This window comes from Streptomyces sp. NPDC006711, assembly GCF_042869775.1.
Taxonomy (GTDB): Bacteria; Actinomycetota; Actinomycetes; order Streptomycetales; family Streptomycetaceae; genus Streptomyces.
Genome location: NZ_JBIAGO010000001.1, coordinates 703,494 through 926,425, shown reverse-complemented (window position 1 = coordinate 926,425; position 222,932 = coordinate 703,494). Strand labels below are relative to the sequence as shown.

At 71.5% G+C, this 222,932-nt stretch carries 190 protein-coding genes, 14 tRNA genes, 1 other RNA gene, 3 pseudogenes and 1 riboswitch (1 of these 209 only partly in view); of the genes and pseudogenes, 105 read left to right on the top strand and 103 right to left on the bottom strand.

Annotated elements, in window-relative coordinates; genetic code table 11:
• Positions 1–729: 729 nt before the first annotated feature.
• The gene (locus ACFYM2_RS04095) at positions 730–1,296 is read right to left on the bottom strand and encodes a MarR family transcriptional regulator (RefSeq protein WP_350231696.1); all 567 of its coding nucleotides are present in this window, start codon (positions 1,294–1,296) and stop codon (positions 730–732) included.
• 178 nt (positions 1,297–1,474) lie between these two features.
• Between ACFYM2_RS04095 and ACFYM2_RS04090 the strand changes: the two genes are divergently transcribed.
• On the top strand, positions 1,475–2,755 hold the full coding sequence (locus ACFYM2_RS04090) for an MFS transporter (protein ID WP_388833121.1): 1,281 nt from the start codon (positions 1,475–1,477) through the stop codon (positions 2,753–2,755).
• Positions 2,756–2,813: 58 nt separating this feature from the next.
• On the opposite strand, the gene ACFYM2_RS04085 is transcribed toward ACFYM2_RS04090, so the two are convergent.
• A complete protein-coding gene (locus ACFYM2_RS04085) occupies positions 2,814–4,457 on the bottom strand; it encodes a SpoIIE family protein phosphatase (protein ID WP_359004532.1) in 1,644 nt (547 codons plus the stop codon).
• A 137-nt stretch (positions 4,458–4,594) separates the two neighbouring features.
• Positions 4,595–5,965: an NAD(P)/FAD-dependent oxidoreductase gene (locus tag ACFYM2_RS04080; protein WP_388833043.1), complete on the bottom strand. Its 1,371-nt coding sequence runs from the start codon at positions 5,963–5,965 to the stop codon at positions 4,595–4,597.
• Positions 5,966–6,293: 328 nt separating this feature from the next.
• Here ACFYM2_RS04080 and ACFYM2_RS04075 point away from each other — a divergent pair, with 328 nt between their 5' ends.
• The gene (locus ACFYM2_RS04075) at positions 6,294–7,208 is read left to right on the top strand and encodes a TetR/AcrR family transcriptional regulator (RefSeq protein ID WP_388833040.1); all 915 of its coding nucleotides are present in this window, start codon (positions 6,294–6,296) and stop codon (positions 7,206–7,208) included.
• Positions 7,209–7,418: 210 nt separating this feature from the next.
• Positions 7,419–9,461: a sigma-70 family RNA polymerase sigma factor gene (locus ACFYM2_RS04070; RefSeq protein ID WP_388833037.1), complete on the top strand. Its 2,043-nt coding sequence runs from the start codon at positions 7,419–7,421 to the stop codon at positions 9,459–9,461.
• Positions 9,462–9,535: 74 nt separating this feature from the next.
• On the opposite strand, the gene ACFYM2_RS04065 is transcribed toward ACFYM2_RS04070, so the two are convergent.
• Entirely contained in the window at positions 9,536–12,760 is a 3,225-nt protein-coding gene (locus ACFYM2_RS04065) for a BTAD domain-containing putative transcriptional regulator (protein WP_388833034.1), read from the bottom strand.
• Between the two features lie 69 nt (positions 12,761–12,829).
• The gene (locus ACFYM2_RS04060) at positions 12,830–15,007 is read right to left on the bottom strand and encodes an asparagine synthase-related protein (protein ID WP_388833031.1); all 2,178 of its coding nucleotides are present in this window, start codon (positions 15,005–15,007) and stop codon (positions 12,830–12,832) included.
• Positions 15,008–15,799: 792 nt separating this feature from the next.
• Here ACFYM2_RS04060 and ACFYM2_RS04055 point away from each other — a divergent pair.
• The 4 genes from ACFYM2_RS04055 (at position 15,800) to ACFYM2_RS04040 (ending at position 21,605) form a co-directional block, all read left to right on the top strand.
• Positions 15,800–17,215 (top strand): MFS transporter, encoded by a 1,416-nt coding sequence (locus ACFYM2_RS04055; RefSeq protein ID WP_350231689.1) that lies wholly within the window; start codon positions 15,800–15,802, stop codon positions 17,213–17,215.
• Between the two features lie 110 nt (positions 17,216–17,325).
• Complete coding sequence (gene lhgO, locus ACFYM2_RS04050; RefSeq protein WP_388833028.1) at positions 17,326–18,531, top strand: L-2-hydroxyglutarate oxidase; 1,206 nt, start codon at positions 17,326–17,328, stop codon at positions 18,529–18,531.
• A gap of 720 nt (positions 18,532–19,251) precedes the next feature.
• Positions 19,252–20,025, top strand: coding sequence for a tRNA (guanosine(46)-N7)-methyltransferase TrmB (trmB, locus tag ACFYM2_RS04045; protein WP_388833118.1), 774 nt, complete (start codon positions 19,252–19,254; stop codon positions 20,023–20,025).
• A 137-nt stretch (positions 20,026–20,162) separates the two neighbouring features.
• Positions 20,163–21,605, top strand: a complete 1,443-nt coding sequence (locus tag ACFYM2_RS04040; RefSeq protein ID WP_388833115.1) for a PrsW family glutamic-type intramembrane protease — start codon at positions 20,163–20,165, stop codon at positions 21,603–21,605.
• Between the two features lie 25 nt (positions 21,606–21,630).
• On the opposite strand, the gene ACFYM2_RS04035 is transcribed toward ACFYM2_RS04040, so the two are convergent.
• The 5 genes from ACFYM2_RS04035 to ACFYM2_RS04015 all read right to left on the bottom strand — a co-directional run bounded on the left by ACFYM2_RS04035 (position 21,631) and on the right by ACFYM2_RS04015 (position 25,960).
• Positions 21,631–22,575 (bottom strand): aldo/keto reductase, encoded by a 945-nt coding sequence (locus tag ACFYM2_RS04035; RefSeq protein WP_359004510.1) that lies wholly within the window; start codon positions 22,573–22,575, stop codon positions 21,631–21,633.
• Positions 22,576–22,753: 178 nt separating this feature from the next.
• Positions 22,754–23,827 carry a M23 family metallopeptidase gene (locus ACFYM2_RS04030; RefSeq protein WP_388833025.1) on the bottom strand — a complete coding sequence of 358 codons (1,074 nt, stop codon included), beginning with the start codon at positions 23,825–23,827 and terminating at the stop codon, positions 22,754–22,756.
• 422 nt (positions 23,828–24,249) lie between these two features.
• Positions 24,250–25,371 carry a PP2C family protein-serine/threonine phosphatase gene (locus ACFYM2_RS04025; RefSeq protein WP_359004505.1) on the bottom strand — a complete coding sequence of 374 codons (1,122 nt, stop codon included), beginning with the start codon at positions 25,369–25,371 and terminating at the stop codon, positions 24,250–24,252.
• A 99-nt stretch (positions 25,372–25,470) separates the two neighbouring features.
• Positions 25,471–25,677: a hypothetical protein gene (locus tag ACFYM2_RS04020; protein WP_388457796.1), complete on the bottom strand. Its 207-nt coding sequence runs from the start codon at positions 25,675–25,677 to the stop codon at positions 25,471–25,473.
• A gap of 209 nt (positions 25,678–25,886) precedes the next feature.
• A tRNA-Met gene (locus tag ACFYM2_RS04015) sits at positions 25,887–25,960 on the bottom strand.
• Between the two features lie 167 nt (positions 25,961–26,127).
• Here ACFYM2_RS04015 and ACFYM2_RS04010 point away from each other — a divergent pair.
• The 5 genes from ACFYM2_RS04010 (at position 26,128) to ACFYM2_RS03990 (ending at position 29,262) form a co-directional block, all read left to right on the top strand.
• Complete coding sequence (locus ACFYM2_RS04010) at positions 26,128–26,634, top strand: SigE family RNA polymerase sigma factor (protein WP_388833022.1); 507 nt, start codon at positions 26,128–26,130, stop codon at positions 26,632–26,634.
• A gap of 97 nt (positions 26,635–26,731) precedes the next feature.
• On the top strand, positions 26,732–27,547 hold the full coding sequence (locus tag ACFYM2_RS04005) for a hypothetical protein (protein WP_388833019.1): 816 nt from the start codon (positions 26,732–26,734) through the stop codon (positions 27,545–27,547).
• Positions 27,548–27,575: 28 nt separating this feature from the next.
• Entirely contained in the window at positions 27,576–28,151 is a 576-nt protein-coding gene (locus tag ACFYM2_RS04000; RefSeq protein ID WP_388833016.1) for a hypothetical protein, read from the top strand.
• A gap of 187 nt (positions 28,152–28,338) precedes the next feature.
• Positions 28,339–28,629 (top strand): DUF1330 domain-containing protein, encoded by a 291-nt coding sequence (locus ACFYM2_RS03995; protein ID WP_350231682.1) that lies wholly within the window; start codon positions 28,339–28,341, stop codon positions 28,627–28,629.
• Between the two features lie 279 nt (positions 28,630–28,908).
• The gene (locus tag ACFYM2_RS03990) at positions 28,909–29,262 is read left to right on the top strand and encodes a hypothetical protein (RefSeq protein ID WP_359004488.1); all 354 of its coding nucleotides are present in this window, start codon (positions 28,909–28,911) and stop codon (positions 29,260–29,262) included.
• Between the two features lie 313 nt (positions 29,263–29,575).
• On the opposite strand, the gene ACFYM2_RS03985 is transcribed toward ACFYM2_RS03990, so the two are convergent.
• The 4 genes from ACFYM2_RS03985 to ACFYM2_RS03970 all read right to left on the bottom strand — a co-directional run bounded on the left by ACFYM2_RS03985 (position 29,576) and on the right by ACFYM2_RS03970 (position 34,574).
• A tRNA-Lys gene (locus ACFYM2_RS03985) sits at positions 29,576–29,648 on the bottom strand.
• A gap of 160 nt (positions 29,649–29,808) precedes the next feature.
• Positions 29,809–31,296 carry an amino acid permease gene (locus ACFYM2_RS03980; protein ID WP_359004485.1) on the bottom strand — a complete coding sequence of 496 codons (1,488 nt, stop codon included), beginning with the start codon at positions 31,294–31,296 and terminating at the stop codon, positions 29,809–29,811.
• Positions 31,297–31,498: 202 nt separating this feature from the next.
• Positions 31,499–33,814, bottom strand: a complete 2,316-nt coding sequence (locus tag ACFYM2_RS03975; protein WP_388457784.1) for a DEAD/DEAH box helicase — start codon at positions 33,812–33,814, stop codon at positions 31,499–31,501.
• Positions 33,815–34,025: 211 nt separating this feature from the next.
• On the bottom strand, positions 34,026–34,574 hold the full coding sequence (locus tag ACFYM2_RS03970) for a hypothetical protein (protein WP_359004479.1): 549 nt from the start codon (positions 34,572–34,574) through the stop codon (positions 34,026–34,028).
• Positions 34,575–34,768: 194 nt separating this feature from the next.
• Between ACFYM2_RS03970 and ACFYM2_RS03965 the strand changes: the two genes are divergently transcribed.
• The 4 genes from ACFYM2_RS03965 (at position 34,769) to ACFYM2_RS03950 (ending at position 35,802) form a co-directional block, all read left to right on the top strand.
• Positions 34,769–35,119 carry a metallopeptidase family protein gene (locus tag ACFYM2_RS03965; RefSeq protein ID WP_350231674.1) on the top strand — a complete coding sequence of 117 codons (351 nt, stop codon included), beginning with the start codon at positions 34,769–34,771 and terminating at the stop codon, positions 35,117–35,119.
• Between the two features lie 394 nt (positions 35,120–35,513).
• Positions 35,514–35,586: transfer RNA gene (locus ACFYM2_RS03960), tRNA-Glu, on the top strand.
• A gap of 38 nt (positions 35,587–35,624) precedes the next feature.
• Positions 35,625–35,699: transfer RNA gene (locus ACFYM2_RS03955), tRNA-Asp, on the top strand.
• Between the two features lie 26 nt (positions 35,700–35,725).
• Positions 35,726–35,802: transfer RNA gene (locus ACFYM2_RS03950), tRNA-Phe, on the top strand.
• Positions 35,803–35,991: 189 nt separating this feature from the next.
• Here ACFYM2_RS03950 and ACFYM2_RS03945 read toward each other — a convergent pair.
• The 3 genes from ACFYM2_RS03945 to ACFYM2_RS03935 form a co-directional block, all read right to left on the bottom strand.
• On the bottom strand, positions 35,992–36,846 hold the full coding sequence (locus ACFYM2_RS03945) for a cytochrome c biogenesis CcdA family protein (protein WP_388833012.1): 855 nt from the start codon (positions 36,844–36,846) through the stop codon (positions 35,992–35,994).
• Positions 36,843–37,589, bottom strand: coding sequence for a DsbA family protein (locus ACFYM2_RS03940; protein ID WP_359004470.1), 747 nt, complete (start codon positions 37,587–37,589; stop codon positions 36,843–36,845). Before ACFYM2_RS03940 ends, ACFYM2_RS03945 begins: the two co-directional genes overlap by 4 nt.
• A gap of 86 nt (positions 37,590–37,675) precedes the next feature.
• Positions 37,676–38,077, bottom strand: a complete 402-nt coding sequence (locus ACFYM2_RS03935; RefSeq protein WP_359004467.1) for a hypothetical protein — start codon at positions 38,075–38,077, stop codon at positions 37,676–37,678.
• 84 nt (positions 38,078–38,161) lie between these two features.
• On the opposite strand from ACFYM2_RS03935, the gene hrpA reads away from it, so the two are divergent.
• The 3 genes from hrpA (at position 38,162) to ACFYM2_RS03920 (ending at position 42,753) form a co-directional block, all read left to right on the top strand.
• Positions 38,162–42,082 (top strand): ATP-dependent RNA helicase HrpA, encoded by a 3,921-nt coding sequence (hrpA, locus tag ACFYM2_RS03930; RefSeq protein WP_388457775.1) that lies wholly within the window; start codon positions 38,162–38,164, stop codon positions 42,080–42,082.
• An 89-nt stretch (positions 42,083–42,171) separates the two neighbouring features.
• Positions 42,172–42,246, top strand: a tRNA-Asp gene (locus ACFYM2_RS03925).
• 312 nt (positions 42,247–42,558) lie between these two features.
• Positions 42,559–42,753 carry a DUF6274 family protein gene (locus ACFYM2_RS03920; RefSeq protein WP_359004461.1) on the top strand — a complete coding sequence of 65 codons (195 nt, stop codon included), beginning with the start codon at positions 42,559–42,561 and terminating at the stop codon, positions 42,751–42,753.
• A 390-nt stretch (positions 42,754–43,143) separates the two neighbouring features.
• Here the strand turns inward: ACFYM2_RS03920 and bldC are convergent, their stop codons facing one another.
• On the bottom strand, positions 43,144–43,350 hold the full coding sequence (bldC, locus tag ACFYM2_RS03915) for a developmental transcriptional regulator BldC (RefSeq protein ID WP_003949541.1): 207 nt from the start codon (positions 43,348–43,350) through the stop codon (positions 43,144–43,146).
• Positions 43,351–43,844: 494 nt separating this feature from the next.
• Positions 43,845–44,687: a hypothetical protein gene (locus ACFYM2_RS03910; RefSeq protein ID WP_359004458.1), complete on the bottom strand. Its 843-nt coding sequence runs from the start codon at positions 44,685–44,687 to the stop codon at positions 43,845–43,847.
• Between the two features lie 165 nt (positions 44,688–44,852).
• On the opposite strand from ACFYM2_RS03910, the gene ACFYM2_RS03905 reads away from it, so the two are divergent.
• Both ACFYM2_RS03905 and ACFYM2_RS03900 read left to right on the top strand, forming a co-directional pair.
• A complete protein-coding gene (locus ACFYM2_RS03905) occupies positions 44,853–45,947 on the top strand; it encodes a Glu/Leu/Phe/Val dehydrogenase dimerization domain-containing protein (RefSeq protein WP_359004455.1) in 1,095 nt (364 codons plus the stop codon).
• Positions 45,948–46,227: 280 nt separating this feature from the next.
• A complete protein-coding gene (locus tag ACFYM2_RS03900; RefSeq protein WP_350231666.1) occupies positions 46,228–46,491 on the top strand; it encodes a DUF3073 domain-containing protein in 264 nt (87 codons plus the stop codon).
• 182 nt (positions 46,492–46,673) lie between these two features.
• On the opposite strand, the gene purM is transcribed toward ACFYM2_RS03900, so the two are convergent.
• Both purM and purF read right to left on the bottom strand, forming a co-directional pair.
• Complete coding sequence (gene purM / locus ACFYM2_RS03895) at positions 46,674–47,768, bottom strand: phosphoribosylformylglycinamidine cyclo-ligase (protein ID WP_359004453.1); 1,095 nt, start codon at positions 47,766–47,768, stop codon at positions 46,674–46,676.
• A gap of 34 nt (positions 47,769–47,802) precedes the next feature.
• On the bottom strand, positions 47,803–49,329 hold the full coding sequence (gene purF / locus ACFYM2_RS03890) for an amidophosphoribosyltransferase (protein WP_359004450.1): 1,527 nt from the start codon (positions 49,327–49,329) through the stop codon (positions 47,803–47,805).
• 300 nt (positions 49,330–49,629) lie between these two features.
• Between purF and ACFYM2_RS03885 the strand changes: the two genes are divergently transcribed.
• Positions 49,630–49,722: a putative leader peptide gene (locus ACFYM2_RS03885; protein ID WP_324901219.1), complete on the top strand. Its 93-nt coding sequence runs from the start codon at positions 49,630–49,632 to the stop codon at positions 49,720–49,722.
• A gap of 139 nt (positions 49,723–49,861) precedes the next feature.
• Positions 49,862–51,286, top strand: coding sequence for a sulfatase (locus ACFYM2_RS03880; RefSeq protein WP_388457769.1), 1,425 nt, complete (start codon positions 49,862–49,864; stop codon positions 51,284–51,286).
• A 50-nt stretch (positions 51,287–51,336) separates the two neighbouring features.
• Here ACFYM2_RS03880 and ACFYM2_RS03875 read toward each other — a convergent pair whose 3' ends face one another.
• Both ACFYM2_RS03875 and ACFYM2_RS03870 read right to left on the bottom strand, forming a co-directional pair.
• On the bottom strand, positions 51,337–52,134 hold the full coding sequence (locus ACFYM2_RS03875; protein WP_388833007.1) for a sterol carrier family protein: 798 nt from the start codon (positions 52,132–52,134) through the stop codon (positions 51,337–51,339).
• A 10-nt stretch (positions 52,135–52,144) separates the two neighbouring features.
• A complete protein-coding gene (locus ACFYM2_RS03870; protein WP_388833004.1) occupies positions 52,145–52,783 on the bottom strand; it encodes a TetR/AcrR family transcriptional regulator in 639 nt (212 codons plus the stop codon).
• 136 nt (positions 52,784–52,919) lie between these two features.
• Between ACFYM2_RS03870 and ACFYM2_RS03865 the strand changes: the two genes are divergently transcribed.
• Positions 52,920–54,461: an MFS transporter gene (locus ACFYM2_RS03865; RefSeq protein WP_388833112.1), complete on the top strand. Its 1,542-nt coding sequence runs from the start codon at positions 52,920–52,922 to the stop codon at positions 54,459–54,461.
• A 6-nt stretch (positions 54,462–54,467) separates the two neighbouring features.
• Here the strand turns inward: ACFYM2_RS03865 and purL are convergent, their stop codons facing one another.
• From purL to purS, 3 genes are read right to left on the bottom strand one after another with little or no spacing between them, the layout of a single operon-like run.
• Positions 54,468–56,717 (bottom strand): phosphoribosylformylglycinamidine synthase subunit PurL, encoded by a 2,250-nt coding sequence (gene purL, locus ACFYM2_RS03860; protein WP_388833001.1) that lies wholly within the window; start codon positions 56,715–56,717, stop codon positions 54,468–54,470.
• Positions 56,717–57,397: a phosphoribosylformylglycinamidine synthase subunit PurQ gene (purQ, locus tag ACFYM2_RS03855; RefSeq protein ID WP_359004433.1), complete on the bottom strand. Its 681-nt coding sequence runs from the start codon at positions 57,395–57,397 to the stop codon at positions 56,717–56,719. The genes purL and purQ overlap by 1 nt, the downstream gene beginning before the upstream one ends.
• Complete coding sequence (purS, locus tag ACFYM2_RS03850) at positions 57,394–57,654, bottom strand: phosphoribosylformylglycinamidine synthase subunit PurS (RefSeq protein ID WP_078966365.1); 261 nt, start codon at positions 57,652–57,654, stop codon at positions 57,394–57,396. The genes purQ and purS overlap by 4 nt, the downstream gene beginning before the upstream one ends.
• 315 nt (positions 57,655–57,969) lie before the next feature.
• Between purS and ACFYM2_RS03845 the strand changes: the two genes are divergently transcribed.
• The 8 genes from ACFYM2_RS03845 to ACFYM2_RS03810 all read left to right on the top strand — a co-directional run bounded on the left by ACFYM2_RS03845 (position 57,970) and on the right by ACFYM2_RS03810 (position 62,521).
• Positions 57,970–58,287 (top strand): Lsr2 family protein, encoded by a 318-nt coding sequence (locus tag ACFYM2_RS03845; RefSeq protein ID WP_350231660.1) that lies wholly within the window; start codon positions 57,970–57,972, stop codon positions 58,285–58,287.
• Positions 58,288–58,423: 136 nt separating this feature from the next.
• Positions 58,424–58,495 (top strand) — tRNA-Gly (locus ACFYM2_RS03840).
• 78 nt (positions 58,496–58,573) lie between these two features.
• Positions 58,574–58,646: transfer RNA gene (locus ACFYM2_RS03835), tRNA-Gly, on the top strand.
• 139 nt (positions 58,647–58,785) lie between these two features.
• Positions 58,786–59,766: an ABC transporter ATP-binding protein gene (locus tag ACFYM2_RS03830; protein ID WP_359004428.1), complete on the top strand. Its 981-nt coding sequence runs from the start codon at positions 58,786–58,788 to the stop codon at positions 59,764–59,766.
• A complete protein-coding gene (locus ACFYM2_RS03825; RefSeq protein WP_388832999.1) occupies positions 59,763–60,581 on the top strand; it encodes an ABC transporter permease in 819 nt (272 codons plus the stop codon). The genes ACFYM2_RS03830 and ACFYM2_RS03825 overlap by 4 nt, the downstream gene beginning before the upstream one ends.
• 19 nt (positions 60,582–60,600) lie before the next feature.
• Positions 60,601–61,818 (top strand): histidine kinase, encoded by a 1,218-nt coding sequence (locus ACFYM2_RS03820; protein WP_359004422.1) that lies wholly within the window; start codon positions 60,601–60,603, stop codon positions 61,816–61,818.
• Positions 61,815–62,426, top strand: a complete 612-nt coding sequence (locus tag ACFYM2_RS03815; RefSeq protein WP_359004420.1) for a response regulator transcription factor — start codon at positions 61,815–61,817, stop codon at positions 62,424–62,426. The genes ACFYM2_RS03820 and ACFYM2_RS03815 overlap by 4 nt, the downstream gene beginning before the upstream one ends.
• Positions 62,427–62,448: 22 nt before the next feature.
• Positions 62,449–62,521: transfer RNA gene (locus ACFYM2_RS03810), tRNA-Gly, on the top strand.
• 45 nt (positions 62,522–62,566) lie between these two features.
• On the opposite strand, the gene ACFYM2_RS03805 is transcribed toward ACFYM2_RS03810, so the two are convergent.
• Both ACFYM2_RS03805 and ACFYM2_RS03800 read right to left on the bottom strand, forming a co-directional pair.
• Positions 62,567–63,466, bottom strand: a complete 900-nt coding sequence (locus ACFYM2_RS03805) for a phosphoribosylaminoimidazolesuccinocarboxamide synthase (protein WP_388832996.1) — start codon at positions 63,464–63,466, stop codon at positions 62,567–62,569.
• Between the two features lie 126 nt (positions 63,467–63,592).
• Entirely contained in the window at positions 63,593–65,107 is a 1,515-nt protein-coding gene (locus ACFYM2_RS03800) for a N,N-dimethylformamidase beta subunit family domain-containing protein (protein ID WP_388832993.1), read from the bottom strand.
• An 809-nt stretch (positions 65,108–65,916) separates the two neighbouring features.
• On the opposite strand from ACFYM2_RS03800, the gene ACFYM2_RS03795 reads away from it, so the two are divergent.
• On the top strand, positions 65,917–66,291 hold the full coding sequence (locus ACFYM2_RS03795) for a hypothetical protein (protein ID WP_388832990.1): 375 nt from the start codon (positions 65,917–65,919) through the stop codon (positions 66,289–66,291).
• 295 nt (positions 66,292–66,586) lie between these two features.
• Here ACFYM2_RS03795 and ACFYM2_RS03790 read toward each other — a convergent pair whose 3' ends face one another.
• From ACFYM2_RS03790 to ffs, 5 genes are all read right to left on the bottom strand, one after another.
• Complete coding sequence (locus tag ACFYM2_RS03790; RefSeq protein ID WP_388833109.1) at positions 66,587–67,804, bottom strand: CoA transferase; 1,218 nt, start codon at positions 67,802–67,804, stop codon at positions 66,587–66,589.
• Between the two features lie 318 nt (positions 67,805–68,122).
• Entirely contained in the window at positions 68,123–69,787 is a 1,665-nt protein-coding gene (locus tag ACFYM2_RS03785) for a hypothetical protein (RefSeq protein WP_388832987.1), read from the bottom strand.
• Positions 69,788–70,098: 311 nt separating this feature from the next.
• Positions 70,099–71,355 carry a phosphoribosylamine--glycine ligase gene (purD, locus tag ACFYM2_RS03780; protein ID WP_388457752.1) on the bottom strand — a complete coding sequence of 419 codons (1,257 nt, stop codon included), beginning with the start codon at positions 71,353–71,355 and terminating at the stop codon, positions 70,099–70,101.
• A 58-nt stretch (positions 71,356–71,413) separates the two neighbouring features.
• Positions 71,414–73,867, bottom strand: coding sequence for a DNA polymerase III subunit gamma and tau (locus ACFYM2_RS03775; RefSeq protein WP_388832984.1), 2,454 nt, complete (start codon positions 73,865–73,867; stop codon positions 71,414–71,416).
• A 115-nt stretch (positions 73,868–73,982) separates the two neighbouring features.
• Positions 73,983–74,079: signal recognition particle sRNA small type (gene ffs / locus ACFYM2_RS03770), an RNA gene on the bottom strand.
• 71 nt (positions 74,080–74,150) lie between these two features.
• Between ffs and ACFYM2_RS03765 the strand changes: the two genes are divergently transcribed.
• The 3 genes from ACFYM2_RS03765 to ACFYM2_RS03755 all read left to right on the top strand — a co-directional run bounded on the left by ACFYM2_RS03765 (position 74,151) and on the right by ACFYM2_RS03755 (position 75,639).
• Positions 74,151–74,238 (top strand) — tRNA-Ser (locus tag ACFYM2_RS03765).
• 766 nt (positions 74,239–75,004) lie between these two features.
• Positions 75,005–75,220, top strand: a complete 216-nt coding sequence (locus tag ACFYM2_RS03760; RefSeq protein WP_053725891.1) for a type II toxin-antitoxin system VapB family antitoxin — start codon at positions 75,005–75,007, stop codon at positions 75,218–75,220.
• Positions 75,217–75,639, top strand: coding sequence for a PIN domain nuclease (locus ACFYM2_RS03755; protein WP_358998163.1), 423 nt, complete (start codon positions 75,217–75,219; stop codon positions 75,637–75,639). Before ACFYM2_RS03760 ends, ACFYM2_RS03755 begins: the two co-directional genes overlap by 4 nt.
• 432 nt (positions 75,640–76,071) lie before the next feature.
• On the opposite strand, the gene ACFYM2_RS03750 is transcribed toward ACFYM2_RS03755, so the two are convergent.
• The gene (locus ACFYM2_RS03750; RefSeq protein WP_388832982.1) at positions 76,072–78,003 is read right to left on the bottom strand and encodes an FtsX-like permease family protein; all 1,932 of its coding nucleotides are present in this window, start codon (positions 78,001–78,003) and stop codon (positions 76,072–76,074) included.
• Entirely contained in the window at positions 78,000–78,800 is an 801-nt protein-coding gene (locus ACFYM2_RS03745) for an ABC transporter ATP-binding protein (RefSeq protein WP_388832979.1), read from the bottom strand. The genes ACFYM2_RS03750 and ACFYM2_RS03745 overlap by 4 nt, the downstream gene beginning before the upstream one ends.
• A gap of 185 nt (positions 78,801–78,985) precedes the next feature.
• On the opposite strand from ACFYM2_RS03745, the gene ACFYM2_RS03740 reads away from it, so the two are divergent.
• From ACFYM2_RS03740 to ACFYM2_RS03730, 3 genes are all read left to right on the top strand, one after another.
• On the top strand, positions 78,986–79,219 hold the full coding sequence (locus ACFYM2_RS03740) for a hypothetical protein (RefSeq protein ID WP_358998154.1): 234 nt from the start codon (positions 78,986–78,988) through the stop codon (positions 79,217–79,219).
• Positions 79,220–79,386: 167 nt separating this feature from the next.
• Positions 79,387–80,778, top strand: coding sequence for a hypothetical protein (locus ACFYM2_RS03735; protein WP_388832976.1), 1,392 nt, complete (start codon positions 79,387–79,389; stop codon positions 80,776–80,778).
• Entirely contained in the window at positions 80,775–81,710 is a 936-nt protein-coding gene (locus ACFYM2_RS03730) for a helicase-associated domain-containing protein (RefSeq protein WP_388832973.1), read from the top strand. Before ACFYM2_RS03735 ends, ACFYM2_RS03730 begins: the two co-directional genes overlap by 4 nt.
• 268 nt (positions 81,711–81,978) lie before the next feature.
• Here the strand turns inward: ACFYM2_RS03730 and ACFYM2_RS03725 are convergent, their stop codons facing one another.
• Both ACFYM2_RS03725 and ACFYM2_RS03720 read right to left on the bottom strand, forming a co-directional pair.
• Positions 81,979–82,413 carry an STAS domain-containing protein gene (locus tag ACFYM2_RS03725; protein WP_388832970.1) on the bottom strand — a complete coding sequence of 145 codons (435 nt, stop codon included), beginning with the start codon at positions 82,411–82,413 and terminating at the stop codon, positions 81,979–81,981.
• Positions 82,414–82,639: 226 nt separating this feature from the next.
• Positions 82,640–83,194 carry a two-component system response regulator gene (locus ACFYM2_RS03720; RefSeq protein WP_388832967.1) on the bottom strand — a complete coding sequence of 185 codons (555 nt, stop codon included), beginning with the start codon at positions 83,192–83,194 and terminating at the stop codon, positions 82,640–82,642.
• A 492-nt stretch (positions 83,195–83,686) separates the two neighbouring features.
• Between ACFYM2_RS03720 and ACFYM2_RS03715 the strand changes: the two genes are divergently transcribed.
• Positions 83,687–84,895: a hypothetical protein gene (locus tag ACFYM2_RS03715; RefSeq protein ID WP_388832964.1), complete on the top strand. Its 1,209-nt coding sequence runs from the start codon at positions 83,687–83,689 to the stop codon at positions 84,893–84,895.
• Positions 84,896–84,916: 21 nt separating this feature from the next.
• On the opposite strand, the gene ACFYM2_RS03710 is transcribed toward ACFYM2_RS03715, so the two are convergent.
• The 3 genes from ACFYM2_RS03710 to ACFYM2_RS03700 form a co-directional block, all read right to left on the bottom strand.
• Positions 84,917–85,771 carry an SDR family oxidoreductase gene (locus ACFYM2_RS03710; RefSeq protein ID WP_388832961.1) on the bottom strand — a complete coding sequence of 285 codons (855 nt, stop codon included), beginning with the start codon at positions 85,769–85,771 and terminating at the stop codon, positions 84,917–84,919.
• 119 nt (positions 85,772–85,890) lie between these two features.
• Entirely contained in the window at positions 85,891–86,814 is a 924-nt protein-coding gene (locus ACFYM2_RS03705) for a cation diffusion facilitator family transporter (protein WP_358998134.1), read from the bottom strand.
• A 58-nt stretch (positions 86,815–86,872) separates the two neighbouring features.
• Positions 86,873–89,287, bottom strand: coding sequence for a germacradienol/geosmin synthase (locus tag ACFYM2_RS03700; protein WP_388832958.1), 2,415 nt, complete (start codon positions 89,285–89,287; stop codon positions 86,873–86,875).
• Positions 89,288–89,548: 261 nt separating this feature from the next.
• Here ACFYM2_RS03700 and ACFYM2_RS03695 point away from each other — a divergent pair, with 261 nt between their 5' ends.
• The 4 genes from ACFYM2_RS03695 (at position 89,549) to ACFYM2_RS03680 (ending at position 92,682) form a co-directional block, all read left to right on the top strand.
• Positions 89,549–90,139, top strand: a complete 591-nt coding sequence (locus ACFYM2_RS03695) for an HhH-GPD-type base excision DNA repair protein (protein ID WP_358998129.1) — start codon at positions 89,549–89,551, stop codon at positions 90,137–90,139.
• Between the two features lie 248 nt (positions 90,140–90,387).
• Positions 90,388–91,260, top strand: coding sequence for an alpha/beta fold hydrolase (locus ACFYM2_RS03690; protein WP_388832955.1), 873 nt, complete (start codon positions 90,388–90,390; stop codon positions 91,258–91,260).
• 379 nt (positions 91,261–91,639) lie between these two features.
• Positions 91,640–91,936 carry a type II toxin-antitoxin system VapB family antitoxin gene (locus ACFYM2_RS03685; protein ID WP_053725882.1) on the top strand — a complete coding sequence of 99 codons (297 nt, stop codon included), beginning with the start codon at positions 91,640–91,642 and terminating at the stop codon, positions 91,934–91,936.
• Positions 91,937–92,049: 113 nt separating this feature from the next.
• A complete protein-coding gene (locus tag ACFYM2_RS03680; protein ID WP_358998123.1) occupies positions 92,050–92,682 on the top strand; it encodes a LytR C-terminal domain-containing protein in 633 nt (210 codons plus the stop codon).
• 51 nt (positions 92,683–92,733) lie between these two features.
• Here ACFYM2_RS03680 and upp read toward each other — a convergent pair whose 3' ends face one another.
• Positions 92,734–93,369 carry a uracil phosphoribosyltransferase gene (gene upp, locus ACFYM2_RS03675; RefSeq protein WP_053725981.1) on the bottom strand — a complete coding sequence of 212 codons (636 nt, stop codon included), beginning with the start codon at positions 93,367–93,369 and terminating at the stop codon, positions 92,734–92,736.
• A gap of 160 nt (positions 93,370–93,529) precedes the next feature.
• Between upp and ACFYM2_RS03670 the strand changes: the two genes are divergently transcribed.
• The 4 genes from ACFYM2_RS03670 to ACFYM2_RS03655 all read left to right on the top strand — a co-directional run bounded on the left by ACFYM2_RS03670 (position 93,530) and on the right by ACFYM2_RS03655 (position 95,253).
• Positions 93,530–93,808, top strand: a complete 279-nt coding sequence (locus ACFYM2_RS03670) for a hypothetical protein (protein WP_388457819.1) — start codon at positions 93,530–93,532, stop codon at positions 93,806–93,808.
• A gap of 241 nt (positions 93,809–94,049) precedes the next feature.
• Positions 94,050–94,637, top strand: coding sequence for a hypothetical protein (locus ACFYM2_RS03665; RefSeq protein ID WP_388457817.1), 588 nt, complete (start codon positions 94,050–94,052; stop codon positions 94,635–94,637).
• A gap of 44 nt (positions 94,638–94,681) precedes the next feature.
• Complete coding sequence (gene tadA / locus ACFYM2_RS03660; RefSeq protein WP_358998177.1) at positions 94,682–95,110, top strand: tRNA adenosine(34) deaminase TadA; 429 nt, start codon at positions 94,682–94,684, stop codon at positions 95,108–95,110.
• Between the two features lie 58 nt (positions 95,111–95,168).
• A tRNA-Ser gene (locus ACFYM2_RS03655) sits at positions 95,169–95,253 on the top strand.
• A 54-nt stretch (positions 95,254–95,307) separates the two neighbouring features.
• Here ACFYM2_RS03655 and ACFYM2_RS03650 read toward each other — a convergent pair.
• Positions 95,308–95,501 (bottom strand): annotated as a pseudogene (locus tag ACFYM2_RS03650) (hypothetical protein); the annotation flags it as partial.
• A gap of 158 nt (positions 95,502–95,659) precedes the next feature.
• On the opposite strand from ACFYM2_RS03650, the gene ACFYM2_RS03645 reads away from it, so the two are divergent.
• Both ACFYM2_RS03645 and ACFYM2_RS03640 read left to right on the top strand, forming a co-directional pair.
• On the top strand, positions 95,660–97,084 hold the full coding sequence (locus ACFYM2_RS03645; RefSeq protein ID WP_358998119.1) for a SpoIIE family protein phosphatase: 1,425 nt from the start codon (positions 95,660–95,662) through the stop codon (positions 97,082–97,084).
• Positions 97,081–97,449 carry an STAS domain-containing protein gene (locus ACFYM2_RS03640; protein WP_388832952.1) on the top strand — a complete coding sequence of 123 codons (369 nt, stop codon included), beginning with the start codon at positions 97,081–97,083 and terminating at the stop codon, positions 97,447–97,449. The genes ACFYM2_RS03645 and ACFYM2_RS03640 overlap by 4 nt, the downstream gene beginning before the upstream one ends.
• Before the next feature lie 105 nt (positions 97,450–97,554).
• Here ACFYM2_RS03640 and ACFYM2_RS03635 read toward each other — a convergent pair.
• From ACFYM2_RS03635 to ACFYM2_RS03625, 3 genes and pseudogenes are all read right to left on the bottom strand, one after another.
• A pseudogene (locus ACFYM2_RS03635) lies at positions 97,555–98,103 on the bottom strand (ScbR family autoregulator-binding transcription factor); the annotation flags it as partial.
• Between the two features lie 80 nt (positions 98,104–98,183).
• Positions 98,184–98,996 carry a response regulator transcription factor gene (locus ACFYM2_RS03630; RefSeq protein ID WP_388832949.1) on the bottom strand — a complete coding sequence of 271 codons (813 nt, stop codon included), beginning with the start codon at positions 98,994–98,996 and terminating at the stop codon, positions 98,184–98,186.
• Between the two features lie 557 nt (positions 98,997–99,553).
• Positions 99,554–99,955: an ArsR/SmtB family transcription factor gene (locus ACFYM2_RS03625; protein WP_388832946.1), complete on the bottom strand. Its 402-nt coding sequence runs from the start codon at positions 99,953–99,955 to the stop codon at positions 99,554–99,556.
• A 301-nt stretch (positions 99,956–100,256) separates the two neighbouring features.
• On the opposite strand from ACFYM2_RS03625, the gene ACFYM2_RS03620 reads away from it, so the two are divergent.
• Positions 100,257–101,453, top strand: coding sequence for an MFS transporter (locus tag ACFYM2_RS03620; RefSeq protein WP_388833106.1), 1,197 nt, complete (start codon positions 100,257–100,259; stop codon positions 101,451–101,453).
• A gap of 353 nt (positions 101,454–101,806) precedes the next feature.
• Here the strand turns inward: ACFYM2_RS03620 and ACFYM2_RS03615 are convergent, their stop codons facing one another.
• Complete coding sequence (locus ACFYM2_RS03615; RefSeq protein WP_358998104.1) at positions 101,807–102,013, bottom strand: hypothetical protein; 207 nt, start codon at positions 102,011–102,013, stop codon at positions 101,807–101,809.
• 184 nt (positions 102,014–102,197) lie between these two features.
• On the opposite strand from ACFYM2_RS03615, the gene ACFYM2_RS03610 reads away from it, so the two are divergent.
• Positions 102,198–102,359, top strand: a complete 162-nt coding sequence (locus tag ACFYM2_RS03610) for a hypothetical protein (protein WP_350231602.1) — start codon at positions 102,198–102,200, stop codon at positions 102,357–102,359.
• Between the two features lie 142 nt (positions 102,360–102,501).
• On the top strand, positions 102,502–102,795 hold the full coding sequence (locus ACFYM2_RS03605) for a Dabb family protein (RefSeq protein ID WP_358998100.1): 294 nt from the start codon (positions 102,502–102,504) through the stop codon (positions 102,793–102,795).
• Positions 102,796–102,810: 15 nt separating this feature from the next.
• Here ACFYM2_RS03605 and ACFYM2_RS03600 read toward each other — a convergent pair whose 3' ends face one another.
• Positions 102,811–103,557: a VOC family protein gene (locus ACFYM2_RS03600; protein WP_358998097.1), complete on the bottom strand. Its 747-nt coding sequence runs from the start codon at positions 103,555–103,557 to the stop codon at positions 102,811–102,813.
• Positions 103,558–104,054: 497 nt separating this feature from the next.
• On the opposite strand from ACFYM2_RS03600, the gene ACFYM2_RS03595 reads away from it, so the two are divergent.
• The 3 genes from ACFYM2_RS03595 to ACFYM2_RS03585 all read left to right on the top strand — a co-directional run bounded on the left by ACFYM2_RS03595 (position 104,055) and on the right by ACFYM2_RS03585 (position 106,898).
• Positions 104,055–104,927: an RNA polymerase sigma factor SigF gene (locus tag ACFYM2_RS03595; protein ID WP_358998094.1), complete on the top strand. Its 873-nt coding sequence runs from the start codon at positions 104,055–104,057 to the stop codon at positions 104,925–104,927.
• 255 nt (positions 104,928–105,182) lie between these two features.
• Positions 105,183–106,040 carry an RNA polymerase sigma factor SigF gene (locus ACFYM2_RS03590; protein WP_358998091.1) on the top strand — a complete coding sequence of 286 codons (858 nt, stop codon included), beginning with the start codon at positions 105,183–105,185 and terminating at the stop codon, positions 106,038–106,040.
• Positions 106,041–106,607: 567 nt separating this feature from the next.
• Positions 106,608–106,898: a hypothetical protein gene (locus ACFYM2_RS03585; RefSeq protein WP_388832943.1), complete on the top strand. Its 291-nt coding sequence runs from the start codon at positions 106,608–106,610 to the stop codon at positions 106,896–106,898.
• Positions 106,899–107,480: 582 nt separating this feature from the next.
• On the opposite strand, the gene ACFYM2_RS03580 is transcribed toward ACFYM2_RS03585, so the two are convergent.
• A complete protein-coding gene (locus ACFYM2_RS03580; protein ID WP_350231596.1) occupies positions 107,481–107,699 on the bottom strand; it encodes a hypothetical protein in 219 nt (72 codons plus the stop codon).
• A 459-nt stretch (positions 107,700–108,158) separates the two neighbouring features.
• Between ACFYM2_RS03580 and ACFYM2_RS03575 the strand changes: the two genes are divergently transcribed.
• The 3 genes from ACFYM2_RS03575 (at position 108,159) to ACFYM2_RS03565 (ending at position 112,231) form a co-directional block, all read left to right on the top strand.
• On the top strand, positions 108,159–108,641 hold the full coding sequence (locus ACFYM2_RS03575) for a MarR family winged helix-turn-helix transcriptional regulator (RefSeq protein ID WP_358998085.1): 483 nt from the start codon (positions 108,159–108,161) through the stop codon (positions 108,639–108,641).
• Positions 108,642–108,752: 111 nt separating this feature from the next.
• Positions 108,753–111,236 carry an MFS transporter gene (locus ACFYM2_RS03570; protein ID WP_388832940.1) on the top strand — a complete coding sequence of 828 codons (2,484 nt, stop codon included), beginning with the start codon at positions 108,753–108,755 and terminating at the stop codon, positions 111,234–111,236.
• 176 nt (positions 111,237–111,412) lie between these two features.
• Positions 111,413–112,231 (top strand): YceI family protein, encoded by an 819-nt coding sequence (locus ACFYM2_RS03565; protein WP_388457713.1) that lies wholly within the window; start codon positions 111,413–111,415, stop codon positions 112,229–112,231.
• A 24-nt stretch (positions 112,232–112,255) separates the two neighbouring features.
• Here ACFYM2_RS03565 and ACFYM2_RS03560 read toward each other — a convergent pair whose 3' ends face one another.
• The 10 genes from ACFYM2_RS03560 to ACFYM2_RS03515 form a co-directional block, all read right to left on the bottom strand.
• On the bottom strand, positions 112,256–113,377 hold the full coding sequence (locus ACFYM2_RS03560; protein WP_358998076.1) for an acyltransferase: 1,122 nt from the start codon (positions 113,375–113,377) through the stop codon (positions 112,256–112,258).
• 201 nt (positions 113,378–113,578) lie between these two features.
• On the bottom strand, positions 113,579–114,364 hold the full coding sequence (locus ACFYM2_RS03555) for a TetR/AcrR family transcriptional regulator C-terminal domain-containing protein (protein WP_358998074.1): 786 nt from the start codon (positions 114,362–114,364) through the stop codon (positions 113,579–113,581).
• Between the two features lie 79 nt (positions 114,365–114,443).
• The gene (locus tag ACFYM2_RS03550) at positions 114,444–116,099 is read right to left on the bottom strand and encodes an MFS transporter (RefSeq protein WP_388832935.1); all 1,656 of its coding nucleotides are present in this window, start codon (positions 116,097–116,099) and stop codon (positions 114,444–114,446) included.
• A gap of 372 nt (positions 116,100–116,471) precedes the next feature.
• A complete protein-coding gene (locus ACFYM2_RS03545) occupies positions 116,472–118,616 on the bottom strand; it encodes an ArnT family glycosyltransferase (protein ID WP_388832932.1) in 2,145 nt (714 codons plus the stop codon).
• On the bottom strand, positions 118,613–119,956 hold the full coding sequence (locus ACFYM2_RS03540) for a glycosyltransferase (protein WP_388457705.1): 1,344 nt from the start codon (positions 119,954–119,956) through the stop codon (positions 118,613–118,615). Before ACFYM2_RS03540 ends, ACFYM2_RS03545 begins: the two co-directional genes overlap by 4 nt.
• Before the next feature lie 65 nt (positions 119,957–120,021).
• Positions 120,022–121,917: an ATP-binding protein gene (locus ACFYM2_RS03535; RefSeq protein ID WP_388832929.1), complete on the bottom strand. Its 1,896-nt coding sequence runs from the start codon at positions 121,915–121,917 to the stop codon at positions 120,022–120,024.
• A gap of 7 nt (positions 121,918–121,924) precedes the next feature.
• Positions 121,925–122,665, bottom strand: coding sequence for a response regulator transcription factor (locus ACFYM2_RS03530; RefSeq protein ID WP_350231586.1), 741 nt, complete (start codon positions 122,663–122,665; stop codon positions 121,925–121,927).
• 334 nt (positions 122,666–122,999) lie between these two features.
• Positions 123,000–123,362, bottom strand: a complete 363-nt coding sequence (locus ACFYM2_RS03525) for an antibiotic biosynthesis monooxygenase (protein WP_358998059.1) — start codon at positions 123,360–123,362, stop codon at positions 123,000–123,002.
• A 90-nt stretch (positions 123,363–123,452) separates the two neighbouring features.
• Positions 123,453–124,412, bottom strand: a complete 960-nt coding sequence (locus ACFYM2_RS03520) for a DUF2797 domain-containing protein (protein ID WP_388832926.1) — start codon at positions 124,410–124,412, stop codon at positions 123,453–123,455.
• A gap of 69 nt (positions 124,413–124,481) precedes the next feature.
• Positions 124,482–124,859 (bottom strand): hypothetical protein, encoded by a 378-nt coding sequence (locus ACFYM2_RS03515; protein WP_388832923.1) that lies wholly within the window; start codon positions 124,857–124,859, stop codon positions 124,482–124,484.
• Between the two features lie 487 nt (positions 124,860–125,346).
• Here ACFYM2_RS03515 and ACFYM2_RS03510 point away from each other — a divergent pair, with 487 nt between their 5' ends.
• Positions 125,347–125,889 carry a hypothetical protein gene (locus tag ACFYM2_RS03510; RefSeq protein ID WP_388457697.1) on the top strand — a complete coding sequence of 181 codons (543 nt, stop codon included), beginning with the start codon at positions 125,347–125,349 and terminating at the stop codon, positions 125,887–125,889.
• A 284-nt stretch (positions 125,890–126,173) separates the two neighbouring features.
• On the opposite strand, the gene ACFYM2_RS03505 is transcribed toward ACFYM2_RS03510, so the two are convergent.
• Positions 126,174–126,246, bottom strand: a tRNA-Arg gene (locus ACFYM2_RS03505).
• Positions 126,247–126,788: 542 nt separating this feature from the next.
• Positions 126,789–126,882 (bottom strand) — tRNA-Ser (locus tag ACFYM2_RS03500).
• A gap of 306 nt (positions 126,883–127,188) precedes the next feature.
• On the opposite strand from ACFYM2_RS03500, the gene ACFYM2_RS03495 reads away from it, so the two are divergent.
• The 3 genes from ACFYM2_RS03495 to ACFYM2_RS03485 all read left to right on the top strand — a co-directional run bounded on the left by ACFYM2_RS03495 (position 127,189) and on the right by ACFYM2_RS03485 (position 132,969).
• Complete coding sequence (locus ACFYM2_RS03495) at positions 127,189–127,626, top strand: SSI family serine proteinase inhibitor (RefSeq protein WP_350231582.1); 438 nt, start codon at positions 127,189–127,191, stop codon at positions 127,624–127,626.
• Positions 127,627–127,777: 151 nt separating this feature from the next.
• Positions 127,778–132,241 (top strand): PAS domain-containing protein, encoded by a 4,464-nt coding sequence (locus ACFYM2_RS03490; RefSeq protein WP_388832920.1) that lies wholly within the window; start codon positions 127,778–127,780, stop codon positions 132,239–132,241.
• A 197-nt stretch (positions 132,242–132,438) separates the two neighbouring features.
• Positions 132,439–132,969: an antibiotic biosynthesis monooxygenase gene (locus ACFYM2_RS03485; protein ID WP_358998040.1), complete on the top strand. Its 531-nt coding sequence runs from the start codon at positions 132,439–132,441 to the stop codon at positions 132,967–132,969.
• 128 nt (positions 132,970–133,097) lie between these two features.
• Here the strand turns inward: ACFYM2_RS03485 and ACFYM2_RS03480 are convergent, their stop codons facing one another.
• From ACFYM2_RS03480 to ACFYM2_RS03440, 9 genes are all read right to left on the bottom strand, one after another.
• Positions 133,098–134,756 (bottom strand): long-chain fatty acid--CoA ligase, encoded by a 1,659-nt coding sequence (locus ACFYM2_RS03480; protein ID WP_388832915.1) that lies wholly within the window; start codon positions 134,754–134,756, stop codon positions 133,098–133,100.
• 164 nt (positions 134,757–134,920) lie between these two features.
• Positions 134,921–135,469 (bottom strand): SigE family RNA polymerase sigma factor, encoded by a 549-nt coding sequence (locus ACFYM2_RS03475; protein ID WP_388832912.1) that lies wholly within the window; start codon positions 135,467–135,469, stop codon positions 134,921–134,923.
• A 188-nt stretch (positions 135,470–135,657) separates the two neighbouring features.
• Entirely contained in the window at positions 135,658–136,371 is a 714-nt protein-coding gene (locus ACFYM2_RS03470) for a DUF1906 domain-containing protein (protein ID WP_388457689.1), read from the bottom strand.
• 564 nt (positions 136,372–136,935) lie between these two features.
• Positions 136,936–138,102, bottom strand: coding sequence for a lipid-transfer protein (locus ACFYM2_RS03465; RefSeq protein WP_358998029.1), 1,167 nt, complete (start codon positions 138,100–138,102; stop codon positions 136,936–136,938).
• The gene (locus tag ACFYM2_RS03460; RefSeq protein ID WP_388833103.1) at positions 138,099–138,545 is read right to left on the bottom strand and encodes a MaoC family dehydratase; all 447 of its coding nucleotides are present in this window, start codon (positions 138,543–138,545) and stop codon (positions 138,099–138,101) included. Before ACFYM2_RS03460 ends, ACFYM2_RS03465 begins: the two co-directional genes overlap by 4 nt.
• A 68-nt stretch (positions 138,546–138,613) precedes the next feature.
• Complete coding sequence (locus tag ACFYM2_RS03455; RefSeq protein WP_388832909.1) at positions 138,614–139,690, bottom strand: acyl-CoA dehydrogenase family protein; 1,077 nt, start codon at positions 139,688–139,690, stop codon at positions 138,614–138,616.
• On the bottom strand, positions 139,690–140,799 hold the full coding sequence (locus tag ACFYM2_RS03450) for a bifunctional MaoC family dehydratase N-terminal/OB-fold nucleic acid binding domain-containing protein (RefSeq protein ID WP_388832906.1): 1,110 nt from the start codon (positions 140,797–140,799) through the stop codon (positions 139,690–139,692). The genes ACFYM2_RS03455 and ACFYM2_RS03450 overlap by 1 nt, the downstream gene beginning before the upstream one ends.
• On the bottom strand, positions 140,796–141,959 hold the full coding sequence (locus ACFYM2_RS03445) for an acyl-CoA dehydrogenase family protein (RefSeq protein ID WP_388832903.1): 1,164 nt from the start codon (positions 141,957–141,959) through the stop codon (positions 140,796–140,798). Before ACFYM2_RS03445 ends, ACFYM2_RS03450 begins: the two co-directional genes overlap by 4 nt.
• A 416-nt stretch (positions 141,960–142,375) precedes the next feature.
• Positions 142,376–142,687 carry a hypothetical protein gene (locus ACFYM2_RS03440; protein WP_350231571.1) on the bottom strand — a complete coding sequence of 104 codons (312 nt, stop codon included), beginning with the start codon at positions 142,685–142,687 and terminating at the stop codon, positions 142,376–142,378.
• Between the two features lie 689 nt (positions 142,688–143,376).
• On the opposite strand from ACFYM2_RS03440, the gene ACFYM2_RS03435 reads away from it, so the two are divergent.
• Positions 143,377–144,240 carry a bifunctional DNA primase/polymerase gene (locus ACFYM2_RS03435; protein WP_388457682.1) on the top strand — a complete coding sequence of 288 codons (864 nt, stop codon included), beginning with the start codon at positions 143,377–143,379 and terminating at the stop codon, positions 144,238–144,240.
• A gap of 331 nt (positions 144,241–144,571) precedes the next feature.
• On the opposite strand, the gene ACFYM2_RS03430 is transcribed toward ACFYM2_RS03435, so the two are convergent.
• Positions 144,572–144,847, bottom strand: a complete 276-nt coding sequence (locus ACFYM2_RS03430; RefSeq protein ID WP_388832900.1) for a hypothetical protein — start codon at positions 144,845–144,847, stop codon at positions 144,572–144,574.
• A gap of 699 nt (positions 144,848–145,546) precedes the next feature.
• Between ACFYM2_RS03430 and ACFYM2_RS03425 the strand changes: the two are divergent.
• A pseudogene (locus tag ACFYM2_RS03425) lies at positions 145,547–146,248 on the top strand (NUDIX domain-containing protein); the annotation flags it as partial.
• A 409-nt stretch (positions 146,249–146,657) separates the two neighbouring features.
• Here the strand turns inward: ACFYM2_RS03425 and ACFYM2_RS03420 are convergent.
• A tRNA-Ser gene (locus ACFYM2_RS03420) sits at positions 146,658–146,744 on the bottom strand.
• Positions 146,745–146,924: 180 nt separating this feature from the next.
• On the bottom strand, positions 146,925–148,562 hold the full coding sequence (locus tag ACFYM2_RS03415; RefSeq protein ID WP_388832897.1) for a S1C family serine protease: 1,638 nt from the start codon (positions 148,560–148,562) through the stop codon (positions 146,925–146,927).
• Between the two features lie 353 nt (positions 148,563–148,915).
• On the opposite strand from ACFYM2_RS03415, the gene ACFYM2_RS03410 reads away from it, so the two are divergent.
• The 3 genes from ACFYM2_RS03410 to ACFYM2_RS03400 all read left to right on the top strand — a co-directional run bounded on the left by ACFYM2_RS03410 (position 148,916) and on the right by ACFYM2_RS03400 (position 151,670).
• Entirely contained in the window at positions 148,916–149,743 is an 828-nt protein-coding gene (locus ACFYM2_RS03410) for a glycerophosphodiester phosphodiesterase (protein ID WP_358997963.1), read from the top strand.
• A gap of 53 nt (positions 149,744–149,796) precedes the next feature.
• Positions 149,797–150,408: an ATP-binding protein gene (locus ACFYM2_RS03405; protein WP_388832894.1), complete on the top strand. Its 612-nt coding sequence runs from the start codon at positions 149,797–149,799 to the stop codon at positions 150,406–150,408.
• Positions 150,409–150,704: 296 nt separating this feature from the next.
• A complete protein-coding gene (locus ACFYM2_RS03400; RefSeq protein WP_388832892.1) occupies positions 150,705–151,670 on the top strand; it encodes a DUF5926 family protein in 966 nt (321 codons plus the stop codon).
• A 194-nt stretch (positions 151,671–151,864) separates the two neighbouring features.
• Here ACFYM2_RS03400 and ACFYM2_RS03395 read toward each other — a convergent pair whose 3' ends face one another.
• Positions 151,865–152,407: a hypothetical protein gene (locus ACFYM2_RS03395; protein WP_388832889.1), complete on the bottom strand. Its 543-nt coding sequence runs from the start codon at positions 152,405–152,407 to the stop codon at positions 151,865–151,867.
• A 199-nt stretch (positions 152,408–152,606) separates the two neighbouring features.
• Positions 152,607–153,269 carry a bifunctional DNA primase/polymerase gene (locus ACFYM2_RS03390; protein WP_388832887.1) on the bottom strand — a complete coding sequence of 221 codons (663 nt, stop codon included), beginning with the start codon at positions 153,267–153,269 and terminating at the stop codon, positions 152,607–152,609.
• 440 nt (positions 153,270–153,709) lie between these two features.
• Here ACFYM2_RS03390 and ACFYM2_RS03385 point away from each other — a divergent pair, with 440 nt between their 5' ends.
• Together ACFYM2_RS03385 and ACFYM2_RS03380 are read left to right on the top strand one after the other, a co-directional pair.
• Entirely contained in the window at positions 153,710–155,197 is a 1,488-nt protein-coding gene (locus tag ACFYM2_RS03385) for a PP2C family protein-serine/threonine phosphatase (protein ID WP_358997948.1), read from the top strand.
• 145 nt (positions 155,198–155,342) lie between these two features.
• Positions 155,343–156,812: an aminopeptidase P family protein gene (locus ACFYM2_RS03380; RefSeq protein WP_388457660.1), complete on the top strand. Its 1,470-nt coding sequence runs from the start codon at positions 155,343–155,345 to the stop codon at positions 156,810–156,812.
• Positions 156,813–156,845: 33 nt separating this feature from the next.
• On the opposite strand, the gene ACFYM2_RS03375 is transcribed toward ACFYM2_RS03380, so the two are convergent.
• Positions 156,846–157,307 carry an ATP-binding protein gene (locus tag ACFYM2_RS03375; protein WP_388457658.1) on the bottom strand — a complete coding sequence of 154 codons (462 nt, stop codon included), beginning with the start codon at positions 157,305–157,307 and terminating at the stop codon, positions 156,846–156,848.
• A gap of 280 nt (positions 157,308–157,587) precedes the next feature.
• On the opposite strand from ACFYM2_RS03375, the gene ACFYM2_RS03370 reads away from it, so the two are divergent.
• The 9 genes from ACFYM2_RS03370 (at position 157,588) to ACFYM2_RS03330 (ending at position 167,559) form a co-directional block, all read left to right on the top strand.
• The gene (locus tag ACFYM2_RS03370; protein ID WP_388832884.1) at positions 157,588–158,448 is read left to right on the top strand and encodes a hypothetical protein; all 861 of its coding nucleotides are present in this window, start codon (positions 157,588–157,590) and stop codon (positions 158,446–158,448) included.
• A 106-nt stretch (positions 158,449–158,554) separates the two neighbouring features.
• Complete coding sequence (locus tag ACFYM2_RS03365) at positions 158,555–159,271, top strand: YcnI family protein (protein ID WP_388457654.1); 717 nt, start codon at positions 158,555–158,557, stop codon at positions 159,269–159,271.
• 44 nt (positions 159,272–159,315) lie between these two features.
• The gene (locus ACFYM2_RS03360; RefSeq protein ID WP_350231543.1) at positions 159,316–159,975 is read left to right on the top strand and encodes an SCO family protein; all 660 of its coding nucleotides are present in this window, start codon (positions 159,316–159,318) and stop codon (positions 159,973–159,975) included.
• The gene (locus tag ACFYM2_RS03355) at positions 159,972–160,442 is read left to right on the top strand and encodes a copper chaperone PCu(A)C (protein WP_358997932.1); all 471 of its coding nucleotides are present in this window, start codon (positions 159,972–159,974) and stop codon (positions 160,440–160,442) included. Before ACFYM2_RS03360 ends, ACFYM2_RS03355 begins: the two co-directional genes overlap by 4 nt.
• A gap of 29 nt (positions 160,443–160,471) precedes the next feature.
• Positions 160,472–162,436, top strand: coding sequence for a copper resistance protein CopC (locus ACFYM2_RS03350; protein WP_358997929.1), 1,965 nt, complete (start codon positions 160,472–160,474; stop codon positions 162,434–162,436).
• An 11-nt stretch (positions 162,437–162,447) separates the two neighbouring features.
• The gene (gene efeB, locus ACFYM2_RS03345; RefSeq protein WP_388832880.1) at positions 162,448–163,788 is read left to right on the top strand and encodes an iron uptake transporter deferrochelatase/peroxidase subunit; all 1,341 of its coding nucleotides are present in this window, start codon (positions 162,448–162,450) and stop codon (positions 163,786–163,788) included.
• 144 nt (positions 163,789–163,932) lie between these two features.
• Positions 163,933–164,868, top strand: coding sequence for a prephenate dehydratase (gene pheA, locus ACFYM2_RS03340; RefSeq protein ID WP_350231539.1), 936 nt, complete (start codon positions 163,933–163,935; stop codon positions 164,866–164,868).
• 583 nt (positions 164,869–165,451) lie between these two features.
• Entirely contained in the window at positions 165,452–166,741 is a 1,290-nt protein-coding gene (serS, locus tag ACFYM2_RS03335) for a serine--tRNA ligase (protein WP_358997923.1), read from the top strand.
• Positions 166,738–167,559 (top strand): HAD family hydrolase, encoded by an 822-nt coding sequence (locus ACFYM2_RS03330; RefSeq protein WP_388832876.1) that lies wholly within the window; start codon positions 166,738–166,740, stop codon positions 167,557–167,559. Before serS ends, ACFYM2_RS03330 begins: the two co-directional genes overlap by 4 nt.
• Positions 167,560–167,852: 293 nt before the next feature.
• Here the strand turns inward: ACFYM2_RS03330 and ACFYM2_RS03325 are convergent, their stop codons facing one another.
• Positions 167,853–168,539 carry a rhomboid-like protein gene (locus ACFYM2_RS03325; RefSeq protein ID WP_388832873.1) on the bottom strand — a complete coding sequence of 229 codons (687 nt, stop codon included), beginning with the start codon at positions 168,537–168,539 and terminating at the stop codon, positions 167,853–167,855.
• Positions 168,540–168,648: 109 nt separating this feature from the next.
• On the opposite strand from ACFYM2_RS03325, the gene ACFYM2_RS03320 reads away from it, so the two are divergent.
• From ACFYM2_RS03320 to ACFYM2_RS03310, 3 genes are all read left to right on the top strand, one after another.
• Positions 168,649–169,332, top strand: a complete 684-nt coding sequence (locus ACFYM2_RS03320) for a FadR/GntR family transcriptional regulator (RefSeq protein WP_358997914.1) — start codon at positions 168,649–168,651, stop codon at positions 169,330–169,332.
• A gap of 134 nt (positions 169,333–169,466) precedes the next feature.
• Positions 169,467–170,744 (top strand): CynX/NimT family MFS transporter, encoded by a 1,278-nt coding sequence (locus tag ACFYM2_RS03315; protein ID WP_388832871.1) that lies wholly within the window; start codon positions 169,467–169,469, stop codon positions 170,742–170,744.
• Between the two features lie 266 nt (positions 170,745–171,010).
• Positions 171,011–171,796 carry a hypothetical protein gene (locus ACFYM2_RS03310; protein ID WP_388832868.1) on the top strand — a complete coding sequence of 262 codons (786 nt, stop codon included), beginning with the start codon at positions 171,011–171,013 and terminating at the stop codon, positions 171,794–171,796.
• Between the two features lie 128 nt (positions 171,797–171,924).
• On the opposite strand, the gene ACFYM2_RS03305 is transcribed toward ACFYM2_RS03310, so the two are convergent.
• Genes ACFYM2_RS03305 through ACFYM2_RS03290 form a run of 4 tightly spaced genes read right to left on the bottom strand, consistent with a single transcriptional unit; the run spans position 171,925 to position 175,510 of the window.
• On the bottom strand, positions 171,925–172,644 hold the full coding sequence (locus ACFYM2_RS03305; RefSeq protein WP_388832865.1) for an ABC transporter permease: 720 nt from the start codon (positions 172,642–172,644) through the stop codon (positions 171,925–171,927).
• Between the two features lie 28 nt (positions 172,645–172,672).
• Complete coding sequence (locus ACFYM2_RS03300; RefSeq protein WP_358997902.1) at positions 172,673–173,584, bottom strand: ABC transporter ATP-binding protein; 912 nt, start codon at positions 173,582–173,584, stop codon at positions 172,673–172,675.
• The gene (locus ACFYM2_RS03295) at positions 173,581–174,468 is read right to left on the bottom strand and encodes an ABC transporter permease subunit (RefSeq protein WP_388832862.1); all 888 of its coding nucleotides are present in this window, start codon (positions 174,466–174,468) and stop codon (positions 173,581–173,583) included. Before ACFYM2_RS03295 ends, ACFYM2_RS03300 begins: the two co-directional genes overlap by 4 nt.
• On the bottom strand, positions 174,458–175,510 hold the full coding sequence (locus ACFYM2_RS03290) for an ABC transporter ATP-binding protein (RefSeq protein WP_358997896.1): 1,053 nt from the start codon (positions 175,508–175,510) through the stop codon (positions 174,458–174,460). The genes ACFYM2_RS03295 and ACFYM2_RS03290 overlap by 11 nt, the downstream gene beginning before the upstream one ends.
• Positions 175,511–175,734: 224 nt before the next feature.
• On the opposite strand from ACFYM2_RS03290, the gene ACFYM2_RS03285 reads away from it, so the two are divergent.
• The 5 genes from ACFYM2_RS03285 (at position 175,735) to ACFYM2_RS03265 (ending at position 181,164) form a co-directional block, all read left to right on the top strand.
• The gene (locus tag ACFYM2_RS03285; protein ID WP_358997893.1) at positions 175,735–176,583 is read left to right on the top strand and encodes a M24 family metallopeptidase; all 849 of its coding nucleotides are present in this window, start codon (positions 175,735–175,737) and stop codon (positions 176,581–176,583) included.
• Positions 176,580–178,355: an SDR family oxidoreductase gene (locus tag ACFYM2_RS03280; protein ID WP_388832859.1), complete on the top strand. Its 1,776-nt coding sequence runs from the start codon at positions 176,580–176,582 to the stop codon at positions 178,353–178,355. The genes ACFYM2_RS03285 and ACFYM2_RS03280 overlap by 4 nt, the downstream gene beginning before the upstream one ends.
• Positions 178,352–179,284, top strand: a complete 933-nt coding sequence (locus ACFYM2_RS03275) for a metal-dependent hydrolase (RefSeq protein WP_358997890.1) — start codon at positions 178,352–178,354, stop codon at positions 179,282–179,284. Before ACFYM2_RS03280 ends, ACFYM2_RS03275 begins: the two co-directional genes overlap by 4 nt.
• A gap of 38 nt (positions 179,285–179,322) precedes the next feature.
• Positions 179,323–180,291 (top strand): MerR family transcriptional regulator, encoded by a 969-nt coding sequence (locus ACFYM2_RS03270; protein WP_388832855.1) that lies wholly within the window; start codon positions 179,323–179,325, stop codon positions 180,289–180,291.
• Between the two features lie 408 nt (positions 180,292–180,699).
• A complete protein-coding gene (locus tag ACFYM2_RS03265; RefSeq protein ID WP_358997884.1) occupies positions 180,700–181,164 on the top strand; it encodes a hypothetical protein in 465 nt (154 codons plus the stop codon).
• 38 nt (positions 181,165–181,202) lie between these two features.
• Here the strand turns inward: ACFYM2_RS03265 and ACFYM2_RS03260 are convergent, their stop codons facing one another.
• Both ACFYM2_RS03260 and ACFYM2_RS03255 read right to left on the bottom strand, forming a co-directional pair.
• Complete coding sequence (locus ACFYM2_RS03260) at positions 181,203–182,102, bottom strand: LLM class flavin-dependent oxidoreductase (RefSeq protein WP_358997881.1); 900 nt, start codon at positions 182,100–182,102, stop codon at positions 181,203–181,205.
• Positions 182,093–182,977, bottom strand: a complete 885-nt coding sequence (locus ACFYM2_RS03255; RefSeq protein WP_388832852.1) for a DUF72 domain-containing protein — start codon at positions 182,975–182,977, stop codon at positions 182,093–182,095. The genes ACFYM2_RS03260 and ACFYM2_RS03255 overlap by 10 nt, the downstream gene beginning before the upstream one ends.
• Positions 182,978–183,168: 191 nt before the next feature.
• Here ACFYM2_RS03255 and ACFYM2_RS03250 point away from each other — a divergent pair, with 191 nt between their 5' ends.
• Positions 183,169–184,038: a Cof-type HAD-IIB family hydrolase gene (locus tag ACFYM2_RS03250; RefSeq protein WP_358997875.1), complete on the top strand. Its 870-nt coding sequence runs from the start codon at positions 183,169–183,171 to the stop codon at positions 184,036–184,038.
• Positions 184,039–184,188: 150 nt separating this feature from the next.
• Here the strand turns inward: ACFYM2_RS03250 and ACFYM2_RS03245 are convergent, their stop codons facing one another.
• The 4 genes from ACFYM2_RS03245 to ACFYM2_RS03230 form a co-directional block, all read right to left on the bottom strand.
• On the bottom strand, positions 184,189–185,946 hold the full coding sequence (locus ACFYM2_RS03245; RefSeq protein ID WP_358997872.1) for a GAF domain-containing protein: 1,758 nt from the start codon (positions 185,944–185,946) through the stop codon (positions 184,189–184,191).
• 19 nt (positions 185,947–185,965) lie between these two features.
• Complete coding sequence (gene cydD / locus ACFYM2_RS03240; protein ID WP_388832849.1) at positions 185,966–189,481, bottom strand: thiol reductant ABC exporter subunit CydD; 3,516 nt, start codon at positions 189,479–189,481, stop codon at positions 185,966–185,968.
• 92 nt (positions 189,482–189,573) lie between these two features.
• Positions 189,574–190,575 carry a cytochrome d ubiquinol oxidase subunit II gene (gene cydB / locus ACFYM2_RS03235; protein WP_358997866.1) on the bottom strand — a complete coding sequence of 334 codons (1,002 nt, stop codon included), beginning with the start codon at positions 190,573–190,575 and terminating at the stop codon, positions 189,574–189,576.
• 18 nt (positions 190,576–190,593) lie between these two features.
• On the bottom strand, positions 190,594–192,102 hold the full coding sequence (locus ACFYM2_RS03230; RefSeq protein WP_388832846.1) for a cytochrome ubiquinol oxidase subunit I: 1,509 nt from the start codon (positions 192,100–192,102) through the stop codon (positions 190,594–190,596).
• 289 nt (positions 192,103–192,391) lie between these two features.
• Between ACFYM2_RS03230 and ACFYM2_RS03225 the strand changes: the two genes are divergently transcribed.
• The gene (locus ACFYM2_RS03225) at positions 192,392–192,772 is read left to right on the top strand and encodes a cyclophilin-like fold protein (RefSeq protein WP_358997860.1); all 381 of its coding nucleotides are present in this window, start codon (positions 192,392–192,394) and stop codon (positions 192,770–192,772) included.
• A gap of 26 nt (positions 192,773–192,798) precedes the next feature.
• On the opposite strand, the gene hisC is transcribed toward ACFYM2_RS03225, so the two are convergent.
• Positions 192,799–193,881, bottom strand: a complete 1,083-nt coding sequence (gene hisC, locus ACFYM2_RS03220) for a histidinol-phosphate transaminase (RefSeq protein ID WP_358997857.1) — start codon at positions 193,879–193,881, stop codon at positions 192,799–192,801.
• Positions 193,882–194,289: 408 nt separating this feature from the next.
• Here hisC and ACFYM2_RS03215 point away from each other — a divergent pair, with 408 nt between their 5' ends.
• The 3 genes from ACFYM2_RS03215 (at position 194,290) to ACFYM2_RS03205 (ending at position 198,095) form a co-directional block, all read left to right on the top strand.
• Entirely contained in the window at positions 194,290–195,441 is a 1,152-nt protein-coding gene (locus tag ACFYM2_RS03215; protein ID WP_350231515.1) for a LacI family DNA-binding transcriptional regulator, read from the top strand.
• Between the two features lie 259 nt (positions 195,442–195,700).
• A complete protein-coding gene (locus ACFYM2_RS03210) occupies positions 195,701–197,071 on the top strand; it encodes a metallophosphoesterase (RefSeq protein WP_388833100.1) in 1,371 nt (456 codons plus the stop codon).
• 184 nt (positions 197,072–197,255) lie between these two features.
• Positions 197,256–198,095 carry a hypothetical protein gene (locus tag ACFYM2_RS03205; protein ID WP_358997853.1) on the top strand — a complete coding sequence of 280 codons (840 nt, stop codon included), beginning with the start codon at positions 197,256–197,258 and terminating at the stop codon, positions 198,093–198,095.
• 106 nt (positions 198,096–198,201) lie between these two features.
• On the opposite strand, the gene thiC is transcribed toward ACFYM2_RS03205, so the two are convergent.
• Entirely contained in the window at positions 198,202–199,980 is a 1,779-nt protein-coding gene (gene thiC / locus ACFYM2_RS03200; RefSeq protein ID WP_358997852.1) for a phosphomethylpyrimidine synthase ThiC, read from the bottom strand.
• Positions 199,973–200,107: riboswitch (TPP riboswitch) on the bottom strand. Its footprint overlaps the gene before it by 8 nt.
• A 71-nt stretch (positions 200,108–200,178) precedes the next feature.
• Between thiC and ACFYM2_RS03195 the strand changes: the two genes are divergently transcribed.
• Positions 200,179–201,549 carry a YibE/F family protein gene (locus tag ACFYM2_RS03195; RefSeq protein WP_358997849.1) on the top strand — a complete coding sequence of 457 codons (1,371 nt, stop codon included), beginning with the start codon at positions 200,179–200,181 and terminating at the stop codon, positions 201,547–201,549.
• Positions 201,550–201,553: 4 nt separating this feature from the next.
• Here ACFYM2_RS03195 and ACFYM2_RS03190 read toward each other — a convergent pair whose 3' ends face one another.
• The 3 genes from ACFYM2_RS03190 to ACFYM2_RS03180 form a co-directional block, all read right to left on the bottom strand.
• Positions 201,554–201,988, bottom strand: coding sequence for an SsgA family sporulation/cell division regulator (locus ACFYM2_RS03190; RefSeq protein WP_358998167.1), 435 nt, complete (start codon positions 201,986–201,988; stop codon positions 201,554–201,556).
• A gap of 743 nt (positions 201,989–202,731) precedes the next feature.
• Positions 202,732–202,953 carry a DUF5326 family protein gene (locus ACFYM2_RS03185; RefSeq protein ID WP_350231510.1) on the bottom strand — a complete coding sequence of 74 codons (222 nt, stop codon included), beginning with the start codon at positions 202,951–202,953 and terminating at the stop codon, positions 202,732–202,734.
• Between the two features lie 160 nt (positions 202,954–203,113).
• Positions 203,114–203,431, bottom strand: a complete 318-nt coding sequence (locus ACFYM2_RS03180) for a cupin domain-containing protein (protein WP_388832841.1) — start codon at positions 203,429–203,431, stop codon at positions 203,114–203,116.
• Positions 203,432–203,481: 50 nt separating this feature from the next.
• Here ACFYM2_RS03180 and ACFYM2_RS03175 point away from each other — a divergent pair, with 50 nt between their 5' ends.
• From ACFYM2_RS03175 to ACFYM2_RS03165, 3 genes are all read left to right on the top strand, one after another.
• The gene (locus tag ACFYM2_RS03175; protein WP_350231508.1) at positions 203,482–203,862 is read left to right on the top strand and encodes a phage holin family protein; all 381 of its coding nucleotides are present in this window, start codon (positions 203,482–203,484) and stop codon (positions 203,860–203,862) included.
• Positions 203,863–203,984: 122 nt separating this feature from the next.
• Positions 203,985–205,121 (top strand): cystathionine gamma-lyase, encoded by a 1,137-nt coding sequence (locus ACFYM2_RS03170; protein WP_388457615.1) that lies wholly within the window; start codon positions 203,985–203,987, stop codon positions 205,119–205,121.
• A gap of 102 nt (positions 205,122–205,223) precedes the next feature.
• Entirely contained in the window at positions 205,224–205,706 is a 483-nt protein-coding gene (locus tag ACFYM2_RS03165) for an NUDIX hydrolase (RefSeq protein ID WP_350231506.1), read from the top strand.
• On the opposite strand, the gene ACFYM2_RS03160 is transcribed toward ACFYM2_RS03165, so the two are convergent.
• Positions 205,703–206,347, bottom strand: a complete 645-nt coding sequence (locus tag ACFYM2_RS03160) for an HAD-IB family phosphatase (RefSeq protein WP_358997841.1) — start codon at positions 206,345–206,347, stop codon at positions 205,703–205,705. The genes ACFYM2_RS03165 and ACFYM2_RS03160 overlap by 4 nt on opposite strands.
• 152 nt (positions 206,348–206,499) lie before the next feature.
• On the opposite strand from ACFYM2_RS03160, the gene ACFYM2_RS03155 reads away from it, so the two are divergent.
• Both ACFYM2_RS03155 and ACFYM2_RS03150 read left to right on the top strand, forming a co-directional pair.
• On the top strand, positions 206,500–206,649 hold the full coding sequence (locus tag ACFYM2_RS03155; RefSeq protein ID WP_358997838.1) for a hypothetical protein: 150 nt from the start codon (positions 206,500–206,502) through the stop codon (positions 206,647–206,649).
• A gap of 89 nt (positions 206,650–206,738) precedes the next feature.
• A complete protein-coding gene (locus ACFYM2_RS03150; protein WP_388832838.1) occupies positions 206,739–207,593 on the top strand; it encodes a GNAT family N-acetyltransferase in 855 nt (284 codons plus the stop codon).
• Between the two features lie 94 nt (positions 207,594–207,687).
• Here the strand turns inward: ACFYM2_RS03150 and ACFYM2_RS03145 are convergent, their stop codons facing one another.
• Together ACFYM2_RS03145 and ACFYM2_RS03140 are read right to left on the bottom strand one after the other, a co-directional pair.
• Positions 207,688–208,119: a heme-binding protein gene (locus ACFYM2_RS03145; protein WP_388832835.1), complete on the bottom strand. Its 432-nt coding sequence runs from the start codon at positions 208,117–208,119 to the stop codon at positions 207,688–207,690.
• 56 nt (positions 208,120–208,175) lie between these two features.
• Positions 208,176–209,387: an MFS transporter gene (locus ACFYM2_RS03140; RefSeq protein ID WP_388832832.1), complete on the bottom strand. Its 1,212-nt coding sequence runs from the start codon at positions 209,385–209,387 to the stop codon at positions 208,176–208,178.
• 137 nt (positions 209,388–209,524) lie between these two features.
• On the opposite strand from ACFYM2_RS03140, the gene ACFYM2_RS03135 reads away from it, so the two are divergent.
• Both ACFYM2_RS03135 and ACFYM2_RS03130 read left to right on the top strand, forming a co-directional pair.
• Positions 209,525–209,983, top strand: a complete 459-nt coding sequence (locus ACFYM2_RS03135) for a MarR family transcriptional regulator (RefSeq protein WP_359002515.1) — start codon at positions 209,525–209,527, stop codon at positions 209,981–209,983.
• A gap of 23 nt (positions 209,984–210,006) precedes the next feature.
• Positions 210,007–210,459, top strand: coding sequence for a GNAT family N-acetyltransferase (locus ACFYM2_RS03130; RefSeq protein WP_359002517.1), 453 nt, complete (start codon positions 210,007–210,009; stop codon positions 210,457–210,459).
• A gap of 67 nt (positions 210,460–210,526) precedes the next feature.
• Here ACFYM2_RS03130 and ACFYM2_RS03125 read toward each other — a convergent pair whose 3' ends face one another.
• The 4 genes from ACFYM2_RS03125 to ACFYM2_RS03110 form a co-directional block, all read right to left on the bottom strand.
• Positions 210,527–211,930 (bottom strand): serine hydrolase domain-containing protein, encoded by a 1,404-nt coding sequence (locus ACFYM2_RS03125; protein WP_388832829.1) that lies wholly within the window; start codon positions 211,928–211,930, stop codon positions 210,527–210,529.
• 106 nt (positions 211,931–212,036) lie between these two features.
• Positions 212,037–212,819, bottom strand: coding sequence for an oxidoreductase (locus ACFYM2_RS03120; RefSeq protein WP_388457607.1), 783 nt, complete (start codon positions 212,817–212,819; stop codon positions 212,037–212,039).
• A gap of 80 nt (positions 212,820–212,899) precedes the next feature.
• A complete protein-coding gene (locus ACFYM2_RS03115; protein ID WP_388457605.1) occupies positions 212,900–213,478 on the bottom strand; it encodes a TetR/AcrR family transcriptional regulator in 579 nt (192 codons plus the stop codon).
• A 116-nt stretch (positions 213,479–213,594) separates the two neighbouring features.
• The gene (locus ACFYM2_RS03110) at positions 213,595–214,170 is read right to left on the bottom strand and encodes an ArsR family transcriptional regulator (protein ID WP_388457603.1); all 576 of its coding nucleotides are present in this window, start codon (positions 214,168–214,170) and stop codon (positions 213,595–213,597) included.
• Positions 214,171–214,283: 113 nt separating this feature from the next.
• Between ACFYM2_RS03110 and def the strand changes: the two genes are divergently transcribed.
• Complete coding sequence (def, locus tag ACFYM2_RS03105) at positions 214,284–214,946, top strand: peptide deformylase (RefSeq protein ID WP_388832826.1); 663 nt, start codon at positions 214,284–214,286, stop codon at positions 214,944–214,946.
• A gap of 470 nt (positions 214,947–215,416) precedes the next feature.
• On the opposite strand, the gene dnaB is transcribed toward def, so the two are convergent.
• Positions 215,417–216,910 carry a replicative DNA helicase gene (gene dnaB / locus ACFYM2_RS03100; protein ID WP_388832823.1) on the bottom strand — a complete coding sequence of 498 codons (1,494 nt, stop codon included), beginning with the start codon at positions 216,908–216,910 and terminating at the stop codon, positions 215,417–215,419.
• A 423-nt stretch (positions 216,911–217,333) separates the two neighbouring features.
• Here dnaB and ACFYM2_RS03095 point away from each other — a divergent pair, with 423 nt between their 5' ends.
• Entirely contained in the window at positions 217,334–218,683 is a 1,350-nt protein-coding gene (locus tag ACFYM2_RS03095; protein WP_359002541.1) for an MATE family efflux transporter, read from the top strand.
• Positions 218,684–218,794: 111 nt separating this feature from the next.
• Here ACFYM2_RS03095 and rplI read toward each other — a convergent pair whose 3' ends face one another.
• The 4 genes from rplI to rpsF form a co-directional block, all read right to left on the bottom strand.
• Positions 218,795–219,241, bottom strand: coding sequence for a 50S ribosomal protein L9 (gene rplI / locus ACFYM2_RS03090; protein WP_350231492.1), 447 nt, complete (start codon positions 219,239–219,241; stop codon positions 218,795–218,797).
• 18 nt (positions 219,242–219,259) lie between these two features.
• A complete protein-coding gene (rpsR, locus tag ACFYM2_RS03085) occupies positions 219,260–219,496 on the bottom strand; it encodes a 30S ribosomal protein S18 (protein WP_003956534.1) in 237 nt (78 codons plus the stop codon).
• A 43-nt stretch (positions 219,497–219,539) separates the two neighbouring features.
• A complete protein-coding gene (locus ACFYM2_RS03080; RefSeq protein ID WP_359002543.1) occupies positions 219,540–220,127 on the bottom strand; it encodes a single-stranded DNA-binding protein in 588 nt (195 codons plus the stop codon).
• Positions 220,128–220,201: 74 nt separating this feature from the next.
• Positions 220,202–220,492 (bottom strand): 30S ribosomal protein S6, encoded by a 291-nt coding sequence (gene rpsF / locus ACFYM2_RS03075; RefSeq protein ID WP_067162183.1) that lies wholly within the window; start codon positions 220,490–220,492, stop codon positions 220,202–220,204.
• A gap of 265 nt (positions 220,493–220,757) precedes the next feature.
• Here rpsF and ACFYM2_RS03070 point away from each other — a divergent pair, with 265 nt between their 5' ends.
• The 3 genes from ACFYM2_RS03070 to ACFYM2_RS03060 form a co-directional block, all read left to right on the top strand.
• Positions 220,758–221,069 carry a hypothetical protein gene (locus ACFYM2_RS03070; protein ID WP_350231490.1) on the top strand — a complete coding sequence of 104 codons (312 nt, stop codon included), beginning with the start codon at positions 220,758–220,760 and terminating at the stop codon, positions 221,067–221,069.
• 144 nt (positions 221,070–221,213) lie between these two features.
• Complete coding sequence (locus tag ACFYM2_RS03065) at positions 221,214–222,332, top strand: peptidoglycan bridge formation glycyltransferase FemA/FemB family protein (protein ID WP_359002545.1); 1,119 nt, start codon at positions 221,214–221,216, stop codon at positions 222,330–222,332.
• Positions 222,333–222,399: 67 nt separating this feature from the next.
• A protein-coding gene (locus tag ACFYM2_RS03060; protein WP_359002547.1) for an alanine racemase crosses the window boundary here: on the top strand, positions 222,400–222,932 show its 5' portion. Its footprint extends 499 nt past the window's final position; the window shows 533 of its 1,032 coding nt (coding positions 1–533); the start codon lies at positions 222,400–222,402; its stop codon lies off the right edge, out of view.

The window sequence follows — 222,932 nt, the reverse complement described above, 5'->3', positions numbered from 1 at the left end:
CATGAATGTTTACCCGTAATCGGGTGCACACATCACGTAAGAGCGGGACGGAACCACCGGAATAAGGCGGCCCGTCCACAGCGTCCTCGCTGTGTCATCGCCTACCGACCACATGGGCCGGCAGGACTTTTCAAAGGAACCTCGTCCCACCGAAGTGGAGACGGGGTTGTCAATCTGGCGTTGACTTTTGGCACGCTGTTGAGTTCTCAAGGAACGGACGCTTCCTTTGTACTCACCCTCTCGGGCTTTCCTCCGGGCGCTTCCCTTCGGTATTTCGTGTTTCCGACTCTACCAGACTCTTTCGTGTCCGATTTCCTCGGTGCCTTTCAGGTTCTCCCTCGCGGGTTTCCCTTTCCGGCGGCTCCGACTCTATCAGATCCTTTCGGACCCGATTCCCGGTCTCCCGGGGCCAAGTCGGCTTGTCTTCCCGGCTGTTGGGCCGTTCCGACTCCCGAACTCTAGCGGATTTTCCCGGCAACCCGTAATCGGGGTTTCCGGGCCCGATCGAAATGAAATCGGCATGCCGAGAACATTCCCGGTCGGGAGATCGTGCTGAGTTGGGTGGCCGCAAAACCTGCGGCGGATGGTTGGCGCGGAACCACGTGGGCTCCGCACAACTCGAAGAACCTTACGGACCGGGCGGGGGCGTGTCAACCCCGGCCCTGGCTCCTGTCCACTGGTTTTTCAACCGTGCTGCTCAGTCCAGGTGCCGCTCAGTCCAGGTGCTGCTCAGTCCAGGTCGGTGAGGCGGCCGCCCGCGTCCGGCTGGGCGTGCTCCACCCGGCGCAGCAGGCGGATCAGCAGCTCGCCGAGGACTCCGCGCTCCTGCGGGGAGAGGTCCTGGAGGAGGTCTTCCTCGAAGTCGCTGGCCATCCGCATGGCCTCGAGCCACTTCGTGCGTCCCTCGTCGGTCAGCTCGACGATGACGCGCACCCGGTTGTTCTCGTCGCGGTCCCGCGTGACCAGGCCCTCGCCGGCCATGCGGTCGATGCGGTGCGTCATGGCGGCCGGGGTGAGGCCGAGGCGCTTGGCGAGTTCGCCGGGGCCCAGCCGGTAGGGCTCGCCCGCAAGGAGCAGCGTCTTCAGGACCTCCCACTCGGCGTTGCTGATGCCGAGTGCCGCGACCTGGCGGCCGTACGCCACGTTCATCCGGCGGTTCAGGCGGCCGAGGGCCGAGACGACCTTCTCCACCTGGGGGTCGAGGTCGCGGTACTCCCGCTGGTAGGCGGCGATCTGTTCGTCGAGGGTCGGCTCCTGGGGGCCGTCGGGCTCGCTGGGCTCCGTGGTCTCAGCCATGGCGCGAGTATGGCACGGCATCCGTTGGCATCTAAGTCCTTGAGTGTGTATTGTTAAGGATCTAATTTTAGTGTTGAAGTCTTCAGCCCTGAGCCCTTCACGTTCGAGCCCTCCGGCTCCGTGCCCTGCTCAGGGCCTCGAACTTCCAGGACTCAAGGTGGTGAGTGTGACCAAGGCGATGGGTGCTGCGATGCGCCGGATCCAGGCGGGCAACGCGCTGAGCGCGTTCGGGCTCGGGTTCACCGTTCCGTACCTCTATGTGTACGTGGCCCAGGTGCGGGATCTGGGTGCGACCACGGCCGGTGTCGTGCTCGCCGTCTTCGCCATGGCCGCGCTGCTCGTGCTGCCGTTCACCGGACGCGTCATCGACCGGCGGGGGCCGCTTCCGGTGCTGGTCGGCGCCGCGCTGCTGGCCGCTGTTGGCGCGCTGAGCATGGGCTTCGCCTCCAGCGTGCCCGCCGCCGTGGCGTCCGCCGCGCTCCTTGGCGCCGGTACCGCCGTCATGCAGCCGGCGCTCGCGACGATGATCGTCTGGTGCTCGGGGCCCGCTACCCGCACCCGCGCCTTCGCCCTCCAGTTCTTCCTCCAGAACCTCGGCCTCGGCATCGGCGGGCTCATCGGCGGCCAGATCGTCGACGAGAACCGCCCCTCCAGCTTCACCCTGCTCTTCTCGGTTGAAGCCGTGATGTTCCTGGTGCTCGCCGCTGTCGCGGGGTCCGCCAGGATGCCGCGCCCGGTGGCGCTCTCGGACGCACGTCCCAAGGGTGAACAGGGCGTCGGCGGCGGAATCCGGGCGCTCCTCGGCCACCGCGCGATGGTGCAGCTGTGCGTGCTCGGGTTCGTGCTGTTCTTCGCCTGCTACGGGCAGTTCGAGTCGGGGCTCGCCGCGTACGGCACCGAGGCCGCCGGGATCAAGCCCGCCACGCTCGGCATCGCGCTCGCCGCCAACACGGCCGTCATCGTGGCCGCCCAGTTCCTGGTGCTGAAGTTCGTGGAGCGCCGTCGGCGCAGCAGTGTCATCGCGTCCGTCGGCCTGCTGTGGGCCGTGGCGTGGATCGTGGCCGGATACGCCGGGCTCGGGCACGGCAGCCAGGCGATGGCGACGGCCGCGTTCGTCTCGACGTACGCGCTGTTCGGGCTCGGTGAGGCGATGCTGTCGCCGACCGTGGCGCCGCTGGTGGCCGATCTGGCCCCCGAGTCGATGGTCGGGCAGTACAACTCGGCGTTCGCCCTGGTCAAGCAGCTCGCGCTGGCCGTCGGGCCGGCTGTGGGCGGGCCCATGGGGGCCGCGCTGCACGGCCCCTACATCGTGACGTTCGTCCTGTTCTCGCTCGGGATCACCGTCCTCGCGCTGCGCCTCGGCAAGAGGCTGACGCTCGCGCAGGACCATCCGATGCTCGCGGCCAGGACGCGCGTGGTCGCGGTGCACCTGCCCGAGCAGGCGTCCGCCCACGCGTAAGCGCCCGGCGCGCGATGACGTGCCCGAGAGGGTGCTCCCCTCGGGCACGCGGCCCGCGCTAGTGCGGCAGCGCGAACTCGCACCACACCGCCTTGCCGCCGCCCGGCGTGCGGCGCGAACCCCAGGACGAGGCGATCGTCGCGACGATCGAGATGCCTCGTCCTGCTTCGTCCCCGGGGTCGGCGCGGCGGCGGCGCGGCAGATGGTCGTCCCCGTCGGTCACCTCGATGATCAGACGGCGGTCGGTGCGCCGCAGCCGCAGGCGCATCGGCGGGGTGCCGTGCTGGAGCGAGTTGGCGACCAGCTCGCTCGCGGCGAGGACGCCGAGGTCGCGCAGTTCCATCGGGAAGCGCCAGGAGGCGAGGACGCCGGAGGCGAAGGCCCGGGCGCGCGGGGCCGCTTCGATGCCGCCGAGCAGATCGAGCGCCGCGTTGTGGAAGAGCTCGGCGGACGGGCCGGTGCGGGCGGGATGCTGGCAGACCAGGACCGCCACGTCGTCGTCGTGTTCGGCGGTCACGCCGAGCGAGCGCAGCAGCCTGCCGCACACCACTTGCGGGGTGCCGACCGCGCCGGACAGCGCCCGCGCGAGCGCGGCCACGCCCTCGTCGATGTCCTCCCTGCGGCGCTCCACCAGGCCGTCCGTATAGAGGACGGCGGTGGCGCCGGGCGGCAGGTCGATGGCGCCCGAGGTGTGCAGCCAGCCGCCGGTGCCGAGCGGCGGGCCCGTGGGGTCGCCGGCCTGGTGGACGGTGCCGTCCTCGTGGCGTACGAGGATGGGCAGGTGGCCCGCCGACGCGTACACCAGGCGGCCCTCGTTGGGGTCGTGCACCGCGTAGACGCAGGTGGCGATCTGGCTGGCGTCGATCTCGGCGGCCAGGCCGTCCAGGAGCTGAAGCACCTCGTGCGGGGGCAGGTCGAGGCGGGCGTACGCCCTTACGGCGGTGCGGAGTTGGCCCATGACGGCGGCGGCGCGCACGCCCCGGCCCATCACGTCGCCGATGACGAGCGCGGTGCGGCCGGCGCCCAGGGTGATCACGTCGTACCAGTCGCCGCCGACCGCCGCGTCGGTGCCGCCGGGCTGGTAGGTGGCGGCGACGCGCAGGTCGTCGGGTTGTTCCAGCTCCTGCGGGAGCAGGGAGCGCTGGAGGGTGACGGCCGTTTCGCGGTGGCGGCGCTCGCTCGCGCGCAGCCGTTCGGTGGCCTCCGCGTGGTCGGTGACGTCGGCGGCGAAGACGAGCACACCGCCCTCCGCCTGGCCGGGGACCTCCACCGGGCTGCACGTCACCGTGTAGGAGCCGGCGCCCTGGATCCGGCGGGACTTCACGGTGCGGGACGTGCCGCTGCGCAGCACCTGGTCCATCAGCGGGAGCAGGCCGAGCTCGGCGAGTTCCGGCGAGACCTTGGCGGCCGGTGCGCCGAGCGGGCGCGCGCCGAAGGCCGCCACGTACGCGTCGTTGACGTACGCGACGCGGTGTTCGGGCCCGGTCACCAGCGCCACCAGGGCGGGGAGCTGGCCCAGGATGTCGCGCACGGAGAGGTCGTCGAGGGAGGGGGGCTCGGTCACATCGTCCGGCCAGGGCTCCGGTCGCGGCCCGGACGCGCCGCGGGCCGCGGGCACGGAGCCCCGGTCGGAGCGGTCGGTCCGTGCTGCGGCGCGGCGTTGCGTACCGGGGAGCCGGGCGCTCCAGCGCGTGAAGTTCACGGTGTTCCAAGCCTCGTGTGTTGCTGCGGGTGCGGTGCTGCCGGTGCTGGTGCGGTCATGGGTCGCGGGATCACTCTGTGCAGGTATGGGCCCACCTATGGTCACACGCCCAGTGTGACGGACCGCACTGACAACCGTCAGTTGTCGTGGGGGGCGGGGCCCTTGGCGGGCGGCCCGCCACCGGCGGCGATCTCGAACTCGGCGCGGGGGTGTTCCAGCGAGCCGAGCGAGACGATCTCGCGTTTGAAGAGCCCGGCGAGCGTCCATTCGGCGAGCACGCGGGCCTTGCGGTTGAAGGTGGGGACGCGGCTCAGGTGATAGGCGCGGTGCATGAACCAGGCCGGGTAGCCCTTGAGCTTGCGGCCGTAGACGTGGGCGACGCCCTGGTGCAGGCCGAGTGAGGCGACCGAGCCGGCGTTCTTGTGGCGGTAGCGCTTGACGTCCTCGCCCCGCACGGCCGCCGCGACGTTCTCGGCGAGCACCTTGGCCTGGCGCACGGCGTGCTGCGCGTTGGGCGCGCACTCCGCGTCCTTGTGCTCGGCGCTCAGGTCGGGGACGGCGGCCGCGTCGCCGGCCGCCCAGGCGTGCTGGACGCCTTCGACGCGCAGTTCGGCGGTGCAGCGCAGCCGGCCGCGTGCGGTCAGCGGCAGATCGGTGGCGGCGAGGAGCGGGGCGGGCTTGACGCCGGCGGTCCACACGACGGTGCGGGTGGGGAAGCGGGCGCCGTCGCTGAGCACGGCGACGCGGTTCTCACAGCTGTCGAGCCGGGTCTCCAGGCGTACGTCGATGTTGCGGGCGCGCAGCTCGCGGATCGCGTACGTGCCCATCTCCTCGCCCACTTCGGGCAGGATCCGGTCGCTTGCCTCGACGAGGATCCACTTCAGGTCCTGGGGCTTGATGTTGTGGTAGTACCGCGCGGTGTAGCGGGCCATGTCCTCCAGCTCGGCGAGCGCTTCGACGCCCGCGTAGCCGCCGCCGACGAAGACGAAGGTGAGGGCGGCGTCGCGGACGGCCGGGTCGCGGGTGGAGGAGGCGATGTCCATCTGCTCGATGACGTGGTTGCGCAGGCCGATGGCCTCTTCGACGGTCTTGAAGCCGATGGCGTGGTCGGCGAGGCCGGGGACGGGCAGGGTGCGCGAGACGGAGCCGGGTGCGATGACGAGCTCGTCGTAGGGCAGGCGGAGGGCGCCGGTGCCGTCCTCGGGCGAGGCGAGGGTGGTGACGGTGGCGGTGCGCCCGGCGTGGTCGACGCGGTCGGCCTCGCCGATGACGATCCGGCACTTGTCCAGGACGCGGCGCAGCGGGACGACCACATGGCGCGGGGAGATGCTTCCGGCCGCCGCTTCGGGCAGGAACGGCTGGTACGTCATGTACGGGTCGGGGGACACCACGGTGATCTCGGCCGTGCCCTCGCGCAGCTCGGACTTGAGCCGCCGTTGCAGACGCAGCGCCGTGTACATCCCGACGTATCCGCCGCCGATCACGAGAATCCGCACAGGTTCTGTCACCTACCCATGACGCAACGGGCCCCGGGCTTTGTCCACAGGCCTGACAAATTGTGTGACTGGAGGGTGCTCCTGGGGCGGTCGGCCCCTTCCGTGCCCCTTGATGGCAAAGTCGCAGGTCAGCCCGTGGGTGACACGTGCGGGCCGGGGTCCGATTCGGTCAGGTTTCGGTCCTTGGTCCGATCGGGGGGCACGCCGCGCGGAGGAACCTCTTCTGAATTGACTCCGGCTCAACTATGTTCGTATCCCGTCGGGGTGCCGGGTGAGGGACCCGTCCCCCGGCTGTCAGGGCGGGGAGTCTCCGGGGGGAGACATTAATACCGGGGGATCAATGCACATGCAGGACTCTCATTGGCAGACCGCCGTCGTCGCGGCATCCGACGGAAACGGCCGAGTGAGCACGGACATGGGTGTCGGGGGTGCGCGTTCCGCGCCGCTGCGGGTGGACGCCCAGCGCAATCTTGAGCATGTACTGCGCGCGGCGCGCGAGGTGTTCGGCGAGCTCGGTTACGGGGCGCCGATGGAGGACGTGGCGCGCCGGGCCAGAGTGGGCGTGGGCACCGTCTACCGGCGGTTCCCGAGCAAGGACGTCCTGGTGCGCCGGATAGCCGAGGAGGAGACCTCGCGGCTGACCGACCAGGCGCGTACGGCGCTCGGCCAGGAGGACGAGCCCTGGTCCGCGCTCTCCCGCTTCCTGCGCACATCGGTGGCCTCGGGGGCGGGACGGCTGCTTCCGCCGCAGGTGCTGCGGGTGGGTGTGGACGCCGAGGAGGGCGCGGGGGCCGCCGTGGCCGGGGAGCCCGAGGGCGTACGTCCGGAAGGCGCGCGCTCCGAGGGGATGCGCCCCGAGGGTGTGCGCTCCGAGGGTGTGCGCTCCGAGGGTGTGCGCTCCGAGGGTGTGCGCTCCGACAGCGTGCGGGACGGGCTCGACGAGGCGCGGGTGCCGCAGCAGCGTCAGGTCGGCGCGGCCGAACAGGGCCCAGGCTGGGGCCGGGTGATCGAGCAGCGGTCGGCTCCCCAGCAGGAGCTTGACGGCACGGGCACGGCCGAACTCCTCGCCGTGGTCGGGCAGTTGGTCGAACGGGCCCGGGCGGCCGGCGCGCTGCGCCGCGATGTGACCGTCGCGGACGTGCTCTTGGTGATAGCCACGGCGGCGCCGTCGTTGCCGGATGCCACGCAGCAGGCCGCCGCTTCGGCGCGGCTGTTGGACATCCTGCTCGAAGGGCTTCGCTCCCGCCCGGCCTGAGGCTCAAACGCCGCTTGGATCGCGGTAGTTGCGGGCTCCGGGCGCCGACGGCGGATCTTCGAGGCTTCCCCTAAAGGGTGACGGCTAGTGCTCGGGTGCGGTAAGTCTCCCCGGATGAGTGGTTGCCGGGCTTGAGGCTCGGCTCCGCTTGCGCTCTGTGGCACGCTTGCCCGGTGGTCGGGTCTGAGCGTGCTTACGGGAGCTTCCGCGATGGGCGTTGAAGAGCGGGACGAGTCGCGCTCGGGCGACGGCGGCCCGGAATCCGGCGGCCCCGGCGGGTCCGGCGGGGCGCGTCCGCCCCGCCAGGTGCCGAATCAGGGCGGCCCCCTGAGCGGTCCCGGAAGCGGTGCGTTCGGCGGGCCGACGGCCGTTCCCGGCCAGGTCGGCGCGGATTCCGCTTCCGACGCGTCGGAGGCGCGGGACCTGAGCGGCGGCACCGTGCTGCCCGGGCCCTGGGGACCCATGGACGGCATCGGCGATCCCGGCACCAGCGTGCCGCCGCAGCGCGAGGGCGGGCTGCGTGAGGGCATGGCCCTGGAGCTCGCCGAGGTCGGGCAGTCCGACGCCGATCTGATCCACGCGATGCGCACCGGCGACGACAGCGCGTACGAGGAGCTGTTCCGGCGCCACTCGGGCGCGGTGCGCCGCTACGCCCGCAGCTGCTGCCGGGACGCGCACACCGCCGACGACCTGACGGCGGAGGTCTTCGCGCGGACCCTTCAGGCGGTGCGCGGCGGCGCCGGGCCCGAACAGGCCGTGCGCGCCTACCTGATGACCACCGTGCGGCGGGTCGCCGCGTCCTGGACACGGACCGCCAAGCGGGAGCACCTGGTCGACGACTTCGCGGTCTTCGCGCAGGAGGCGGCGCGTTCGGCCGAGGTGTCCGACGACGACACCATCGACCTCGGCGCCGATGTGCGCGCCATGCACGAGGCCGAACAGACGCTGGCCATGCGGGCGTTCCGCTCGCTGCCCGAGCGGTGGCAGGCCGTGCTGTGGCACACCACCGTCGAGGAGGAGTCGCCGAGCGAGATCGCGCCGCTGTTCGGGCTCACCGCCAACGCGACCGCCGTCCTGGCCAGCCGGGCGCGCGAAGGCCTCAAGCAGGCCTACCTCCAGGCGCACGTCTCCAGCGCGCTGACCTCAGGCGGGGACTGCGCGCGGTACGCCGACCGGCTCGGCGCGTACGCGCGGGGCGGGCTTCGGATGCGGGCCGAGCGCGGGCTCAGCAAGCACTTGGAGGAGTGCGCCAGGTGCCGGGTCGCCGTCGTGGAGCTCAAGGACGTCAACGCCGGGATTCCCGCGCTGCTCCCGGTCGCGGTCATCGGCTGGTTCGCCGCCGGGTTCTCGCTCAAGGCGGCCGGGGTCGTGGCGGGCGGCGCGGCCGGAGCGGCGGGCGCGGGCGCCGCGGCCGCCGCGACGGGCGGTGGTTCGTCCGGCGGCGCGGCCGGGACCGCCGCCGTGTCGGAAGGGCTCGGCGCTCCCGCCAAGGCGGGGATCGCGGCGGCGGTGGCCCTCGCGGTGGCGGCCGGCGTCGTGTTCGCGCTCGCCGGCAACGACTCCCCGCCGCCCAAGCCCGACGCGAAACCGCCCGCCGTCGCCCCCGTCGTACCGCCCGAGCAGCCGCCTCCCCCCTCCCCCGAGCCGCCCGCGCCCCCCGCGCCCGCGCCCCCGCCGAGGCCCGCGCCGAAGAAGCCGGTGGCCAAACCCGCGCCGCCGCCACCGGCCCGGCCCAGGCCCACGCCGCCTCGGCCATCGCCACCACCCGCCCCCGCTCCGCCCGAGCCGGCGCCCACGCCTCCCCCGCCGCCGCCCGCCCCGGCCGTCTACCAGGTCAACCGCCTCCAGTACGGACTGCTCGGCGACGGCACCAAGCCCGAAGTTCGACTCGGCGATTCGAGCTGGCTGTGGCAGCGCTCCGGCCTGCGCATCGGTGACCGGCGCTATCCGCACGGGGTGACCGTGCACGGCCGGTCCTCGGTGACCATCGACCTCAACCGCCAGTGCCGCGCCTACGACGCGTACGCCGGCGTCGACCAGCTGTCGCTGGGTCTCGGCGTGGTGCGCTTCTCGGTCTACGGCGACGGGGCCCTGCTGTGGCGCTCGCCCGTCCTGCGGGGCGGGGACCCGGCGGTGCCGGTGCACGCCGACCTCGCGGGGCGCGGGACGATCCGGCTCGTGGTCGAGCCGGAGGGCCCGTTCGGCTCGGCGGCGCTCGCCGACTGGGCGCGGTCGCAGATCAGCTGCGCCTAGCGGGCGCTTCAGTTCCTCCTGCGCCCGGCTCGGCAGGCGTTTCAGTTCCCCCGGCGCCCGGCCCGGCAGGCGCTTCAGCTCCCCGCAGCGCCCGGCTCGGCGGGCGCTTCAGTTCCCCCGGCGCCCGACTCGGCGCCGGTCGCCGGGTCGGTCAGCGGCGGGATCGCGGCCGGGGTCAGGCCCGCGCCGGCCGTGCGCTCGGCCTCGTACTCCTCGGGCGTCAGCGCGCGCCGTGCCCGTGCCGTGATGGCCTGCGCGGTCTCCGCTTCAGGGACGGAACGCGGGATGCCGGCGCGCCAGGCGGTGGCTGCCGCCAGAACCCGTACCGCGCGGGCGTGTTCGCCGAGGTCGCCGAGGAACTGGGCCGCGCGTTCGGCGAGGTGGGCCAGGACGAGCTCGGTGCAGTGGCTGTCGCCCGCCTTGCGCAGCGCCCGCGTCATGCCCCGCAGACCCGCGAGGGGGCCCGACTCCAGGGCTGCGACCCGGGCGTCGAGTGCGTCGAGCAGCGCGACGAAGTGCGGGGGCGAGTGTGGCGGCCCCGTCGTGGCGAAGTCGATGGCCTGGTCGCGCAGGGCGAGCGCCGCCTCGATGTCGCCCCGGTCGAGGGCGACGGTGGCGAGCAGCGAGTGGACGTAGGGCATGGCCTCGGCGGTCCGGCAGCGCCGGGCCTCCGTCGCCGCCTCCGCCAGGGCCTTCTCGGCGCCGTCCAAGTCACCCTCGCGGTAGCACAGTTCACCGACCCGGGCGGTCAGGAACGGGGTCTCCTGGTAGGCGCCGACCTCGCGGGAGAGTTGCAGCGCCTCCTCGTAGGCGGAGCGGGCGAGCGCGGGCATGCCCCGGGTCATCGCGGCCTCGGCGGTGGCGCCGGCCACCTGGGCGCGCATCCAGCGGTCGCCGACCCGGCGGCCCAGTTCGCGCAGCTCGGCCAGGTCGTCGTCGACGCCGTCGAAGCCGCCGGGCATGTCGATGGCCATATGGGTGCGGAACATCAGGCCCACCGCGACCGCCCAGTCGTCGCCGTGGCGGCGGCAGTTGGCGACGACCGCGTCGATGGAGTCGCGCATCATACCGGGCGGGTCGGTGTTGAAGGAGGAGAAGGGCCAGAGCAGCCCGGGGAAACGGGCCGCCTCGGGGCCTCCCGGCTCGAAGGCCCGCCGGATCCGGTTGAGGCGGTCCTGGACCGCCGGGTCGGCGAACCCCTGGTCGCGGTCGGTGTCGGAGAGCAGGAAGAAGCGGAGCAGATCGAGGTGGAGCCGGGACCAGTACCGGGGGTCGGACTCGTCGGCGGGGACGGGCGAGAGGGAGGCCACGGAACCGGCCCACGCGGCGCCCTCGGAGCGGTAGTTGCGCAGCCACCAGAACCAGCCCATGTCGAGCGCGATCGCGCAGGCGGCTTCCTCGTCGGCGCCGGGCGGGGTCGTCGTGCGGCGCAGCACGGCCCGGATGTTGTCGAGCTCGGTCTCCAGGCGGCGGATCCAGGGGAGCTGTTCGCGCGAGCGTACGAGGGGTTCGGCGCGGCGGACCAGGTCGCGGTAGTAGGCGGTGTGGGCGTCGGCCGCCGCGCGCAGCACCTCGGGGGTCTCGGCGGCGCGCTCGACGGCGTACTCGTGGATGGTCTCCAGCATGCGGTAGCGCATGCCGCTGCCGTCGTCCGCGGGGACCGCGATGACCAGGGACTTCTCGACGAGGGCGGCGAGGTCGTCGGTGGCGCCGCACACCGCTTGGGCGGCCGTGAGGTCCCAGCCGCCGGCGAAGACGGAGGCGCGGCGCAGCACGTCGCGTTCGGCGTCGTCGAGCAGCCCCCAGGACCAGTCCACGACGGCCCGCAGGGTCTGCTGGCGCGGAAGGACGGTGCGGCTGCCGCTGGTCAGGAGGCGGAAGCGGTCGTCGAGGCGGTCGGCGATCTGGCGCGGGGTGAGCAACCGCAGGCGGGCGGCGGCCAGTTCGATGGCGAGCGGCAGACCGTCGAGGCGGCGGCAGATCTCGGCGACGGCTTCGGGGTCGGCGCCGGGGTCGAAGTCGGGGCGCACCGTGCGGGCGCGCTCCGCGAACAGGCGGTGGGCCGGGAGCGGCGGCAGCGGCTCGACCGGGCGGACCGCCTCGCCGGGCACGCCGAGCGGTTCACGGCTGGTGGCCAGGACGCGGAGCCCCGGGCAGCGGGTGAGGAGGGTTTCGGCGAGCTCGGCGGCGGCGCCGATGACGTGCTCGCAGTTGTCGAGGACGAGGAGGGTGTCCGGCCACTGTGCGAGGTCGTCGACCAGGCGGGCGGTCGGGTCGGTGTGGGCGGGCTGGCCCTCGCGCGTGAGCAGGGCCGTCTCGCGCAGGCCGAGCGCGGAGATCACGGCGCCGGGCACGGCGTCGGGTTCGTCGAGCGGGGCGAGCTCCACGAGCCAGGCGGGCGTGTCCGACGCGGCCGCCGCCTGCTCCGCGAGGCGGGTCTTGCCGGTGCCGCCGGGGCCGGTGAGGGTGACCAGGCGGGAGGAGACCAAGTCGGCCCGGATCGCCGCGAGTTCGGGCTCGCGGCCCACGAACGAGGTCAGCCGGGGACGCAGGTTGCCCTCGGCGGGCCCGGCCGGATCGGGCTCCTCGCGCAGCAACTCGGCGTGCAGCGCGGTCAGTTCGGGCCCCGGGTCGGTACCGAGGGAATCGGCCAGGGTGCGGCGGGCCTTGTCGTAGGCGGCGAGCGCGTCGGCCCTGCGGCCCTGGGCGCGCAGCGTCCGGATGAGCTGGGCGTGCAGCGTCTCGTCGTAGGGGTGGGCGGCGAGCAGTTCCGCGAGTTCGGGCAGCAGTCCGTCGGTGGCGCCGCGCCGCAGGTCGGCCTCGATGCGGTGGCGCAGCGCGACCAGGCGCCGCGCCTCGGGACGCACGGCGGCGTGGCGGTCGGGCAGGTCGGCGAGGGCGGGGCCGCGCCACAGGGCGAGGGCGGCGCGCAGGGTGTCGGCCGCGGCTTCGGGGTCGCCCGCGGCGAGCTGGGCCGCGCCCTGGGCGGCGCGCTCCTCGAACGCGTACAGGTCGACGGCGTCCGGCGGCGCGGCGAGACGGTAGCCGGCCGGGCCGGACTCCACGGCCTCCTTGCCGATCGCGCGGCGCAGCCGGCCGATCAGGGCCTGGAGCGCGGCGGGCGCGTCCTGGGGCGGGTCTTCGGCCCATACGTCGTCGATGAGGGCCGGTACGGGAACGGCGCGGCCGGGGCGCAGGGCGAGCGCGGTCAGGAGCGTACGCACACGGGGACCGCCCAGGGGTATGGCGGTGCCGGTGTCGTCGTGCGCCTCCGTGGCGCCCAGGATCAGGTACCGCACGGGTTCATTATGGCGGGGCGGCCCGCGCGCGCCGCGCCCACGCTTCGGGGGAGGCGGCGCGGACCCGGCTCACGCCCGCAGCGTCGGGCGCCTGGGCGGGGTCACACCGCCCGCCACCGCGCGCTGCTTGGGCGCCGCCGTGCCCGTCCAGCACGTTCCCCTGCGGGCCAGCAGGCGGCGCAGCCACAGCTCGGTGGAGACCAGGTCGGCCAGGCCGTCAAGGGGCAGGGGTTCGCCCGAGGCGGCGGCCCGCAGCGCCTTGCGGACCGTGCGGGCCTCGATCAGGCCCGCGTCGGCGAGCAGCGGCGCCTCGAAGAGGGCGACCAGCGGGTCGGTGTACTGGCGCAGGCCCGCGCGGGCGGCGGCCGTGGAGGGCGCGTGGGAGGGGGCGCCCCAGCCGGGGGGCAGGTCGCGCACCCCGGACGCCGAAAGCACCGTACGCAGGATGGTGGCGCGGGCGCCCGGCTGGACGCGCAGGGATTCGGGCAGGGCCCGGCAGGCGCGGACGACCTGGTTGTCGAGGAAGGGCGCGTGCAGACGCTGACCTCGGACCTCCGCGGCCTGTTCGAGGACGCGGTGGTCCGACGCGTAGCGCGCGAGGGCGGCCGACGCGCGGGCCTCGCCGGGGCGCTGGCTCGGCGCGGGCCGGGTCGCCGACGCCATGAGGCGAACCGATACTTCCGCCAGCGCCTCGCCGGTGAGCCAGCGGGCAGCGGGGCCCGGCCGGGTCCACGACAGGGCGGCCAGGGAGATCGACAGCGGGCTCGCCGCGTCGTCGAAGCGGGGCTCGCGCAGGGCGTCCGCCGCCGATTCGATGCCGGCGCGGTAGGGGGTGCGGGCCAGGCGGCGGGCCGCGCGGTAGACGGTGAGCGGGACGAAGAGGGAGTGGGCCGAGGGGCCGCCCGCCTTGGCGAGGGCCGTCGCCGGACGGAGCAGGTGCCGGCGCTGACGGTCCATCAGAAGATCGGCGAGGCGCGCCGGGTGGGCGTCGATCACCTGGCGCGCGCCGCTGCCGGTGAAGTGGTCGGCGCTGCCCGACAGGAGGCGTGCGCGGTGGCGGGGGGCGGTGATGAGGGAGGGGCCAGGTTCGTCCGTGAGGGCGCCTTCGAGGTCGGCGTAGGGCAGGGCCTCATCGCCGCCCGTCACCACCACGTGGTGCAGGCGGGGGTTGGCGGCCATCGCGCCGGCCCGTTCCCGTTCGGCCCGCCCGCCCGGCACGGCGAGGTCGTTGAAGGTGACGGCGAGCAGGCGCTCGCCCGCGCCGGTGCCGTGGCCGAGCACCGTGCCGGGCGCCCCCGGCAGGCCGGCGGCGAGCAGGGCAAGGGTGGCGGAGGCGGGCCCTCCGGAGAGGTCGGAGCCGATGCCGGGCGCCGGGCCCCCGCGTGCCGCGCGCCGCTCGGCGGGGCCCATGCCGGGGACCGGGCCCGGGTCGGGCGGCGGGGTCTCGGGGGCGTGCCGGGGCGCGGTGAGCCGGGCGCGCACCGCGCGGACCAGGGCGTCGCGCACGCCGTCCACGGCCTCGGCGGGCGCCCGCTGGGGCGCGGCCACCGCGAGCGAGGCGAACGGTTCGTACCCGGTGATGTCGCGCGAGCCCTCGCGCAGGACGAGTGCGTGGCCGGGCGGGATGCGGCGCACGCCGGCGTACGGAGTGGAGTCCCCCAGCGCCTCCGGTACGTCGGGGCAGGCGAGCAGGGCGGCGAGGTGGCCGATGTCGAGCTCGGCCTCGATGAGGTCGGCGAGCGGGAGCGCTGCCGTGGCGTAGGCGGTCCCGCCGGCCCAGGGGGTGTGGAAGACGGGCCGGGCGCCCGCCAGGTCGCCCACCACCGTGATGCGGCGGGCGACCTGGGCGACGGCCGTGTAGCTGCCGGGCCACGCGGACAGGTGGCGCAGCGCGCCGCCGCGCGCGGCGAACAGGCCGAGGCGCAGCTCCTCATCGGTGGCGGCGCAGCAGCCGAGGACGGCGAGGCGGGTGTCGGCGCCCACGCTGACCAGGCGGATCTCGTCGGGGCGCCAGTCCCCCACGGCCCACAGCGGATCCGGGTCGCCCCACAGGAGCTGGGCGCCGACGGGGTGGACCGTGCGGCCCTCGTCCGGCTCGCCGACCGCGCCGGCGGTGCGGCCGTGGCCGTAGCCGTCGGGAGCGCCGTACGCGCCCGTTCCGTACGTGGTCGTTCCGTACGCGGTCGTTCCGTACGTGGTCGTGCGGAAGCTTGCGGCGACGCTGCTCCACCCCACCAACCATCGCATCGCGCCTCCACAGGCTGTGGACAACTCGTGGACAACCCCGGGCCGACCGCCTTCTGACGTCACGTCAGATTGGGCCGGGACGACTTCCCGTCAGGGCGCTCCACGGGGGCCCGAGGAGGCCGGAACCCCATGCTGCCACGACAACCGCGCCCAAGAGGGGCTACCGGCCGCGCGCACGCCAAGTGAACACACGCCGGGGGATGGCCGATTGACACCGTTCCCGGGACGTACGGGACAGGCCGGGCGGGATCGGCGAGATGCCGTCGGCCGCTCCGGCGAGGGGCGATATCCGGCCATTCTTGGCCGCCGGGACCGTCGCCCCACGCGTCTCTGGAGGCCCACAACACACAGTCCGGGAGGCGCCGTTCGCCTCCCGGACCGGTCCGCCGCCCGCGGGGATTGAGGCGGCGGTGTCCCCCAGCCCGCCGTATCCATGCGGCGGGCCGACCCACGCACCACACATGGAAGCGTCCCCCTGGGGGCCCTGCGAGAGCGCACGGCCGGGCGCACGGCCACACGTCGGGAGCGCGGCGGCGGCCGGCGCCGCCTCACCCCCGGCGCAACGCGTCCGCGCCCGGGCCGGCGCCGGGGGCGTCGGCGGGCGACCGTACGGAAAACAATCTCGCCATACGGAAGACCGCCCCTTAACGGTCGGGATGCGGCGAACTACGCTGTGTTTACTGCTGTTCCTCACGGGTGGCATATTCCCGAGGGCACGGCCACATGCTTTTGCGGCCGACGAACCGGACACCACACCACCCGGGGAACGCCGTCTGTGTCGAGGGGTGGCGCATGTCCAGGGAGCAACGCGGGCCCAACGAGAAGCTCGGCACCGTTCTCGCCCTCGCGGGAATCAGCAACGCGGGCCTCGCCCGCCGGGTCAACGACCTGGGCGCGCAGCGGGGCCTGACCCTTCGCTACGACAAGACGTCCGTGGCGCGGTGGGTCTCCAAGGGCATGGTGCCCCAGGGCGCCGCGCCGCATCTCATAGCCGCGGCCATCGGCGCCAAGCTGGGCCGGCCCGTCCCGCTGCACGAAATCGGCCTCGCGGACGCGGACCCGGCCCCCGAGGTCGGGCTCGCCTTCCCGCGCGACGTTTCGGAGGCGGTGCGCTCGGCGACCGATCTGTACCGGCTGGATCTGGCCGGACGGCGCGCGGGCGGCGGCATCTGGCAGTCCCTCGCGGGCTCCTTCGCGGTCAGCGCCTACGCCACACCCGCCTCCCGCTGGCTCATCACCCCGGCCGACTCCTCGGTGGCCCGCAGCACCGACCTGACCGACCTGCCACCGTTGAAAGTCGGCCACAGCGATGTGGCCAAACTGCGCGAGGCCGCCGAGGACGCGCGCCGCTGGGACTCCAAGTACGGCGGCGGCGACTGGCGTTCGTCCATGGTGCCCGAGTGCTTACGGGTGGACGCGGCCCCGCTGCTGCTCGGCTCCTACAGCGACGAGGTGGGGCGGGCCCTGTTCGGCGCGACCGCCGAGCTGACCCGGCTCGCCGGCTGGATGGCCTTCGACACCGGCCAGCAGGAGGCTGCCCAGCGCTACTACATCCAGGCCCTGCGCCTCGCGCGCGCGGCCGCCGATGTGCCGCTCGGCGGCTATGTGCTGGCCTCGATGTCGCTCCAGGCCACCTACCGGGGCTTCGCCGACGAGGGCGTCGACCTCGCGCAGGCCGCCGTCGAGCGCAACCGGGGCCTGGCCACCGCCCGCACCATGTCCTTCTTCCGCCTGGTGGAGGCCCGCGCCCACGCCAAGGCGGGCGACGGACACCCGGCCGAGGCCGCCCTCAAGGCCGCCGAGTCCTGGCTGGAGCGCTCGCGCGAGGGCGACTGCGACCCCTCCTGGCTCGGCTTCTACTCCTACGACCGCTTCGCGGCGGACGCGGCCGAGTGCTACCGCGACCTGAAGGCGCCCCGCCAGGTGCGCCGCTTCACCGAGCAGGCCCTGTCGCGGCCCACCGAGGAGTTCGTCCGCTCGCACGGCCTGCGCCTGGTGGTCAGCGCCGTGGCCGAGCTGGAATCGGGCAATCTGGACGCGGCGTGCGCGGCCGGCACCCGGGCCGTCGAGGTCGCGGGCCGCATCTCCTCGGCGCGCACCACCGAGTACGTCCGCGATCTGCTGCACCGCCTGGAGCCCTACGGGGACGAGCCGAGGGTCGCGGAGCTGCGCGAACGCGCGAGGCCGCTGCTCGTGACCCCGGCGTAGCGGCCGTCCGGGACGTTTACCGGGATTGTCAGTGGGCCAGTGCAGTATGTGGTGAGGGGGTCCGGGGCCGTCCTCCGGGAAAGACGCGAACCGGGGTGGGAGGTGCCTGGGTGACGACGACGTACGACTGCGACGTGCTGGTGGTCGGCGGCGGGATCGTGGGCCTGTCGACGGCGTACGCGCTCACGCGGGAGGCGCCCGGGACACGCGTGACGGTCCTGGAGAAGGAGCCCGGCCCGGCCCGGCACCAGACGGGGCGCAACAGCGAGGTCATCCACAGCGGCATCTACTACAGGCCCGGCTCCCTCAAGGCGCGCTTCGCGGTGCGGGGCGCGGCCGAGATGGTCGAGTTCTGCGCGCGGTACGGCATCGCGCACGAGGTCACCGGCAAGCTGATCGTGGCCACCGAGCGCGCGGAGCTGCCCCGGCTGCACGCGCTGGTCCAACGCGGCCGCGAGAACGGCATCCCGGTACGGGAGCTGGGCCCGCCCCAGATAACGGAGTACGAGCCGGAGGTGACCGGCCTCGCCGCGATCCACGTGGGTACGACGGGGGTGTGCGACTACAGGGCGGTGGCGGCGCGCCTGGCGGAGCTGTCCGGCGCGGAGGTCCGCTACGGCGCGGAGGTCGTCCGCGTCGACCGGCGCGCCCCGCTCGGCGTCGCCGTGCGCACCGCCGACGGTACGGTGCTGCGCGCCCGCGCCCTGGTCAACTGCGCGGGGCTGCACAGCGACCGGGTGGCGCGGCTCGCGGGTGACGACTTGGGCGTACGGATCGTGCCGTTCCGGGGCGAGTACTACGAGCTGGCCAGGCCCGGCCTGGTCAAGGGCCTGGTGTACCCGGTGCCCGACCCGGCCTTCCCCTTCCTCGGCGTCCACCTCACCCGGGGTGTGGACGGCTCGGTCCACGTCGGGCCCAACGCGGTGCCTGCGGCGGCCCGCGAGGGGTACGACTGGCGCACGGTGCGGCCGCGCGAGCTGGCCGGCACGCTCGCGTGGCCGGGCTCGTGGCGCATAGCCCGGCGCCACTGGCGTTACGGGGCGGGTGAGCTGCGGCGTTCCTGGTCCAAGCGGGCCTTCACCGATGCGGTGCGGCGGCTGCTGCCCTCGGTGACCGAGGCCGATCTGCGGCCCGCGCCGGCGGGGGTGCGGGCGCAGGCGGTGCTGCGGGACGGCACGCTGGTGGACGACTTCCTGATCCGTCAGGCGCCGCGGACGGTGCACGTCCTGAACGCCCCGAGCCCCGCGGCGACGGCGTCCCTCCCCATCGGCCGCGAGGTCGCGTCCTGCGCTCTGAGGGTTTTGCGCGACGCGTAGCCGGGTGGGCCGGCGCGCACCCCGTCAATGCGGCCGCCCCTGACGGTCTCGGCGCGGGCCCGTATCGGGGCCGAGCCCCAGGTACCCCGGCCGCGGACCGTGGTCGCTCCCCGCGCAGTTCCCCGCGCCCCTGACGGGGCTGGTGCCGGCCCGCATGAGCATCCCCAGCCCGGTCGCCCCCGGCAGGTTTTGGTGCTGGCCCATGGAGGCAAACCCAGCCCGTCCGGCGATTGAGGACGAGCGCCCTTCAGGCGCGAACGGGGTCTGGGGCGGAGCCCCAGGGAGCTCGGCTGCGGACCGTGGGCGCTCCCCGCGCAGTTCCCCGCGCCCCTGGCAGGGCCGGTGCTGGCCCGCATGAGCATCCCCAGCCCGGTCGCCCCCGGCAGGTTTTGGTGCTGGCCCATGGAGGCAAACCCAGCCCGTCCGGCGTTTGAGGACGAGCGCCCTTCAGGCGCGAACGGGGTCTGGGGCGGAGCCCCAGGGAGGTCGGCTGCGGACCGTGGTCGCTCCCCGCGCAGTTCCCCGCGCCCCTGGCAGGGCTGGTGCCGACCCGCACATACAGCCCGCCGCCCCCGGCAGGGCTGGTGCTGGCCCGCGTGGGCATACCCAGCGCGTGGGTCGGGCCGGGCCGGGTTTGAGGGAGCGGGGTCTTAGGATGGGGGCATTGTGTCTGAGCACCCCCGCACCCCAGAAGCCCCGGCCCCAGCGACCGGCAAGGTCCTGCCGAGGGACAAGGCACCCCGCTTCCCCGGCGGCCCCGCCGCCGACCCCGCCGGCTCGCACCACGAACGCCGCATCCGCAGCTTCCAGCCCCGCCGCAGCCGCGTCACCACCGGCCAGGGCGAGTACCTGGAGCGCCTGTGGCCGGTGTGGGGCTTCGACATCGACGGGCTGCGCAAGATCGACCCGGCGGAGCTGTTCGACGGCCTCCCCGTCGTCCTGGAGATCGGCTTCGGCATGGGCGAGGCCACCGCGCAGATGGCCGCCGACGACCCCGCCACCGGCATCCTCGCCGTCGACGTCCACACCCCCGGCCAGGGCAACCTCCTCGGCCTCGCCGAGCGCGGCGGCCTGACCAACATCCGCGTGGCCAACGGCGACGCGATCATCCTGCTCCGCGAGATGCTGGAGCCGGACGCCCTGGACGGCATGCGGGTGTTCTTCCCTGACCCCTGGCCCAAGAAGCGCCACCACAAGCGCCGCCTGATCCAGCCGGAGTTCCTGACCCTCGCCGCCACGCGGCTGAAGCCCGGCGCCGTACTGCACTGCGCGACGGACTGGGAGGGCTACGCCGAGCAGATGCTGGAAGTCCTCGAGGCCCACCCCGACTTCGAGAACACCGTGGAGGGCGGCGGCTACGCGCCCCGCCCCCCGTTCCGCCCGCTGACCCGGTTCGAGGGCCAGGGCCTCGACAAGGGCCACGTCGTGCACGATCTGCTGTTCCGCCGGGTCGCGCGCACCGGGCCCGCCACCACCGGCGCCCACAGCGGGTAGTGCGGGCGCCGTCGCGCATTGTCAGTGCGGCTCGTTAGGGTCGTCCCGTGTCCTTCGAGCCGCTTCCGCATCGCCCACACCCCGGGCAGGGCGCCGGTGCGCCCCCGCAGTCCGGCCAGGCCCTCGCGCCCCGGCCGGTGCCGCCGTGCGCGGACGAGCCCCGGTTCGAGACGGTCCCGCCGGACCGGTCGAAGTGGCGCTACCGCCCGCGCCGCGACTTCTGGCGTTCCAAGGCGGTCCGCGCGGGCGCGCTGATCACCCTGCTCGCCCTGTGCGGCCTGGTCATCGTCGCGCTCGTACGGGAACAGACCGGCACCGAGGGGTTCTTGGTGGGCCTGGGCCTCGCGGTGCTTCCGGTGCCGTTGCTGGGCGCGGCGTTCCGCTGGCTCGACCGGGTCGACCCCGGCCCCTGGCGCAACCTGCTGTTCGCCCTCGCCTGGGGCGCCTGCGCCGCCGCCCTGGTGGCGATCATCGCCAACTCGTTCGCGACGCGCTGGATAGCCACCGCCACCGCCGACCCCTCGTCCGCCGACCATCTGGGCGCCAGTGTCATAGCCCCGATCGTCGAGGAGAGCGCGAAGGCGGCGGCCGTCCTGCTGCTGTTCCGCTTCCGCAGGCGCGACTTCAACGGGATCGTCGACGGTGTGGTCTTCGCCGGTTTCACCGCGACCGGCTTCGCCTTCACCGAGAACATCCTCTACCTGGGCAACGCCTTCGGTGAGGACCAGGCGAGCCACAGCGGCGGCTCGACGACGGCCGCGACGTTCTTCGTACGGGTCGTCATGTCGCCGTTCGCGCACCCCCTGTTCACGGCCCTGACCGGCGTCGGCTTCGGCCTGGCCGCGCTCTCGCCGCCCGGCAGGCGGCTGCGCCGCGTCGCCCTTCCGCTGCTCGGCCTGGTCCTCGCGATGGGCATGCACGCCCTGTGGAACAGCTCGACGCTGTTCGGGCCGTACGGCTTCTACCTCGTGTACGGGGCGGTCATGCTGCCGGTGTTCGGGCTGCTCACCTGGCTCGCGATAGGGAGCCGGCAGCGCGAGCTGCGTACGGTCGCCGCCGAGCTGCCCGCGTACGCGGCGGCCGGCTGGCTCGGGCCGGCGGAACCGCTCGCGCTGTCGTCGATGCGGGCCCGCGCGATGGCCCGGGACTTCGCCCACCACCGCTTCGGCGGGAAGCCGGCGGCGCGGGCGGTCGCCGAGTACGAGGCGTTCGCGACCACGCTCGCCTTCCTGCGCCACCGCGCCTACCGCCGCGCGGGCGCCACCGGCCCGAGCCCCGACTTCGCGGCCCGCGAGCAGGAACTGCTCCACCATCTGTGGGAGCGCAAACCGGTCGCGGGCCCGGCGCTGCTGTACGCGGCGGGCGCGGCGGGCCGGATCTGGCTGCCCCCGCAACCGCGCCCCGCGTACCCGGGCTCCCCGTACCCGCACGCCCAGCATCCGTACGCGCAGCACCCGCACGCCCAGAATCCGTATGGCCAGCGCCCCGACGCACCCCGTCCCGGGTACGCCCCCCACGGACATCCGGACCCGTTCCCGAGCCCCGCGCCGGGCGCCCAGCACAACCCCTACCGGTCCTGAGTCCCCTGAGTCCGCCCGGCGCCGGTCACGCGGAGGCGGCCGTGAGCTCGCTGATCTGCGCGTCGGTGAGCTCCAGTTCGGCGACCGCGAGCAGCGCCGGCAGCTGCTCCACCGTGCGGGCGGAGGCGATGGGCGCGGCGACGGTGGGGCGGGCGGCCAGCCACGCGAGCGCCACCGTGGCGATCTCGGCGTCGTGCTCCTGGGCGATCCGGTCGAGCGCGGCCAGCACCTTGCGGCCCCGCTCGGTCTCCAGGTGCTTGCCCGCGCCGGCGGCCCGCGCGCTGTCCACGGACTTGCCCGGGCGGTACTTGCCGGTGAGGAACCCGGCGGCCAGCGCGAAATACGGCACGGCGGCAAGACCCGCGCGCGACGCGGTGTCCTGGAGGGCGCCCTCGTAGGTGTCGCGCGAGACCAGGTTGTAGTGCGGCTGGAGCGCCACGTACTTGGCCAGGCCCTCGCGGTCGGCGAAGTCCAGGGATTCCTGGAGCCGGGCGGGGGTGATGTTGGAGGCGGCGACCGCACGGACCTTGCCGTCCCGCACCAGCTGGTCGAGGGCGGTGACGATCTCCTCGACGGGGACGGTGAGGTCGTCGAAGTGCGTGTAGTACAGGTCGATGTAGTCGGTGCCGAGGCGGCGCAGCGACTCCTCGGCACCGGCCTTGATGGTGCTCGCGGCCAGCCCCTCGTACCGGGGGTGCGCGCCGACCTTGGTGGCGATGACGACGTCGGCGCGGTTGCCCCGGCTGGTCAGCCACTTGCCGATGATCGTCTCGGATTCGCCGCCGGAGTTGCCGGGGGCCCACTTGGAGTAGGCGTCGGCGGTGTCGACGAAGTTGCCGCCGCCCTCGGTGTAGGCGTCCAGGACGGCGAAGGACTGGGCCTCGTCGGCGGTCCAGCCGAAGACGTTGGCGCCGAGGGCGAGGGGGTGGACGGAGAGGCCGGAGCTGCCGAGTACACGCAGAGAAGTCATGGCTCCTCCCAACTCCCCGCCGGGCCCGCCTATTCCACCCCCGGCGGAGGCGGACAGGCCGACGTGGTCCCCGCGAGCCGGGGCAGACCCCAACAACCGCGCCGGGTACGAGGTGGTCAGCGGCGCGCGGACCTGCGCGGCCGGCCACGCGCAGCCCGCGCCCGCGCCCGGGACCGGCTCAGGGCGTCAGGCCCTTGGACTGGAGCCACGCCATCGGGTCGAGGCCCGTGCCGGACGGCGCGTGCACTTCGAGGTGCAGGTGCGGCCCCGTCACGTTCCCCGTGGCCCCGACCCGTCCCACCACCTCCCCCGTGGACACCGTCTGCCCCACCGTCACCGCGAGCGAGGACTGGTGGCAGTACCAGAGCTCACTGCCGTCATCCAGCGCGATGACCGTGCGGTAGCCGTAAGCACCCGCCCACCCGGCCGACTTGACCGTCCCGGAGTGGATCGCCTTGACCGGCGTGCCCGTGGGCGCCGCGAAGTCGAGGCCGGTGTGGTGGCCCGAGGACCACATCGAGCCGGCCTCCCCGAACGTGGAGGTGATCGTGTAGGAGCCGACCGGCAGGGAGTAGGAGGCGGCCAGCTCGGCCAGCCGCTTCTCCTCGGCCTTCTTCGCCGCCGCCTCGTCCGCCGCCTTCTTCTCGGCGGCGGCCTTCGCCTCGGCCGCGTCCTGCCTGGCCCTGGCCTCTGCGGCCGCCTGCTCGGCCGCCGCCTTCTGCGCCGCGGCCTTCGCCTCCGCGGCCGCCCCGGCCCGCTGCTGCTCGGCCTGGTGCAGGATGCGGGCGCGCAGCGCCTCACCCGCGTCGGTGACGCCCGCCTCGGCCTCGCCGGTGGAGAGCCCGGCCATGGTCAGCGGCGCCCCGGCGATCTTCTGGTCGGCCCGGGCCGCCGGGCTCTCGGACACGTCCGCGCCGTCGTCGCCCGGGACGAGCCCGCCCACGCCCGGCAGGGAGCCGAGGCCGGGCAGGTTGTCGGTGAGGGAGTCGGGCAGGGATATGGAGACGGGGGGCCTGGGCTGCGCGGTCGCCATGCCGCCCGCGCCCACGGCGGCGATGACGCCGACGCCGAGGACGGTGGAGCTGCGGGCGAGCCCGCCGCGCTGCTTGGCCACCCGGTGCCGGCCGCGGACGGAGCGTACGGACTCCTCGGTGGGGTCCCACTCCTCCCAGCTCTCGTTCTCGCCGGGCGCGTCCCCGTACAGCGGAGCAGAGGGGGCGGAGGTGCCGAAGGCAGGCTCGTTGGACGCCACGAGGGCGCGCTCCTTTCCATCCTTTTCGCCTACCGGGCCGGCGGCGGGGGTCCCCGGGCCGTCCGGGCTCGGGGGAGGGTCCGGAGCAGGAAGGCCTTCCGCGAGCGCCCATGGCGGACGTCGCGATCGCCCCAAGTCGGTGGTTCCCCGGCTCCCTCGCGGGATTCGGCGCATGCGCACGGTGCCGCCTGTGCGACGGCTGGTACGACCGCGCTGCGTTATCGAACGTTAATAGACGGCGGGGGTTGATTCCAAGCCGTTCCCCACTGATCGTTAACAGCCATGGCCCGGGCTTACCGCCCATTGTCCGGACAAATCAGGCAAGTTGACGACCCTTCAAGGCCACTTCCGTCGCTCCCATTTCCTGACGGTGTGTCAATTGTTATCCGTGCCTTCCCGCCTCGGGACGGCCCGCCGCGCCCCTACTTCACGATCCTGACCGTGCGTCGCCGCTCGGGCTGACCCTCCATCGGACGGGCCACCGCGAGCAGCGCCATGTCGTCGCTCGCGCCGCCGCCCGTGTAGCGGCGTACGTCGTCGACGAGCGCGTCCAGGACCTCGTCGGGCCCCGGGAAGATCGCGCCGCGCAGGCGGGCGCCCGGGTTGTAGAAGATGCCCTGGCTGTCGCGTGCCTCGGAGAGCCCGTCGGTGTAGAGCAGCAGCGTCGTCCCCGGCGGGAAGGGACGCACATCGGCCCGGTCCGGCCACACGCCGAGGTCCGACATGCCGAGCGGCAGCGCGGGCTCCGCCGGCACGACCATGTCGAGGGATCCGTCCGGGTGCAGCAGGAACGGCTCGGGGTGACCCCGGTTCACCAGGCGTACGGTGCCGTCGCCGTGCGGGATCTCGGCGAGCAGCGCCGTGGTGAACCCCTCGACCGCGTCGAGCCGGTCGCGCCGGGTGCCCTCGCGGGCAAGGGCCCGCTCCAGGCGCTGGGTCACCGCCTCCAGGGAGGACTCGTGCTCGGCCGCCTCACGGAACGCGCCGATCACCACGGCGACGGCCTCCACCGCCTGGAGCCCCTTTCCGCGTACGTCACCGACGATGAGCCGGACCCCGTACGGCGTGTCCTGCACGGCGAAGAGGTCCCCGCCGATGAAGGCGTCCGCCTGCGCCGCCTCGTACCGCGCGGCCACGTGCAGGCCGCCGATCCGGGCGGCGGGCGTGGGCAGCACGGCGCGCTGCGCGGTCTCCGAGATGACGCGGGCGGACGCGAGCTGTTCGCCGCTGCGGCGCAGGATGCGGTTGATGACGAGGGCGAGCGCGCTCACCGTGAGCACGGTGAACAGCTCGCTCGCGCCTTCGCCGAGGTTGGGCAGATCGTGTATGAACCAGAGCGCCACGATGGCGACGACCGAGCCGAGCCCCACGGCCGCGGTGCCACGGCCCGAGTAGAACGGGGCGGCGGCGACCGGGGCGCCCGAGAACAGGGCGGCGGCCGTCAGATCGGGCGGGGTCGAGGCGTCGAAGGCGAAGCCGCCGACGACGAGGAGTACGGGGAGCGCCCGTACCAGGCGCTTTTCGCCTTCTGCTCGCTGCCGCACCAGTCCAGCCTCGCCCCTCACGCGGCGCGGGGCGAGTCGGAAGCGTCCAAGCGGGTGGGCGCCGGCCTCCGCGCGCCCCGGCCCGCCCCGCCCCGGCGGCTACGCGGACAGCCGGCGGGGCCATTCCGCCAGAAGACGCTCCTCGGCTTCGCTGAGGACGTTCTGGCCGGGCAGCGCGGCCCGCAGCGCGCGGGCGGCGCCGGCCGCGCCCTGCTCCTGAATGGCCGGTTCGCGGGTGGTGACGGTGGACACCATGGATTCGCGCAGCGCGACGAGGAGCGCGGGGTCGCGCATGGATTCGGGCACCGACAGCCAGGTCAGGATGGCGCCACTGGCGGCGGCGTGGACGATCTGGACCGCCAGGCTCCTTCCTGGAGAGCTCGCCCTTCACCGACGACCAGAAGGCCGACATCGGCCACCGCAACGGGGAACGCCTCACCGCCCGCGCCGAGCGCCCGTCCGCCTGAACGCGAAATGGCCCGGCACTGTGAACAGTGCCGGGCCATTTCGTTCAGTAGCGGGGACAGGATTTGAACCTGCGACCTCTGGGTTATGAGCCCAGCGAGCTACCGAGCTGCTCCACCCCGCGTCGGTAAACACAACTGTACGCCATTCGGAGGGGTGCTCCGCACCATTGACCGGCGGGCCGTGAACCCGTGAAGAAACGATGCCGCGAGCGCGCGACATCCTGCCGTCCCACGTAGTCATCAGGGGTATGCACGCGCATCGAGGAACGACCGGACGGGCGGGGACCGAGTGAAGCCAGCACAGGAGGACGCGTATCTGGAGTTCGTGGCCGCGCGGGCCAGAGCGCTGTACCACTCGGCGTACGTGCTCGCGGCCGGCGACAGCCACCTCGCCGAGGACCTGGTCCAGGAAACCCTCAGCCGGGTGTACGTCCACTGGAACCGGGTGGCCCGCGCGGACAGCCCCGCCGCGTACGCCCAGACGGTTCTGGTCCGCGCCTTCCTCAGCCTGCGCCGCCGGCGGAGCTCCGGCGAACGCCCCGTCGCGGCCATGCCGGAGAACGCGGCGAGCGGCCCGGACGCCGCGCTGCGCCTGACCCTGCTCGACGCGCTCGGCCAACTCCCGCCCCGCGACCGGGCGGTGCTGCTCCTTCGGTACTGGGAGGACCGCAGCATCGAGGAGACCGGCCGGATGCTCAAGCTGAGCAGCGGCGCCGTCCGCTCCCAGGGCACCCGCGCCCTCGGCAGGCTGCGCGCGCTGCTCGGCGACAGCCTGACCGACCTGGTCCCGCACTGAGCCCCGGCCCGCCTCCAGCCCACCCCACCCACCTCTCCCTCCCGGCGCCGAACCCACCGGCACCAGGACATCCGCCGCCAGAAAAGGTGACGCCAGCATGCCGTTCGAAGCAGACCTGACCCACGCCCTGCGCCGCACCACCGACTCCCTCGAACCCGACCTCACCGCGCTGGTGAGCGGGGCCGTCGAACGCGGCCGGGCCCGCCGGCGGCGGCGCGGAGCCGGCGCCGTCCTCATCGGAGCGGGCGCCTGCGCCGTGCTCACGGCGACCGCCCTGGTGCTCCCGGGCGAGCTGGCCGCCCTCCACGCACCTCACTCCACGGGTTCCGACATCGAACCGGCCGCGCTCGCGCTGCCGCGCTCCGAGATCAAGGACACCGAGATGATCCAGGCCGTGGAGAAGACGTTCCCCGGGGCCCGGTTCAGCGAGGCGACCGGGCAGAGCAACAACCCGTCCGACCCGTCCGCCGGATACGTCGCCAACGGCGAGGTGACCCTCGACGACGGGCACGGCGCCGCGCGGGTCGGCGTCTCGGCCGTACGGCTGAAGCTGCCGCTGAAGGACGGCGACGGGCTGAGCTGCGAGCAGACGCCCGCGCGCGCCAAGGGCGACACGTGCGCGGTGAGCGAGCTGCCGAGCAGCGCCGCCCTTCCCGGCGGCGCCCGGGTGATGACGCAGGTGAACGCGGCCGAGCAGCCGGTACGCGCCGACACCGCCCACCGCTGGACGGTGACGGTGACCCTCAAGTCCACTGGCGCGCAAGTGCAGTTGGTCCAGTGGAACAGCACCGGGGGCGGCGACGGCGCCCACACCCCGAAGCCGACCCGCCCCGCTCCCCCGCTCACCGAACAGCAGGCGGTGACCGCGCTCACCGGCGCGATCTGGGCGCCGGTCCTCGGCGCGGTCGCCTGAACCGGCGCCCGGCTGCGAAACTGCCCGGGTGTCAGACACCAACTCCCCTGCCCACCAGGGCGCTTCGGCCCTTCTCCCCGGTAAGTACGCGCGCGTCGAACGCGAACGACGGTTCCTGATGCCCGGCCCGCCGGACCCGTCGACGGTGACGGCCACCCGGATGATCACCGACCGGTATCTCACGGGTACGCGCCTGCGACTGCGCCGCGTCGAGCTCCCGGACGGCACCCTCGAACGCAAGCTGACGCAGAAGGTGCCGGCGCGACGCCCGGGCGGCACCGGGGGCGTACAAGGCCTGATCACCAACACGTACCTGTCGGCCGCCGAGTACGACCTGCTCGCCACGCTGCCGGCCGAGGTGCTGACCAAGACGCGTTACAGCGTGGCTCCCCTGGGCGTGGACGTCTTCGGGGGCCACCTGGATGGACTGGTCCTGGCCGAGGCCGAGTTCACGACCGACGAGGAAGCGCACGCGTTCGCCTTCCCCGCGGGATGCGTGGCGGAGGTGACGGACGACCCCCGCTTCACCGGCGGCCGACTCGTCGGGACCACGCGCCGGGACCTGCTCGCCTGGCTGGCGGAACACGGCCTGCACCCGGAGTGACCCCCCGCAGGTCATCGCCGCCCTCGCCGCCCGCCTCCCCGATCCGAACGCCGCGCCACGTGCAAGGCTGGCCATCGGCGTACTGCTCGGCCTGTACGTAACCGTCCAGGCCGACCAGCTCACCGGGCGCCGAGCACCCCGTTCCCGCAATCACCCATTTGCACTTTCACGAACATTGGAGTTCCTCATGGCCAAGGGCTACTGGGTCAGCGTCTACCGCGCCATTTCCGACCCCGAGAAGCTGGCTGCCTACAACAAGCTGGCCGCTCCGGCCGTCGCGGCCGGGGGCGGGCGGCTGCTCTCCCGCGACGGGCGGGTCGTCGCCCACGAGAAGGGCGTCACCGAGCGCGTCATTCTGATCGAGTTCGACAGCTTCGAACAGGCCGTCGCAGCCCACGCCAGCGAGGCCTACCAGCAGGCGCTGCTCGCCATGTCCGACGGCGTCGAGCGCGATTTCCGCATCATAGAAGGCCTCTAGACGCCAAAGGCACGAAGGCGTCCGGGACGCCGAAGCCGGACACCCCGGTCGGCGGCGCCCCATCGCTCCGGATGCCGCCCCACCTCGAAACATCCGCGCTCAGGCCCGGGCCACCAGTGCCCTGACGCGGCAAAGCGCGCCGACCGACGTGTCTTCAGTTCCCCAACCACAAGCTCTCGTAGAAAACAGGTCAACCTCATCCAGGGCGCTTGACCGGGTGCGGAGCTGGGGCGCTACTTGTCGGTGCCGACTGCGCAAATGCCGATCAAAGGGGGCCCAATGGGAAAGATCATGCGATCGAGGCTGACGGTGACGCTGGCGGTTGCCGCCGTCGTCGGCCTTGGCCTTCCGGGAGTTGCCGGTGCGGCGGATGGCTCGACCCAGCTCAGGTCCAACACGGCCTGTAGCGACGGCAAGGCGACAGCAGTGGAAAACGTGGCCATCCGCGCCAGCACCAGTACCAGTGCCACTCTGGTGACCACCGCCCTGAAGGGGCAGACGTGGGCCTGTGGTGCGAATGGCGTCATCCTGGGAGGCCGGTACACCGCTTGCGGGACATCGAACGGCAACGGTTGGTTCTACGTCTACAACGACAACTACGCGGGCTATACCGCGTCAGCTTGTTGGGGGTGACGCTACCCGCGTGACGCCTCCCACTGCCGAGAGGCGCATTCCGGCGGTCGTCGCGTCACAGTGATCAACTGGCTGGTCAAGGAGCTTTGCAAGGTGCTCGGCTGGGATGTCTCAGCCGAGCGTTTTGCGTGGTGGGCTGTTGCGTCGGGCGGCGACGGCGTCAAGTGCGCACGTTTGGACGGCCGGCTTGATGCCCTTGGGGCCGTGGACTCGTGGTGGCGGCCCCCAAAGCACAGGAGCGCCCCCAGCCGATGATCCCCGGCCGGGGCGCTCCCGTGCAGGTCGGAGGGGGTAAGCCCTCCGCCACTCGATGTAGGCCATGTCGGACTCGAACCGACAACCAACGGATTAAAAGTCCGCTGCTCTGCCAATTGAGCTAATGGCCCTTGGCGAGTCACCCCAGAGCATAGCCGGACAGCGCCCGGCAGCCGATCGGGTATCCGTTGTCGGGCTCGTCACGGGTGCGGGACCAGCGTGTCGGGCCCGCCCGCCAGGGCCGCCACCCCGACGCGCCCCGCCCCGCAAGCCGCCCCGCTCGCTCCCTCCTCACTCCCCCCGCAGGAACCAGTGCCGGGCCGATGCCAGCCACCATGCCGTGGCGAAGCCCAGGACGGCCAGGACCGCCAGGGGGGCGTAGTTGAAGGTTTCCCAGGTGACCGGGGAGACCTGGGGGAGCATGAACAGGACCGTGATGACCGTCACCCAGGCCACCGCCACGATGCCGACCGGGCGGGACCAGCGGCCCAGGTGCCAGGGGCCCGGGGTGAAGGCGTTGCCGCGCAACAGGCGCAGCAGGGTGGGGATGACGTACGCGATGTAGAGGCCGATGACCGCGATCGAGGTCACCGCCGCGTACGCCGTGACGTTGATCAGGTACGGGAGGCCCAGGACCAGCGCCGCGCCCGCCGCGAGCCAGACCGCCGCGACCGGGGTGCGCGTGCGCGGGCTCACCGTGTGCCACAGGCGCGAGAAGGGCAGTGCGCCGTCGCGTGAAAAGGCGTAGATCATGCGGGAGTTGGCCGTCACCGACGCCATGCCGCAGAAGAGCTGGGCGCCGATCACCACCAGAAGGAGCAGCTTGCCGCCGGTCTCGCCCAGGGAGTCCAGGAGGATCTGGGCGGGGGGCGCGCCCGTGTCGGAGTTGAGCTGGGTGTCGTACGAGCCGATCGCGTACGTGAAACCCAGCAGGAGGACGAAGCCCGCTATCCAGGACGTCCAGATGGAGCGGACGATGCCGCGCGGGCCGGCCGTCGAGGCGTCGTGGGTCTCCTCCGTCATGTGCGCGGACGCGTCGTACCCGGTGAAGGTGTACTGGGCCATCAACAGGCCGATCAGGACGACGTACACGCTGTTGGTGAAGCCCGTCTCGTTCACGAAGCCGGTGAAGACGAACGACGTCGAGCGGTGCGTGCCGGGCACGAGGGCCAGGGCCGCCACGATCGCCACCACACCCAGGACGTGCCACCACACGCTCACGCCGTTGAGGAACGCCACGATGCGCACGCCGAAGGTGTTCAGGAGCCCGTGCAGCAGCAGGATCGCCGCGAAGAGCCCGATCGTGCGCGCCGGGGTGACCTCGAAGCCGAACTGGAGGTTCAGGTACGCCCCGAGGAACGACGCCGCGCCGAAGTCCACGCCCGCCGTCACAGCGATCTGGCCCAGCACGTTGAACCAGCCCGTGAACCACGCCCAGGCGGCGGCCTGCCGGGGCGGGGCCAGGCGGTGCGCCCAGAAGTAGAGCCCGGCCGAGGTCGGGTAGGCCGAGCAGATCTCGGCCATCGCGAGGCCGACGACCAGCGTCATCAGGCCCACCGCCACCCAGCCCCAGGTGATGAGGGCGGGGCCGCCGGTCTTCATGCCGTACGCGTACATCGTCAGGCAGCCGGAGAGCACCGAGATGATCGTGAACGAGACGGCGTAGTTGGAGAACGCCGACATGCGGCGGGCGAGCACCTGCTTGTAGCCCAGCTGCGCCAGGCGTTCCTCGTCCGACCCCGGGCTTCCCTCGCTTGTGGTGCCGACGTCATTTGTCATGCCCCCAGCGATTCCCCGCGCACGGGTACGGCATGCGCCGACGGGTGGCCGGAATCGGCCCGGATCGGACCCGGTCGATCGGACCGGATCGGCCGGTCATCGGGGGCGGCCGGGTCCGGGGCACGCAAAAGGGCCCGTACGCCACCGGGCAGGCGGGGTACGGGCCCTGATGAACCGTCAGGCGACGGCGGCGGCTGAACTATCAGCCGTTGCGCTTCCAGCGGGGCTTGTCGTCACGGCGCCCGAAGGAACCGGTGCTGGTGCCGGTGCCACGGTGCTCGTCACGACGGCCCTGCGGGCGGTCGTGGCCACCGGTGCGGAAGCCGCCGCCGGCGGGACGGTCGTCGCGGCGGTCACGGTTGAACGGGCGGTCGCTGCCACCACGGTTGAAGCCACCGGAGGGACGGTCGTCACGACGGTCGCGGTTGAAGCCGCCACGGTCGCCGCGGTCGTCACGGTTGAAACCGCCGGAGGGACGGTCGTCGCGACGGAAGCCGCCACGGTCGCCACCACGGTCGTCACGGTTGAAGCCACCCGAAGGGCGGTCGTCGCGACGGAAACCACCGGAGGGACGGTCGTCACGGCGGAAGCCGCCACGCTCGCCACCACGGTCGTCACGGTTGAAGCCACCCGAGGGACGGTCGTCGCGACGGAAACCACCGGAGGGACGGTCGTCACGGCGGAAGCCGCCACGGTCGCCACCGCGGTCGTCACGGCGCTGGAAACCACCGCGGTCGCCACCACGGTCGTCACGGCGGTCACGGTTGAAGCCGCCGCGCTCGCCACCACGGCTGTCGCGGTTGTCGCGGTTGAAGCCGCCACGCTCACCTCGGTCGCCACCACGGTTGTCGCGGCGGTCGAAGCTGCCCCGGTCGTCACGGCGCTGGAAGCCACCTCGGTCCTCGCGGACCTCGGCCTGCGCGGGCACGGCAGCGGCGGCGGCGACAGCCGCGACCTCCGCCTCGGCCTCGGCGACGACCTCGGCGACCGCGACCTCCGGGTCCTCACCGCGCTCGCGGGCGGCACGCGCCACCAGGCGGTCGGCCTCCTCGCGCAGCTCGCCGGCCCGGCGCGTCAGGCGCTCCAGCTCCTTGGTGAGCTCGGCGACCTCGCGCTCGGCCTGCTTGGCCGAGTTGTTCGCGGAGTCGGCCTGGACCTCGGTCAGCGAACGGGCGCCGGTGATCTCGGCGACCTCCGGGTCGAACGCGCCGGCGCTCTGGATGATGTGGCGCGAGGCGTCGACGCCCGCGTCCTCCATCAGCCGGAAGATCTGGCGGCGCTGGTGCGGCAGCGAAAGCGAGACGACGACACCGGACTTGCCGGCGCGGGCGGTACGGCCCGAGCGGTGCAGGTAGTCCTTGTGGTCACCCGCCGGGTCCACGTTGAGGACCAGGTCGATGCCGTCGACGTGGATGCCGCGCGCGGCGACGTCGGTGGCGACGAGCGCGTTGACGTAGCCCTTCTTGAAGTCCTCAAGAACGCGCGTACGGGCGCCCTGCGTCATGCCGCCGTGCAGCGCGTCGGCCTTCACGCCCGACTCGCACAGCTGCTCGGCGATGCGGTCCGCGCCCAGCTGGGTGCGGACGAAGATGATCGTGCGGCCCTTGCGGGCGGCGATGGCGGCGGTGACCGGCGCCTTGTCCTTCGGCTTCACCACGAGGACGTGGTGGGTCATCGTCGAGACGTTGCCCTGCGCGCTGTCGACCTCGTGCGTGACGGGGTTGGTCAGGTAGCGCTTGACCAGCGTGGAGATCTCGTTCTCCATGGTGGCGGAGAACAGCATCCGCTGGCCGCCGCCGGGGATCTGGTCGAGCAGTTCGGTGACCTCGGGCAGGAAGCCCAGGTCGGACATCTGGTCGGCCTCGTCGAGGACGGCGACCTGGACGTTGGCGAGCGAGCAGGCGCCACGGTTGATGAGGTCGCGCAGACGGCCCGGGGTGGCGACGAGGACGTCGACGCCGCGCTCCAGGGCGTAGATCTGGTTGCTCATCGACGTACCGCCGCAGACGACCTTCATCTTCAGGCCGAGCACGTCGCCGTAGGGCTGGAGCGCGTCCGCGACCTGCATCGCGAGCTCACGCGTCGGCGTGAGGATGATCGCGCGGGGCTTCTTCTTCTCGGTGTGGCCGCCGGCGAGCTGCGCCAGGGTCGGCAGACCGAAGGAGAGGGTCTTGCCGGAGCCGGTGCGGCCACGGCCGAGGATGTCCTTGCCGGCCAGGGCGTCCGGGATGGTCGCGGCCTGGATCGGGAAGGGGCTGGTCACGCCGTTCTGCGCGAGCTTGCGCACGACGCCGTCGGGCAGACCGAGGGCGCCGAAGGTGACGGTGGGCTCGGCGGGCTCGGTGTTCTCGTCCGCCTCGGACTCGACGATCTCGACGACCTCGATGACGTCGGAAGCCGCTACGGCCTCGACGACGTCGTTCTGGACGGCCTCGACGGAGGCGTTCTCGACGGCCTCGACGGAGTCGATGTTCTCGTTCTCGGGCAGGACGGAGTGGTCAGTGCTGGAAATGGACATGCGAAATGCGAAACCTTCCGGAGTCTCGGCACGCGCCCGTCAACTCCGTGAATTCGCAATTCGACCGCCTCAATGCGGTCAGCCACGGCTAGGGAGAGTACGCGCCACACGGCGCTCTTCTGTGGCTTTTCCACCTAAGAGGGCCGGGCAATGGGATCAAACGATCTACTACCATACGCACCCTCACCCCCCTAAGGCAAACCGAGTCCCCCTAAACCGGTCCGACCTGCGGTGATGCGGTCGGCTCCTGATCGATCGGAGCCTGGTTCCGGCGCAGTGCGCTGTTGTGCGTGTCGGCCCCCGGCGTCGTGGACGGGGAGGCCGGCGGCGGAGGCGGCGAGACCGGCGGCGGGGGCGGCGAGACCGGCGGCGGCGCGGGGATCGAACGGGTGGGGGTCGGGGGCGGCGGCGTCGGCGCGCCCGGGGAGGGCTTGGCCGGGCCCGCGCCGCCGGGCTTCGGGTTGGCGCCCGCCGACGGCACGGCCGGCCCCGGCGCCGGGGCCCCGCCCGGTCTTGCCGCTCCCGAGGGCCCGCCGGCCGCCTTCGGGTCGTGCTTGCCGGGGCGCCCCTTGATGACCTCGCCCGCGCCGCCCTTGCCCTCCTCGGGCCGGGCCGCCGCCTCGCCGTGCTGCCCGGCCGAGACCGAGGGCTTGGGCCTGCCCTCCTCGTCGCTCACGCTCATGCAGCCAGCCGACGCCGCGAGGACCAGGACGGTCATGGCCAGCTCGGCCAGGCGGGCAGGGGTGGTCAACTGGCGCACGGGGGGAACCTCCGGGACACGGGAAGCGGTGGGGTCGTACGTTCCAACTCCCGCGCCCCCACGGGGGACACGCCCGGGCCAGGCCCGGCTTGCGCCCGACATCCGTCCGAGCGCGGCCGCCGAACGGGAGCGCCCGGACATCACCCCGTCCCCGCGACCGCCGGAACGGGCGGGTGTCCCGGACAATGGACCGTGTGCTGGAGATGACGCGTGACGCCTTCGAAGAGCTGGTCAGTGACGCCCTGGACAAGATCCCGCCGGAGCTGACCCGGCTCATGGACAACGTGGCCGTGTTCGTGGAGGACGAGCCCGATCCGTCCGGCCCCGAACTGCTCGGCCTCTACGAGGGGACCCCGCTCACGGACCGGGGCGAGTGGTACGCGGCCGTGCTGCCGGACCGGGTCACGATCTACATGGGCCCGACCCTGCGGCACTGCGAGACGGCCGAGGACGTGGTCCACGAGGTGTCGGTGACCGTGGTGCACGAGATCGCCCACCACTTCGGCATCGGCGACGAACGCCTCCACGAACTGGGCTGGGGCTGAGGACCCCCTTGCGGTTGGCGCGCGTACGGCGCGGTCGGGTGCGGCGGCCCCGGTGGGGCGGCGTGAGTGCGGGGCGGCCCCGGTGGGGCGGCCCGGAGTACGCCGGCCCGAGTGCGGGGGCCCGAGTGCGGCGGCCCGGGTAGGGCGGCCCGGAGTACGGCGGCCCCGGTCGGGGGCCCGGAGGCCGGCGGCCAAGTACGCCGGCCCCGCCCGGCCCGAGTGCGCCCCGGCCGGGCGGGACCCCGCCGGGGGGGAACCCGGCGCGGACCCCCGGCGGGGCGGCCAGGAACGCCCTCCCCCGGGGTCGCTGGAAACCGTTTTGGCGATACCTCCCCGCATCCCATATGCTTCTCACGTCCCCGACGCGCTGCGAAGCGCCCAGGCGGGCCAATTAGCCCTCATCGTCTAGTGGCCCAGGACGCCGCCCTTTCAAGGCGGTAGCACGGGTTCGAATCCCGTTGGGGGCACGCACAATCCTGTGCGAGACTTGGTCTCGCGCAAGCTTGGTCCTGTGGAGCAGTTTGGAGTGCTCGCCACCCTGTCAAGGTGGAGGCCGCGGGTTCAAATCCCGTCAGGACCGCTGTAGTTCACCCCGGTGAACTACGTGGCTGGGTAGCTCAGTTGGTACGAGCGATCGCCTGAAAAGCGATAGGTCGCCGGTTCGACCCCGGCCCCAGCCACCACCGGAAAGCCCCGGCCCTTTTGGGTACGGGGCTTTCTCCGTACCCGGGCCCTGGACGGGCCGGGCCCGCACGGGGTCTGGGGCGGGACCCCAGGATTCCGCACGTGCGGGCCGTACGTGGCCGGTCGCGCAGTTCCCCGCGCCCCTTGGCAGGGCTGGTGCCGGCCCCCACCGCGTACGTGGCCCGCGCTCAGGGCTCCTCGCTCAGGGGCTCCTCCGCCGGGCGGGATTTCGCCCGCCGGGCCCGGTCGCCGAGTGTCACCGCCGTCGCCGCCACCAGCGCCGTCAGCAGGGCCCAGTTCGGGACCGCCGCGGCGACGCTCTTGGTCCACTCCTCCACCGCGTACGAGTCGTCCACGTCGAGCAGACCCGGCAGCGCCGTCGCCCCGTCGTACGCGAGGAACAGCGCGCCGAGCCCGATGAAGAACAGGCCCGACAGCAGCGACGTGGTGTGGAGTTCGAAGCGGCCGAGCCGTACCGCACGGCCGCGCAGCCACCGTCGCCCGCCCAGCTCGAAGCGTTCCCACAGCAGGGCCAGGAGGAAGAGCGGCACCGCCATGCCCAGGGCGTACACCGCGAGGAGCAGGCCGCCGTAGACCGGGCTTCCGCTCACCGCCGCCACCGTCAGGACGCTGCCCAGGATCGGCCCCGCGCAGAACCCGGCGAGGCCGTAGACCGCGCCCAGCGCGTACACCGAGAGGGCGGTCGTGGGGCGGATCCGGCCCGAAAGCTCCGTCATGCGCCGGCTCGCGAAGCCCATGCCCGCGATCTGCGCGACGCCGAGCGCGATGATCAGCCAGCCGCCGAAGAGCACCAGCTGGTCGCGGTGGCCGTAGAAGAGGCGGCCCGCGTACGAACCCGCCGCGCCCAGCGGCACCAGGGTCGTGGCGAGGCCCGCGTAGAAGATGCCGGTCCGCGCGAGCAGCCGGGTGCGGCTGGAGATCGAGTACGCGAAGAACGCCGGCAGCAGCAGCGCGCTGCACGGGCTCAGCAGGGCGAGCAGGCCGCCGAGGAACGCCGCGAGGTAACCGATGTGGGAGGTCACTTCTTCGCCGCCCGGGCCGTCCGCGCCGCCGCGTCGACGGCCCTCGCGAACTCGTCCATCGGCTGGGCGCCCGCCAGCGGGGTGCCGTTGATGAGGAAGGACGGCGTGGAGCTCGCGCCGAGACCGTACGCCTCGTCCTGGTCCTTCTTCACCGCCGCCTTCGCCGCGTCGCTGTCGAGGTCCGCCGCGAACCGCGCCGCGTCCGGCACGCCCGCCTCACCGGCGAGCTCCTTGAGCCGGTCCGCGCCGAACCCCTTCTCCTTGGCGCCCTGCGCGTACGCCGCCGCGTGGAACTGCCAGAACCTGCCCTGCCGCCCCGCCGCCCACGCCCCGCGCGCGGCCGCCTCCGACTCCGCGCCGAAGATCGGGAAGTTGCGCCACTCGATGCGCAGGGTGCCGTCGTCGACGTACTTCTTCACGAGGGCGGGCTCGGTGTCGCGGGCGAACTTGCCGCAGTAGGAGCACTTGAAGTCGGCGTACTCGATCATCACGACCGGCGCGTCCGCGCGGCCCCGGGCGAGCGGGTCCCCCGCGTCGCGCCGGGCCAGCTTCATCAGCTCGGGGTAGCCGCTCGCAGCCCCTTCGGGGGACGAGGGGGCGGCGGAGCCGGCCACGGTGGGCCTCGGGTCCGGGGAACTCGCCTGGTAGGAGGCGATACCGAGGACGGCGGCGGCGGCCACGACGGCCGCCCCGATCATGAACGGCTTGCGGGACTTGGCGGCGGGCCTGGTGTTCTTGGGCATGCGAAAACTCCGGGGGCGTACGCGCACGGCCGGTGAGGGGCGCGTACGAGAAGGGGACGGACGGTCGCGGGAGGAGGACCGGCCGTCTAGACCCTGAGCACCGAGAGTTCGACGGGTGTGGGCGCGCTGAGCGTGGGCCCGCGCACCGGCGGGTTGCGGTGGGCCGCGTACAGGGCGCCGAGGGCGGCGGGCGGTACGCGGTCCTCCAGGACCGGGGCGTGGTCGTGCGCGGGGCGCACGCGGACCGGCGCGGCCGGGTCGGAGTCCTGGTGGCGGCCGCCTTGGCGGCAGCCGGGCGTACCCGAGCGGTCCCTGAAGACGGGCGCGTCCGCGCGGTCCGCCGTCACCGGCGCCGACACCCGCGCCACCGAAGCGGCGGGCGCGGCCGAAGCGGTGGGGACCGGTCCGCACAGCGCCACCGCGAGCACGCCGAGCACCGTAAGCAGCACCGCGGTGAGGCGGCGGCGCGGGGCTCGGGAGCGGACCATGCCCGAAATGGTACGGGGTGGGTGCCCGAGTGCGGCGAAATGCGTTCGCCACTCGTCCTTCGCGGGTGAGATCCTGGATCAGGTATGTCTACTTCCTTCGCCGATCTCCAGCCGCTGCTCGACGGGGCCTCGCTGCGCGACGCCCACCGCCTGGGCCGCCGTCTCGAAGGCGCCCGCCGCATCCGTAAGCCCGAGGCCCGGCAGGCCGTGCTCGACGAGATCGCCGCCGAGGCCCAGAAGTCCGCCGAGCGTGTCGCCCGGCGCGCCGCCCGCGCGCCGGAGGTCACCTATCCTGAGCAGCTGCCGGTCAGCCAGAAGAAGGACGAGATCCTTGAGGCGATACGCGACCACCAGGTCGTGATCGTCGCGGGTGAGACCGGGTCGGGCAAGACGACCCAGATCCCCAAGATCTGCATGGAGCTCGGCCGGGGTGTGCGCGGCATGATCGGCCACACCCAGCCCCGCAGGATCGCGGCCCGCACGGTCGCGGACCGCATCGCGGAGGAGCTGAAGACCCCGCTCGGGGAGGCGGTCGGCTGGAAGGTCCGCTTCACCGACCAGGTCGACCAGAACGCGACCTTCGTGAAGCTGATGACCGACGGCATCCTGCTCGCCGAGATCCAGACCGACCGCGAGCTGCGCGCCTACGACACGATCATCATCGACGAGGCGCACGAGCGGTCCCTCAACATCGACTTCCTGCTCGGCTATCTCGCCCAGCTGCTGCCGAAGCGCCCCGATCTGAAGGTCGTCATCACCTCGGCGACCATCGACCCCGAGCGGTTCTCGCGCCACTTCGGCAACGCCCCGATCGTCGAGGTCAGCGGGCGTACGTATCCGGTCGAGGTGCGGTATCGCCCGCTCCTGGAAGAGGACAGCGAAGATTCCGACCGCGACCAGATCACCGCGATCTGCGACGCCGTGGACGAGCTCCAGGCCGAGGGCCCCGGCGACATCCTGGTCTTCCTCTCCGGTGAGCGCGAGATCCGCGACACGGCGGACGCGCTGATCAAGAAGAACCTGCGCTCGACCGAAGTCCTCCCCCTGTACGCGCGCCTGTCCCACGCCGAGCAGCACCGCGTCTTCCAGCAGCACAGCGGCCGCCGGATCGTGCTCGCCACCAACGTCGCCGAGACGTCCCTGACCGTCCCGGGCATCAAGTACGTCATCGACCCCGGCACCGCCCGCATCTCGCGCTACAGCCACCGCACCAAGGTGCAGCGCCTGCCGATCGAGCCGGTCAGCCAGGCCAGCGCCAACCAGCGCAAGGGCCGCTGCGGCCGTACGTCCGACGGCATCTGCGTCCGGCTCTACTCCGAGGACGACTTCCTCACCCGGCCCGAGTTCACCGACGCCGAGATCCTGCGGACCAACCTCGCGTCCGTCATCCTCCAGATGACCGCGGCCGGCCTCGGCGACATCGAGAAGTTCCCCTTCATCGACCCGCCGGACCACCGCAACATCCGCGACGGCGTCCAACTCCTCCAGGAACTGGGCGCGTTGGACCCTTCGGAGAAGGACCCGAAGAAGCGCCTCACCGAGCAGGGCCGCAAGCTCAGCCAGCTCCCCGTGGACCCGCGCCTGGCCCGCATGGTCCTGGAGGCCGACAAGAACGGCTGCGTACGCGAGGTCATGGTCATCGCGGCCGCGCTCTCCATCCAGGACCCGCGCGAACGCCCGAGCGAGAAGCAGGCCCAGGCCGACCAGCAGCACGCCCGCTTCAAGGACGAGACCAGCGACTTCCTGGCCTACCTCAACCTGTGGCGCTACGTGCGCGAGCAGCAGAAGGAGCGCGGATCCTCCAGCTTCCGCCGGATGTGCAAGCAGGAGTACCTGAACTTCCTGCGCATCCGCGAGTGGCAGGACATCTACTCCCAGCTGCGTACGGTCGCCAAGACCATGGGCATCCACCTCAACGAGCAGGACGCGCCCGAGCAGTCCGTGCACACCTCGCTCCTGGCGGGACTTCTCTCGCACATCGGGCTCAAGGACACCGAGAAGAACGAGTACCTGGGCGCCCGCAGCGCCAAGTTCGCGATCTTCCCGGGTTCGGCGCTGTTCAAGAAGCAGCCCAAGCTCGTGATGTCGGCGGAGCTGGTGGAGACCTCGCGCCTGTGGGCCCGGGTGAACGCGAAGATCGAACCCGAGTGGATCGAACCGCTCGCCCAGCATCTGCTCAAGCGCACCTACAGCGAGCCGCACTGGGAGAAGGACCAGGCCGCGGTGATGGCGTACGAGCGGGTCACGCTCTACGGCGTGCCGATCGTGGCCAACCGCAAGGTCAACTACGGCCGGATCGACGCCGAGGCCTCGCGCGACCTGTTCATCCGCAACGCGCTGGTCGAGGGCGACTGGCGCACCCACCACAAGTTCTTCGCGGACAACCGCAAGCTGCTCACCGAGGTCGAGGAGCTTGAGCACCGCGCGCGGCGCCGCGACATCCTGGTGGACGACGAGACGCTGTTCGACTTCTACGACCGCCGGGTGCCCGACCACGTCGTCTCGGGCGCGCACTTCGACTCGTGGTGGAAGCACAAGAAGCGCGAGGAGCCCGAACTCCTCGACTTCGAGCGCGAAATGCTCATCAACGAGAAGGCCGGGGCCGTCACCAAGGACGACTATCCGGACTCCTGGCGCCAGGGCCCGCTGAAGTTCCGCGTGACCTACCAGTTCGAGCCGGGCGCGGACGCGGACGGCGTGACCGTGCACGTGCCGCTCCAGGTCCTCAACCAGGTCACGGACGAGGGCTTCGACTGGCAGATCCCGGGCCTGCGCGAGGAGGTCGTCACGGAGCTGATCCGCTCCCTGCCGAAGCCGATCCGGCGCCATTACGTGCCGGCGCCGAATTACGCGGCGAAGTTCCTGGACCGCGCGGTGCCGTTGCAAGAGCCGCTTCCGGTGACGCTGGCCCGGGAACTCCAGCGGATGGTGGGCGTCCCGGTCACGGCCGACGACTTCGACCTCACGCGCGTACCGGACCACCTCAAGATCACGTTCCGGATCGTCGACGAGCGGCGCCGCAAGCTGGCCGAGGACAAGGACCTGGAAGCGCTCAAGCTCCAGCTGCGCCCCAAGGCACGCCAGGCCCTCTCCAAGGCCGCCGCGGCGACCGCGGGCCCCTCGGGCGAGTCCATCGAGCGCTCGGGCCTCACCACGTGGACGATCGGCACCCTGACGAAGGTCTTCGAGACGCGGCGGGCCGGCCAGCCGGTGAAGGCGTTCCCCGCGCTGGTGGACGCGGGCGACTCCGTCTCCGTACGGCTCTTCGACACCGAGGCCGAGCAGCGGCAGGCGATGTGGCGCGGCACCCGGAAGCTCATCCTGCTCAACATCGCGGTGAACCCCGCCAAGTTCGCCTCGGACAAGCTCACCAACCAGCAGAAGCTGGCGCTGTCCCGCAATCCGCACGGCTCGATCCAGGCCCTGTTCGACGACTGCGCCATGGCGGCGGCGGACAAACTGATCGCGGACCACGGGGGTCCGGCGTGGGACGAGGAATCGTTCCGCGCGCTGCACGACAAGGTCCGCGCGGACCTGGTGGACACCACGGTGCGCACGGTCGGCCAGGTCGAGCAGATCCTGGCCGCCTGGCAGGCCTGTGAGCGCCGCCTGAAGGCCACGAACAGCCTGACCCTGGTCGCCAACGTGGCGGACGTACGCACGCAGCTGGCGGCGCTGGTGCCGTCGGGCTTCGTCACGCTCACCGGCCTCAAGCGGCTGCCCGACCTGATGCGCTACCTGGTGGCGGTGGACCGCAGGCTCCAGCAGATGCCGACGGCGGTGCAGCGCGACACCACGCGCATGGAGAAGGTCCACGAGATGCAGGACGAGTACGCCTGGCTGCTGGAGCAGCTGCCGGCGGGGCGGCCCGTTCCGCAGCAGGTCCTGGACATCCGCTGGATGATCGAGGAGCTGCGGGTGAGCTACTTCGCGCACGCGCTCGGCACGGCGTTCCCGGTCTCCGACAAGCGCATCGTGAAGGCGATCGACGCGGTGGCGCCGTAGCGGGCGCATCGCTGAGAGTGAGTTCGACCTGACCAGCGCACCTGCTGTACAGTCTCACTCGCAGCCAAGCACAACGGGCTGCGAAGCAAGGTCCTGTGGAGCAGTTTGGAGTGCTCGCCACCCTGTCAAGGTGGAGGCCGCGGGTTCAAATCCCGTCAGGACCGCGTCAGTCGGAGCCCGCATCCCATCCGGATGCGGGCTCCGGCGTTTGCCGGCACACCCCGCAGGCCGCGCCCCGCGGCGAAGCCGCGCACAGACACAGCAAATCCCGTCAGGACCGCGTGAATCGGAGCCCGCATCCCACCCGGATGCGGGCTCCGGCGTTTGCCGGCACACCACGAAGGCCGTACCCACCGGGTGCGGCCTTCGTCGTTGTCCGCCACCCCTGCCGGTGCCCTGTCCGCGCTCTTGACGGGCGCGGCCGGCGCCGGTACCCCTGCAAGGAAGGGGAGCGGGGGCTGCCCAGGAGGTGGCGCATGGCGGCGTCGGCATCGCAATCGGTGAGGCACGAGACGCGCGCGCTGCTGCGCGCCCATCTGTCGGCCGCTCTGGGCTATCGCCACCTCACCCGGCACTGCGCGGTCTGCCATCGCCTCCTGCGGCTCGCCATGGAGGTTTCCGTCCCCACCGACTCCGCGGACCCCGAGGACGAAAGTCCCCCCACCCGGTGACCAATGGCGCGGTCCCGGTCGCCCGCGCGGTGAAAGGCTCTGCCTGAACGGGACTTGTGGGTGTGACCGGAGTCACGGAACGAGTTTTCGGAGTGGGCGAACTTACACCTCCCCTACAACGTCCCGATTTAATATGTGCAATTGCACCCCTCTCACGGGCGCAGTCCGGGAGGTATCGGAACGCCCCGCCACGGACACTTCACGGGCCGGCCGGGGGAAGTGCCGGATGTGCCGGACAAGGCCGGACATAAAAAAATCGCGCTGGACCCGGCGGAGTCCAGCGCGATCGACGACGCACCACCCGTTGGGGCGGGCAGGGCGCCGTGTGGAGCTATAGGCGGGCTCGGCCGGGGTGGGGGCCCCGGAACGCCCGGATTACTGGGGTGTTGTTCAGGCCTCGCTGCGCTGCTGCGGAATACCCGCCAGCAGTGCGCGGACCTCTGCCTCGCGGTACCGGCGATGTCCACCCAGCGTGCGGATGGACGTGAGCTTGCCAGCCTTGGCCCAGCGGGTCACCGTCTTCGGGTCCACGCGGAACATCGTGGCGACCTCAGCCGGGGTCAGCAGCGGCTCGGCATCAGGGGTGCGAGCGGTCATGAGCGGCCTCCTCGGGAGAACCGAACCTTCTCGGTTCTTTCCTCTAAATTCTGCACCTTGACCCGCGTTGCCCGAAATGGCGGACGCGAGCCGAGTCGGTTATAGGACGAACGGCTTGTCCTCGGCACTACAACTACACCATCCGTCCAGCCACGTCGGCCAAACCGATGGAATTGCCCTCCCAGGTGTTCATCAGCGACGGAAGCCGATGGACCATGCCATAGCGGACAGTCACGCCACCGTGACGATCAGTCACAGAGCGATCAGGAGTCGTCAGACCCCCCATAGCGAGCAATACCGAGCAATCCACCCTTACTTGGGCGGAAGGGATCCTCCCCGGACCCCTTGTCCTATTTTGGCACGAGGGTGGGGTCTGGGCGCAAGGGCGAGTTAAGTGCGTTCCATCACGCTTGAGGCAAAGGCCCGGATCAGGACCTACGTCCTGGGGCGGCCGCCGGTGCACCGGAAAACCCGTCAGAAGCCGCCGTCCGGCCTCAGTTGGCCATCCGGCGCTCCTTGACGGGCCGCCAGCGCTCCGTGAAGCGGCTGTACGCCTCCCGCGCGACGCTCTCGTCCCCGGCCCGCAGCGCGGCGATCCCCTCGGCCACGTCGGCCGCCGAACGGTCGGCCTCCAGGCTCCTGGGCGCCACCGCGTGCACGAGGCCGCCGTAGTCCAGCTCGACCAGCGAACGCGGATGGAACTCCTCCAACCACCGCCCGACGTCCACCAGGCCCTCGGTCAGCGGCCCCTCGCCGATGTGTTCCCGCAGCGTCCGCAGGGCCCGCGCCAGGCGCCGCCGCGCCTGGACCATCGGGGTGCGGTAGCGCAGCACGGGCGCGCTCGCGCCCTTACTCGGTGCATACTCGCGCTCTTCGTCCGAAAAGACCGTGAACCAGGTCACAGGGATGTGCCAAACACTGGTCAAGATCCAGGGGCGGGCGTCGGGGTTGCGCTCCCGCCAGCGCGCGTAGTCCGCCTCCGCCTCCCGGCGCACCACCGCGGGCAGCAGCGCGTCCAGGACCGGCTCGGGGAACTGGCCCGCGAGGCCTTCGAGCGCCTGCCACCCGCGCAGCCGGGTCCGCCAGGGGCAGACGCACACCACGCCGTCCGCCTCCGCCACGAACGCCTCGCCGCTCTCGTGCACCGGCACCGCGACCGGCGGGACGGCCACCAAGTCGGCCAGCGCGCGCCGGAGTTCGTCCTGGGCATCGGGAGTGCGTCCGCGCTCCGCGTAACGTCGCCAATGGCCGCGTTCGGGCTCGGGAAAGGCGGCAAGGGGCTCGTACACCCGCAGGTAGGACGCGTACGGAACGAGCACAGAGGACACCACCGCCATGCCCCGCATCGTCCCACGGGCGCCCGCCCGGATCGTCCTCGCGGAGGTGATCCTCGGCACTGGGCCTGATCTACGGGCGCGTAGGACTTACCCTGCTCCCGAACCAGGCCCGCCCCACCCTCAGGCGGACCGCCAACCGCCGCTTCGTACTTGGGAGTCACCACCGTGACCGATGTGACCGGAGCCGATGACGTACTGCACACCCTCTTCCGCTCCGACCAGGGCGGACATGAGCAGGTCGTGCTCTGCCAGGACCGAGCCACCGGGCTCAGGGCCGTCATCGCCATCCACTCCACCGCCCTGGGCCCCGCCCTGGGCGGAACGCGCTTCTACCCGTACGCCACCGAGGCCGAGGCCGTCGCCGACGCCCTCAACCTGTCGCGCGGCATGTCGTACAAGAACGCCATGGCCGGGCTCGACCACGGCGGCGGCAAGGCCGTGATCATCGGTGACCCCGAGACGATCAAGACGGAAGAGCTCCTGCTCGCCTACGGCCGGTGCGTGGCCTCGCTCGGCGGGCGCTACGTGACGGCCTGCGACGTCGGCACGTACGTCGCCGACATGGACGTCGTGGCGCGCACCTGCCAGTGGACCACCGGCCGCTCCCCCGAGAACGGCGGCGCGGGCGACTCGTCCGTGCTGACCGCCTTCGGCGTCTTCCAGGGCATGCGGGCCTCGGCCCAGCACCTGTGGGGCGACCCGTCGCTGCGCGGCCGCAAGGTCGGCGTCGCGGGCGTGGGCAAGGTCGGCCGGCACCTCGTCGGGCACCTGCTGGCGGACGGCGCCGAGGTCGTGATCACGGACGTGCGCGAGGAGTCGGTGCGCGCCCTCACCGAGCTGCATTCCGAAGGGGCGTTGGCGGTCGCCGCCGATACGGACGCGCTGATCCGTACCGAAGGGCTCGACATCTACGCGCCCTGCGCGCTCGGCGGCGCGCTCAGCGACGAGACCGTGCCGGTGCTCACCGCGAAGGTGGTGTGCGGCGCGGCCAACAACCAGCTCGCGCACCCCGGCGTGGAGAAGGACCTGGCGGACCGCTCGGTCCTGTACGCGCCCGACTACGTGGTGAACGCCGGCGGCGTGATTCAGGTCGCCGACGAGCTCCACGGCTTCGACTTCGACCGGTGCAAGGCCAAGGCGTCGAAGATCTTCGACACCACGCTGGCCATATTCGCTCGTGCGAAGGAAGACGGCATTCCGCCGGCCGCCGCGGCCGACCGGATCGCCGAGCAGCGCATGGCGGAGGCACGTCAACACTGAGCCTTCCCCGTGCCCGCCGGCCGCGCTGGGAGACAAGACTCACGCCGGTCGGCGGGTCGGGCGCCAAGAAGAGGTTAAAATCGCGGTTGACCAGCGAGGACAGCGTGCTTTGTTGGTTCTGCCAAGTGGCGCGTCATGCGGGCGGCGTACCGTATGGCCACGGAAGCAGGTACCGTTGAAGCTCTACGGACGCGGTCTCTCCACGGAGAGCCCGTTCCGGATCATGAACGCGTGTCAAGACTCTGGGGCCGTCGAGCCCCGTCACCGAGGGGGTCGAGCCATGGGGCGCGGCCGGGCAAAGGCCAAGCAGACGAAGGTCGCCCGCCAGCTGAAGTACAGCAGCGGCGGGACTGACCTGTCGCGTCTGGCCAACGAGCTGGGCGCATCTACTCCTCGCCCGACAGTGAGCCAACCGCCGAACGCGGAGCCACTGGAGGACGAGGAGGACGACGACCCGTACGCCCGCTATGCGGAGCTGTACGGGAATGACGACGAGGACGAGGACGAAGAGTCCGGCCCGTCGTCGCAGCGCCGCGGCGCTTGACTTCGCTGATCCCGCTTTCGCAGCACCGTAGATGGTCGCTGCTCTGAGCACACCGACCCGGTCCGGGGCCTTCGCCCCTGACCGGGTTTCGTGCTGCCGTCGTGTTCGTACTGCCGTCGTGACGGTGGACGAAACCGGTCCGGGCCGCGCCCGGGAGTCCCGGCGCGGCCCGGCACGTGCTGCTACTTGGCGTAGTCGCCGGTCAGTTCGGCGCCGTCGCGGTGGTCGCCCCGGGCCAGGATCTCGCCCGCGACCCAGGCGTCCACGCCCCGGTCGGCGAGGGTCTGGAGCGCCACGTCGACCGAGCCGGCCGGCACGACCGCCATCATGCCGACGCCCATGTTGAGCGTCTTCTCCAGTTCGAGCCGCGCCACGTCGCCCGCCTTGCCGACGAGGTCGAAGACCGCGCCCGGCGTCCAGGTCGAGCGGTCGACCGTGGCGTGCAGGTGGTCCGGGATGACCCGGGCCAGGTTGTTGGCAAGACCGCCGCCGGTGATGTGGCTGAAAGCGTGCACCTCGGTGGTGCGGGTCAGGGCCAGGCAGTCCAGCGAGTAGATCTTGGTGGGCTCCAGCAGCTCCTCGCCGAGCGTGCGGCCGAACTCCTCGACGTGGCTCTCCAGGGTCATCCCGGCCCGGTCGAAGACCACGTGCCGGACGAGTGAGTACCCGTTCGAGTGAAGACCGGAGGACGCCATGGCGATGACCGCGTCGCCCTCGCGGATCCGGTCGGCGCCGAGCAGCTGGTCGTACTCGACGACACCCGTACCGGCGCCGGCGACATCGAAGTCGTCGGGGCCGAGCAGGCCCGGGTGCTCGGCGGTCTCGCCGCCGACCAGGGCGCAGCCGGCGAGCACACAGCCCTCGGCGATGCCCTTGACGATGGCCGCGACCCGCTCGGGGTGGACCTTGCCCACACAGATGTAGTCGGTCATGAACAGCGGTTCGGCGCCGCAGACGACCAGGTCGTCGACGACCATGCCGACGAGGTCGTGGCCGATGGTGTCGTACACGCCCATCCTGCGGGCGAGGTCCACCTTCGTACCGACGCCGTCGGTGGCGGAGGCGAGCAGCGGGCGCTCGTACCTCTTGAGGGCCGAGGCGTCGAAGAGTCCGGCGAATCCGCCGAGGCCGCCCAGGACCTCGGGGCGCTTGGTCTTCTTCACCCACTCCTTCATCAGCTCGACGGCGCGGTCGCCCGCCTCGATGTCGACGCCCGCGGCTGCGTAGCTGGCGCCAGTGCCCGTGTGCGGAGCACGCTGATCAAATTCGGCAGGCATGTGACGGGGAACCTTCGTGTCGTACTGCGGGGTTTTACGGGCGGCGCAGGGCGTCGGCGGCCGCGGTCGCGGCGGGGCCGGAGGCCAGCTCGGACTCCAGGAGCTGCTTGCCGAGCAGTTCGGGGTCGGGGAGCTCCATCGGGTACACGCCGTCGAAGCAGGCGCGGCACAGGTTGTCCTTGGGGATCGTCGTCGCTTCGATCATCGCGTCGGTCGAGATGTACGAGAGCGAGTCGGCGCCCAGGGACGTACCGATCTCCTCGATGGTCATGCCGTTGGCGATCAGCTCCGCGCGGGTGGCGAAGTCGATGCCGAAGAAGCAGGGCCACTTCACCGGCGGCGACGAGATCCGGATGTGGACCTCGGCGGCGCCCGCCTCGCGGAGCATCTTGACCAGGGCGCGCTGGGTGTTGCCGCGGACGATCGAGTCGTCCACGACCACCAGGCGCTTGCCCCGGATGACTTCCTTCAGCGGGTTCAGCTTGAGCCGGATGCCGAGCTGGCGGATGGTCTGCGAGGGCTGGATGAACGTACGGCCGACGTAGGCGTTCTTGACCAGGCCCGAGCCGTACGGGATGCCGCTGGCTTCGGCGTATCCGATCGCGGCGGGGGTGCCGGACTCCGGAGTCGCTATCACCAGGTCGGCCTCGACCGGCGCTTCCTTGGCGAGTCTGCGTCCCATCTCCACCCGGGAGAGGTAGACGTTGCGGCCCGCGATGTCGGTGTCGGGGCGCGCCAGGTAGACGTACTCGAAGACACAGCCCTTGGGCTTCGCATCTGCGAATCGAGAGGTACGCAGGCCGTTCTCGTCGATGGCGACGAGCTCGCCCGGCTCGATCTCGCGGACGAAGCTGGCGCCGCAGATGTCGAGAGCGGCGCTCTCGGACGCGACGACCCAGCCGCGCTCCAGGCGGCCGAGCACCAGCGGGCGGATGCCCTGCGGGTCACGGGCGCAGTACAGCGTCTGCTCGTCCATGAAGACCAGCGAGAAGGCGCCCTGGACCTGGGGGAGGACCTTGGCGGCCGCCTCCTCGACGGTCAGCGGCTTGCCGTCGCCGTCCGTCTGGCCCGCGAGCAGCGCGGTGACCAGGTCGGTGTCGTTGGTGGCGGCGACCTGGGTGGCCCGGCCGTTCTCCTTGGGCAGCTCGGCGACCATCTCCGCGAGCTGCGCGGTGTTCACCAGGTTGCCGTTGTGGCCGAGCGCGATCGAGCCGTGGGCGGTCGCCCGGAACGTCGGCTGCGCGTTCTCCCACACGGAGGCACCGGTGGTCGAGTAGCGGGCGTGACCGACCGCGATATGACCTTGAAGGGAACCGAGTGAGGTCTCGTCGAAGACCTGGGAGACAAGTCCCATGTCCTTGAAGACGAGGATCTGGGAGCCGTTGCTGACCGCGATGCCCGCGGATTCCTGGCCCCGATGTTGGAGGGCGTAGAGCCCGAAGTAAGTGAGCTTCGCGACCTCTTCACCCGGAGCCCAGACACCGAAGACGCCGCAAGCGTCCTGGGGGCCCTTCTCACCGGGGAGCAGGTCGTGGTTGAGTCGTCCGTCACCACGTGGCACGCCACCGAGTGTAGGCGAGATCGACCACTGGTCCGAATTGGGGATACCGACAGCTGCGCACCCCGACCGCTTTTGTAGCTTTCGCGCCTCGGGCGCCCACGGTGCACACCAGCCCCCTTCGAGATGACATCACCGCAGGTGAGCCGGGCCGCCCCGGAACCGTTCGCGGTATGTGCGACCGCTCGCGGTGACGGATTGCGACCAGGTCGTGTGTGACGGAGTTCGCTCCGGTCCGCTCCGGTCCCGCCCTTCGGGACGCTCATTGACAGGTACGTGTGCGCTGCGTGAGGCTCGTGCACCATGCAGCCTCTGAGTGACCTCGCGGTCACGCTCGTCGAGCGCCGGCACGTCGACCTGGTCCGTGTCGCCAGCGCCATCTGTCGCTGCGCGTAAGTACGCCCCAGACCCCGCCCCCTGAACCCCCCGCCCGCACGGGCCGGGCCGTGACGACTCGGCCCCGCCCCGACGGCCGGGCCGTGACGCCCTGGCGTCCCTCGGGGCCGTTTCCCACCTCTTCCTCTGGAGCCCTTCCGTGCCCTCGCACACCCGGAAACTGTCCCGCCGCGCCTTCGGCGGCGCGGTCGGCGCCACCGCCGCGGCCGCCGCCGTCGGGCTGCCCGCCGCCGAAGCCGAAGCCGCCGAGACCGCCGAAGCCGCCGCCGGCCCGAAGGAGCGGCCGTTCCGCGCCGCCCCGGGACGGCACTCCGCGCGGCCCAACATCCTGTTCATCCTCGGCGACGACCTCGGCTGGGCCGACCTGTCGTCGTACGGGGCCCCGCACATCCGCACCCCCAACCTGGACCGCCTGGCCCGCCAGGGCGTGCGGTTCACCGATGCGTACTCCGGCTCCGCGACCTGCTCCCCGACCCGGTTCAGCCTGTACACCGGGCGCTTCCCGGGACGTACGAAGGGCGGCCTCGCCGAGCCCATCGCGGACCGCGGCGTGGGTCTGGACCCGACCCACCCCACGCTCGCGTCCCTGCTGCGCGGCGCCGGCTACGCGACCGCCCTGATCGGCAAGTGGCACTGCGGCTACCTCCCCGACTACTCGCCCACGAAGTCCGGCTGGGACGAGTTCTTCGGGAACTTCGGCGGGGCCCTGGAGTACTACTCCAAGCTGGGCCTCGGCGGGGAGTACGACCTGTACGAGGGCGACGCCGCGTACAAGGACCTGCGGTACTACACCCGGATCCTGACCGAGCGGGCGAGCGAGTACGTGCGACGCGAGCACGACCGGCCCTGGCTGCTCAACCTCAACTTCACCACCCCGCACTGGCCCTGGATAGCCGACGGCGACACCGAGGAGAGCGCCGAAGTCGTGCGCCGCATCAAGGCCGGGGAGCCGAACGCGCTGTTCCACTACGACGGCGGCTCGGTCGAGAAGTACACCGAGATGGTGCAGGACCTCGACCGGTCGGTCGGCACGGTGCTCGACGCGCTCAAGCGCTCCGGGCAGGAGCGCGACACCCTGGTGGTCTTCGCCTCGGACAACGGCGGCGAGCGCTTCTCCTACAACTGGCCGCTGAGCGGCAACAAGGCCTCGCTCCAGGAGGGCGGCATCCGCGTGCCCACCATCGTGCGCTGGCCCTCCCGGATCGACGGCGGCCAGGTCAGCCACGTGCCGAACTTCTCCCCTGACTGGACCGCGACCCTGCTCGAACTCGCCGGGGCCCGCCCGCACCCCGCCTATCCCCTCGACGGCACCAGCCTCGCCGGGTACCTGCTGCGCGGCGAGCGGCCCCGCGAGCGGGACCTGTTCTGGCGGGTGCGCGGCGAGCGGGCGCTGCGGCGCGGGGACTGGAAGTACTACCGGGGCCGGGGCGGCAAGGACCAGCTGTTCAACCTCGCCGCCGACCGGCGCGAGCAGGCGGACCGCGCGACGGACGACCCGGCCCGGCTCGCCCAGCTCCGCGCCGCCTGGGAGAAGACGGACGCGACGCTTCTCAAGTACCCGTAATCACACCTGAGTTCGCCTGAGTTCGCCTGAGTTCGCCCGGTCCTCCCTGATCACCCCATCACCGGCAGCACCGCCGTCAGGTCCGCCCGCTCACCGCTCGCCGCGACCTTCGCCGCGTCCAGCGCCTCGGCCCAGCCGATGCGCCCGGTGGCGAGGCGGACCCAGGTGAGCGGGTCGGTCTCGACGACGTTGGGCGGCGTGCCCCGGGTGTGCTTGGGGCCCGCCACGCACTGGACCACCGCGTACGGCGGAATCCGCACCTCGACGGAGCCGCCGGGTGCCTTCACGGCGAGCGCGTCGGCGAGCAGCCGGGTGCACGCGGCGAGGGCCTGGCGGTCGTAGGGGACGCCGAGTTGAGGCAGCGCGTCGTTCAAGTCGTCGGTGTGGACGACGAGTTCGACGGCCCGGGTGACCAGGGCGTCACCGAAGCTCATCGCACCGAACCGCGTCGGCACGAGCCGCCCGTCCTCCGTTGAGGCAAAAAGCTCGGCGGCCCGGACGGCCCGCTCCTCGAAGAGCGCGTCGAGATCGGCGACGGAGGCCGTCAACTCCCGCGTACCGTCGGCGACTTGGGCCGCCGCACCCCGCGTGGCCGAGGGCCAGTCGAGCAGCGCGAGCTCCTGCTTGAGCGGCGCGGGCCCGGCCAGCCCCCGCTCAAGCGCGCCGAGCGCCATGGTGTGGTGCACGGCCAGCTCCCGCACGGTCCAGTCCCCGAGCCGGGTCGGCCGGGCCAGCTGCTCGGGCGTGAGGCTCCGGACGGCGTCGCGTACGTGGGCGAACTGGGCGAGGACGGCGGCCCGGGTCTTCGCCGGGTCGTACCTGCGGGTGCGCTTCTTGGCCGGTGGCATGCGGGCGAGCCTACGCCGGACCCGGGTACCCCTTCAGACCGTGCTCGACCTGCGCGAACGCCTGCTCGGCCCGCTCGACGGCACCGGCGGCGACCGAGAGCGCGGACTCCCCGGCGAGGATGCGCCGGTGGTGCTCGTTGATCAGCGCGTGGCGGGCCCCGGTGAGCTGGGCCGCGGCCACGGCGGCGAGCATCGCGTCCCCGCCCTCCTCCGCCAGGGCCTGGGCCAGCTCGCGCTCGGCGGCGAGGAAGGCGACCGAGGCGCGCTGGAACAGCCCCGGCGTACTCACGACGAGATGGCGGGCCTGGAGCGCGCGGGGGTCGTCGTTCAGTCCGACGGAGGGGTCGCGCGCCTCGATCATCGCGAGGAACTGGCGGCGTACCGCGGCCACCGCCGACTCCCCGGGGGCGCGCTCGCGCACGGCCCGTACGACATCGCCGACGTGGTTCATCATCGGCGCGATGACCAGGTCTTCCTTGGTGCCGAAGTAGTTGAAGACGGTCATCTTGGACACGTCGGCGGCGGCCGCGATCTCCGCCACCGAGACATGGTCGAAACCGCGCTCGGTGAACAGATCCAGCGCCGTGCGCCAGATCCGCATCCCGGTCTCCCGCTTCTTGCGTTCGCGCAGCCCCTCACCGTCCGTCATGGAGATCACTGTACCAGGATGAAAATTAATCCCGGATGAAAGATTGACTCAGTACAGAAACAGCCCCATGGTGGTGCTCATGACCACCGCCGAGACCACCGCCCAGACCACCCCGACCCCTGCCGCCGCCCCGTTGATGACCCGGGCCCAGACCCTCATCGGCTTCATCGTCTGCGTCACCACGATCCTGCTGGCCGTGCTCGACATGAACATCGTCTCGGCGGCCACCGTCCCCATCGCCCGCGATCTGGACCCCGCCCACGGCGTCGACAAGATCCCCTGGCTGATCAGCGCCTTCGCGCTCGCATCGGCAGCCGCGCTCCCCCTGTACGGCAAGCTCTGCGACAGCCTCGGCGCCAAGAAGGTCCTCGTCGGCTCCCTCGCCGTCTTCCTGCTCGGCTCCGCGCTGTGCGGCGCCGCCCAGTCCATGCCCGAGCTGATCGCGGCCCGCGCCCTCCAGGGCCTCGGCGGCGGCGGGCTCATGAGCGTCACGATGGTGGTGCTCGCCCAGCTCTCGCCCGCCGGCGGCAGCAGGGCGAGCGGGGCCGGCGGCATCGTCGGGGGGACCGGCATGGCGATCGGCCCCTGGATCGGCGGCACCCTCGCCGACCACGCGAACTGGCGCTGGATCTTCTACCTGAACCTTCCGCTCGGCCTGGCCGCCCTGGTCGGCGCCGTCCTCGTACTGAAGCTCCCGGTCTCATCCGTCCGCCACCGCGTCGACTACCTCGGTGCCGCACTCGCCGCCGCCTTCACCAGCACACTGCTCCTGGCGACCAGCTGGGGCGGCAAGCAGTACGCCTGGGACTCGCCGGAGATCATCGGCCTGATCGTGGCCTGCGTCCTTGCGCTCGCCCTGTTCCTGCGCCGCCAGACCCGCGCGACTGAGCCCGTCCTGCCGCTCTCGATGTTCAAGGTGCCCCAGCTGCGGTACGGCTTCGCGATCCAGGGGCTGCTCGGTGCCGCGATGATGGGCGCACTCGTCTACGTCATGGTCTACCTCCAGACCGTGCGCGGCATCGAGCCCGCGGCGGCCGGGCTCTACCTGATCCCCATGGCCCTCGGCATGACCGCCGTCGGCCTGGGCGCCGGGCGGCTGGCCGAGCGGGGCTGGCGCACGAAGACCTTCGTGCTGACCGGCACGACCGCCTGCGCCCTCGGCCTGGCGACGCTCGCCACCCTGGACACGGCCACCTCGCTCTGGCTGATCCGCGCCGCCCTGCTCCTCATGGGCTGCGGGTTCGGCCTGCTCATAGGCCAGCTCATCCCGTACGTCCAAGGGGCCGCCCCCGTCGGCCAGTTGGGCATCGCCACCACCAGCATCCGGTTCTTCCAGACCCTGGGGAACGCGCTCGGCGCCGCCGTCTTCGGCACGCTGCTCAGCCGGGTCTACGAGACCAAGGTGCCGGGCGGCTCGACCAGCGCCATCGCCCGGCTGACCCGCGCCGCCCGGGAGCGCGCGACCCACGGCTTCACCGGCGCGATGGACGTGGTCTTCCTGGTGGCGGCCGGCGTCATGGTGGTGGCCGCCGTGCTCGCCGCCCGGCTGCCCGACGACGTCCGGCCCGCCCCCGCCGAAGAAGCCGCCGAAGAAGCCGCCGACGAGCCCGACCTGGTCGCCGCCTGGACGCGCGTCGGCCCCGTACCCCTCAGCAGGGGTACGGGGCCGACGCGTTGACGCGTACTAGGCCAGGAGCGCCGGGATCGTCGCCTCGTGGGCCGCGCGCAGCTCGTCGAGGCCGAGGCCGAACTCGCCCTGCACCTCGACGCTGTCGCCGTCCACGACACCGATCCGGGTGGCCGGGAGGCCGCGCGCGCCGCACATGTCGGTGAAGCGCAGCTCCTCCGAGCGCGGCACGGACACGACCGCGCGGCCGGCCGACTCGCTGAACAGGAACGTGAAGGCGTCGAGACCGTCCGGCACGACCAGACGCGCGCCCTTGCCGCCCTTGAGGCAGGACTCGGTCACCGCCTGGATCAGACCGCCGTCGGACAGGTCGTGCGCGGCGTCGATCATGCCGTCGCGCGACCCCGAGATCAGGATCTCGCCGAGCAGCTTCTCGCGGTCCAGGTCGACCTGGGGCGGCAGGCCGCCGAGGTGGCCGTGGACGACCTCGGACCACGCCGAGCCGCCGAACTCCTCGCGGGTGTCACCGAGGAGGTAGAGCAGCTGGCCCTCCTCGGCGAACGCCATCGGGGTGCGCCGGTTGACGTCGTCGATCACGCCGAGCACCGCGACCACGGGGGTCGGGTGGATGGCCGTCTCCCCAGTCTGGTTGTAGAGCGAGACGTTGCCGCCGGTCACCGGGGTGCCGAGCTGGAGGCAGCCGTCCGCGAGACCCCGGGTGGCCTCGGCGAACTGCCACATCACGTCGGGGTCCTCGGGGGAGCCGAAGTTGAGGCAGTCCGAGATGGCCAGCGGCTTCGCGCCGGTGGCCGCCACATTGCGGTAGGCCTCGGCGAGCGCGAGCTGGGCGCCGGTGTACGGGTCGAGCTTGGCGTACCGGCCATTGCCGTCGGTCGCCATGGCCACGCCGAGGTTGGTCTCCTCGTCGATGCGGACCATGCCCGCGTCCTCGGGCATCGCGAGCACCGTGTTGCCCTGCACGAAACGGTCGTACTGGTCGGTGATCCACGCCTTGGATGCCTGGTTCGGGGAGGCGACCAGCTTCAGGACCTGGTCCTTCAGCTCCGCACCGGAGGCGGGACGCGGCAGCTTGCCCGCGTCGTCGGCCTGGAGCGCGTCCTGCCAGGAGGGGCGGGCGAACGGGCGGTGGTAGACCGGGCCCTCGTGCGCGACGGTGCGCGGCGGCACGTCCACGATCTGCTCGCCGTGCCAGAAGATCTCCAGCTGGGAGCCCTCGGTCACCTCACCGATGACGGTGGCGATGACGTCCCACTTCTCGCAGATCTCCATGAAGCGCTCGACGTGCTGCGGCTCGACGACCGCGCACATGCGTTCCTGCGACTCGCTCATGAGGATTTCCTCGGGCGAGAGGGAGGAGTCACGCAGCGGCACGGTGTCCAGCTCGACGCGCATGCCGCCGGAACCGGCGCTCGCCAGCTCCGAGGTCGCGCACGACAGGCCCGCGCCACCGAGGTCCTGGATGCCCGCGACCAGCTTCTCCTTGAAGATCTCCAGGGTGCACTCGATGAGCAGCTTCTCCTGGAAGGGGTCGCCGACCTGGACGGCGGGCCGCTTGGCCGGGCCCGTCGACTCGAAGGTCTCCGACGCGAGGACCGAGACGCCGCCGATCCCGTCGCCGCCCGTGCGGGCGCCGTACAGGATGACCTTGTTGCCGGGGCCGGAGGCCTTGGCGAGGTGGATGTCCTCGTGCTTCATCACGCCGATGCAGCCGGCGTTGACCAGCGGGTTGCCCTGGTAGCAGGAGTCGAAGACGACCTCGCCGCCGATGTTGGGCAGACCCAGGCAGTTGCCGTAGCCGCCGATGCCCGCGACGACGCCGGGCAGCACGCGACGGGTGTCGGGGTGGTCGGCCGCGCCGAAGCGCAGCGGGTCCACGACCGCGACCGGGCGGGCGCCCATGGCGAGGATGTCGCGGACGATGCCACCGACGCCGGTGGCCGCGCCCTGGTAGGGCTCGATGTAGCTGGGGTGGTTGTGCGACTCGACCTTGAAGGTGACCGCGTACCCCTGGCCGACGTCGACGACGCCCGCGTTCTCCCCGATGCCGACCAGCATCGCGTCGTTGTCGGGGACCTTCTCGCCGAACTGCTTCAGGTGGACCTTGCTGCTCTTGTACGAGCAGTGCTCGGACCACATGACGGAGTACATGGCGAGCTCGGCGCCGGTGGGACGGCGGCCCAGGATCTCCCGGATGCGGGCGTACTCGTCCTCCTTGAGGCCGAGCTCCTTCCAGGGCTGCTCGACGTCCGGGGTCTCGGCGGCGTGCAGAACAGTGTCGAGAGTCATCAGGCGTTGACCAGCTTCTTCAGGATCGAGGTGAAGAATCCGAGGCCGTCGGTACGGCCCGTACCGATCAGCGGCTCCACGGCGTGCTCGGGGTGCGGCATCAGGCCGACGACGTTGCCGGCGGCGTTGGTGATGCCGGCGATGTCACGCAGCGAGCCGTTCGGGTTGGTGTCCAGGTAGCGGAACGCGACCCGGCCCTCGGCCTCCAGCTCGTCGAGCGTGCGCTCGTCCGCGACGTACCGGCCGTCCATGTTCTTGAGCGGGACCTGGATCTCCTGCCCCGCCGTGTAGTCGGCGGTCCAGGCGGTCTCCGCGTTCTCCACCCGCAGCTTCTGCTCGCGGCAGATGAAGTGCAGGTGGTTGTTGCGGAGCATGGCGCCGGGCAGCAGGTGCGACTCGGTGAGGATCTGGAAGCCGTTGCAGATGCCGAGGACCGGGAGGCCGGCCTTCGCCTGCTCGATGACCGTCTCCATCACCGGCGAGAACCGGGAGATGGCCCCGGCCCGCAGATAGTCCCCGTAACTGAACCCGCCGGCCAGGACGACCGCGTCGACCTGCTTGAGGTCCTTGTCGCGGTGCCAGAGCGAGACCGGCTCGGCGCCCGCGACGCGGACGGCCCGCAGACTGTCCCGGTCGTCCAGCGTGCCGGGGAAGGTGACGACGCCGATACGAGCGGTCACTTGGACTGCTCCTCGACCTTGACGGTGAAGTCCTCGATGACGGTGTTGGCGAGGAAGGTCTCGGCCATCTCGTGGATGCGGGCGAGGGCGGCCTCGTCGACCGGCCCCTCGACCTCGAGCTCGAAACGCTTTCCCTGACGTACGTCGCCGATCCCCTCGAAGCCGAGACGGGGCAGTGCGCGCTGCACCGCCTGTCCCTGCGGGTCGAGGATTTCCGGCTTGAGCATGACGTCGACTACGACGCGTGCCACTGGCACTCCCGGTGTGGTGTGGTGCGAAGGCGGTTCCCTCAGAGTACCCGTCCAGAAAATCTACGCGGGTAGATATGATCGGACCCCGATCACGTTCCGGTTTCGGCGGCGACAACAGGTGGGAAAAATCCCGAGAAAAAGTCTCCGAAGTCATTGCGTGGAGACACGCTGATGCAATTGGCTGGGGTTCACCTTGCAATGGGTGTCGCTGTACAAAGGAATCCCAGCGAGAACGACATTGCTCCATAACAGCCGGAAGGCCGGTATCGCCGCACGTCAGGTACGTGCGAGCGGCGAGACCGTAGGAAGGATCCGATATCCGTGGCTCAGCGCGTAGTGGTCACACTCTCCGATGACATGGACGGCGGAGAAGCGGCGGAAACAGTCACGTTCGGCCTGGACGGAAAGGTCTACGAGATCGATCTCAATCCCGCCAATGCAAAGAAACTGCGCAAGGCGCTCGCGCCTTACGTACTGGCGGGCCGCAAGCAGTCGAAGTCCGGGAAGACCTACCGGCACACCGCGGTCGCCCCCGACCCGGCGGCGGTCCGCGCCTGGGCGCGCTCGCACAAGATGGACGTCCCGGCCCGGGGCCGGATCCCGAAGAAGGTCTACGAGGCGTTCGCCGAGGCGAGCTGACACAGGCTGACACCCCGGTGTCCGGGGCGGCCCTGCGGCCGCCCCGGACACCGGAGTTGCACACCCCCCCTGCTGATCAGCTAGAGTCTGGAACACGCCGAGGGGCAAGGCCGAAAGGCCCGGTCCACCGGAGCGTGCGGGTGTAGTTCAGTAGTAGAACACCCCCCTTCCAGGGGGGAGGCGCAGTGTGCAATTCCTGTCACCCGCTCTGCATTGCCTGCCGACGGTCCTTGTGGATCAGGTAGAGTAGTGCTCGCGCCGCCCAGTGAGAGCTGGTCGGAGGCATGCGGACGTGGCTCAGTTGGTAGAGCATCACCTTGCCAAGGTGAGGGTCGCGAGTTCGAATCTCGTCGTCCGCTCAGGAAGCACGTGAGGCCCCGGTTCATCGAACCGGGGCCTTCGTCGTGTGCGTCGCGCGCGGACGCCGCTGACATTTGTCATGCGCGGCGATGACAGCGCGCACTGCCGCGGCCCCGCCCGGCGCGGAACGCTGAACTCATGGCAGGCAGAGCAGGTACAGCGAGTACAGCAGGCACAGCGGACGCGGCAGATGTGATCGAGGTCGAGGAGCTGCGGCGCACCTACGCCGGCGGTTTCGAGGCCGTCGCCGGGATCTCCTTCTCCGTGGCGCGCGGTGAACTCTTCGCGCTGCTCGGCACCAACGGCGCGGGCAAGACCTCCACCGTCGAACTCCTCGAAGGCCTCGCCCCGCCGAGCGGCGGCCGCGTGCGGGTGCTCGGCCACGACCCGTACACCGAACGGGCCGCCGTGCGCCCCCGTACCGGTGTGATGCTCCAGGAGGGCGGCTTCCCCGCCGAACTCACCGTCGCCGAGACCCTGCGCATGTGGGCCGGGTGCACCAGCGGCGCCCGGCCGGTCGCCGACGCGCTCGAACTCGTCGGCCTCGGCGGGCGCTCGGGCGTCCGGGTCAAACAGCTCTCCGGAGGCGAGAAGCGCCGGCTCGATCTGGCGCTCGCGCTGCTCGCACGGCCCGAAGTGCTCTTCCTGGACGAGCCGACCACCGGTCTCGACGTCGAAGGGCGGCGCGCCACCTGGGAGTTGGTACGGGCGCTGCGCGACGGCGGCACCACCGTGCTCCTGACCACCCACTACCTGGAGGAGGCCGAGGCGCTTGCCGACCGCCTCGCGATCCTGCACGAGGGGCACATCGCGGCGAGCGGGCGGGTCGAGGACGTGGTCGCGGCCCAGCCCTCGCACCTCTGCTTCGACCTGCCCGACGGCTACCACCTGGGCGACCTGCCGCCGCTCGGCCGGCTCGGCGTCACCAGCCACGAGACGGCGGGCCGCACCGTGCGGCTGAAGACCCAGAGCCTCCAACTCGCGGCCACCGAGCTGCTGGTGTGGGCCCGGGACAGCGGCGTCGAGCTGCGGGGGCTCGATGTGCGCTCGGCCTCGCTCGAAGAGGCGTTCTTGAAGATCGCGCAGGACCGGCGCGGAGCGAAGGAGACCGTTCGATGAGCACGATCCTGGACGCGGTGGGCAGCCCGGCACGGGCGAAGGAGCGGACGTTCCTCACCACGGCGGACCGCATGAAGGCGCTGGGGCGCGCCGAACTCACCCTGCTCCGCCGCAACAAGGCCGCCCTGTTCACCGTCCTCGTCCTGCCCGCCATGCTCACGTACACGATGCGCTGGACCGTGGCGGGCATCGACCTGAAGCGGACCGGCCTCACCGTGGGCACCGTGCTGCTGCCGGGCTCGGTCGGCTACGTGCTGCTGTTCGCGGTGTATTCGACGCTGGTCGGCGTCTATGTCGTACGGCGTGAAGAGCTCGTCCTGAAGCGGCTGCGGACCGGGGAGCTGCGGGACTGGGAGATCCTGGCCGGCGCGGCGCTGCCCTCGGTGCTCATCGGGCTCGCCCAGTCCGTACTGCTCGCGGCGGGCTGTGCGGCGCTGCTGCACGTGTCCGTGTCCGGCACGGCGTGGCTCGCGGTCGTCGGGCTGCTGCTCGGCATGGGGCTGATGGGCGCGCTCGCCGCGACGACCGCCGCGTTCACCAGGACCGCCGAGGGCGCGCAGATCGCGGTGATGCCGCTGATGTTCCTGTCGATCGGGGGTTCCGGCATGGTCGTGCCCCTGGACGTCCTGCCCGACCGGATCGCCGCCGTGTGCCACCTGCTGCCGCTGTCCCCGGTCATCGGTCTGATCAGGGGCGGCCTGACCGGCGGGGCGGGGGTGGGCGAGGTACTGCGGGACCTGCTCGTCATGGTTGTCTGGACGCTCATCGCGGTGCTGGTCGCGCGGGGGCGCTTCCGCTGGGAGCCGCGGCGCTGAGACAGGGGGGCGGGCAAGGATGTTGGGCCGGATACACATGGGGCTGCGGCGGCGCTGGCGGGACCTGAGCCGGGCCGAGAAGGTGGAGACGCAGAGCCGCCTCGTGTGGGATTGCAGCATCTGGTTCCTCTTCCTCAGCTGGGACGTGCCGTTCGTCCTGCTCGGGCTCCGGCACGAACCGCTGCCCTTCGCGCTCGGCGTGGCCACGATGGCGGCGGGCGCGGCCGGCGCCTTCCAGGGCATCCGCGTCCACCGCCGGGCGGTCGACCTGTATCTGGGGCGCGGCGAGATGCCCCGCCGGGGTCTTGCCCTCTCGGCGGCGCTGTGCGCGCTCTCGCTCGTCCTGATCGCGGCGCTGCGCGTGGCGCACGGCATGAGCGAGGGCGCCCTGCTGCTCGTCGTGCTGTATCTGGTGCTGCCCTTCGCCATGGCGTACTGCCTGGTGGTGCCGCGCGGAACGTTCCTGCTGCGGTTCGCCCTGCTCGGCATCCCGGTCGCGGCGCTCTTCGCGGCGGTCGGCGTGCCGCTGGGGCTCGTGGTCACGCTCGCCGTCGCGGTGGCGCTGTGCGGCCCCTGGGCCCTGACGGTCTCACGCTGCGGCGCCTGGACGCTGTCGGTGATGTGGGAGTCCGACCGGGCCCGCGAGACCGAGGCGCGGCTCGCCGTCGCCGAGGAGCGGCTGCGGTTCGGACGCGACCTGCACGACGTGCTGGGCCGCAACCTCGCCGTCATCGCGCTCAAGGCAGAGCTGGCCGTCCAGCTCGCCCAGCGCGGCAGGCCCGAGGCGGTGGCGCAGATGGTGGAGGTGCAGCGCATCGCCCAGGAATCGCAGAGAGAGGTACGGGAAGTGGTGCGCGGCTATCGCGAGGCGGACCTCGGCGTGGAGATCGAGGGGGCCCGGGGTGTCCTCGCGGCGGCCGGGATCGGCTGCCGGTACAGCGGGCCCGCCGACGGCCTGGCCGTCGAGGCGCAGTCGGCGCTCGGCTGGGTGGTGCGCGAGGCCACCACCAATGTGCTGCGGCACGGGGACGCGCGCAGCGTGGCCATCACCCTCGCGCTCGGCGAGCACACCGCGACGCTGGTCGTCGAGAACGACGGCGTGCCCGAGCGGCCGGCCGGGACACCCGGCTCGGGCCTCGCGGGACTGCGCGAGCGGCTGGCGGCGCTCGGCGGCACCCTGGAGGCGGGCCCGGCAGGCCAGGGCATGTTCCGGCTGACGGCGGAGGTGCCGCGATGAGCCGCGTACGGGTGCTGCTCGCCGACGACGAGCATCTGATCCGGGGCGCGCTCGCCGCGCTGCTCGGCCTCGAGGACGACCTGGAGGTGATCGCCGAGGCCGCGTCCGGGCCCGAGGCCCTGGCGATGGCCCGCGCCCACCGGCCCGATGTGGCCGTCCTGGATCTGGAGATGCCGGGCGCGGACGGTGTGACAGTGGCCACAAACCTGCGCGCCGAACTGCCGTCCTGCCGGACCATGATCGTGACCAGTCATGGCCGCCCCGGCCACCTCAAACGGGCCCTGTCGGCGGGGGTGCGGGGGTTCGTGCCGAAGACGGTGAGCGCCCAGCGCCTGGCCGAGATCATCCGGTCCGTGCACGCCGGAAACCGTTATGTGGACCCGGAGTTGGCGGCCGACGCGATCTCCGCCGGGGACTCGCCGCTGACCGCGCGGGAGGCCGAGGTGCTGGATCTCGCGGCCGACGGGGCGCCCGTCGCGGAGATCGCCCGACGGGCCGCGCTGTCGCAGGGAACCGTGCGCAACTACCTCTCGTCGGCCGCCGCGAAGCTGGGCGCCGAGAACCGTCATACGGCGGTGCGTCTCGCCCGCGAGCGCGGTTGGGTATAGTGGTCTCCGCGCCACGGCGCATGCGAACGTAGCTCAGCTGGTAGAGCACCACCTTGCCAAGGTGGATGTCGCGAGTTCGAACCTCGTCGTTCGCTCAGGAAAAGAAGCCCCCGGCCCAGCGGCCGGGGGCTTCTTCGTGCTCACGCCCAGCTGGTGCCGGTGAGCTGTTCGTACGCCTCGACGTACTTGGCGCGCGTCGCGTCCACGACCTCCTGGGGCAGCGGGGGCGGCGGCTGCTCGCTCGCGCGGTCCCAGCCGGAGGCCGGCGAGGTCAGCCAGTCGCGGACGTACTGCTTGTCGTACGAGGGCTGGTCGCGGCCCGGCTGCCAGGTGGCGGCGGGCCAGAAGCGCGAGGAGTCCGGGGTGAGGACTTCGTCGGCGATGACGAGCTCGTCGCCCGCGAAGCCGAACTCGAACTTGGTGTCCGCGAGGATGATGCCCCGCTCGCGCGCGACGTCGCGGGCCCGGCCGTAGACGGCGAGGGTGGTCTGGCGCAGCTGGGCGGCGGTCTCCGCGCCGACCTGGCGGGCCACCTCCTCGTAGCTGACGTTCTCGTCGTGGTCCCCGACGGCGGCCTTGGTGGCCGGGGTGAAGATCGGCGCGGGCAGCTCGGAGCCGTTGTCCAGGCCCTCGGGCAGCGCGAGGCCGCACACCGTACGGGCGGCGCGGTACTCGACGAGGCCCGACCCCGCGAGATAGCCGCGGGCCACGCACTCCACCGGGACCATCGCCAGCGACCTGCACACCAGGGTGCGGCCCGCCCAGTCGGCGGGGGCGCCGGCCGGGACCTCGCTGGAGATCACGTGGTGCGGGACGAGGTCGGCGATCAGGTCGAACCACCACAGCGAGAGCCGGGTCAGCACCCGGCCCTTGTCGGGGATCTCGGTGGGCAGCACCCAGTCGTACGCGGACATCCGGTCGCTGGCGACCATGACCAGGTCGCCGGCCTCGTTCTGATAGAGGTCACGCACCTTGCCCGTGTGCAGGTGGGTGAGGCCCGGAACCTGAAGCGGCTCGGGCTTTTCTACGAATCCGGACACGGTTCCTCCGCGTAGGTTGATCCAGGAACGGTCCGATTCTCTCCCATGCGGGCGGGTCGACGGCTCACCGGGTCGGGGGGTCGCGGCGGGGGGCGGCCGTCCGGAGGGGGTCCGGGGGCGTCCGGCTCAGTCCCGCTTGCAGATGCGGTCGAGGAGGTTGGCCGTGGCGCGCTGGATACGGGGGTCCACATGGCCGGGCCGGTCGAGCGCGGGCGACCATGCGAACGTGCCCGAGGCGAAGACGAGCGCGCCCGAGGGCGCCCGGTACAGGGACGTCTCCTGGTGGCGGGTGTGCTGCTCGCTGTCCCGGTAGGGGGAGTGGGCGAGCAGGATGCGGTCCTGGTGCTCGGGCAGCGCGGTGCGCGGGTAGTAGCGGTCCGCCTCGCCTGCGACCAGGCCCTCGATCTCGTCGCCGTCACCCGCGCCGGTCGCCTCCCACAGCCAGTGACGCGCGTTGCGTACGACCAGGGGGTGCGGCTCGGGGACGCGGCCGGCGTACTGGATGCCGAGGAGCTGCTGCTCGGGCCTCGCGACCTCGCGCCACAGGGCGGGGCGGCCGGGCCCGCGCCGTTTTCGGCAGGTCAGCAGGCGGTCCGGCACGCCGGACGGCGAGGGGCCCAACTCCACTTGCCAGTAGAGGGTGTTGGCGGAGAGGAAGACGAGTGAGGTGCCGCCGTCGCGGGCCAGCTCGACGGCGCGGCGCATGGGGGCCGACCAGTACTCGTCGTGGCCCGGGAAGACCAGGCCCCGGTAGCGGGTGGTGTCGACCCGGCCCGCGTGCAGGTCGCGGGCGTCGGCGTAGGCGAGGTCGTAGCCGTAGCGCTCGGCCCAGCGGATGAAGTCGTAGGCGTGGCCGACGTGCAGGGGCAGGCCCGCGCCCGCGTACGGCCGGTCGAAGGAGACGGTGATCGCCGCGTCCTCCTCGCCGAGCAGCCGGCCCTCCTCGTCCCAGGCGTGGTAGAGGCTGGCGCCGGTGCGGCCGTCCTCGGGGTAGAGGTTGTAGGCCTGCCAGGTGATGTCGGGCAGCAGCAGGAGCAGATCGGCGGGGTGGTCGTCGCGGACGGTGAACGGGATGTGCGAGCGGTAGCCGTCGGCGGTGGTCAGCACGGCGACGTGGGCGCCGATCGAGGCGTGCGCGGGGACCTGGTAGCGCCAGGACTGCCACCAGTGGTGGCACGAGACGGTCCGGTCGGCGGTCAGCGGGGGCGGCTGGACGATGCCGGAGAGGCGGGGGCTGGTGGCGATCTTGGCCGCGCCGTCGCCGCCGTAGTGGCCGATCCGGTAGACGTCGACGGTGAACTGCTGGGGCGGGTCCACCGTGATGTGGAAGTCGATGGCCTCGCCGGGCGCGACGGCGCCGCTGGAGGCGAACCCCTTGATCTGCCGGCGTACGTCGTCGGCGGTGCGGGGGCCGGGGACGCGGGGGGCACGCTTGGTCTGGCTGGTGCCGCTGGTGCCGTTGGTGCCGTGCTGGACCGCGTCGTGGTCGACGTACCAGGGCACCACGTGTCCGGTGTCGTCGAAGTACGTCTCGCTGCCGCGCAGCCAGGGCAGCGGGCCCTGCCCGAAGGGGTCCGAGACGGCGTGTGCGAGGGCACCCGATTCCCAGCGCCGGATGTGCTCCGACCGTTCCACCCCCATGCCGCTTCCCTCCCTCGTTCCCGCGACCTCGTTCCCGCGACGCCGGTGATGCGGGCGTGGTGCGCCGCGGTCTGTCAGCTATCGGTCCCCAGCACATCACATAACGCACGCGGTCCGTCACCGTTCGTCGTGAATTGAGGTGAAGGGGAACGTTGCATTCCGGGTACCCCTGGACGAACCAGACGCCCGGGGCCCGGCATTGAGGCCCGGGTTACGCCGAGCCGGGACGTCTTGCGGGTGCGGGGCGGTGGGGGTGGGGGTGGCTCGGGTGTGGCGTAGGTGCGGCTCGGATGTGGCGTGGGTGCGGCTCGGGTGTGGCGTGGGTGCGGCTCGGATGTGGCGTGGGTGCGGCTCGGGTGTGGCGTGGGTGCGGCTCGGGTGTGGCGTGGGTGCGGCTCGGGTGTGGCGTAGGTGCGGCTCGGATGTGGCGTGGGTGCGGCTCGGGTGTGGCGTAGGTGCGGCTCGGATGTGGCTGGCCGCGCAGTTCCCCGCGCCCCTGGCGGGGCCGGTGCGGGCCCGCATGGACAACCCGGGGCAGGGCTCATGCCGGGCCAGCCAGGCAACCTCAGCCCGCCTCGTGCCGCTGGGCACCTGGTGCGGGCCCGCATGGGCATACCCAGCCTGTCCGGCGATTGAGGACGAGGGCCCTTCAGGCCCGAACGGGGTCTGGGGCGGAGCCCCAGGGAGCTCGGCTGCGGACCGTGGGTGGCTGGTCGCGCAGTTCCCCGCGCCCCTGGCGGGGTCGGTGCTGGCCCGCGTGGGCCACCTCAGCCCGCCCCGCGCCGCCGAGCACCTGGTGCGGGCCCGGCATGGGCAACCTCAGCCTGCGGTGGACGTTCGCCGAACAGGTCCCGGGGCTGACGCGTCGGCACAGCCGGTGGACCGAACGGCTGAGATCGGCCCTGGCCGAGGTGGGCCTGGCGCTCGCCGGCCGGGCTGGCGCCCGCATCGCGGATGTCTTCGGGATCTCGGTCAGCCGCAGCACGGTTCTGCGGGTGCTTGGCGTCGACGAATACGCGATGCGAAAAGGCCGGGTGTACGGGACCGTGCTCGTCGATGTCGAGACCGGCCGGCCGGTGGACCTGCTGCCGAACAGTGAATCCGCCGACGGACACACGCCCGCCCACACCTCGGACGGTCAACAGGTGGATCCTCACTCGCCCGGATGCCCTCCCGGAGACTGAACGGCTCAAACTCAAGTCCGTTTTGGTGCACTGCCCTGAACTGGACGCTCTGACCAGGCATGTCCGTGTCTTCGCTCAGATGCTCACTCAGCTCCAGGGTGGTCGACTCCGCGAATGGACTGGAACTCGGGGATCGTTGAAGGCCATGTCGACCGGATCAAAATGATCGAGCGTCAAATGTACGGCCGAGCTGGCTTCTCACTCCTCCGGAAACGGGTCCTCCTGGCATAAAGGGGGTCCAGCCAAGGTGAGACCCCAAAGCCACAACGGCTCGGCCGTGCCCCTTGGCTCCCGTTCAGGCCCAGTTCGGCAGATCGGTACCCCACTGGGTCGGTGCACGGTTCCAGTTCGCGGGTGCGCCGTCGTAGTGGACCGGGGGCAGGGCATGACGCAGCAGACCGTAGGGCGATACGGTCTCGGTGAGCCAGGATCTGGGGTCGTAGAGGTCGGCTTCGCCCTGGGCGGGGGTGGGGTGGATGTCGTGCAGCAGCCAGGAGGCCGTTCCTGCCAGGGAGAGGCGAAGATGCCGCCCGCCGCCGGTGGCCTGGCGGTCGCTCAGTGCACGTAGGACGGCGGCGGCGAGCAGATATCCAGTTCCGTGGTCCAGCGCCTGTGCGGGCAGTACACCGGGGCGGCCGTCGGCCGTGGCCTCGATTGCGGCGATACCGGTACCGGCCTGGACCAGGCTGTCGAAGCCACGGCGCTCGGCCCAGGGGCCGGACCAGTCCCAGGCGGACAGTTGGGCAACGATCAGGTCGGGATGCCGGGCCAGGAGCGCGTCGGGGGTCAGCCCGTGCCGGTCCAGGGCACCGGGGCGGTAGCCGGTCACCACGACGTCTGCCTGGCTGAGAAGGCCCTCGAAGGCGTGCCGGTCGCCAGGGCTGCTGAGATCCAGCAGCGTGGAGCGTTTACCCACGCCGGTATCGGCGTGGGCATCTGCGTCCTCGGGGAGCTGCGGGGCGTCCACGCGCAGCACGTCGGCACCCAGCAGCGCCAGTGTGCGTGTGGCGACGGGGCCGGCGATGACGCGGGTCAGGTCCAGGACCCGCACCCCTTCCGCCGGCACGGATGCGGACGCCAGCAGCCGGGGGCTGCTCTGACCCACGCGCCGCGTCTCGACCAGAGCGGGTCCGGCCGCAGCGGGTGCGGAAGCCACGGCCACGGCCAGGCCGCCTGCTGCGTAGACGGTCTCCTGGACCTCCCGGGCCGGACGTGATGCCAGCTCCTTCGAGAGCATGCCCACCAGCGCCTGGTCATGTCGTGTGCCCGCGATGCCCAGTGCACTGAGCAGCCGGGCACGGTGGTGGGGGTAGTTGGCGTGGGTGCGCACCCATCCGTCGGCCGCCTGCCAAAACCCGGACAGCGGAGCAAAAGAAGTCGGAGCCCGGCCGTCGATCCGCAAGTGGCGTTCACTGACGAACGCGGTGGCCACCGCTGCCTCGTTCACCCGCACTGCGGGCACCGACACGCGGTTGCGCAGCGCCAGCAGTTCCGCCGCCGCCAACGAGGACACCCCCACGCAGGCGCGCGCCAGTTCCCTCACCGGCAGACGCGACGGCAGCACTGTGCCCGCTCCCTCAAAGCACACCCTCTGAACCAGTTGGCCCCGGCCCCCCAGAGCCGCCCAGGCGTGTGCGGAGGCCGCATCCTCGGTGTAGGTCATCCGCTCATTGTGCGGCGCAACGCAGGGTAACGCTGCTGGCGGGCACCTTGGCCGGCCCCCTCAAGGATCACGCGACGTAATCGACCACAGAAATTGATCCAGAACCGACGAGGCCGTTCGGGCCGAACGGGGGCTGGGGCGGAGCCCCGGGGGTTGGGGGTGGGCGGGTCAGACCAGGCGGATCGGTTTTTCGGGGCGGATGCCCAGCGCGGCCAACCAGCCCCGCAGGGCCCCCGCATCGCCGTCCTCGATCAACGTCAGAACCGGCGCGGCCAGATCCGAACGGCGCACCTCGTCGACAAGGAGGGACGGCCCATCGAGCCAGTCCAGCCCCGGCACCGCACCCCCCGTGTCGATCGCCGCACAGCACACCATCGCCGTGACATGGTCGGCCAGCAACTCCCGCCCCGTACGCGGCGGTTGGAGCGGAAAGAGCGGCACCTCGTCGAAGGACCAGGCCTCTGGGCTCGGCGCGGGCGCCACGATCGCGGCCTCCTCGCCGGCCACCTCCGCCTCGATACCCGCCGCCAGCCGGTCGGCGGCCTGGTCCCCCGGCGTGGCCAGGTGGTCGATGACACGGGCGAGCGTGGGCGCCCCTGGCCGCGCGCCGTGCCGCTCGCCGAACCCGTCGAGCACCCGGTGCAGCCGGGCCGCCTCGGTACGCCACTTGCGGTCGACGACCTCCTCCGGATACGCCGCCCAGTCCACCGGCGCCCAGTCGGGACCGGTCTCTGCGGGACCGCCGTGAAACAGCCGGGCGGCGAGCAGCGAGGCCGCCTCGTCGGCGATGCCCGGCTCCTCCAGGAGGTCACAGGCCGGCCGCTCGCCGAGCCGGGAGGCGAACCCCTCGGCCAGCCGGTCGCGCCGGGACAGCTCGGTCAGCGCCGAGACCACCCCCGCGTCGAGCCGCGAGGGCCAGCGGCCCATCCGCCAGGCGGGCAGCGCGACCCGGGTCAGCAGCCGGTCCCAGCCCGCGTAGGCGAGACCGACCTGCTCCTGGGCGACGATCCGTACCCCGTAGTCCACCGCCTGCGCGCGCTCGGACGCCGCGGCGGCGACCCCGCGCTCCATCTCCCCGGCGTGCGCCCGGCACCCGCGCAGGAGCACCCGGGCGATCCGGCCGGTGCAGCCGAGCGCGAGCCGCCGCACCGGGCCGAGGCCGGGCTTGGTGGCGACGCCGACCGCCGCGTCCAGACCCCGTACGAAGCGCCGCGCGGCGGCTATGTCGGGCTGCGCGGACGGCCCCGTACCGGCGACGACGGGCGCGAGGATGGCGCGCAGCTCGCCGACCCGCATCCACCACATGAAGGGCGAGCCGATGACCAGGACCGGCGCGACGGACGCCCGCCGGGCGCGGGCCTCGGCGCCGCCCCGTATGAGGCGCGCGGACAGCGCCTCGCGCCCGGCCGCGCGGTGCGCCGGATGCGTACGGTCCTCGAGCCAGCTGTCGCAGTCCGGGGTGAGGGCTATCGCGGAGGGCGGGGGCACATCGAGCCGTTCCGCCAGGTCTCTGACCAGGCGGTACAGATCCGGGGCGGCCGATTCCGCCAGGTCGACCGTCGGCGAGAGCGCCGGCCTCGCCCGTACGACCACGGCCGCCACGGCCGCCGCGATCAGCAGCGCGATCAGCGCGACGGCGATGACCGCCCAGCGCGCGGTGTCCCAGCCGGGCCCCTCGACACGGCCCTGCGCGACGGCCACGGACAGCACGACGGCGACGGCCGCCGGCACCAGGGCCACGGCCAGCGCCCTGCTGCGGACCCGCAGCACGGCGAGAGCCCGCGAACGCGCGTGCTGCGCGCCCGCCTCACCACTCATCCCGGTACCGGACACGACCGGACTTCACCCCCTCTGCCCTGCGGCGGCGTTGCTCATGCCCCCACTGTGGCACCCGCCACTGACATCGCAATGCCGGTGGGCCAAGTGCCGGAACGCCTGCGCCGCACCCTAGTTGGGCCTTCCACAGGAGTCATCCGGATGGGCCACCCGTCACTCGATGGAATGGCTTTGGGCAAAGGTGCGGTTGCTCCGGCCCGGGCCGGACCAGGCGTCCGGGGCCGCCGCCCGCCCCACGCCGCGGGGCCCCGGCGCGAATACCGGGGCCCCGCGGGTGTGGCGTGTACGTGGCGCTGAGACGGCGAAGTTCAGCCCTGTGCCCCGGCCGCCTTGCGGGCGATGTCGGTGCGGTGCTGCGAGCCGTCGAGCCGGATCCGGCCGACCGCCGCGTACGCCCGCTCCCGGGCCTGCGTCAGGTCCGCGCCGGTCGCGGTGACCGACAGGACCCGGCCGCCCGCGCTCACGACCGCGTCGCCGTCCCGCCGGGTCCCGGCGTGCAGAACGTACGCGGTGGGCTCATCCTGCGCGGCGACCTCGGCAAGCCCCTCGATGGGGTCACCGGTGCGGGGCGCGGCGGGGTAGTCGCGCGCGGCGATGACCACGGTCACCGCCGCGTCGTCGCGCCAGGCCAGCGGGGGCTGCGCGTCGAGGGTGCCGTTGGCCGAGTGGAGCAGGACACCCGCGAGCGGCGTCCTGAGGCGGGCCAGCACGACCTGCGTCTCGGGGTCGCCGAAGCGCGCGTTGAACTCGATGACCCGTACCCCGCGCGACGTGATCGCCAGACCCGCGTACAGCAGACCGGAGAACGGCGTGCCGCGACGGCGCAGTTCGTCGACGGTCGGCTGGAGCACGCTCGCCATGACCTCGTCGACGAGCTTGGGATCGGCCCACGGAAGCGGCGAATAGGCGCCCATGCCACCGGTGTTGGGGCCCTCGTCGCCGTCGAGCGCGCGCTTGAAGTCCTGCGCGGGCTGGAGCGGCAGGACGGTGACGCCGTCGGTGATCGCGAAGAGCGAGACCTCGGGGCCGTCGAGGAATTCCTCGATGACGACGCGCTCGCAGGCCAGCGCGTGCTCGCGGGCAGCGGCGAGGTCGTCGGTCACCACGACGCCCTTGCCGGCGGCGAGGCCGTCGTCCTTCACCACGTACGGAGCGCCGAACGCGTCGAGCGCGTGGTCGATCTCCTCGGGGGTGGTGCAGAGGTAGGAGCGGGCGGTCGGCACGTTGGCGGCCGCCATGACGTCCTTGGCGAAGGCCTTGGAGCCCTCAAGCCGCGCGGCCTCCCGCGAGGGGCCGAAGCAGGGGATGCCCTCGGCCCGTACGGCGTCGGCGACCCCGGCGACGAGCGGGGCCTCGGGCCCGACCACGACCAGCTCGCTGCCGAGCTCGACGGCGAGGCGGGCGACCGCGTCCCCGTCCAGCTGGTCCACGGGGTGGAGTTCGGCGACCTCCGCGATCCCGGCGTTGCCGGGGGCGCAGTGCAGCGCCGTCACGTCGGGGTCGAGGGACAGGGAACGGCACAGGGCGTGCTCGCGGGCACCGCCGCCGATGACAAGGACCTTCACGGCAGTCAGCCTAGCCGCCGGGCCTGCGTGGTCTTTGTGCGGGCCGCCGAGCGGACGCCTACCCCTCGTTCGTATATTCCTCCACCACGGTGGCCCCGAGCTCGCGCACGATCAGGTCGTGGCCGGAGAGCGCGGTGTCCACCAGATCCGGGTCGTCGTCCTCCGGAACGTCGTCCTCCAGCCGGACCGGGGGTGGCGGGGGTTCCTCGTGGCCCCCGGGAGCGGAGGCGTGCGCCTGCTGCTGCCGCCCGTGCGGGGACGGCGACTGGGCCTGCCGGTCCTGCGGGGACGGCGCCGGCCGCGTCCCGGCGCCGTCGGCGTCCGGACCTTGGGACCCCGGGGCGCCCTGGGGCCGGGAGGGCTGGGCGGAGGGCTGCGCCGGCTGGTACTGCGGGGGCGCGGACGGGGCCGGGGGCCGAGGTCCGCCGCCTCCGAAGTTGGGCGCGGCGGCCGGGGGCTGGGTGCCGCCCGAGGGGTCGATGATCGCCTCGACCTTCCACTGCACCCCGAACCGCTCGGAGAGCACGCTGCGCAGCACGTCCTCGCTGCCGCTGCTCGCGAAGTTGTCCCGGGCGCCGGCGTTGATGAAGCCGAGCTGGACGGTGGTGCCGTCGAACCCCGCCACCTGCGCGTTCTGACTGAGCAGGATCCAGGTGAAGCGCCGCTTGTTCTTGACGGCCTCCAGGATGTCCGGCCACATGGCGCGCACCTGCTGGGCGTTGCCCTGACCGGTGGTGGCGGGGGCCGGGGCGGAGGGGGCGGGGGCAGGGGGTGCGGAGGGCGCGGAGGGTGCGGCGCCGGACGCGGCCGAGGGCCAGGCACCGGAACCCGCACCGGGGCCGGAGCCCGTGCCGGGAGCGGTCGCACCCGGCCAGGCGCCGGGCCGCTGGCCGCCGCTGCCCTGCCCGGGCGCCGCGGCGGAGGGCCAGGCTCCGGCGGCGGGCCCGGCCTGGGGGGCGGACTGGGCCTGAGCGGGCTGGGCAGCCGGGGGCTGAGCGGGTTGGGGGCGGCCGGACGACTGCGGAGACGTCTGCGGCGACTGAGGCGACTGAGGTGCCGCCGGAGGCGTTTGGGGCACGGGCGGCACCGGGGACGTGGCCTGGACGGGCCCGTCCGAGCCCGCCGGGGCGCTTCCCGCACCTGCACCCGTGCCCGCACCCACGCCAGCTCCCGCGCCCCGCACCGCGGCCCGGGCGGCCTCGGGCCCGCCGAGCCCATCCGGCACACCCGTTCCGGCAGGGCCAGCAGGGCCGGTGGGACCGGTGGGACCAACCTGATGCTGTGGCGCGTGCGCCTCGGGCCCCGGCACGTACCCCAGAGCGGGACCGCCACCGGGCGCCGCCTGGAACTGGACGGCCCCCCGCTCGAGGCGTTCGAGCCGGGCCTGGAGCGAGCGCTCGTCGTCGTAGGCGGCGGGCAGCAGCACCCGCGCGCAGATCAATTCGAGCTGGAGCCGGGGCGAGGTGGCGCCACGCATCTCGGTGAGCCCGGTGTTGACGAGGTCGGCGGCCCGGCTCAGCTCGGCCGCGCCGAACACGGAGGCCTGCGCCGTCATCCGCTCGACGACATCGGCCGGAGCGTCGATGAGCCCCTTCTCCCCCGCGTCCGGAACGGCGGCGAGGATCACCAGGTCCCGCAGCCGCTCCAGGAGGTCGGCGACGAAGCGGCGCGGATCGTTGCCGCCCTCGATGACGCGGTCGACGATCTCGAAGGCGGCGGCGCCGTCGCCCGCCGCGAAGGCGTCGATCACGGAGTCGAGCAGGGAGGTGTCGGTGTAGCCGAGCAGGGAGGTGGCCATGGCGTACGTCACACCGTCGTCGGCGGCGCCGGCGAGCAGCTGGTCCATGACGGACATCGAGTCACGCACGGATCCGGCGCCGGCGCGCACCACGAGCGGCAGCACGCCGTCCTCGACGGGGATGCCCTCGCGCCCGCAGACCTCCCCCAGGTACTCCCGCAGGGTGCCGGGCGGCACGAGACGGAAGGGGTAGTGGTGCGTGCGCGACCGGATCGTCCCGATGACCTTCTCGGGCTCGGTGGTGGCGAAGATGAACTTCAGGTGCTCCGGCGGCTCCTCGACGACCTTCAGCAGGGCGTTGAAGCCGGCCGAGGTCACCATGTGGGCCTCGTCGATGATGTAGATCTTGTACCGGCTCGACGCGGGCCCGAAGAAGGCCTTCTCGCGCAGCTCACGGGCGTCGTCCACGCCACCGTGCGAAGCCGCGTCGATCTCGATCACGTCGATGGACCCGGGCCCGGTGCGCGCGAGGTCCTGGCAGGACTGGCACTCCCCGCAGGGCGTGGGCGTGGGCCCCTGCTCGCAGTTCAGACAGCGGGCCAGGATGCGGGCGCTGGTCGTCTTGCCACAGCCCCGCGGCCCGCTGAACAGGTACGCGTGATTGACCCGGTTGTTCCGCAGCGCCTGCTGCAACGGGTCGGTGACATGCTCCTGCCCGATGACCTCGGCGAACGACTCGGGGCGGTAGCGGCGGTACAGCGCAAGGGACGACACGCATACGAGGTTATCGGGGCCCACTGACAACCGGACCCGCCGACGGATCCTCCGCGGCCCGAGGCCGGACGAAAGGGCGCCCACGCAGGGGGATCGAACCGCACCCCACGGAAAAATCAGGCGCCCCCCACGCACCCGCCAGAGCCAACCTACCCTTGCTGCCTTCCGGCCCTGGGGGAGTTCAGTCAGATAGCGCCACGTGAGGGGCTGCGCACAGAGTACCCGATCCCCGAGGGGGGAACGAGTTCGCGAGCACCCCTCAACGTCTTGTATTGTTTGCGGCGGAGGATTCGCCTAGTGGCCTAGGGCGCACGCTTGGAAAGCGTGTTGGGGGCAACCCCTCACGAGTTCGAATCTCGTATCCTCCGCCAGTGCCTCACCGGGCACGATGTCGAAGGGCCCCACCGCTTGCGGTGGGGCCCTTCGACGTTCGTGGTTGAACTTCTGATGCCGACCGGTGACACACCCACCTCCCCAGACGCAGGCACACCGCCCGGTCAGTGCTCAACCCGAACGCGTACAGCAGGCAGCCCACTCGGCGGGATCAGCACGTGGCCGCACTTCGTTCGACTCATGAGTCCGCAGGCTCCACATGCCGTCGCCCAATGCCTTCCCGGTAGGCGCGGTCAGCGCGAGCATGCGGCGAGCGCGCGGGAGTCAGCCGAGCCCGGCCAAGCCGTCGCGCACCACGGGCGGGGTGAAGTTTGCGGCTCGACTGCCAGGTCAGCCGCGCGGCCTTCTGCCTTGTCCGCCACGGCGGCCCGGACTTCGGTACTGACCGCCGTCCCGGCACTCGCATGGGGCCCGGTTGTCGCGAGGTGGAAACGCCCTCCCACCTCTCAACAAATTCTGGACCGTGCGCCACGCCCGAATCACCTCGGCGAGCTCTGCAAGAAACTTCCGGACTTGCACCAGCAGGCACCTCGCAAGCCTCCCGGCCGCCACAAGGACCCCTGCCGCGATGGCGATCCACCGCACACGGCACCTCCATGCCTTCGCCTGTCGTCATGCTCGCCACCTCGAAGATCGAAGTCAGCAGCTGGCTGGACGCTTTTTGTGACCTTCGAAAGCCCCTACGCAAGGGGCATCATGCGAGATATACTCAGCATGCGAGTTGATATCAAAGGAGGTGTCTGAATGAGTCGGACCGTGATCGACCTCGACGACGAACTGCTTGCCGACGTGGCCCAGGCCCTCGGCACCAGCACCAAGAAGGAAACCGTCAACACCGCCCTCCGCGAAGTGCTGGAGAACCGCCGCCGGGCACTGGCCCTCACTCGCCTCCGCGCGGCAGCCGACGAAGGCGCTTTCGACCTGGATCTGCTCGACGACAAGCGGAACTACCGCCGGTGAGCGCGGCCCAGTTCCTCATCGACACCAGCGCGCTCGCACGCTTTATGCGCCCTGACGCGGAACAGTACGGCTGGGATCAGGCCGCTGCGGCAGGGCTCATCGCGACCTGCCCCATCACCGAGCTGGAGTTTTTCTACAGCGCCCGGTCCGCCAAGGACCGGGCGAAAGGCATCGAGGACATGCGGCTGCTGTTCAGCTGGGTTCCGGTCGATGATCGTGCGTACGACCGTGCCTGGCAGGTCCAGGAAGTCCTCACCAAGCGCGGGCAGCACCGGAGCGCGGGCGCCGTCGACCTCGTCGTGGCTGCGACAGCAGAGCTACAAGGTCTGACGCTGCTGCACCGCGATCGGGACTTCGAATGCATCGCGGCTGTCACCGGGCAGGCACTCCAGTGGTACGGGCCTGAGCCCGGCAAGTAGAGACCCCTGGTTGCAGTTCTGGTTGCATTCATGGGCGTACAGCACCGTTCAGAAGCCCCACCCACCCCAGCTGCGCCTCAGGTCAGAACGCTCCCGTACGCTCCCACACCCCCGGACGAACATTTGGAAAGCGTGTTGGGGGCAACCCCTCACGAGTTCGAATCTCGTATCCTCCGCCAGTGCCTCACCGGGCACGATGTCGAAGGGCCCCACCGTTCGCGGTGGGGCCCTTCTTCGTGCGCGGCTGCGGTTACCTGGGTGCTTCCGCCCCGGGCGACGAACGCGCTGGGGCGGCCGGGGTCGCTCCTCAGGGGCCCGGCCGCCCCAGCCCCGCCAAGTCCCGGTACAAGCCCGGCAGGACAGTGCCGTACCGTCGCCGCCCGGACCGCCGCCGCCCGCACCATCGCCGCCCCGACCGCCGCGCCTCGGCGGCTACGCGCCGCGCAAGGCCGCCGACGGGCGCTCGCGCAACGCGATGCGCGTGACCGCCACGCCGGTCGCGAGCGCGAGGGCGCCCGCGCCCGCGATGATCAGGGCTGCGGTGGAGGCCGGCGGATGGGGGCTGCCCGAGCCGGTCAGGGCCCGGCTGAAGGCGATCAGGACCGCGCTCGCCACGGCGGCGCCGACCAGCAGCGCCGCCAGGACCGTGACCGCTGTCTCCAGCCGCATCATGCGCACCACCTGTCTGCGCGTCGCGCCGACCAGACGCAGCAGCGCGAACTCCCTGGACCGCTCCATCGTGGTCATGACCAGGGTGTTGACCACCGAGATCGAGGTGAAGACCGTGATCACACCGAGCAGAAGGTACGTGACGGTCATGGACGCGTCCTGCTGCCGCTGGGCCTCGGCGCGATAGCCGGCCCGGTCCAGCATCCGCCAGGTGGGGTTGGCACGTCGCAGCGCGTCGAGGCCATCGGCCACGGCCCGGTCCTGGCCCGGCCGGGACCGTACGTACACCAAGTCCTCGACGGGCGGGCCGTCCTGACGGTGGGCTGCGGCGAGCCGGCCGCTCAGGACCGCATCGCCGAAGCCCTGGCTGCGGGTGTAGACGGCGGCCAGGCGCACCTGCTCGGTGCGGCCGCTCTCCATCTCAAGGCGTACCTCGTCGCCGACTTTCGCGCGGACCTTCCCTGCCATGTGCTCGCTGAGCGCGATGTCGTTGCGGCCGAGCCGGTCCAGGGAGCCGGCGCTCGTACCCAGATCGAGCACCTGCCCCAGCGGGCCGGACGTGACGGCCGCGGCCACCGCGCCCGGCCCGCTCGGCGCGGGACCGTCGCCGAGCAGCACCCGCACATAGGTGCTGGACACCCCGATCGCCGCGGCCACGCCGGGGACCTGACCGACGGTGGCGGGCGCGGTTGCCGGCAGGCCGCCGGGGGCCCGCACCATGTGGTCGGCCACGATCCGGCGGTCGTCGAGGCGCTGCGTCTCGTGCCATTTCAACTGCGGGACGAACAGGGCGACCGCGGCGAAGGCGACCGTGAGGGCGAGCGGGACGACCGCCGCCGCCAGCCGTCGGTGGCCGAGGTTCAGGTTCGCCCGGACCAGGAAGCCGACGCCGGGGAACAACACGCGGCACAGCAGCCCGAGCGCCGCGCCCGCCGATCGGCCGATCCAGGGCGCGAGCAGAGCCACGGCAACCATCAGGACCATGACCATGACCATGCCCGCCGCCGAGTTGGCCGCGTCGGACCCCTGGGAGCCCGCGATCGCCACGAGGCCCCAGCCACCGCCCGCCAGCACCGCGAGTCCCGCGCCCGTGCGCAGCGCTCCGACCCGACGGCTCGGCACGGCCGCTTCGCCGAGCGCCTGAACGGCACGGACCCGGGCGGCACGCCGGCCGCTCCTCCACACGGCGGCCTCGGCGGTCACGCAGCACACCGCGACGGCGCAGATCAGGGCGACGGCACCGAAGTCCAGGTCGAAGGTGCCCGGGATCATGGACTGGGCGGCGAGCCTGGCCCGGATGGCCGCGGCGAGCAGCACGCCCAGTCCGCAGCCGGGCGCCGCGGAGGCCGCGGTCACCACCATCGCCTCGACCGCGATCAAGCGGCGGACCTGCCGGGGTGTCGCCGCGATGGCCCGCAACAGAGCGATTTCCCTGGTGCGTTGCTGCACGGCGAGCGAGAAGGCGCCGGCGACGGCGAACGCGGCGACGAAAAGGCAGCTGAACCCGAACGGGACCACGAAGGAGACCACGTCCTGACCACCCTCGGCCGACGGCGCCCGCGCGCCGGACTGGAGCAGCACCGCACAGGCAGTGACGAGCGTCTGGGCGCAGATCATGGCGACGAAGCAGCCGGCGAACGCGGTCCTGCGGGTCCGCACGGTCTGCCAGGCGAGCTGGAACAGCACCGTGCTCACGCTCCCAGCCGGGCCATGCGTTCGGCGATCGCCTCGGCCGACGCGGAGCGCAGCACCTCGGTGATCCGCCCGTCCTCAAGGAGCAGTACGTGGTCCGCGTAGGAGGCGGCCACCGGGTCGTGGGTGACCATCAGGACCGTCTGGCCGGTCCGGTCCACGAGGTCGCGGAGCAGCTGTAGCACCATGCGGCCGGTGGAGGTGTCCAGGGCGCCGGTGGGTTCGTCGGCGAAGACGATGTCGGGCCGGGTGACCAGCGCGCGGGCGATGGCGACGCGCTGCTGCTGGCCGCCGGACAGCTCGCTCGGCCGGTGTCCGCGGCGGCCGGTGAGGCCGGTGTACTCGATGAGCTGGTCGAGCCAGGCCCCGTCGAGTCGCAGCCGTCGGCCGCCCGGGCGCACCGGCAGCGTGATGTTCTGCTCGGCGGTGAGCGCGGGCAGCAGGTTGAAGCCCTGGAAGACGAAGCCGATTCGCTCACGCCGCAGTTCGGTCAGTGCCGTCTCGCCGAGGCCTGCCAGGTCCCGGCCGCCGATCTCGACCGCGCCCCGGTCCGGCGCCTCAAGGCCCGATGCGCAGTGCAGGAAGGTGCTTTTGCCCGATCCGGAAGGGCCCATGACCGCGGTGAACGTTCCGTAGGGGAGCTGAGTGGAGACATCGCGCAGCGCCGTCACGGCGGTGCGTCCCCGCCCGTGGTGCGCGGGTGCGGCCCGGGTAAGTCCCCGGTACGTCCGGTCTCCGTGCTGCCGTGCTGTTCCACGCCCTGCCCTCTCTTGCGCGAGGCTCCTGCCGGTATGCCGCATGGGGCACGAGCTCCGTCAACTGCCTTTGCCAGAAGCATAGTTAGTGGGCGCCGCCGCCCTGGGTGATCCCTGCCCGTGCGGCGCGGGCGAACATGTGGAAAGCGTGTTGGCCTCACCCGGGACGCGGGTGGTCCCAGTGACAAGGGGCCGCTGAACCAGCGTCAAGACTTCGAGAGCGAGGGGCAATGGCCTCCCTGGTCTACTTCAAGAAGCTGTCCGAGCGGCCGGGTTCCATCCGCTACTCCTTCGGTGACGATCCCGCGGAGATGTCGCGCACCCTCACCCTGGCCACGGACAGCCGCACCGCGGTGCCGGACGACGGCGACATCGACTACACGTACCTGAAGGCGTCCCGGAAGATCAACGCGCTGTTCGACGAGCGGAACGCCTGGCCGGAACGCGGCATGAGCGCCAGCTGAGTCCTGGTCCGACCCGAGGGGACCGCGTCTGAGAGCGCACCCCGGGCATGGATCGACGTACCGCATCCGGGGATCATGGAACTGCGCCATCCTTGGCATTGGTGCCGAAGCGGCTTCGGGCCGCCTGTGACGTACTGTGACGCTCCCCTTTGTCGAGGTGCACCCTCATGAAGTCCCGTTCGACGCTCTCGACGTGGCTGAGCGGACTCGACCGTTCCCGCCTGGCACGCGTGCTCACCCTGCGGAAGGACGCGGCCGCCGCCCCGGAACCGCGCTCGGTGGGAGAGCTGGCGGACCGTCTCCAACGTCTCGCGTCCGTGGCACTCGTCCTGCCGCACCTCACGCTCCCGTGCCTTCAGGCCGCCGAGGCGCTGGCGGCGCTGGGAGCACGAGCGAGCCGGGACGGCCTCGCGGAGTTGCTCGGCTCGGCATCCCCTGCGGCGGCACACGCGCTGGACGCGGCCCTGGAGGCGCTGTCGGACCGGGCGCTCGTGTGGCGCGACGGCGACGGGGCCCTTCGTATGGTCACGCCCTTGCGGCAGGCGTGGCCCACGCCCCTGGGACTCGACGCCCCGCTGGAAGAGCTGCTGGCCGGCGCCGCCTCGGAGGAACTGCGCGGCATGCTGGCGGTTCTGGGCATCAAGCCACCCACCACCAAGCAGCGGCGACTCGCGGCCCTGGTGGAGCACCACAGTGACCCCGATCGCGTCGCCGCGCTGGTGGCGCGGGCTCCGGCGGCGACACGGAAGACCCTGGAACAGAGCGCCACGCCCACACTGCGGCGGTCACCGTTCATCGCGTTCGGGGTGCCCGGAGCACCCGGAGCACCCGGAGGCGATCCGCGACCAGGCGCCCGGTGGGCACTCGACCGCGGGCTCCTGTTCCAGGATCCTCACGGGTACTGGCCCGTCCGGATGCCGGCCGAGGTGGCCCTGGCCCTGCGGGGCCCCGACTGGCACGCACCCTTCGAACCTCTGCCGCCCGCCCCGCGGTTGGTGGCCGTCACCTCCTCGGAGGTGGAGCGGGAGGCCGCGGCGGCCGCCACCGCGTTCGTGGCCCGGGCGGCCGCCGTCCTTTCGGCGTGCGCGACCGCTCCACCGGCCCGGCTGAAGTCGGGCGGAATCGGCGCGCGCGAACTGGCCCGGCTCGGCAGGGCCGCCCAGGCGGACGACGCCGTCGTCCGCCTCACTTTGGAGACCGCGTACGCCGCCGGACTGCTGGCGCGCGACGGCGATCGCGTCCTTCCCACCACGGCGTACGACGCCTGGTCCGAACCGGAGCCCGCGGAACGGCTCGCCGTACTGCTCCGGGCGTGGCGGGACCTGCCGCTCACCCCCACCCGGGCGCGCGACGAACACGACAAGGCCTTCCCGCGCTCGCCGGTGCGCCTTCCTGCGGCGGCTGTCTTCAGGCCCGCCACGGGCTGCTCATCGCGGCGGCGGGCCTCCCGGCAGGACAGGGCGCCAAGGCCGCATCGGAGCTGGGGCCACTCGTGGCGTGGCGCCGTCCGCTCGCCGACGACGTATCACCCAAGGACACGGCGCCGTTCAGTACCGTGATCCGGGAAGGCGAACTGCTGGGCGTGCTGGCGCGGGGGGCGTTGTCCCCGCTCGGCGCCCCCCTGGCGGCCCACGCCGACGAAGAACTCGCCATCAGCGCCCGACGGCTGCTGCCTCCCGCGGCCACGACGGCCCGGATCGGCCCGGACCTCACGGCCGTCGTCACCGGCACGCCGTCCGCGCGACTCGCGGCGCTCCTTGACGCGACGGCCGACCGCGAGACGAGCAGTACGGCGTCGGTATGGCGGTTCAGTGCCGACAGCATCCGCCGGGCCCTGGACGCAGGCCGCAGCCCGGACGCCATCGCGGCCGATCTGACAGCCGGCTCCGCTGCCGCCCTGCCGCAGCCGCTGGCCCATCTCATCAACGACACGGCACGAAGCCACGGCCGGGTGCGCGTCGCCTCGGCTGCCTGTGTCATCCACGGCGACGCACCCGCGCTCCTCGCGGAACTCGCCGCCCACCGCGGGCTGTCCGAGCTCGCACTGCGGCACCTCGCCCCAACAGTCCTGGTCAGCACAAGCCCGCCCGCGACGGTTCTCGCCGCGCTGCGTGCCGCGGGCTACGCTCCCGTCGCCGAGACCGACCAGGGAACGGTACGCATCGAGAAATGCCCGCCGCGCAGGGCCGCCGACGCGGTGCCGCCCCCGCGAAGGAACGTCGCGCGGCGCGGCCCTCGAACCACGGCGGCCCACGCATCGGACGGACCCGTCGGCACCGGGGTGGACGCCCTGGCCGCCCGGCTGCTCAAGGCCCCCGCCGGCCTCCCCCACTCTCGGCTTCGCTCGAGCGGGGGGACCCCCATCGGAACCCGACCCGTTCGGCAGCGGGGTGCCCTTCGGCTCGGACACCGAGGAGATCGTCGCCGGATACGCGACGCATCTGTCGTACAGCGACGTCCGCCAGGTCGCCCACGCCATCGACACGGGTGAGGCCATCACGATCGAGTACATCGCCACGTCGGGCAAACAGGACCGTACGCACGCTCAGCGCTCTGGAACTCGAACCGCCCTACCTCGACGCCTGGTGCCACCTGCGCGAAGCGGAACGCGTCTTCACTCTGTCCCGCATCCATGGCGTGATGCCCGTGCAGGACTCGGCGCCCGCCCCGGCCTGAACACCGGCTCCAGCGGCGGGAGTTGGCGCAGTCCGCGCGTGCGTACCGGCACGCAGGCGTCAGGCCGTCTCCTCACGCGTGCGTCACGCGTCCCCGCACGCCTCCCGGCCCCCGCGCGCGGAGTACGGCAGGAGGTCGCCCGGCGGGGCCGGGCCCGGGGAGTGGTGGGCGTCGGACAGGGGTGCGGGGACGCGGTCCAGGAGGACGAAGGCGGATTCCAGGTTGGCCAGGCGGAACAGGCGCATGACGCCGGGGGCGCCCCGGACCACTCTCAGGGTGCCGCCCCGCGCGGTCACGGCGTCCTTGACCGCGATCAGCAGCCGCAGGCCGCCCGCGTCCAGGAACGTGACGGGGCGCAGGTCCACCACCACGTCGGGCGCCTCGCGGTCGATCAATCTCTCCACAGCGGGTCCGAGGGCGATTCGGGCCTCGATGTCGATCTCTCCGAACAACTCGAGCACGGTGGACGCCCCCACCACTCGCTCCCACAGGCCGAACCCGGACGCGTTGGCACGCATGAGGAAACCCCCACGATCCTTTCAGAAGAGGCACATCAGCACGCGGACCGGACGACTGCTTCCTAGCGCCGGACAGCACAGCGGCGCCGCCAGGGTTCACGGCGACACCGCTCAGGGTGCGTCCACCATCATGCCCGGTGGCCGCACCGCGGACCCCGGCGCCGGGCAGGGTCGATCCGAACCGGTCAACGGGCAACACGTCCCTGGTGGGGCGCGTACCCGGCCCTCAGAGCGGGGGCTCATCCGGCCGGCGCGGGACGCGTACCACGTCGGACGGGCGCAACTGGCGCAGCACGGGCGGTAGTTGGGCGGCGCGCTGCGCGGTCTGGGCGGAGAGCGGCGGCGGTTCGGCCGGGCGGCCGCGCGGGCCGCGCCGGTGGGGCGGGGCGCCCGGCGGCAGGGCGCTCGTACGGTAGAGGTAGCTCACCTTGATCCGCAGGGCCCACGGGTCGAGCGGCTTGATCAGGTAGTCGGCGACGCCGAGGCGCAGGGCCTCGTCGGCCGTGGCGCTGTCGTGGCCCATGCCGGTCACCAGGATGACGGGGATCAGCCGGGTCTGGGACAGCCGGCTGAGGTAGCGGGCCACGTCGAGCCCGCTGACGCCCGGCATCACCACGTCGAGGACCGCCACCGCTATCCCGCCGTGCAGCGCGGCCTTGAGCGCGGCGTCCCCGCTGGTCGCGAGCTCCAGCGGGTACCCCAGCGGCCCGAGGATGCTCTCCATGGCGAACAGGTTGTCCTCGTGGTCGTCGACCAGCAGCACCTTCATGTCCGCGGGCATGGCCCCATCACCTTCAGTCGGGAGCGCCGGAAAGGCATATGCCCGCTCGCGGCCACTCGTACGCAGTCGGGGAGCACCACGGCGGCGTGCATGGGGGGAACGCACATGTGGCGCGCATGTGCCGGGCCGGTCCGCGCGCAGACGTCGGCGGCTCGGTGCAGCGCATTGTCGCACCGGGCGTCCCCGAACATCAGGGTGCCGACCGAGCCGGTTGCCGGTCCCGGCCGGTGGCGCGACGTGCCTATACGCACGTGCCAGAGGTTCATGCCGGGAAGGGGTGACACCTATGGGTGAACTCTCCGCCCACCCCCGGCCGCCTCCCCGGCGGTTCCCCCACGGCTCCCCGGCAGCCTCCCCGACGGCTCCCCGGCCGCCCCACGCCCCCAGGGCACCCCCGGACACGCCCTGGACACCCCCGCAAGCGGCCCACACTGGTCTGAACCACCCTACTTCGGGCGGCACTTGACCGGTCCCGGAGTCCAGAATGACCGGATGATGATCCCGTCATCCCCTCCCGTGCGGTACGCGGCCCGTGCGGTACGCGGCCCCGAGCGGCGAGCGATGAAGGCGCTCACCAACGCCCTTCGCGGCAGGTCCGCGGCGCTCGTCCCGGCGGTGGCCGGCCTCGCGCTGGCCCTCGTCGCCGCCTGGCTGCTGTTCGCCACCGTGCCCCGCGCGCTCGACGACGAGCGGGCGTTCACGACGGCGCCGGCCTGTTCGCCCGCGGCGGTGTCCCGGGAGTGCAGACACACGGTCACGGCCGCCGTCACCAGGGCCGCCGCCGGGCACAAGCACCGCTCGACGTACTACTGGCTGGGTCTGCGCCGCGTACCTCGGGAATCGCTCGCGCTGCCGGGGCGCCTGAAGTCGGGCCCGCTCGGCTCCGCGCCCCCCGCCGCCTCCCCGCCGCCCCGCCTCACCATGGACGGCCCCGCCCCGGTGTTCGGCGCCGTGCGCCCCGGCGCGACGCTCCAACTGACGTACTGGCGCGGGGAGATCAGGTACGTCGACTACCAGGGGATGCGCCAGTACACCGAGGCCGATCCGCGCGGCGGCCACCGGTTGCCGTTCGTCGCCTCGCTCGCCCTCGGCTCCGTCGGCGCGGCGTGCCTGCGCACCGCGTACTGCTGGGCCCGGCGCACCAACGGGCCGCCCGCGCACGAGCCCTGGCGGTTCAGGGTGCCGCTCGCGGCGGTGCTGCTGATCTCCTGCTTCGCCCTCGGTACGCCCTGGGTCACCAGCGGCGTGACCATCGCGCTGCTGCTCACGGCGGCCGGGGCCGTTCCGGTCCTCGGGGTCGCCGCCCGGCTGTCGCGCCGGCACCATCGGCGTACCACCGACACGATCGAGGTGAACCCGCAGGTTCCGGCCGCCGAAGTGTGCTTCCCCGGCGCCGTACGCGGTGAAGTCCCCTACAGCCAACCGGAGTTCGGCTACCTGGTGGCGGGGCCCGGTCTGCTCGCCGCCACCTCCGACCCGGCCGGCCGCGTCGCCCGCCGTCCGGTGCCGCGCACCCTCACGGCGCTGCGGGTCCGGCCGCCCTACTGGACCGACCCCGGCCCCCGGCCCGCCCCGGGGTCGCAGGTGGTGGAGTGCCGCGACGGGGCGACCCCGGTGTACGTCGTGACCGAACCGGCCTACGTGGCGCAGGTGTTGGGCGCTTTGGCGCGCCCGGCGGACGCGCGGGCGCAGCGGCCCTAGGGACCGGGGACGCGCGCGCCGTCAGACGCCCCGGCTGGGCGCCGCCGCCTCCCCCTGCGTCCGCTCCTCCTGCTCCCGCTCCTCCAGCCACCGCGCGAACCCCGTGGCCCCCCGGGCGTCGGGAAGGCCGGTGGTCAGGTGTCCCGCGCGCAGCGCCCGGCCGATGCGGCCGGGGAGTGGGAGGGGCAGGAGGGCGGCCCCGCGCCCCGTGGTGGCGCGCCAGGTCGAGGCCAGGGCGCGCAGGTCGGTCCGCTCGGGGCCCGCCACCTCGACGCGGCCGTTCCTCGGCGCGCGGACGGCCGCGTCCGCGACGGCGCGCGCCGCCTCGGCGGCCGCGATGGGCTGGAGCGGCACGTTCTTCGGGGCCGGCAGGAAACGTCCGCGCGCGGTCGCGGCGAACACGCTCGCGGCCAGCTCGTGGAACTGCGTGGCCCGCACGGTCGTCCACGGCACGGGGCCCGCCGCCACCAGGTCCTCCTGGTCCGTCTTGACCTTGTAGTAGGGCATCGGCACCCGGTCGCAGCCCACGATCGACACACAGACGTGGTGCCCGACGCCCGCCGCGCGCTCCGCGCCGAGGAGCCGGCGCGTGCCGTCCACCAGGGTGGCGCGCATGGTGCGCGGGGAGGTGGAGTTGGCCGCGTCGACGACGACGTCGCAGCCGGCGAGCGCGGCCGTGAGGCCCCGGCCCGTGGCGAGGTCGACGGGGTACCGCTCGGACCCCCGGCTCAGCACCCGCACCCGGTGCCCGCGTGCCGTGAGTTCCGCGACGACGTGCCGGCCCAGGGTGCCGGTGCCGCCCGCGACGGCGATGACCAGAGGGGTGCGCGCGGTGTCGTTCTCGTACGTGTCAGTGATGTCGCTGTAGGCGTTCATGCCCAAGGGACGGGACAGCACCGCGATCTGTGACAGCGGGACCGGCGGGAGGCAGCCGCAGCGGGACCGGCGGGAGGCGCGCGCGGTCCGGGCCGGAGTCGGCGATGCGGGGACCCGCGTCAGTGATGCAGGGACCCGGCCGCCTCCCCGTGCCCCTCGGGTTCCAGCTGGATCGTGGAGTGGGCCACGTCGAAATGGTCCCCCACGCAGCTCTGGAGCCGGGTGAGCAGCGCCCCGTACCCGCCGTCGAGGGCGCCCCGCGCCACCACCACGTGCGCCGTGAGCACGGGCATCCCGGAGGTCACCGTCCAGCCGTGCAGATCGTGGACGCCGACCACGCCCGGCTCGGCGAGCAGGTGGCGGCGCACCTCGGCGAGGTCCACGTCGTACGGGGCCGCCTCCATCAGGACGTGCAGGGCGTCCCGCAGCAGTCCGTACGTCCTCGGCACGATCAGCAGGCCGATGACGATGGAGGCGACCGGGTCGGCGGCCTGCCAGCCGGTGAGCAGGATGACCAGACCGCCGACGATCACCGCGACCGAACCGAGGGCGTCGCCCAGGACCTCCAGGTAGGCGCCGCGCAGGTTGAGGCTCTTATCCTTGGCGTCCCGCAGGAGCCACAGACCCACCAGGTTCGCCACGAGCCCGCCCACCGCGACGGCGAACATCAGCCCGCCCTTGACCTGCACGGGCTCGCTGAAGCGGCCGATCGCGGACCACAGGACCCAGACGAAGACCGCGGCGAGGAGCACGGCGTTCAGGACGGCGGAGAAGATCTCCACCCGGTAGAAGCCGAAGGTGCGGCGCGGGGTCGGGGCACGCTGGGCGAGGGTGATCGCGCCGAGCGCGAGGGAGACGCCGATCGCGTCGGTGAGGCTGTGCGCGGCGTCGGCGAGCAGCGCGAGGCTGCCGGAGACCAGCGCGCCGACCACCTGGATGAGGGTGATCGACGCGCTGATGCCCACGGTCCACAGGAGCCGCTTGCGGTAGGCGCCGCTGAGCGTGCCGGACGTGGCGGGGGGCGCGCCGTGGTCGTGTCCCATCCGCGCCTCCTCGTGCCGCGCCGGCCCGGTTCCGCCCCCGCGCCCGCCTCTCAGAGGATCATGAGGTGTGGCTCTCCGCCACCCTGGGAGCGGGCGGGGCCGGCAGCTGTTCCGTCGCCGCAGCCACCGCCTCCGGCAGCCGTACCCGGTCGGCGGACGTACCCGCTCCGGTGGGCCGCATCCACCAGGGGGCCGCCCCCGATCCGTCCTGGGGGGAGCCGCCCGAGCCCTCCTCAAGGAGGATGTCGGGCAGTGGTCCCACGGGGAGCGCGCCGACGGGGACCGAACTCTCGGGGACCGCGTGGACGGCGAGCGGTCCGTCGGGCAGGACGCCGCCGTCGGGCAGCGCGCCGCCGTGGGGCAGGACCTCCGGCAGGTCCTCGGCCTTGTAGCGGCGCACCGAGGAGTGCCAGTTCAGGATGCCCGCGATCCAGTCCTGGAGCTCGGCCACATAGGTGTCAAGGAGCGCCCGGCCCGCCGCGTCGAGCTCGAAGTCCTCGCACAGGACCGGGAGTTCGTGGTCGATGACGTGCTGGAACTGGCGCAGTCGCGACCGCATCAGGTCGTCCATGATGCGCAGACCCGTCGGATAGTCGCAGTCGAAGAAGTTCTGCACGACGAGGACGCCGTTGTGCAGCTCACCCTCGTACTGGATCTCCTTCTGGTACGAGAAGACGTCGTTGAGCAGACAGCAGTAGTCGGCCGCGGCGTTCTCCAGGGCGCGGACAGGACCGCTCTCGTAGATCGCGGAGGGCAACTGGCCCGCGTGCCGCAGGCGCGCCAGGTTCATCGTGAGGTCGGAGCCGAACGTGAGGCGGCGCATCTCGATGTAGTCGACGGGGTCGGGGATGCGGTGCTGGGCCTGGTTGTGCAGCTCCCACAGCCAGCTCTCCAGCATGACGTCGACCGACCGGCGGAAGGCGGCGCGGGCCTCGGGGGACATCGGGCCCGCGGTGCGCTCCCACAGGTCGGCCAGGCCGCGCTCCAGCGGCGTTCGGGCGGCAAGGGCCCCGTCCTGCGGCCGGTCGACCGGCATGCACGCGGAGAGCCGTTCGTTGGTGGCGTGCGCGCCGGCCAGGTTGCGTGAACGCCCGAAGGCCAGCGGGTAGTAGTCGTCGCCGTAGGTGCCCCAGGTCAGCCACTGGGCGCTGAGATCGAGTTCGTCGGGCGTCGCGTCCGGGTCCAGTCCGGCCGCACAGAGCGCCAGGTCGTACGCCGCCATCTTCTCCGCGTCCCAGATGTCGGCGAGCAGCCCCATCCGTTCCGCCCAGGCGACGGACGTTTCCCGTGCGCGGTCCAGATGGGGGCTGAGCGCCAGCGGGTAGGGCACGTCGAAGTCGGGCAGCAGGGAAGGGCCGACCTCGCGCATCGGGACGTGCGTGAAACTGCGCTGCCGGGCTTCGGCCGGGCGGCCGAACAGAGTGGTGATGTCGAACGCGGACGTGCCGAGCACCCCGCTGGTGAGGGAGGGGCCGAGGTCGGCGGCCTTGTTCATGTAGCGGCTTGAGCGCATGTGCCACTCGTGGCCGCCGGACTGCCAGTCCTGGAGCCCCTTGACGTACGCCGCGACGGCCGCGCTCTGCTCGGGGGTGAGCCCCTTCTCCTGGCACAGAACCGGGACTTCGGTGAGCGCGGTGTTCTCGAACTGCTGCAAGCGTGAGGTCAGCAGGTCGTTGACGGCTTCGGCCGCCTCCTGGGTGGTGCAGCCGAGGAAGGTCTCAAGGACCAGGACGCCGTTGCTGAGTTCGCCCTCGTCCTCCACTTCGCGCTGGTAGGAGAAGAGGTCGTTGCGCAGGTGCACCCCGTCGGCGAAGGCGTCGGTCAGGACGCGCAGGGGGCGCGTCGCGGCGACGGACGCCGGGAGTTCGGCGTTGGCGGCGTACTCGATGAGCCCCGCCGACCAGGGCGCGCCGCCCACCTTGCGGCGCATCTCGATGTACTCGACGGGGTTGGCGATCCGCCCCTCGTTGATGTTGGCCAGTTCCCACAGCGACTCGTTGAGCAGATTGCGGGTGCTGACCGCGAAGCGTTCGCGCCACGCGGGCGTCATGGCCGGCACGGTCCGCGCCCACAGGTCGGCCAGGCCCGCCTCCACCGGGTTGGTCGCCTCGGGGAACCCGTCGGCGAGGTCCATCGGCATGAACGCGGGCAGCCGGCCGAGATAGGCTTTGCCGCCCTCGCGGTCCAGGGTCCGCTTGAACATCTCCAGGAAGTGGTCGTCGAAGAAGAACACCCAGACGTACCAGTCGGTCACCAGGGCGAGCTGGTCCGCGTCGCAGTCCGGGTGGGTGTACGAGCAGAGCAGGGCGTAGTCGTGCGCGTCGAGGTCGGCGAGCTCCCAGATCCCGGAGCCCTCCAGCATGCCCATCTGCCGGGCCCAGGCGCGGGAGTGCGTCCTGGCGGATTCCAGATGGGGGTTGAGCCGGGCCGGATACGGCACATAGAAGTCCGGCAGGACAAAAGGCTGGCTCACTGCGGTCGCCCCTCTTGGTACGCACATGGTGACGGTCCGACCCGAACTACCCCATCGCACCCGGCCCATTCGGCACGGAGCCGCCTGCCATACGAAAGCGTGAGTTCCCTCGAACAGGGCGCGGCGGGGCGAGGGGCCGAGGTATGGGCGGACGGCGCGACCTTGGTGACGCCGGGGTGCGGTGGGGTGTGCGGTGCCGGGGTTGGGGGGGACGGGCGGCGCCGGGGTGCGGTGGGGGCGGTGGCCGCCGATCATCGAGACATGACCACGACCCTTCGGCTCGCCCAGCGGCCCGAGGCCGACGAACTGCTCGGCCGCAGCCCGCTGGCCGCGCTCGTCGGCATGCTGCTCGACCAGCAGATCCCCATGGAGTGGGCGTTCTCGGGCCCGTACACGATCGCTCAGCGCATGCGGGCGGACGATCTCGACGCGGGGACGATCGCCGCGTACGACCCGGAGGCGTTCGCGGAACTCCTCAAGGAGAAGCCCGCCGTGCACCGCTACCCCGGCTCGATGGCGAAGCGGATCCAGCAGCTGTGCGCGTTCCTCGTGGAGGAGTACGGGGGTGACGCGGCCGGGGTGTGGGAGGGCGCGGGGACCGGAGCCGAGCTCCTGGACCGGCTCAAGGCGCTGCCCGGCTTCGGCGAACAGAAGGCCAAGATCTTCCTCGCCCTGCTGGGCAAGCAGCTGGGCGTACGCCCACGGGGCTGGCGGGAGGCGGCGGGGGCGTACGGCGAGGCGGGGTGCTACCGCTCGGTCGCGGACATCACGGGCCCGGACTCCCTGACAAAGGTCCGCGCATACAAGCAACAAACAAAGGCAGCCACCCGCCCCCACCCCAACCCGGCCTGAATCCACAACCGCCCCCACCCCCAGCCCCGCCAGGGAATCCGACTCCGGCTGACGCCCCCCGGCCCAGGCCAGCACCACCCCGTCAAGGGGCGCGGGGAACTGCGCGACCAGCCACCCCAACGCGCAGGGACCGCGACGGGCCGGCGCGTTCCCCGCAGGCCGGCACCGGGTGTTCCGGGGCACAACCACCCGTGTTCGGGGCGCGCCCGGGGGCACGAGGAGCGCACGGGCGACGGAAGGCACCAACCATGTTCGAGGGCTTCGAGACCACGCGGGTGCGGATCGACGACGACACGACGATCTTCGTCCGGCACGGGGGCGACGGCCCGCCCGTGCTGCTGCTGCACGGCCACCCCCGAACCTCCGCGACCTGGCATCGCGTCGCCCCGCTCCTCGTCCGGCAGGGCTTCACCGTGGTCTGTCCCGACCTGCGGGGGTACGGCCGGTCCACAGGCCCCGCGCCCACGGTGGACCACTCCGGACACTCCAAGCGGGCCGTCGCCGGCGACATGGTCAAGGTGATGCGCACCCTTGGACACACCCGGTTCGCACTGGCCGGTCACGACCGCGGCGGCCCGGTCGCGCTGCGGCTCGCGCTCGACCACCCCGGCGCCGTCTCGCGCGTGGCGCTGATCGACTGCCTGCCCCTCAGCGAGCACCTGTCCCGCATCACGGCCGAGTTCGCCACGCAGTGGTGGCACTGGTTCTTCTTCGCGCAGCCCGGTATCCCCGAGCGGGTGATCAACGCCGATCCGGACAGCTGGTACCGGGGCGATCCCGCGACCATGGGCCAGGAGAACTACGACGAGTGGCGCTCGACGACGCGCGATCCCGCCGTGGTCCGGGCGATGCTGGAGGACTACCGGGCCGGTCTCACCATCGACCGGCGCCACGAGGAGGACGACCGTGCCGCCGGAACCCGGATCAAGGCCCCCGCCTTGATCCTCTGGTCCCTGCGGGACGATCTCGTCGACCTGTACGGGGACCCACTGGAAATCTGGCGCTCGTGGGCCCCGGACGTACGCGGTCACGGCATCGACGCCGGACACCATGTGGCCGAGGAGGCTCCCGGACCGCTCGCGTCGTCCCTCGCGGGCTTCTTCGCCGGCCGCCCCGAGTAGACACCTGTGCGTACGGGCGCGTCCAGCAGGCACAGACCGTCCCACAGCAGAGGGCCGGGGTCGAGGGCGGGCCGGGTGAAGACGTACCCGGCAAACGCGTACGCGGCGGCGACGGCGGCGGCCCCGGGCGAGGCCGGCTGCGGCACGGGCGAGGGCGCTCGTGGCGCGGGCGGGGGCGCGGGCCCGGGGGCGGGCGCCGGGGCGGGATCCCGCGCTCCGGTTCCGTCCGGGCCCGTGGCCCTGAGGGGCGCGGGCACGGCCGCCGTCCGGTCGCGGTCGGTCACGACGGGCCCCCACGCCAGATTTCCCCCGTTTTGCCCGGAATCGCACTCCACTTCCATGGCTGCGCCCGGAGCCACTGGCCCGGTAGGCTTTCCGTGTGATCTTCAAGCGCATCGGAAGCGGGCGGCCGTACCCCGACCACGGCCGGGAAAGCACCCGGCAGTGGGCGGACGTCGCGCCGCGCCCGGTCCGGCTCGATCAGCTCGTGACCACCAAGGGCCAGCTCGACCTGGAGACCCTGCTCGCCGAGGACTCGACGTTCTACGGCGACCTCTTCGCGCACGTCGTGAAGTGGCAGGGCGACCTCTACCTGGAGGACGGGCTGCACCGGGCGGTACGGGCGGCGCTCCAGCAGCGCCAGGTCCTGCACGCCCGCGTACTCGAAATGGACTGACCCCGCCAGCCGGGTGCGCCTTTCGGACGCTTTGCCGCGCATACGGGCGCACACACGCGCCCAGCGTTGATCATTTAGTAGGCATCGTCACGGGTCGGCACTACCCTGCGCCTATGAGCATGCTCACTCCCCCCGGCATGGGCGGAAAGTACCGCATCAAGGGTGACGCGTACCCGCGGATGCGCCGTCCCCGAAAGCGCGGCCGGCTGGTCCTCGCGCTGGTCGGCGCGGTCGTGGCCCTCGGCCTGATCGGCTGGGGGACCGTCCAGCTCATCGACGTGTTCGGGGGCGGCGGCACGTCCAAGGCCGCCGCCCACAAGAAGGGCTGCCCCGCGCCCGCCGCCTCGCGCTCCCCCGCCGCCGCGCCCCAGGCGCTGCCCAAGCCCGGCCAGATCACCGTCAACGTCTACAACGCGACCCCGCGCGCGGGCCTCGCCAAGACGGTGGCGGACGAGCTGAAGAAGCGCGGCTTCGCGATCGGCAAGGTGGGCAACGCGCCGGAGGAGTACGACAAGAAGGTCCCCGGCAACGGCGTGCTGCTCGGCGCGCCGACGGCGACCCGGGGCCCGTTCTCCGTCCTCGGTACGCAGCTCAAGGGTGCCGCGCAGAAGACCGACACGCGCGAGACCCAGGACGTCGACCTGATCATCGGCACCACGTTCGCCGCGCTGAACCCGCAGAAGGACGCGGACACGGCCATGGCCGCCCTGGCCAAGCCCGCGCCCGCGCCCTCCGGGAAGTGCTGAGCGCGCCCCGGCCGTCCAGCGGTCGGCCGGGGCGGCTGGGCGGTTAGTCGGTTAGTCGGCGGTCCCGTACATCCGGTCGCCCGCGTCGCCCAGGCCCGGCACGATGTAGCCGTGCTCGTTCAGGCGCTCGTCGACCGAGGCGGTCACCACGGTCACCGGCGTGCCCGCGAGCTCGCGCTCCATGATCTCGACGCCCTCGGGGGCGGCGAGCAGCACCACGGCGGTGACGTCGTCGGCCCCGCGCTTGATCAGTTCGCGGATCGCGGCGACCAGCGTGCCGCCGGTCGCCAGCATCGGGTCGAGCACGTACACCTGACGGCCCGACAGGTCCTCGGGCATCCGCGTCGCGTACGTGGAGGCCTCCAGGGTCTCCTCGTTGCGGATCATGCCCAGGAAGCCCACCTCGGCGGTCGGCAGCAGGCGCACCATGCCGTCGAGCATGCCGAGACCGGCCCGCAGGATCGGGACCACCAGGGGACGCGGGTACGAGAGCTTCACGCCCGTCGTCGGCGTCACCGGGGTCTCGATGTCCACCTGCTCGGTGCGCACGTCCCGGGTGGCCTCGTAGGCGAGCAGGGTGACCAGCTCGTCGGCGAGCCGCCGGAAGGTCGGGGAGTCGGTGCGCTTGTCGCGCAGCGTGGTGAGCTTGTGCGCCACGAGAGGGTGGTCGACGACATGGATCCGCATGACGTCCACAGTAACCGGGGCACAAGCACCCCGTGTCCCACCCGGTCACGGCACGAGCTGGCGTCAATCGGCCGAACGGGGGGAAGGTGGGAGAGCAGGAACCGAAACCGGGCGGTGTGAGCCAATGCCGGATAAGCACGACACTCGACAACGACGCGACATCTCACCACGACGCGACACCGCGTCACGGGGCGACACCGCGTCACGACGCGACGTCCCTCCGCGTGACGCCCCTCCCCGTGATGTACCCCCACGCGAGGTCCCCCCAGGACGTGACGCCCCGCCGGAAGGGGAGAGCGACGCGGACCGCAGGCGGCGACGCGCCCAGTTCCTGCGCGAACTGCACGAGGCGAAGGCGCTGCGCGACCGGGTCAAGCCCCGGCGCGCCCGCGCCGCCCGGATGCGCCAGGCCATGCGCATGCGAACGTTCCGCTGGTGACCCGCGAACCCGGCGCCCGCGCCGCCCGAGGCGCCCGAGGTCACGGCGGTCGGGACCCCCTTTTCGGAGCCGTCCCGCAGGCGTGATCACGGCGCGTCGGGACCCGTGATCGCGGCGACCGGGAAAACCCAACCACGGAAGAACTCTCGCAACCGCGGTTTTTTCTGCCACGATTCCGAAGGAAGCCACACAGCCGGGGGGACCCCCAACCGGCACGCCTATGACCAGTGGGAGAGTCACGGTGTACTTCGCCGCACTGCTCGCGCGCACCGAAGACGGGTGGGAAGCGAGCGACACAGAGCTCGACGATGTGGAGACGCTGTCGGATCTGGCCGACCTGGCCCGGGAAGCAGCAGCCGACGGCGCCGACGACACGGTGCTCGTCCTGGTCGAGCAGGAGGACGCGTGGTTCGGCGTCGTCCGCGTCGACGGCGAGGAGGACCCGCGCGTCTTCGTCTCCAACGCCGCCGTCGCGGCCCGCTCCTCGTACGGGGCCATGCTCACCGACGAACTGCTAGGCCACGACCAGGACGACGAGGAGGACGAGCTGGACACCCTTGACCTCGACGGCACGGAGGACGGATACGAAGAGGGAACGGCCGAGGCGGCGCAGTCGGCCGGAGCGGACGGGGCGGCCGACGTCCTGGACGCGCCGGACGCCGACGACCCGCCGTCGGACGGCGCCGTCCCCGCGGGGCCGCTCGGCGAGAGCGCGATCCTCGCCGACCTCGGGGTGAGCGAGCGCCGTCTCCTGGCGCTCGACGGCGACGCCCTCGTGACGATCGCGGACGCGCTGGGCGCGGCCGAGGTCCTGGAGGCCGTCCGCTAGTGGCCCACCCGCACGACCCCGTACGCGACCGGTGGGCGGAGCCGATGCGCTCCGCCCTGGCCGGGGCGGCACGGGCCGAGGCGGCCGGCGACGTACCGGTCGGCGCGGTCGTGCTCGCCCCGGACGGCTCGCTCCTCGCGTCCGGGCACAACGAACGCGAGGCGACGGGCGATCCGACCGCGCACGCCGAAGTCCTCGCGATCCGGCGCGCGGCCCGCGAGACCGGCGAGTGGCGGCTGACCGGCTGCACGCTCGTCGTCACCCTTGAGCCGTGCGTGATGTGCGCGGGCGCCCTCGTGCAGGCCCGGATCGACCGGGTCGTCTACGGCGCCCGCGACGAGAAGGCGGGGGCCGCGGGATCCCTGTGGGACCTCGTACGCGACCAGCGGCTCAACCACCGCCCCGAAGTCGTCGCCGGGGTGCTCGAAGAGGAGTGCGCGGCCCAGCTCACGGCCTTCTTCCGGCACCGGTGACGGACCTCTCCCCGAACCGATTTCAAACCACGGCCCACCTTGGGCTAAGCTCTCTCTCGGTAGCGTGTCCGAGCGGCCGAAGGAGCTCGCCTCGAAAGCGAGTGTGGGGAAACTCACCGAGGGTTCAAATCCCTCCGCTACCGCAGGTAGACGAAGGGCCCGGTTCATCTGAACCGGGCCCTTCGTGCTGTTCCGTCTCATTCCGTCTCCGTTGGCCCCCGGCCGACCGGCACGAGAACCCCGGCGGCCCCGTTGTCATCATCGCCCGGGCTGTCCCCGCGCGGCCACGGCAGTTGAGGACCACCCCGGTGAAACCCATCGCCGCACGCTCGCCAACTCCGAGGACCAGCAGGACCGTCGCGGCGGTGGGCCGGGCGTCGTGCGGCCGGCCTCGCGCCCGCACGCGTCGTTGGCCGAGCGGTGACGCCGGGGGCGTTCGGTAGGGTTCCAGGGTGCTGGCTTACCGGCCGGTGCCTTCCTGGGGGGGATGACGAGACGAGGCTTATGCCGGAGCAAACGAGTCCGCCAGTGATAGCGCCGAGTGGGCCTGTGGCCGCATCGGTCGAGGCGGCCAGGATGGCGGCGGTGCGGCGTTATGACATTCTCGACACTCCGCCGGACGGCGCCTACGACCGGGTCGCGGCGCTGGCGGCGCGACTGTTCGAGGTGCCGGTGGCGACGGTGACGATCGTGGACGAGGACCGGATCTGGTTCAAGGCCACGCACGGCCTGGAAGGCGTCACCGAGATCGGCCGCGATCCGGGCCTGTGTGCCTCGGCGGTGCTCACCGATGACACCACCGTCATCCCCGACACCCTGCTCGACCCGGTCGCCTGCTCCAACCCGCTGGTCGCCGGCCCGTTGGGTGTGCGGTTCTACGCGGCCGCTCCGATCATCACCGCCGACGGGTACCGGCTGGGCACGGTCAACATCATCGACACCCGCCCCCGCGAGATCAGTGAGGCCGATTCCTCCACTCTCGGGGATTTGGCAGCGGTAGTGCGTGACCAGCTTGAGCTGCGGCTCTCCGCCCTGAACGCGGTACGCGCCGAGCAGGAGCGCCGCAAGGTCGAGCAGGAGAAGCGCCAGGCGGAGGAGGAGGCCCGGCAGCGTGCGGAGCGGGACAAGGCGGCCATCGCCGCGTTCGCCTCCACTCTGCAACGCACCCTGGTGCCACCAGCGCTGCCCGCGGTACCGGGCCTGGAGCTGGCCTGCCATTACAAGACCGCCTCCCCGCAGGAAGTGGGCGGTGACTTCTACGACGTCTTCCCCGTGGGCGGGGGCCGGTGGGCGTTCTTCCTGGGCGATGTGTGCGGCAAGGGCGCCGAAGCCGCCTCGATCACGTCACTGACCCGCTACACGCTGCGGGCCGCGGCCCTCGTCGACGCGGACCCCACGGCCGCGCTCAGGGCTCTGAATACCGCGCTGTTGCTGGACGCGGCGGTCGGCACCCGCTTCTGCACCGCCGTCTTCGGTCTGCTCGATCCGGCTCCGGATGGCGGTTTCACGGTCACGCTGGCCACCGGCGGTCACCCGCCTGCCTACCGCCTGAGCCCCGTCGAGGGCGGCGGGGTGCAGGTGGAGGCGGTCCGCGCCAAGGGCGGCATGCTGGTCGGCGCGTTCGCCGAAGCCGCCTTCGCCTCACGCACCCTGCACCTGGCCCCCGGCGAGGGACTGCTGCTCTACACCGACGGGCTGACCGAGGCCCGCACCGCCGACGGCCGCATGCTCGCCGACACGGGTCTGACCGACTTCCTGGCCCGGCGCCCGGTGCCGGTCAGTGCCGGCGCCCTGATCGACGACACCGTCGCGCTCCTGGACACCCTGCCCGACACCGAACGCGACGACGTGGCCCTGCTGGCCCTGTCCGTACCCACCCCCGATGCCGCACCCGTCGGCATCACCACCACCGCTCACAGCGCCGCCGCCCCGACCGCCGACGTCTCCGTCGGGCAGGAGAACCGACGCCCATGACCGACGCATTCCACCTCGACGTCCCGCACACCGACGGTGCCCTGGCCGTGATCGTCCTGTCCGGCGAGTTCGACATCGTCGCCGCACCCGTCGTACGGGCCCGCGCCCTGGAACTCATCGCGAACGGCCATCCCCACCTGGTCGCCGACCTCGCAGGAGTCACCTTCTGCGACTCCTCAGGACTGGGCGCCCTCGTCGGCATCTGGCGCTGCGCCAAGGACGCCGACGGCTCCCTCACCCTGGCGGCCATCCCCGGCCGGCTGAGCCGTCTGCTCGGCGTCACCGGGATGGACACCTTCCTGCCCGCCTACCCCAGCGCCGACGCCGCGCTTGCCGAACGCCAAGGCAACCGCACCACCGCCTGAAGCCTCTCGCCGCGCAGACGACGAGGCGTCCAACACCGCCTGCGCCTCGTCGTCCCGGGGCGTGATGACCAGGTGGCCGATCATGCCCGGGGCGACCATGCCCGGCAGCAGCAGGCGCCACATCGCGGTGACGCGCTCGGGCAGGTCGGCCCGGTCCGTGTAGACCTGCGACATCACCTGCATCCCGGCGAACCCGCCCACGATGACGGACGTCGCATCGGCCAGATCGAGGCCGGGCAGGATCTCGCCCTGCGCACGTGCCTCGTCGAGGAGGCGGCGGATGGCCGCGCTCGACTGGTCGTAGGGCGTGTCCGCCTGGCGCGGGAACGACGTCTTCTCCATCGCGAGCCGCACGATGGCGCGCAGCACCGGATCCCGCTGGAGCTGACGGGCGTACCCGAAGGTCAGGTCGATGACCGACTGCATCCTGGTGGACCGCTCGGGGGCGACCAGAGCCCCGCTGTGCTCCGCGAACAGGGCGACCGCGATGGACTCCTTGGACGGGAAGTGGTGGTAGAGCGCGCCCCGGGTCAGCCCGCTGCGCGCCAGGATCTCGTTGGTGCCCGCCGCGTCGAACCCCCGGAGGTCGAACACCTCGGCGGCGGCCTCCAGAAGCGCTTGCCGCGATCTCGTGCCGCGTTCCTGCTTCGCCATGCCCCGATCCCCGCCGCTCCCTCGTCCGTGTCGATACGGACAAGTCTGCACTGTAGCGGCGAGGCGGAAGCGCGGTCCGCTCAGGGCGCGCCCAGGCGGAAGCCGACGCCCCGCACCGTCACGATCCAGTTGCTCGAACCGAGCTTGCTCCGCACGCTGCTGACGTGCGTGTCGATGGTGCGGCCCCCCGGCGCGTCCGAGTCTGCCCAGACCAGGGCCATGAGCTGGCGCCGCGTGACGATCGCGGCCGACTGCGCCGCGAGCAGGTGCAGCAGGTCATACTCCTTGCGCGTGAGGTCGACGGGCAGGCCGTGCAGCGTGACCTTGCGGGTCTCCGTGTCGATGCGCAACGGGCCGCGCTCGATGGTCCGGACCGCGGGCGCGGGCCGGACGCGGCGCATCACCGCGGTGATACGGGCGAGCAGTTCGTGAAAACCGTACGGCTTGACCAGGTAGTCGTCCGAGCCGGCCTGGAGCCCGAGCACCCGGTCGAGTTCGGTGCCGCGCTCGGTCAGGGCGATGACCGGGGTGTCGCTCGTCGCGCGGATGCCCCGGCAGACCTCGAGGCCGTCCAGGTCGGGCAGGTCGAGATCGAGCAGGACCAGATCGGCCCGCCGGTGCGTCTGGAGCGCCTGGCTCCCGGTGGTCACGGCCTCGGCGCGGTATCCGTGCCGGATCAGGTCCTGGACGAGGGCGTGCGCGACCGGCTCCGCGCTCTCCACGACCAGGATGCGCAGGGCCGGGTACTCCAACGGTACATACGGGTGGGACACGGGCCCCTTGGCACGTAACGCCGCCGTGTCGTCCGCGCGCGCCGCGTCGTCCGCGCGCGCCACGTCCGCGTGCGCGTCCACGTCCCTGTCCACGTCCGCGTCCGGTATCCGCTGGTCCATGTGCTGTGCTCCCCCTGAACGCTGACTCGCCGTCGGCCGATCACGGAAGATACCAAACAGACTTGTCTGATTGTCAACGGATAGTCAGCGCAGGGTGAAGCGCCCCCTGACCATGACGGCAGGGCGCCGGGGCGGGGCGGAGGCCAGGCTCCTCCCGTACGGACACGGAAAGGCCAGGCCAGCGGTTACCTTGCCGCCAGGTCGACCCGGAAAGGCCGCTCAACCGGCTCTCCCTGAATACCCAACTGGGTTGTCTGTTTCTTTACCGGGCGCCAGCCGGGCGGCGGCACGAAGGACCGCACACCCCGGAGCCCCGCCTCACCCCCACAGCCCCGCCTCACGCGGACGATTCGGCCGCCGCCCGCCGCGACGGCGAGATGTGCGCCGGCCACGTCCCAGACGTTGGCCAGGACCAGGGGTGAGTCCAAGGTGTGCGAGGAGCGGAATGCGGCGCTCTTGTCGCGCCGCAAGGCCATGCCCCCATCAGACCAGACAGCCGGGCACGCGCGAAGGGGGCCGCCGCGCATCGAACGGGCCCGCGCGGCACCGGGGTTCGGCTAAGGCTCCTCCGGGGTCCAGGCCACGACCAGCCCGACGAGACCGGGGAAACGCTCTTCGAGGTCGTCGACGCGGACCTGGCTGCGCCGCTCAAGCCCGTACTGGCGCTGCCGGGTGACGCCCGCCTCGCGCAGCGCCTTGAAGTGGTGGGTGAGCGAGGACTTGGGCCGGTCGAGGCCGAACCAGCCGCAGGAGTGGTCGAAGTCCTCCGACTCCAGGAGCAGTTTGCGCACGATGGTCAGGCGCAGGGGATCGCTGAGCGCGCCCATCACCGTCTCCAGGCGCAACGCCTCGACGGGCGGTTCGGGCAGCGGCGCGGGAAGCCCCTCGGGCGCCGCGACGACCTTGATGCCGGGCGCGTGGTGCGCCGCCGATGGCCTGGTCGCGCTCGTCGTCCTCATTGCCGTCTCCTCGTCCACGTGACGCGCTCCTTGTACGAGTTGAATCGTACTACCTGCTAAGTTCGACTCAACTCGTACAAGGGGTGCTGAGAAGCACGGAGAGGGGACAGCCATGCCCGCATCTCGAACTGGGGCCGCGTGCAGGGGCGTTGAGGGCCGACACTCCGGGGCGCCGCCAGCCCCGCCGACCCCGGTGTGCGCGCCGACTCCGGTGAACGCGCCAGCCTCGGCGGCCCCCGTGGCCCCGGTGGACGTGCCAGCCCCAGCGGACGCGCCGACCCCGGTGGAGGCGCCGACCCTGGTGGACGCGCTGGCCCCGGTGGACACGCCGGGTCGGTGGATTTGGGGGGCCGCCTGGCCGGTGACCGCGGTGTTCGTGCTGTCCAACGCGACGACGCCGCTGTACGGGCTGTGGCAGCGTGACATCGGCTTCTCGCGCGGCACCCTGACCGTGATCTTCGCCTGCTACATCGTCGGCCTGCTCGGCTCGCTGCTGGTCTCGGGCGTGGTCTCCGACCGGCTCGGCCGCAAACCCGTCCTGCTGCCCGCGCTCGGCCTGGCCCTCGCGGCCTGCGCGATCTTCGCGACCGCGTCGTCGGTGGCGGCGTTGATGGTGGCCCGGCTGTTCACGGGGATCGCGGTCGGCGCGGTCGTCTCGGCCGGTATGGCCGCCGTCACCGATGTCGCGGGGCCGGCCCGCAGGCGCCGCGCCGCCCTGCTCGCCTCCTGCGCGATGGTCTTCGGCGCGGGCCTCGGCCCGTTCCTCGCCGGCTCGCTGTCCGAGACGCTGCCCGGGCCGACCGTCACCGTCTTCGCCGTCGAGGCGGCGCTGCTGCTCACCGCCGTCGTCGCGGTGGTACGGATGCCGGTGCCGCGGCCCGTCGCCCCCGCCCGGGGCAGCTGGGTGCGCGTGCCCGGAGTCCCGCGTGGCAACGGGTCTCAACTCGCCCTCGGAATCGCCGTGTTCGCCCCCGGCATCACCGCGACCTCGTTCGTCCTGTCCCTGGGCCCCTCGCTGCTCTCCGGGCTGCTCGGCACGGAGAGCCGGGTGGTCGCCGGCGCCATGGCCTTCGCCATGTTCCTGACCGCCACCGGGGTGCAGTTCGCGGTCCGGGCGCTGGCCCGGCGCACGATCCTGATCGCCGGAGCCCTGAGCACCGCGCTCGGCATGGCCGTCCTCATCGCGGCGGCGCACACCTCGTCAGCGCCCGCGCTCGTCGCCGCCGCGCTCCTGGCCGGCGCGGGCCAGGGCCTCGGTCAGCTGGGCGGCCTGTCGCTGCTCAACTCCGCCGTACCGCCCCAGCGCCTCGCCGAGGCCAACGCGGCCCTGAACATCGGGGGGTACGCCCTGGCCGGCGTGCTGCCGGTGTCGGCGGGATACCTGAGCGACGCGGTGGGACTGACCCGGGGGACCACTCTCTTCGCGGCCGTCCTGCTGGCGCTCGCGGTCATCGGCGGGCTCGTCGTGGCGCGGGGCCGGACCGACGGCCCTCGCTGAGCCGTACCCGCGCGAGGGGGCGAGTGGTGGAGGGGGCGAATGGTGGAGGGGGGGTGAAGGGGAGAGGTGGACGGGGGGAGCGGCATCGGGGGGACAAGCCGCTCCCCCCGACGAGAACAGAACCCGCGGGCCCGCGCCGCGTTCAGGGGGAAGCCGGCGGCGCGCGCCCCGCGGTGGGGCCCTGTTCCTGGCCCACCGCATTCCTGCCAGATGAGGTGGGCTCACGAACCATCCTGCTCTTTCGTCACCCGCCCACCGCCGGGCGAAGGGCCCCGATCCCGGGCCCTTGGTCCTCAACCTGGTTCCTCGACCCCTGCCGGGTGATCAGCGCTTGGGTGATCAGGGTTGGGTGATCAGCGGTTGGGTCGCTTGACCCAGCCCTTCTTGACCAGCTGGTCGCAGTGCCACTTGCTGTAGGCGGGGGACTCGCCCTTCTGCTTGGTGGCGCCCAGGCAGTCCGCGTAGGAGTACGGCGGCGCGGGCTTGGAGACGGGGGCCGCGCTCGCCACCGGGGCGGCCAGGCCGATGGCCGCGACCGCCGTGGCCAGGGCAATGCTCATTCGACGCATGGGAATTCACCTCTCGCTCAACACGGAACGTTCGTGAACGCCAACGATCCTGGTCGTTCTATGACACGTCCCCGTGGTCGCGGGATCTCGCACACCGGTCCCCGGCCGCCCGGCCCAAGTGCCGGTTAGACTCACCCGACCGCACAGGGGCGGCGCCGGGGAGGGGCTGGGCACAGTGGACATCAAGAAGGTCCTGCTCTACATAGCCGTGGTTTTCGTGCTGTACACGATCATCACGTCGCCAGTGCAGGCCGCCGGGATGGTCCAGACCGGGTTCGAGGGCATTTCGAGCGCGGCCAAGGGCGTCGGGGCGTTCATGACGAACCTCGTCCGCTGAACCACCGCAGAGCCCGGGGCCCCGGGCCGCACGCCCCAGCCGTAGCGCGTACGCCGTGAGTCGTGGCGTTCGCCGCGAGTCGTAGCCGTACGCCGTGAGTCGTGAGTCGTGAGTCGTGAGTCGTGAGTCGTAGGAGAGTCGCATGATCCGCCACCTGGTCCTGTTCAAGCTCAACGAGGGCGTGGAGCGCGACGACGAGCGCGTGGTCGCCGGGGTGAAGGCCTTCCAGGAGCTCGACGGGGTCGTGCCCGAGATCGAGTTCTGGGAGTGCGCCTGGAACATCTCCGACCGGCCGATCGCGTACGACTTCGCCATCAACTCCGCCGTCGCCGACGAGGACGCCCTCAAGCGTTACGCCGAGCACCCGGCGCACCAGGCCGCCGCCGGCCTGTGGCGCGAGTTCGCCACGTGGGTCATCGCCGACTACCCCTTCTGATCCCGCGCGGCCGCGTTACCGGGGCTCGCGCAGGCAGAACTCGTTGCCGTCGGGGTCGAGCATCAGGGCCCGTCCGCCCCGGCCCCCCGCCGCGCCCACGCCCACACGATCCGCGCCGTCGGAGCGCCGCGCCCCGAGCGAGACGAGACGGGCGGCCTCCGTGTCCCAGTCGGCGCCGCCGGGCAGCGCGAGTTCGAAGAGGATCCGGTTCGGGCCCGTCTTCGGCGCCACCGGAGGGCCGCCCCAGGTGAGCTTCGTACCGCCGCGCGGCGACTGGACGGCGGTCTCCTGGCCCCGGTCCCAGACCAGCGGCCATCGCAGCGCCTCGCTCCAGAAGCACCCGACCTCGCGTGTGCCGTCGCAGGCGAGAGCGCCGATGACGCCGGTGTCCGCGAGGAAGGCGTTGCCCGGCTCGATGACGCAGAACTCGTTGCCGTCCGGGTCGCACAGCACGACGTGCCCGTCCTCGGGGAGTTGGCCCACGTCGACGGGGCGCGCGCCGAGCGCACAGGCCCTGGCCACGATCTGCCGCTGGTCCTCCGGGGAGGCGCTGGTCAGATCGAAGTGTGCCCGGTTCTGACCGGTCTTCGGCACCTCGCCCGGCAGAAAACGGATGGGGAGCCCGCTGTCGTCGGGAGGCGGCAACGTGACGTCACCGCCGGGGCCGCCTACCGCCTCGCGCCCGAGGAGCCCGGACCAGAACCGCGCCAGGCGCTCGGGCCGCGCCGTACGGAAGCAGATCGCGAACAGCTCACTGGTCATATCCGGTCATCTCCAGTCACCGCCAGGCACCTCGGGCACCGCCAGGTACCTCCGGGCACCCCCGGGCACCGCCAGGTACCCCGGGCACCCCCGGGCACCTCGGGTCCATGGGGAATCGCGACGGCACGCCGCCGCCGCGCGCTCGGCGCGAGCGCAGCCTAGGTCGGCCACGCGGCCCTCGCACCCGAGTTTCGGACGGTCGCACCCGAGTTCCGGTCGGCCCGCCGTCCACCCGTTCGGCACAGCGCGCCGGGCCCCGCCGGGGCCGGAACGCGGAACAACACCCGGCGCCACCCGCCCCGCGTCACCCGCCGCCTCGGCGCGCCCCCACCAGGACGGGCCCGTCACCCTCCCAGCGGGGCCATATGCCCCAACTTGCCCTCAACACGTGGTTATACGGTGCTTGCACACAGTGGACATGTCTTGTGATGCTATGACCGCTTTTGACGGATGAGTTGACCGACGACCAAGACCGAGGACTAAGGGGTGGCGTGACCGTGCCGGCCAGTACTACGCCTCAAGTGCCGCCCCAGAACGAGCCCCAGGACGCCCCCGACGTGCCCGCGCAGGACTCGGAGGGCGCCAGGACTCCCGCCAGGACCTCCACCCGGGGCGCCGACACCCGCGCCCTCACCCAGGTGCTGTTCGGGCAGCTCAAGAACCTGGAGCCGGGCACCCCCGAGCACGGCCGGGTGCGCGGCGCGCTGATCGAGGCGAACCTGCCGCTGGTGCGGTACGCGGCCGCCCGGTTCCGCTCGCGCAACGAGCCCATGGAGGACGTCGTCCAGGTCGGCACCATCGGCCTCATCAACGCCATCGACCGGTTCGACCCGGACCGGGGCGTGCAGTTCCCCACGTTCGCGATGCCCACCGTCGTCGGCGAGATCAAGCGGTACTTCCGCGACAACGTCCGCACCGTGCACGTCCCGCGCCGGCTGCACGAGCTGTGGGTGCAGGTCAACGGCGCCACCGAGGACCTGACCACGCTGCACGGCCGCTCGCCCACCACCGCCGAGATCGCCGAACGGCTCAGGATCGGCGAGGACGAAGTGCTCGCCTGCATCGAGGCGGGCCGCTCCTACCACGCGACCTCCCTGGAGGCCGCCCAGGAGGGCGACGGGCTGCCCGGCCTGCTCGACCGGCTCGGGTACGAGGACCCCGCGCTCGCCGGGGTCGAACACCGCGACCTGGTACGCCATCTGCTGGTACAGCTGCCCGAACGCGAACAGCGGATCCTGATGCTCCGCTACTACAGCAACCTCACGCAGTCCCAGATCAGTCAGGAATTGGGAGTCTCGCAGATGCATGTGTCAAGGCTCCTGGCCAGGAGCTTCGCCCGGCTGCGATCCGCAAATCGAATCGAGGCGTGACCGGTTCGAGTGATCCGGGCTCCTGGCGCCCCCCGGTAAAAATTTTCGCCAGGAAAGTGCCGCACCCCTCACGTCCTGCGGGTACTCCGGACCGCCTTGTCGACATGTCACTACAGCGTGTTGCCGACATGTGACATTCTGCTGAAACCGCGTTTGCCGCAGCCCCCCGTCCGGTATTCAGGTGGAGGCTGCTTCCTCCGATGGTCGTGGCCCGACGCGACCGTCCGCGACCGCCGCAACTTCAAGGGGGTTGGCATGTCCGCAGAACAGGGCAGCTCGAAGGTGCTCACGCTTACGCTCACCAAGAGCGCACCGGCACCCGACGTGCACCGACACGCCGTACACACCGCACCCATCGACACCCGCACGCTGTCCCGCTCCCTGTTCCTGCGCCTGGCCACGCTGGACACCGACAGTCCGGAGCGGACCTACGTACGCGACACCCTCATCGAGCTGAACCTGCCGCTCGTGCGGTACGCGGCCGCCAGGTTCCGCAGCCGCAACGAGCCGATGGAGGACATCGTCCAGGTCGGCACCATCGGCCTGATCAAGGCGATCGACCGGTTCGACTGCGAACGGGGCGTGGAATTCCCCACGTTCGCGATGCCCACGGTCGTCGGCGAGATCAAGCGGTTCTTCCGCGACACCTCGTGGTCGGTGCGGGTGCCGCGCCGCCTCCAGGAGTTGCGGCTCGCCCTCACCAAGGCCAGTGACGAGCTCGCGCAGAAGCTCGACCGCTCGCCCACCGTGCCCGAACTGGCCGCCGTGCTCGGCGTGTCCGAGGAGGACGTGGTCGACGGGCTCGCCGTCGGCAACGCCTACACCGCGTCCTCGCTGGACTCGCCGGCCACCGAGGACGACGGCGGCGAGGGCTCGCTCGCGGACCGGCTCGGTTACGAGGACACGGCGCTCGAAGGCGTCGAGTACCGCGAGTCGTTGAAGCCGCTGCTCGCCAAACTCCCGCCCAGGGAGCGGCAGATCATCATGCTGCGGTTCTTCGCGAACATGACGCAGTCGCAGATCGGCGAGGAGGTCGGCATCTCGCAGATGCACGTCTCGCGTCTGCTGACCCGCACGCTGGCCCAGCTCCGCGAGGGCCTGATCTCCGACTGACTCCGGTCTGCGTCGGCCAACCCCGCTGACAGCCTGGCGATCTGACGCTCCATCAGCCACACTGTCGCGATGCGACGACGTGGTGCGCTGATCGGCGTCTCGGCGGTGGTGGTCCTGGGCCTCGGCGGGACGCTGGCCGCCTGCGCGGATGACGGCGGCCGGAGCGGATACGTGGCGGTGGGCGCGGCGGGCGGGTCCCCCTCGGACCCCGGCCACGCGATCCCTCCACACGGCCGCGTGGAACTGGTCCCGCTGGACGGCCGGGGTGAGGGCGCGAGTGCGCATACGGGTACGAGTCCGAGTCCGGGTCCGGGTTCGAGTGCGGGCCGGGGTTCGAGTGCGGGCCCGGGTGTGAGTACGGCTACGTCCGGCGCATCCGGGCCGGGGCCGACCCCGTCCGGGCCGGGCTCTGCCGCGCCGTCCGGCTCCGGCTCGCCTCCGGGGCCCTCTCCCGACGCGCCGCTCCCCTCGGGCCCCGCCAAACCCGGTGCGGGGCAGGGCGGTTCGGCCCCGGATGCCCCGGAAACACCCACGCCTTCCGCACCCGCCGGGCCCGCCGTGCTCAACGTGGGGACGCCGAGCCGTGCGGCGGGGGCGCACCGGTGGTGCGAGAACGTCACGGTGCGGTTCCGCAACACGGGGGGTACGGCGGTGACGTCGGGCAGCGTCACGTTCGCCACGCACGTCATCGGTCTGCTCGGGGTGGACTGGGCGACCCTGACGTCCCGCCAGCCGCTGCCGGTGCCGATCGGGGCGGGGGTGGAGGTGGAGCGGACGTTCGGGGTGTGTGTGGACGCGTGGCGGGTCCCGTTGGGAATACACGTGGAAACGAGGTCGGCGACAGCAACGTGGTCCTGAGCGCCGCCCTCCGCCCGGCGGGCGGAAGCCGCGACACGGGCCCGCACGAACCCTGCCGGGGGCGCGAGGAACCGGACAGGCTGCGTATGCCGATGCGGGCCAGCACGAACCCCGCCGGGGCACGAGGAACCGGACAGGCTGAGCATGCCGATGCGGGCCAGCACCGACCCCGCCAGGGGCGCGGGGAACTGCGCGACCAGCCACGCACGGCCCGCAGCCGCGGCCCCTGGGGCTCCGCCCCAGACCCCATTCGCGCTGAACGCGCTCGTCCTCAATCGCCGGACGGGCTGAGGTTGCCTCAGCAGGAGCCCTGTCAGGGGCGCGGGGAACTGCACGACCAGCCACCCACGGCCCGCAGCCGACGTCCCTGGGGCTTCGCCCCAGACCCCGTTCGCGCTGAACGCGCTCGTCCTCAATCGCCGGACGGGCTGATGATGCCCATGCAGACCCGCACCAATTGCTCACCGGCACGGGCTGAGGTTGCCCACGCGGGCCCGCACCAGCCCCGCCAGGGGCGCGGGGAACTGCGCGACCAGCCCGAGACGACCCGCACCCGACGGCGCGACGCCGACGCGGCCCCGGTCAGCCCAGGGCCAGCCAGGCCACCGCCGCGAGGATCACGATCACGGCAACCACGCCGACGATCAGCCCGACCCGTGGCCCAGCGGGCGCCGCCGCCGGCGTAGCAGGCCCGCGGCCCTGAGGCGCGCCCTCGTCGACGAAGGCGCGGAACATCTGCGTGGAGCCCGCCGGGTCGTAGTTGCCCTCGGGACCCTGGGGTGCGTGGGGGTTGTGTGCCATGGAGCAGGACCCTAGCGAAGATGGGGAACGGGCCCAACCCCCGCCCCCCGCGCGAGCATTCCGAAATGGCGCCCCCGGCACCCCACCCGCACGCCCCGCGAGCCACCCGCACCACCCCATCACCAGCCCCGCACCCCCACGAACCACTCCCACCACCACCCGGCCAGGATCCCCACACCCCCACGAACCAACCACCCACACCACCACCCCAGCGGGACATTCGCACCACCCGGGCACGACCTCAGCCCGCCCCACCCCACACACACCGCCACCCCGGCAGGGCCCCACACGCCCCCACGCCACCACCCCGGCAGGGGCCCGCACGCCCCCCACCTGCACCTTAACTTTCCAATTGCGAATGCTTTGCATTTCCTTTGCCCCGGGCCCCCGGATTTCGTTTGCCTTCGGCAACCAACCATCTTATGGTTGCCCTAAGCAACAAGATCTCGGGAGGTGTCCATGGCCGCGCAGAGCCTCTATGAAGAGCTGGCCCGGCAGCTCAGTGCCATCGGCGCCGTCAAGCGCGGGCTCGCGCGGATCCTGCCGTCGGAGTGCCCCGCGGGCTCGGCCGCCGTGCTGACCCTCCTGGAGCGCCACGGCGAGATGCGGATCAGCAGACTCGCCGAACTCCTCGCGGTGGACATGTCGGTGACGAGCCGTCACGTGGCGCACGTCGCCCAGCGGGGCTGGATCGAGAGGTCCGCCGACCCCGCCGACAAGCGCTCGCGCATCCTGCGGCTCACCCCCGAGGGCAAGGCGATGATCGACGATCTCGGGCTGCGCACCACGGAGATGTTCGCCCACACCCTGAGCGACTGGACCGACGACGAGGTCGGACAGCTCAACGCGATGCTGGCCCGCCTGCGCGAGTCCTTCGGGGACTGCCGGGCGCCGCACGTACGGCCCCCCGAGACCCGCCCACCGACCGGGGCACCCGCTTAGCGGCGCTCAGCAGAGCCGAGCAGAGCAGAGCCCAGCAGGGTCGGCAGAGCCGGCAGAGCTCAGCGGCAAGACCCGTACACCCGCCAACAGACGTACAGGAAAAGGAATTTCATGGCTTCGACCACACCAGCCGGTGTGCGGGGCGGCCACGCCAAGCACGGGGGGCACGCGCCCGCCGACAGTGGCGCGCCGATGTCTCACCGGCAGATCATGGAGGCGCTGTCCGGGCTGCTGCTCGGCATGTTCGTCGCCATCCTGTCCTCGACGATCGTCTCCAACGCACTGCCGCACATCATCAGCGACCTGGGCGGCGGCCAGTCCGCGTACACCTGGGTCGTGACGGCCTCGCTGCTCGCGATGACCGCCACCACCCCGCTCTGGGGCAAGCTCTCCGACCTGTTCAGCAAGAAGCTGCTGGTCCAGATAGCCCTGGTCATCTACGTGTCCGGCTCGATCGTGGCCGGGCTCTCGCAGAGCTCGGGCATGCTCATCGCCTGCCGGATCGTGCAGGGCGTCGGCGTCGGCGGTCTCTCCGCGCTCGCCCAGATCATCATGGCCGCCATGATCTCCCCGCGTGAGCGGGGCCGTTACAGCGGTTACCTGGGCGCCACGTTCGCGGTCGCGACGGTCGGCGGCCCGCTGCTCGGCGGCATGATCACGGACACCAGCTGGCTCGGCTGGCGCTGGTGCTTCTACGTCGGCGTGCCCTTCGCGGTCATCGCCCTGATCGTGCTCCAGAAGACCCTGAAGCTCCCCGTGGTGAAGCGGGACGTCAAGGTCGACTGGACCGGCGCCTTCCTGATCAGCGCGGCGGTCTCGCTGCTCCTGGTCTGGGTGACCTTCGCGGGCAACAAGTACGACTGGATCTCGTGGCAGACGTACGCGATGGTCGGCGGCTCGATCGCGCTCGGCGCGCTGTTCGTGTTCGCCGAGTCCAGGGCCAGCGAACCGATCATCCCGCTGCGCCTGTTCCGCAACCGCACCATCACGCTCGCCTCGCTCGCCTCGCTCTTCGTGGGCGTCGCGATGTTCGCCGGCACGGTCTTCTTCTCGCAGTACTTCCAGCTGGCGCGCGGCAAGTCGCCGACGATGTCCGGTGTCATGACGATCCCGATGATCGGCGGACTGTTCATCGCGTCCACTGTCTCGGGCCAGGTCATCACCAAGACGGGCAAGTGGAAGGCGTGGCTGGTCAGCGGCGGCGTCCTGGTGACGGCGGGCCTCGGTCTGCTCGGCACGATGCGCTACGACACCCCGTACTGGCACCTCGCGATCTTCATGGCGCTGATGGGCCTCGGCATCGGCATGATGATGCAGAACCTGGTCCTGTGCACCCAGAACCAGGTCTCGCCCGCCGACCTCGGCTCGGCCTCCTCCGTCGTCGTCTTCTTCCGCTCCCTCGGTGGCGCGGTCGGCGTCTCGGCGCTCGGCGCGGTCATGGCCAACCGGGTCACCCACTACGTCACCGACGGTCTCACCGCGCTCGGTCCGCAGGGCGCGGCCGCCGCCAAGAGCTCCGGCGGCTCGGGCACCATCCCGGACCTGGACAAGCTGCCCGCGCCGATCCGCACCGTGATCGAGAGCGCGTACGGACACGGGGTCGGCGATGTGTTCCTGTACGCGGCGCCCTGCGCGCTGCTCGCGTTCCTGATCACGCTGTTCATCAAGGAGATCCCGTTGCGTACCCGTGCGGTGGGCGGACCCGAGCCCGAGAAGGCGCAGAACACGGCCGCCGCCGCCCCGGCTCCGGCCACCGTCGGGGCCCAGGCTCCCGCGCCGGCGCCGGTCGAGGCCGCGGTGGCGGACACGGTGACCGCCCCCGTCCTGGACGGCGTCCCGGTGCGCGGCACGGTCCGCGCGGCCGAGGGGGCGCCCGTCGCCTCCGCGGCCGTCACGCTGATCTCGCTCGGCGGCAGTCAGCTCGGCCGCGCGGTGGCCGGGGCCGACGGCGGGTATCTGCTCGCGGCTCCCGGCGCCGGCAGCTACGTCCTGATCGCGGCGGCCGACGGCTTCCAGCCGCAGGCCTCCACCATCGTCGTAGGCACCGAGGCGCTGGCGTACGACATCCTCCTGTCCGGCACCAGCGGCCTGGTCGGCGCGGTGAAGGCGGCGGAGAGCGGGGCTCCCGTCGAGGGCGCGATGGTGATCGTGACCGATGTGCGCGGCGACCTGCTCGCCACCGGCAAGTCCGGCGCGGCGGGCGACTTCACCTTCGGTGAACTCGTGCCCGGGCAGGTCACCGTGGCGGTCAACGCGGACGGCTTCCGGCCGCTCGCGCTGCCGGTGGAGATCTCCGGACACGGCGTGACCCGGATCGAGGCCGCCCTCCAGGCCGGCGCTCTGGTCCAGGGCACGGTACGCGGCGGCGCCGACCGGCGTCCGCTGGCCGACGCCCGGGTCACCCTGCTCGACGCCGCCGGCAACGTGGTCGCCGGCGCGACGACGGGCGACGACGGCGCGTACGCCTTCGCCGACCTGAACTCCGGCGAGTACACGCTGATCGCGACCGGCTACCCGCCGGTGGCCGGAACGCTCACCGTGGCCGGCCGAGGCGTGGACGGCCACGACATCGAACTCGCCCACCCGGGCGAGTAGTTGACCACCGGGCGCGCCGCCGTTCCGAGCGGAGGCGACGGCGCGCCCGGCGTGGAAAGGGGCCCCGGGGAAGGGGCGGCGGGCAGGGGACGGCCCGCCGTCCCGCCCCCGGGGCCCGCCCTTTCGCACGGGGCCCGCGCACACGGGCCCGTTCGCACTTGAGGAGAGAAAACGGGATGGGACTGCGGGCACAGGTACGCACGCGCGACGGCTGGGCGATCTCGCACGCCGTGGTGACGATGACCGACATGACGGGCACGCAGGTGCTGCGGGCCGCCGCGGCGGAGGACGGCTCGGTGGCGGCGGACGTGGCGCTCGCGCCCGGCCCGTACACGGTGATCGTGACGGCCGTCGGCTACGCACCGGCCGCCTCCACGGCGCTGGTGACGGCGAGCGGGCGGGCCGCGGTGGGCACCGTGGTCCTGGCCCGGCAGGGCGGCGTGGAGCTGCCGCCGCCGGGGCCCTGGACGATCGACCCGGTGCACTCCTCGGTCGGCGCGGTCGCCCAGCACCTGGGCATCTCCAGCGTGCACGGGCGGTTCGGGGTGTTCGGCGGGCGCGTCGAGATCGCGGAGGACCTGGAGAAGTCGCGGGTCGAGGCGGTGATCGGGGCAGCCTCCATCGACACGGGCAACGCGATGCGGGACGGGCATCTGAAGTCGCCGGACTTCCTGGACGTCGAGCGCTTCCCCGAGATCACTTACCGCAGCACGGACCTGGCCCCGGCCGGACCCGACCGCTGGACGGTACGGGGTGAACTCGCCCTGCACGGCGTGGTCCGCGAGGTGGACCTCGACCTCTCGTACCTGGGTACGGGTCCTGACCCGTGGGGCGGGATGCGGGCGGCGTACCGGGCGACGGCGGAGCTGCGCCGGGAGGACTTCGCGATGCGCTACAACCAGGTGGTGCAGGCGGGGATCTCGGCGATCGGCACGACGCTGAAGGTCGAACTGGACATCCAGACAGTCCAGGGCGAAACCCTCCCCACGGCCTGAGCCCGCACCCCGGTCACGCGGACGTCATCGTCCCCGTACGGCCGGGGAATTCTCGCGAATCTCGTCCATGCCCTTACGGAGCGCCCCTCGCAGCCACTTGCCCAAGGGGCGCTCTCCCAAGCGGTACATCAGGTAGGAAAGCACCGCCAGCACCACGATGAGGACCGCCACGAGCACATGGGCGGGGTAGCGGTCCCGCAGCAGCGCGACGCACGTGAGGCCGATGTTCTCGTGGAGCAAGTACATGGGATACGTGAGGGCCCCCGCCGTGGTGAGCCACCCCCACTGCACACGGTCGAGCTTCCGGAGTGCGACAAGGGCCATCAGCAGGAAGCACAGGGCCAGCAGCACCTGCGCCGGCCACACGGACGCCACATGGTGTTCGGAGGGGCCATTGAATTTCACCCGCTTCGCCATGTTCTGCTCACCGAGGAAGAACGAGAGCCCCACGATGGCCCACAGAACCGCCGTCGGCTTGAAGCGGTACATGAGGTAGAAGGCTATTCCCGCCACGAAGTAGGGGGAGTAGAGAGGCATGGTCCACATGTCCAGCACCGGGATGTCGACCGTGTAATCCACGATGCCCGCCAGCGTCCACACCGCGCAGAACAGCACACATCCGCGGTAGGTCACCCCGCGGGCGACGACGATCGCGAAGAGCACATAGAATTTCAGCTCAGCGAACAGCGTCCAGTAGGCACCGTCGATGTCCCTGACTCCCATGCCGTGCTGAAGCATGGTGAGGTTGGTCATCACCTGGGTCCAGTTCTGGACGCTGCGGTATGTGGGCCACAGTGTGAGGACGGCGGCCGTCGCCAGAACGGCGATCCAATAACCGGGGTAGAGCCGGGAGATGCGCGATACCGCGAAGTCCCCGAGAGAACGCCCCCAGGTGCTCATACAGATGACGAAACCGCTGATCAGGAAGAAGAGTTCGACCCCGATCCAGCCGTACTGCGAAAAGGAATGAAGGTGAGGGAAGACAGCCTTCGTGTTCTTTCCCCACGCATCATTGGTGGCCGTGTAATGAAACAGAACCACGGAGAGCGCGGCGACGACGCGCAGGCCGTCCAGAACGTAAAGGCGTCTGACCGGCCGACCCGGGGTCGGCAGGGTTATGGGCGCGACCTGTTCGCTGAGTTGCATCACACCGTCCTTGGAGAGCGAGACCCGCGCTCCGTGAACGATGCGCGCGGAGGCGTCATGACCTGAACGGCATGAGCGCCCCACAGTCTAGATGCGCGACGGCGACCGATCGGGCGGGGCCCAGTGGCGCTGCTCACCCCGCCGGCTCCGGGCGTGGGCCGTGGCCGCCCGAGGACGCGCGGTCTCCACGCCCCCGGGTCGCTAGGAGCGGGGTGGGGCGCTCAGGGCTTCGATGCCCGCGATCAGGAGTGACAGCGCGAAGTCGAAGTCGCGCTGGCGCATCTCCTGCACCGTCTCGCCGCCCCGCGCCGCCATCACCGACGCCGCGTCGGCGAACTGGTCCCGGTACTCCGGCTGGGCGGCCAGCGCCCCCATCGCCTCCTCGAAGAACTCGTCCTGCGTGCGCCCCGCGTCCGCGCACCGCTGCACGAACGTGCCCTCGATCGTGCCGAACCCGTACACGAACTGGAACACCGCGGCGAGCCCGCCCATCTGCCCGTGCGCGGGCAGCCCCGTGCGGGACAGGATGTGCTGGGCCGCCCGCGAGAACGCCATCGAGTGCGGGCCGATGTTGAGGTAGCGCCCGATCAGCGCCGACGCCCACGGGTGGCGGACGAAGATCGCGCGGTACCCCACGACGACCGTACGGAGCTGATCGCGCCAGTCGGCCGACTCGTCGGCCAGGTCGGGCAGTTCGATCTCCGCGAACACCGCGTCGAGGGCGAGTTCGAGGAGGTCGTCCTTGTTGTCGACGTACCAGTACAGGGACATCGCGGTGACCCCGAGTTCGGCCGCCAGGCGCCGCATGGAGAACTTCACGGCGCCCTCGGCGTCGAGCAGCCGCACGGCCTCGGCGGTGATCCGGTCCCGGTCGAGCGCCGGCCCGCCCTCGCCCGGTTCCGTACGCCGCACCCGGCGGGCCGCCTTGCTCCCGAGCCACACGCTGGTACGCGCCGCAGTTTTCACGCGGTCCGCCGCCGACACCATCGCCGTCCTCCTCGGGCCTGTTCGCTGAGCCCCCCCGATGGGTCATATCCGAAATTCGGGTACGCATCCCCCGACGATGCTATGCGCACCCGCCCGGCTGGTCAGGTACGGCGGCGCCCCGTTCGGCGCGGTGCAGCAGGGCCGCCGCGAGCAGCCCGCCCGCGAGCACCGCCACCGCACCGACCAGCTGACTGGTCTCCAGCCCCGAGGCGAACGCGTCGGCGATCCGCCCCCGTTCGGCCTCGCCGTGGGCGGCGGCGAGCGCGGCCGGCAGCGAGGCGGCGGCCACCGGCGCCAGCGCCGCGAACCGCGACCCGAGCACGGCCCCGAGCACCGCCACACCGAGCCCGTTGCCGAACTCCCCCAGCGTCCCGTTCACCCCCGCGCCGACCCCCGCCTTCTCCGGCGGGATCGCGCTCATGATGGCGTTGGCCATGGCCGGCATGGACAGCGCGATGCCCGCGCCCATCACGACGAGACCGAGCAGCGTGCCCCCGTAGTTGTGCCCGCCGAGCAGCGCGATCGAGGCGAGCCCCGCCGCGTTGGCGCTCATGCCGATGGCGATGGCGCGCGGGGTGCCGACCGCGGTGACCAGCTTCGCGCCGACCCCCGTCATGTTCAGCGCGACGACGCTGAGCGCGAGCGGCGCGGTGCGAAGACCCGCCTCCAACGGGCCGTAGCCGAGCACGAATTGGAGGTGCTGGGTGAGCAGGAAGAGCGAGCCGCCCATGCCGAAGGCGACCAGGATCGACCCGGCCACCGCGCCGATGAACCTCTGGTTGCGGAAGAAGTGCATGTCCAGCATCGGATGCTCGATGGACAGCTCCCAGCGGACGAACGCGGCAAGGAACACCGCGCCCACCGCCGCCGGGACCAGGACCTGCCCCGACAGCCAGCCGTGGCCCGGGCCGGAGATGATCGCGTAGACGACGCCGGTCATGCCGATGGTGGAGAGCAGCGCCCCGAGCAGGTCGGGCCGGTCGCCCTGCGGGTTCTTGGACTCCGGTACGAGCGCGAGCACGGCGACCAGGCCGAGGGCCGCGACGGGGATGTTGACCAGGAAGATCGCACCCCACCAGAAGTGGTCCAGCATGACGCCGCCGATCAGCGGGCCGGCCGCGAAGCCGAGCGAGTTGACCGTCGCCCAGATGCCGATGGCCTTGACCCGTGAGGCGTCGTCGAAGATCTGCACCACGACGGCGAGGGTGGTGGTCATGAGCAGCGCCCCGCCGATGCCCATGCCCGCGCGGGCGGCGATGAGCTGCCCCGCGTTCTGCGCGAGGCCGGCCGCGAGCGAGCCGAGGCCGAAGAGCGCGAGCCCCACCGCGAGCATCTTCTTGCGTCCGTAGCGGTCGGACGCGCTGCCCGCCGTGAGCAGCAGCCCCGACTGGACCAGCGAGTACGCGTTGATCATCCACTGGATGTCGGCGGTGGACGCGCCCAGCGAGGTGGTGAGCGAGGGGATGGCGACGTTGAGGACCGTGTTGTCGAGCAGCACGGCGAGCTGCGCCACGCAGATGACACCGAGGATCAGCCAGCGCTGCGGGTGCGGGCCGGCCTCCGGCGGGTGCGGGCTGGCCCCCGGCGGATGCCCGGGTGAGTGCCCGGCAGGCCCGTCGCTCACCGCCCCGGCTGCTGATTCCGTGCCCCGCACGCTCGGCGACGTGTCCGCGTCGGCACGGGTGTTTCCGGTGCTCCGGGCGTTCTCGGCGTTCCGGGACGTCTCCGCCGTCATGGTGGCCCCCTTGGTCCTTATACGCTGTATGAGGTGGTCGCTGTACAGCGTATAGCAACCCTTCTACGCCGTAAAGGGAATTGCGGCGGCGAGGAGTCCTCGCAGGTGGGGGCGGGCGGACGCGGGTCGGGGGCGGCGGGCAGGGGGCGGATGGGGATGGCGGACGGGTGCGGGCCGGGACAGCCGGCAGGTGCGGGTCGGGGGCGGCGGGCAGGGGGCGAGCGGGTGCGCCGGGGCAGCCGGCAGGTGCGGGTCGGGGGCGGCTGGGCGCACGGACGACCGCTTACCCGCGCCCCCGCGTCCCCGCGTCCCCGCGCCCCCGCGCGTCCGGCGCCCACCCGCACCCCGCCCCCCAGCCCGTCCGGCGTCGCCTCAGCGGCGTACCGGCGAGGTCAGGTCGTAGAACGTGGCGGTGCCCGCCGTCACCTTCCGGAACGACGACTCCACCCAGCTGCTGATCGCACTGCCCGACGCCCGGCCGCCGCCGCCCATCATCCCGCCGCCGCTCGCGACGAAGTAGTGAATTTTCCCCTGGGCCACGTACGCCTGGAACTGCGTCAGGGTCGGTGACGGGTCGCTCCCGTTGAACCCGCCGATCGCCATCACCGGCTTCTGCGTGGCGAGTTGGTAGCTCGCGGCGTTCTGCGAGCCGATGGCGGCCGCCGCCCATGTGTACCGGTCCGCGTTCTTCTCCACGAGCGCCTTGGCCTGGGCGCTCACCTTGGCCCCGTCGAGCAGCCCGCCCATGCCGCCGCCACCGGCGCCGCGCGCACCCGGGCCGCGCCCCGGACCGGCCCCTTGCGCCTGGCCGGCCGCTTGCCCCTGGCCGCCCGGCACGCCCTGCCCCTGCCCCGGCGCGCCCCGGCCCGGACCGCCACCGAACCGCCCGAAGCCGCCACCGTGGCCGCCACCACCGGGACCACCTCCCGGCCCGCCGCCCCTGCTCGCTCCGGCGGGACCCGCCGTGACGATCGACCCCGTGTGCCCGGTGCCGAGGGTGCTCACCGTGTACGCGGCGGGCCCGGCGAGGGACGCCAGGAGGCCCGCCCCCGCGACCCCGAGCGCCACCCGGCGCGGCAGCCTGCGCGCGAGCGCCAGACCCAGCGCGGCCGCGAGCCCGCACCCCAGCACCGCCCAGCGCAGCCAGGGCAGGTAATCCGGGGTCCGGCCCAGGAGCGCGTACGCCCAGACCGCCGTGACCGCGACCGTCACCGCGAGCCCCAGCGCCGCCCAGATGCGCGAGCGCTCCTCCCACAGGACCGTCACGCCCATGCCGGTCAGCGCCGCGATGTAGGGCGCGAGGGCCACCGTGTAGTACTGGTGGAAGATCCCGGCCATGAAGCTGAAGACCACGGCGGTGGTCAGGAGCGCGCCGCCCCAGGCGAGGAACGCGGCCCGCGCGGTGTCGGTGCGCCCGGGCCCGCCGCGCGCCTTCCACGTGACGACGAGACCGGCGACGAGCAGCAGCAGGGCGGCGGGGAGCAGCCAGGAGATCTGGCCGCCGATCTCCGAGTTGAACATGCGGCCGATGCCCGTCGCGCCCCAGCCGCCGCCCCCACCGCCTCCGCCTCCGGGGCGCAGACCCGTCGGCAGTTCCATGCCGCCGGGCCGCGCGCCGCCGCCTCCGACGCTGCCCGTTTCGTCGCCGCTGAGCCGGCCGAGCCCGTTGTAGCCGAAGGTGAGCTCAAGGAACGAGTTGTGCTGCGAGCCACCGATGTAGGGGCGCGACGACGCGGGCCACAGCTCCACGACCGCCACCCACCAGCCGCCCACAACGGCCAACACCCCCGTGGCCAGGGCAAGTTGACCCAGGCGACGGCGCAGGGACGTGGGCGCGCACACCGCGTACAGCAGGGCGAGGGGCGGCAGGATCAGGAAGGCTTGGAGCGTCTTGGTCAGGAACGCGAGGCCGATCGCGGCCCCGGCCCACACCAGCCACCTGGTCCGCGCGTCCTCCAGGGCACGCAGCACGCAGTAGACGGTGACCGTCATCAGGAGCGCCAGCAGCGCGTCGGGGTTGTTGAAGCGGAACATCAGCGCGGCGACCGGCGTCAGGGCGAGCACCGCGCCCGCGATCAGCCCCGCCGCCGGAGTGAACCGGCGCCGCACGGCCGCGTACAGGACGCCGACGGTCGCCACGCCCATCAGGACCTGCGGCAGCAGAATCTGCCAGGAGCCGAGACCGAGGAGACGGACCGAAAGGGCCATCGGCCACAGCGCGGCCGGCGGCTTGTCCACGGTGATCGCGTTCGCGGCGTCGAGCGAGCCGAAGAAGAACGCCTTCCAGCTCTGGCTGCCCGCCTGGACCGCCGCCGAGTAGAAGGAGTTGGCGTACCCGGAGGCGCTGAGGTTCACCAGATAGCCGGCGCAGGTGATGAGGAGCAGCGCGTACAGCGCGGGCCGCGCCCAGGCGGGGTCTTCCGGGCGGCCGCGCCAGAGCCGGCCCGGCACGGACCGGGGCGACCCGGTGTCGGCGCCGCCCGCGTGCGGGGTGGCCCGGGGGGTGGTCGTGGTCATCGTGCGTCGCCCTTCGGTTCGGGGTGGAGCGGGGTCGTGGCGGCGGGGGGCGGCGTCCGGTCGGGGAAGACCCAGGCACGCAGCAGCAGGAAGCGCAGGACGGTGGCGGCGAGGTTCGCGGCGACCAGGACGGCCACCTCGGTGGAGTGCGCGGCGCCCGCGTGCGCGGCGTCGAGCGCCGCGAGCGAGCCGCTGGTCAGGGCGAGTGCGATGGCGAACACCGCGAGGCCCTGCGCCTGGTGGCGTACCGCGCGGTCGCGGCCCCGCACTCCGAAGGTGAGCCGCCGGTTGGCCGCGGTGTTGGCCAGCGTGGAGAGCAACAAGGCGGTGGCGTTGGCGAGTTGGGGCCCGGCCACCGTACGCGCGGCGGCGTACAGGAGGAGGTAGAGGAGCGTGGAGAGGGCGCCCACCACGCAGAACCCGACGAGCTGGCGGGCGAGGCCGCCCGGCACTCCGGCGAGACGCCGGTCCCGGGGGTCGTCGCCGAACGGGCGCGCGAGGCGGTCGAGCGGCAGCGCGCCCACCGCGAGCGCCCGCCCCACCCGCCACACCCCCTTCAGGTCCTCCACCGCCGTCCTGACGATGTGGACGCTGCTGGCCGGGTCGTCGACCCAGTCCACCGGCACCTCGTGGATCCGCAGCCCGGCGCGCTCGGCGAGCACCAGCATCTCGGTGTCGAAGAACCACCCGGTGTCCTCGACCAGCGGCAGCAGCCCGCGCGCCACGTCCCCGCGTATCGCCTTGAACCCGCACTGGGCGTCGGAGAACCGCGCCGCGAGCGACCCGCGAAGGATCAGGTTGTACGTACGCGAGATGAACTCCCGCCGGGCGCCGCGCACCACCCGCGACGAACGGGCGAGCCGGGAGCCGATGGCGAGGTCGGAGTGGCCCGAGATGAGCGGCGCGACCAGCGGCAGCAGGGCGTTGAGGTCGGTGGACAGATCCACGTCCATGTACGCGAGCACGGGCGCGTCCGACCCCGACCAGACGGTGCGCAGCGCACGCCCGCGCCCCTTCTCCTCAAGGCGCACGGCGCGCACTTCGGGGATCTCGTCGTCGAGCCGGCGGGCGATGCGGGGCGTCGCGTCGGTGCTCGCGTTGTCGGCGACCGTGATCCGGAAGCGGTAGGGGAAGGTCCGCGCGAGGTGGTCGTGGAGGCGCCGCACACAGCGCTCCAGGTCCCGTTCCTCGTTGTAGACGGGGACGGTGACGTCGAGTACGGGCGTGCCGTCCGCCGGCTGGACGGGCAGATGCCGGCGGGCCGGGAGGGCCGCCGGACGCACCGGGCCCCCCGCATGCGGCGCGGCCGTGGCGCTCGTGGCAGAACGTTCGGTTCGCATGCGCCGACCCTCGCGGGGCCCGCTGTCACACCTGTGTGGTCAGCCTGTGCCGGGCCTGTGAGACGTCATTCGGGGACGACGGGATGGCCCGGGGTGGCGGCGGGGGCGGGGCCCGGTGTGGGGGCGGACGACGGCGTGGGGTCGTGGCCGGGCGCGGCGGCGCGGCCCGGCGCGGCGATAGACGTCGGCGCGGCGATAGACGTCGGCGCGGCGATAGACGTCGGCGTGGCGGTGGACGTCGGCGTGGGGTCGTTGCCCGGCGTCGGGTCATGGCCCGGCGTGGCGGCGGACGTCGGTGCGGGCGTCGGCGTGGCGGCGTGGCCCGGCGTGGCAGTGGACGTCGGCGTGGCGGTGGACGTCGGCAGGAGGACGTCGAACACCGTCCGGCCGGGGACGCTGCGCACGCTCACCCGGCCGCCGTGCGCGGCCACGACGGCCTGGACGATGGCGAGGCCGAGACCGGTGGACCCGGCGTTGCGGGAACGGGAGGCGTCACCGCGGGCGAACCGCTCGAAGACATGGGGAAGCAGCTCGGCGGGGATCCCGGGCCCGGTGTCCTCGACGGCCACGAGGACCCAGGGCCCGCGCGGCTCGATCCGGGCGGTCACCGTCGTCCCCGGCGGGGTGTGCGTACGGGCGTTGGCGAGCAGGTTGACCAGGACCTGCTGAAGCCGCTCGGGGTCGCCGCGTACGGTGACGGGCTCCGCGGGCAGGTCGAGCTGCCAGATGTGGCCCTGGCCGGCGGCCCGCGCGTCACCGACCACGTCCACGACGAGCGAAGAGAGAGCAGTGCTCTCATACGAGAGCGGGCGTCCGGCGTCGAGACGGGCGAGCAGCAGCAGGTCCTCGACCAGGCCCGTCATACGGGCCGCCTCCGACTCGATGCGGCCGAGCGAGTGCCGGGTGTCGGGCCCGATGTCCTCACGTCCGCGCCGGGTCAGCTCGGCGTAACCCCGGATGGAGGCGAGCGGAGTCCTGAGCTCGTGGCTGGCGTCGGCGACGAACCGCCGCACCCGCGTCTCGCTCTCCTGCCGCGCGCTGAGCGCCTTGTGCACGTGGTCGAGCATCCGGTTGAGCGCGGCGCCCACCTGGCCGACCTCGGTCCGCGCGTCCGCCTCGGCGCCCGGCACGCGTTCGTACAGGGTCACCTCGCCGCTGTGCAGGGGGAGTTCGGAGACCCGGGTCGCGGTCGCGGCGACCCGGCGCAGCGGCCGCAGGGCCACCCCGACGATCGCGGCCCCGGCGATCCCGGCCGCCACGAGCCCGGCGGCGGTCACGCAGATCACCACGATGAGCAGGGTGCGCACGGTGGAGTCGACGGCGTCGGTGGGGAAGCCCAGCACGAAGCCGCCGTCCGGATCCCACATCGCCCGGTAGTCGCCGAGCCCGGGCACCGAGACGGAGTGCACCGCGTGGTCCTTGGGCACGGCCGCGAGCGCGCGGGTCTGAACGGCGGACAGCGCGGCGCTGCGGGCCTCGCCCTGGCGCTCCGGACGGACGGCCTGAGCGCCGGTCATCCGCCCGTCGCCCCCGGGCCCGGCCGCCACGGCGTGCAGGGGCTGCCCCGGCCGCGACACGACGAAGTCGATACGGCCGACGGGGGTGACGCCTGCGGCGGTGCCGTTCGCGGCGGTGGTGCCGGTGGCGTGGCCGGGGGCGGTGCCATTCGCAGCGCCGGTGGCGTGACCGGGGGCGGTGCCGTTCGCAGCGCCGGTGGTGCTGGCGCCGCCCACGTGGCTGGGGACCGTGCCGGTGAGGGGGCCGGGGTCCGGGGACTCGTGGCCGCCCATCCGCCCGGGCATGAGCGCGCCGGCGAGCTGGTCGTCCAGCTGACGCTGGAGGTTGGCACCCATCGCGAGGACCGTCACGGTGCCGATGACGGCGCCGACGACCGCGAGCAGCGCCACCGCCGACACGACGAGCCGGGTGCGCAGCGACCAGGGCCGCCGGAACCCGCCCACCGCGCCCCTACTCCCCGGGCTTGATCAGATACCCCGCGCCGCGCCGGGTGTGGATCATCGGCGAGCGCCCGGCGTCGATCTTCCGCCGCAGGTAGGAGATGTAGAGCTCGACCACGTTGGCCTGCCCGCCGAAGTCGTAGGACCAGACGCGGTCCAGGATCTGCGCCTTGCTGAGCACCCGGCGCGGATTGCGCATGAGGAAGCGGAGCAGTTCGAACTCGGTCGCGGTGAGGTGGATGTTGACCCCGCCCCGGGTCACGTCGTGGCTGTCCTCGTCCAGGGTGAGGTCGCCGACGGTCAGCACCGATTCGCTGCGCAGGGCCGCCGTGCCCGAGCGGCGGATGAGGCCGCGCAGCCGGGCCACGACCTCCTCCAGGCTGAACGGCTTGGTGACGTAGTCGTCGCCGCCCGCCGTGAGCCCGGCGATCCGGTCCTCGACGGAGTCCTTGGCCGTCAGGAACAGCACGGGCACGTCGGGGAGTTCGCGGCGCAGCCGGCCGAGGACGGCGAGACCGTCCATGTCGGGCAGCATGATGTCGAGGACGACGGCGTCCGGCCGGAACTCACGGGCGTCGCGCACCGCACCGGTCCCGTCGCCCGCGCTGCGCACTTCCCAGCCTTCGTAGCGCAGCGCCATGGAAAGCAGCTCGCTGAGCGGCGCCTCGTCGTCCACGACGAGCACACGGACGGGGCTCCCGTCCGGCCTGAGCATTTCGGTCCGCCCCTGGGGCGAGGAGGTAACGGTCATGGCCTCACCCTGTGAGGGGGCCGTGAGAACAGCCTTTCCCGTTCCTGTGATTTCCCTGAGAAATTTCACGCCGGGGACGGATGGATGGGGTCTGAGTCGGCGGGTTCAGGGGTGGCGGGATAGGGGTGGCCGGCTCGGGAGCGGCGGGATCAGGGTTGGCGGGTTCAGGGGCGGCCGGTTCAGGAGCGGCCGGTTCAGGAGCGGCGGGCTCGCGGTCCGCGGACTCAGGCCGTCGGCCCCGTCGCGCGGCGCGGGGCGGACGCGCCCGGGGCCCCCGCGCCGCCGCCCGTCGCATGGTGTGGGGCGGACACGCCCAGGGCCCGCGCGCTGCCGGTCACTCCTGCCCGGAGCCGGGACCTCGCTCGAACGCGTAAGCCCGCTCGACCTTGGCGACATGGACGCTGTAGCTCTCGTACCACTCCTTCCGGCCCTGGCGCTGGGCCTGCTGGTGGTCGGCGCGCCCACGCCAGTGCGCGATGGCCTCCACGTCCCGGAAGTAGCTGACCGTGATCCCGAGGCCACCCGCGTTGCGCGCGCTCTCGTGCCCGAGGTACCCCGGAATCTCCCGCACCAGCTCGTCCATCGCGTCGGCGGTCTCGCCGTACCCCCGGTCGCCCTCGGTGCGCAGGGAGGTGAACACGACGGCGTAGTAAGGCGGTTCGATCCCCGAGACCGGCCCCCGTATGTGATCGCTCATGCCTCCACCTTCGGGCGCGAACGGTGGTGCTGTCCAGGACATTTGGCAGGACGACCCCGACCCACACCGGATGCCGCCCGAACTCGGGCATCAGAACAGCTGGTCCTGAACCCCGCCCTCCCGCGGCACCTCCCGTACCGGAACGGTGATCCGGCACCCCACAGGAGCACCGTGCTCGCCAGCCTGGCCACCCCCACCCGGACCAGCACCAGCACCGCTGTCCCTCTCGCTCGTCCCCGCCGCCGTAAGGTCCCACCCCCTCATGAGCCGGGTGTCGAGCACCACGACATGGCCGTCGGCCGCCGCCAGATGCAGATCGGGACCGGCCGCGGCGACGAGCCGGCCGCCCACCACGCCGCCGTCCACCAGTTCCACGACGACCCCGGTGGCCGGGGCGAGCCCGGTGAGCCCGAACGCGCCCGCGTGGTCGACGACTTCACCGTCCACCCGCTCCAGCGACTCGGGCCACCCGGCCAGGGCGACGGCCCGCGCCCGCAGCTCCGCCACCTCGGCCGTCCGCTCGGCCACCCCGGGAAGCCGGGCCCGCACGGCCCGCTTCTCGGCGTACGCGATCCGGTCCGGCACCCCGAGGGCCGCCCGCAGCAGCTCCTCGCAGCGCCGGGCCGCCATCAGGGGCCCGCGCCCGAGCCAGCAGAACGCCACGGCCCCCTGTTCGAGCAGCCGGACCGAACCCCGCTCCTCCGCCGTGATGCCGACCTTGAGCAGCCCGCTCCCGAACCAGGCGAGGTAGACCCGATAGGTGCGGGGATCGTCCACGAACGTATCCGCCGCGACGGAGTGCGTCCGGTCGAGACGGGCGCACTCGGAACACCGCGCCTGCGTACTGCGCCCCGGCACCGGCGCCCCCACCGGACAGGGGTTCCCCCGCGCCCCCACACAGCTGCGCGCCCCCGCCACCTGGAACGCGAGGACCCGCCCGTAGTCCAACGCACTGCTACGTCCCCCCTCCCACCGAAGCCGCGCCCTGCCCTCAGCCGGGCCCTCACCCACACCCCAACGAACCCCCTCGCACCGCCACAACCGAGCCACATCTCGAAGCTACCCCCAGCCACTGACAACGGCCCCGGGGCCGGCCCCGACCGTCCCACGCAGCCACCGTCACCCGGCCTTGCGCGCCGCGTCGAAGAACCGGATGATCCCGGGCACGGCCAGCCGGACCGACCCGTTGTGACCGACGTCGCCGACGTCGATCAGCGTCGCACCGACGCCGTGGGCCGCCAACTGGTAAGCGCACTTGTCGATCTCGTCGTTGGCGGCGGCCTCGAAGGCGGACAGGTCGAAGGGGCAGCTGACCGGGGCGAGGGCGCCGAGCCGGAAGTAACGGTCGGCCTTCTCCTGGTCGAGCGCGCGTCCCACCATCATGGTCGCGGGCCCGCCCTGCGAGACCTCGCTGACCTGGGCCTTCCGCTCCAGCTCCCGGCCTTTGAGACGGGCGAGCGCACGGGTCGCCCGCAGCGCGTCGAAGGACGCCGACACGGTGACGGCGGGTCGCCGTAGGGGTGGAAGCCGGGGCCGGAGCCGAGGCCCACGTAGTCGGGGGCCGAGACCGCGCGCCCGGTCGAGGCGAAGAGCAGCGCGACGAGCAGGTCAGTGGCTTCCGGGTTCTGCGATGCGACGTCCTTGCGGTCCACGGTGGTGCCGTGCAGCCAGGAGACGGTGGGTAGCCGGCGCGCATCGTTCTTGGGCAGCACGACGAGCTGGCTCGCGGTGGTGGGGGGCGCCCGCGCTGTCGGTGGTGCGGTACTCGATCCGGTAGGCCCTCACCCCGAAACGGACCTGCGCCGCGTCGATCTGCCCCCCGGAGCTGCCCCGCGACCTCCTCGGGCGTCAGCTGCGCCACCTGCTCCACGCAGACGATGCCACCGCCCTGGCCTGAACTCATCCCCAAATCCTGATAGTTGGGCCCCGTCCCCACCAGAGGCCACCCCCCTCAGGGCCCCCGGAAGGGAGGGCCATCGGCTGGATGAAGCGCAGCTCCGTGGACGCGTCCGAGATCGTCACTGCCGCATGGCACTCTGCCGCCATGACGACAGCAACAGAGCTCACCCTCTTTGCCGACTACTTCCAGATCCATGTATGCGATGCGGAGGCGGACGGCGATCTGAGCGACGCGTGGACGGACCAGGCCATTGCGGATCATCTCGCGGTGGCGCGGGATGCGCTGGGTATAGGCACGGTGGTCAATGTGAACGTATCCGTCACTGTGCTCGTCCTGCCTCAGGAGCCGAGTGATGACAGCTCGGAATTCGATCACGTCGTTGAGGCCGGCCTGGATGTGTCGTCGGGCCGCCTGATGGTTCTGGGCTGCACGGACTACGCGCCCGATGCGGCTACGTTCAAGGTCACGCCAGGCTGGAATCGCGTCCGCGTGTCCCGGAGCAACTTGGCCCGGGCCGCCAAGGCCGACGTCGACTCCGACGAGAGCCCCGAGACCACCGAGAAGATCCGCATCCAGGTGTGGGCGGCCCCGGAGACTCCAGCGAGGATCACCAAACGATGGCCTTAACCCGGCGGGGCCCCCTTCTCGCCTCGTTGATCCAGCCAGGCGTACTCGGCCACCGTGTGCGCGGTAGGCCTTGTGAGCCCGGCTCCGGAACCGTCGATCATGTCCAGAATCCCGAACCCGGCACGCTCCGCATACCGTTCGAGCTCGGCTGGAGGAGGAGAAGCAAACGGACGGGGCGACGCCGAGCCGGACCCGCCATCGCCTGACGCGTTGACGCGGACGTTGATGTCACCCGTCGATGTCAAAGGCCCCCTGGACGATGTCCAGGGGGCCTTTGATCTATGTGCACTCGGCAGGATTCGAACCTGCAACCTTCTGATCCGTAGTCAGATGCTCTATCCGTTAAGCTACGAGTGCTTGTGCTTCCGGGGTTTTTTCTGCCCCGTCGGCGTTGCGAGAACAACATTACATGACCTGCGCCGTGACGCGAAATCCGTTAGCTCCACCGGCCCTGACCTGCGGAAATGCCTCTGCGTGAGCGAACTGGGGGCGGCGGGGTGGTCGGGAGGATGGGCCGGACGGGGGTCAAGGACGGCGCATCCGGGCCCTGAAGAGGTGAAGCTCCGCCCTGGAGGTGAAGCTGCCGGGCCGAGCACGCGCACGACGTCCGGGCAACCGGCAACCGGCATCCCGCATCCCGCATCCCGCATCCCGCATCGGGAACGCGCGCCATCGGGTCCGGGACCCGTGCCGCGTCCAAGGCTGGGGCCTGCCGAGCACCCCGGACCAAAGAACGCGCGCGGCCAACCTGATCGAGAGCGGGCGCGGGGTCCCGAGCCGGCCGCCCCGGCCGCCCGGCCCGGTTCGCAACGCGGGCGCACCCGATCGAGAAGCCGCGCGTCGCCCCGGTTCCGGAACGGGCGAAGCCCCGGCCGTGAGGCCGGGGCTTCGGGTGGTGCTGGCGGAGGCGGAGGGATTTGAACCCTCGATGGGCTTTAAGACCCAAACCGCATTAGCAGTGCGGCGCCATAGACCGGACTAGGCGACGCCTCCAGCACACCGTCGCTCGCGCGAGTGGTGCGTGCAGATGATGACACAGCCTTGCGGGCCGTCACCAATCGCCCCCCACGGTACTAGGCAGGTGGGCGCGAGAGCAAAGCCGTTCCTGCGGCGCAACGCCGGGCGTTGACGCGCGTTAGACCTCCCAGGACCCCGGAGGAACGGAACTCCTCCATACGTCCCCCAGGGTGCTCCACCGGGCACGTCGCGAAGACGTCGCGAAGACGCTGCCGGACCCCCACCGCCCGCCCCGCCGCCCACGACCCCCACTCCCCTCCGAACCCAGGAGACACGAGACCCATGCTGCGCCGCTTCGCCGTCACCGCTGCCGCCTCCCTCACCGCGTTCGCCGCCGCGCCCTCGGCCCTGGCCGGGCCGCTGCCCGTCCCGCTGTCGCTGCTCGGCGGCGGGCAGACCGAGGACCGGCTCACCATCACCGTCGAGCACCAGCCCGGCGTCGAGGGCACGTACACGCTCGAATGCCACCCGGCGGGCGGCACCCACCCGCGGGCGCAGGATGCCTGCGACAAGCTGGACTCGGTCACGACCTGGGGCAAGGACACCTTCGCGCCGGTGCCCCCGGGCCGGATGTGCACGTTCATCTACGGCGGCCCCGCCACCGCCCACATCACCGGCAGCTGGGCCGGGCGCCCCGTGGACGCGACGTACAACCGTGCCAATGGGTGCGAGATCTCGCGGTGGGACAACCTGGTCCCGGTGCTGCCCGAAGCCAGGTAGGGCACCCCGTACGCCCTTCACCCATACGGGGTAGACACACAACCTTGGTGAGAGCTCCCCCCGATCCGCCGTCGCTCGCACATCCTCAGCCTTTAGACTCCCTTCCAGTGACAGGCCGCAAGGTGCAGTGGTTCAGGGAGGAAGCGTCGTCGTGAGCAGCAGGCCATCCCGAGGCGCTGCTCGCCTCGCAGCCATACTTGACGCCCTCCCGGACGGGCTCCTGCTCGTCAACTGCAACGGCACGGTCGTCAACGCCAACACCGTCGCACTGGGAATGCTGGAGGCGCCCGGTACGGGTCTGGTGGGGCGGGGAGTGCTCGACCTCCTGCCCTCCTTCGACTCCCGGCTCATCCCCGGCTCCATGCGCCGGCCCGAGAGCGAGGACGACCAGGGCCGCACCAAGCCGACCCGGATGATCGCGCGCCGCACCGACGGCACCGAGTTCCCGGTCGAGGTGACCAGCGCCAATCTGGAGGACGGGCGCGACGCGTACGCCTCCTACGGAAGCGGCGGCGGACCCGGCTCCTACTCCGGCGACGAACTCCTCATGCTCGTCGTGCGGGACCTCTCCGGCACCGTCGACACCGAGGCCGAACTCGCCCGTTCGCAGCGGCAGACCGAGATGATCCTGCGTGCGGCGGCCGAGGGCGTCGTCGGCACCGACACCGACGGCCGGGTCGTCCTGGTCAACCCGGCGGCCGCGCAGATCCTCGGCTACCGCGCCAGCGACCTCGGTGGCCAGGAACTCCACCCGCTGGTGCTGCATTCGCGCGAGGACGGCGAGCCGTTCCCGTACGAGGGCAGCCCGCTCGCCGATACCCTCAAGTCCGGGCGCAAGCACCGGGTGCGCGGGCAGGTCATCTGGACCAAGTCCGGCGCCAAGGTGCCGGTCGACCTCACGACCGCGCCGGTGCGCGACGGCGACCTGCTCGTCGGCGCGGTGATGACCTTCACCGACCGCCGCCCCTACGAGGAGCAGGCCGCCAAGCACGCCGAGGTCCTTGACCGCGAGACCAAGCGCTACGACGCGCTCGCCGCCCGGCACCAGCAGCTGCTTTCGGTGCTCTCGGGTTCGCTGCGCGGGCCGATCGACGAGCTGCGGCGCGAACTGGCCGCGCTCGCCGCCGACGACGCCGGCCAGCTGTGGCCCGAGGCCAACCAGGTCCTGCACCACCTGGCCGCCGGGTACTCGCGCATCACCACGCTCGTCGACAACGTCCTCGGCTACCAGCGGCTCGACGCGGGCGGCGAAGAGCTCAAGAAGACCAAGGTGCTGGTCGATTCGGTCGTCGGCGCGGGTGTCGACGGCGCCGTCGAGCTCATCGGGCCCGGGCGCGCCCAGTTCGCCGTGCACACCCCGCCCATCGAGGCCGAGGTCGACGGGCCGCGTCTCTCCACCGCCCTCGCCCACCTCATCGCGGACGTGGCGGGCGTGGACGCCACCGGCAAGGCACCGGCCGCCCCCGGCGGTTACCTGGACTCCACCGTCGTCGTCGCGGCCGCCGTACGCGGCGAGGTCGTCCGCATCGAGGTGCGCGGCCCCTACGCGGGCGGCGACCCGGTCCACGCGCCCATCGTGCGCGGCATCGTGAAGGCGCACGGCGGTGTTCTGCAGACCGTGGACGTGCCGGGCATGAGCGGTTCCGCGTACGTGCTCGAAGTGCCGCTCGGCGCGGGCGCGGGCACGGTCGAGGCACCCGTGGTCCCGCAGCCCAACGAGGCGCTGCTGCCCGCGCAGCAGGACGGCGGCGGGCGCAGGCGCGGGCGGCGGGCGTCCATGGACGCGTTCCTTGAGAGCCCGGTCGCCGAGGAGAAGTCCCCGACGGGACGCCGCCGTGCGCGTGCCGAGTCCGGCTCCGCGCCCGCTTCCGGCGGTGACGCCGACGCCGGTCCCGACGGCGACCGAGCGCGGATCCCGGCCCAGCAGAACACGGGGGACGCCGCCGACGAGGGCGCGGCCGGTGGACCGGTCTCCGGTGGCGCGGCCTCCGGGTCGGGACGGCGCCGTGGCCGGCCGAGCCCTGCCGAGCAGTCCGCCGTGCGGGCCCCGGGCCAGGGCGAGGCCGCCGAGGGATCCGTGGTCACCGGCGCGGAGAGCGCCCGCGAGTCCTCCGGCATGGGCCGCGCCGCGCTCGGCGAGACCGTGCCGCCGCAGGGCGTGCCCACCGAGACGACCGGGCGCCGTGCCCGCCGCGCGCTGCCCGCGCCCGGCGGCGCCGACGCGCAGGGCGCCCCGTCCACCGCGTCCGGCCCGTCCGGCGCTTCCGCTTCGGGCCCGGGAGAGTACGCCGCCGAGCCCACGGGCCGCCGGGCCAGGCGCGCCTTGGGTACGGCGTCGGCCAACTCCGCTGGTAGCGCCGCCGCCTCGGGCGGACCGGGCGGCGGGTCCGCGGACGGTCCTTCGGGCGACGCCTCGCCGGGTGCTGCGGGCGGCGCAGGGCGCGGATCCGCGAACGGCCAGGAGGGTGGTTCCGCGCGGACGGCGTTCGCGCTGCCGCCCGCCGACGCCGACCGCGCGCCGCACCCCGCGCCTCCGGCCACCACTCCGTCCGACGCCCTGGCGCCGGGCCACCACGCCTCCGTACGCCCTGGGGGCGGCCGGCACCCGGGCGCCGGCGTGCCGGGAGCCACGGGCCCCGGCCCGATTGGCGCCGGTCCGATTGGCGCCGACCCGGTTGGCCCCGGTCCGATTGGCGCCGGCCCTGTTGGCAGCGGTCCTGTTGGCGCCGGACCCACGGGCGCCCGGGCTGTGGGCGCCGGATCCGCAGAGGGACCTGCGGGTCCCGCCCCTGCGAGTGCCCCGACCTTGGGAACCCCGCCCGTCGGCGCCGCACCCATGGCCGGGCCTACCGGCGCCGGACCCACGGGTGCCGGACCCATGGGCTCCCCTGACGCGGGCCCCGGCCCCGTGCCGCCCCTCGGCGCGTCGCCTGTGGGTGCCCCGCCCGTCGGCGCCACGTCGGCCGGTCCCGGCTCCCCGGGTGCCGTGGCTGGTGCAGTCGACCCCGCGCGGGCTTCGTCCGCGAGTGCTCACCCCGGGGGCCCGGCCGGCCCGCACCCCATGGGCCCCGGCCCAACAGGTGCTCGCCCCATGGGGGTTGGGCCCGCCGACCGCGGCCCTGTCGCGGGGCCGGGCGGAAGCGCGCCGGGTCGCGCCGGCCACACCCGGGGCAACCCCGGGGGCACCGACCCCAACTCCGCCGCCCCCGCAGACCCCCTGGCCGATCACACCCCGCCCCAGCCGCACCCGGCCGAGGCGCCCGCATGGGCGGCCCGCGCGGTGCAGATGCCGGGTGCCCCCGGGCCCGTACCCCCGCAGAGTCCGGGCCACGAGCCGCGCCAGGGCCAGGCCCAGGCCCAGGGCGGACCTGCCGCGCCCAGGCCTCCGCGACCCGCTCCGGCCGCACCCACCGGGCCCCTGCGGCAGCCGCTGCCCGCCGAGACCCCGCCCGGGGGGATCCCGGTCGTCTCCGGCGACACCCAGGGCCGCGCCTTCAGCGTGCGGACGCTCGGCCAGGGCGCGCCCTTCGCCCAGATGCAGGCGCAGACGCAGACCCAGACGCAGCCGCAGGCACCCGCCGCACGCCCTGCCTCCGCAGCCCAACCGGTTCCGGCCGCCCCGCAGCCCCAGACCGCGCAGACGGCCGGAGGCTCGCTCGGCTCCGGGCGACGGCGCAAGCTGGGCACGCCTCCCGAGGGTGTCGAGCGGCCCACCGAAGCGCCGGCCCGGCCGCACCCCGTGCTGCCCTCGCCCCCCTCGGAGGGCCAGGGCCGCGCGTATGCGATCGGGGCGCCCGACGAGGGAGCCGAGGGGCCCGAGCCGCTTGACGGTCCCGGCGGCGCGGTGGAGGTGGCCAACCGGCCCCAGCCGCAGCCCGTCGACGACGAGCTGCCCCCGGAGCCGCTGGACAACCCGCGCCGGCTCCTGGTGTGGCCCGCGCCCGACGTCTCCACCCAGCAGGCGCTGAGCGAGCGCGGCTACCGGCCCGTGGTCGTGCACTCCCGCGAGGAGGTCGACGCGCAGATCGCGGCCTTCCCCGCCGCCCTGTTCGTCGACCCGCTCACCGGTCCCATCACCCGTACCGCGCTCCAGTCGCTGCGTCAGGCGGCGGTCGCGGCCGAGGTGCCCGTGCTGGTCACGGCGGGTCTCGGGCAGGCGACACGGGAGGCGGCGTACGGCGCCGACCCGGCCGTCCTGCTCAAGGCCCTCGCGCCGCGCGACAGCGAGCAGCACCCGCCCCGAGTCCTCCTGATCGAGGAGCACGAAGAGATCGCGCTCGCGCTCACCGCGACCCTGGAGCGGCGCGGCATGCAGGTCGCCCGCGCCGCCACCGACTCCGAAGCGGTCACCCTGGCCGCGCAGACTCGCCCGAACCTCGTGGTGATGGACCTCATGCAGGTACGCCGCCGCCGTGCCGGGATCGTCGACTGGTTGCGCGCCAACGGGCAGTTGAACCACACGCCGCTCGTCGTCTACACCTCGGCGGGCATCAACCAGGCGGACCTCCCGAACCTCTCGTCCGGCGAGACGGTGCTGTTCCTCGCGGAACGCTCCACCAGTGGCGAGGTGCAGGGCCGCATCGTGGATCTCCTGGCGAAGATCGGCACCAACTAGGCACGGCGGGTTGCCGTGCCCCTGGTTACCCGAGGCTGCTGCCGTCCGTTCGGGGTGTTTCACGTGAAACCAGGGCCGTGAAAACCAGGCCGTGATGCCCAGGGCCGTGAAACGAGGGTTGTTTCACGTGAAACGCCCCCGAACGGACGCGGCTGAATGGCCACGCCGTCCCCGCCGACAACGGCGAGGTCACCCTGTTGGGCGAGGTCACCCTGTTGATCGCACGGCAGGTCGAGGACGGGTACGACGAGTCGTTCGAGGGGTGGGCACGCGACATCCTGGCCGCCGCGACCCGTTTCCCCGGCCACCTCGGACACGGTCTGTTCCGGCCGTCGTCCCCCGGGGCGCCCTGGTTTCTGGTGCACCGTTTCCGGGACGCGGCCGCCTTGGAGCGCTGGCAGAGCTCCAAGGAGCGGGCCCTGTTCTTCGCCACCTGCACGGGCCATCAACACACCGAGACAGCCCGGCGTGAACTGACCGGAATGGAGACCTGGTTCGCCAAGCCCGGTGAGGCCCGTCCCGCTCCGCCCCGGTGGAAAATGGCGATCAGTTCGGGCCTGGCCATCTTCCCGATCTCGCTCCTGGGCAACGCGGTGCTCGGCCCCCATGTCGCCGGGCTTCCGCTGGTGCTGCGGACCGGAGTGTTCACGGTGCTGTTCAGTGTGCTCATGACGTATGTGGCCATGCCGAACATGAGCCGTCTGCTGCGCCGCCGGCTGCACGGCTGAGCGTGATCGTGCCGGCCCAGCCGCGACCCGGCGGACCCGGACCGCTGCTCACGCCGGCACCGCTGCCCGGGCCGAAACCGCTGCCCGGGCCCGGACCGCTGCTCCGGCCGGCCCGCCTCCGCGCGCGCCTAGCGCAGCTCCGTCACGTCCAGCTCGCCGTCCGCGTACTGCCTGCGGATGACCTTCTTGTCGAACTTCCCGACGCTCGTCTTCGGCACCGACTCCACCAGCGCCCACCGCTCGGGCAGCTGCCACTTGGCGATCCTGGTGGCGAGGAATTCCTTCAGGGCCGCGTAGTCGGCGGTGGCACCGGGCTTCAGGACGACCGTGGCGAGCGGGCGTTCGCCCCACTTGTGGTCCGGGACCGCTACCACGGCCGCCTCGGCCACATCGGGGTGGGCCATCAGCGCGTTCTCCAGTTCCTGGCTGGAGATCCACTCGCCGCCGGACTTGATGACGTCCTTGGCACGGTCGGTCAGGCGGAGATATCCGTCGGGGCTGATCACACCGACGTCCCCGGTCCGCAGCCAGCCGTCCGGGCTGAACTTGTCCTGCGGCCGGAAGTCCTCGCCGCCCGCGCCCCCGAAGTACGCCCCGGCGATCCAGGGCCCGCGCACTTCCAGCTCACCCGCCGACTCGCCGTCCCAGGGCAGGAACTCCCCGCCCGGCCCGACCAGTCGCGCCTCCACCCCGGCGGGGAAGCGGCCCTGCGTGATGCGGTAGGGCCACTCCTCCTCGGCGCTCAGACCGGCCGGCGGGTTGGACATCGTCCCGAGCGGCGACGTCTCCGTCATGCCCCAGGCGTGACAGAGCCGCACGCCGAGCTTGTCGTACGCCTCCATCAGGGCGGGCGGGCAGGCCGCGCCTCCGATCGTGACGTTCCGCATCGAGGTGAGGTCGCGCGGGCGGGCGGTGACCTCGGCCAGCAGACCCTGCCAGATGGTGGGGACGGCCGCCGCGTACGAGGGCTTCTCGCGTTCGATCATGTCGGCGAGCGGGGCGGGCTGGAGGAAGCGGTCGGGCATCAGCATGCTCACCCCGGACATGAACGTGGCGTGCGGCAGGCCCCAGGCGTTCACATGGAACTGCGGCACCACGACCAGTGTCGTGTCCCGGTCCGTGAGCCCCATCGACTCCGACATGTTGACCTGCATGGAGTGCAGATAGATCGAACGGTGGGAGTAGACGACGCCCTTGGGGTCGCCGGTGGTGCCGGAGGTGTAGCACATGGCGGCGGCGCTGCGCTCGTCCAGCTGCGGCCAGTCGTACGCCGTGGGCCGTCCGGCCAGCAGCTCCTCGTACTCGTGCACCTGGGGTCCCGTGCCGTCGATGTCGTCCAGGAGCGAACGGTCGCCTGCCCCGGTGACGACGACATGCTCCAGGGTCGGCAGATGGGGGAGCAGCGGCGCGAGCAGCGGAAGCAGCGACCCGTTGACGATCACCACGCGGTCGGCGGCGTGGTTGACGATCCAGATCAGCTGCTCGGCGGGGAGGCGCAGATTGAGGGTGTGCAGGACGGCGCCCATGGAGGGGATCGCGAAGTACGCCTCGACGTGCTCGGCGTTGTTCCACATCAGCGTCCCCACGGCGCTCGCCTCGCGGACGCCGAGTTCGTCGCGCAGCGCGTGGGCGAGCTGCGCGGCCCGGGCGCCGATCTCGGCGAAGCTGCGGCGTTGCGGCTCCGCCTCGCCGGTCCAGGTGGTGACCTGCGACGCGCCGTGAATCGTCGACCCGTGGGTCAGGATCCGCGAGATCAGCAGCGGTACGTCCTGCATGGTGCTCAGCACGGCGTCCTCCCGAGGAGCGCTATGGTCCGCGCTCTGTGGCGATAGGGGTGTGCCGAATTCTGCGCACATACCGCTCGGTATGTCACTACCCGGGAGTAGTTTCGGCCGAGGTTCCGCGAAGTTACCTGCGGATACCTGGCCGGCGGCTGCGGGCCGTGCCCGGATCAGGACCGTATGGGTTCGAGCTCCGGGTCCTCACGGAGCTTGCCGAGCGCGCGCGACACCGCGCTCTTGACCGTGCCCACCGAGACCCCGAGGACTTCCGCCGTCTGCGCCTCGCTCAGGTCCTCGTAGTACCGCAGGACGACCATCGCCCGCTGGCGGTCGGGCAGCTTCATGACCGCCCGCCACATCGCGTCGTGCAGCACCTGCTGATCGGCCGGGTCCGGCGCGGGCACGGTCTCCGGCTCGGGCAGCTCCTCGCAGGCGAACTCGTCCACCTTGCGCTTGCGCCACTGGGACGTACGGGTGTTGAGCAGCGCGCGGCGCACATAGCCGTCGAGCGCCCGGTGGTCCTCGATCCGGTCCCAGGCGACGTACGTCTTGGTCAGGGCCGTCTGCAACAGGTCCTCCGCGTCGCTCGCGTTCGCGGTCAGCGAGCGCGCGGTGCGCAGCAGCATGGGGCCCCTGGCGCGGACGTACGACGAGAACGACGAGTACGCGTGGTAGGGCGTCGCCGCTCGGGAGGCGGTGGAGCAGACGGGCGTTGTCATGGCTCCACGCTATGAGCGCCGCGACCCCGCGGGATCGGCCCCAGGTCCCGAAGCCATGTCCGTCTCAGGTTGTAGGGGTGGGGGTGGCTGCACCTCCTGAAGGTGGAGGACGCATCCCCGGCCCTCAGGGTTCAGCCCTCGCCGCACCCGCTCGCCGAACCGGTCCGCCTCACGCGATCCGGGCGACCTCACGCGATCCGGGCGACCGGCGCGTCGACCTGGTTGCGGTCCACGACGAGTCGGTACCCGCCGTGCGTCTCCGTCGCGTCACCGGCGTACTGGTGGATGCGCTGGTGCTGCCAGGCGTCCTCGCGCAGCGACGCCTCCTCGTACACCGCCGGCTCGGTTTGCCAGCGGGCGAACCAGATCACCGCCGGGAGGTCGCCGAGCCCCGACTGCCGGGCCTTCTCCATCTGCCGCACGCCGGAATCCGCGCTGCTGTAGAACCCGGGCAGGTAGCCGCGCCCGCGCACCTCCCGGTTCCAGGCCCGTACGAAGTCGAGCGTGGTGCGGGCGCACGCCGCGTTGCCCGCGTTGTACGCCTCCATGTCGAGGAAGAGCGGGCTGCCCGGCAGGATGCCGAGGGCCTGGGCGTCCCGCACGGCCTGGCCTCCCTCCGACTTGCCCTGTTGCGCGGGCCGGTTGCCGATCCGCACCCCCTTCTTGTTCTCGGCGTACACGCACGGCGCCTGCGAGCCCACGAACAGGGGCAGCACCTGCCAGCCCATGTCGTGCGTCTGGCTCACCCAGTCCCGGTTCAGGTTCTTCTGGGCCAGGCAGTGGCGGCCCCGGCCCGAGTAGTAGATGCCGACCGCGTGGTACGGCGAACTCCGCCAGGCCCGCATGGTGGCCAGCGACGGGGTGTTGCAGGTGTCGAAGGCCCTGCCCGTGAAGTGCGCCACCTCCTCCGCGCGCTCGTTGTCCTGCCCCCGCCCCGGGTCCTCCTGACCCCAACCGCCCTGGCCCCAGACGCCTTGGTCCCAGACTTCCCGTCCCTCATCGTCCCGGTCCCAGGGGTCCCGGTCCCGGTGGTCACGGTCCCGGTGGTCACGGCCCCTGTGATCGCGGCCCTGGTGGTCATGGTCTTCATGGCTGCGGTCACGGGCACGGTCATCGTTTCCCCGACCGGCGAGGGACCGCGCGGGGGACGGCTCCTGGGGGGACGCCGACGCTGCCGCCGTCGGCGTCAGCAGAGCGGCAAGCGTGAGGAGGGCGGCGGCGGAACGGGCGAGAGTCGGCTTGATCTTGAGGCGGCGCATGGCCCGAGTGAACGGTCCCCCGCACCGAGCGGCCACCGCTGAAGCCCACCGCGTCGGCCGTCCGGGCACAGGATCAGCCGTCCGGCGGGAGAGCAGGGCCCGCAACACGGGGGAGCACCGCCTGAACACGGGCGAGCGCCGCCCTGAAACACGGGGGAGCGCCGCCGCGAAACTACGCCTCGTCAGCCGCCCCTGCCGGGCGGTGCGTCAGCTGTCGCTGCCCAGGACAAGGCCCGAGGTCGGGACGCCCGTTCCGGCCGTGACCAGGACATGCGCCGCGCCGGGTATCTGGTTGACCGACGTTCCCCGCAGCTGCCGTACCGCCTCCGCTATGCCGTTCATGCCGTGCAGATACGCCTCCCCCAGCTGACCTCCGTGTGTGTTGAGCGGCAGCGCGTCCGCCGCGACGAAGTCGGCCGCCTCACCCGGCCGGCAGAATCCGAACTCCTCCAGCTGCATCAGCACGAATGGCGTGAAGTGGTCGTACAGGATCGCCACGTCGACCTCGGCGGGGGTGAGCCCGGAGGTCCGCCACAGCTGACGCGCCACCACCCCCATCTCCGGCAGCCCGGTCATGTCGTCCCGGTAGAAACTGGTCATCGCCTCCTGCCGGCGCCCGGCCCCCTGCGCCGCCGCCGTGATCACCGCGGGCCGTTGCCGCAGGTCTCTGGCCCGCTCCACGGTGGTGACGACGAGGGCCTGGCCGCCATCGGTCTCCTGACAGCAGTCCAGGAGCCGCAGCGGCTCGACGATCCACCGCGACGCCGCGTGGTCGGCGAGCGTGATCGGCTTGCCGTGGAAGTACGCCGCCGGGTTGTTGGCCGCGTGACGGCGGTCGGTGACGGCGACATGGCCGAACGCCTCGGGCGTCAGACCGTAGGTGTGCAGGTAGCGCCGCGCGGCCATGGCGACCCAGGACGCGGGTGTCAGAAGCCCGAACGGGAGCGCCCATCCGAGCGCCGCCCCCTCCGCCGACGGCTCGCGCTGCTGCACCCCGGACCCGAAGCGCCGCCCCGAGCGCTCGTTGAACGCCCGGTAGCAGACCACGACTTCGGCCACGCCGGCCGCCACCGCGAGCGCCGCCTGCTGCACGGTGGCGCAGGCCGCGCCGCCCCCGTAGTGGATCCGCGAGAAGAAGGACAGCTCGCCCATGCCGGTCGCCTGCGCGACCGATATCTCCGGGCTGGTGTCCATGGTGAACGTGACCAGACCGTCGACGTCCGAGGCCGAGAGCCCCGCGTCGTCGAGCGCCGCGTGGACCGCCTCGACCGCCAGCTTCAGCTCGCTGCGCCCCGAGTCCTTGGAGAACTCGGTCGCCCCTATCCCGACGACGGCCGCCCTCCCTCCGAGCGCGTCCGCCCTGCGTACGCTCATGACTCCACCCCCAAGTCCGTTGGTGCGTCGTTCAGTTCGCTGCCATCAGCGGCAGGCTCCAGCCCCGGCACGTACACCCGCACGGTGCCCGTGACGTGCTGGCCGAGGCCATTGGCGCCCGTCACCCTCACCTCGGCGATCTCCCCGTCCACCCGCGTGACCGTGCCCGTCAGCGTCATCGTGTCCCCCGGATAGTTGGGCGCACCGAGTCGTATCTTCACGGCCCGCAGCCGGGACGACGGTCCGAAGCAGTCCGTGATGTAGCGGCCGACCAGGCCATTGGTGGTCAGGATGTTCATGAAGATGTCCGGGGCCCCCTTCTCCCGCGCGAGCACCGCGTCGTGGTGCACGTCCTGGTAGTCGCGCGAGGCGACCGCGCCGGCCACGATCAGCGTCCGGGTGATCGCGATCTCCAGCGGCGGCAGCGCGTCTCCCTCCCGCACCCGCCCGCCCCGCATGGCGTGCTCCCTCCGCATGCCGCTCCGGCTCCCGCTCCCTGTTGCCTGCCCGCTCATGACCCCACCCCCTGTACGGCCCCCGTTCCATGCGGGGCGTCCGCGGCGTCCCGCCCGGACACGATCAACTCGCCCAGCTCCGCGAGCAGTTCGGGCCCGCTCCCCAGGTAGGCGTCCAGTTGCCGTCCCCACAGGAAGTGCCGGTGCACCGGGTGCGCCAGGTCCGCGCCGAGGCCGCCGTGCAGATGCTGGCCCGCGTGTACGACCCGGGTGCCGGCCTCGGACGCCCACCACGCCGCCGTCAGAGCGTGCGTCCCGTACCGCAGGCCCTCGTCCCTGCGCCAAGCCGCCTCGTAGGACGTGACCCGTATCGCCTCGGTGTCCATGTACGCGTCGGCGGCGCGCAGCAGCACCGCCTGGTTGGTGGAGAGGGGCCCCCCGAACTGCTCCCGCGTGGTGGTGTGCCGGACCGCCCGGGCCAGCGACCCCGCGCACACCCCGGCCTGGAGGCCGGCGAACGCGGTGCGGGCAGTGGCCAGCACGTCCTCGTACGCCTCTGCCCCGCCCACCCGTTCCGCCGGAGTGGCGTCGAGCGTCAGCCGCCCCGCCGACCAGGGCGCCGTCGTCTCCACGGGGTCGGCCACCGCGTCGGCGACACGCACCAGCCACAGCCGCCGGTGCGCGTCCGGGACCAGGACATGGCCGGCGTCCCGCAGCCAGGGCACGAGCGGCACAGTGCCGGTCAGCTCCCCGTCCGCCAGGGCCCGTACGCGTCCCGGCCGGGACGAGAACGCCCCCGCCACCACAGCCGTGCCGTCGCGCAAGGCCGGGAGCAGGCGCTCGCGCTGCTCGGTGGTGCCGTGCGCGGTGAGCGCGAGGACGCCGTAGACGCAGCTCGCCGCGAACGGGACCTGGGCCGTGGTTCTGCCCTGCTCCTCGAGGGCTAGCACCAGGCCCAGGAGGCCGACCTCCTCGACGGCCGCGAGCAGTCCCGCCCCGCACAGCGCCTTCCACAGCTCGGCATCCGTGTTCGCGCCGGCTGCCGTAAGCCGCTCGTGCGTGGAGAGGTCCCCGAAGATCTGCGCCGCCAGGTCACGCAGGGCTGACTGCTCAACGGTCGGCGTGAAGTCCATCAGGCCACCTCCGCCCGGAACAGCGGAAGCTCCAACTCATCGTCCACACGCGTGAATTCGAGGCGTACGGGCATGCCGATCCGCACCTCGTCCGGCGCCACTCCGATCACGTTGCTGACCATGCGCACGCCCTCGGCGAGTTCGATCAGGCCGACCGCGTAGGGCGGGTCGAAGGCGGGGAAGGGTGGGTGGTGCATCACGACGTACGAGAACACCGTGCCCGCGCCGCTCGCCTCGACCGTGTCCCAGTGCGCCGATCCACAGGCGTGGCACCCCGGCAACCAGGGGAAACGCAGCTCCGCACAGTCGTCACAGCGCTGGATGAGCAGCCGGCGCTCGGCGACTCCGGCCCAGAACCCGGCGTTGTCCCGATTGATCACGGGCCGGGGCCGCGCCGACCGGGGCGTCATGGGCCCGGGCATCGCGGACCCGGGCATCGCGGACCCGGGCATCGCGGTCCCGGCCGGCCGCTGCCGGCCCCCTCCTGCCGCAGCTCTGTCTGAACTTCCGCCCGAACCTCTACCTGAACCCCCGGCTGAGTCGCCGCCTGAACTCCTATGTGCCGGGGCGTACTTGAGGATGCGGAACCGGTGCGTGCCGACGAGCTCGCCGTTGGCCAGGACGTCCATCCGGGAGGTGACGAAGTGCCCGGCCCCCAGCTTGGTGGTCTTGCGTTCCGACACCGACTCGATCACCGCGTCGTAGCTGATCCGGTCGCCCGGCCGCAGGTCGCGGACGTACTCCTGCTCGCAGTCCGTCGCGACCACCGCGGCGTATCCGGCGCCGTCGAGCAGGTCGAACAGTTCGTCGTAGGCCGTGGCTCGGCCCGTTCCGTCGCCGTGCCCCGAGAGGCCGCCCATCGTCCAGGCCTGAAGCATGGTCGGCGGCGCTATGGCGTCCGGCCCCGTGTAGGCGGGATGGGTGTCGCCCATCGCCTCGCACCAGTGCCGGATCATCGGCGCGTTGACCAGGTCCTTGCCGACGCCGGCGCGGGCCGCGGGCTGCCCCTCGAACTTCTTCAGACGCGCCAGGAAGTCACCCCCGCTGTGCTCACCCTCCCCCGTCCCCACTCCGCGCCCACCGCCGGTCTCGCCGTGCCCCCCGCTCATCGCTTCCCCCGTTTCATCCCGAGCCGCATCGTCGCGACGATCTCCCGCTGCACCTCGCTCACCCCGCCCCCGAACGTGTTGATCTGTGCCGCCCTGTTCATCCGCTCCAGCTCCCCGTCCCCGAAGGCGCCGGGCGAACCGCCCCGGATCAGACCCGCTTCCCCCACGATTTCCTGACACATTCGATACGTTTCGACCGCGGCCTCCGTTCCCGTGAACTTCACCCCGCTGGCGTCTCCGGGCGCGAGATTTCCGGCCCCCACATCCCCCACCAAACGCCAGCTGAGCAGGCGATTCACCGCCAGCTTGGCGTGCGCGGCAGCCACGGTCGCCTTCACCCATTCGTGGTCAACACGGCGTTCGGAAGTCACTGGATCGGGTGTGCGGGCGGCGGTGAGCGCGGCCTCGTAGAAATCCTCGGCCTGCATGCCGATCGCGGCGAGTGCGACCCGTTCGTGATTGAGCTGGTTCGTGATCAGTCCCCAGCCCGCGTTCTCCTCGCCGACCAGGTTCTCCAACGGCACCCGGATGCCGTCGTGGTACGTGGCGGTGGTGGTGAGACCGCCGACCGTCTCGATCGGGGTCCACGAGAACCCGGGCGCGTCGGTGGGCACAAGGAGGATGGAAATGCCCTGGTGCTTGGGCACGTCCGGGTCCGTGCGACAGGCGAGCCAGATCCAGTCGGCGTGCTGGGCGTTGGACGTGAAGACCTTCTGCCCGTCGATCACCCAGGAGTCCCCGTCCCGTGCGGCCCTGGTGCGCAGGGCGGCGAGGTCGGTGCCGGCCTCCGGTTCGCTGTAGCCGATCGCGAAGACGAGGTCACCGCTGAGGATCCGGGGCAGGAAGCAGGCCTTCTGCTCGGCGGTCCCGTACTTCATCAGCGTCGGTCCGACGGTGTTCAGGGTGACCATGGAGACGGGTGCGCCCGCGCGGTGGGCCTCGTCGAAGAACACGAACTGTTCGTCGGCGCCGCGCCCTTGGCCCCCGTACTCGACGGGCCAGCCGAGGCCCAGCAGTCCGTCGCGCCCGATCCGGCGCAGCAATGCCCGCTGCCCGCCCGGGTCCGTGGCGGGAGGCGGCCCGTCCGGCATCAACGCGGCGAAGTAGGCGCGGAGTTCGGCCCGCAGTTTCTGCTGGCGCTCGGTCGGAGCGAGGTGCACGACGATGGCCTTCCGCGCGGACGGGTGGGGCGTGCGGGGCGGGGTGTAAGGGGTGGGGCGTGCGGGGTGGACGCGGTGTGATCCGCGTACCGGGTCGGGGCAGCCGGGTTCCTCGGTGCCCGGGTGCCCCTGATGCCCCCGGTGTCGCGGAGCCTTGTCCTCTTCGGAACGGGACTCCGGCACCACCGGCCACCGCGTTTCTGACTGTCCGTCAGGTTTGCTTCCGTTGTCAATGCCCATGCCGCGAGCCGGCAGGCGGCAGGCGGCAGGCAGCAGGCAGCAGGCAGCAGGCAGCCGAAGCGACAGGGGGCGGGGCAGCTCCTATGCGAACGGCCCGGGCGACCGTGCCGAAGCACCGCCGCCCGGGCCGTCGATCACCCCCCGGACTGACTCGACCCCTCAGGCGGGGTCGTGGCTCACCGCAGGCGGGCGAAGTTCACGGCGACGATCCCGTTGCCCTGGTTGATCGACGTGAACGCGGAACCGTTCACCTGGGCGGTGTTGTTCTGATTGGAGGCGCCGGAGCCGACCGCCTGCTGCTGTGTGGTGGACGAATTGCCCCGGTTGTCGTGCCCGACCCCGCTGCCGCTGACGGTCGCCACCGCCGCGTTCGATCCGTTACCCGCGATGGCTCCGTTGTCGGCGGTGGCCACACCCGAGCAGAGGGCGGCAGCCAGGGGCAGCGCGGCAACAGCGGCGAGGACGCGGGCGGTACGGATGCTTGCCATGTCAATTCCTCCAGGAACTGGAAGTACGGGTAGTTCGGCTCGTTCCGGGCCGGCCCTGCGTGGCGCAAGTACGGCCCGTTCCAAGGCAGTTGGCCGACCGCCCCGGACGCTCTGTGACGACGTCGCGACATCAGAGTTGCCCACCGAATCCCCGGCGAACCAGTCATTGGGGCACCTTTCGCCCGCAAGCGTGAGGACAAGTCGATAAACCTGTATGCGCCCCCAACTCGCTCCCCCTTCCGGCACCAATTGCGACCCCGCCGCAGGAGCCCGCGCCCGCCAAGGGAAGAACCGTTTCCGCTCAGATTCGGCCAACCTGTGCCGTCACCCGCAGCTCACCGGAAGTACATCGGGACGCCACCGTGTCGTCGTTCGGGACGGGTGGGGTCGGGGGCGTACGGGGGGCGGGCGTGCGGGGAGCGTCCCGGGGGGCGCCAGGGGGAACGGCCGGGGGGCCGGGGTGCGGGGGCGCGGAGGGCGCAAGGGGGAGCGGCCGGGGGCGTCAGGGGAGGCGATCGGGGGGCCGGGCGCAGGGGGGCACCCGGCCCCCGGGACCGCTGCGAAGCCTGGCGCAGGGGGCACCCGGCTCACCCGGGACCGCCCCGGGGGCCGACCCGGCCGCCCCCGACCGCCCCTCGCCGCCCGGAAAGGGGATTCCCTTTCTCGAACATTCGTACGAACATGGAGCCATGGCCACCATCGACCGGCAGGCCGCCACCCTGGCCCTCGCCCACGCCCTGTCCGCCGCCGAGCGCGGCCTGCCCGTCATCCCGTTGTCCCGCTCCAAGCTGCCCGCGCTGCCCTCGTCGCACCGGGCCGACCCCAAGCCTGCGCTGTGCCGGGGAGAGTGCGGGCTGCCAGGGCACGGGGTGCACGACGCCACCACCGACCCCGCCGGGGTGCGCGCGCTGTTCGCGGCCGCGCCATGGGCCACTGGTTACGGCATCGCCTGCGGCAGGCCGCCGCACCACCTCATCGGGATCGACCTGGACACGAAGCCGCCGGGCACCGATTCCACGGCGGCGCTCCAACACCTGGCCCTGCGCCACCTGTTCACCATCCCGGAGACGGTGGTCGTGATCACCCCGAGCGGAGGCCGTCACGTGTGGCTGACCGGACCGCCGGACACGGTCGTCCCGAACTCGGCGAGCCGTCTGGCACCCGGCATCGACATCCGGGGCGCCGGCGGCTACCTCGTGGGACCGGGTTCACTGAGCGGCCAGGGCATCTACCGTCTCGCGCCCGGCACCGCCCACCTGGGCCCCGCCCCCTGCCCCCGTACGCTGCTCAACTTGCTCACTCCCCCGACGCGACCCCATCACCCCCAGCGGCCGGGCGGGCATCACGGACAGGGCCTGGTCCAGTTCGTCCTGGCCGCGCATGAGGGCCAGCGCAACACCAGGCTGTTCTGGGCGGCCTGCCGCGCGTACGAGAACGGCATGGGCGAAGAACTCAACGCCGCCCTCACCGAAGCGGCCATCCGCACCGGCCTCACCCCCCGCGAGGCCCACGCGACCATCGCCTCGGCGGCTCGGATGAGCGCGACGAGGTAACGCACGGGGGCCTGCGGCCGGGGCAACTCCTAATCGCATGAGGCTTTGCCGCCTGGGCAGCGACCCACGCCCGGCAGCGCCGCCGCACTCCAAACCCCGAAAAGGGGCGCCCCGGCAACCGGAACGCCCCTTCTCCGCAGGCCAAATGGCCGACACACGCGGTGGGTGTGGGATTTGAACCCACGGTGACTCGCGCCACGACGGCTTTCAAGACCGTCAACGCAGCAACACGTACCGCCTATCAGAGGTGGTGCGGGCCCCTCTTACGAGCTTGCTGGCCTTGCTGGCCCGCACATGGCCACGGCCCCCTGAATCTAGCGAGTCGAGGAGGTCACGCTTCATCCTCGATCGCTTCACTGGCGGTCCCGGCCCGCGGCCTTCGCTGCACCAGTGGGGCCACGGCCGCCACGACGCCAGCGGACGTACCCACTGGTGCCGCAAGGTTCGGATAGGTGAGCACCAGAATCACGACCGCGAGCGCCACCGCCGCCAGGCCAAGGAAGCACAGCTTCCGTCGTCGCTCTGCACTGGTGGGAACGGCGGGCTTCACCCCTGCTGCACCCACTTGCTCGACGTGCGGTTGTTCAGGGACTGTAGGTACCGTCATGGCTAGACCTTTCTCGCGCTAGGGAAATGGTCGGGGCGGCTCCCGTGCCCGCGGGGGCCGCCTTTTTTGCGACCACGCCACCCGTCGACGGCAATAGTGACAGCGAGTGAAGCCTCAGCCAATCTGCCTATCCACAGGCCTTGTGGATAAGGCCCGGTCTCACTGTGCGTAAGTCGTCATATCCTGTGCACAGCATGGTGGACAGACCGGTGCGTAACCCACAGACGCATCCACAAAGCCCTGCCTGACCTGCGTCGACACAATGCCCATACTGTGGGTAAGAAAAATCTTTCGAAATGGCGCACCATCACGGCAGGTTAATTCGGAAGGCTTGATTCCGAATTTATTCTATTCGCGTAGACCATAGCCAGGTAAGGGATACCCGCGGCTAACACCACTGACGGCGATAAACATCGACCGAAGGTGAACAGCCCGACCGCCCGACGCGTCCCCTCCGGGGTCGTGATCGCCAGACCAAGAGCCCTTGTGCTGCGCCCAGGATGAGGTCTGGCCTCACGTGCCCCATGTGTCTCTGCCTGGCAACTCCACCGACACCGGCCGCGCGCAGCGAGCCGCGCATGACTGTCGTGCCCCTCCTCAGACTGGACCGGGAGATAGATGAGCATGGCTAAGACGTCCACGATTGCCCCCGACTACGCTGGTCACCATCGGCTGACGAACGGGGAGAGTGCTCTGAGAATGGGACCGAAGTCGACGAGGGTCTACCTAACGATCCGGTCGTGGATCGAGTCGGGGAAGTACGGGCCCGGGCGACAAGCTCCCCTCCGAGCGCAGCATGAGCGCCGAACTGGAGATTGGCCGCACGGCCCTGCGTCAGGTGCTCACACGGCTGGCGAGCGAGCTAATCATCAAGGCCTACGATCGCAGCTCGTACCGCGTCGTAGGGGGTGAATCAGGAGTGGCCACCCCAGCGGGACTGGAGCCGTGGACGATCCACGGACGTAGGCCGGTTTACGAGAACAGGTGGGTCAGTCTCGACCTTGTCGACGTCGAGCCCTCGGGGTTGAGCGGTTCGAGCACCATGTCGTCAATCTCCATCACGTGGCCATTACGGCAGTGATCGACGATCAAGACCGCGTGCTGATGTTGTGGCGCTACCGCTTCGTTCCGCAGCAATGGGGTTGGGAGCTTCCCGGCGGGATCGTGGACGAAGGCGAAGATGCCTTGACCACGGCAGCACGGGAAACCGAGGAAGAGACGGGCCGGCGTCCGACGAACCTGGAGCACGTCGTGACCTACCAACCCATGATCGGGGTGGTGGACTCCCCACACGAGATTTTCGTGGCCCAGGGCGCGGTGAAGGTTGGCGAACCGACGGACGCCGAGGAAGCTGGCCATGTCGCGTGGGTCCCACTGGCTGATGTTCCGAAGCTCATGGCCGCATCGAACGAGTACTGCACCGTCTGGGACGCGGCCCGCGAAGCCGTGCTCACCCCTGCTGAAGTGAAGTCCGGCATGGCCGCTGTGCCGTACTGCCTGCGCCATGCCGCCGTATCCCTCTGGATCAAACAAGGTGTGGACCCGGTGGAGGTCGCATACCGCGCCGACCACAGCGTCGCGGTGCTCTACCGCTTCTACGCCAAGCTCCTGAAGGGCAGTTCCGCCCATGCCAACAGCCTGATTCAGAAGGGTCTGGAGGAGGCAGAAGGGGCCTGATCCTGGCCCACGTATGGCCCACAAACACTGGTCAGAGGCGGTACACCTCCGAACCAGGGTGAGACAGGCCAAGGCAAGAGGGCGTGACCCCGGACCGGGATCACGCCCTCTGACCAGCGCTAACGCTGACCTGCGGTGGGTGTGGGATTTGAACCCACGGTGACATCGCTGCCACGACGGTTTTCAAGACCGTTCCCTTAGGCCGCTCGGGCAACCCACCCACGCCCCCGCCTCACCAGGCGCGGAGCGACCTACAGCCTACCGGCCGCGGTGCGCTGTGTGGGCCCTTGGGGTGGGTCGGGTTCGTGGGTGGCCCGCTTGCCGGTCGGGGGCGTGGAGGCCCGGCGCGGGTCACCACTCGGGGCCCGCCGGGTGGTGAGGGCCCGGCTCGGCGGGGTCGTCAGTTGCTGTCGCCCTTTCGTTCGCCCAGGGTGATCGTCACCGTGTTCTCCTTGCCGTCCCGCTTGTACGTCAGCGGGACCTGGTCGCCCGGCTTGTGCGTCCAGATCTCGCTGATGAGCGTCGGGCCGCTGTCGATGGGCATGTCGCCGAACTTGGTGATGACGTCACCCGGCTTCAGGCCCGCCTTGTCCGCGGGGCCGCCCGGCGTGATCGGCTGCTGGCTTCCGTTGCCCTGCGGGGAGATCTGCGCGCCGTCCGTACTGTCGCCGCCTCCGGGCATGCCGCCCGGGCCGCCCTGCTGGATGCCGACGGAGGCGCCGATCACCGGGTAGACCGGCTGACCGGTCTTGATGAGCTGGTCCGCGACGTTCTTCGCCTGGTTGATCGGGATGGCGAAACCGAGGCCGATCGAGCCCGCCTGCGACTGGCCGCCCATGCCGCCGGTGCCCGCCGACTGGATCGCCGAGTTGATGCCGATGACCGCGCCGGCCGAGTTGATCAGCGGTCCGCCCGAGTTGCCCGGGTTGATGGAGGCGTCGGTCTGTAGGGCGCTCATGTACGAGGCCTTGGAGTTCTGCCCGTCGCTCGAGGCCACTGGACGGTTCTTGGCGCTGATGATGCCAGTGGTGACGGTGTTGGAGAGGCCGAAGGGCGCGCCGATCGCGATTGTCGAGTCACCGACCGCGACCTTGTCCGAGTTGCCGAGGGACAGCGGCTTCAGGTTCGCCGGGGCGTTCTTCAGCTTGATGACGGCCACGTCGTAGCCCTGGGCGCGGCCCACCACTTCGGCGTCGTACTTCTTGCCGTTGGAGAACGTCGCGGAGAGCTTGCCGCCGGTCGCCGCGGAGGCCACCACGTGGTTGTTCGTGAGGATGTGGCCTTCCTTGTCGTAGATGAAGCCGGTGCCCGTGCCGCCCTCGCCGTCATTGCCCTGCGCGTCGATCGTCACCACGCTGGGCAGCGAGTTCGCGGCGACTCCCGCCACCGTGCCCGGGTCGCGCTTGAAGTCCTTGGGTGTGTCGGAGGACGCCACCGTGGTGGAACCCGATCCTCCGTTGTCGTGGTCCGCCGCGAAGTAACCGATCGCTCCGCCGATGCCGCCGGCCACCAGGGCCGCCGCCACGACGGCCGCGATCAGGGCGCCGCCGCGCTTGCGCCGCGCGGGGGGCTCCGGGGCGCCCCACGGTTCGCCGGGCCGGCCCTCGCCGTCGCCTCCGTAGGAGCCACCGCCACCGTAGGAACCGTCGCCTCCGTAGGAGGGGAGCGTGGGCGGGGGCGGGGGCCATCCGGCGCCGCCGCCCTGCTGCGGGGCGGCCGGCTCGTGCGCGGCGTGCGCGTGCGGCGCCGGAGCGCCTGGGGTCGGCGGCAGCGGCGCGGTGGCCGGATCGTGGCCGGGCCGCGGGTCATGGCCGGGCTGCGGGTCATGGCCCGGCCGCGGGTCGGCGCTCTGTGACGGCGGTACGGATCCGTGGACGAGCGTGCTCTCCGCCTCGCCCGGCACCGCGCTCGACGGGGCCGGGGCGGCTTCCCGTGCCGGGACGGCAGGAGCTTCGGCGGGCTCGGGAGGTGCAGCAGGTGCAGACGACGGGGCAGGCGGGACGGCCGGGACCGCGGTGCCCTCGTTCTCGGTGCTCACAGCTTGCTCTCCTCGGTTTCCACTTGGTCTGGGGTCTGGGGGACGATTGGTCTGGCGGTCATTCGGTCGGGCGGTCGGGCGGTACAGCGGTCTGACGGGCCGGCAGATGTCGCTGCCTCGGGGCCCGGTGGGGTCCTGCGCGGTGCGGCGGTGCGTGGTGGTGGTGCTCGGGGTCGCTGCCGGGCGCCGGCGTGGGGCCCGGCAACAACCATGGTGCGCCAGGGGTCCGACATCGGACCCCGCACTGTGCGGATGACTCCGCTCAGCTTTTCCCACCGCACGTCAGGCCACTGTAAGCAGGAGCTGTGTATTCGCGCGCGAACCTGTGCCCCGGCGGGTGGCACGATGACGCGGTGACTCAAGCACGGCAGCACAGCCCGCACACCCCCGACCCCGCCCGCGTCCAAGTGGTGGCCCACCGAGGAGCCTCCGAGGACGCCCCCGAGCACACGCTCGCCGCGTACATGAAGGCGATCGAGGACGGGGCCGACGCCCTGGAATGCGATGTCCGCCTCACCGCCGACGGCCACCTCGTCTGCGTCCACGACCGGCGTGTCAACCGCACCTCCAACGGCCGGGGCGCCGTGTCCGCCCTGGAACTGTCCGAGCTGGCCGCGCTCGACTTCGGCTCCTGGAAGGACAGCGAGGAGAGCCCGGACTGGAAGGACCGCGAGTTCACCTCCGTCCTGACCCTGGAGCAGCTGCTCGAACTCGTCGCGGACGCGGGGCGCCGGGTCGAGCTGGCCATCGAGACCAAGCACCCCACCCGCTGGGCCGGCCAGGTCGAGGAACGCCTCGTTCACCTGCTCAAGAGGTTCGGCCTCACTCAGCCGCCGCCGGCCGGTCAAACCTCCCCGGTCCGCATCATGAGTTTTTCCGCGCGCTCCCTGCACCGGGTGGCCGCCGCCGTCCCGGAGATCCCGACGGTCTATCTGATGCAGTTCCTGTCGCCGCGGCTGCGCGACGGACGGCTGCCGGCCGGCGCGCGGATCGCGGGCCCCGGCATGCGGATCGTGCGTAACCACCCCGCCTACATCGAGCGATTGCACCGCGCGGGCCACCGCGTACACGTCTGGACGGTGAACGAACCCGAGGACGTGGATCTGTGCGTAAGCCTCGGAGTGGAGGCAATCATCACCAATCGCCCGAAACAGGTTCTGTCCCAACTGGGCCGCATGTAACGGCCATTACAGGGTGTGCTCCGGCGCGTTCGTTCCGTATTCGACCGTGACGAATGCGTCTCTCGACGTCGGTTGGCCGGTTTCCGGTCCAGTCCATTGGGGCATTCACACCGTGGCGTGGGGCAAAGGAGGTCTCGGGGGTGGCGTTGGTGGTGGCACAGGAAGTGCCCACGTCGTCGAGCATGGCCGTACCCCATGGCCCTGCGGGCGTGGGCAAGGCACGGCACCGGATGCGCGAGCAGCTGCTCGGCAACGGGGTGTCGGAGCCGGTCGTCGACGATGCCGTTCTGATCCTTTCCGAACTGCTCAGCAATGCCTGCCGGCACGGCAGGCCGCTGGGACGGTCCGACATAGGTGAGGGCGACGTCGAGGCGGCCTGGCGGATCGACAAGGCGGGGCGGCTGACGGTCGAGGTCACGGACGGCGGCGGCCCGACCCGGCCCGTTCCGGCGACGCCGTCGGTGACCGCGCGCGGCGGCCGGGGGCTGAACATCATCAGCGCCCTCGCCCAGGACTGGGGCATCAAGGACAGCGCGTCCGGCGAGGTCACCGTGTGGGTCATCCTCACGGGGGCGCACCGTCACGACGATTTCGCTACGCGCGTCACAGCGCGCGCGACGGCGGTCGGCCTGGAGTACGCGGACGCGCTCGACGACCTGGACTGAGGACGGCTCCGCACCCCGGCGCGTTAGACGACCTGGACTGAAGGCGACACCGCACCCCGGCGCGTTAGACGACCTGGACTGAAGGCGACACCGCACCCCGGCGCGCTCGACGACCTGGACTGAAGGCGACACCGCACCCCGGCGCGCTCGACGACCTGGACTGAAGACGGCACCGCACCCCCGGATCGCCCTTACCCGGGCCCCGGGGGCGTGGGGCCGCGTCCCGCCGGTCCGGGCGGCTAGGCTCGCGCCGACACAGCGACACCGCACCACCGCAGTCGGGAGAGAGCCACACCATGGCCAAGAAGCGTCCGCAGACGAAGGCCGTCAAGCCGCAGATCAGCGACGGGGAAATCCCGGTCGTCGGGGCCCGGGAGCCCTGCCCCTGCGGCTCCGGCCGCCGCTACAAGGCCTGTCACGGTCGCGCCGCCGCGCACGCCGTGACCGAGCTGGTCCAGCGCCCGTTCGAGGGCCTTGCGGGAGAGTGCGACTGGGTCGCCCTGCGCGAGCTGGTCCCCGCCGCGACCGTACCGCTGACCCTGAAGGACGGGCTGCCCGACGGCGTGCCGTCCGTGACGCTGGCGACCGTGCTGCCGATGGCGTGGCCCGCGTTGCGCCGCGAGGACGGCTCGGTGCTGCTCGGCCTCCAGAACGACACGCCGTCCGGCGACATCAGCCGCGACCTGGCCGACACGCTCCGGCGCACCCTGGTGGCCGAGCCCGGCTCGCCGGTCGTCGCCCAGCGCGCCGAGTCCGACGGCCCCCGCCTCCAGGACCTGCTCGACCCGGCCGCCCCGTTCGAGCCCGAGGTGCACACCGGCTTCGAGTTCTGGGTGCCGGACGCGGACAGCGCCGCCTCCGAGGTCGCCGCCTCCCTGGAGCGGGCCAACGCCGCCGCGATCCCGACCGTACGGCTCACGTCGGTGGACTCCTCGTACTGGTGCGAGACCCCCGAGAAGAACCACCTGCGCTGGGTCATGCCGCACCCCGAGGAGAAGCTGCTCGACGCGCTGGCGCGGCTGCACGCGGCCGGCACGTCCTCGCTCGGCGAGGGGACCCGCCTGGTCGGCTCGTTCCGAGCGCACGGCCTGACCGTGCCGGTGTGGGACCTGCCGGCCGGGATGGGCGCCGAGGAGTGCGAGAAGCCCGCGGCCGCGTTCGCCGAACGCCTCGCCGGGGCGCTCGCGAACGAGGAGCCGCTGAGCGCGGAGGAGCGCCGGGCCAGGGGCGGGCTCACCAACCGCCAAGTGACGCTCAGCTGAGAGTGACCGAGGACCCCCCTTTCGGTCGGCCGACAGGTGACTCCTGTCACAACTCCCCGTACTGACAGGTAAATCGGTGTCCGAATTACCGAGATCGAATTTGCGAACGACCGATCTCTTGTTACCGTTCTAAGAGCCCGGTCGCTGGTGCATCCCCCGTCGCCAGCGATCGGGCCCTTCATTTTCCGGTTCGGTCAACGAGCCCCGCGTTCCGTGGAGTTGCTGCCGGAACGCAGCAGCAGCGGTGAGTCCTCTCCCGCCCCCGCGAACTCCGCCACCGCCGAATACGCCCCCGCTCCCGCGCCGCGCCCGGGTGTGCTCTCGTGCGGCGTTTCGCAGGAATCGGGCTGGTCATCGGCCGCCACCTGGCAGTCCGTCTCCAGCGTCCTGTCCTCGGGACCCATCAGCGTCAGGACGGCGCCCAGCTCCTGGCCGGTGGCGTTGCGGTAGTAGGCGCGCGCCCAGGTGTCGCGTCCTTGGCTCAGCACACACGTCTGTGCCTCGACCCCTTCGGGGGAGAGAAGTTCGGGACCGCACCGCGCCGTCGCGTCCTCGGACGAAGGCAACGGTGAGCCGTGCCCCCACGCGGGGACGTGTGTGAGGGGGCTTTTTGCGTCAACCGCCGGGCCCGTTTTCTCGGGCCCTCCGGCGGGTCCCGCCGAGGCGGCCAGCGGCAGCAGCACGGTGCCCACCACGACGGCCGCGAGCCCGGCCACGCGCAGGTGCTGGAGATTCATGGGGGACCCGCCTGCCCTGGAATTCCTGATGGTGGGCCGAAGATATCCACGGAAACCAGGCGCTTGGTCGCCCGGGCACCCAATTCCCGTACAACCGGGGCCCCCTCGCACCCGAAAGAGTGAAGGCGGCCCGGGAACCGGACCGCCTTCGCGCTCATTGGGCCGGCCCCAAGGACCGGCGCTCCTTCAGTGGCCGGCTTCAGTAGGCCAGCCGGCTTCCGCCGTCCGGTGCGCTGGTGCTCGCCGCGACCAGCGCGTCCACCACCGTCTCCACATCCGGCAGCCAGGGCCCCCTCGCCCCGAGCGGCGGCCGCTCCCAGCGGATCCGGCCCTTGCCGGTCTGTGACGGGGGCAGCACCAGATATCCGCCCTCGCTGTGGAAGCGGAGCGAACTGGGCACCCAGTCCTTGGAGTACAGGAGCTCGCCCAGCCGCTCCATCGAGTACGGCGCCACCAGGAGCGACCACCGGGTGGGCGTCGCCACGACGGGGCCGAGCCGCACGCCCATGGAGTCGAGGGCGGCGAGCGCCCGGGCTCCGGCGAGGGCCGGCAGGCTGATCGCGCAGGGCGCGCCGGCTCCGGTGGCGAGCAGCACCGGCGCGGCCGGCCGGTTCGTCCACCACCAGCGGATCATGCGCTCGTCGGTGGTGGCCGCGAGCAGCACGGGGTCGAAGGGATGCGCTCCCGGTACCACGCATTCGGGGTCGGGGCAGGCACAGCCGCGGCCGCCCGCGGCCAGTCCCACACCGGGGAGCACGGGCCATTTCCATTGGGTCGCACAGGTCAGCGCGGCGCCGAGCTGAGCAGCCCTTTCACTGCGCCAAAGCCGGAACCTGCGTCGCCTTCCTAGGATCTCGCGCATGGGCGCTCGTTCCTTTCCGTTGAACGCCGAGTCCACATCACATGACGTGTGCATAACTTCACTGCGCGTACGTGCTCCGTGAGCAGGCGGTGGAGATACCCGCCGGGACCGAACGCGGATCGTCACCGCGGCGGGCGACGGCCACGGCCCGTAACCATTTAAAGCATGGCGAAGGGTGGCGCGTGCCTGGCGCTTGCCGTCCTGTTGTGCAAAAACCCCGCCACTCGGGGGTGAGGCGTGGCCGGTCGGCTCTTAAGACGCTGCGGCCGGCCGCAAGGTTCCAGGGCTCCTGAACCGCCCCGGACCACACCGATTACGTACCCAACACGGTTGAAACGACGCACAGTTGAACGTCTTCAGTCGACCCCAGGGCGAGGCCGCCAGGGGCATTTTTCGGTCAACTTGAACGCCCCACGGACACCAATAGTCCCGCCAGGACAATGCTGGACATCCCCTCACTTGTGCGTGTACATGTGGAAGCATGGATAGCGGCGCAGAATGACATGGGGGTTTGCGATGCTATTGCGCAGAATCGATCAGTCGGAAAGCCGACTGCCATGAGCGCCCCTCACCTGCCGAAAGTGGCTGGAATCAATCCAGCTGTTCCGCCCCCGGCGCACACTCACGCGCCGCTGCCCTCACCCGTCGCCCCCACCCCACCCGGCGCGGTGCTCCAGGACCGACTCGCCGGCTGGGTCTCCGACCTCACCACGCTGCACGAACTCACCGAACGGCTCGCCCGCACCACGGTGCTCGGCGCCGCCCTCGACGAACTCCTCACGGCGGGCGCCGCCCTGGTCGGCGCCCGGCGCGGCCTGGTCGTCATGGAACCGGCGGACGGACTCGGCCCGGTCGTCACCACCGGTCTCGGGCTCGCCCACGCCGACCTCGGCCACATCGAGACCGTGCCGCGCAGCGCCACCGCCTACGGCCGGATCCTGGACGGGCTGCCCGGCGCCGACGGCGGCGCCGACCTCATGGCGGACCCCGACGGCCTCGATCCGCGCCACCGCGAGGTCGCCGCCCGCCTCGGCTACGCCGCCAGCTACGCCCTGCCCCTGAGCACCGACGGCGCGGGCCGGCTCGGCGCCGCCGTCTGGCTCTACGACGAGAGCGCGGAGCCCGGGGAGCGCCAGCGGCACCTGGCCGGCCTCTACATCCGCTACGCCGCCGAACACCTGGCCCGCCTGGTCGAACTGGAGCGGGCCCGCGCCCGGGTGGCGACCATCGCCGAGGAACTGCTGCCCAGCCGGCTGCCCCGGGTCGCCCGGGTCCAGCTGGCCGTCCGCCACCGCACAGGACCACTCGGCGGCGGCGACTGGTACGACGCGCTGCCCCTGCCCGAGGGCGCGCTCGGGCTCGCGGTCGGCTCCGTCACCGGGTCGGGTCCGAGCGCGGTCGCCGCGATGGGACGGCTGCGCGCGAGCCTGCGGGCGTACGCCGTGATGGAGGGCGAGGACCCCGTGGCCGTGCTCTGCGACCTCGAACTGCTGCTGCGCCTGACCGAGCCCGCCCGCTCGGCGACCGCCCTCTTCGCCTACTGCGAGCCCGCCCGGCGCAAGATCGTGCTCGCCGGCGCGGGGCACGCCCCGCCGTTGATCATCGGGGAGCGGCGCACCGAGTTCCTCGAGACCTCGCTCTCCGCGCCGCTGGGCATGCTGGCCTGCTGGGAGGCGCCGAGCGTGGAGCTGTCACCGGGCCCAGGAGAAACGGTGCTGCTGTACACGGACGGCCTGCTGCGCCGCACCGGCGACCCCATGGACCGCGCGTTCGCCCGGCTGCACGCGGCGGCGGCGAGCGTCCCCCGTGCGGTGCGCGACGACCCGGACGCCGTGCTCGACCATGTGCTGCGCGCCCTCCTGCCCGAAGGCGCCGACGGGGTGGACAGCACCGAGGACGTGGTGATGCTCGCGGCCCGCTTCGCCTAGGGCGGCCCGGGCGCGGGCCCCGACCAGCGCCGGTAAGAGGCACTACGGCCCTGGACCCCCTTCCGCACGCCCGTACGATGGTGGAGGTCCCCCGTGCTCGCGCAGTACCGGGGGAGTGCGACGTCGTACCAAGTGGAGGCAGACCGTGGCGGACCAGCTCACTCCGGAGACCCCGGGGGACGAAGCGGACGAGAAGCCGATCCAGCAGCGGAAGAACGGCCTGTACCCGGGCGTGTCCGACGAGCTGGCCGAGAACATGAAGAACGGCTGGGCCGACACCGAGCTGCACGGCCTCGAACCGATCGCCCAGGCCGGTCACACCGCCGACCGCCGCGCCGCGCTCTCCCGGCGCTTCCCCGGCGAGCGTCTGGTGATCCCCGCGGGCAACCTGAGGACCCGCTCGAACGACACCGAGTACAGCTTCCGCGCCTCGACCGAGTACGCGTACCTGACCGGCGACCAGACCGAGGACGGCGTGCTCGTCCTTGAGCCCACCGGTGAGGGCCACGAGGCGACGATCTACCTGCTGCCTCGCTCCAACCGCGAGAACGGTGAGTTCTGGCTGTCCGGCACGGGCGAGCTGTGGGTCGGCCGCAGGCACTCCCTGGCCGAGGCGGAGCAGCTGCTCGGGCTGCCCGCGAGGGACGTCCGCGAGCTGGCCGCCGCGCTGGGCGACGCCACGGGTCCGGTCCGCTGCGTACGGGGTCACGACGCCGCCATCGAGGCCGCGCTCGCCGACAAGGTGACCGCCGAGCGCGACGAAGAGCTGCGCGTGTACCTCTCCGAGGCGCGCCTGGTGAAGGACGCGTTTGAAATCGCGGAGCTTCAGAAGGCGTGCGACTCGACCGCCCGCGGTTTCGAAGACGTCGTCAAGGTGCTCGACAAGGCCGAGGCGACCAGCGAGCGCTACATCGAGGGAACGTTCTTCCTGCGCGCCCGCGTCGAGGGCAACGACATCGGCTACGGCTCTATCTGCGCGGCCGGCCCGCACGCCACCACCCTGCACTGGGTGCGCAACAACGGCGAGGTCCGCTCCGGCGACCTGCTGCTCCTCGACGCAGGCGTGGAGACCAACGAGCTCTACACCGCCGACATCACCCGCACCCTGCCGATCAACGGCACCTTCTCGCCGCTCCAGCGCAAGATCTACGACGCGGTGTACGAGGCCCAGGAGGCCGGCATCGCGGCGGTGAAGCCGGGCGCCGCCTACCGCGACTTCCACGACGCGGCCCAGCGCGTGCTCGCCGAGCACCTGGTCGCGTGGGGCCTGCTCGGCGACCTGGACGTCGACAAGGTCCTCGAACTGGGCCTCCAGCGCCGCTGGACCCTGCACGGCACCGGTCACATGCTCGGCATGGACGTCCACGACTGCGCGGCCGCGCGCACCGAGACGTACGTCGGCGGCGACCTGGAGCCGGGCATGTGCCTGACGGTCGAGCCGGGCCTGTACTTCCAGGCGGACGACCTGACCGTGCCCGAGGAGTACCGGGGCATCGGCGTCCGGATCGAGGACGACATCCTGGTCACCGAGGACGGCAACAAGAACCTCTCCGCCGCGCTGCCGCGCCGCGCGGACGAGGTCGAGGCGTGGATGGCCCAGGTCAAGCAGGCCTGACCCCGCTCCACTCGTCGCCCGGGGGCGCGCCGCTCAGCCCACCTCGAGCAGCGCGCCCTCGCGCCATTTGAGGATCTTGTCGAAGCTGACCACCGCGCCCCGGCCGGGCCGGTTCCTGAAGTGCACGTGGTCGGCGAGCTGTTCGATCAGACCGAGGCCCCTGCCGTGCTCGGCGAGACAGCCGGTCCTGGCGGGCGCCGTGGTGGTGCGCCGGGCGCGCCGGACGGGAAAGCCCGGGCCGGAGTCGGCGACCTCGATGCGGCACTTCTCGCCGTCGAGATAGGCCGTCACCCGGTACGCCGCCGATTCACCCCCCGACACCGTGTCCCCGCCGTGCTCGACCGCGTTGGCACAGGCTTCGGTGAGGGCGACCGACAAGTCGTAGGAGACGTCGGGATCGACCCCGGCGCTCTCCATGGCGCCGAGCAGAAGACGACGGGCGAGCGGCACGCTCGCGGCCTCGCGCCGCAAGTGCAGAGACCACCAGATGCTCATGCTCCAGCCTCCTGGCTGCGGCGCTGCGGCTCGTCAGGGCCCTTCTCTCCACGGGCGCAGTATTGCCGCAACCACTCACTCGTAAGCGCCCTCTTGACGTGATGGCGCCCGTTCGGCGGATGTACGTGCCCCGCACGCCGGTGTAAAGCCCCCTGAACCTCCTCCTCCGTATCGTCCGATCGGCAGGAAAGATCACGCCGTACCGGCCGCCCCCAGCCAAAGGCGACGTTTGGGACCTGGCGTATGGGGCGGGTAAGCGCAGTGCGATGATGGCCCCGCCATGTCTTCCCTCCACGCCCCAGCAGGCGCCGGGCTCCGGCTGCTCAGGGCCGCGGTGTTCGCCGCGGTCTGCGTCGTGCTGTCCGCGATGGGACACGCCATGGCGGCCTGCGCGAGCGTGCCGTGGTGGACGCTGCTCGCCGGCTTCCTCGGACTGTTCGCGGTCGTGGCGCCGCTCGCCGGGCGGGAACGCTCCCTGTCCTCCATCGCGGGCGCCCTCGCGGCCGGCCAGCTCGGCCTGCACACCCTGTTCGGCGTGGGCCAGCACACGGCGGCCGCCTCCGGCGACGGCTCCACCGGCGACCTGCCGCTGATCCGGTTCGCGGGGCACCTGCTCTGCGGCGCGGGCGCGACACCGCTCAGCGCGACCGACGCCCGGCGCATCGTGAGCGACGCGGGCATCGACCCCGCCAGGATCGCGGACGCCGGCCACGCCACCGTGCCCGGCACGGCGCGGATGGCCGACCTGATGCCCGGCATGATCATGGGATCCGGCGGGACCCCGGCCCACTCCGCGTCCCTCGCCGCGTCCCTGCTGCCCTCGCTCCCCATGCTGCTGTGCCACCTGCTGGCGGCGCTGGTCACGGGATGGCTGCTGCGGCGCGGCGAGGCCGCCCTGTTCGGCGCGGTGCGTCTGGCCGCCGAGTCCGTCACGATCGCGGCCGAGACCGCCTCCGTGCGCTCCCTGCGCCGCGCCCTGTCCTTCGCGCGCGCCCTGTGCGCCGGGCTCCTCGCGGCCGAGGGCCAGGGCCCGCGCGTCCCGCTCGCCGGCCCCCGCGCGACACCTCCCCTGCCCGGGGCGGCACTTCAGCACTCGGTGATCAGGCGCGGGCCGCCCGCGGCGTACGCCCTCGCGGCCTGAACGCGGCCCACTCCCCTCACGTACCGCAGGAGTGGTGTCGCGGGGCCCCGCGCACCCGTGCGCGGTGGCCGTCCCCACCCTTTCCGCTCACTGGAGTGTCACTGCCATGAACGCCTTCCGTTCGCGTACCCGTATCGCCCTCGTCGGCTCCCTCGCCGCCGGTTCCGTCCTGCTGCTGTCGGGAACGGCCTTCGCCCACGTCACCGTGCAGCCCGAGGGAGCGGCCGCCAAGGGCGGTTACGCGGTCGTCGACTTCAAGGTGCCCAACGAGCGCGACAACGCCAAGACCGTCAAGCTCGAGGTCGACTTCCCGACCGACCACCCGCTGGCGTCCGTCATGCCGCAGCCGGTGCCGGGCTGGAACGTCGAGGTCACCAAGTCCAAGCTCGACAAGCCGCTGACCGTGCACGGCAAGCAGATCAACGAAGCCGTCACCAAGGTGACGTGGAGCGGCGGCGCGATCGAGGCCGGCCAGTTCCAGAAGTTCCCGCTGTCCGTCGGCTCCCTGCCCACCGACACCGACCAGCTGGTCTTCAAGGCGCTCCAGACGTACGACAACAACGAGGTCGTGCGCTGGATCGAGGAGGCGAAGAAGGGCGCGGCCGAGCCCGCGAACCCCGCGCCGACCCTCCAGCTGACCGCCGCCGCGGGCCAGGGCGGCGCCGCTCCCGCCGCCGACACGAGCGCCACCGCCCAGAAGACCGCGGCCACGTCCTCATCGGACACCGACAACACCGCGCGGATCCTTGCCGTCGTGGGCATCGTCGTCGGCGCCGCCGGCGTGGCCTTCGGCGTGTTCGCCGGACGGCGCCGCTCCGCGTAATCGCCCCGCACTCCTTCCACCGGAAAAGACCGGAACATCACCTCATGCGCACCAAGACCGCGCTGACTGCCGCCGCCCTCGCGGTGGCAGCGGCGCTCACCCTGACCGCGTGCGGCAGCAGCGGTGACGGGGGCTCGAACAGTCCCCTCGCCGATGTCTCCGCCTCCGCGAAGACCCAGGCCGCGACCGTGCTCGACCGGCCGTTCGCCAAGCCCGACTTCGTCCTGACGGACACCAACGGCAAGAAGTTCGACTTCCGCGCCGAGACCAAGGGCAAGCCGACGCTCATCTACTTCGGCTACACCAACTGCCCGGACGTCTGCCCGCTCACCATGGGCAACATCGCCGTCGCCAAGAAGTCGCTGCCCAAGGCCGACCAGGACAAGCTCCAGGTCGTCTTCGTGACCACCGACCCCGAGCGCGACACCCCCGCCTCGCTCGGCAAGTGGCTCAAGGGCCAGGACCCGTCCTTCATCGGCCTGACCGGCGACTTCGCCACCATCCAAAAGGGCGCCCGCTCCATCGGCATCGGCATCGACCCGGCCACCAAGGACAAGGACGGCAAGGTCGTCTCGATGCACGGGGCCCAGGTCATCGCCTTCTCCCCCAAGACCGACCAGGGCTACGTCCTGTACGGCGAGGACGCCACCGTCGCCGACTACACCAAGGACCTGCCGAAGATCATCAAGGGGGAGAACCCGTGAACCGCCGCACCACCCGCACCGCCCGCTCCGCCGTCGCCGCCGTCATAGCCCTGTCCGCGGGCCTCGCCCTCGCGGGCTGCTCCGAGAGCGCCGAGGCCAAGCCGAAGCTCCAGGTGAGCGACGCGTTCATGCCGCTGCCCACCAGCGACATGGCCGGCGGCTTCCTCGTCGTCAAGAACGACGGCAAGACCCCCGACAAGCTCACCAAGGTCACCAGCGACCTGTCGGACGACGTCACGATCCACGCGACGAAGGACCAGAAGATGCAGGAGGTGAAGTCCTTCGACATCCCCGCCGGCGGCGAGCTGGACCTCGAACGCGGTGGCAGCCACATCATGTTCATGGGTCTGAAGAAGAAGCCGAAGCAGGGCGACAAGGTCGCCGTCGAGCTGCACTTCGAGAAGGCAGGCACGGTCAAGGTCGACCTTCCGGTGAAGGAAGCCACCTACAACCCGAAGCACCACTGAGGCGTTCCAGAGGGACTTGAGGCACTGACATGACGGCCACCGCCCCCCGCCTTCGAACCACCGCGAGCAGGCCCCTGACCCGGCTGCTGCTCGTCACGGTGGCGCTGCTCGGCGCGCTCCTCGCGGGCGCCGTGCCCGCGTCCGCGCACGCCGCACTCACCGGCAGCGACCCGAAGGACGGGGCGGTGGTCGCCACCGCCCCCGCCCAGGTCGCCCTCACCTTCTCCGAGGGCGTCGCCCTCGACGCCAACTCCATCCGCGTCCTCGACCCCGCGGGCAAGCGCTCCGACACCGCCGAACTGGTCAACCTGTGCAGCGGCGACATCGTCAAGTACGGCGTACGGCTGCGCACCGGCATCCCCAACGGCACCTACACCGTGGCCTGGCAGGCGATCTCCGCCGACAGCCACCCCGTCTCCGGTGCCTTCACGTTCTCCATCGGGGCCCCCTCCGCGACCGCCGCCGTCCTGCCCGACCAGGAGGCGGGCGGCGGCCTCGTCGGCGCCCTGTACGGCATCGCGCGGTACGCGGCGTACGCCGGTTTCGTGCTCCTGGTGGGCGGCGCGGCCTTCGTGCTCGCCTGCTGGCGCCGGGGCGCGGGCGCGGCCCCGGTGCAGCGCGTCGTCGTCGGCGGCTGGCTCACGATGACGGCCGCCACGCTCGCGATGCTCCTGCTGCGCACCCCCTACACCGGCTCGGGCAGGCTCGCGGACGCCTTCGACCTCAACGGGCTGCGGGCCGTCCTTGAGACCAAGCCGGGCGCCGCCCTCGTCTCCCGGCTGCTGCTGCTCGGCGCCGCCGCCCTGTTCGTCGCCGTCCTGTTCGGCGCGTACGCCAAGCGCGAGGACGAGCATCAGAAGGCCGAGAAGCAGGACCTCACCTTCGGCCTCGCCGTCGGCGGCTCCGTGGTCGCCGCCGGACTCGCCGCGACCTGGGCGCTGGCCGAACACGCCTCCACGGGGCTACAGCCCGGTGTCGCCATGCCCGTCGACGTGCTGCACCTGCTGGCCGTCGCGGGCTGGCTCGGCGGACTCGCCACCCTGCTCGTCGCCCTGTACCGCGCCCCGGACATCGAGCGGGCGGCCGTACGGCGCTTCTCACGCCTCGCGTTCGTCAGCGTGAGCGTCCTCGCCGCGACCGGCCTCTACCAGGCCTGGCGGCAGGTCGGCACCTGGCCGGCGCTCACCGACACCACCTATGGGCGGCTGCTGCTCCTCAAGGTCGCCCTGGTCGCCGTCATGCTCGTGGCCGCGTCCCGCTCGCGGCGCTGGACCGCGAGCCTGTCCGAGCGCGCCGCGCCGCCCGCCGAAACCACCGAAACAACCACCGAACCCGCCGAACCCGCCGAAAGCACCGCGATCGCCGGGCAGCGCGTGAGCGAGCCCGAGCCCGTCACCGTCCCCGACGACGGCAAGGACGCCAAGCGGGCCGCCCAACTCGCGCGCCAGGCGGCCGCGATGAGCACCGCACGCGAAAAGCGGGCCCGCGACGCCGACACCGGGCGCAGCGGCCTGCGCCGCACGGTCCTCGCCGAGGCGGGTGTCGCCGTGGTGCTGCTGGCCGTCACGACCGTGCTGACCTCGACCGAGCCCGCCCGCACGCAGGAGGCCGTGGACCGGGCGAAGGCCGGAACGCAGGTAGCCGTCGCGGACCGGCCCGTCGACATCCGGCTGCCGTTCGACACCGGCGGCCCCGGTGGCAAGGGCACCGCCGAACTCACCCTCGACCCGGGCCGCACCGGCGCCAACGACCTGAACGTCTCTCTGACGGACCCGGCGGGCAAACCGAAGGACGCCCCCGAGGTGAAGGTCGCCTTCACGCTGGCCGCCAAGTCGGTGGGACCGCTGCCCGTCGTGCCCGACCGCGTCGCCGCAGGCCACTGGAGCGCGAGCGGGGTGCAGCTTCCGATGGCGGGCGACTGGCAGATCTCGGTGACCGTACGCACCTCCGAGATCGACGAGACGACCGTGGACAAGAACGTCAAGATCGGCTGAGTAGAACTGACATGAGCGAGACCAAGAAAGCCGCGCAGGCCAAGTCCGCCCAGACGGCCACGCCCGCCAAGGCCGGCACCTCCGCCGAGAAGACCGGACGGGACCCGGCCGCCACCGGGCCCGCCCTGGACATCTCCCGGCGCAGACTGCTCGGCACCGTGGGCGGGGTGGGCGCGGCCGGACTCGCTCTGGGCGCGGTGGGCGGCGCCGGCGTCTACGCGGCTGTGGAAACCCCGGACGACACCAGCCCGTTGACGTCGGTCGGCGCCACGGAGGTGATGTTTCACGGGAAACATCAGGCCGGGATCAGCACCCCGCTCCAGTCCACCGGCCACCTGATCGCCTTCGATCTGGCTCCCGGCGCCGGACGCAAGGAGGCGGCCGCCCTGATGCGGCGCTGGTCGCAGACGGCCAAGGCGCTGATGGCGGGCGAGGTCACGGGCGGCGGCGACACCGGCGTCGCCCTGGACGCCGGCCCCTCCTCGCTGACGCTCACCTTCGGCTTCGGCCACAGCTTCTTCGACCGTACGGGGCTCGCCGACCGGCGTCCGGCCCAGCTCGACCCGCTGCCCGACTTCTCCTCCGACCAGCTCGACCCCCAGCGCTCGAACGGCGACCTGTGGGTGCAGATCGGCGCGGACGACGCGCTGGTCGCCTTCCACGCGCTGCGCGCCATCCAGCACGACGCGGGCACCGCGGCGAAGGCCCGCTGGCAGATGAACGGCTTCAACCGCACCCCGGGCGCGACCAAGAAGCCGATGACCGCCCGCAACCTGATGGGCCAGATCGACGGCACCGGCAACCCCAAGGTCGCGGACGCCGACTTCGAGCAGCGCATCTTCGTACCGGACTCCGGTCAGCCGGCGTGGATGGCGGGCGGCTCCTACGCGGTCGTCCGCCGCATCCGGATGCTGCTGGACACCTGGGAGAAGCTGCCGCGCGCCGAGCAGGAGCAGGTGATCGGCCGCAGGAAGGCGGACGGCGCCCCGCTCACGGGCGGTACGGAGACGTCGGCGATGCAGCTCGACAAGTTCGGCCCGGACGGCAAGCCCGTCATCCCGGCCAACGCCCATGCCCGGATCGCCGCCCCCGAGCAGAACGGCGGCGCGGCCATGCTGCGGCGCGCCTTCTCCTACCACGACGGCGTCGCGGCGGACGGGTCCCCGGACGCGGGACTGCTCTTCGTCTGCTGGCAGGCCGACCCGCTCAGGGGCTTCGTGCCCGTCCAGCGCAAGCTCGACCGGGGCGACGCGCTGTCGGCGTTCGTGCGGCACGAGTCGAGCGGCCTGTTCGCGGTGCCGGGCGGGCCCCGGCCCGGTGAGTACGTGGGCCAGCGGCTCCTGGAGTCGTGACCGGCGCCAAAGGGGCCGCCTCGCCGGCGAACCTGGAGGGGCCGCTTTCGCCGGCAAACCCGGGCGGAGAGCCCCTTTCACCGGAACGCGGGCATCGCGCGAAGCGACGGGTGCGCGCCGCGCCGGGCCATTAGTGTGACCTGCATGTCCGCCACGCGATACACCTATCTGGGTCCCGAAGGCACGTTCACCGAGGCCGCTCTGCGCACCCTGCCCGAGGCCGCGACCCGCGAACTGGTCCCCATGGTCTCCGTGCCGGCCGCCCTGGACGCGGTGCGCAACGGGGAGGCGGCCGCGGCGCTCGTCCCCATCGAGAACTCGGTGGAAGGCGGCATCACCACCACGCTCGACCAGTTGGTCTCGGGCGAGCCGTTGATGATCTACCGCGAGGTGCTGCTCTCCATCAAGTTCGCGCTGCTGGTCCGCCCCGGGACCCAGCTGGCGGACATCAAGTCGGTCACCGCGCACCCGGCCGCCCAGCCCCAGGTGCGCAAGTGGCTGCGGGCGAACCTGCCGGACGCGCTGTGGGAGTCGTCCGCGTCCAACGCCGACGGTGCCCGGCTGGTGCAGGAGGGGCGCTACGACGCGGCGTTCGCGGGCGAGTTCGCGGCGGCGACGTACGGCCTCGAACCGCTGATCACCGACATCCACGACGCCGTGAACGCGCAGACCCGCTTCGTGCTCGTCGGGCGCCCGGCCCGTCCGGCGGCGCCCACCGGCGCGGACAAGACCTCGGTGGTCATCTGGCAGCGTGAGGACCACCCGGGCGCACTGCTCGAACTGCTCCAGGAGTTCGCGGTGCGCGGCGTCAACCTGATGCTGCTCCAGTCCCGGCCGACCGGTCAGGGCATCGGTAACTACTGCTTCGCCATCGACGCCGAGGGCCACATCTCGGAGCGCCGGGTGGGGGAGGCGCTGATGGGGCTGCGCCGGGTCTGCCCGGAGGTCCGCTTCCTCGGTTCGTACCCCAGGGCCGAGGTGACGCTCGACGACGTACGGCCGCCGAGGCCGGGGACCTCGGACGCGGAGTTCGTGGAGGCGGCCGAGTGGCTGGCCCGCTGCCAGGACGGCCGCCCGTAGGCACCGGAAGCGGGTTGTCCCCAGCTGCGCGGGCGTCCCGGCGTCCGGTCCTACCTGCTGATTTTCGCTGTCCACAGAGTTATCCACAGACCCGCTTCTCGACCTGTGGGTAAGTCGACAACGCAATCGGACACAGTCGACAAATCCCTCTAGTGACGACACATCAGTCCACAGGTCACCCGGGCATCCTCTGTCACCCCAATTCCGTTGATCAACTCTTTAGAGCGAGCAATTCCCACCCGAATGAGTGGGTGTAAGGGGTTTGAGAGAGGAATCCCGAGCCCGCACGCGGTTTTCGGAATGGCCACTTCCGCGGTCCACAGATCTCCCACACAGCCTGTGGATAAGTTTCCGGCCGCGTCCACCGCTGTGGACAAGTCCGGTGCACCGCAAGGGAGTCGGTCAACGAGTGTCCGGAAAGCGCCTCTTTTCAGGGAATAGCGACGCTTTCCTTGACCCCTGCTCGGGAATGACGGACGCCAGCATCCCTAATTCGGTCAATACGGACAAAGCGCCACGCTGATGCGGCACGCTGGGGATATACCGGTGGGGCGGCGGGAGTGCGCACCGGTAGCCTGGAGGGGTGATTGACCTTCGCCTGCTCCGTGAGGACCCCGACCGTGTTCGCGCCTCCCAGCGCGCCCGTGGAGAGGACGTCGCCCTTGTCGACGCCCTGCTCTCCGCCGACGAGCTGCGCAGGTCCTCGGGCCTCCGCTTCGACGAGCTGCGCTCCGAGCAGAAGTCGCTCGGCAAGCTCATCCCCAAGGCCACGCCCGAGGAGCGCGCCGAGCTCCTGAGGAAGGCCGAGCAGCTAAAGGCCGACGTCAAGGCCGCGGAGGCCGCGCAGAACGAGGCCGACGAGCAGGCCAAGCAGCTGCTCCTGCGACTCGGCAACATCGTCCACACGGACGTACCGGTCGGCGGCGAGGAGGACTTCGTCGTCCTGGAGACGCACGGCACCATCCGCGACTTCGGCGCCGAGGGCTTCGAGCCCAAGGACCACCTGGAGCTCGGCGAGGCGCTGGGCGCCATCGACGTCGAGCGCGGCGCCAAGGTGTCGGGCTCGCGCTTCTACTACCTGACCGGTGTCGGCGCGCTCCTTGAGCTGGCCCTGGTCAACGCCGCGATCGCGCAGGCCACCGAGGCCGGCTTCATCCCGATGCTGACCCCGGCGCTGGTGCGCCCGCGCGCCATGGAGGGCACCGGCTTCCTCGGCCAGGCCGCGGAGAACGTGTACCACCTGGAGAAGGACGACTACTACCTGGTCGGCACCTCCGAGGTCCCCCTCGCGGCGTACCACATGGACGAGATCCTGGACGCCGACAAGCTGCCGATGCGCTACGCCGGCTTCTCGCCGTGCTTCCGCCGCGAGGCCGGCACCTACGGCAAGGACACCCGGGGCATCTTCCGGGTCCACCAGTTCGACAAGGTCGAGATGTTCTCCTACGTCCACCCGGACGACGCCGAGAACGAGCACAAGCGCCTCCTGGACTGGGAGAAGCAGTGGCTGACCGCGCTCGAACTGCCCTTCCAGGTCATCGACGTCGCCACCGGTGACCTCGGCGCCTCGGCCTCCCGCAAGTTCGACTGCGAGGCGTGGATCCCGACCCAGGGCAAGTACCGCGAGCTGACCTCGGCCTCCAACTGCGACGGCTTCCAGGCCCGGCGCCTGTCGGTCCGCATGCGCGACACCAGCGACGGCAAGAGCAAGGTCACCCCGCTCGCCACCCTGAACGGCACGCTGTGCGCGGTCCCCCGCACCATCGTGGCCATCCTGGAGAACCACCAGCAGGCCGACGGTTCGGTGCGCGTGCCGGCGGTGCTGCGCCCCTACCTCGGCGGCCGCGAGGTCCTGGAGCCGATCGCCAAGTGAGCACCGCCGGGGAACGCCGGTTCCCGTACCAGCTGATCGCGACCGACCTCGACGGGACGCTGCTGCGCTCCGACAAGACGGTCTCGCGGCGCACCCGTGACGCGCTGGACGCGGCCACCGCGTCGGGCGCCGCGCACATCGTGGTGACCGGCCGCTCGGTGGCCTGGACCCGGCACATCCTCGACGACCTCGGGTACGACGGGCTCGCGGTGTGCGGTCAGGGCGCGCAGGTCTACCACGCCGGCGAGCACCGGCTGCTGACGTCGGTGACGCTGGACCGCCAGCTCGCCGGGCTCGCCCTGTCCAAGATCGAGGCGGAGATCGGCCCCGTGGCACTGGCCGCGAGCCGCGACGGGCTCGACGGGGACGTTCTGATCGGCCCCGGCTACCAGGTCCAGGAGGGCCCGCTCCCCTACCACCCGATCGACGACATCGCCGAGCTGTGGGCGGCCCCGCTGAACAAGGTCTACATCCAGCATCCCGGGTACGACGACGACGCGCTGGCCGGGATCACCCGGCAGGTGGTCGGCAGCCTGGTGGGTGTGGTCATGGCGGGGCCGGGCGTCGTGGAGCTGCTGCCGCTCGGTCTCAGCAAGGCGACCGGGCTCTCGCTGGCCGCGCGCCGGCTCGGGCGCAAGGCGGCGGACACCATCGCGTTCGGGGACATGCCGAACGACATCCCGATGTTCGGCTGGGCCGCGCACGGAGTGGCGATGGCCAACGCCCATGACGAGCTGAAGGCCGTGGCCCACGAGATCACGGCCTCCAACGACGACGACGGCATCGCCGTGGCGCTGGAGCAGTTGCTCGCCCGGTGAGCACGGCGGGCCGGCGCGGCGCCGCTCGCAGCCCGCACGGGTAAGGGGCGTCCGCTATTGGCGGGCGCCCCTTACCCGTCGCCTCCGTACGTTAGTCAGGGGCGGCCTCGCGCGGACGCGCGCTCGAAGCGGCCGCCCCTGTGCGGCCGCGCACGGACGGCCGGCCGGAGTCGTCGGTGCTGCTCCGGTGCCTGTCCCGCGCCACCCGCGCCCAGGAGCACGGGACCGAGTCATGCGGTCGTCGTCGTGCTCCTCCCCCGTGGGGCGGGCCGCGCGTCACGTGTGCGGCTGCGTCAACTACTGTGCCCGGCACGGTCGTTGGCCGCCACTGGTTTTCCCGGCGCCGCGTCCCTGGTGAGCGGCCAGCAGGCGAAGCCGATGGCGAGCGCGGTCACATGGCCGAGGTCGGTGAACGTGCCGCCGGTGGCGAGCGGAACGCCGAAGAAGGCGAGCACCCCCGCCAGATAGAACCAGCGCCAAGGCCGCGGCAGCCGGTAGACGAGGATGCCCGCCGACGCGGCGAGGCCGTAACTGACCCCGATGTCCACCACATGGGACATGGCGTGCGCCAGGCGCTTGGGCAGATGCTGGTTCTGGATCGACCACAGGACGTACTCCTGGCTGATCAGGGTCGCCACCACATGCCCGATACCGACCGTGCACAGCCAGCGCAGCGTTCCGAGCCAGCGCTCCACCGTGCCGTGGATCACCTCGAACATCACCAGGTAGAGCAGGAGCGAGGACGGGTTCTCGATCCAGAAGGCGCTGGTGAAGAGGGACTGCACGGGGTGCTTGGTCAGCTCGTGGATGTTGCTGCTGTTGCGGTGCAGCAGGAAGCGCTCCAGTTCCCGGGTGGAGAGCTGGATGACCAGGCTGGTGATGGCGATGGACAGCAGCCAGATGTGCGTGCCGGGCGTGGAGCGCAGCCAGGCGCGGATCGGCCGCGAGGGCTCGGCGTCCCGGTGGAGCAGGGTCGTCATCCCTCGATGATGGCGCCTGACCCTGAGGAAGGGATGAAAGGCCATGCCGGGGCAGTTGTAGGATGACCAGTTGTAGGATGACTGGGCAACCGGGGGAATGGAGTACGGCATGGCTCTTCGTACGGCGGGACGGCAGTCCCTCGTGGACACCGTGGTCGACCAGCTGCGGGCCCAGCTGACCAGCGGCGACTGGGCGGTGGACGACCGCATCCCGACCGAGCACGAGCTCGCCGAGCAGCTGGGGGTCGGCCGCAACACCGTCCGCGAGGCGGTACGCGTCCTGGTCCACGCCGGGCTGCTCGAATCCCGCCAGGGCAACGGCACCTTCGTACGCTCCACCGCCGATCCCGCCGCGGTCCTCCAGCAGATCCGCGCCGCCGACGCCCTTGACGTCCTGGAACTCCGCGTCGCATTGGAGGCCGAGGCCGCCCGGCTCGCCGCCGAACGCCGGGACACGAGCGACATGGTGGCCCTGCGCGGCGTCCTGCGAACCCTGCGCGAACACGGCGACCGGGCCGCCGACGCCGACATGGCCTTCCACATGAGCGTGGTCCAGGCCACCCACAACGCGGCGTTCATCGAGGTGTACCGGTTCTTCTCGACGCAGGTGCACGAGAGTCTGGTCACCTCGCTGCGCGACGAGGAGATGCCCCCGATCGACCTGGACACCCATGAGGCGCTGGTCGACGCGATCGAGAGCGGCGACCCGGCCGCCGCGGAACACGCCGTACGCGAACTGCTGCGCAAGCCGCTGGAGGCGGTACGGGCGGTGACGGCCCGCCACGGCGGCTGAGCGCGGACTCGGGGCCGCTTGGGGCCCCGAGTCCGCGCCGGGGACCGGGACCGTCCGGGACCGCCCGGCACGGAGGCGAACCACGCGATGCGGACGAAGCCCCCCGCAAGAAGACACGAAGAAAGGTGCTTGTTTTGTCACGCCCGGATACTGACCGCCTGCTGTTGCCCGACGCCGAGGCCGATGTACGGCCCTCGCCCCAGGGCCTGGCCGCACGGCGGGCACTGCTCGCGCATCCGGTGGTGCTGCTGATCGGAATCGTGCTGGCCTCGGTCAACATGCGGGCCGCACTGGCCAGCGTGTCGCCCCTGGTGGGCGAGATCAGTCAGTCGTTCGGGCTCTCCTCGACGGCGAGCAGCCTCGTGACCTCGGTGCCCGTGCTCTTCCTGGGCCTCGGCGCGCTGGTGGCGCCCTGGCTCGCCCGGCGCTTCGGCAGCGAGCCGGTGCTGCTGTTCGCGCTGCTGCTGCTGGCCGTCGGCATCGTGGTGCGGGTGGCGCCGTCGGCGGTGGCGCTGTACGGGGGAGGCGTGCTGGTCGGCACGGCGATAGCCCTGCTCAACGTGCTGATGCCCGGTCTGATCAAGCGGGACTTCCCGGACCGGGCCGCGTCCATGACGTCGGTCTACACCGGCGCGATGATCGCGGGCGCGACGCTGGTGGCGGCGTCCTCGGTCCCGCTGGAGAAGGCGTTCGGCGGCAGCTGGGAGGCGTCGCTCGCGGTGTGGTCACTCCTCGCGGTCCTCGCGGCGGTGGCCTGGTTGCCGCAGGTCCTGATCGCCCGGGGCCGTACGGGACACGAGGTGCGGGCCGCCGCTCCCGCGGGCTCGGCGTCCGGCGCCGACAAGAGCGTGTGGCGCTCGGCCCTCGCCTGGCAGGTCACCCTCTTCATGGGGCTCCAGTCGCTGTGGTCGTACGTCCTGATCGCCTGGATGCCGACGATCTTCACGGACCACGGAATGAGCCGTTCCACGGCTGGTGTGATCTTCGCGTTCAACAACCTCATCCAGGTGGCCGGCGCGTTCGGCGTACCGCTCCTCGCGGGCCGGATACGAAGCCAGCGTCCGCTGATCGTGCTGGTCACCTCGCTGGTGGCCGCCGGTTACGCGGGGCTGATGGCCGCCCCGGTGAGCGGCGCGTGGCTGTGGTCGGGTGTGCTCGGCATCGGCCAGGGCGGCGCGGTGGGTCTGGCCCTCACGCTGATCGTGCTGCGCTCGGGCGACGCGCGGACGGCGGCCCGGCTGTCCGGCATGGCCCAGACGGTCGGCTACCTCCTGGCGGCCGCGGGGCCCATCGCCGCCGGCGCGGTCCACGAGGCCACCGGTGGCTGGACGGTTCCGATCGCGCTCGTCCTCGGCGTGTGTGCGGCCGCCCTGACGGTGGGCCTCTTCGCGGCCCGGGACCGCACGGTCTGACGAGGTTCAGCCGCCCTGGCGAAACGTTCGTTCCCAACAGGTGTTCCCCGGACGCGTGACCTGTACGAATGTCCGCTCGTTGTCCCCTGTGCGTGGAGGCAACTGGGGTTAGTGGCGTCGTACCTTTCGTGAAGTCGGGGATTGCCGGTCGCGGTATGAGGACCGGTCATTGAGTCAGTGGCGTAGATGAGCGGACCTCCACCCCTGAAGCCCGGGGTTGGGGCCGTCCCTTGTCCTGCACGACGACCATGAACGGAAGGCCGACCATGCCGTCCGAAGTCGCTCTACTCGAATCGCGCACGCTGCGCGCCGACCATCTGGGGCGTGTCGACGTCCTGGAGAAGGTCAAAGCATTGCAGTTGCTACCTGATGGGCTGCATGTCACCACGGAGGGCGTAGCCCAGTACTTCGCTGTCCACAAGCAGGCTGTGCACAGTGTGGTCAAGCGCCATCGCGAGGAACTGACCGCCAACGGAATGACCCTGTTTAGCGGGGATGACCTGCGTCTCGATGACGTGGCCAAAACGGCCACGTCATCCGACCGCGCCCGCGGAAGTTATCCACAGGGCCGCTCCCACTTGCGGGTCTTCACCCGCCGGACCGTCCTCAACATAGCCATGCTCCTTCGCGACAGCGAAGTGGCGCGGTGCGTGCGGACCTACCTCCTCGACACCGAGGAGACCACCCGGACCGTCATCGCGAACGACCCCCGCCACGACGGTCTGGAACTGCGGGTCACCCGCCTGGAGAGCTCCATGGCCCAGATCGGGCCCGCGCTCCAGGAGCTCGGTCCGGTGCTCGGCCGGATGTCGGCGCGGCTGGACTCGCTGGACCACCGGATGGCCGCGATGGACCACCGCATGGAGGCGATGGACCGCCGCCTGGACGCCGTGGACCGGCGTGTCGCATCCGTGGACCGGCGGCTCGACGCGACCAACCGCGTCGTCGGCGCCATGAGCGTGCGGCTCATGGACCTCACCGAGGACGTCGCCGACATCCAGCGGCGTCTGCCCCGGCCCCCGCACCCGCGTCGCAAACGCCGCAGGCAGTAGGGACGTCGAGACGGCCGGCCGGGAGGACCACACCGGTCCCCCGGCCGGACCGGGCCATCGCGCACAACGGGCGGTGCCCGGCGACGTGGTGACGTCGCCGGGCACCGACCCCGTCCGGGAAACCCCCGTCACTCCTCCCCGGCCAGCTTCAGGGTGCGCAGCTTCTGACCCGCGTACCAGGTGGCCAGGCCGGTCACGCCCACCAGCAGGATCATCGCGAGCGGCAGCCCCACCTCGGAGGAGATCACACCGTTCTCGCCGATCCGCTGGGCCAGCGCGAGCGACCACTGCTGCACGCTCAGCGTGCGCGCGCCCGGCACGAGGCTGCCGAAGAGCGCCTCCCAGACCAGCGCGTACACCAGGCCGAAGACCACGGCGTGCCGGGTGACGGTGCCGAGCAGCAGGAAGACCGCGGCGTACGCGATGGACGCGACCAGGGCCGCGACGGTGTAGGCGACGGCGATCTGCTGGCCGTTGCCGTTCAGGATGAATCCGGCGATCAGCGTCGGAATGGCGGAGAACGCCATCGTGACCGCGATCGCGACGATCAGCTTGGTGACGATGATCGTGGACCGCTTCACGGGCTTGGCGAGCAGATACACGATCGAGCCGTCGTCGATCTCCGGCCCGATCGCGCCCGTGCCGGCGATGACACCGATCAGCGGCACCATGGTGGCCAGCGCGAAGTTGCCGAGGAGGTCGGCGGCGACCTGGTCGTCGGCGCCGCTGAAGGACCGTACGGCCGCCGAGATCACGATCAGCAGCGCGGGCAGGACGAAGAGAATGGCGGCCCGGCGGCGGCCGAGCAGGGCCCGGTAGGTGAGCCGGGCGACGGTCGGGTTGTACATGGGAACGTCCGCTCCTTTCTGGAGGCGCTCAGGCCGCGACGAGGTAGGAGAAGACGGACTCGAGGGATTCGTCCGACGGCGAGACCGTCAGCAGCCGGATGCCGTTCGCCTGGGCCACCTGGGGGAGCAGGGTGGTGAACCGGCCGAAGTCCACGGCCTGTACCCGCAGCGCGCCCTCCTTGAGGTCCACCTCGATCCCGGCGGTCGAGGGGTCCGCGATCAGCGCCGCCGCCAGCGCGCGGTCGTCGCTCGAGCGGATCAGATAGCGGTGCGGGCGGTCCGTCATCAGGCGGCGGATCTTGCGGAAGTCGCCACTGGCGGCGTGCCGTCCGGCCACGATGACCTCGATGTGCGAAGCCAGTTGCTCGACCTCTTCCAGGATGTGCGAGGAGAACAGCACCGTGCGTCCCTCGGCTCCCATCCGCCGCAGCAGATCCATCAGTTGCATGCGCTGTCGCGGGTCCATGCCGTTGAACGGCTCGTCGAGCAGCAGCACCGAGGGGTCGTGGACGAGGGCGGAGGCCATCTTGACGCGCTGGCGCATGCCCTTGCTGTAGGTCTGGATCTTGCGGTCCTGGGCGTACTCCATCTCGACGGTGGCCAGCGCGCGGCCGGCCTCCCGTGCGCCCAGGCCGTGCAACTCGGCGTTGGCGACGACGAATTCGCGGCCCGTGAGGAAGTCGTACATGGCTTCCCGCTCGGGGACGATCCCGATCTTCCGGTAGACGGATTCGTTGCGCCAGATCTTCTCGCCGTCGAGCGTGACCGCACCCGTGGAGGGGGCGAGGAAGCCGCCCATCATGTTGATGAGGGTGGACTTTCCCGCGCCGTTGGGGCCGAGCAGCCCGGTGACACCCGGCCCGATCGTCATCGTGACGTCGTTGACCGCCACCACGTTGCCGAACCAGCGCGAGGTGTGGTCGATGTCGATGGTGGTCACAGCCCCACCTTCCGGTAGCGGCGCATCAGGACGGCGTACGAGCCGTAGATCAGCGCGAGGACGACGAGCAGGTAGACCACTCCGGCACCGGAGCCCGGTCCGTGGCCGCCGGGGAAGGAGGAACTGGCACCCAGGAACGCGGTTCCCACGCCGTCGATGAGCGTGATGGGGGAGAACAGCCCGAGCCACTTGATCACACCCACCGAGTCCTGGCTCATCGCGATGCCCTGGACCGCGGAGACCGCCGCGAAGGAGACGGTCAGGACGGCGATGACGGCGGCGACACCGAAGCCCCGGCGCGGTGTCAGGGCGGCGATGACCAGGCCGAGCCCGGCGAAGAGGAGGGAGAGCAGTGCCACGGAGACCAGCCCCTGGGCGAGCCCCTTGGTCTGGTCCGCGAAGTCGAGTTTGGCGAGCAGAGCGCCGACATAGAGGATCGCCAGCGGCGCGCCCGTGATGATGAACAGGGCCGACGCCATGGCGGCGAACTTGGCCAGGACGTAGTCCACGCGCTCGATCGGCCGCGAGAAGTACAGCGGGACCGTCTTGAAGCGCAGGTCGCGCGACACGCTCTGGGGTGCCTGGGCCGCGACGAACAGACCGATGACGGCCTGGAGGAAGATCGCGTACCGCGTGTACGCCACCGGGAGGTCGTTGGCCTTGGTGGCGACGGCGACCGCGACCATGATGCCGGCGGGCAGGCACATCACCGCGAAGAGCAGCATCGGAAGGATCTTGGACTTGGCGCTGCGGCCGAGCCCGTAGGCCCCGCGCAGTGACTGCGAGAAGAGCGAGCGGCGGGCGTAGGCCCGGCCGAGGCGCGGCCCGTCGTAGTCGCGGTAGCCGATGTTGTGGATCTGGGTCTGGGCGCTGTCAGTTGCCATCGTGGCCGCCTCCCTTCTGCTCGGCGCCCGCCGCGGTGGCTGCCCACGCGGCGGCGCGTTCGGGGACCGGCTCCCGCGCCGGGGTCTGGAAGACCTCGGCGATGTGGTGACGGCGCTGTTCCATCCGTACGAGACCGAGACCGAGGCGGGCCACGGTGGCGGTGACGGTGTCGTAGGTGTCCTCGCCCGCCGCCTCCACCAGCAGGATGTGACCGGCGCCCGGCAGTCCGTCCTCGACGCCGGCGTGCAGCGTGAGGCCGGCCGCGGCCAGGGCCTCGCGCACCGCCTCCGTGCCGTCGGGGTGGGTGTCGGAGTCGGTGACCTCGACCGCGAGCGTGGTGGTGGTCTGGGTGAAGTCGCTGGTGGAGGAGGAGCGGAGCAGCGTCCCGCCGTCGATGACGACGACGTGGTCGCAGGTGCGCTCCAGCTCGCCCAACAGGTGTGAGGTGACCAGGACCGAGATGCCGAAGTCGGTGTGGATGCGGCGGATCAGGCCCAGCATCTCGTCGCGGCCCACCGGGTCGAGACCGTTGGTCGGCTCGTCCAGCAGGACAAGCTGGGGGTCGTGGACGAGCGCCTGGGCGAGCTTGACCCGCTGCTTCATGCCCGTCGAGTAACCGCCGATGGGGCGGTAGCGCTCCTCGTAGAGGCCGACGTGGCGCAGGGTGTCCGCGGTGCGCTCGCGGGCGGCGGTGGCCGGCAGGCCGGACATGCGCGCCATGTGCACGACGAACTCGGTGGCCGAGACGTCGGGTGGCAGGCAGTCGTGCTCCGGCATGTAGCCCACCCGCTCACGGATGGCACCGCCGCTGGTGGCGACGTCCAGGCCGAGGACGGCGGCGGTGCCCTCCGTGGCGGGTGAGAGACCAAGAAGAATCTTGATCAACGTGGACTTGCCGGCTCCGTTGGCGCCCACCAGCCCGGTCACTCCGGGGCCGATGTCCAAGGAGAGCCGGTCAAGCGCGGTCACCCGGGGGAACCGCTTGCTCAGGCTTTCGGTCACGATCACAGTCACGTCATCGACGGTAGTGGCGCGCGCCACACGGATCGTCAGCCCAGACGGCTGGATCCATGTCCGACTCCAGAGGTACGGCCCCGTAGGGGTCCTTGTACGTAAGGCTGAGAGGGTCACCGCCCCGGGGGACGCGGTTGTCCACAACCGGCCCGTTGTCCACAGGCCGACGCGACACCCTTGACGCAGCCGCCGGGCATTGTCACATTCATCAGTGTCAAGTTACGCACGCGTAGGGCGACAGGGGTGGACGGATGCCAGCGGCAGCGCGGATCGGAGCCAAGGCTCGGCTCAGCGGGTTCAGACACGTGCAGCGCCTCGCGTACGAGTGCGCGGAGGCGGTCGCCGCCCAGCTCAAGCCGGGGGTGACGGAGCGGGAGGCGGCCCGTATGCAGCGGGACTGGCTGCGTGAACGGGGTGTGCGGGACTGGTTCCACCTGCCGTTCGCCTGGTTCGGCGACCGCACGGCGTTCACCGGTTTCCGCGTGCCGCTCCAGTTCTTCCCCACCAACCGGCGCCTGGAGGCGGGGATGCCCTTCATCCTCGACATGGCCCCCGTCCACAACGGCTTCACCGCCGACATCGGCTATTCGGGCTGCCTCGGTCTCAACCCCGTGCACAACCGGCTGCTGGCCGATCTGGAGACGCACCGCGCGCTGATCCTGCGCGAGGTGCGCGAGAGGCGCCCGCTGCGTGAGATCTACGAGAGCGTGGACCGGCTCATGATCCGCCAGGGGTACGCCAACCGGCACCGCGCCTATCCGTTCGGCGTGATAGCGCACAAGATCGACCAGGTGAAGGAGCGCCGCTGGTCGCCCAGCGTGCTGGGGTTCGGCACCCAGGCGCTGAGGGGTCTGGCGAGCGACGTGCTGCACGGCCACCGGGACGGCTGGTCGCCCCTGTGGTCCCCCTACAAGTTCTCCGACCACCCGCCTCACCCCGGGCTGTGGGCGGTCGAGCCGCACCTGGGATTTCGGGGTACGGGCGCGAAGTTCGAGGAGATCCTGGTCGTCACCGACTCCCGGGACCCCGAGCAGAGCGCGTTCTGGCTGGACGACGATCTGCCGCATGTGCGGCGCTGGGCCGAGGAGAAGGTGGCGTGAGCGTGACGAACGGGCACATCGAAGGAGCGCGCGAGCGCTGGGTGCGGACCGGTGGCATAGAGCTGTGCGTGGCGGAACTGGGTGACGACACCCGGCCGACCGTGCTGCTCGTGCACGGCTACCCCGACAGCAAGGAGGTGTGGTCGGAGGTCGCCGTTCGGCTCGCCGAGCACTTCCACGTGGTGCTCTACGACGTACGCGGCCACGGCCGTTCCACGGCGCCGGCACCGCTGCGCGGCGGCTTCACCCTGGAGAAGCTGACGGATGACTTCCTGGCGGTCGCGGACGCGGTCAGCCCCGGCCGGCCGGTCCATCTGGTCGGCCACGACTGGGGGTCGGTGCAGGGCTGGGAGCTCGCCACGGTCAAGCGCACCGAGGGCCGGATCGCCTCCTTCACCTCGATGTCGGGGCCCTCCCTCGACCACTTCGGGCACTGGATCCACCAGCGCGTGAGCCGTCCGACCCCGCGCGCGGCGGCCCAACTCCTGGGCCAGGGAGCCAAGTCCTGGTATGTGTACATGCTGCACACCCCCGTTCTGCCCGAGCTCGCCTGGCGCGGCCCGCTGGGCAAGCACTGGCCCAAGATCCTCCAACGGGTCGAGAAGGTGCGCGCCGACGGCTACCCCACGGGTTCACTCCTGCAGGACGCGGCGCACGGCGCCTGGCTCTACCGCGACAACGTGCGCGCCCGGCTGCGCCGCCCCCGCCCGGACGCGTACGCCCATGTGCCCGTTCAGCTGATCACCCCGCTCGACGACGCGTTCCTCTCACCCACGCTCTCCGCCGGCCTAGAACACTGGGCGCCGCGACTGGTGCGCCGCACCCTCCCCGCCAAGCACTGGGTCCCCCGCACCCGCCCCGATCAACTGGCCTCCTGGATAACCGAGTTCGTCCGCGCCAACGAAGACGGCATACCGGCGCGGGACACCGTCGCGACGGGCCCGCACGCCGACCGGTTCGGCGGCCAGCTGGTCCTGGTCACCGGCGCCGCGAGCGGCATCGGCCGGGCCACCGCCTTCGCGTTCGCCGAGGCCGGGGCGCGGATCGTCGCCGTGGACCGGGACGCCGAGGGCGCGGCGCGGACCGCCGAGATGTCCCGGCTCATCGGGGCGCCCGAGGCCTGGGACGAGGCCGTCGACGTCAGCGACGAGCAGGCGATGGAGAAGCTGGGCGAGAAGGTGGCCCGTGAGTACGGCACCGTCGACGTCCTGGTCAACAACGCCGGGATCGGGCTCTCGGGCTCCTTCTTCGACACCACCGCCGACGACTGGCGCAAGGTCCTCGACGTCAACGTCTGGGGCGTCATCCACGGCTGCCGGATCTTCGGCAAGCAGATGGCCGAGCGCGGACAGGGCGGCCACATCGTCAACACCGCTTCCGCCGCCGCCTACCAGCCCTCCCGCGCGCTGCCCGCCTACAGCACCTCCAAGGCTGCGGTCCTGATGCTCAGCGAGTGCCTGCGCGCCGAACTGGCCGGACAAGGCATCGGTGTCTCCGCGATCTGCCCCGGCTTCGTCAACACCAACATCACCTCGACCGCGCGCTTCGCCGGCGCGGACGCCACTGAGGAGAAGCGCCTGCGGAAGAAGGCCTCTCGTCTGTACGGGATGCGCAACTTCCCGCCGGAGAAGGTGGCGTCGGCGATCCTGCGGGCCGTCGTGAAGAACCAGGCCGTGGTGCCGGTGACCCCCGAGGCTCGTGGCGCCCACCTCATGTCCCGCTTCGCGCCGAGGACGCTGCGCGCGATCGCCCGATTGGAGCCGCCGCTGTGAGCACCGACCGCCCGGACGCCGCCAAGGGCGCGGAGCGCCACCGGATATCCCCGCGCCGGGTCTCCTTCGACTGGGAGAGGACGCCGCTGCACTGGATACCGGACGAGCCCACCGCCACCCATGTGATCAATGTGCTGCACCTGCTGCTTCCGGCGGGCGAGCGCTGGTTCGTGAGGGTCTTCAAGGAAGCCCTGCCGCTGGTCACCGATCCCGTGCTGCTCCAGGACGTCAAGGGGTTCATGGGCCAGGAGGCGACACACAGCGTCCAACACGCCTACGTCCTGGACCACTTGGCCCACCAGCGGCTCGACACCGCTCCCTACACCCGGCATGTGGACTTCCTCTTCGAGAAGCTGCTCGGCGACGAGCCCCCGTTCGGCGCGCCGGTCACGGCCCGGGAGTGGCTGCGCTTCCGGCTCTCGCTGATCGCCGCCATAGAGCAGTTCACCGCCGTCCTCGGCACCTGGGTCCTGGACGCCGACGGCCTGGACCGGGCCGGCACCGACGCGGTCATGCTGGATCTGCTGCGCTGGCACGGCGCGGAGGAGGTCGAACACCGGTCGGTGGCCTTCGACATGTACCAGCACTGCGGGGGCGCGGGTCCGACCCGGTACGCCCGGCGCATCGAGGGGATGGCCGTCGTGGCCCCGGTCCTGCTGTGGCTGTGGACGTGGGGCGCCTTCTATCTGATCCGGCACGACCCCCAACTCGCCGGCCGTACGCGCTACTCGCTGCGCGAGCACAACCGGGCGGTACGCCGTGGCCTGCTGCCCACCTGGAAGGAGCTGGGCTCGGCCATACCCCGCTATGTGCGCCGGTCGTACCATCCCTCGCAGGAGGGCTCCCTGCGCAAGGCCGTCGAATACCTCGCGGCCTCGCCGGCGGCCCGCGCGGCGGCGGGCGCGGTGGGCCGCGCCGCCCTGGGGTAGAGGGAGTGGGTTTGTCCGGGCAGTCAGCACCGCAACAGGTGGCACCGCAGGCCGCGGCGCCGGCCGAGTACCGGATCGAGGACCTGGCACACGCCAGCGGCGCCACGGTCCGTACGATCCGCGCCTACCAGGACCGGGGCCTGCTGCCCCGGCCCGAACGGCGCGGCCGCTCCAACGTCTACGGCGACACCCACCTGGCCCGGCTGCACCAGATCGCCGATCTCCTCGACCGCGGCTACACCCTGGCCTCCATCAAGGAACTCCTGGAGGCCTGGGACGCCGGGCGCGGCCTCGGCGGAGTGCTCGGCCTGGTCGCCGAGGTCAACGGCCCCTGGACCGACGAGGAGGCCGCCCGTATCTCACGCGCCGATCTCGACGAGACGTTCGGCGGCCGGCCCGACGACGACGCGGTCGCCGAAGCGGTGGAGCTGGGCATCCTGGAGCGCGTACCGGACAACGACGCCGAATTCCTCGTCCCGAGCCCCCAAGAGCTGGCCGTGGCCGCCGAGTTGCACGCCGCCGGGGTCCCGCTGGATGCCATCTCCGGGCATCTGCGCGAGCTGCGCGGCCAGGTCGAACACATCGCGGCCCGCTTCCTCGACTTCACCACGGAACATGTCTTCGCCCGGTACCTGGGCCACCGCCCTCCCAGCGACAGGGAAGCGGCGGAGGCCGCAGATCTCGTACGCCGTCTGCGCCCGCTGGCCCAGCAGACGGTGGACGCCGAACTGGCCCGCGCCATGCGCTTGTTCGCCACCCGCCACCTCCAGCAACACCTGGGCGCTCCCGCTCCCGCCCCGCCCCACCCGGACCCCGCCCCGGTGCGGCTGCCGGCAGGGACAGTCAGGGCGGTCGAGGACTTGGTCGGGCGGGACAACGTCTCCGAGTTCATCGCTGCGTCGGCCGAACGCGAGGTGCGGGCGCGGGCGTTGGACGGCTTGGCGCATCAACACCGGGCAGCGCATGCGCATCAATCGGGCAAATCGCCTAGCGAGGGCCATTGTTAAGCAAATGCCGTATCTGCTAAGGGGGTTGTCCACAGAGTGCCCAAATCGCCTGTGGATAAAGCGTTTTCACTGTGGAACAAACGCAACTCCCGCTCCCATAGCGGTGATTGTCGTCACTGTTTCGTCGAAAGGAAGGCGGGCTGTCGGCCGACGCGCTTCCCACGACTGTTCGGGACATCGTTTGCCGCACGTCTGGTCGGCGACGCGGAGCCAGGTCCACGGAGAGCTGGGAAGGCCCACCGTGCGGCTGGCACATGTGGTCGCCACCAACGACAGTGGACGCCGCAGCCATGCACCGGCGAGGACACGTCTTCCACGTCGGCGCCAACGGGGTCTGGCTGACCTCCTCCGTACCGCCCCCGTTTCTGCGGCTGTCTCGATGACCTCGCGCTTGGCATGATCGGCGTCATGACGCACCCTCATTTGCCCACCACGCAATCCGTGGTCACGGCGATTCGCGTGATCGCAGACGAATTCCGTCTCGAGGTCGAGGTCACCGACGACATCGGGGCTGACCGCACCTCTCGGCGCACGTCCGCCGGGGCGTTCGTAGTGTGCGATCCGGACGGCTCCCTGCCTCATGAGGCATACGTCGAACTCGGCGGTTCGCCGTCGGTGTCCGTGCGGGTGTATCCGGAGGACGACGCTCAAATCACTGTCGACGGCGTCCAGTTCGACGATGTGCCGCGCGAGCGCGTACCCGCCTTCCTGCGGTCCGTCTACGGCGGAATCGCCCACGTCAAGGGCCGCGTCTTCCCGCCGGGCTGGTGGCTGGTCGTGCCCCTGCCCGCCGACGAGACGTACAAGGAACTGGTCCTGCCCGGTGTGCTCACCCCGTGGATGAGCGCGCACGTCCGGGGCAGAAAGGGCTGACGCTTGTTCCCTGGTCCTGCGGGAGCCGGGCCCACGTCCTAACCGCCGAGTTGGGCCAGGCCTTCGGTGGCGATCCGCTCGAAGACCTGGGGATCGGCCGCGAAGTCGGAGTCAGGGATCGGGGTGTGCAGGACGATCTCGGTGATGCCGAGTTCGAAGTGCCGGCCCGCGAAGTCCACGAACGCGTCCAGCGATTCCAGCGGCCGCCCGGGCTGCGGGGTGAAGCCCGTGAGCAGGATCTTGTCCAGCTCGTCCGCGTCCCGCCCGATCTCGTCGCAGGCCGCGCCCAGCTTCTTGAGCTGGCCGCCGATCGCCTGGAGGGACTGCTCGGGCGTGCCGGTCTCGAAGAGTTTCGGGTCGCCCGTGGTCACCCACGCCTGCCCGTACTTGGCGGCCAGCTTCAGGCCGCGCGGCCCGGTCGCCGCCACCGCGAAGGGGATCCTGGGCCGCTGGACGCAGCCTGGGATGTTGCGCGCCTCGACCGCCGAGTAGAAGGTCCCGTCGTATGTCACCGAATCCTCGGTGAGCAACCGGTCAAGCAGCGGCACGAACTCGCCGAAACGGTCGGCCCGTTCGCGCGGGGTCCACGCCGTCTGCCCGAGGGCGGTGGCGTCGAAGCCGTTGCCGCCCGCGCCGATCCCGAGCGTGAGGCGGCCGTTCGACACGTCGTCGAGCGTGAGCAGGTCCTTCGCGAGCGTCACCGGGTGACGGAAGTTCGGCGAGGTGACCAGGGTGCCGAGCCGCATCCGCGTGGTGGCGGCAGCGGCGGCCGTGAGCGTGGGGACCGCGCCGAACCAGGGGCCGTCGCGGAAGCTCCGCCAGGACAGGTGGTCATAGGTGTACGCGGTGTGGAAGCCCAGCTCCTCGGCGCGCAGCCACGTCTCGCGGCCACCGTCGTGCCAGCGGTCGATCGGAAGAATCACAGTGCTCAGTCGCATGGCACGACCCTACGAGAGCCGAGCAGGTGCCGCATCGACTGCGCGGCGCGGACGGCGGCGTCACCACAACAGTTGTTGAAGAGTACGTGCACCTCCCGGGCCTGTTCGGCCATCGTCCGCACACGCGGCACCCACTCGGAGAGCTCTTCGGGCGTGTACGCGTGGCGGAACTTCTCCTCCTTGGTGCCAGTCCCCCAAGCGCTGTTGCGGCCGTGCAGGCGCACCAGGGCCAGCTCCGGTGTGGTGACCCGTGCGACGGGCGGCACAGAGGTGGGGAGTGTCTGGACCATGTCCACGGCCACGGCCGCCGTGTCCAGCTCCGCCAGCAGGGCACTCGTCGTGTCGGCGTGCTCCTCGCGCCACCAGCCGGGGTGGCGGAACTCCACCGCCACCGGCCAGCCCCTGGCGCGCTCACGGCACCGGCGCAGGAACTCCACGGCCGGCCTGCCCGGCGCCAGCCGGGGCGGGAACTGGAAGACCAGCGTGCCCAGCCGGCCGGCCGCCCGCAGCGGTTCGAGCGCGGAGCTGAACCGGTTCCACACCTCGTCGAGCAGGCCGGGATCGGTGCCCGTCCGCCGACGTGCAAGCGCCGACCGCAGATCGGCCGGCAGCGCTTCCGGCCGGGTGGGGTGCCCGGTGAGTAGCGAGAACGCCTTCACGTCGAACCGGAAACCCTCAGGGGTGCGGTCGGCCCACAGAGAACTGTTGCGGGTGCTGGGCAGCCCGTAGTAGGTGGAGTCCACCTCCGCCACAGGAAACTGCGCCGCGTAGTGACGCAGCCTGCCTTCGGCGTCGCGCTGTCCCTTCGGGTACCAGCCGCTGGACACCAGCGCCTTGTCCGTCCATGAGCAGGTTCCCACCCGGATCTCTCCCATCCCGCCAGCCTTCCCCGACCGCGCCGACGGATTCGTCCGGCCTGCGTGGGGCTCGGCCGCACCCCGCGCGTGCCCGGCCGGAGCGCCCCTCCCCTCCCGTACGCCCCCTCGTGCCCCGGGCGCACCGGGCGACGCTCTCATCTGCGCGCCCAGTCGCACGCCCGTGCGTCCGTGTACGGGACAATGGACCGGTGACCTCTGCTACGGATCCCGCCCCGGCCATCCGCCCCGTCCCGACCGCGCCGCGGCTCATCGCGACCGACCTGGACGGCACCCTGCTGCGCGACGACAAGTCCGTTTCGGACCGTACGGTCGCGGCCCTGGCCGCCGCCGAAGAGGCGGGCATCGAGGTCTTCTTCGTCACCGGCCGCCCGGCCCGCTGGATGGACGTCGTCAGCGCCCACGTCCATGGCCACGGCCTGGCCATCTGCGGCAACGGCGCGGCCGTGGTCGATCTGCACAGCGACAGCGACGGCCCTCGCTTCGTGAAGGTGCGGCCCGTGGAAGCGTCGGCGGCCCGCGACGTCGTCGCGCTGCTGCGGGCGGCCGTGCCGGGCACGTCCTTCGCCGTCGAGCGAACCGGTGGCTTCCACCACGAACTCGCCTATCCGCCCATGCACATGGACCCGGCCGCAAGCATCGCGCCGGCGGAGAAGCTGCTGGCCGAGGACAACGACGCCGCCGGCCAGCCGGTGCTCAAGGTGCTCGCCTTCCATCCCGAGCTGGCCCCCGACGACTTCCTCGCCCTGGCCCGCACCGCCGTGGGAGGCCGTGCCGAGATCACCCGGTCGAGCCCGACCGCGCTCCTTGAGATCAGCGGAGCGGGCGTCTCCAAGGCTTCCACCCTGGCCGTGTGCTGCGCCGAGCGCGGCATTTCCCCAGCAGAGGTGGTGGCTTTCGGCGACATGCCCAACGACATGGAGATGCTGAGCTGGGCGGGCACCTCCTACGCGATGGGCAACGCCCACCCCGATGTCCTGGCCACCGCGGCCGCGCACACCGCTGCCAACAATGAGGACGGCGTGGCGGTCGTCATCGAGCAGATCCTCAAGGCGCTCTGAAGGGCCTGGTCCACCCGGTGCGAGGCCCGGGCAGCGGGCGTTTCACGTGAAACATCTGCTGACCCGAGGGGGCGAGTGCGGCGGGAGGGTGGTTTTTCGGGGCTGTTTCACGTGAAACAGCCCCCGGCCGCTCCGCACCCCCGCTCGTCGTCAGAGCGGCGCCTCCCACAGGACGGTCGTACCGCCGCCCGCGTCGCCGATTCCGGGCCCGTAGGAACTCGATCCGCCCAGCGCCTCGGCCCGTCGCTGAAGGTTGCGCAGTCCGCTGCGGCGGCCGCCCGGTGGCATCCCGACGCCGTTGTCCGCGACGGTGAGCCGCACCCCGGGAGTGCCGTCCGGCAGTTGTGCCGTGGCATCGACGGCCACCTCGATGCGGGAGGCCTCGGCGTGCCGGAAGGCGTTCGAAAGCGCCTCGCGCAGCGCGGCGATGAGGTTCTTGCCGGTCAGTTCGCCGACCAGGGTGTCGACCGCGCCGAGGAAGCGGTGAGCCGGCTTGAAGCCGAGCGGCACGGCGGCCATGTTGATCTCCCGCAGGACGCGGGTGCGCAGTCCCGAGGGCGCTTCGGCGGGGCCCTGTTGGAGCGCGAAGATCGCGGTGCGGATCTCCTGAATGGTGACGTCGAGTTCGTCGACCGCCTGGCCGATGCCTCCCTGCACCTCGGGCACGACGGACTTGCGCTGGGCACCCTCCAGCATCATCCCGGTGGCGAAGAGCCGCTGGATGACCAGGTCGTGCAGGTCACGGGCGATGCGGTCCCGGTCTTCGTACACCGCGAGGCGTTCCCGGTCCCGCTGGGCCTCCGCCATCATCAGGGCGAGCGCGGCCTGCGAGGCGAACTGGCCGGCCAGCGTCCGTTCGACCTCGGTGAAGGGGCGCCCCCCGAGCACCCGGGGCGTGGCGAGAGCGCCTAGGACCCGGCCCCCGCTCTGGAGGGGCAGCAGCATGCTCGGCCCGTAACGCTCCGCCAGTTTGGTGATCATGCGCGGGTCGGAGGCGGCGTTCTCGACGAAGACCGCCTCACCGTCGAGCAGGGTGGAGACGACCGGGCTCTCCGGCGGGACCACCATGCCGAGGGAGACCCGCGGGTTGTCGGCCGAGACCGCGACGATCTCCAGACCGCCCTCCTCGGCGGGCAGCAGCACGATGCCCGCGTCGGCGTCGGCCAGATGGCGGGCCTGTTCGGCGACCACCTCCAGGGCGTCGTCCGCGTCGCCGCCCGAGAGCAGAGCGGTGGTGACCGCGACCGAGCCGTCGATCCACCGCTCGCGCTGGCGCGCCGCTTCGTAGAGCCGGGCATTGCCGACGGCGATCCCGGCCTCCGTGGCGAGCACCCGCACCATGTGCAGGTCGTAGTCGTTGAACTCGCCTCCACCGCGCTTCTCGGTCAGATAGAGGTTGCCGAAGATTTCGCCCTGTACGCGGATGGGAACGCCCAGGAACGTACGCATCGGGGGATGGTGCGGGGGAAGTCCGGCCGAGCGGGGATCGGCCGCGATCTCGGCGAGGCGCAGGGGTTCGGGGTGGTGTATCAGCCAGCCAAGGAGCCCCCGATGCCCATCGGGCCGGTGTCCGATCGCCCGGGCCTCCTCGTCGCTGACGCCGTACGTCACGAAGTCGGACAGGCCCCTGCCTCCCTCGTCCACCACGCCGATCGCCGCGTACCGCGCGTCGGCGAGTTCGGCCGCCGTCTGGCAGATCCGGTCGAGAGTGGAGTGCAGTTCCAGGCCTGTGCCGACCGACCGCATCGCTTCGAGGAGCTGCGGGACGCGCGCGGTCAGCTCGGTGGACAGTCCCCGCAGACTGCGGCCGGCCCGAGCCGCCACGTCGAGCGGATCATGCTCCCGGCGGTCCGGGCCGTGGACGTCCCTGTGGCCCGGCGATCTCTGCGGGTCTCGCGGCACTGGCATGCCTTGAGAGTAGTTAGTCCTATTTGGCGAGGAAAGTCGGGTACGCCGTGGCCTCCGTCTCGCGTTCACGTTCCAGCATGCGGCGCAGCGGCCCCTCGACGAGCGCCAGGTCCTCGTACGCGCCTCGCTGCACGGTCCTCCCCTCGTCGAGCACGATGACTTCGTCGACGGCGTCCAGACCCCGCAGCCGGTGGGTGATCAAGACGGTGGTGCGGCCTTCGGTGAGATCCAGCAGGTCCGCGGTGAGCGCGTCGGCGGTCGCCAGGTCCAGGTGCTCGGCGGGCTCGTCAAGGACGACCACCGGGAAATCGGCGAGCAAGGCCCTGGCCAGGGCCAGCCGCTGACGCTGGCCGCCGGAGAGCCGGGCGCCGTGTTCACCGACGAGAGTGTCGAGACCGTCGGGCAGCGCGTCCACCCAGTCCAGGAGCCGGGCCCTCGCCAGGGCGCCACGCAGTTCGTCGTCGGTCGCGTCGGTGCGGGCCAGCCGCAGGTTCTCGCGTACGGAGCTGTCGAACAGGTGCGCGTCCTGGGCACAGAGCCCGACCACGCGTCGCACGTCGTCGCTGTCGAGCCGGGCCGCGTCGCGTCCGCCGAGCTCGTACGTGCCCCGTTCGGCGTCGAGGAAGCGCAGCAGTACCTGCGCCAGAGTGGTTTTGCCCGACCCCGACGCCCCGACCACAGCCACCCGCATACCGAGGGTGAGGCGCAGCCCGAAATCGTGCAGCGCGTCCCGCTCCTGCCCCGCGTACCGGGCGCTCAGGCCACGCACCTCCAAGGGGAACGGGTCGGAGGGCGAGGTCTGAGGCGCGTCCGGCTCCCGCACCGGGGCCGGGGCGTCAAGCACTTCGTAGACCCGCTCGGCACTGCGCCGGACGCGCTGACAGGCCTGCACGGCCAACGGCAGCCCGGTCACGGCTTCGAAGGCGGCGAGCGGGAGGAGCACCACCACGGCGAGCAGCACCCCGTCCAGGCGGCCGTCCGCGACCGCGCGCACGCCGGCCAGGGCGGCGCCCGCCACGGTGAGACCGCAGACCAGCGCGGACAGTCCGCCGCCGAGCGCGGTGGCGGCAGCGCCTCGCGACGCGATCCGGGTCAGCACCGAGTCGGCGTCCTTCACCTCGGTGAGACGGCGATCGACGGCGCCGGCCACGGTCAGCTCACCGGTTCCGGTGAGCAGATCGGCCACCCGGGTGGCGAGCGCGCCGCGAGCCGGAGCGAGCTGCCGCTCGGCCCGCCGGGCCAGCGCCCCACTGACGCATGGAACCAGGACCCCCGCGACGAGGAGCCCCATCGCGAGCACGGCTCCGGCCTCGGGCAGCAGCCAGGCGGTGAATCCGGCGCTCAGGACCGATACGACGACGGCGACCCCGGCCGGGAGCGCCCAGCGCAGCCAATAGTCCTGGAGTTCGTCCACATCCGAGACCAGACGCGAGAGCAGGTCTCCGCGGCGGGTCTCGCGCAGCCCGGCCGGTGCGATCCGCTCAAGGCGCCGGTACACCGCGACCCGCAGCTCGGCGAGCATCCGAAGGACGGCGTCGTGCGAGACAAGGCGCTCGGCGTAGCGGAACACGGCCCGCCCGATGCCGAAGGCGCGGGTCGAGGTGACGGCGACCATCAGGTAGAGCACCGGCGGCTGTTGCGCGGCACGCGAGATGAGCCAGCCGGACGTGGCCATGAGGCCGACGGCTGAACCGAGGGCCAGCGCGCCGAGGAGCAGCGCGAGCGCGATGCGACCGCGCAGTCCCCGCGCCGCGGCGCGCACCCGGGCCAGCGGGTCGCGGCCGGCCGCGTCACTCGTCCCTGACGCGTCCGGGACGAAGGCATCAACGTCCGCCGGTCGCACCGGAGTTGAGGCCGGGTCTGATGTCTCCCGCACGGGGACGCGCGACGGCGCCTCGCCGGGCCGCAGCCCCACCACGCGGTCCGCGACGGCGAGCAGCGCGGGCCGGTGCACGACGAGCAGGACCGTGCGGCCCACCGCGAGCCTGCGTACCGCCTCGACGATGCCGGCCTCCGTCTCGCCGTCCAGCGCCGCCGTGGGCTCGTCGAGCAGCAGCACCGGCCGGTCGGCCAGAAAGGCCCGGGCCAGAGCGAGGCGCTGGCGTTGTCCGGCAGAGAGCCCCGCGCCTTGCTCGCCCAGGACGGTGGCCACGCCCTCCGGCAGCGCGGCCACGAAGTCGTAGGCCCCCGCGTCGCGCAGGGCGTCGAGCACGGCCGCGTCGTCGGCGCCGGGCCGGGCCAGGCGGACGTTGTCGGCGATCGTCCCCGCGAACAGGTGCGGCCGCTGCGGTACCCAGGCGACGCGCTCACGCCAGTTGGCCAAGGACACTGTCGCGAGGTCCGTACCGGACACGAGGATCCGGCCGCCTTCCCGAGGTGCCACGAAACCGAGCACGGCGTGGAGGAGCGTCGACTTGCCGACGCCGCTCGGCCCGGTCAGGGCCACTGTCTCGCCGGGCTCGACCACCAGGGAGGCGTCCGCGAGGGAGGGCTCCGTTCGTCCGGGATGGCGCACGGTCACGGCGTCCACCACGATGCGGACCGGACCCTCCGGCACCGTGGCACTGCCGCCCTTCGGCAGCGGAGTCTCCAGAACCTCGAAGATCTCCTCGGCGGCCGAAAGCCCCTCCGCCGCCGCGTGGTACTGCGCCCCGACTTGTCGCAGCGGCAGATAGGCCTCCGGGGCCAGGATCAGAATCGTCAGACCAGTGGAGAGATCGAGGTCGCCGTGGACCAGGCGCATGCCGATGCCGACCGCTACCAGCGCCACCGAGATCGTCGCGAGCAGTTCCAGGGCAAAGGACGAGATGAAGGCGATCCGCAGCGTCTTCAGGGTCGCCCTGCGGTAGTCGGAGGTGATCGTCCTGATGGACTCGGCCTGCGCCTTGGCCCGGCCGAAGACCTTGAGCGTCGGCAGTCCGGCGACCACGTCGAGGAAGTGCCCCGACAGGCGCGACAGCAGCCGCCACTGCCGGTCCATCTGCGACTGGGTCGCCCAGCCGATCAGCATCATGAACAGTGGGATGAGCGGAAGGGTGATCACGATCGTCGCGGCGGACACCCAGTCCTCGGTGACGATCCGCGCGAGTACCGCCACCGGGACGACCACAGCCAGACCCAGTTGCGGCAGATAGCGGGCGAAGTAGTCGTCGAGGGCGTCCACCCCTCGCGTGGCCAGCGCGACGAGTGAACCCGTGCGCTGTCCGCCCAGCCATTCAGGGCCGAGCCCCGCCGCGCGCTCCAGGAGCCGGCCACGCAGTTCCGATTTGACCGCGGCGCTCGCCCGGTGGGCGGCCAGCTCCGTCAGCCAGGAGACCAGACCCCTTCCGACCGCGACCGCCGCGAGGAGCAGTAGCGACGTCCTCAGGCCGGCCACGGTATGGCCGTGCTGGAACGCCCCTACGACGACATTCGCGATGAGCATCGCCTGGGCGACGATCAGCCCGGCACCGACCAGGCCGAGCGCCACCACGGCGGCGAGGAAAACGCGCGTGGCGCGGGCGTACCGGAGCAGACGCGGGTCGATCGGTTTCACATGAAACATCCCCCAACGGGAAGGGTTCAGAGTCGGCCCGGAGGGCGTGTTTCACGTGAAACACGCCCCACCGAACCGTGGGACCACAGAGGTCAGTGCGTTTCGGCGATGTTCTTGGTGCCGATCCGCTTGCGGAAGACCCAGTAGGTCCAGCCCTGGTAGAGCAGTACGAGCGGAGTCGCGACCCCGGCGCACCACGTCATGATCTTCAAGGTGTACGGACTGGACGAGGCATTGGAGACCGTGAGGTTCCAGGCGCCGTTCAGTGAGGACGGCATGACGTTCGGGAAGAGTGCCAGGAAGAGCATCGCCACCGAGGCGGCGATCGTGATGCCCGACAGCGCGAACGACCAGCCCTCGCGCCCGGCCTTGATGGCCACGATCGCCCCGACCAGCGCGAGCACGGCCACGACCATCGCGACCAGGCTCTTGGTGTCACCACGCGAGGCCTGGGTCCAGACCAGGAAGCCGAGCGCGAGCACGGCCGCCACCAGACCCAGCTTGAGCGCCAGCGCCCGGGCCCGTTCGCGGATGCCGCCCAGCGTCTTGAGCGAGGCGAACACCGCGCCGTGGAAGGTGAACAGGGAGAGTGTGACCAGTCCGCCCAGGAGCGCGAACGGATTGAGCAGATCCCAGAAGCCGCCGACGTACTCCATGTGCGCGTCGATCTTGACCCCTCGCACGATATTGGCGAAGGCCACGCCCCAGAGGAACGCCGGGATGAGCGAGGTCCAGAAAATGGCCTGCTCCCAGTTGCGCTGCCACGACTCCTCGGGTCGCTTGGCGCGGTACTCGAAGGCGACACCCCGGACGATCAAGCAGACCAGGATGATCAGCAGCGGCAGGTAGAAGCCGGAGAAGAGCGTCGCGTACCACTCGGGGAAGGCGGCGAACGTCGCGCCGCCGGCCGTGAGCAGCCACACCTCGTTGCCGTCCCACACCGGCCCGATGGTGTTGATCAAAACGCGCTTCTCGGTGCGGTCCCGGGCCAGCAGCTTCGTCAGGATGCCGATCCCGAAGTCGAATCCCTCCAGGAAGAAGTAGCCGGTCCACAGGACGGCGATGAGTACGAACCAGACGTCGTGGAGTTCCATGCCTCGATCTCCTCAGCCTCAGTACGAGAAGGCCATCGGCCGGTCGGGGTCGCGGTCGTCCCCGCCGATCTTGGTGGGCGGGTTGAGGTCGTCCTCGGTGAGTTCGGGCGGTCCGGTCTTGACGTACTTGACGAGCAGCTTGACCTCGACCACCGCGAGCACGGCGTACAGCAGGGTGAAGACGATCATCGAGGTGAGCACTTCGCCCTGCGAGACGCTGGGGGAGACCGCGTCCCGGGTGCGCAGCACGCCGTACACGACCCAGGGCTGGCGACCCATCTCGGTGAAGATCCAGCCCCACGAGTTGGCGATCAGCGGGAAGCCGAGCGTCCAGACCGCGGCGAACCAGTACCACTTGGTCCAACGGGCGCCGAGCGCCTTGCTCTTGAAGAGCACCAGATGCGGCACCTCGTCCTCACCGGTCCTCATCGCCGGCGCCAGCATGAACTTCTTGCGGGTCAGCCAGAGCCCGACGAGTCCGATGGCGAAGGACGTCATACCGAAGCCGATCATCCAGCGGAAGCCCCAGAAGGTGACCGGGATGTTGGGCCGGTAGTCGCCGGGCCCGAACTTCTGCTGCTCGGCCTTGTTCACGTCGTTGATGCCCGGCACGTAGGACGAGAAGTTGTTGTCGGCGAGGAAGGACAGGACTCCCGGCACCGATATCTCGACATCGTTGTGGCCCTTGGCCACGTCACCGACGGCGAAGATCGAGAACGGCGCGGGCTGTTCGCCGTCCCACAGGGCCTCGGCGGCGGCCATCTTCATGGGCTGCTGCTTGAACATGACCTTGCCGAGCGAGTCACCGCTGACGGCCGTGAGCAGTCCCCCGATCACCAGCGTGATCAGGCCGAGCCGCAGCGAGGTGCGCATCACGGGGATGTGCTTCTTGCGGCGCAGATGAATGGCGGCCACGCCGACCATGAAGGCGCCGCCGGTGAGGAACGCGGCGGTCAGCGTGTGGAAGGCGACGACCAGGGTGGTGTCCTGGGTCAGGACCTTCCAGAAGTCGGTGAGCTCCGCGCGGCCGGTGGCCTTGTTGAGCTTGAAGCCGACCGGGTGCTGCATCCAGGAGTTGGCCGCCAGGATGAAGTAGGCGGACAGGATGGTGCCGAGGGAGACCATCCAGATGCAGGCGCAGTGGATCTTCTTCGGCAGCTTGTCCCAGCCGAAGATCCACAGCCCGATGAAAGTGGACTCGAAGAAGAAGGCGATGAGCGCTTCGAAGGCGAGCGGCGCACCGAAGATGTCGCCGACGAACCTCGAGTAGTCCGACCAGTTCATGCCGAACTGGAATTCCTGGACGATGCCCGTGACCACACCCATCGCGATGTTGATCAGGAAGAGCTTGCCCCAGAACTTGGTCGCCTTGAGGTACTTCTCCTTGCCGGTCCGCACCCAGGCGGTCTCCAGGCCGGCCACGAGGGCGGCGAGGGAGATCGTCAAGGGAACGAAGAGGAAGTGGTAGACGGTGGTGATGCCGAACTGCCATCGCGCCAGAGTCTCCGGCGCCAGAGCCAGGTCCACGTCGGCACTCTCCTTACATCGCCGTGGTCACAGCCGCAGGCTTGCCCCTTTAATCCGCCCGATCACGGGAGGAAGCGGGACACGCTTGTGAACGCGTTCACATTCACAAGCATTATGTCGTACTGGCGGTCGACCGTTCAAAGGGGGGTCCCCTCCGAAAGCCGAGGGGCCCTCTCCGGTAGCCCAGGGGCCTCCTACGGAAGCAGCCCAAGGCCGGGTGCCCTTGGGAAGGCGGCGGGCGTGGACACCCCCTTCCCAAGGTCTTCAACATCTTGTTGAATTCGGCGCCATGGAGAACCAACTGCGCATACGCATCTCATGGCCCGCGGGCAGCCTCACCGCGACGCTCGAAAAAACCCCCACCAGCACGGCGCTGGCAGGGGCACTTCCGATCACGTCCACCGCCCACACCTGGGGCGAGGAGGTCTATTTCGACACCCCCGTCTCCCCGGCCAGGGAGGCGGGCGCGCGGCAGGTGGTGGAGCCGGGCACGGTGGCGTTCTGGACGGACGGCGACGCGCTCGCGCTGCCGTACGGCCCCACCCCCATCTCGCGCGGTGACGAATGCCGGCTGGCGAGCCCGTGCAACGTACTCGGCCGGATCGACGGCGACCCCCGGCTGCTCGCCACGGTCCGCTCCGGCGACCCGATCCGGGTCGACGCCCTCTGAGACCCGAGGGGCCGCCCAGAAACGCGTCAGGCCTGCTTGCGGAAGCCTTCGGCGACCTTGAGGAAGAGGTCGTTGGCCTCGCTCTCGCCGATCGTGACGCGTACGCCCTCGCCCGCGAACGGCCGCACCACGACGCCCGCCGCCTCGCACGCCGCGGCGAAGTCCATGGTGCGCTCCCCCAGGCGCAGCCAGACGAAGTTCGCCTGCGTCTCGGGCACCGTCCAGCCCTGCTGCACCAGGCCCTCGTACACCCGGTCCCGCTCGCACACCAACGAGCCGACGCGGCCCATCAGTTCGTCCTCGGCGCGCAGGGAGGCAACCGCCGCGTCCTGGGCGAGCTGGCTGACGCCGAAGGGCACGGCCGTCTTGCGCAGCGCGGCGGCGACCGGCTCGTGGGCCACCGCGAAACCGACCCGGAGGCCGGCGAGCCCGTACGCCTTGGAGAAGGTGCGCAGGACGGCCACGTTCGGGCGGTCCCGGTAGATCTCGAGGCCGTCCGGCACCTCGGTGTCGCGGATGAACTCCCGGTAGGCCTCGTCGAGGACCACGAGGACGTCGGAGGGCACCCGGTCGAGGAACCGTTCCAGCTCGGCCCGGCGCACCACGGTGCCCGTCGGGTTGTTCGGGTTGCAGACGAAGATCAGCCGGGTCCGGTCGGTGACCGCGTCCGCCATCGCGTCGAGGTCGTGCACGTCGCCCGGGGTGAGCGGCACCCGCACGGACGTCGCTCCACTGATCTGGGTGATGATCGGGTAGGCCTCGAAGGAGCGCCAGGCGTACATGACCTCGTCACCGGGGCCCGACGTGGACTGGATCAGCGACTGGGCCACCCCCACCGAGCCCGTGCCGGTGGCCAGGTGCGCGTGCGGGACCCCGAAGCGCTCCGCCAGCTCGTCCATCAGCGCGGTGCACGCCATGTCGGGGTAGCGGTTGAAGTTCCCGGCGGCCGCGAGGGCGCTCTCCAGCACACCGGGCAGCGGCGGGTAGGGGTTCTCGTTCGAGGACAGCTTGTAGGCGACCGGCCCCTCGGACGCCGCGGCGGGCTTGCCCGGCTTGTAGGTGGGGATGCCGTCCAGCTCGGCGCGCAGCTTGGGGCTCGTCTCGCTCACCGCAGGTCCTCCTCGACCGTCGCGTACAGATGCTGTGCACGCCGCCGCGGACAGCTCCGTACACATCCAATGCTTCTCACCTTATGAGGATTCGGGCCGCCTGCGAATAGCGGACGGGAACCGGTTCCGGGCGGGCGCACAGGCCGGGGGGAGCGCTCCTGCGTCTGCCGCACGCCGGTGGCACGCGCCGTGGCGCGCATCACCCGTGAAGGTGAGTTGAGACCTCTTCGATACATCGGACAGTTGGCAGCCGCCCACGGGTCGATGAGGGCCACCAGGACACGGAATCGCCCAACTCCCTTGCATAGCAAGGTCATTGACGGCTTTCGATCATGCAGAAACGTGCCTGTCAACGCGTGCATATGCACCCGGGCCAACCGCCCGTCATCGCCCTACTATCGGCTCGCCATGACAGCAGCAGGGAAGCACCAGGTGAGCCGGTCGACCGGTCGCCGGCTGGGGCGGGCGGGCATTCGGGACGTGGCCGCCGCAGCCGGTGTCTCCATCACGACCGTCTCCGACGCGCTCAACGGCAAGGGCCGGCTCCCCGACGCCACCCGCCGCCACGTCCGCGAGGTCGCAGACCGGCTGGGCTACCGCCCATCCGCAGCGGCCCGCACGCTCCGTACCGGCAAGTCCGGCCTCATCGGCCTGACCGTGACGACCTACGGGGATGAACCTTTCACCTTCACCGAATTCGCCTACTTCGCCGAAATGGCGAGAGCCGCCACCTCCGCCGCGCTGGCCCGCGGCTACGCCCTCGTCATCCTTCCCGCCACCTCACGCCGCAGCCCGGCGGACGTCTGGTCGAACGTCGCCCTCGACGGCACCGTCGTCATCGACCCCTCCGACCAGGACCCCGTGGTCACCGAACTCGTACGCCAGGGCCTTCCCGTCGTCTCCGACGGCCGCCCGGCGGGCACCCTGCCCGTCACGGCCTGGGTGGACAACGACCACGAGGCCGCCGTACTCGACCTGCTCGACCACCTCGCCGCCGCCGGCGCCCGCCGCATCGGCCTCCTCACCGGCACCACCACCGACACCTACACCCGGTTGTCCACCGAGGCCTATCTGACCTGGTGCGGACGGGTCGGCCAGGATCCGGTGTACGAGTCCTATCCGGCCCACGACCCCTGTGCGGGCGCCGTCGCAGCCGACCGGCTGCTCGCCCGCCCGGACCGGCCGGACGCCGTCTACGGACTCTTCGACCCCAACGGCACCGACCTGCTCGCGGCCGCACGGCGCTACGGGCTGCGCGTACCGGAGGACCTGCTCCTCGTGTGCTGCAGCGAATCCACCGTGTACGCCAGCACCGAACCGCCCATCACCACCCTCTCGCTCAAGCCCAGGCGCATCGGCACAGCCGTCGTCCAGCTCCTGATCGACGCGATCGAAGGAATCGACAACGGTCATCCGATCGAGCAGGTGATACCGACCGAACTGATCGTGCGGACCTCCTCCCAGCGCCGTCCGCCGCGCACCACGGTCAGCCCGCCCCGCTCCCCGGCGAAGGGCCAGCCGGGCCAGCAGGGCCAGTCGGGTCAGCCCGGACAGAACTGACCGGCCGTCCGGCCGGGCGACGACCCCCGGCCGGACGGCGCGGCATCCGCAGTCCTGGGAACGGCAGGAATCAGCCTGTCTCGGACCGCCACATTAGGGACATAACCACCCGCGAACCCCGCTCGCACCCGGATTGACCACCCCTGGTGCGTCACACAGCATGAGGCGCATTCCTATGATGGGCGCACGACACCACGGATCCCCGCCCGACCTGGCGGCTCCCACGGTGTACGGCGGCGCGACGGTGGTGGAGGGGTCGATGACTCAGGGGGCCGGTCAGGGACCCGTGCGGACGGAGACGTTGCGTGACTTCCGGGTGCCGCCGTACGCGCAACAGGCCCCCGTGCCACCACCGGAGGAACCGCCCGCGTATCCGGAGCCGATGACGCCGGAACTCCGCGTGGAGCGGGCGGCCCCGGAGCGCCATGAGGAGCCGGCGGCCCCGGAGTTCCCCCAGGGGCCGGCCGCCCCGGAAGCACGCCACGAGTCGGCGGCGGCGGGTTTCCAGCGGGGTGCGGCGGATCCGGAAGCGCGCAGTCAGCCGATGGCCTCCGAGCCCTGCTTCGGGCCGGTGGACCCGGAAGCACGCCACGAGCCGGCGGCCCCGGAGTTCCAGCAGGAGCCCCCGGCCGCCCACCCGCAGGCCTCCGCGCCCCTCACGCCGCCTCCGACGCCCGGCACGGCCACCTCTTCCGGTGACGAGCCGCCCGAGGGCTACACGCCGACCGCACGCGACCTGCCGGTGATCACTCGGGGGGACACCCTCCAAGTGCCGCTGGCCGAGCCGGACCCCGCGTCGGCGCCCAGCGGACCCGGCCCGCTGTACGTCGTCGGCGACGTCCACGGCTACCTGGACGAACTCATGGCCGCCCTGCGCGAGCAGGGCCTCATCGACGAGTCGGGCAGCTGGGCCGCCGGCACCGCGCGCCTGTGGTTCCTCGGTGACTTCACCGACCGGGGCCCCGACGGCATCGGCGTCATCGACCTGGTCATGCGGCTCTCGGCCGAGGCCGCGGCCGCCGGTGGCTACTGCAAGGCGCTCATGGGCAACCACGAGCTGCTGCTCATCGGCGCCAAGCGGTTCGCCGACACCCCGGTCAACTCCGGCGCCGGCACGGCCACCTTCCAGGCCGCCTGGCTGCTCAACGGCGGCCAGAAGGCCGACATGGACCGGCTCCAGGACGTCCACCTTCAGTGGATGTCCCGTCTCGACGCGATCGAGCAGGAGGACGACCACCTGCTCATGCACTCGGACACCACCGCCTATCTGGAGTACGGCGAATCCATCGAGGCGGTCAACGACACCATCCACGCGATCTTGACCCGTAACGACGCCGACGAGTGCTGGGACCTGTTCCGCAAGCTCACCAAGCGGTTCGCGTTCCGCGACGGCGCCGGCTCCCAGGCCGCGCGTGAGCTGCTTGCGGCCTATGGTGGCCGGCGCGTGGTGCACGGCCACAGCCCGATCCCGTATCTGCTGGGCGAGGTCGGCACCGAGGACGGCGAAGAGGACTCGCGCCCGGTGGTCGAGGGTCCGCACCTGTACGCCGACGGACTCGCCCTCGCGATGGACGGCGGCGTGACCATGGCCGGAAAGCTGCTGGTCCAGCAACTCCCGCTGGGTGACTGAGGCATGAGGGAGAGGTGACCGGGAAGGCGTTCCGCAAAGCGCCGGGTATGCCATTTCCGGAAACACCCTGTCACCTCGTGCCGTAGCGGCTCTACCATCGGGTTATCCGCAGCAGGCTCTCCTCCGTTTCCGCCCAACTGCCCGTTCACCAGGCGGGCTTCCCGGCCCTACGGAGCATCGGGGGATGCACATGAACAGCGCTCCGCACCTGCTTCCCGAGGACCGCCAGGAGTTCGAGCGGATCCTCGACGAGGCGCTGCGCACCGCGCACGAACGGCCCGAGCTGTCCAGCATCGGCGAGCGTCTGAACGCGGTGCAGCTGCGCACCATGGTGCTCGCGGCCGGATCCTTCATCACCGAGCGCGCCGCGCCCGAGTACGAGAACTATGTCGAGGCGCGCGTGGCGCTGCGGCCGCCCGGCACCACGCCGGACACCGCCCTTGTGACCTCCGACGGCACCTCACTCGAACCCTCGGGCGCGGGCGTCGGCGCCGTCGTCACCGTGCTGGCACCGGTGCTCGCCGGAACGGCCGCGGTGATATTCCTGCTGGTCGGCTACATCCTGAAGATGCTCAATCCGGTCCCGGCCTTCGCGGACACCATGCTGACGGCCGGCTGGTTCTTCGGCGCGCTGACGGCCGCCGCGATCCTCGCCGCCGCCGTCGGGCTGCTGATCACCGCGGTGCGCAACGGCGCGACGCAGGTGGTGGCGGTCGACGAGGCGAGCGAGGCGGACGCGCCCGACGAGCGCACTCAGGAGCTCTCCCGCGCCCGCGAGGCCTGGCGCCACGCTCTCCTGGAGCGCGGGATCTACCCGTTCCTGCGGGACGCGCTCGCCGACCCGAGCGTCGACCCCGGCGCGCCGGAGCCCCGCCGCCCGATCGGCCGGATCCCGTCCCTCGGCTACGACCGCCCCGGCTTCGGCAGCCCCGACGAGGGCGCCTCCCCCGCCAGCCACCCCAGCTTCACCAGCCCGGACTTCACCAGCCCCGACTTCGGCGGCCCGGAACACCAGCCGGACTGACCGGGACCGGGGAGCAGGCGTTCCGGGGGCCTGCCGGCCCCGAGCGGCGAGCGTGCCGCTGCTCCGGGGGACCTGAACCCCTGGAGCAGCGCGAACGCCCCACGCCTCAGTCGGCGATCGGCAGATAGACCCGGTTCCCCGCGTCCGCGAACTCCTTGGACTTCTCCGCCATCCCGGCCTCGATCTCGTGCGACTTCAGGTCGCCGCCGTGCTCACGCCTGATGTCCTGCGAGATCTTCATCGAGCAGAACTTCGGACCGCACATCGAGCAGAAGTGCGCGGTCTTGGCCGGCTCGGCGGGCAGCGTCTCGTCGTGGAACTCCCGGGCCGTGACCGGGTCGAGGGCCAGGTTGAACTGGTCCTCCCAGCGGAACTCGAACCGGGCGTCCGAGAGCGCGTCGTCCCACTCCTGGGCGCCCGGGTGCCCCTTGGCCAGGTCCGCCGCGTGCGCGGCGATCTTGTACGTGATGACGCCGGTCTTCACGTCGTCACGGTTGGGCAGGCCAAGGTGCTCCTTGGGCGTGACGTAGCAGAGCATCGCGGTGCCCCACCAGGCGATCATCGCCGCGCCGATACCGGAGGTGATGTGGTCGTAGGCGGGCGCCACATCGGTGGTCAGCGGCCCCAGGGTGTAGAACGGGGCCTCTTCGCAGATCTCCTGCTGGAGGTCGATGTTCTCCTTGATCTTGTGCATCGGGACGTGCCCCGGGCCCTCGATCATCGTCTGTACGTTGTGACGCTTGGCGATCGTGTTGAGTTCCCCGAGCGTGCGGAGCTCCGCGAACTGCGCCTCGTCGTTGGCGTCCGCGATGGAGCCCGGCCGCAGGCCGTCACCCAGCGAGTACGTCACGTCGTACGAGGCGAGGATGTCGCACAGCTCCTCGAAGTTCTCGTACAGGAACGACTCCTTGTGGTGCGCCAGGCACCAGGCCGCCATGATCGACCCGCCGCGCGAGACGATGCCGGTCTTTCGGCGGGCGGTCAGCGGAACGTAGCGCAGCAGCACGCCCGCGTGGACCGTCATGTAGTCGACGCCCTGCTCGGCCTGCTCGATGACCGTGTCCTTGTAGATCTCCCAGGTCAGGTCCTCGGCACGGCCGTCGACCTTCTCCAGCGCCTGGTACAGCGGCACCGTGCCAATGGGCACGGGCGAGTTGCGCAGCACCCACTCGCGAGTGGTGTGGATGTTGCGGCCCGTGGAGAGGTCCATGACCGTGTCCGCGCCCCATTGCGTGGCCCAGGTCATCTTGTCGACCTCTTCCTCAATGGAGGAGGTGACCGCGGAGTTCCCGATGTTGGCGTTGACTTTCACCAGGAACCGCTTGCCGATGATCATCGGCTCGATCTCGGGGTGGTTGATGTTCGCGGGCAGCACGGCGCGGCCCGCCGCGATCTCCTCGCGTACGACCTCGGGGGAGACGTTCTCGCGGATCGCGACGTACTCCATCTCCGGGGTGATCTCGCCGCGCCGGGCGTACGCGAGCTGGCTGACGGCCTGGCCGCCACGGCCGCGGCGGGGCTGGCGCGGGCGCCCGGGGAAGACCGCGTCGAGGTTCTTCAGGCCCCCGCGCGGCGAGGTGTGCTTGATGCCGTCGTCCTCGGGACGGACCGGGCGCCCCGCGTACTCCTCGGTGTCGCCACGCCCGATGATCCAGTTCTCCCGGAGCGGTGCGAGGCCTCGGCGGACGTCGGTCTCGACGTCCGGATCGGTGTACGGACCGGACGTGTCGTACAGCGTTACGGCCTTGCCGTTGGTGAGGTGCACCTGACGGACCGGCACCTTGAGGTCGGGGCGCGACCCCTCGATGTACCCCTTGTGCCAGCCGATGGACTTCCCGCTCTCCTCAGTGCTGGAGGCAGGCGTGCGTGCGTCCTGAACGGTCATGAGACCTACTCCCTACGCCGGCATTACCCGGTAACAGGTTCGGCGGTCGGCGCAGCCTCTTCCGTACGGTTCGTACGGCTTTCAGCGCCCTCTCAGCCCGGTGCTCCGAGCTCCCGCGTGTGCAAAGGTGTCACCACGCTAGCGCCCGCACTGGCGCGCTGAACAGAGGGCCCCCTCCGTTCTTGCGATGATCGGGCGGTGACCCCACCAGAACCGCACCCTCCGCATCCCCCCGGCGGACCCGGCCAAGGACACGGCCACACGCACGGCCACGCGCATGGCCACTCACACGGTCACGGGCCCGCGGCACCCGTCTCCAAGCACCTTCGCAAGGTCATCGCCGCCGTCCTGATCCCCTTCTCCGCGGCGGTACTTGTGGGGCTCGTGGTGCTCTGGCCCGGCGGCGCCCCACCGCACCAGCGCACCGGGGTCGGCTTCGACCGCCAGACCCAGCAGGCCAAGGTCCTCACGGTGGACAAAGTGGACTGCGCGTCGGTCCACGCGGGTCAGACCCCGTCGAACGGTGACACCTCCACCGCTGAGAGCGGGCAGGCGAGGAACGCCCCGCGCCAACCGTGCGGCAAGGCCACCGTCGAGGTCACCTCCGGCAAGGAGAAGGGCCGCACCTTCACCGAGGTCGTCCAGCCCGACTCGCCGCGCCAACTGCACGCCGGTCAGGGCGTGATCGTCTCGTACGCCCCCGACGCCCCCCACGACCTCCAGTACTCGGTGACCGATGTGAACCGGCGCTTCCCGATGGCGCTGCTCGCGGGGATCTTCGCGCTCGCGGTCGTGGTCGTCGGCCGGCTGCGCGGGGTGATGGCGCTGATCGCCCTGGTGGTCTCGTTCGCCGTGCTGACCTTTTTCATCCTTCCGGCGGTGTTGCAGGGTTCCAATCCGCTGCTTGTGGCGGTGGTCGGGGCGAGCGCCATCATGCTGATCGCGCTCTACATGTGCCACGGCCTGTCCGCGCGCACCTCGGTCGCCGTGCTCGGCACCCTCGTCTCGCTGATGCTCATCGGGCTGCTCGGCTCGCTCTTCATCGGCTGGGCCGCGCTCACCGGCAACACCGACGACAACACCGGCCTCATCCATGGCCTTTACCCGGGCATAGACATGTCCGGCCTGCTGCTCGCGGGCGTCATCATCGGCTCGCTCGGCGTGCTGGACGATGTGACGGTCACGCAGACCTCGGCGGTGTGGGAGCTGCACGAGGCGAATCCGACGATGGGCCCGCGCGGCCTGTACCGGGCGGGCATCCGGATCGGCCGCGACCACATCGCCTCGGTGGTCAACACCCTGGTGCTCGCCTACGCGGGCGCCGCGCTGCCCCTGTTGCTGCTGTTCTCGATCGCGCAGAGCAGCGTGGGCACGGTGGCCAACAGCGAGCTGGTGGCCGAGGAAGTCGTCCGCACGCTCGTCGGGTCGATCGGGCTGGTCGCTTCGGTGCCGCTGACCACCGCGCTGGCCGCCCTGGTCGTCTCCGCGGACCGGCCCGCCCCCGACGGCCGCGCGGCGCCCCGGCCGGCCGTGAGACGCGGCGCGGGCGGTCATCGCCGCAGGAAGTAGCGGGTCAGCCCGCGTTCTCCTCCGCCAGGATGCGCCCGAGCGCGTCCTCCAGGTGGCCGTCGAACTCCCCGAGCGCCCACTCCTGTCCCAGGGGTACGAGCTTGTCGGTACGGTCCAGGAAGGCCACCAGGGGCGCGACGCCGGCCCGGAAGAGGGCGCGGTCGGCGCCCACTTGGAGCTTGATGTGGACATCGCACAGCTCATCGGGCTCGCTGGGCTCGATCCGTACGTCGCCGTCCCCGGCCGGTTCGTTGATCCCGTCGAGCAGCAGCTCCCGCCCGAAGGTCCAGGTGACAGGCGCGTCTCCGGGGAGGTGGAAGGTCATGCGCACGGCATAGGGGTCCGCCGCCTCGTACGTCAGCTCCACCGGGATCCGGAAGGCCAGCTCCTCGGAGACGAGGAACTTCATCATCACTTCTGCCTGAACCGACTCATGCATCGTCATGTACCCCGCTTGTGGCTGAAATCGGCCAGGAATGAACCCTCAGAGCCTTGGTGACGCCATCGTGCTGTACGCGTCGGCAGATCACAAGGAGTGAGTTTTCAGATACCGATAGAGAACATGAGCGAACGGTGCAGCGCGCCCACCTCGCCGCGCAGGCGTTCGACGGCAGGCAGGGGGCGTTACGCCTGGTGAAGGGGACGGAAAAGGCCACGGTCTCGGCGCCGGAACCTGTCGTCATAGGGATCACGGCGCATAAGCCGCTGAGGGCGTGCTCCAGGCGTTTGACGAGGAGACTCTTACGCTGCGTGATCGCGACGCGTTCCGTCAGGGCCTGGCGATTCCGTATGGTGCAGGGCTTGATCGCTTCGAGCGTGGCCGGTCGAGGTGGCCCTCGCGGGCCTGGTCGTCGGGCCGGCCGCGTAGGCGCTGCCCGAAGGCTCGGGCGTGCCCGGTCGCCGGGAAGCGGGTCCGCTCCTCGACGGCGAGCGCGGCGGGAGTGTCGGCAACCCGGCGATCGCGATCTCACCCTCGCGGTGGACAGCGAAGTAGACGGGCACCCCCGAGGGAGTCCCGCCAACGGTCCAGAGAGTCAGTGATCGTGCTGCGCCTTCCGCGGCGCCCCGTGGTGGGCCGGCCGCTCGGCCGCCGCACCACAGCTCACCTTCAGGCGTGCTGCCGGGCGCCACGCCCGCCTGCGTGGGACGCCGGGCGGAACTTCATGTTCCGCCCGGGTTCCGCTACCAGCCGCCGCGCGAGGAGGACGAGGAGGACAGGAACCTGCGCACCACGTAGATCAGACCACCCACCAGAGCCACGAAGACCAGGACCTTGAAGAGCAGTCCGAACAGGAAGCCGACCACGCTCGCGATCAGGCCGCCGAACACGACCAGGGCGATGACGGGCACGGCGACCCACTTCACCCACCAGGGCATCCCCGCGAATATCTCCCGTGCGGCCATCGTCCTTACCTCTTTCTGTTAGCTTCTGTCAGTTTTCTGCCAGTTCACGCATTCCGTGCCTTCGACACTCTCGATGCTAGGGGCGACCGGGTACCCAGCGGGGCGGTCGCAGCCCTTGAACTCCCCTGACCGGACCCCTAGGGAAGGTCAGGGGCGACCCTCAGCTCTCCGGCGGAGAGAAGACGACCAGAACCCTCAGATCCTCGGTGATGTGGTGGAACTTGTGGGCCACTCCGGCGCGCACATAGACCACGCTGCCGCGCGAGACCTGCGTCGTCTCCAGGCCCACGGTGATCGAGGCGCGGCCGCTGGCCACGAAGTAGATCTCGTCCTGGGCATGCGGGGACTGCGAGTCGTGGGCGCCGGCATCGAGCGCGTACAGCCCCGCCGACATGTTCCGCTCCCGTAGGAACTGCAAATACGCGCCGTCGTTGGCGGCCCGCTCCGCCTCCAACTCGTCGAGCCGGAAATCTTTCATCGCCGTCCGCCCCTGCACTCGTGCCGATCGTGTCTGCCACGATCGGGCCCATGAAGAATTTTGTAGTCAAAACGATCGCCAACGCGGGCGCGCTGGCAGTGGCCGTCTGGCTGATGAAGAACATCACCCTGACCGGCGACAACACCGGCAAGAAGGCCTTGACGCTGATTCTGGTCGCGCTGGTCTTCGGCGTGGTGAACTTCGTCGTCAAGCCGGTGGTGAAGCTGCTGTCCTTCCCGCTGTTCATCCTCACCCTCGGCCTGATCACCCTGGTGATCAACGCGTTGATGCTGCTCCTGACGTCGTGGCTGGCCGACAAGCTGCATCTCAGCTTCCACGTCGAGGGCTTCTGGACCGCACTGCTCGGCGCCCTGATCATCTCGATCGTCTCGTGGGCGCTGCACCTCGCCCTTCCCGACGACAAGGACTGAGCGGTACCCCTCATTTCGTCTCGGTGCGCGCGCCGGCCGTCGGCGCGTACCGTGACGGTGCTCGGCGAGCACGATGGTGGAACGTCCCACACGGCACGGCAGTTCCAGAGGGAGTGTGTGGCATGACAGGTGACGGCACGCGGTCCGTTCGCGCCGGTCTTCCCGACCCGGTCGCCTACGAGCCCACCCTTCCGGGCCCGGTGTTCGCCGCCCACTTCCACCTGCCCGGCGAGGCGTCCGGGCCGTACACCTACGGCCGTGACACCAACCCGACGTGGACCCATCTGGAGCGGGCCATCGCCGAACTCGAGTCGCCCGACGAGAGCGCGGAGGCAATCGTCTTCGCGTCCGGGATGGCGGCGGTGTCGGCCGTCCTGCTCTCCCAGGCGCGCTCCGGCGACACGGTGGTCCTGCCCGAGGACGGCTACCAGGCCCTGCCCTTGATCCGTGAGCAACTGGAGGCCTACGGCATCGAGGTGCGCACGGCACCGACCGCGGGCGACGCTCAACTGGCCCACCTGGACGGCGCGAAGCTGCTGTGGATCGAGACACCGTCCAACCCGGGTCTCGACGTGTGCGACGTACGCCGCCTCGCGCGGGCGGCGCATGAGGCCGGCGCCCTCGTGGCGGTCGACAACACCCTGGCCACTCCGCTCGGGCAGCGCCCCCTCGACCTCGGCGCGGACTTCGCGGTCGCCAGCGGCACTAAGGGGCTGACCGGGCACGGCGATCTTCTGCTCGGCTATGTGGTGTGCCGCGCCCCGGAGTTCGCCGCGCGTGTACGCAAGTGGCGCAAGGTCGTCGGGGCGATCCCGGGGCCGATGGAGGCATGGCTGGCCCACCGCTCGCTGGCGACCCTGCATCTGCGGGCCGACCGGCAGGCCGAGAACGCCCTGGCCCTCGCCCAGGCGCTGGCCGGGCGCGACGAGGTCACGCGCCTGCGCTACCCGGGCCTGCCGTCGGACCCCGCCCACCGGCTGGCCTCGGCCCAGATGCGGCGCTTCGGCTGCGTGGTGTCCTTCGACCTTCCCGACCGCGCCTTCGCCGAACGCTTCCTGGCGGCACTGCGCCTGGTCGACGACGCCACCAGCTTCGGCAGCGTGCGCTCCACCGCCGAACGGCGCGGCCGCTGGGGCGGTGACGCGGTGGGGGAGGGGTTCATCCGGTTCTCCGTCGGCGCGGAGGACGCACCGGATCTGATCGCCGACGTGGAGCGCGCGCTGGACGAGGCAGGTTCGGCCCGCGGCGGCTCCCGCTGAGGGAGCGCTTTCCGCTCGTCGGGCGCCGCCTGCGCCTACCCGCTTCACGGCGGGGCACGCGCGGAGAGTTTCGCCGGGGCCCCTTCGGGCCACATTCCTCCCATGACCGTACGTCCAGTGGTCAAGCGCACCGCACGAGCCGTTCTGCTCGACGGCGACGACCTGATTCTGATCAAGCGCACCAAGCCCGGCATGGATCCCTACTGGCTCACACCAGGCGGCGGGGTCGAGCCCGAGGACTCCACCGTCGTCGAGGCCCTTCACCGCGAGGTGCACGAGGAGCTGGGCGCCAAGATCACCGATGTGGTGCCCTGCTTCGTCGACACCGTCGAGCACATCGGCGCCGACGGGGGCTCGACGGGAGTGAAGGTCCAGCACTTCTTCGTCTGCCACCTCGACTCCATGGACCCCTCGTTGCGCCACGGCCCCGAGATCGAGGACCCTTGCGGGGAGTACGAGATCGTCCGGATCCCGTTCACCCGGGTGGGGATCGCCTCCGTACACCTCGTGCCCCTGTCCCTCAGGCACTATCTCGACGGCAACATCGAGGGAGTGCGGGCCATGCACGCACCCGACCTGGGCTAGCTCCGGCTCTCGAGCTCTCCCCGGACCAGCGCGTAGGCCTCTCGCAGGTCGTCGCCCGTGTACGTATAAGTGGCGAGCCCGGCGAGATGGTGGTCGGCATTCACCGCGACCGACACGGGTACCGCCGCGAAAAGATCCACGTCGGACATGGAGTCCCCGTACGCCACACAGCTTGCGGGGTCCACTCCGAACTCGGCACACAGCCGCTTCATGACGGTGACCTTGGCCACCGGGCTGAGGATGCCGGCCGGGTCCACGGGCCGCGTGAAGGGCACGTCCGGGAAGAGTGAACCGTGCGCGGCGTGGGCGCCCCAGCCGAGCAGCCGCTCCACGAAGAAGGACGGGGAGAGCGAAATGACGGCGCAGTAGTCGCCGCGTTCCCGGATCTCCCGCCAGACGTCCTGGATCCCGGTGAGCCAGGGGGCGTTCTCGAAGGCGCTCGTCACCTGCACATCGGTGAGCCCTGACCATAGGGCGTGCACACGCACCCCGTACTCAGGCGATCCGATCACCCCGGTGGCCAGCTCCCGCTCCAGCTCGCCGATCTCATGGAGGAGTCCAAGCTGCCGGGATATCTCGATCGGCGCGGCGGAGCCCCGGATGAGCGTGCCGTCGAGATCGAAGAGGTGAAGTCTCGCCATGTACGCCGAGGCTAGTAGGTCTGGTTACTCCCCCGGTCGGACGCCCTGATCAGTCGCTCGGCGCCACCCTGTTTCACGTGAAACAACCACGATGAACCGCATGGAGCCCCACGCGCCGCCCGCCGTTTCACGTGAAACATCTCCGTCGGCCGATGCGCCGGGTCTGGCTGGTGGTCCATGTCGCCGCCTCGGGAAGCTGGCTGGGCCTGGCCGTCGGCCTGCTCGGGCTCGGCCTGGTAGCCGCCTCGGTCGTGTCCTCCTTCGCGTACTTCTTCATGACGGCGATTTCGGTGCTCAAGTGATGGGGACTGACGGCGCGTGGCCGGAAGTACCGTGCCGACAGTCAGAAAAAGGTGGACGCCGCGCCGGTGCGTCGGACAATCTGACCCTCATGCCCTCACCGCTCAGCGAGCTCCCCCTGCGCCGTCTCACCCTGGAAGATCTCACGGCCTGCGCCGACCTCTCCGAAGACCGGGGCTGGCCGCGCGAGGAACACAAATGGGGGCTCCTCCTCACGGCAGGGACCGGGTACGGAATCGACGCCCCCGACGGCAAGGGCCTGCTCACCGCGTGCGCCGTCACCTCGTACGGCCCAGGACTCGCGGCCATCGGGATGGTCCTGGTGGCCGAGCGCTTCGCGCGGCAGGGCGTCGGACGCCGCCTCATGAAGGAGGTGCTGCGCGAACTGGCCGGCACTCCTTTGACCTTGCACGCCACAGTGCAAGGGCGCCCGCTGTACGAGGCGCTGGGCTTCAAGGCGACTGGCCGCGCGGAGATGGTCAGGGGCAACTTCCAGCCGTCCGGTCCTGCGCCGACGGTGGCGACCCGTCCCGCGAACGCCGACGACCTGCCCGCGATCCTCCGGCTCGACGCCGAGGTGTTCGGCGAGGACCGCACGCACATGATCGCCCGCCTGCCGGCCTTCAGCGATCAGCTGCGGGTCGCCGAGGACGCCTCTGGACTGAGGGGTTTCGCGGCCGCCTGGCCCAACATGCACACCCACGTGGTGGGTCCGTTGATCGCCCGTGACACGGAGACGGCGAAGGCTCTGGTCGCCTCGCTCGCGGCGGGCACGGACCGCCCGCTGCGCACGGATGTGGACGTACGCCACGAGGAGCTGCTGAGCTGGCTCAAGGCATCGGGCCTTGAAACGGTCGGTTTCAACGCGGTGATGACGTACGGCGTCCCGGAGCTCCCCGGCGACTGGACCCGCCGCTTCGCTCCCCTGACGGTGGCGGCGGGCTAGCGGGCAGGGCAGGCGCCTGCGGCTCCCCGCCCTGACGGGCCTGCGCATCCTCATGTGCCGTGGCCCGAGGGCCACTTGAGGGCGTACGGAGTGATCAGCGCCCGGCCAGGGACTCCACCGCCGCGTTCGCGAACGCGTGGTCCTGCTCAGGGGCGCCGCCGCCCACGCCTATCGCTCCGACGAGACGCCCGTCCCGCTGCACGGGGACGCCTCCCGCGATGAAGAGGAGCGGCCGGTCAAGGGCCGTCGGCAGCGTGTGGAAGGGGCCGCCCGGCTGGACGGCGTCCACGAGGTCGGCGGTCGGGGTGTTCAGCTGGAGCGCCGTGTACGCCTTGCGCGTGCTGGTCTCGCCGGCGATCAGCACGGCGCGGTCGTCCCGGCGGAAGGCGAGCAGGTGGCCCCCCGCGTCGAGAACGCTGATCGCGACGGCGGTTCCGGCGGCCTCTGCCACGGTCCGGGCCGCTTCCACGAGGGTTTCCGCGTCCTGAATGGTGAGCGGGGCCGCGGCGATGGTGGTGGTGCTCATGAGGGGTAACTCCTTGACAGGGCTGGGCGGTTGTTCAGCTGGGGCTGGACGGTTGGTCAGTGATGAGCAGCGGTGGCCGGTGTCGGTTCAGCCACCCTGTCCGTGACGGTCCGGGCGGTCGCGTTCGTACGGCACTCCAGAACGCTGGAGACGACGGCGAGCACGACGGCGGACGCGGCCAGTGCGGCGCCGACCCAGTTGGGCGCGGTGTAGCCGAACCCGGCCGCGATGACGATGCCGCCGAGCCAGGCGGAAAGAGCGTTGCCGAGGTTGAAGGCGCCGATGTTCACGGCGGAGGCCAGGGTGGGAGCGCCCGCGGCCTGGTCGAGCACGCGCTTCTGCAGCGGGGGCACCGTGGCGAAGCCGAGCGCGCCGATGAGGAGCACCATGACGGCCGAGGCGAGCTTGTCGTGGGCGGCCACCGTGAACAGCGCCAGGACCACGGCGAGCCCGGACAACGACACGAAGAGCATCGGCATCAGCGCGCGGTCCGCGAACCGGCCCCCGATGAGGTTTCCTGCGACCATGCCGAGCCCGAAGAGGACGAGCAGCCAGGTGACAGAGGTGTCGGCGTAACCGGCGACACCCGTCATCATCGGGGTGATGTAGGTGATCGCGGCGAACACTCCACCGAAGCCGAGCACGGTCATCGCCATGGCGAGCAGCACCTGGACGTTGCGGAACGCGGCGATCTCGTGCCGCAGCCGTACGCCCTCGGCCTTCGGCATGTCCGGGACGAGCTTGGCGACGCCGAGCAGACCGAGTACGCCGAGCGCCGCGACCACGAAGAACGTCGCACGCCAGCCGGCTTGCTGCCCTATGAGGGTGCCGGCCGGCACTCCCACCACGTTGGCCACGGTCAGGCCGGTGAACATCATGGCGATCGCACCCGCCTTCTTCTCCGGAGCGACCAGGTCGGCCGCGACGACCGAGCCGATCCCGAAGAAGGCGCCGTGCGCGAGCGAGGCGACGAGCCGCCCGGCCAGCATCAACCCGAAGGCGGGCGCGACCGCGGAGAGCACATTTCCGACGATGAAGAAGCCCATCAGGAGCATCAGCATCCGCTTGCGGGAGATCCTCGTGCCGAGGACGGTCATCAGCGGCGCGCCGAGCATCACGCCGACCGCGTAGCCACTGACCAGGTATCCGGCGGTGGGAATGGAGACATCGAAGGTGCCGGCCACCTCGGGGAGCAGCCCCATGATCACGAATTCCGTGGTGCCGATACCGAACGCCCCAATGGCGAGGGCTAGGAGCGCGAGTGGCATGGGATGACCCTCCAGGAGATTGCGTAAGACCTTTACAGGCGTACACAATAATTGCAGGCGCGCGCTAAATGCAAACGCGGGCTATTGCAACGGTGGACTATCCTGAGGACAAGCCGCTCCGGACGGAGGACACCCGCATGACCGCGACGGATCCCGCTCTCACCGCCCTCGCCCAGGGCTGGTGTGCGCTTTCCCTGCTGCACGGCAGGATCGACGCCCACATCGAACGCGCACTGCAGTCGGCGCACGATCTCAGCGTGCGCGAGTATTCGCTGCTCGACGTCCTCAGCCGCCAGCACAGCGGCCCGGGCGGCCACCTCCAGATGAAGCAGGTCGCTGACGCCGTGGTCCTCAGCCAGTCAGCCACGACCCGGCTCGTGTCCCGCCTGGAGGACCGGGGCCTGCTGACCCGCTACCTCTGCGACACCGACCGGCGCGGCATCTACACCGATGTGACCGAGGCCGGCCTCGCCCTGCTCGCCGAGGCCCGGCCCACCAATGACCGGGCGCTGCGCGAGGCATTGGACGAGGCGGCGAAGAAAGCGGAGCTGGCGCCCCTGGTGCGCGCGGTCGAGGAGCTTCACGTCGCCGCCTGAGGGGCCGGAGTATCGTCCCGATCATGACCAATCTGAAGATCAGACCCGCGAGGACCGAGGACATCCCTGCGATCGTGGCGATGCTCGCGGACGATCCGCTGGGCGCGGTGCGCGAGTCGCCGGACGACCTCACGCCCTATCGCACCGCGTTCGACCGGCTCGTCGATGACCCGAATCAGCACGTGGTGGTGGCTGACCGGGATGGCGAGGTCGTCGGGACGCTCCAGCTCACGGTCATCCCCGGCCTGTCCCGCCGCGGTTCCACTCGCTCGGTCATCGAAGGTGTGCGCGTGCACGGTGCGGAGCGAGGCAGCGGTCTCGGCACCCAGCTCATCGAGTGGGCCGTGGAGGAGTCAAGGCGCCAGGGCTGCCAGTTGGTCCAGCTGACCTCGGACGCCAGCCGCGCCGACGCACATCGGTTCTACGAGCGGCTGGGGTTCGAGGCCTCCCACGTGGGGTTCAAGAAGCCCCTGTAGGTCGGTGTTTCACGTGAAACACCGACCTGCTCCGGCTCTCAGGGTCCGGCCCGTTTCACGTGAAACGTCAGACGCCCCGCCAGCCTTCGGGGTCCACGCCTCCCGGCACGACTGCCGCCTCAGGGCCATACGGTTCGCGGGTGAACACGAAAGACCCGAGGTCGAGGTGGCTCACGGAGCCGTCGGACCGCACCATCGCACGCAGCGTCTCCCCGCGGTGGTAGCCGTCAAGTCCCGTCCACGTCCCCTCCGCGTCGGCCTTGAACCGGGAAGGCCGCCCGGAGCCGCGCAACGGCTCCAGAGCCACGCCCCCGCCGGTGGTGAGCCGCAGCCCGTAGGCGTGGGTGCCCCAGTACCAGAGCCCGGTGAGCGCGAGAAGCCGCTCGTCCGCCTCGGGGAGGGGACGCCAGGGTTCGGGGAAGCGTGGCTCGGCCTTCGCCACGATCTCCACGAGATCGGTCGCCAGCGTGCCGCACAGCGGCCCGGAGGTCGCGTTGGCCAGCGCGACGGCGGCCACCCCGTCGGCCACACTCACCCAGAGACCGGCGACGAATCCGGGCAGGGAGCCGGTGTGGCCGGCGAGTTCACGTCCTCCGGTCCGGGCGAGTTGCAAGCCCAATCCATAACCGCTGTCCCAGGCGCCGGCCTCCGGCGCCACCGCCGGGGCGCGCATCTCCGCCACGGATTCGGCGCTCAGGACCCGTTCGTCGCCTTCGGCCAAGAAGAGGGCGAACCGGCAGAGGTCCGCCGCCGTCGACCACAGCTGTCCAGCGGGCGCCATCAGCCCCAGGTCTTCCGACGGCTCGGGCAGCAGGACATCGGCCCAGGGGTGCACGGCCCAGCCGCCCGCGTGCGGGTCCATCGGTTGCGTACTCGTCCGGTCGAGCCCCAGCGGTACCAGGATTTCGTTCCGCAGCGCCTCCTCCCAGGACACGCCGCGTACCGCCTCCACCAGGGAGCCGAGCAGCGTGTAGCCGGGGTTGGAGTAGTGGTGCACTCGTCCCGCCGGATGCGGGGCCGGCCGGTCGCCCAATACATCGGCGAGCTCGGGCCGGAGGTCACCGGCTGTCCGTTCCCACCAGGGTGCGGGTGCCTCGGCCGCCAAACCGGCGGTATGGGCGAGGAGTTGGGCGATCGTGGCTTCGCCGGCCGCGGTACCGGGCAGATGCGCTTCCAGCGGGTCGCCGAGGTCCAGCAACCCCTCGTCACGGAGCCTCAGCACCAGCACGGCGGTGAAGCATTTGGTGATGGAGCCGATGCGGTACTGCACATCCGCATCCGGAGCGTGCCCGTCGACGGAGGTGCGCGACCCCGACCACACCATCCGGCCGTCGCGCGCCACAGCCGCGACGAGCGAAGGAGCCCGCCCTCGGGACTGCTCCACCGCGACGCGGTGCAGCAGAGCGCGCCGCGTCGCGGGCAGCAACTCCTCGAAAGGGGCCGGTGATACGGGGGAGGTGAATGAAGTCATGGAGCCAGGTCTAACCGCGAACCCGGCTCCCCGTCGACACCATTTCGCCGGCGTCCCGCACGTGCGTCCGCCGGAGGCCGCAGGCGGGGCGGGTGGCGTCTCTTCGCTAGAGCGTCTTGATGGTGCCGCCGTCGATGACGTAGTCGGCGCCCGAGATGTTGCCGGCGACATCGGAGAGCAGGAAGGTGATCAGAGCCGCCACCTCCTGGGGCTCGGTGATGCGACCGGTGGTGATGCCGAACGCCTCCGGGAGCCGCTGGAGGAATGCCGCGTGTTCCGCCCCGGCCCCTGCTGCCACCCTGCCGCCGAAGCCGTCCGGGTCCTCCCAGATGGCGGTGCGGACCACACCGGGGGAGACGGTGTTCACCCGCACGCCCTGGGGCCCGAATTCCTCGGCCAGGGACTTCCCGAGCGCCGCGAGGGCCGCCTTGGCGGCGCTGTAGGCGACCGGACCGGCGGCGGGCAGCCGGGAGTTGACGGACGAGACGTTGACGATCGCACCGCGGCGCTCGACGAGACTGGGCAGCGCCGCCCGGCTGGCACGGACCGTGCTGAGGAGGTTGAGATCGAAGATGCGGGCCCACTGCGCATCGTCGGTGTCGAGGAACCCGACGGGCTCCACATCGTCACCCGCGCCGACGTTGTTCACGAGCAGGTCGATACCACCGAGCTCGGCCAAGGCCCGGTCCATCAGATGGGCGACACCTTCAGCGGTGCTCAGGTCGGCGGAGACCGCGTAGGCGCCGGTCTGCTCCAGTTCGGGGGTGATGGTGCGGGCGGCCCCGACGACGCGGACGCCCTCTTCGGTCAGGGAACGCACGGTCGCGAGTCCGATGCCCCGGCTCGCACCGGTGACAACAGCTGTCTTGGACGCCAGATTGAGGTGCACGACACTCCAATTCTTGAACTTCAGGTACAAAATGTGGCCACAAAGCCGCCAGGCGGAATGGATGCCGCCTGGAGGGTCAGTCAGAGGGAGTCGAGCGTCGCGTCGATCACGCGAGCCAGTCGGCCGGGCCCCTCGGCGACGCGCGCGATGAGCCGCAGACCAATGATGGTGTTCAGGAGCATGCTTCCCAGCGCAGCCGGATCGCGGTCGGGCGCGATCTCGCCCGAGCGCTGCCCCTGCTCGATCAGCGCCTGGAACGCGGCTTCGGTGCGGTCGAACATGCGGCGGACGAGCTCGGCGGCCACGTCATCCGTCGCGGCGAGTTCGGCCGCAGCGTTCACCGCCATGCACCCCCGGCGGTCCGGATCGGCGAGGTCCATCACGGCCAGCGCCTCCAGCGCCCTACGGAGCCGCGCCTTGACCGGCCCCGGTTCCTCCAGCATCTCGATCAGCGCGACGGCCTGACTGTCGCGGTACCGCCGAAGCGCCCGCTCGAACAGCGCGTGCTTGCTGCCGAAGGTGTTGTAGAGGCTGCCCTTGCCGATGCCGAGCGCGTCGACGAGGTCCTGGGGGGTGGTCCCGGCATACCCCTTGCTCCAGAACACCTCCATGGCCTGCTCGACGGCGACATCCGGATCGAACTGCTTCGCCCTTCCCATGACAAGGACCCTACCACTTTTCTGTACCCACAAGTCAAGAAAGCGCCGACATCGGGTCCGGGCAGGTCATCGTCCCGGTGACGGGCGCACGCGAGTGCGGAGCGGTCGACGACTCCTCAGTCCTGGTCCGCGCCGTCTGCTGTGTGGGGAAGCAGGGGGAACAGTCGGGTGATGAGGGCCACCGGACGAGCGCCGTCCGGCCGGGCCAGAGGGCGTTGTTCGCGGTCCTGATAGGGCGCGAGGGCCCGTTGGACCACGTCCGCGACCCGGCTCATCTCTGCGGGTGTCAGGTAGGCAACGGCACTGAAGGCTTCGTCGTGGCGCCATTCGGACGGAGCCTCGTCTCGCTGGGTCAGCCATCGCCGCCAGCTCTCGTCCTCCAGCCCGCGGGCCAAGTCGCCGAACTGCTCCTCCCCAGGCGCGTCGGCAGCGTGGGCCTGCTGCTTCAGACGCCAAGGACGCGCCCGGCCCCCGCTGTGGGGAGCCTCTTCGATGCGTCCGTGACGTGCGAGCTGCCGTAGGTGGAATGAGCAGAGGCCGGAGCTGTGGCCCAGCCGGGAGGCGGCTTCGGTCGCGGTGACGGTGCCGACTTCAGCCAGTAGGTCCAGCAAGGCTGTGCGGACCTCGTGCTCGCGCAGTTCTTCGCCGTTGCCGGCTGTCCCGCCCGGGCTGTAGACATCATCCTCAGTCACTTTGCAAAGTCTGCTACTTTGCAAAGTGGCTGGCAAGCCGTAGTCCTGGTTGAAGTCATCAGCTGCGGTGACCCCCGCAGCATCTGTGACGTGCGTAAAAAGGGGAGACGCGTATGTCTGTTCGTCACGAGCGGTCCCGTCCCGTCGACCGCCGAGTCCGTGTGCACGGCCGCCCGGTGGACGCCTGTCCGGCTCTGCCACCAGAGGCGGAACGCGGTTCGGTTCGCAGGGTCACGGTGGTGGGTGAGGAGGTACTGAGCCGTCCGTGTCGGGAGGTGACCGAGTTCGGCACTCCGCAGCTGTCGGCGTTGATCGACGACATGTTCCTGACCATGTATGTGGCCGACGGAGCCGGCCTGGCTGCCAACCAAGTGGATGTCGGCCTGCGGCTGTTCGTGTATGACTGCCCGGACGACTACGGGATCCGCCATGTCGGCCACATCATCAACCCGGTTCTGGACCTGCCCGGTCCGGGTAGCCGCCGACTCGTTGACGACTTCGAGGGCTGCCTGTCCGTGCCCGGTGCGCGCATGCCGGTCCCGCGCACCGATCGTGCCGTCGCTCGCGGGCTCGACAAGGACGGCAACCCCCTCGTCATCGAAGGAACGGGTTACTTCGCCAGGTGCCTGCAACACGAGACCGACCACCTCTTCGGTCACACCTACCTCGACCGACTCTCCAACCGCCATCGCAAAGACGCGCTTCGGCAGATGGCAGAGCGCCGTGAGGACGTCTTCGCCCAACGCGTGATCAAGGCGTCCCGCTTGGGCGCATGAGACGCCTGGTGGAAGCGGCCACGTTTCTGCCGAAGGGGGCCGCATCCTGCGGCCTGCTCGGGGGTGCGGAGGGCGGGGTGGGTGGCTGGGGCTCCACCGCGTGGCCGAAGAGAGATGTTGTGAGTGTGGGCCCAGTGGCCCACGTTCGCGGTACTCATGCCGATTTCACGGGCAGGGTCCGGCAGAGTTCGGCGGCGGTGGACGTACCGCTCAAGGAGCCAGTCCCGTTCGAGGCGCCGCGGCGCCTGTGGTCCTGTGAGCCCTCGCCGAGCGGGATTCCGTACTCCTTTGGCGAGATCGGTCAGGACTCTGCGCGAGAAGCCTGTAAGGGCGGGGACCTGCTGGAGGGACCGGAGTTCTTCAGGGTAGAGCTGGGTGAGGCGCCCTGCCGGGATGGCGGATTACCTCTTGGTCACCGAAGCGGGGCCCGTGGTCGCGGACGCGAAGCCACTGCTCCGTAGCCGACCTCATCAGGTCTGAGCCATGTCCACGAAGCGGGAGTAGTGGCCCTGGAAGGCGACGGTGATGGTCGCCGTCGGGCCGTTACGGTGCTTGGCGACGATCAGGTCCGCCTCGCCCGCGCGGGGCGACTCCTTCTCGTACGCGTCCTCTCGGTGCAGCAGGATGACCATGTCCGCGTCCTGCTCGATGGAGCCCGACTCACGCAGGTCGGAGACCATCGGCTTCTTGTCCGTGCGCTGTTCGGGACCACGGTTCAGCTGCGAGAGCGCGATCACCGGCAACTGGAGCTCCTTCGCCAGCAGCTTCAGGTTTCGCGACATGTCCGAGACTTCCTGCTGGCGGCTCTCGGCCCGCTTGGAGCCGCCCGACTGCATCAGCTGCAGATAGTCGATGACGACGAGACGAAGGTCGTTGCGCTGCTTCAGACGGCGGCATTTGGCGCGGATCTCCATCATCGACAGGTTCGGCGAATCGTCGATGTAGAGCGGCGCCTGGGAGACGTCCGGCATGCGGCGGGCCAGCCGCGTCCAGTCCTCGTCGGTCATGGTGCCCGAGCGCATGTGGTGCAGGGCGACCCGGGCCTCGGCGGACAGCAGACGCATCGCGATCTCGTTGCGCCCCATTTCGAGGGAGAAGATCACGCTGGGCAGGTTGTGCTTGATCGAACAGGCCCGCGCGAAGTCCAGCGCCAGGGTGGACTTACCCATGGCGGGACGGGCGGCGATGACGACCATCTGGCCGGGGTGCAGGCCGTTGGTGAGCGAGTCGAAGTCGGTGAACCCGGTGGGCACCCCGGTCATCTCGCCGCTGCGCGACCCGATCGCCTCGATCTCGTCGAGCGCGCCCTCCATGATGTCGCCGAGCGGCAGGTAGTCCTCGCTGGTGCGCTGCTCGGTGACCGCGTAGATCTCGGCCTGCGCGGAGTTGACGATGTCGTCGACGTCTCCGTCCGCCGCGTATCCCATCTGCGTGATCTTGGTGCCCGCCTCGACGAGCCGGCGGAGCACCGCCCGTTCGTGGACGATCTCCGCGTAGTAGGAGGCGTTGGCAGCCGTCGGCACCGACTGGACCAGGGTGTGCAGATACGAGGCGCCGCCGACCCGGGTGATCTCACCGCGCTTGACCAGTTCCGCGGCGACCGTGATGGGGTCCGCGGGCTCGCCCTTGGCGTAGAGATCGAGGATCGCCGTGTAGACGGTCTCGTGCGCCGGCTTGTAGAAATCGTGGCCCTTGATGATCTCCACGACGTCCGCGATGGCGTCCTTGGAGAGCAGCATGCCGCCGAGCACCGACTGCTCGGCGTCGATGTCCTGCGGGGGTACGCGCTCGAAGCCGGAGGACCCGCCGTCCCAGTCGTCCTGGCCCCGGTCGTGCTGCTCGTCACGGCTTCGGCCCCGCCCGCGGCCTCGCACCTCGCTGTCGCCGCGCTGGCGGGAAACAGGCAGACGGTCGCTCGGACCGGTATCGGCCCAGGGCTCGTCCAACGGCTCGGGAATGCTCACCGGGCCACCTCCTCCCGTCCGCTCCGCGGACCTAGCCGTGCCACTCTTTCTACGGCACGACACTGACAAAACGAGACGCGCGACTCCGGTTCCGACGCGACGGGCGCCGGACCACGTTAGGCCCGGAAGCGGCGTCAGCCAATCTGGTTATCCACAGGGCATGTGGACGAAGGACCGGATGCTGTGGAGAAGTGTTCTGAACCTGTGCACGGACCGGGGGACAGCACTGTGGACAAAGTCATAGCCTCTCCATCATCAAGGGCCTGACCTGCACTTTCTCCGTCCACCGGCTGTGGGGGAGAAAAACTTTCCCGACTGGCTCAAGATCAGGGGACCCGGGCCGGGGAAGAACAGGATCAGGGCTCATAAGTAAGGACCACTGACGTATTGCAGCTGTTACCTGTGGAAGATTAGATTGGCCCCATGACACAGGCTCCCGTGGCACCGGAGAACGACCGGCGCACCTCCCGACGCCGACACGATCGCGAGATCCTGTCCCTTGCGGTCCCGGCCTTCGGCGCGCTCGTCGCCGAGCCGCTCTTCGTGATGGCCGACAGCGCGATCGTGGGCCATCTGGGGACCCCGCAGCTGGCCGGTTTGGGTATTGCCGCTCCCCTGCTCACCACCGCCGTGAGCATCTTCGTCTTCCTCGCGTACGCCACCACCGCCGCCGTGTCCCGGCGCGTGGGCGCCGGAGACCTGCCGGGGGCGATACGTCAGGGCATGGACGGCATCTGGCTCGCCCTGCTCCTTGGAGCGGCGGTCGTCGCCACGGTGCTTCCCGGTGCCCCTTGGCTCGTCTCCCTGCTCGGCGCCTCGGATACCGCGGCCCCCTATGCCACCACCTACCTCCGCATATCGGCCCTCGGCATACCCGCCATGCTCGTCGTGCTCGCCGCGACCGGCGTACTGCGCGGACTTCACAACACCAGGACGCCCCTGTACGTGGCGGTCGGCGGCTTCGCCGTGAATGGCGCACTGAATCTGGGGCTCGTCTACGGAGCCGGGCTCGGCATCGCCGGCTCGGCCTGGGGCACGGTCATCGCCCAGCTCGGCATGGCTGCCGTCTACCTCGTCGTCGTCGTGCGCGGGGCGCGCGATCACGGTGCCTCCTTGCGTCCCGACGCCGTCGGCATACGAAACAGCGCCCGCGCGGGCGTGCCTCTGCTGATTCGTACGCTGTCGCTGCGGGCCGTGCTGATGGTCGCCACCGCCGTGGCCGCCCGCCTGGGCGACGCCGATGTCGCCGCGCACCAGGTCATCCTGTCCCTGTGGACCCTGCTGGCCTTCGCCCTGGACGCGATCGCCATAGCCGGGCAGGCGATCATCGGCCGGTATCTGGGGGCCGACGATGCCAAGGGCGCCCGTCGGGCCTGCCGCCGCATGGTCGAGTGGGGTATCACCTTCGGCGTGCTGCTCGGCCTGCTCGTGGTGGCCACCCGTCCGCTCTTCATCCCGCTGTTCACCAGCGACCACGCCGTCCAGGACGCCTTGCTCCCAGCCCTGCTGGTGGTGGCCCTCGTCCAGCCGGTGGCCGGGGTCGTATTCGTACTCGACGGCGTCCTGATGGGCGCCGGTGACGGCGTCTATCTGGCGAGGGCCATGGTGGTGACTCTCGTCGTCTTCGTCCCCGCCGCGCTGCTCGTGCCGGCACTCGGCGGCGGTCTGACCGAGCTCTGGTGGGCGATGGCGCTGATGATGGTGGTCCGCATGCTGACCCTCACCTGGCGCGCCCGATCGGGACGCTGGCTGGTCACTGGCGCGACGCGCTGACCCAAGAATGGCCGGACAACGGGGAGGGCCCCACCACGCCCGACGTTGTTTCACGTGAAACGGAGAAAGGGCCGCACCCCAGGGGGTACGGCCCTTTCTGCAACGCTGTGCTTAGGCGGCGATGACCTCGACGCCAAGCTTCGCGACAACGTCGGCGTGCAGACGCACGGACACCTGGTGGGCACCCAGGGTCTTGATCGGCGAACCGAGCTCGACGCGGCGCTTGTCCACGTCCGGGCCACCGGCGGCCTTGATCGCCGAAGCGACGTCAGCCTGGGTGACGGAGCCGAAGAGACGGCCGGCGTCGCCGGAGCGAACAGCCAGACGCACCTTCACGCCTTCGAGACGGGCCTTGACCTCGTTGGCCTGCTCGATGGTCGCGATCTCGTGGATCTTGCGCGCACGACGGATCTGCGCGACGTCCTTCTCGCCACCCTTGGTCCAGCGGATCGCGAAACCACGCGGGACCAGGTAGTTGCGAGCGTAGCCGTCCTTGACGTCAACGACGTCGCCGGCAGTGCCGAGGCCAGAGACCTCGTGGGTGAGGATGATCTTCATTTTTCGGTCACCCTTCCCTTATCGCGCGGTGGACGTGTAGGGCAGCAGCGCCATCTCACGGCTGTTCTTGACGGCCGTGGCGACGTCACGCTGGTGCTGCGTGCAGTTGCCGGTCACGCGGCGGGCACGGATCTTGCCGCGGTCGGAAATGAACTTCCGCAGCATGTTCGTGTCCTTGTAGTCCACGTAAACGGTCTTGTCCTTGCAGAAAGCGCAGACCTTCTTCTTAGGCTTGCGCACAGGCGGCTTCGCCATGGTGTTTCTCCTGTGTGATCAAGATGTGGGGTAGCGAGCAGCCCTAGAAGGGCGGCTCGTCCGAGTAGCCGCCGCCGGAGCTTCCGCCCCAGCCGCCACCGCCGCCGCCACCCTGCTGCGGCTGTCCGCCGCCGGCCGGCGCGCTGGAGGCCCACGGGTCGTCGGCGGGGGCACCGCCGCCGGCCTGCTGGCCACCGCTGGGAGCTCCGCCCCAGCCGCCGCCCTGCTGCTGAGCGCCGCCGCCGTATCCACCCTGGCCGCCGCGACCGGTGGTCTTGGTGACCTTGGCCGTGGCGTTCTTGAGGCTGGGGCCGACTTCCTCGACGTCCAGCTCGTAGACCGTGCGCTTGACGCCCTCGCGGTCCTCGTAGGACCGCTGCCTCAGCCGGCCCTGCACGACGACGCGCATGCCTCGCTGAAGCGACTCAGCGACGTTCTCCGCCGCCTGGCGCCAGACCGAGCAGGTCAGGAACAGGCTCTCGCCGTCCTTCCACTCATTGGTCTGACGGTCGAAGGTGCGGGGAGTGGACGCGACACGGAACTTCGCGACGGCCGCACCGGAGGGGGTGAAGCGCAGCTCGGGGTCGTCGACGAGATTGCCGACGACCGTGATGACGGTCTCGCCTGCCATGGGTGAACCTCTCGGCGGGGATTGCTGCTGGCTGCTGTGTTGCTACTCGGACCCGATTGCCTCTGAGCGGAAGCTCAGTGGGTCTCGGGACGGAGGACCTTGGTCCGGAGGACCGACTCGTTCAGGTTCATCTGACGGTCGAGCTCCTTGACGACCGCAGGCTCGGCCTGGAGGTCGATGACCGTGTAGATGCCCTCGGGCTTCTTCTTGATCTCGTAGGAGAGACGACGACGGCCCCAGGTGTCGACCTTCTCGACCTTTCCGTTGCCCTCACGGACGACAGAAAGGAAGTTCTCGATCAGGGGAGAGACAGCGCGCTCCTCCAGATCGGGGTCGAGGATGACCATCACCTCGTAGTGACGCATGTGGAACCCACCTCCTTTGGACTCAGCGGCCACGGTCGTTCCGTGGCAGGAGGGTCGTGATGCGTAAGCAACGGTATCCGCCCCCACTGACAATCCCCCTCCGTAAGGAGCGGGACGGCATGCGGGCACGGCTGACACCGGTGCAGACCGTCCAGAGTACCTGTTGACCCGCTTCCGGTTGAAATCCGGTGGACGGGGGACGCAATCTGTACAGATCGGGTGTGTGCGGCGTCACCCTGCGCCGCCTTCCGCCAGGAGGTGCCCCATGGCACAAGCAGTGCGACCGAATGCCCCGTCCCTCTTCGCCACCGACGGCAAGGCCCATCCCCTCCAGGACACGTTCATGGCCGTCACGGTCGTCCTGGGCGTGCTGTCCTTCACCACGGCCTGGTTCTACAACCTCCACCTGGTCAGCTCGTGGGCCGGCCTGATCGGAATCCTCACCGGTGCGTACGGCCAGTTCATCTCGGCGACCACGCGTGAGCGGTTCCTGCTGATCCTCGGACTCGGGGCCTGCGCCGTGGGGTTCTTCCTCGGCATGGCCCACGGCGGGCTCTTCGGCGGCGTCGTCGGCTGACGCCGCGCGGCGTCCGGCACCGCGCGATGCCGCACGGCGGTGCGCCGTGCGGCCATCGAGGGCGCTCCTGTGGCCCAGTAGGCTTCGGCACGAGAGCCGGAGCCCCTGACCCCATGGGGACACACCTGCCGAGGAGCGCCCCGCATGAGCCTGACCCTGAGGACCATCAGCCGTGAGCAGCATCTGGCGTACATCCAGAACCTGCCCTCGGCGAGCCACTGCCAGGTCCCGGCGTGGGCTGACGTCAAGACGGAATGGCGTTCGGAGAGCCTTGGCTGGTTCGACAAGAACGAGCAGCTCGTAGGCGCCGGCCTGGTTCTCTACCGTCAGCTCCCCAAGGTGAAGCGCTACTTGGCGTACCTGCCCGAGGGCCCGGTCATCAACTGGTACGCCCCCAACCTGGACGAGTGGCTGAAGCCGATGCTCGCCCACCTCAAGCAGCAGGGCGCTTTCTCGGTGAAGATGGGCCCGCCCGTCGTCATCCGCCGCTGGGACTCGGCCGCCATCAAGTCCGGCATCCAGGACCCCGATGTGAAGCGGCTGCGCGACGTCGAGGCCACGCACATCGAGGCGCGGGCCTTCGAAGTGGCCGACCGGCTCCGCAAGATGGGCTGGCAGCAGGGTGAGGACGGCGGCGCGGGATTCGGTGACGTCCAGCCGCGCTACGTCTTCCAGGTCCCCCTGGCCAACCGCTCCCTGGACGACGTCCTCAAGGGCTTCAACCAGCTGTGGCGCCGCAACATCAAGAAGGCCGAGAAGGCCGGCGTCGAGGTGGTGCAGGGCGGCTACGAGGACCTGGCCGAGTGGCAGCGTCTGTACGAGATCACCGCGGTGCGCGACCACTTCCGGCCGCGCCCCCTGTCGTACTTCCAGCGCATGTGGACGGTCCTCAACTCCGAGGACCCCAACCGCATGCGGCTCTACTTCGCGCGCCACAACGGAGTGAACCTCTCCGCCGCGACCATGCTCGTCGTCGGCGGGCACGTCTGGTACTCCTACGGCGCCTCCGACAACATCGGCCGCGAGGTGCGGCCCTCCAACGCGATGCAGTGGCGGATGCTCCGTGACGCCTACGCGATGGGCGCGACGGTCTACGACCTGCGCGGCATCTCCGACTCGCTGGACGAGACCGACCACCTGTTCGGCCTCATCCAGTTCAAGGTGGGTACCGGTGGTGAGGCTGCCGAATACCTCGGTGAGTGGGACTTCCCGCTCAACAAGCTGCTCCACAAGGCGCTGGACATGTATATGTCGCGCCGCTGACCCGGTTGCGTAATCTCGTTCCTCGTATCTGCGACACCTCGCAGTCATCAGAAAGGTCCGGACGGCCATGGCGCTCACCCTCTACGTCGACTCCGCTCGCTGGCGGGCGCACCAGAAGTCCGTGATCGATCAATTTCCGGGCATCGTCCCGGTCTGCAAGGGCAACGGCTACGGCTTCGGCCATGAGCGGCTGGCGGACGAGGTGTCCCGGTTCGGCTCGGACATCCTGGCGGTCGGCACCACCTACGAGGCAGCCCGGATCAAGGACTGGTTCAGCGGCGACCTGCTCGTCCTGACGCCGTTCCGGCGCGGCGAGGAGCCGGTGCCGCTGCCCGACCGGGTCATCCGCTCCGTCTCCTCCGTGGACGGTGTGCACGCCCTGGTGGGCGCCCGGGTGGTCATCGAGTGCATGAGCTCGATGAAGCGCCACGGTGTGAAGGAGGAGGAGCTTGGGCTGCTCCGCTCCGCCATCGAGGACGTACGCCTCGAAGGCTTTGCGCTGCACCTTCCGCTGGACCGCACCGACGGCTCGGACGCCGTCGAGGAGGTCATCGCGTGGATGGACCGGCTGCGCGCGGCCCGGCTGCCGCTGCACACCAT

Coding starts and splice junctions, on each gene's coding strand:
- ACFYM2_RS03145 (WP_388832835.1), bottom strand. CDS start 208,119: ATGAGCACCACCACCATCGCCGCGGCCCCGCTCACCATTCAGGACGCG.
- ACFYM2_RS03205 (WP_358997853.1), top strand. CDS start 197,256: ATGCACATGAACAGCGCTCCGCACCTGCTTCCCGAGGACCGCCAGGAG.
- ACFYM2_RS03125 (WP_388832829.1), bottom strand. CDS start 211,930: ATGACTTCATTCACCTCCCCCGTATCACCGGCCCCTTTCGAGGAGTTG.
- ACFYM2_RS03285 (WP_358997893.1), top strand. CDS start 175,735: ATGCCAGCGGCAGCGCGGATCGGAGCCAAGGCTCGGCTCAGCGGGTTC.
- ACFYM2_RS03725 (WP_388832970.1), bottom strand. CDS start 82,413: ATGCGTGCCAACGCGTCCGGGTTCGGCCTGTGGGAGCGAGTGGTGGGG.
- ACFYM2_RS03995 (WP_350231682.1), top strand. CDS start 28,339: ATGGCCAAGGGCTACTGGGTCAGCGTCTACCGCGCCATTTCCGACCCC.
- ACFYM2_RS03830 (WP_359004428.1), top strand. CDS start 58,786: ATGGCAGGCAGAGCAGGTACAGCGAGTACAGCAGGCACAGCGGACGCG.
- ACFYM2_RS03565 (WP_388457713.1), top strand. CDS start 111,413: ATGGGACTGCGGGCACAGGTACGCACGCGCGACGGCTGGGCGATCTCG.
- ACFYM2_RS03615 (WP_358998104.1), bottom strand. CDS start 102,013: ATGAGCATTGCCCTGGCCACGGCGGTCGCGGCCATCGGCCTGGCCGCC.
- purM (WP_359004453.1), bottom strand. CDS start 47,768: ATGCCTGCCGAATTTGATCAGCGTGCTCCGCACACGGGCACTGGCGCC.
- ACFYM2_RS03320 (WP_358997914.1), top strand. CDS start 168,649: ATGGCTCTTCGTACGGCGGGACGGCAGTCCCTCGTGGACACCGTGGTC.
- ACFYM2_RS03540 (WP_388457705.1), bottom strand. CDS start 119,956: ATGCGAACCGAACGTTCTGCCACGAGCGCCACGGCCGCGCCGCATGCG.
- ACFYM2_RS03575 (WP_358998085.1), top strand. CDS start 108,159: ATGGCCGCGCAGAGCCTCTATGAAGAGCTGGCCCGGCAGCTCAGTGCC.
- ACFYM2_RS03705 (WP_358998134.1), bottom strand. CDS start 86,814: ATGGGACACGACCACGGCGCGCCCCCCGCCACGTCCGGCACGCTCAGC.
- ACFYM2_RS03910 (WP_359004458.1), bottom strand. CDS start 44,687: ATGGCGGTGGTGTCCTCTGTGCTCGTTCCGTACGCGTCCTACCTGCGG.
- ACFYM2_RS03400 (WP_388832892.1), top strand. CDS start 150,705: ATGGCCAAGAAGCGTCCGCAGACGAAGGCCGTCAAGCCGCAGATCAGC.
- ACFYM2_RS03080 (WP_359002543.1), bottom strand. CDS start 220,127: ATGGCAGGCGAGACCGTCATCACGGTCGTCGGCAATCTCGTCGACGAC.
- ACFYM2_RS03875 (WP_388833007.1), bottom strand. CDS start 52,134: ATGCCACCGGCCAAGAAGCGCACCCGCAGGTACGACCCGGCGAAGACC.
- ACFYM2_RS04095 (WP_350231696.1), bottom strand. CDS start 1,296: ATGGCTGAGACCACGGAGCCCAGCGAGCCCGACGGCCCCCAGGAGCCG.
- ACFYM2_RS03815 (WP_359004420.1), top strand. CDS start 61,815: ATGAGCCGCGTACGGGTGCTGCTCGCCGACGACGAGCATCTGATCCGG.
- ACFYM2_RS03160 (WP_358997841.1), bottom strand. CDS start 206,347: ATGGCGAGACTTCACCTCTTCGATCTCGACGGCACGCTCATCCGGGGC.
- rpsR (WP_003956534.1), bottom strand. CDS start 219,496: ATGGCGAAGCCGCCTGTGCGCAAGCCTAAGAAGAAGGTCTGCGCTTTC.
- ACFYM2_RS03605 (WP_358998100.1), top strand. CDS start 102,502: ATGATCCGCCACCTGGTCCTGTTCAAGCTCAACGAGGGCGTGGAGCGC.
- ACFYM2_RS03800 (WP_388832993.1), bottom strand. CDS start 65,107: ATGGGGGTGGAACGGTCGGAGCACATCCGGCGCTGGGAATCGGGTGCC.
- ACFYM2_RS03150 (WP_388832838.1), top strand. CDS start 206,739: ATGCCCTCACCGCTCAGCGAGCTCCCCCTGCGCCGTCTCACCCTGGAA.
- ACFYM2_RS03255 (WP_388832852.1), bottom strand. CDS start 182,977: ATGGGAGAGATCCGGGTGGGAACCTGCTCATGGACGGACAAGGCGCTG.
- ACFYM2_RS03580 (WP_350231596.1), bottom strand. CDS start 107,699: ATGGCACACAACCCCCACGCACCCCAGGGTCCCGAGGGCAACTACGAC.
- ACFYM2_RS03695 (WP_358998129.1), top strand. CDS start 89,549: ATGACCACGACCCTTCGGCTCGCCCAGCGGCCCGAGGCCGACGAACTG.
- ACFYM2_RS04035 (WP_359004510.1), bottom strand. CDS start 22,575: ATGACTTCTCTGCGTGTACTCGGCAGCTCCGGCCTCTCCGTCCACCCC.
- ACFYM2_RS03465 (WP_358998029.1), bottom strand. CDS start 138,102: ATGAGCGTACGCAGGGCGGACGCGCTCGGAGGGAGGGCGGCCGTCGTC.
- ACFYM2_RS03305 (WP_388832865.1), bottom strand. CDS start 172,644: ATGTACAACCCGACCGTCGCCCGGCTCACCTACCGGGCCCTGCTCGGC.
- upp (WP_053725981.1), bottom strand. CDS start 93,369: ATGCGGATCCATGTCGTCGACCACCCTCTCGTGGCGCACAAGCTCACC.
- ACFYM2_RS03395 (WP_388832889.1), bottom strand. CDS start 152,407: ATGAATCTCCAGCACCTGCGCGTGGCCGGGCTCGCGGCCGTCGTGGTG.
- ACFYM2_RS03165 (WP_350231506.1), top strand. CDS start 205,224: ATGACCGTACGTCCAGTGGTCAAGCGCACCGCACGAGCCGTTCTGCTC.
- ACFYM2_RS03140 (WP_388832832.1), bottom strand. CDS start 209,387: ATGCCACTCGCGCTCCTAGCCCTCGCCATTGGGGCGTTCGGTATCGGC.
- ACFYM2_RS03190 (WP_358998167.1), bottom strand. CDS start 201,988: ATGCATGAGTCGGTTCAGGCAGAAGTGATGATGAAGTTCCTCGTCTCC.
- ACFYM2_RS03740 (WP_358998154.1), top strand. CDS start 78,986: ATGGCCTCCCTGGTCTACTTCAAGAAGCTGTCCGAGCGGCCGGGTTCC.
- ACFYM2_RS03555 (WP_358998074.1), bottom strand. CDS start 114,364: ATGGTGTCGGCGGCGGACCGCGTGAAAACTGCGGCGCGTACCAGCGTG.
- ACFYM2_RS03365 (WP_388457654.1), top strand. CDS start 158,555: ATGAACGCCTTCCGTTCGCGTACCCGTATCGCCCTCGTCGGCTCCCTC.
- ACFYM2_RS03720 (WP_388832967.1), bottom strand. CDS start 83,194: ATGCCCGCGGACATGAAGGTGCTGCTGGTCGACGACCACGAGGACAAC.
- ACFYM2_RS03065 (WP_359002545.1), top strand. CDS start 221,214: ATGAGCCTGACCCTGAGGACCATCAGCCGTGAGCAGCATCTGGCGTAC.
- ACFYM2_RS03935 (WP_359004467.1), bottom strand. CDS start 38,077: ATGGTCCGCTCCCGAGCCCCGCGCCGCCGCCTCACCGCGGTGCTGCTT.
- ACFYM2_RS03975 (WP_388457784.1), bottom strand. CDS start 33,814: ATGTCCATTTCCAGCACTGACCACTCCGTCCTGCCCGAGAACGAGAAC.
- ACFYM2_RS03095 (WP_359002541.1), top strand. CDS start 217,334: ATGACACAGGCTCCCGTGGCACCGGAGAACGACCGGCGCACCTCCCGA.
- ACFYM2_RS03870 (WP_388833004.1), bottom strand. CDS start 52,783: ATGACGGACGGTGAGGGGCTGCGCGAACGCAAGAAGCGGGAGACCGGG.
- ACFYM2_RS03820 (WP_359004422.1), top strand. CDS start 60,601: ATGTTGGGCCGGATACACATGGGGCTGCGGCGGCGCTGGCGGGACCTG.
- ACFYM2_RS03155 (WP_358997838.1), top strand. CDS start 206,500: ATGCGCCGGGTCTGGCTGGTGGTCCATGTCGCCGCCTCGGGAAGCTGG.
- ACFYM2_RS04070 (WP_388833037.1), top strand. CDS start 7,419: ATGGGCGTTGAAGAGCGGGACGAGTCGCGCTCGGGCGACGGCGGCCCG.
- ACFYM2_RS03135 (WP_359002515.1), top strand. CDS start 209,525: ATGACCGCGACGGATCCCGCTCTCACCGCCCTCGCCCAGGGCTGGTGT.
- ACFYM2_RS03630 (WP_388832949.1), bottom strand. CDS start 98,996: ATGGACCAGCGGATACCGGACGCGGACGTGGACAGGGACGTGGACGCG.
- ACFYM2_RS03385 (WP_358997948.1), top strand. CDS start 153,710: ATGCTGGACATCCCCTCACTTGTGCGTGTACATGTGGAAGCATGGATA.
- ACFYM2_RS03900 (WP_350231666.1), top strand. CDS start 46,228: ATGGGGCGCGGCCGGGCAAAGGCCAAGCAGACGAAGGTCGCCCGCCAG.
- ACFYM2_RS03570 (WP_388832940.1), top strand. CDS start 108,753: ATGGCTTCGACCACACCAGCCGGTGTGCGGGGCGGCCACGCCAAGCAC.
- ACFYM2_RS03310 (WP_388832868.1), top strand. CDS start 171,011: ATGCCGTCCGAAGTCGCTCTACTCGAATCGCGCACGCTGCGCGCCGAC.
- ACFYM2_RS04075 (WP_388833040.1), top strand. CDS start 6,294: ATGCACATGCAGGACTCTCATTGGCAGACCGCCGTCGTCGCGGCATCC.
- ACFYM2_RS03430 (WP_388832900.1), bottom strand. CDS start 144,847: ATGACGGTACCTACAGTCCCTGAACAACCGCACGTCGAGCAAGTGGGT.
- ACFYM2_RS03640 (WP_388832952.1), top strand. CDS start 97,081: ATGACCGACGCATTCCACCTCGACGTCCCGCACACCGACGGTGCCCTG.
- ACFYM2_RS03940 (WP_359004470.1), bottom strand. CDS start 37,589: ATGCCCAAGAACACCAGGCCCGCCGCCAAGTCCCGCAAGCCGTTCATG.
- ACFYM2_RS03440 (WP_350231571.1), bottom strand. CDS start 142,687: ATGGCAAGCATCCGTACCGCCCGCGTCCTCGCCGCTGTTGCCGCGCTG.
- ACFYM2_RS03405 (WP_388832894.1), top strand. CDS start 149,797: ATGCGTCTCTCGACGTCGGTTGGCCGGTTTCCGGTCCAGTCCATTGGG.
- ACFYM2_RS03215 (WP_350231515.1), top strand. CDS start 194,290: ATGACAGCAGCAGGGAAGCACCAGGTGAGCCGGTCGACCGGTCGCCGG.
- bldC (WP_003949541.1), bottom strand. CDS start 43,350: ATGACCGCTCGCACCCCTGATGCCGAGCCGCTGCTGACCCCGGCTGAG.
- ACFYM2_RS03745 (WP_388832979.1), bottom strand. CDS start 78,800: ATGCGGCATACCGGCAGGAGCCTCGCGCAAGAGAGGGCAGGGCGTGGA.
- ACFYM2_RS03180 (WP_388832841.1), bottom strand. CDS start 203,431: ATGAAAGATTTCCGGCTCGACGAGTTGGAGGCGGAGCGGGCCGCCAAC.
- ACFYM2_RS03760 (WP_053725891.1), top strand. CDS start 75,005: ATGAGTCGGACCGTGATCGACCTCGACGACGAACTGCTTGCCGACGTG.
- ACFYM2_RS04005 (WP_388833019.1), top strand. CDS start 26,732: ATGCCGTTCGAAGCAGACCTGACCCACGCCCTGCGCCGCACCACCGAC.
- ACFYM2_RS03920 (WP_359004461.1), top strand. CDS start 42,559: ATGGCGGCGTCGGCATCGCAATCGGTGAGGCACGAGACGCGCGCGCTG.
- ACFYM2_RS03710 (WP_388832961.1), bottom strand. CDS start 85,771: ATGAACGCCTACAGCGACATCACTGACACGTACGAGAACGACACCGCG.
- ACFYM2_RS03265 (WP_358997884.1), top strand. CDS start 180,700: ATGACGCACCCTCATTTGCCCACCACGCAATCCGTGGTCACGGCGATT.
- ACFYM2_RS03455 (WP_388832909.1), bottom strand. CDS start 139,690: ATGGACTTCACGCCGACCGTTGAGCAGTCAGCCCTGCGTGACCTGGCG.
- ACFYM2_RS03185 (WP_350231510.1), bottom strand. CDS start 202,953: ATGGCCGCACGGGAGATATTCGCGGGGATGCCCTGGTGGGTGAAGTGG.
- ACFYM2_RS03375 (WP_388457658.1), bottom strand. CDS start 157,307: ATGAGCATCTGGTGGTCTCTGCACTTGCGGCGCGAGGCCGCGAGCGTG.
- ACFYM2_RS03510 (WP_388457697.1), top strand. CDS start 125,347: ATGAAGCGCAGCTCCGTGGACGCGTCCGAGATCGTCACTGCCGCATGG.
- ACFYM2_RS04055 (WP_350231689.1), top strand. CDS start 15,800: ATGTCCAGGGAGCAACGCGGGCCCAACGAGAAGCTCGGCACCGTTCTC.
- rplI (WP_350231492.1), bottom strand. CDS start 219,241: ATGAAGATCATCCTCACCCACGAGGTCTCTGGCCTCGGCACTGCCGGC.
- ACFYM2_RS03210 (WP_388833100.1), top strand. CDS start 195,701: ATGACTCAGGGGGCCGGTCAGGGACCCGTGCGGACGGAGACGTTGCGT.
- ACFYM2_RS04090 (WP_388833121.1), top strand. CDS start 1,475: ATGGGTGCTGCGATGCGCCGGATCCAGGCGGGCAACGCGCTGAGCGCG.
- ACFYM2_RS03170 (WP_388457615.1), top strand. CDS start 203,985: ATGACAGGTGACGGCACGCGGTCCGTTCGCGCCGGTCTTCCCGACCCG.
- pheA (WP_350231539.1), top strand. CDS start 163,933: ATGTCCGCCACGCGATACACCTATCTGGGTCCCGAAGGCACGTTCACC.
- ACFYM2_RS03590 (WP_358998091.1), top strand. CDS start 105,183: ATGTCCGCAGAACAGGGCAGCTCGAAGGTGCTCACGCTTACGCTCACC.
- def (WP_388832826.1), top strand. CDS start 214,284: ATGTCTGTTCGTCACGAGCGGTCCCGTCCCGTCGACCGCCGAGTCCGT.
- ACFYM2_RS03980 (WP_359004485.1), bottom strand. CDS start 31,296: ATGACAAATGACGTCGGCACCACAAGCGAGGGAAGCCCGGGGTCGGAC.
- ACFYM2_RS03530 (WP_350231586.1), bottom strand. CDS start 122,665: ATGACCGTTACCTCCTCGCCCCAGGGGCGGACCGAAATGCTCAGGCCG.
- hrpA (WP_388457775.1), top strand. CDS start 38,162: ATGTCTACTTCCTTCGCCGATCTCCAGCCGCTGCTCGACGGGGCCTCG.
- ACFYM2_RS03325 (WP_388832873.1), bottom strand. CDS start 168,539: ATGACGACCCTGCTCCACCGGGACGCCGAGCCCTCGCGGCCGATCCGC.
- ACFYM2_RS03495 (WP_350231582.1), top strand. CDS start 127,189: ATGCTGCGCCGCTTCGCCGTCACCGCTGCCGCCTCCCTCACCGCGTTC.
- ACFYM2_RS03560 (WP_358998076.1), bottom strand. CDS start 113,377: ATGCAACTCAGCGAACAGGTCGCGCCCATAACCCTGCCGACCCCGGGT.
- ACFYM2_RS03245 (WP_358997872.1), bottom strand. CDS start 185,946: ATGCCAGTGCCGCGAGACCCGCAGAGATCGCCGGGCCACAGGGACGTC.
- ACFYM2_RS03690 (WP_388832955.1), top strand. CDS start 90,388: ATGTTCGAGGGCTTCGAGACCACGCGGGTGCGGATCGACGACGACACG.
- ACFYM2_RS03735 (WP_388832976.1), top strand. CDS start 79,387: ATGAAGTCCCGTTCGACGCTCTCGACGTGGCTGAGCGGACTCGACCGT.
- tadA (WP_358998177.1), top strand. CDS start 94,682: ATGCGCTCCGCCCTGGCCGGGGCGGCACGGGCCGAGGCGGCCGGCGAC.
- ACFYM2_RS03435 (WP_388457682.1), top strand. CDS start 143,377: ATGGCCACCATCGACCGGCAGGCCGCCACCCTGGCCCTCGCCCACGCC.
- ACFYM2_RS03680 (WP_358998123.1), top strand. CDS start 92,050: ATGAGCATGCTCACTCCCCCCGGCATGGGCGGAAAGTACCGCATCAAG.
- ACFYM2_RS03475 (WP_388832912.1), bottom strand. CDS start 135,469: ATGACAACGCCCGTCTGCTCCACCGCCTCCCGAGCGGCGACGCCCTAC.
- ACFYM2_RS03260 (WP_358997881.1), bottom strand. CDS start 182,102: ATGCGACTGAGCACTGTGATTCTTCCGATCGACCGCTGGCACGACGGT.
- ACFYM2_RS04060 (WP_388833031.1), bottom strand. CDS start 15,007: ATGCGATGGTTGGTGGGGTGGAGCAGCGTCGCCGCAAGCTTCCGCACG.
- purL (WP_388833001.1), bottom strand. CDS start 56,717: ATGACTCTCGACACTGTTCTGCACGCCGCCGAGACCCCGGACGTCGAG.
- cydB (WP_358997866.1), bottom strand. CDS start 190,575: ATGGAACTCCACGACGTCTGGTTCGTACTCATCGCCGTCCTGTGGACC.
- ACFYM2_RS03175 (WP_350231508.1), top strand. CDS start 203,482: ATGAAGAATTTTGTAGTCAAAACGATCGCCAACGCGGGCGCGCTGGCA.
- ACFYM2_RS03350 (WP_358997929.1), top strand. CDS start 160,472: ATGACGGCCACCGCCCCCCGCCTTCGAACCACCGCGAGCAGGCCCCTG.
- ACFYM2_RS03600 (WP_358998097.1), bottom strand. CDS start 103,557: ATGACCAGTGAGCTGTTCGCGATCTGCTTCCGTACGGCGCGGCCCGAG.
- ACFYM2_RS03885 (WP_324901219.1), top strand. CDS start 49,630: ATGCAGCCTCTGAGTGACCTCGCGGTCACGCTCGTCGAGCGCCGGCAC.
- ACFYM2_RS03625 (WP_388832946.1), bottom strand. CDS start 99,955: ATGAGGACGACGAGCGCGACCAGGCCATCGGCGGCGCACCACGCGCCC.
- ACFYM2_RS03295 (WP_388832862.1), bottom strand. CDS start 174,468: ATGGCAACTGACAGCGCCCAGACCCAGATCCACAACATCGGCTACCGC.
- ACFYM2_RS03225 (WP_358997860.1), top strand. CDS start 192,392: ATGGAGAACCAACTGCGCATACGCATCTCATGGCCCGCGGGCAGCCTC.
- ACFYM2_RS03115 (WP_388457605.1), bottom strand. CDS start 213,478: ATGGGAAGGGCGAAGCAGTTCGATCCGGATGTCGCCGTCGAGCAGGCC.
- ACFYM2_RS03990 (WP_359004488.1), top strand. CDS start 28,909: ATGGGAAAGATCATGCGATCGAGGCTGACGGTGACGCTGGCGGTTGCC.
- efeB (WP_388832880.1), top strand. CDS start 162,448: ATGAGCGAGACCAAGAAAGCCGCGCAGGCCAAGTCCGCCCAGACGGCC.
- thiC (WP_358997852.1), bottom strand. CDS start 199,980: ATGACCGTTCAGGACGCACGCACGCCTGCCTCCAGCACTGAGGAGAGC.
- ACFYM2_RS03545 (WP_388832932.1), bottom strand. CDS start 118,616: ATGACCACGACCACCCCCCGGGCCACCCCGCACGCGGGCGGCGCCGAC.
- ACFYM2_RS03550 (WP_388832935.1), bottom strand. CDS start 116,099: ATGACGGCGGAGACGTCCCGGAACGCCGAGAACGCCCGGAGCACCGGA.
- ACFYM2_RS03795 (WP_388832990.1), top strand. CDS start 65,917: ATGGGCAACCTCAGCCTGCGGTGGACGTTCGCCGAACAGGTCCCGGGG.
- ACFYM2_RS03715 (WP_388832964.1), top strand. CDS start 83,687: ATGATGATCCCGTCATCCCCTCCCGTGCGGTACGCGGCCCGTGCGGTA.
- ACFYM2_RS03370 (WP_388832884.1), top strand. CDS start 157,588: ATGTCTTCCCTCCACGCCCCAGCAGGCGCCGGGCTCCGGCTGCTCAGG.
- ACFYM2_RS03450 (WP_388832906.1), bottom strand. CDS start 140,799: ATGAGCGGGGGGCACGGCGAGACCGGCGGTGGGCGCGGAGTGGGGACG.
- ACFYM2_RS03865 (WP_388833112.1), top strand. CDS start 52,920: ATGACCCGGGCCCAGACCCTCATCGGCTTCATCGTCTGCGTCACCACG.
- ACFYM2_RS03130 (WP_359002517.1), top strand. CDS start 210,007: ATGACCAATCTGAAGATCAGACCCGCGAGGACCGAGGACATCCCTGCG.
- ACFYM2_RS03360 (WP_350231543.1), top strand. CDS start 159,316: ATGCGCACCAAGACCGCGCTGACTGCCGCCGCCCTCGCGGTGGCAGCG.
- rpsF (WP_067162183.1), bottom strand. CDS start 220,492: ATGCGTCACTACGAGGTGATGGTCATCCTCGACCCCGATCTGGAGGAG.
- ACFYM2_RS03390 (WP_388832887.1), bottom strand. CDS start 153,269: ATGCGCGAGATCCTAGGAAGGCGACGCAGGTTCCGGCTTTGGCGCAGT.
- ACFYM2_RS03070 (WP_350231490.1), top strand. CDS start 220,758: ATGGCACAAGCAGTGCGACCGAATGCCCCGTCCCTCTTCGCCACCGAC.
- ACFYM2_RS03525 (WP_358998059.1), bottom strand. CDS start 123,362: ATGAGCGATCACATACGGGGGCCGGTCTCGGGGATCGAACCGCCTTAC.
- ACFYM2_RS03825 (WP_388832999.1), top strand. CDS start 59,763: ATGAGCACGATCCTGGACGCGGTGGGCAGCCCGGCACGGGCGAAGGAG.